The organism is Bradyrhizobium sp. USDA 3315 (assembly GCF_054056795.1).
This window is the reverse complement of the sequence record NZ_JBSRYP010000001.1, coordinates 5563289-5786865: the sequence shown is the minus strand read 5'-3', so window position 1 is coordinate 5786865 and position 223577 is coordinate 5563289. Positions and strand designations below refer to the sequence as shown.

Annotated in this window: 212 protein-coding genes, 1 pseudogene and 1 riboswitch (1 of these 214 cut by a window edge); of the genes and pseudogenes, 93 read left to right on the top strand and 120 right to left on the bottom strand. The window is 64.6% G+C overall.

The features are described from left to right. From ACVIYL_RS26875 to ACVIYL_RS26860, 4 genes are all read left to right on the top strand, one after another. A protein-coding gene (locus tag ACVIYL_RS26875; protein ID WP_253607926.1) for an ABC transporter substrate-binding protein crosses the window boundary here: on the top strand, positions 1 to 365 show its end. The gene continues 874 nt to the left of window position 1, outside the view; 365 of the gene's 1239 nt are visible here — the last part of the coding sequence; its start codon lies off the left edge, out of view; its stop codon occupies positions 363 to 365. Between the two features lie 215 nt (positions 366 to 580). Beyond that, a complete protein-coding gene (locus ACVIYL_RS26870; RefSeq protein ID WP_253607925.1) occupies positions 581 to 1273 on the top strand; it encodes a glutathione S-transferase C-terminal domain-containing protein in 693 nt (230 codons plus the stop codon). A 178-nt stretch (positions 1274 to 1451) separates the two neighbouring features. Further along, positions 1452 to 1688, top strand: coding sequence for a hypothetical protein (locus tag ACVIYL_RS26865; protein WP_253607924.1), 237 nt, complete (start codon positions 1452 to 1454; stop codon positions 1686 to 1688). Positions 1689 to 1875: 187 nt separating this feature from the next. After that, a complete protein-coding gene (locus tag ACVIYL_RS26860; protein ID WP_253607923.1) occupies positions 1876 to 2721 on the top strand; it encodes a class I SAM-dependent methyltransferase in 846 nt (281 codons plus the stop codon). Between the two features lie 246 nt (positions 2722 to 2967). Here the strand turns inward: ACVIYL_RS26860 and ACVIYL_RS26855 are convergent, their stop codons facing one another. Next, on the bottom strand, positions 2968 to 4167 hold the full coding sequence (locus ACVIYL_RS26855) for a TrmJ/YjtD family RNA methyltransferase (RefSeq protein WP_456780257.1): 1200 nt from the start codon (positions 4165 to 4167) through the stop codon (positions 2968 to 2970). A 315-nt stretch (positions 4168 to 4482) separates the two neighbouring features. Between ACVIYL_RS26855 and ACVIYL_RS26850 the strand changes: the two genes are divergently transcribed. The 3 genes from ACVIYL_RS26850 (at position 4483) to ACVIYL_RS26840 (ending at position 8189) form a co-directional block, all read left to right on the top strand. Beyond that, a complete protein-coding gene (locus tag ACVIYL_RS26850) occupies positions 4483 to 6210 on the top strand; it encodes an alpha/beta hydrolase family protein (protein WP_456780256.1) in 1728 nt (575 codons plus the stop codon). A 227-nt stretch (positions 6211 to 6437) separates the two neighbouring features. Then, positions 6438 to 7652: an NADP-dependent isocitrate dehydrogenase gene (locus ACVIYL_RS26845; RefSeq protein ID WP_253607920.1), complete on the top strand. Its 1215-nt coding sequence runs from the start codon at positions 6438 to 6440 to the stop codon at positions 7650 to 7652. A gap of 30 nt (positions 7653 to 7682) precedes the next feature. Continuing rightward, the gene (locus ACVIYL_RS26840) at positions 7683 to 8189 is read left to right on the top strand and encodes a DUF3455 domain-containing protein (protein ID WP_410469768.1); all 507 of its coding nucleotides are present in this window, start codon (positions 7683 to 7685) and stop codon (positions 8187 to 8189) included. A gap of 92 nt (positions 8190 to 8281) precedes the next feature. Here ACVIYL_RS26840 and ACVIYL_RS26835 read toward each other — a convergent pair whose 3' ends face one another. Then, positions 8282 to 9523 carry a cyclic nucleotide-gated ion channel gene (locus ACVIYL_RS26835; RefSeq protein WP_456781894.1) on the bottom strand — a complete coding sequence of 414 codons (1242 nt, stop codon included), beginning with the start codon at positions 9521 to 9523 and terminating at the stop codon, positions 8282 to 8284. A gap of 11 nt (positions 9524 to 9534) precedes the next feature. Further along, positions 9535 to 12222, bottom strand: coding sequence for an alanine--tRNA ligase (alaS, locus tag ACVIYL_RS26830; protein WP_438072633.1), 2688 nt, complete (start codon positions 12220 to 12222; stop codon positions 9535 to 9537). A 202-nt stretch (positions 12223 to 12424) separates the two neighbouring features. Then, positions 12425 to 12513, top strand: a riboswitch (glycine riboswitch). 141 nt (positions 12514 to 12654) lie between these two features. Between alaS and gcvT the strand changes: the two genes are divergently transcribed. From gcvT to ACVIYL_RS26810, 4 genes are all read left to right on the top strand, one after another. Further along, entirely contained in the window at positions 12655 to 13800 is a 1146-nt protein-coding gene (gene gcvT, locus ACVIYL_RS26825; RefSeq protein ID WP_456780255.1) for a glycine cleavage system aminomethyltransferase GcvT, read from the top strand. 19 nt (positions 13801 to 13819) lie between these two features. Further along, entirely contained in the window at positions 13820 to 14185 is a 366-nt protein-coding gene (gene gcvH, locus ACVIYL_RS26820) for a glycine cleavage system protein GcvH (RefSeq protein WP_253607916.1), read from the top strand. 23 nt (positions 14186 to 14208) lie between these two features. After that, a complete protein-coding gene (gcvP, locus tag ACVIYL_RS26815; RefSeq protein ID WP_456780254.1) occupies positions 14209 to 17082 on the top strand; it encodes an aminomethyl-transferring glycine dehydrogenase in 2874 nt (957 codons plus the stop codon). Positions 17083 to 17299: 217 nt separating this feature from the next. Continuing rightward, positions 17300 to 17731 carry an acyl-CoA thioesterase gene (locus tag ACVIYL_RS26810; RefSeq protein WP_310883390.1) on the top strand — a complete coding sequence of 144 codons (432 nt, stop codon included), beginning with the start codon at positions 17300 to 17302 and terminating at the stop codon, positions 17729 to 17731. Between the two features lie 39 nt (positions 17732 to 17770). On the opposite strand, the gene ACVIYL_RS26805 is transcribed toward ACVIYL_RS26810, so the two are convergent. The 7 genes from ACVIYL_RS26805 to ACVIYL_RS26775 form a co-directional block, all read right to left on the bottom strand. After that, positions 17771 to 18061: a hypothetical protein gene (locus ACVIYL_RS26805; RefSeq protein ID WP_456780253.1), complete on the bottom strand. Its 291-nt coding sequence runs from the start codon at positions 18059 to 18061 to the stop codon at positions 17771 to 17773. A 6-nt stretch (positions 18062 to 18067) separates the two neighbouring features. Then, entirely contained in the window at positions 18068 to 18757 is a 690-nt protein-coding gene (locus ACVIYL_RS26800; RefSeq protein WP_456780252.1) for a hypothetical protein, read from the bottom strand. A 227-nt stretch (positions 18758 to 18984) separates the two neighbouring features. Then, positions 18985 to 20073 (bottom strand): recombinase RecA, encoded by a 1089-nt coding sequence (gene recA, locus ACVIYL_RS26795; RefSeq protein ID WP_092090369.1) that lies wholly within the window; start codon positions 20071 to 20073, stop codon positions 18985 to 18987. A gap of 598 nt (positions 20074 to 20671) precedes the next feature. Further along, positions 20672 to 20893 carry a hypothetical protein gene (locus tag ACVIYL_RS26790; protein WP_253623718.1) on the bottom strand — a complete coding sequence of 74 codons (222 nt, stop codon included), beginning with the start codon at positions 20891 to 20893 and terminating at the stop codon, positions 20672 to 20674. A gap of 20 nt (positions 20894 to 20913) precedes the next feature. Beyond that, positions 20914 to 21165 carry a hypothetical protein gene (locus ACVIYL_RS26785; protein ID WP_456780251.1) on the bottom strand — a complete coding sequence of 84 codons (252 nt, stop codon included), beginning with the start codon at positions 21163 to 21165 and terminating at the stop codon, positions 20914 to 20916. Positions 21166 to 21274: 109 nt separating this feature from the next. Further along, positions 21275 to 21460 (bottom strand): hypothetical protein, encoded by a 186-nt coding sequence (locus ACVIYL_RS26780; RefSeq protein ID WP_456780250.1) that lies wholly within the window; start codon positions 21458 to 21460, stop codon positions 21275 to 21277. Positions 21461 to 21926: 466 nt separating this feature from the next. Then, the gene (locus ACVIYL_RS26775; protein ID WP_456780249.1) at positions 21927 to 22052 is read right to left on the bottom strand and encodes a hypothetical protein; all 126 of its coding nucleotides are present in this window, start codon (positions 22050 to 22052) and stop codon (positions 21927 to 21929) included. Positions 22053 to 23099: 1047 nt separating this feature from the next. Between ACVIYL_RS26775 and ACVIYL_RS26770 the strand changes: the two genes are divergently transcribed. The 3 genes from ACVIYL_RS26770 to ACVIYL_RS26760 all read left to right on the top strand — a co-directional run bounded on the left by ACVIYL_RS26770 (position 23100) and on the right by ACVIYL_RS26760 (position 25511). Continuing rightward, positions 23100 to 23336 (top strand): hypothetical protein, encoded by a 237-nt coding sequence (locus tag ACVIYL_RS26770; RefSeq protein ID WP_253607909.1) that lies wholly within the window; start codon positions 23100 to 23102, stop codon positions 23334 to 23336. 708 nt (positions 23337 to 24044) lie between these two features. Then, positions 24045 to 24284 carry a hypothetical protein gene (locus tag ACVIYL_RS26765; protein WP_253607908.1) on the top strand — a complete coding sequence of 80 codons (240 nt, stop codon included), beginning with the start codon at positions 24045 to 24047 and terminating at the stop codon, positions 24282 to 24284. A 1023-nt stretch (positions 24285 to 25307) separates the two neighbouring features. Then, entirely contained in the window at positions 25308 to 25511 is a 204-nt protein-coding gene (locus ACVIYL_RS26760) for a hypothetical protein (RefSeq protein ID WP_253609962.1), read from the top strand. A 110-nt stretch (positions 25512 to 25621) separates the two neighbouring features. Here the strand turns inward: ACVIYL_RS26760 and ACVIYL_RS26755 are convergent, their stop codons facing one another. The 3 genes from ACVIYL_RS26755 to ACVIYL_RS26745 all read right to left on the bottom strand — a co-directional run bounded on the left by ACVIYL_RS26755 (position 25622) and on the right by ACVIYL_RS26745 (position 26561). Further along, positions 25622 to 25852 carry a hypothetical protein gene (locus ACVIYL_RS26755; protein ID WP_016848527.1) on the bottom strand — a complete coding sequence of 77 codons (231 nt, stop codon included), beginning with the start codon at positions 25850 to 25852 and terminating at the stop codon, positions 25622 to 25624. Between the two features lie 97 nt (positions 25853 to 25949). Further along, positions 25950 to 26252, bottom strand: coding sequence for a hypothetical protein (locus ACVIYL_RS26750; protein WP_076828393.1), 303 nt, complete (start codon positions 26250 to 26252; stop codon positions 25950 to 25952). Positions 26253 to 26429: 177 nt separating this feature from the next. Further along, a complete protein-coding gene (locus tag ACVIYL_RS26745) occupies positions 26430 to 26561 on the bottom strand; it encodes a peptidylprolyl isomerase (RefSeq protein WP_253607907.1) in 132 nt (43 codons plus the stop codon). A 196-nt stretch (positions 26562 to 26757) separates the two neighbouring features. Here ACVIYL_RS26745 and ACVIYL_RS26740 point away from each other — a divergent pair, with 196 nt between their 5' ends. Together ACVIYL_RS26740 and ACVIYL_RS26735 are read left to right on the top strand one after the other, a co-directional pair. Continuing rightward, the gene (locus ACVIYL_RS26740; RefSeq protein ID WP_253607906.1) at positions 26758 to 28233 is read left to right on the top strand and encodes an amidase; all 1476 of its coding nucleotides are present in this window, start codon (positions 26758 to 26760) and stop codon (positions 28231 to 28233) included. 38 nt (positions 28234 to 28271) lie between these two features. Continuing rightward, positions 28272 to 28733 (top strand): PaaI family thioesterase, encoded by a 462-nt coding sequence (locus ACVIYL_RS26735; RefSeq protein ID WP_076828387.1) that lies wholly within the window; start codon positions 28272 to 28274, stop codon positions 28731 to 28733. A 273-nt stretch (positions 28734 to 29006) separates the two neighbouring features. On the opposite strand, the gene ACVIYL_RS26730 is transcribed toward ACVIYL_RS26735, so the two are convergent. After that, positions 29007 to 29300, bottom strand: coding sequence for an HdeA/HdeB family chaperone (locus tag ACVIYL_RS26730; RefSeq protein WP_253607904.1), 294 nt, complete (start codon positions 29298 to 29300; stop codon positions 29007 to 29009). Between the two features lie 377 nt (positions 29301 to 29677). Here ACVIYL_RS26730 and ACVIYL_RS26725 point away from each other — a divergent pair, with 377 nt between their 5' ends. Continuing rightward, positions 29678 to 31477: an adenylate/guanylate cyclase domain-containing protein gene (locus tag ACVIYL_RS26725; RefSeq protein ID WP_253609960.1), complete on the top strand. Its 1800-nt coding sequence runs from the start codon at positions 29678 to 29680 to the stop codon at positions 31475 to 31477. Between the two features lie 267 nt (positions 31478 to 31744). On the opposite strand, the gene ACVIYL_RS26720 is transcribed toward ACVIYL_RS26725, so the two are convergent. The 3 genes from ACVIYL_RS26720 to ACVIYL_RS26710 form a co-directional block, all read right to left on the bottom strand. Continuing rightward, entirely contained in the window at positions 31745 to 33769 is a 2025-nt protein-coding gene (locus tag ACVIYL_RS26720) for a pyrroloquinoline quinone-dependent dehydrogenase (RefSeq protein ID WP_253607903.1), read from the bottom strand. A gap of 71 nt (positions 33770 to 33840) precedes the next feature. Next, a complete protein-coding gene (locus tag ACVIYL_RS26715) occupies positions 33841 to 35289 on the bottom strand; it encodes a caspase family protein (protein WP_456780248.1) in 1449 nt (482 codons plus the stop codon). Positions 35290 to 35418: 129 nt separating this feature from the next. Continuing rightward, a complete protein-coding gene (locus tag ACVIYL_RS26710) occupies positions 35419 to 35646 on the bottom strand; it encodes a hypothetical protein (RefSeq protein ID WP_016848541.1) in 228 nt (75 codons plus the stop codon). 158 nt (positions 35647 to 35804) lie between these two features. Between ACVIYL_RS26710 and ACVIYL_RS26705 the strand changes: the two genes are divergently transcribed. Then, the gene (locus tag ACVIYL_RS26705) at positions 35805 to 36257 is read left to right on the top strand and encodes a hypothetical protein (protein WP_253607901.1); all 453 of its coding nucleotides are present in this window, start codon (positions 35805 to 35807) and stop codon (positions 36255 to 36257) included. A gap of 171 nt (positions 36258 to 36428) precedes the next feature. Further along, entirely contained in the window at positions 36429 to 37613 is a 1185-nt protein-coding gene (locus ACVIYL_RS26700) for a GNAT family N-acetyltransferase (protein WP_456780247.1), read from the top strand. Between the two features lie 278 nt (positions 37614 to 37891). Here the strand turns inward: ACVIYL_RS26700 and ACVIYL_RS26695 are convergent, their stop codons facing one another. From ACVIYL_RS26695 to ACVIYL_RS26685, 3 genes are all read right to left on the bottom strand, one after another. Next, complete coding sequence (locus tag ACVIYL_RS26695) at positions 37892 to 38530, bottom strand: NIPSNAP family protein (protein ID WP_168854961.1); 639 nt, start codon at positions 38528 to 38530, stop codon at positions 37892 to 37894. Positions 38531 to 38616: 86 nt separating this feature from the next. Then, entirely contained in the window at positions 38617 to 39282 is a 666-nt protein-coding gene (locus ACVIYL_RS26690; RefSeq protein ID WP_253607899.1) for a DsbA family oxidoreductase, read from the bottom strand. A gap of 63 nt (positions 39283 to 39345) precedes the next feature. Then, positions 39346 to 40170, bottom strand: coding sequence for a helix-turn-helix domain-containing protein (locus tag ACVIYL_RS26685; protein ID WP_038385984.1), 825 nt, complete (start codon positions 40168 to 40170; stop codon positions 39346 to 39348). 94 nt (positions 40171 to 40264) lie between these two features. On the opposite strand from ACVIYL_RS26685, the gene ACVIYL_RS26680 reads away from it, so the two are divergent. Together ACVIYL_RS26680 and ACVIYL_RS26675 are read left to right on the top strand one after the other, a co-directional pair. Next, positions 40265 to 40489: a hypothetical protein gene (locus tag ACVIYL_RS26680; RefSeq protein WP_253607898.1), complete on the top strand. Its 225-nt coding sequence runs from the start codon at positions 40265 to 40267 to the stop codon at positions 40487 to 40489. Between the two features lie 32 nt (positions 40490 to 40521). Further along, the gene (locus ACVIYL_RS26675; RefSeq protein WP_157343192.1) at positions 40522 to 40920 is read left to right on the top strand and encodes a hypothetical protein; all 399 of its coding nucleotides are present in this window, start codon (positions 40522 to 40524) and stop codon (positions 40918 to 40920) included. Between the two features lie 55 nt (positions 40921 to 40975). Here ACVIYL_RS26675 and ACVIYL_RS26670 read toward each other — a convergent pair whose 3' ends face one another. Continuing rightward, a complete protein-coding gene (locus tag ACVIYL_RS26670; RefSeq protein WP_016844794.1) occupies positions 40976 to 41134 on the bottom strand; it encodes a hypothetical protein in 159 nt (52 codons plus the stop codon). Beyond that, on the bottom strand, positions 41131 to 41592 hold the full coding sequence (locus ACVIYL_RS26665) for a group III truncated hemoglobin (RefSeq protein WP_253607897.1): 462 nt from the start codon (positions 41590 to 41592) through the stop codon (positions 41131 to 41133). Before ACVIYL_RS26665 ends, ACVIYL_RS26670 begins: the two co-directional genes overlap by 4 nt. An 83-nt stretch (positions 41593 to 41675) precedes the next feature. Here ACVIYL_RS26665 and ACVIYL_RS26660 point away from each other — a divergent pair, with 83 nt between their 5' ends. Beyond that, positions 41676 to 42110, top strand: coding sequence for an RrF2 family transcriptional regulator (locus ACVIYL_RS26660; protein WP_057018350.1), 435 nt, complete (start codon positions 41676 to 41678; stop codon positions 42108 to 42110). Further along, positions 42107 to 42397, top strand: coding sequence for a DUF6522 family protein (locus tag ACVIYL_RS26655; protein WP_057018349.1), 291 nt, complete (start codon positions 42107 to 42109; stop codon positions 42395 to 42397). The genes ACVIYL_RS26660 and ACVIYL_RS26655 overlap by 4 nt, the downstream gene beginning before the upstream one ends. A 22-nt stretch (positions 42398 to 42419) precedes the next feature. On the opposite strand, the gene ACVIYL_RS26650 is transcribed toward ACVIYL_RS26655, so the two are convergent. Next, complete coding sequence (locus ACVIYL_RS26650; RefSeq protein ID WP_456780246.1) at positions 42420 to 43091, bottom strand: SET domain-containing protein; 672 nt, start codon at positions 43089 to 43091, stop codon at positions 42420 to 42422. Positions 43092 to 43285: 194 nt separating this feature from the next. Between ACVIYL_RS26650 and ACVIYL_RS26645 the strand changes: the two genes are divergently transcribed. Continuing rightward, the gene (locus tag ACVIYL_RS26645; RefSeq protein ID WP_375167141.1) at positions 43286 to 43858 is read left to right on the top strand and encodes a hypothetical protein; all 573 of its coding nucleotides are present in this window, start codon (positions 43286 to 43288) and stop codon (positions 43856 to 43858) included. Positions 43859 to 44036: 178 nt separating this feature from the next. On the opposite strand, the gene ACVIYL_RS26640 is transcribed toward ACVIYL_RS26645, so the two are convergent. After that, entirely contained in the window at positions 44037 to 44765 is a 729-nt protein-coding gene (locus ACVIYL_RS26640) for a TetR/AcrR family transcriptional regulator (RefSeq protein WP_456780245.1), read from the bottom strand. Positions 44766 to 44878: 113 nt separating this feature from the next. Between ACVIYL_RS26640 and ACVIYL_RS26635 the strand changes: the two genes are divergently transcribed. The 5 genes from ACVIYL_RS26635 to ACVIYL_RS26615 all read left to right on the top strand — a co-directional run bounded on the left by ACVIYL_RS26635 (position 44879) and on the right by ACVIYL_RS26615 (position 49090). Further along, positions 44879 to 46282 (top strand): carotenoid oxygenase family protein, encoded by a 1404-nt coding sequence (locus ACVIYL_RS26635; RefSeq protein ID WP_456780244.1) that lies wholly within the window; start codon positions 44879 to 44881, stop codon positions 46280 to 46282. 242 nt (positions 46283 to 46524) lie between these two features. Next, complete coding sequence (locus tag ACVIYL_RS26630) at positions 46525 to 47100, top strand: hypothetical protein (protein WP_253609959.1); 576 nt, start codon at positions 46525 to 46527, stop codon at positions 47098 to 47100. A gap of 54 nt (positions 47101 to 47154) precedes the next feature. Further along, positions 47155 to 47709, top strand: coding sequence for an inner membrane-spanning protein YciB (locus tag ACVIYL_RS26625; RefSeq protein ID WP_456780243.1), 555 nt, complete (start codon positions 47155 to 47157; stop codon positions 47707 to 47709). Positions 47710 to 47829: 120 nt separating this feature from the next. Next, on the top strand, positions 47830 to 48126 hold the full coding sequence (locus ACVIYL_RS26620) for a hypothetical protein (RefSeq protein ID WP_028337138.1): 297 nt from the start codon (positions 47830 to 47832) through the stop codon (positions 48124 to 48126). Between the two features lie 19 nt (positions 48127 to 48145). Continuing rightward, complete coding sequence (locus ACVIYL_RS26615; RefSeq protein ID WP_456780242.1) at positions 48146 to 49090, top strand: SH3 domain-containing protein; 945 nt, start codon at positions 48146 to 48148, stop codon at positions 49088 to 49090. Here the strand turns inward: ACVIYL_RS26615 and ACVIYL_RS26610 are convergent. Both ACVIYL_RS26610 and ACVIYL_RS26605 read right to left on the bottom strand, forming a co-directional pair. Next, a complete protein-coding gene (locus ACVIYL_RS26610) occupies positions 49087 to 49758 on the bottom strand; it encodes a DUF429 domain-containing protein (protein WP_253607891.1) in 672 nt (223 codons plus the stop codon). The genes ACVIYL_RS26615 and ACVIYL_RS26610 overlap by 4 nt on opposite strands. A 9-nt stretch (positions 49759 to 49767) precedes the next feature. Continuing rightward, on the bottom strand, positions 49768 to 51423 hold the full coding sequence (locus ACVIYL_RS26605) for a fumarate hydratase (protein WP_456780241.1): 1656 nt from the start codon (positions 51421 to 51423) through the stop codon (positions 49768 to 49770). Between the two features lie 231 nt (positions 51424 to 51654). Between ACVIYL_RS26605 and ACVIYL_RS26600 the strand changes: the two genes are divergently transcribed. Together ACVIYL_RS26600 and ACVIYL_RS26595 are read left to right on the top strand one after the other, a co-directional pair. Then, positions 51655 to 51972 (top strand): Kazal-type serine protease inhibitor family protein, encoded by a 318-nt coding sequence (locus tag ACVIYL_RS26600; RefSeq protein WP_253607890.1) that lies wholly within the window; start codon positions 51655 to 51657, stop codon positions 51970 to 51972. A 103-nt stretch (positions 51973 to 52075) separates the two neighbouring features. Next, entirely contained in the window at positions 52076 to 52537 is a 462-nt protein-coding gene (locus ACVIYL_RS26595; RefSeq protein WP_225164254.1) for a hypothetical protein, read from the top strand. On the opposite strand, the gene ACVIYL_RS26590 is transcribed toward ACVIYL_RS26595, so the two are convergent. Beyond that, on the bottom strand, positions 52538 to 52978 hold the full coding sequence (locus ACVIYL_RS26590; protein ID WP_225647937.1) for an SRPBCC family protein: 441 nt from the start codon (positions 52976 to 52978) through the stop codon (positions 52538 to 52540). It abuts the gene before it with no gap. After that, positions 52978 to 53304, bottom strand: a complete 327-nt coding sequence (locus ACVIYL_RS26585; protein ID WP_253607889.1) for an ArsR/SmtB family transcription factor — start codon at positions 53302 to 53304, stop codon at positions 52978 to 52980. Before ACVIYL_RS26585 ends, ACVIYL_RS26590 begins: the two co-directional genes overlap by 1 nt. 146 nt (positions 53305 to 53450) lie before the next feature. On the opposite strand from ACVIYL_RS26585, the gene ACVIYL_RS26580 reads away from it, so the two are divergent. Continuing rightward, positions 53451 to 54125, top strand: coding sequence for a methyltransferase family protein (locus tag ACVIYL_RS26580; RefSeq protein ID WP_253607888.1), 675 nt, complete (start codon positions 53451 to 53453; stop codon positions 54123 to 54125). 9 nt (positions 54126 to 54134) lie between these two features. After that, complete coding sequence (locus tag ACVIYL_RS26575; protein ID WP_253607887.1) at positions 54135 to 54494, top strand: GFA family protein; 360 nt, start codon at positions 54135 to 54137, stop codon at positions 54492 to 54494. Between the two features lie 101 nt (positions 54495 to 54595). On the opposite strand, the gene ACVIYL_RS26570 is transcribed toward ACVIYL_RS26575, so the two are convergent. Next, on the bottom strand, positions 54596 to 55303 hold the full coding sequence (locus ACVIYL_RS26570; RefSeq protein WP_253607886.1) for a glutathione S-transferase: 708 nt from the start codon (positions 55301 to 55303) through the stop codon (positions 54596 to 54598). A 153-nt stretch (positions 55304 to 55456) separates the two neighbouring features. Here ACVIYL_RS26570 and ACVIYL_RS26565 point away from each other — a divergent pair, with 153 nt between their 5' ends. After that, positions 55457 to 55864 (top strand): DUF3606 domain-containing protein, encoded by a 408-nt coding sequence (locus ACVIYL_RS26565; protein ID WP_253607885.1) that lies wholly within the window; start codon positions 55457 to 55459, stop codon positions 55862 to 55864. 119 nt (positions 55865 to 55983) lie between these two features. On the opposite strand, the gene ACVIYL_RS26560 is transcribed toward ACVIYL_RS26565, so the two are convergent. The 9 genes from ACVIYL_RS26560 to flgB form a co-directional block, all read right to left on the bottom strand. Further along, positions 55984 to 56661 (bottom strand): lectin, encoded by a 678-nt coding sequence (locus ACVIYL_RS26560; protein WP_076825625.1) that lies wholly within the window; start codon positions 56659 to 56661, stop codon positions 55984 to 55986. A 151-nt stretch (positions 56662 to 56812) separates the two neighbouring features. Continuing rightward, positions 56813 to 57775 carry a Tim44 domain-containing protein gene (locus ACVIYL_RS26555; protein ID WP_456780240.1) on the bottom strand — a complete coding sequence of 321 codons (963 nt, stop codon included), beginning with the start codon at positions 57773 to 57775 and terminating at the stop codon, positions 56813 to 56815. A gap of 242 nt (positions 57776 to 58017) precedes the next feature. Continuing rightward, the gene (cckA, locus tag ACVIYL_RS26550) at positions 58018 to 60588 is read right to left on the bottom strand and encodes a cell cycle histidine kinase CckA (RefSeq protein ID WP_456781893.1); all 2571 of its coding nucleotides are present in this window, start codon (positions 60586 to 60588) and stop codon (positions 58018 to 58020) included. Between the two features lie 142 nt (positions 60589 to 60730). Then, positions 60731 to 61804, bottom strand: coding sequence for a flagellar biosynthesis protein FlhB (gene flhB / locus ACVIYL_RS26545; protein WP_456780239.1), 1074 nt, complete (start codon positions 61802 to 61804; stop codon positions 60731 to 60733). Between the two features lie 11 nt (positions 61805 to 61815). Continuing rightward, on the bottom strand, positions 61816 to 62586 hold the full coding sequence (gene fliR / locus ACVIYL_RS26540; protein ID WP_016844767.1) for a flagellar biosynthetic protein FliR: 771 nt from the start codon (positions 62584 to 62586) through the stop codon (positions 61816 to 61818). 18 nt (positions 62587 to 62604) lie between these two features. After that, the gene (gene fliQ / locus ACVIYL_RS26535) at positions 62605 to 62868 is read right to left on the bottom strand and encodes a flagellar biosynthesis protein FliQ (RefSeq protein WP_016844766.1); all 264 of its coding nucleotides are present in this window, start codon (positions 62866 to 62868) and stop codon (positions 62605 to 62607) included. Positions 62869 to 63014: 146 nt separating this feature from the next. Further along, positions 63015 to 63326: a flagellar hook-basal body complex protein FliE gene (gene fliE, locus ACVIYL_RS26530; RefSeq protein WP_057018333.1), complete on the bottom strand. Its 312-nt coding sequence runs from the start codon at positions 63324 to 63326 to the stop codon at positions 63015 to 63017. Between the two features lie 26 nt (positions 63327 to 63352). Further along, positions 63353 to 63778 carry a flagellar basal body rod protein FlgC gene (flgC, locus tag ACVIYL_RS26525; RefSeq protein ID WP_018272466.1) on the bottom strand — a complete coding sequence of 142 codons (426 nt, stop codon included), beginning with the start codon at positions 63776 to 63778 and terminating at the stop codon, positions 63353 to 63355. Between the two features lie 39 nt (positions 63779 to 63817). After that, positions 63818 to 64228 (bottom strand): flagellar basal body rod protein FlgB, encoded by a 411-nt coding sequence (flgB, locus tag ACVIYL_RS26520; RefSeq protein WP_028337153.1) that lies wholly within the window; start codon positions 64226 to 64228, stop codon positions 63818 to 63820. 359 nt (positions 64229 to 64587) lie between these two features. Between flgB and ACVIYL_RS26515 the strand changes: the two genes are divergently transcribed. The 4 genes from ACVIYL_RS26515 (at position 64588) to ACVIYL_RS26500 (ending at position 68463) form a co-directional block, all read left to right on the top strand. Beyond that, a complete protein-coding gene (locus tag ACVIYL_RS26515) occupies positions 64588 to 65532 on the top strand; it encodes a flagellar biosynthetic protein FliO (RefSeq protein ID WP_456780238.1) in 945 nt (314 codons plus the stop codon). Beyond that, complete coding sequence (gene fliP, locus ACVIYL_RS26510) at positions 65529 to 66281, top strand: flagellar type III secretion system pore protein FliP (protein WP_456780237.1); 753 nt, start codon at positions 65529 to 65531, stop codon at positions 66279 to 66281. The genes ACVIYL_RS26515 and fliP overlap by 4 nt, the downstream gene beginning before the upstream one ends. A gap of 87 nt (positions 66282 to 66368) precedes the next feature. Then, a complete protein-coding gene (locus ACVIYL_RS26505) occupies positions 66369 to 67256 on the top strand; it encodes a hypothetical protein (protein ID WP_456780236.1) in 888 nt (295 codons plus the stop codon). Positions 67257 to 67311: 55 nt separating this feature from the next. Beyond that, positions 67312 to 68463: an aminotransferase class V-fold PLP-dependent enzyme gene (locus ACVIYL_RS26500; protein WP_456780235.1), complete on the top strand. Its 1152-nt coding sequence runs from the start codon at positions 67312 to 67314 to the stop codon at positions 68461 to 68463. On the opposite strand, the gene ACVIYL_RS26495 is transcribed toward ACVIYL_RS26500, so the two are convergent. The 6 genes from ACVIYL_RS26495 to ACVIYL_RS26470 all read right to left on the bottom strand — a co-directional run bounded on the left by ACVIYL_RS26495 (position 68460) and on the right by ACVIYL_RS26470 (position 72908). Next, positions 68460 to 69704, bottom strand: coding sequence for a YbfB/YjiJ family MFS transporter (locus ACVIYL_RS26495; protein WP_456780234.1), 1245 nt, complete (start codon positions 69702 to 69704; stop codon positions 68460 to 68462). The two genes, ACVIYL_RS26500 and ACVIYL_RS26495, sit on opposite strands and share 4 nt — an antisense overlap. 121 nt (positions 69705 to 69825) lie before the next feature. Further along, positions 69826 to 70077, bottom strand: a complete 252-nt coding sequence (locus ACVIYL_RS26490; RefSeq protein ID WP_038385470.1) for a tautomerase family protein — start codon at positions 70075 to 70077, stop codon at positions 69826 to 69828. A gap of 22 nt (positions 70078 to 70099) precedes the next feature. Beyond that, complete coding sequence (locus tag ACVIYL_RS26485; RefSeq protein WP_456780233.1) at positions 70100 to 70810, bottom strand: SDR family NAD(P)-dependent oxidoreductase; 711 nt, start codon at positions 70808 to 70810, stop codon at positions 70100 to 70102. A gap of 87 nt (positions 70811 to 70897) precedes the next feature. Further along, entirely contained in the window at positions 70898 to 71863 is a 966-nt protein-coding gene (locus tag ACVIYL_RS26480) for a LysR family transcriptional regulator (RefSeq protein ID WP_253607878.1), read from the bottom strand. A 48-nt stretch (positions 71864 to 71911) separates the two neighbouring features. Next, positions 71912 to 72475, bottom strand: coding sequence for a histidine phosphatase family protein (locus tag ACVIYL_RS26475; protein WP_456780232.1), 564 nt, complete (start codon positions 72473 to 72475; stop codon positions 71912 to 71914). A gap of 193 nt (positions 72476 to 72668) precedes the next feature. Beyond that, positions 72669 to 72908, bottom strand: a complete 240-nt coding sequence (locus ACVIYL_RS26470; protein ID WP_253607876.1) for a hypothetical protein — start codon at positions 72906 to 72908, stop codon at positions 72669 to 72671. Between the two features lie 274 nt (positions 72909 to 73182). Here ACVIYL_RS26470 and ACVIYL_RS26465 point away from each other — a divergent pair, with 274 nt between their 5' ends. Beyond that, positions 73183 to 74019: a glyoxalase superfamily protein gene (locus ACVIYL_RS26465; protein ID WP_253607875.1), complete on the top strand. Its 837-nt coding sequence runs from the start codon at positions 73183 to 73185 to the stop codon at positions 74017 to 74019. 12 nt (positions 74020 to 74031) lie between these two features. Here ACVIYL_RS26465 and ACVIYL_RS26460 read toward each other — a convergent pair whose 3' ends face one another. After that, a complete protein-coding gene (locus tag ACVIYL_RS26460) occupies positions 74032 to 77844 on the bottom strand; it encodes a tetratricopeptide repeat protein (RefSeq protein WP_456780231.1) in 3813 nt (1270 codons plus the stop codon). A gap of 174 nt (positions 77845 to 78018) precedes the next feature. Between ACVIYL_RS26460 and ACVIYL_RS26455 the strand changes: the two genes are divergently transcribed. Further along, positions 78019 to 78321, top strand: a complete 303-nt coding sequence (locus ACVIYL_RS26455) for a type II toxin-antitoxin system RelE/ParE family toxin (protein WP_456780230.1) — start codon at positions 78019 to 78021, stop codon at positions 78319 to 78321. Position 78322: 1 nt separating this feature from the next. Then, the gene (locus ACVIYL_RS26450) at positions 78323 to 78613 is read left to right on the top strand and encodes an addiction module antidote protein (RefSeq protein WP_028339801.1); all 291 of its coding nucleotides are present in this window, start codon (positions 78323 to 78325) and stop codon (positions 78611 to 78613) included. Between the two features lie 99 nt (positions 78614 to 78712). Here ACVIYL_RS26450 and ACVIYL_RS26445 read toward each other — a convergent pair whose 3' ends face one another. Together ACVIYL_RS26445 and ACVIYL_RS26440 are read right to left on the bottom strand one after the other, a co-directional pair. Further along, complete coding sequence (locus ACVIYL_RS26445) at positions 78713 to 79555, bottom strand: c-type cytochrome (protein WP_456780229.1); 843 nt, start codon at positions 79553 to 79555, stop codon at positions 78713 to 78715. 306 nt (positions 79556 to 79861) lie between these two features. Beyond that, entirely contained in the window at positions 79862 to 81079 is a 1218-nt protein-coding gene (locus ACVIYL_RS26440) for a glycosyltransferase family 87 protein (protein ID WP_316397389.1), read from the bottom strand. Positions 81080 to 81487: 408 nt separating this feature from the next. On the opposite strand from ACVIYL_RS26440, the gene ACVIYL_RS26435 reads away from it, so the two are divergent. Further along, on the top strand, positions 81488 to 82693 hold the full coding sequence (locus tag ACVIYL_RS26435) for a glycosyltransferase family 87 protein (RefSeq protein ID WP_456780228.1): 1206 nt from the start codon (positions 81488 to 81490) through the stop codon (positions 82691 to 82693). A 40-nt stretch (positions 82694 to 82733) separates the two neighbouring features. Here the strand turns inward: ACVIYL_RS26435 and ACVIYL_RS26430 are convergent, their stop codons facing one another. The 4 genes from ACVIYL_RS26430 to fliL are packed head-to-tail and all read right to left on the bottom strand — an operon-like array spanning position 82734 to position 85713. Next, entirely contained in the window at positions 82734 to 83546 is an 813-nt protein-coding gene (locus ACVIYL_RS26430) for a MotE family protein (protein ID WP_057018623.1), read from the bottom strand. Next, a complete protein-coding gene (locus ACVIYL_RS26425) occupies positions 83543 to 84007 on the bottom strand; it encodes a DUF6468 domain-containing protein (RefSeq protein ID WP_456780227.1) in 465 nt (154 codons plus the stop codon). Before ACVIYL_RS26425 ends, ACVIYL_RS26430 begins: the two co-directional genes overlap by 4 nt. Then, a complete protein-coding gene (gene fliM, locus ACVIYL_RS26420; RefSeq protein ID WP_057018625.1) occupies positions 84004 to 85206 on the bottom strand; it encodes a flagellar motor switch protein FliM in 1203 nt (400 codons plus the stop codon). The genes ACVIYL_RS26425 and fliM overlap by 4 nt, the downstream gene beginning before the upstream one ends. Before the next feature lie 18 nt (positions 85207 to 85224). Then, on the bottom strand, positions 85225 to 85713 hold the full coding sequence (gene fliL / locus ACVIYL_RS26415; RefSeq protein WP_057018626.1) for a flagellar basal body-associated protein FliL: 489 nt from the start codon (positions 85711 to 85713) through the stop codon (positions 85225 to 85227). 381 nt (positions 85714 to 86094) lie between these two features. Here fliL and flgF point away from each other — a divergent pair, with 381 nt between their 5' ends. From flgF to ACVIYL_RS26380, 7 genes are all read left to right on the top strand, one after another. Then, positions 86095 to 86859 carry a flagellar basal-body rod protein FlgF gene (gene flgF, locus ACVIYL_RS26410; protein WP_016846737.1) on the top strand — a complete coding sequence of 255 codons (765 nt, stop codon included), beginning with the start codon at positions 86095 to 86097 and terminating at the stop codon, positions 86857 to 86859. A 16-nt stretch (positions 86860 to 86875) separates the two neighbouring features. Further along, positions 86876 to 87664 (top strand): flagellar basal-body rod protein FlgG, encoded by a 789-nt coding sequence (gene flgG, locus ACVIYL_RS26405; protein ID WP_076825657.1) that lies wholly within the window; start codon positions 86876 to 86878, stop codon positions 87662 to 87664. 2 nt (positions 87665 to 87666) lie between these two features. Further along, positions 87667 to 88722, top strand: a complete 1056-nt coding sequence (gene flgA / locus ACVIYL_RS26400) for a flagellar basal body P-ring formation chaperone FlgA (RefSeq protein WP_456780226.1) — start codon at positions 87667 to 87669, stop codon at positions 88720 to 88722. Between the two features lie 5 nt (positions 88723 to 88727). Beyond that, positions 88728 to 89480 (top strand): flagellar basal body L-ring protein FlgH, encoded by a 753-nt coding sequence (flgH, locus tag ACVIYL_RS26395; protein WP_028337175.1) that lies wholly within the window; start codon positions 88728 to 88730, stop codon positions 89478 to 89480. Positions 89481 to 89908: 428 nt separating this feature from the next. Further along, positions 89909 to 90241 carry a hypothetical protein gene (locus ACVIYL_RS26390; RefSeq protein WP_371852101.1) on the top strand — a complete coding sequence of 111 codons (333 nt, stop codon included), beginning with the start codon at positions 89909 to 89911 and terminating at the stop codon, positions 90239 to 90241. A gap of 96 nt (positions 90242 to 90337) precedes the next feature. Then, positions 90338 to 90631 carry a hypothetical protein gene (locus ACVIYL_RS26385; protein WP_028337177.1) on the top strand — a complete coding sequence of 98 codons (294 nt, stop codon included), beginning with the start codon at positions 90338 to 90340 and terminating at the stop codon, positions 90629 to 90631. 291 nt (positions 90632 to 90922) lie between these two features. After that, positions 90923 to 91204, top strand: a complete 282-nt coding sequence (locus ACVIYL_RS26380) for a hypothetical protein (RefSeq protein WP_456780225.1) — start codon at positions 90923 to 90925, stop codon at positions 91202 to 91204. A 30-nt stretch (positions 91205 to 91234) separates the two neighbouring features. Here ACVIYL_RS26380 and ACVIYL_RS26375 read toward each other — a convergent pair whose 3' ends face one another. From ACVIYL_RS26375 to ACVIYL_RS26355, 5 genes are all read right to left on the bottom strand, one after another. Then, positions 91235 to 91732, bottom strand: coding sequence for a GNAT family N-acetyltransferase (locus ACVIYL_RS26375; protein WP_076825662.1), 498 nt, complete (start codon positions 91730 to 91732; stop codon positions 91235 to 91237). A 34-nt stretch (positions 91733 to 91766) separates the two neighbouring features. After that, a complete protein-coding gene (locus tag ACVIYL_RS26370) occupies positions 91767 to 92198 on the bottom strand; it encodes a DUF1801 domain-containing protein (protein WP_253607867.1) in 432 nt (143 codons plus the stop codon). A 59-nt stretch (positions 92199 to 92257) separates the two neighbouring features. Further along, on the bottom strand, positions 92258 to 92491 hold the full coding sequence (locus ACVIYL_RS26365; RefSeq protein WP_076825666.1) for a hypothetical protein: 234 nt from the start codon (positions 92489 to 92491) through the stop codon (positions 92258 to 92260). Between the two features lie 199 nt (positions 92492 to 92690). Next, entirely contained in the window at positions 92691 to 93122 is a 432-nt protein-coding gene (locus ACVIYL_RS26360) for an SRPBCC family protein (protein WP_057018633.1), read from the bottom strand. Further along, the gene (locus ACVIYL_RS26355) at positions 93119 to 93442 is read right to left on the bottom strand and encodes an ArsR/SmtB family transcription factor (protein WP_016846748.1); all 324 of its coding nucleotides are present in this window, start codon (positions 93440 to 93442) and stop codon (positions 93119 to 93121) included. Before ACVIYL_RS26355 ends, ACVIYL_RS26360 begins: the two co-directional genes overlap by 4 nt. A gap of 460 nt (positions 93443 to 93902) precedes the next feature. Between ACVIYL_RS26355 and ACVIYL_RS26350 the strand changes: the two genes are divergently transcribed. Both ACVIYL_RS26350 and ACVIYL_RS26345 read left to right on the top strand, forming a co-directional pair. Next, positions 93903 to 94988 (top strand): IS4 family transposase, encoded by a 1086-nt coding sequence (locus tag ACVIYL_RS26350; protein WP_253604643.1) that lies wholly within the window; start codon positions 93903 to 93905, stop codon positions 94986 to 94988. A gap of 578 nt (positions 94989 to 95566) precedes the next feature. After that, positions 95567 to 96319: a carbonic anhydrase gene (locus ACVIYL_RS26345; RefSeq protein ID WP_253607866.1), complete on the top strand. Its 753-nt coding sequence runs from the start codon at positions 95567 to 95569 to the stop codon at positions 96317 to 96319. Between the two features lie 216 nt (positions 96320 to 96535). Here the strand turns inward: ACVIYL_RS26345 and ACVIYL_RS26340 are convergent, their stop codons facing one another. Both ACVIYL_RS26340 and ACVIYL_RS26335 read right to left on the bottom strand, forming a co-directional pair. After that, on the bottom strand, positions 96536 to 97321 hold the full coding sequence (locus ACVIYL_RS26340; protein WP_253607865.1) for a 2-keto-4-pentenoate hydratase: 786 nt from the start codon (positions 97319 to 97321) through the stop codon (positions 96536 to 96538). Positions 97322 to 97429: 108 nt separating this feature from the next. Next, a complete protein-coding gene (locus ACVIYL_RS26335; protein WP_456780224.1) occupies positions 97430 to 98458 on the bottom strand; it encodes an SDR family oxidoreductase in 1029 nt (342 codons plus the stop codon). 98 nt (positions 98459 to 98556) lie between these two features. Here ACVIYL_RS26335 and ACVIYL_RS26330 point away from each other — a divergent pair, with 98 nt between their 5' ends. Then, positions 98557 to 98985 (top strand): winged helix-turn-helix transcriptional regulator, encoded by a 429-nt coding sequence (locus tag ACVIYL_RS26330; RefSeq protein WP_152977807.1) that lies wholly within the window; start codon positions 98557 to 98559, stop codon positions 98983 to 98985. A 30-nt stretch (positions 98986 to 99015) separates the two neighbouring features. On the opposite strand, the pseudogene ACVIYL_RS26325 reads toward ACVIYL_RS26330, so the two are convergent. The 3 genes and pseudogenes from ACVIYL_RS26325 to ACVIYL_RS26315 all read right to left on the bottom strand — a co-directional run bounded on the left by ACVIYL_RS26325 (position 99016) and on the right by ACVIYL_RS26315 (position 101248). After that, a pseudogene (locus ACVIYL_RS26325) lies at positions 99016 to 99823 on the bottom strand (phytanoyl-CoA dioxygenase). Positions 99824 to 100061: 238 nt separating this feature from the next. Further along, on the bottom strand, positions 100062 to 100427 hold the full coding sequence (gene dksA / locus ACVIYL_RS26320; RefSeq protein ID WP_170991616.1) for an RNA polymerase-binding protein DksA: 366 nt from the start codon (positions 100425 to 100427) through the stop codon (positions 100062 to 100064). A 209-nt stretch (positions 100428 to 100636) separates the two neighbouring features. After that, positions 100637 to 101248 carry an NAD(P)-dependent oxidoreductase gene (locus ACVIYL_RS26315; protein ID WP_253607862.1) on the bottom strand — a complete coding sequence of 204 codons (612 nt, stop codon included), beginning with the start codon at positions 101246 to 101248 and terminating at the stop codon, positions 100637 to 100639. Between the two features lie 104 nt (positions 101249 to 101352). Between ACVIYL_RS26315 and ACVIYL_RS26310 the strand changes: the two genes are divergently transcribed. Beyond that, positions 101353 to 101739, top strand: coding sequence for a winged helix-turn-helix transcriptional regulator (locus ACVIYL_RS26310; RefSeq protein WP_028337693.1), 387 nt, complete (start codon positions 101353 to 101355; stop codon positions 101737 to 101739). 51 nt (positions 101740 to 101790) lie between these two features. On the opposite strand, the gene ACVIYL_RS26305 is transcribed toward ACVIYL_RS26310, so the two are convergent. Then, positions 101791 to 102204, bottom strand: coding sequence for a flagellar assembly protein FliX (locus ACVIYL_RS26305; RefSeq protein ID WP_057016669.1), 414 nt, complete (start codon positions 102202 to 102204; stop codon positions 101791 to 101793). 268 nt (positions 102205 to 102472) lie between these two features. Here ACVIYL_RS26305 and ACVIYL_RS26300 point away from each other — a divergent pair, with 268 nt between their 5' ends. The 4 genes from ACVIYL_RS26300 to ACVIYL_RS26285 all read left to right on the top strand — a co-directional run bounded on the left by ACVIYL_RS26300 (position 102473) and on the right by ACVIYL_RS26285 (position 105023). Then, positions 102473 to 103597 carry a flagellar basal body P-ring protein FlgI gene (locus ACVIYL_RS26300; RefSeq protein ID WP_038385504.1) on the top strand — a complete coding sequence of 375 codons (1125 nt, stop codon included), beginning with the start codon at positions 102473 to 102475 and terminating at the stop codon, positions 103595 to 103597. Continuing rightward, the gene (flgJ, locus tag ACVIYL_RS26295) at positions 103597 to 103953 is read left to right on the top strand and encodes a flagellar assembly peptidoglycan hydrolase FlgJ (protein ID WP_375166678.1); all 357 of its coding nucleotides are present in this window, start codon (positions 103597 to 103599) and stop codon (positions 103951 to 103953) included. The genes ACVIYL_RS26300 and flgJ overlap by 1 nt, the downstream gene beginning before the upstream one ends. Before the next feature lie 19 nt (positions 103954 to 103972). Beyond that, on the top strand, positions 103973 to 104476 hold the full coding sequence (locus ACVIYL_RS26290) for a hypothetical protein (protein WP_456780223.1): 504 nt from the start codon (positions 103973 to 103975) through the stop codon (positions 104474 to 104476). A 160-nt stretch (positions 104477 to 104636) separates the two neighbouring features. Beyond that, positions 104637 to 105023 (top strand): hypothetical protein, encoded by a 387-nt coding sequence (locus tag ACVIYL_RS26285; protein WP_028337698.1) that lies wholly within the window; start codon positions 104637 to 104639, stop codon positions 105021 to 105023. 18 nt (positions 105024 to 105041) lie between these two features. Here ACVIYL_RS26285 and ACVIYL_RS26280 read toward each other — a convergent pair whose 3' ends face one another. The 3 genes from ACVIYL_RS26280 to ACVIYL_RS26270 form a co-directional block, all read right to left on the bottom strand. Continuing rightward, the gene (locus ACVIYL_RS26280; protein WP_016846761.1) at positions 105042 to 105407 is read right to left on the bottom strand and encodes a hypothetical protein; all 366 of its coding nucleotides are present in this window, start codon (positions 105405 to 105407) and stop codon (positions 105042 to 105044) included. 28 nt (positions 105408 to 105435) lie between these two features. Continuing rightward, a complete protein-coding gene (gene flaF, locus ACVIYL_RS26275; RefSeq protein ID WP_016846762.1) occupies positions 105436 to 105801 on the bottom strand; it encodes a flagellar biosynthesis regulator FlaF in 366 nt (121 codons plus the stop codon). A gap of 207 nt (positions 105802 to 106008) precedes the next feature. Then, the gene (locus ACVIYL_RS26270) at positions 106009 to 107178 is read right to left on the bottom strand and encodes a flagellin N-terminal helical domain-containing protein (RefSeq protein WP_456780222.1); all 1170 of its coding nucleotides are present in this window, start codon (positions 107176 to 107178) and stop codon (positions 106009 to 106011) included. On the opposite strand from ACVIYL_RS26270, the gene ACVIYL_RS26265 reads away from it, so the two are divergent. Together ACVIYL_RS26265 and flbT are read left to right on the top strand one after the other, a co-directional pair. Then, positions 107165 to 107317: a hypothetical protein gene (locus ACVIYL_RS26265; RefSeq protein WP_159109478.1), complete on the top strand. Its 153-nt coding sequence runs from the start codon at positions 107165 to 107167 to the stop codon at positions 107315 to 107317. The genes ACVIYL_RS26270 and ACVIYL_RS26265 overlap by 14 nt on opposite strands. 227 nt (positions 107318 to 107544) lie before the next feature. After that, positions 107545 to 107976 (top strand): flagellar biosynthesis repressor FlbT, encoded by a 432-nt coding sequence (flbT, locus tag ACVIYL_RS26260; protein WP_028337700.1) that lies wholly within the window; start codon positions 107545 to 107547, stop codon positions 107974 to 107976. A gap of 779 nt (positions 107977 to 108755) precedes the next feature. Here the strand turns inward: flbT and ACVIYL_RS26255 are convergent. The 5 genes from ACVIYL_RS26255 to ACVIYL_RS26235 all read right to left on the bottom strand — a co-directional run bounded on the left by ACVIYL_RS26255 (position 108756) and on the right by ACVIYL_RS26235 (position 116659). After that, positions 108756 to 110639, bottom strand: a complete 1884-nt coding sequence (locus tag ACVIYL_RS26255) for a flagellar protein (RefSeq protein WP_456780221.1) — start codon at positions 110637 to 110639, stop codon at positions 108756 to 108758. Positions 110640 to 110646: 7 nt separating this feature from the next. After that, on the bottom strand, positions 110647 to 112524 hold the full coding sequence (gene flgK / locus ACVIYL_RS26250) for a flagellar hook-associated protein FlgK (RefSeq protein ID WP_456780220.1): 1878 nt from the start codon (positions 112522 to 112524) through the stop codon (positions 110647 to 110649). 46 nt (positions 112525 to 112570) lie between these two features. Then, entirely contained in the window at positions 112571 to 114403 is a 1833-nt protein-coding gene (locus tag ACVIYL_RS26245; RefSeq protein WP_456780219.1) for a flagellar hook-basal body complex protein, read from the bottom strand. A 183-nt stretch (positions 114404 to 114586) separates the two neighbouring features. After that, positions 114587 to 115087 (bottom strand): peptide-methionine (R)-S-oxide reductase MsrB, encoded by a 501-nt coding sequence (gene msrB, locus ACVIYL_RS26240; RefSeq protein ID WP_456780218.1) that lies wholly within the window; start codon positions 115085 to 115087, stop codon positions 114587 to 114589. A 75-nt stretch (positions 115088 to 115162) separates the two neighbouring features. After that, positions 115163 to 116659 (bottom strand): NAD(P)/FAD-dependent oxidoreductase, encoded by a 1497-nt coding sequence (locus ACVIYL_RS26235; protein ID WP_456780217.1) that lies wholly within the window; start codon positions 116657 to 116659, stop codon positions 115163 to 115165. A gap of 97 nt (positions 116660 to 116756) precedes the next feature. Here ACVIYL_RS26235 and ACVIYL_RS26230 point away from each other — a divergent pair, with 97 nt between their 5' ends. Then, positions 116757 to 117299, top strand: coding sequence for a SixA phosphatase family protein (locus ACVIYL_RS26230; RefSeq protein ID WP_456780216.1), 543 nt, complete (start codon positions 116757 to 116759; stop codon positions 117297 to 117299). A 157-nt stretch (positions 117300 to 117456) separates the two neighbouring features. Beyond that, positions 117457 to 117882, top strand: coding sequence for a universal stress protein (locus ACVIYL_RS26225; protein WP_016840840.1), 426 nt, complete (start codon positions 117457 to 117459; stop codon positions 117880 to 117882). 367 nt (positions 117883 to 118249) lie between these two features. Here the strand turns inward: ACVIYL_RS26225 and ACVIYL_RS26220 are convergent, their stop codons facing one another. Continuing rightward, the gene (locus ACVIYL_RS26220) at positions 118250 to 119341 is read right to left on the bottom strand and encodes a SphA family protein (RefSeq protein ID WP_456780215.1); all 1092 of its coding nucleotides are present in this window, start codon (positions 119339 to 119341) and stop codon (positions 118250 to 118252) included. 482 nt (positions 119342 to 119823) lie between these two features. Between ACVIYL_RS26220 and ACVIYL_RS26215 the strand changes: the two genes are divergently transcribed. From ACVIYL_RS26215 to ACVIYL_RS26200, 4 genes are all read left to right on the top strand, one after another. After that, positions 119824 to 120189 (top strand): hypothetical protein, encoded by a 366-nt coding sequence (locus ACVIYL_RS26215; RefSeq protein ID WP_456780214.1) that lies wholly within the window; start codon positions 119824 to 119826, stop codon positions 120187 to 120189. A gap of 354 nt (positions 120190 to 120543) precedes the next feature. Then, a complete protein-coding gene (locus ACVIYL_RS26210; RefSeq protein WP_456780213.1) occupies positions 120544 to 121542 on the top strand; it encodes a formylglycine-generating enzyme family protein in 999 nt (332 codons plus the stop codon). Between the two features lie 13 nt (positions 121543 to 121555). After that, positions 121556 to 123196 carry an arylsulfatase gene (locus ACVIYL_RS26205; RefSeq protein ID WP_456781892.1) on the top strand — a complete coding sequence of 547 codons (1641 nt, stop codon included), beginning with the start codon at positions 121556 to 121558 and terminating at the stop codon, positions 123194 to 123196. A gap of 503 nt (positions 123197 to 123699) precedes the next feature. Further along, positions 123700 to 126126, top strand: coding sequence for an arylsulfatase (locus tag ACVIYL_RS26200; protein ID WP_456780212.1), 2427 nt, complete (start codon positions 123700 to 123702; stop codon positions 126124 to 126126). Between the two features lie 237 nt (positions 126127 to 126363). Here the strand turns inward: ACVIYL_RS26200 and ACVIYL_RS26195 are convergent, their stop codons facing one another. Together ACVIYL_RS26195 and ACVIYL_RS26190 are read right to left on the bottom strand one after the other, a co-directional pair. Next, positions 126364 to 128904 carry a sensor domain-containing protein gene (locus tag ACVIYL_RS26195; RefSeq protein WP_456780211.1) on the bottom strand — a complete coding sequence of 847 codons (2541 nt, stop codon included), beginning with the start codon at positions 128902 to 128904 and terminating at the stop codon, positions 126364 to 126366. Positions 128905 to 129171: 267 nt separating this feature from the next. Beyond that, positions 129172 to 129333, bottom strand: coding sequence for a DUF1127 domain-containing protein (locus tag ACVIYL_RS26190; protein WP_080583391.1), 162 nt, complete (start codon positions 129331 to 129333; stop codon positions 129172 to 129174). Between the two features lie 257 nt (positions 129334 to 129590). Here ACVIYL_RS26190 and ACVIYL_RS26185 point away from each other — a divergent pair, with 257 nt between their 5' ends. Continuing rightward, the gene (locus tag ACVIYL_RS26185) at positions 129591 to 130934 is read left to right on the top strand and encodes an aminotransferase-like domain-containing protein (RefSeq protein WP_229159674.1); all 1344 of its coding nucleotides are present in this window, start codon (positions 129591 to 129593) and stop codon (positions 130932 to 130934) included. A gap of 90 nt (positions 130935 to 131024) precedes the next feature. Here the strand turns inward: ACVIYL_RS26185 and ACVIYL_RS26180 are convergent, their stop codons facing one another. Together ACVIYL_RS26180 and ACVIYL_RS26175 are read right to left on the bottom strand one after the other, a co-directional pair. Then, positions 131025 to 131381 carry a hypothetical protein gene (locus ACVIYL_RS26180; protein ID WP_156436156.1) on the bottom strand — a complete coding sequence of 119 codons (357 nt, stop codon included), beginning with the start codon at positions 131379 to 131381 and terminating at the stop codon, positions 131025 to 131027. An 89-nt stretch (positions 131382 to 131470) separates the two neighbouring features. After that, entirely contained in the window at positions 131471 to 132118 is a 648-nt protein-coding gene (locus tag ACVIYL_RS26175; RefSeq protein ID WP_456780210.1) for a hypothetical protein, read from the bottom strand. Between the two features lie 44 nt (positions 132119 to 132162). Between ACVIYL_RS26175 and ACVIYL_RS26170 the strand changes: the two genes are divergently transcribed. Continuing rightward, positions 132163 to 132597, top strand: coding sequence for a hypothetical protein (locus ACVIYL_RS26170; RefSeq protein WP_456780209.1), 435 nt, complete (start codon positions 132163 to 132165; stop codon positions 132595 to 132597). Positions 132598 to 132676: 79 nt separating this feature from the next. On the opposite strand, the gene ACVIYL_RS26165 is transcribed toward ACVIYL_RS26170, so the two are convergent. Further along, positions 132677 to 135079: an EAL domain-containing protein gene (locus ACVIYL_RS26165; protein ID WP_076825716.1), complete on the bottom strand. Its 2403-nt coding sequence runs from the start codon at positions 135077 to 135079 to the stop codon at positions 132677 to 132679. A 147-nt stretch (positions 135080 to 135226) separates the two neighbouring features. Next, entirely contained in the window at positions 135227 to 136615 is a 1389-nt protein-coding gene (locus tag ACVIYL_RS26160) for an MFS transporter (protein WP_456781891.1), read from the bottom strand. A 617-nt stretch (positions 136616 to 137232) separates the two neighbouring features. Here ACVIYL_RS26160 and ACVIYL_RS26155 point away from each other — a divergent pair. Together ACVIYL_RS26155 and ACVIYL_RS26150 are read left to right on the top strand one after the other, a co-directional pair. Further along, positions 137233 to 138309 carry a lysylphosphatidylglycerol synthase transmembrane domain-containing protein gene (locus tag ACVIYL_RS26155; protein WP_028337716.1) on the top strand — a complete coding sequence of 359 codons (1077 nt, stop codon included), beginning with the start codon at positions 137233 to 137235 and terminating at the stop codon, positions 138307 to 138309. Positions 138310 to 138413: 104 nt separating this feature from the next. Then, positions 138414 to 140381 (top strand): hypothetical protein, encoded by a 1968-nt coding sequence (locus tag ACVIYL_RS26150; protein WP_375167072.1) that lies wholly within the window; start codon positions 138414 to 138416, stop codon positions 140379 to 140381. 166 nt (positions 140382 to 140547) lie between these two features. On the opposite strand, the gene ACVIYL_RS26145 is transcribed toward ACVIYL_RS26150, so the two are convergent. Next, complete coding sequence (locus tag ACVIYL_RS26145; RefSeq protein WP_375167071.1) at positions 140548 to 141114, bottom strand: DUF2147 domain-containing protein; 567 nt, start codon at positions 141112 to 141114, stop codon at positions 140548 to 140550. Positions 141115 to 141241: 127 nt separating this feature from the next. Further along, positions 141242 to 142270: an NAD(P)/FAD-dependent oxidoreductase gene (locus ACVIYL_RS26140; RefSeq protein ID WP_168855018.1), complete on the bottom strand. Its 1029-nt coding sequence runs from the start codon at positions 142268 to 142270 to the stop codon at positions 141242 to 141244. 164 nt (positions 142271 to 142434) lie between these two features. Here ACVIYL_RS26140 and ACVIYL_RS26135 point away from each other — a divergent pair, with 164 nt between their 5' ends. Then, positions 142435 to 142896, top strand: coding sequence for an acyl-CoA thioesterase (locus ACVIYL_RS26135; RefSeq protein WP_092085034.1), 462 nt, complete (start codon positions 142435 to 142437; stop codon positions 142894 to 142896). Between the two features lie 6 nt (positions 142897 to 142902). On the opposite strand, the gene ACVIYL_RS26130 is transcribed toward ACVIYL_RS26135, so the two are convergent. Then, on the bottom strand, positions 142903 to 143223 hold the full coding sequence (locus ACVIYL_RS26130; RefSeq protein WP_016841525.1) for a 2Fe-2S iron-sulfur cluster-binding protein: 321 nt from the start codon (positions 143221 to 143223) through the stop codon (positions 142903 to 142905). 161 nt (positions 143224 to 143384) lie between these two features. Next, complete coding sequence (locus ACVIYL_RS26125) at positions 143385 to 143762, bottom strand: Hpt domain-containing protein (RefSeq protein ID WP_076825720.1); 378 nt, start codon at positions 143760 to 143762, stop codon at positions 143385 to 143387. 382 nt (positions 143763 to 144144) lie between these two features. Here ACVIYL_RS26125 and ACVIYL_RS26120 point away from each other — a divergent pair, with 382 nt between their 5' ends. Beyond that, positions 144145 to 150162, top strand: a complete 6018-nt coding sequence (locus tag ACVIYL_RS26120) for an apolipoprotein A-IV repeat region-like domain-containing protein (RefSeq protein WP_456780208.1) — start codon at positions 144145 to 144147, stop codon at positions 150160 to 150162. Between the two features lie 294 nt (positions 150163 to 150456). Here the strand turns inward: ACVIYL_RS26120 and ACVIYL_RS26115 are convergent, their stop codons facing one another. The 3 genes from ACVIYL_RS26115 to ACVIYL_RS26105 all read right to left on the bottom strand — a co-directional run bounded on the left by ACVIYL_RS26115 (position 150457) and on the right by ACVIYL_RS26105 (position 153349). Next, positions 150457 to 151323, bottom strand: a complete 867-nt coding sequence (locus ACVIYL_RS26115) for an MlaD family protein (RefSeq protein WP_018272595.1) — start codon at positions 151321 to 151323, stop codon at positions 150457 to 150459. Positions 151324 to 151442: 119 nt separating this feature from the next. Then, on the bottom strand, positions 151443 to 152213 hold the full coding sequence (locus ACVIYL_RS26110; RefSeq protein WP_253607844.1) for an ABC transporter ATP-binding protein: 771 nt from the start codon (positions 152211 to 152213) through the stop codon (positions 151443 to 151445). 2 nt (positions 152214 to 152215) lie between these two features. Further along, positions 152216 to 153349, bottom strand: a complete 1134-nt coding sequence (locus ACVIYL_RS26105; protein ID WP_253607843.1) for an MlaE family ABC transporter permease — start codon at positions 153347 to 153349, stop codon at positions 152216 to 152218. 141 nt (positions 153350 to 153490) lie between these two features. Here ACVIYL_RS26105 and dgcA point away from each other — a divergent pair, with 141 nt between their 5' ends. Continuing rightward, complete coding sequence (dgcA, locus tag ACVIYL_RS26100) at positions 153491 to 154492, top strand: N-acetyl-D-Glu racemase DgcA (protein ID WP_456780207.1); 1002 nt, start codon at positions 153491 to 153493, stop codon at positions 154490 to 154492. Here dgcA and ACVIYL_RS26095 read toward each other — a convergent pair. Next, positions 154489 to 155661: an MFS transporter gene (locus tag ACVIYL_RS26095; protein ID WP_456780206.1), complete on the bottom strand. Its 1173-nt coding sequence runs from the start codon at positions 155659 to 155661 to the stop codon at positions 154489 to 154491. The two genes, dgcA and ACVIYL_RS26095, sit on opposite strands and share 4 nt — an antisense overlap. A gap of 75 nt (positions 155662 to 155736) precedes the next feature. Between ACVIYL_RS26095 and ACVIYL_RS26090 the strand changes: the two genes are divergently transcribed. Then, a complete protein-coding gene (locus ACVIYL_RS26090) occupies positions 155737 to 157047 on the top strand; it encodes a hypothetical protein (RefSeq protein WP_456780205.1) in 1311 nt (436 codons plus the stop codon). 137 nt (positions 157048 to 157184) lie between these two features. On the opposite strand, the gene ACVIYL_RS26085 is transcribed toward ACVIYL_RS26090, so the two are convergent. From ACVIYL_RS26085 to thiD, 4 genes are all read right to left on the bottom strand, one after another. Beyond that, positions 157185 to 158174 carry a threonine/serine dehydratase gene (locus ACVIYL_RS26085; protein ID WP_076825738.1) on the bottom strand — a complete coding sequence of 330 codons (990 nt, stop codon included), beginning with the start codon at positions 158172 to 158174 and terminating at the stop codon, positions 157185 to 157187. A 56-nt stretch (positions 158175 to 158230) separates the two neighbouring features. After that, positions 158231 to 159322: a glycosyltransferase family 4 protein gene (locus ACVIYL_RS26080; protein ID WP_456780204.1), complete on the bottom strand. Its 1092-nt coding sequence runs from the start codon at positions 159320 to 159322 to the stop codon at positions 158231 to 158233. Next, the gene (locus ACVIYL_RS26075; protein WP_456780203.1) at positions 159319 to 160131 is read right to left on the bottom strand and encodes a UDP-2,3-diacylglucosamine diphosphatase; all 813 of its coding nucleotides are present in this window, start codon (positions 160129 to 160131) and stop codon (positions 159319 to 159321) included. Before ACVIYL_RS26075 ends, ACVIYL_RS26080 begins: the two co-directional genes overlap by 4 nt. 303 nt (positions 160132 to 160434) lie before the next feature. After that, positions 160435 to 161232, bottom strand: coding sequence for a bifunctional hydroxymethylpyrimidine kinase/phosphomethylpyrimidine kinase (gene thiD / locus ACVIYL_RS26070; RefSeq protein ID WP_456780202.1), 798 nt, complete (start codon positions 161230 to 161232; stop codon positions 160435 to 160437). Positions 161233 to 161423: 191 nt separating this feature from the next. Here thiD and ACVIYL_RS26065 point away from each other — a divergent pair, with 191 nt between their 5' ends. Then, on the top strand, positions 161424 to 161669 hold the full coding sequence (locus tag ACVIYL_RS26065) for an Lrp/AsnC ligand binding domain-containing protein (RefSeq protein ID WP_016845986.1): 246 nt from the start codon (positions 161424 to 161426) through the stop codon (positions 161667 to 161669). 121 nt (positions 161670 to 161790) lie between these two features. On the opposite strand, the gene ACVIYL_RS26060 is transcribed toward ACVIYL_RS26065, so the two are convergent. Continuing rightward, positions 161791 to 162726 (bottom strand): c-type cytochrome, encoded by a 936-nt coding sequence (locus ACVIYL_RS26060; protein ID WP_456780201.1) that lies wholly within the window; start codon positions 162724 to 162726, stop codon positions 161791 to 161793. A gap of 165 nt (positions 162727 to 162891) precedes the next feature. Between ACVIYL_RS26060 and ACVIYL_RS26055 the strand changes: the two genes are divergently transcribed. Next, complete coding sequence (locus ACVIYL_RS26055) at positions 162892 to 163314, top strand: CHRD domain-containing protein (RefSeq protein WP_057016700.1); 423 nt, start codon at positions 162892 to 162894, stop codon at positions 163312 to 163314. Positions 163315 to 163420: 106 nt separating this feature from the next. On the opposite strand, the gene ACVIYL_RS26050 is transcribed toward ACVIYL_RS26055, so the two are convergent. From ACVIYL_RS26050 to ACVIYL_RS26025, 6 genes are all read right to left on the bottom strand, one after another. Further along, entirely contained in the window at positions 163421 to 163867 is a 447-nt protein-coding gene (locus tag ACVIYL_RS26050) for a c-type cytochrome (protein WP_141340701.1), read from the bottom strand. Between the two features lie 103 nt (positions 163868 to 163970). Beyond that, positions 163971 to 166280, bottom strand: a complete 2310-nt coding sequence (locus tag ACVIYL_RS26045) for a xanthine dehydrogenase family protein molybdopterin-binding subunit (protein ID WP_253607835.1) — start codon at positions 166278 to 166280, stop codon at positions 163971 to 163973. A 128-nt stretch (positions 166281 to 166408) separates the two neighbouring features. After that, positions 166409 to 167938: a murein biosynthesis integral membrane protein MurJ gene (murJ, locus tag ACVIYL_RS26040; RefSeq protein WP_253607834.1), complete on the bottom strand. Its 1530-nt coding sequence runs from the start codon at positions 167936 to 167938 to the stop codon at positions 166409 to 166411. A 43-nt stretch (positions 167939 to 167981) separates the two neighbouring features. Continuing rightward, entirely contained in the window at positions 167982 to 169133 is a 1152-nt protein-coding gene (locus tag ACVIYL_RS26035) for a DegT/DnrJ/EryC1/StrS family aminotransferase (RefSeq protein WP_229159036.1), read from the bottom strand. 30 nt (positions 169134 to 169163) lie between these two features. Next, positions 169164 to 170180 (bottom strand): Gfo/Idh/MocA family protein, encoded by a 1017-nt coding sequence (locus ACVIYL_RS26030; RefSeq protein WP_229159034.1) that lies wholly within the window; start codon positions 170178 to 170180, stop codon positions 169164 to 169166. Between the two features lie 251 nt (positions 170181 to 170431). Further along, entirely contained in the window at positions 170432 to 171844 is a 1413-nt protein-coding gene (locus ACVIYL_RS26025) for a mannose-1-phosphate guanylyltransferase/mannose-6-phosphate isomerase (protein ID WP_057016706.1), read from the bottom strand. A gap of 352 nt (positions 171845 to 172196) precedes the next feature. Between ACVIYL_RS26025 and ACVIYL_RS26020 the strand changes: the two genes are divergently transcribed. Both ACVIYL_RS26020 and ACVIYL_RS26015 read left to right on the top strand, forming a co-directional pair. Next, positions 172197 to 173183, top strand: a complete 987-nt coding sequence (locus ACVIYL_RS26020; protein WP_456780200.1) for a lysylphosphatidylglycerol synthase transmembrane domain-containing protein — start codon at positions 172197 to 172199, stop codon at positions 173181 to 173183. Positions 173184 to 173193: 10 nt separating this feature from the next. Then, a complete protein-coding gene (locus ACVIYL_RS26015; RefSeq protein ID WP_456780199.1) occupies positions 173194 to 174204 on the top strand; it encodes an MraY family glycosyltransferase in 1011 nt (336 codons plus the stop codon). A gap of 5 nt (positions 174205 to 174209) precedes the next feature. Here ACVIYL_RS26015 and ACVIYL_RS26010 read toward each other — a convergent pair whose 3' ends face one another. The 6 genes from ACVIYL_RS26010 to rfaD all read right to left on the bottom strand — a co-directional run bounded on the left by ACVIYL_RS26010 (position 174210) and on the right by rfaD (position 182170). Further along, entirely contained in the window at positions 174210 to 175151 is a 942-nt protein-coding gene (locus tag ACVIYL_RS26010; RefSeq protein ID WP_456780198.1) for an NAD-dependent epimerase/dehydratase family protein, read from the bottom strand. After that, entirely contained in the window at positions 175148 to 176362 is a 1215-nt protein-coding gene (locus tag ACVIYL_RS26005; protein ID WP_253607830.1) for a glycosyltransferase family 4 protein, read from the bottom strand. The genes ACVIYL_RS26010 and ACVIYL_RS26005 overlap by 4 nt, the downstream gene beginning before the upstream one ends. Before the next feature lie 48 nt (positions 176363 to 176410). Further along, positions 176411 to 178324: an SDR family NAD(P)-dependent oxidoreductase gene (locus ACVIYL_RS26000; RefSeq protein ID WP_456780197.1), complete on the bottom strand. Its 1914-nt coding sequence runs from the start codon at positions 178322 to 178324 to the stop codon at positions 176411 to 176413. An 85-nt stretch (positions 178325 to 178409) separates the two neighbouring features. Then, positions 178410 to 179690 (bottom strand): O-antigen ligase family protein, encoded by a 1281-nt coding sequence (locus ACVIYL_RS25995; protein ID WP_456780196.1) that lies wholly within the window; start codon positions 179688 to 179690, stop codon positions 178410 to 178412. An 8-nt stretch (positions 179691 to 179698) separates the two neighbouring features. Next, positions 179699 to 181171 carry a D-glycero-beta-D-manno-heptose-7-phosphate kinase gene (rfaE1, locus tag ACVIYL_RS25990; protein ID WP_456780195.1) on the bottom strand — a complete coding sequence of 491 codons (1473 nt, stop codon included), beginning with the start codon at positions 181169 to 181171 and terminating at the stop codon, positions 179699 to 179701. A gap of 18 nt (positions 181172 to 181189) precedes the next feature. Continuing rightward, complete coding sequence (gene rfaD, locus ACVIYL_RS25985) at positions 181190 to 182170, bottom strand: ADP-glyceromanno-heptose 6-epimerase (protein WP_456780194.1); 981 nt, start codon at positions 182168 to 182170, stop codon at positions 181190 to 181192. Positions 182171 to 182305: 135 nt separating this feature from the next. On the opposite strand from rfaD, the gene waaF reads away from it, so the two are divergent. Beyond that, positions 182306 to 183370, top strand: coding sequence for a lipopolysaccharide heptosyltransferase II (waaF, locus tag ACVIYL_RS25980; RefSeq protein ID WP_253607826.1), 1065 nt, complete (start codon positions 182306 to 182308; stop codon positions 183368 to 183370). Here waaF and ACVIYL_RS25975 read toward each other — a convergent pair. Beyond that, positions 183352 to 184392 carry a glycosyltransferase family 4 protein gene (locus ACVIYL_RS25975; RefSeq protein ID WP_253609951.1) on the bottom strand — a complete coding sequence of 347 codons (1041 nt, stop codon included), beginning with the start codon at positions 184390 to 184392 and terminating at the stop codon, positions 183352 to 183354. The two genes, waaF and ACVIYL_RS25975, sit on opposite strands and share 19 nt — an antisense overlap. Positions 184393 to 184530: 138 nt before the next feature. Here ACVIYL_RS25975 and galE point away from each other — a divergent pair, with 138 nt between their 5' ends. Further along, positions 184531 to 185544, top strand: a complete 1014-nt coding sequence (galE, locus tag ACVIYL_RS25970) for a UDP-glucose 4-epimerase GalE (protein ID WP_253607825.1) — start codon at positions 184531 to 184533, stop codon at positions 185542 to 185544. Positions 185545 to 185653: 109 nt separating this feature from the next. Further along, positions 185654 to 187465 (top strand): ABC transporter ATP-binding protein, encoded by a 1812-nt coding sequence (locus ACVIYL_RS25965; RefSeq protein WP_456780193.1) that lies wholly within the window; start codon positions 185654 to 185656, stop codon positions 187463 to 187465. A gap of 6 nt (positions 187466 to 187471) precedes the next feature. On the opposite strand, the gene ACVIYL_RS25960 is transcribed toward ACVIYL_RS25965, so the two are convergent. Further along, on the bottom strand, positions 187472 to 188650 hold the full coding sequence (locus ACVIYL_RS25960; protein ID WP_456780192.1) for a dipeptidase: 1179 nt from the start codon (positions 188648 to 188650) through the stop codon (positions 187472 to 187474). 153 nt (positions 188651 to 188803) lie between these two features. On the opposite strand from ACVIYL_RS25960, the gene ACVIYL_RS25955 reads away from it, so the two are divergent. Further along, complete coding sequence (locus ACVIYL_RS25955) at positions 188804 to 189505, top strand: fumarylacetoacetate hydrolase family protein (RefSeq protein WP_028341609.1); 702 nt, start codon at positions 188804 to 188806, stop codon at positions 189503 to 189505. Between the two features lie 68 nt (positions 189506 to 189573). Here the strand turns inward: ACVIYL_RS25955 and ACVIYL_RS25950 are convergent, their stop codons facing one another. Further along, the gene (locus ACVIYL_RS25950) at positions 189574 to 189798 is read right to left on the bottom strand and encodes a hypothetical protein (RefSeq protein WP_456780191.1); all 225 of its coding nucleotides are present in this window, start codon (positions 189796 to 189798) and stop codon (positions 189574 to 189576) included. A 208-nt stretch (positions 189799 to 190006) separates the two neighbouring features. On the opposite strand from ACVIYL_RS25950, the gene ACVIYL_RS25945 reads away from it, so the two are divergent. Beyond that, positions 190007 to 190279, top strand: a complete 273-nt coding sequence (locus tag ACVIYL_RS25945) for a hypothetical protein (RefSeq protein WP_321176984.1) — start codon at positions 190007 to 190009, stop codon at positions 190277 to 190279. Positions 190280 to 190368: 89 nt separating this feature from the next. Here ACVIYL_RS25945 and ACVIYL_RS25940 read toward each other — a convergent pair whose 3' ends face one another. From ACVIYL_RS25940 to ACVIYL_RS25925, 4 genes are all read right to left on the bottom strand, one after another. Continuing rightward, a complete protein-coding gene (locus ACVIYL_RS25940) occupies positions 190369 to 190746 on the bottom strand; it encodes an SPW repeat protein (protein ID WP_456780190.1) in 378 nt (125 codons plus the stop codon). A gap of 19 nt (positions 190747 to 190765) precedes the next feature. Further along, positions 190766 to 192130, bottom strand: a complete 1365-nt coding sequence (locus ACVIYL_RS25935; RefSeq protein WP_456780189.1) for an MFS transporter — start codon at positions 192128 to 192130, stop codon at positions 190766 to 190768. Between the two features lie 271 nt (positions 192131 to 192401). Beyond that, the gene (gene ggt / locus ACVIYL_RS25930; protein WP_456780188.1) at positions 192402 to 194084 is read right to left on the bottom strand and encodes a gamma-glutamyltransferase; all 1683 of its coding nucleotides are present in this window, start codon (positions 194082 to 194084) and stop codon (positions 192402 to 192404) included. Positions 194085 to 194338: 254 nt separating this feature from the next. Continuing rightward, positions 194339 to 196036 (bottom strand): NAD-dependent malic enzyme, encoded by a 1698-nt coding sequence (locus tag ACVIYL_RS25925; protein WP_411782439.1) that lies wholly within the window; start codon positions 196034 to 196036, stop codon positions 194339 to 194341. 325 nt (positions 196037 to 196361) lie between these two features. On the opposite strand from ACVIYL_RS25925, the gene ACVIYL_RS25920 reads away from it, so the two are divergent. Further along, the gene (locus tag ACVIYL_RS25920; protein WP_016843659.1) at positions 196362 to 196517 is read left to right on the top strand and encodes a hypothetical protein; all 156 of its coding nucleotides are present in this window, start codon (positions 196362 to 196364) and stop codon (positions 196515 to 196517) included. Between the two features lie 90 nt (positions 196518 to 196607). Here the strand turns inward: ACVIYL_RS25920 and ACVIYL_RS25915 are convergent, their stop codons facing one another. After that, positions 196608 to 197537 carry an aspartyl/asparaginyl beta-hydroxylase domain-containing protein gene (locus tag ACVIYL_RS25915; RefSeq protein WP_141342913.1) on the bottom strand — a complete coding sequence of 310 codons (930 nt, stop codon included), beginning with the start codon at positions 197535 to 197537 and terminating at the stop codon, positions 196608 to 196610. A 350-nt stretch (positions 197538 to 197887) separates the two neighbouring features. Between ACVIYL_RS25915 and ACVIYL_RS25910 the strand changes: the two genes are divergently transcribed. The 4 genes from ACVIYL_RS25910 to ACVIYL_RS25895 are packed head-to-tail and all read left to right on the top strand — an operon-like array spanning position 197888 to position 202417. Further along, complete coding sequence (locus ACVIYL_RS25910) at positions 197888 to 199090, top strand: ABC transporter substrate-binding protein (RefSeq protein ID WP_456780187.1); 1203 nt, start codon at positions 197888 to 197890, stop codon at positions 199088 to 199090. A 10-nt stretch (positions 199091 to 199100) separates the two neighbouring features. Beyond that, a complete protein-coding gene (locus ACVIYL_RS25905; RefSeq protein ID WP_456780186.1) occupies positions 199101 to 200828 on the top strand; it encodes an FAD-dependent oxidoreductase in 1728 nt (575 codons plus the stop codon). Then, positions 200825 to 201589, top strand: coding sequence for an SDR family NAD(P)-dependent oxidoreductase (locus ACVIYL_RS25900; protein WP_456780185.1), 765 nt, complete (start codon positions 200825 to 200827; stop codon positions 201587 to 201589). Before ACVIYL_RS25905 ends, ACVIYL_RS25900 begins: the two co-directional genes overlap by 4 nt. 27 nt (positions 201590 to 201616) lie before the next feature. Then, positions 201617 to 202417, top strand: a complete 801-nt coding sequence (locus ACVIYL_RS25895; protein WP_225644480.1) for an IclR family transcriptional regulator — start codon at positions 201617 to 201619, stop codon at positions 202415 to 202417. Positions 202418 to 203008: 591 nt separating this feature from the next. Here the strand turns inward: ACVIYL_RS25895 and ACVIYL_RS25890 are convergent. The 4 genes from ACVIYL_RS25890 to ACVIYL_RS25875 form a co-directional block, all read right to left on the bottom strand. Then, a complete protein-coding gene (locus ACVIYL_RS25890; RefSeq protein ID WP_051376449.1) occupies positions 203009 to 204070 on the bottom strand; it encodes a methyltransferase domain-containing protein in 1062 nt (353 codons plus the stop codon). Positions 204071 to 204393: 323 nt separating this feature from the next. Continuing rightward, a complete protein-coding gene (gene ahcY / locus ACVIYL_RS25885; RefSeq protein ID WP_172647648.1) occupies positions 204394 to 205821 on the bottom strand; it encodes an adenosylhomocysteinase in 1428 nt (475 codons plus the stop codon). Positions 205822 to 205947: 126 nt separating this feature from the next. Beyond that, the gene (metK, locus tag ACVIYL_RS25880) at positions 205948 to 207144 is read right to left on the bottom strand and encodes a methionine adenosyltransferase (RefSeq protein ID WP_225644478.1); all 1197 of its coding nucleotides are present in this window, start codon (positions 207142 to 207144) and stop codon (positions 205948 to 205950) included. A gap of 60 nt (positions 207145 to 207204) precedes the next feature. Then, on the bottom strand, positions 207205 to 208560 hold the full coding sequence (locus ACVIYL_RS25875; RefSeq protein WP_456780184.1) for a hypothetical protein: 1356 nt from the start codon (positions 208558 to 208560) through the stop codon (positions 207205 to 207207). A gap of 349 nt (positions 208561 to 208909) precedes the next feature. Between ACVIYL_RS25875 and ACVIYL_RS25870 the strand changes: the two genes are divergently transcribed. From ACVIYL_RS25870 to ACVIYL_RS25850, 5 genes are all read left to right on the top strand, one after another. After that, positions 208910 to 209752, top strand: a complete 843-nt coding sequence (locus ACVIYL_RS25870; RefSeq protein WP_456780183.1) for an FkbM family methyltransferase — start codon at positions 208910 to 208912, stop codon at positions 209750 to 209752. Between the two features lie 59 nt (positions 209753 to 209811). After that, the gene (locus ACVIYL_RS25865) at positions 209812 to 211260 is read left to right on the top strand and encodes a glycosyltransferase (protein ID WP_212060134.1); all 1449 of its coding nucleotides are present in this window, start codon (positions 209812 to 209814) and stop codon (positions 211258 to 211260) included. Between the two features lie 10 nt (positions 211261 to 211270). Further along, positions 211271 to 212020, top strand: coding sequence for a class I SAM-dependent methyltransferase (locus tag ACVIYL_RS25860; protein WP_456780182.1), 750 nt, complete (start codon positions 211271 to 211273; stop codon positions 212018 to 212020). A gap of 1 nt (position 212021) precedes the next feature. Further along, positions 212022 to 214616 (top strand): hypothetical protein, encoded by a 2595-nt coding sequence (locus tag ACVIYL_RS25855; RefSeq protein WP_456780181.1) that lies wholly within the window; start codon positions 212022 to 212024, stop codon positions 214614 to 214616. A gap of 236 nt (positions 214617 to 214852) precedes the next feature. After that, on the top strand, positions 214853 to 216580 hold the full coding sequence (locus tag ACVIYL_RS25850; RefSeq protein ID WP_456780180.1) for a caspase family protein: 1728 nt from the start codon (positions 214853 to 214855) through the stop codon (positions 216578 to 216580). Positions 216581 to 216691: 111 nt separating this feature from the next. Here ACVIYL_RS25850 and ACVIYL_RS25845 read toward each other — a convergent pair whose 3' ends face one another. The 6 genes from ACVIYL_RS25845 to ACVIYL_RS25820 all read right to left on the bottom strand — a co-directional run bounded on the left by ACVIYL_RS25845 (position 216692) and on the right by ACVIYL_RS25820 (position 222534). Next, entirely contained in the window at positions 216692 to 217810 is a 1119-nt protein-coding gene (locus ACVIYL_RS25845; RefSeq protein WP_456780179.1) for a cobalamin-independent methionine synthase II family protein, read from the bottom strand. 19 nt (positions 217811 to 217829) lie between these two features. After that, on the bottom strand, positions 217830 to 218546 hold the full coding sequence (locus ACVIYL_RS25840) for an ABC transporter ATP-binding protein (protein WP_229161355.1): 717 nt from the start codon (positions 218544 to 218546) through the stop codon (positions 217830 to 217832). Continuing rightward, positions 218539 to 219291 (bottom strand): ABC transporter ATP-binding protein, encoded by a 753-nt coding sequence (locus ACVIYL_RS25835; RefSeq protein ID WP_229161357.1) that lies wholly within the window; start codon positions 219289 to 219291, stop codon positions 218539 to 218541. Before ACVIYL_RS25835 ends, ACVIYL_RS25840 begins: the two co-directional genes overlap by 8 nt. Then, positions 219288 to 220319: a branched-chain amino acid ABC transporter permease gene (locus ACVIYL_RS25830; RefSeq protein ID WP_456780178.1), complete on the bottom strand. Its 1032-nt coding sequence runs from the start codon at positions 220317 to 220319 to the stop codon at positions 219288 to 219290. The genes ACVIYL_RS25835 and ACVIYL_RS25830 overlap by 4 nt, the downstream gene beginning before the upstream one ends. A 7-nt stretch (positions 220320 to 220326) precedes the next feature. Next, positions 220327 to 221196 carry a branched-chain amino acid ABC transporter permease gene (locus ACVIYL_RS25825; protein WP_456780177.1) on the bottom strand — a complete coding sequence of 290 codons (870 nt, stop codon included), beginning with the start codon at positions 221194 to 221196 and terminating at the stop codon, positions 220327 to 220329. A 156-nt stretch (positions 221197 to 221352) separates the two neighbouring features. Then, on the bottom strand, positions 221353 to 222534 hold the full coding sequence (locus ACVIYL_RS25820; RefSeq protein ID WP_456780176.1) for an ABC transporter substrate-binding protein: 1182 nt from the start codon (positions 222532 to 222534) through the stop codon (positions 221353 to 221355). Positions 222535 to 222900: 366 nt separating this feature from the next. Between ACVIYL_RS25820 and ACVIYL_RS25815 the strand changes: the two genes are divergently transcribed. Then, the gene (locus tag ACVIYL_RS25815; protein WP_456781890.1) at positions 222901 to 223179 is read left to right on the top strand and encodes a hypothetical protein; all 279 of its coding nucleotides are present in this window, start codon (positions 222901 to 222903) and stop codon (positions 223177 to 223179) included. The last annotated feature ends 398 nt before the right edge of the window (positions 223180 to 223577 follow it).

Sequence of the window (223577 nt, the reverse complement as noted above, 5' to 3'; positions counted from 1 at the left end):
ACCTGAAGGATCCCGTCGACGCCGCCTGGGACAGCGATCCCGCCATCCAGAAATGGCGCGCGTTCCTCGACAAATATGATCCGGCCGCCGCCAAGAACGACATCTACGCGGTCACCGGCTATCTCACCAGCCAGATCCTGGTCCAGGTGCTCAAGCAGTGCGGCGACGACGTCTCGTCCGAAAGCATCATCAAGCAGGCGGCCAACCTGAAGGATTTCGAATCCGACATGCTGCTGCCCGGCATCCGGATCAACACCTCGCCATCAGACCATTATCCGCTCGAGCAGTTGCAACTGGTGCGCTTCAGCGGCGAGCGCTACGAGCCGATGGGACCGGTGATCGACGGCGGCATCTCGAAGGCTTGATCGTCCGGGGCGTGCACCGCCGACGCAAAATGCGCCCGTAGGCTTTGTCGAAACCGCGCGCCCGACCCGGGACAAGGACGACAATAAGACATCAACTACGGATTGTAGGCAATCGTTTCAGGCGCTGCGACGCAACAGGCGGGCTTGCCTGCCTGACGTATCCAACCGACGGATTCTGAGGTAGCGTGTAGCGACCTCGAACGTGGCGAGCCATCATGCTCACGCTCTATTCCTATCCGCCGCTGTTCGGCGTCGCCGACAACAATGGCTATGGTCTGAAGGTGTTCGCTTTTCTGAAGCTCGCCGGCGTACCGTTCCGGCACGAACATATTTTCGATGCATCGAAGGCACCGCGCAAGCAATTGCCCTATGTCGTCGACGGCGACGACACTGTCGGCGACAGCGAGACCATCCTCGCCTATGTCACCGGAAAATATGACGTGACGCTGGATGCCGCGCTGACGCCGGCGCAGCGCACGACCAACCTCCTCGTCACGCGGACGCTCGACGATCTCTACTGGGTGATGTCCTATTCGCGCTGGCAGGACGCGCGCTATTGGCCCCAATTCCGCGACGCGCTCAAGCGCGAGCATCCAGCCCTCACCGACGACGGCTTGATGAAGGCCAAGGAGTTCAACGCGCAGCGCTATTATTACCAGGGCATCGGCCGCTTCGAGCCCGACGCCGCGATGGCCCGCGGCCTCGCCGATCTCGCCGCACTGGCGAGCCTGATCCCGAGCCAAGGCTATGTGCATGGCGACAGGCCGACGACTATCGACGCCGGCATCTATGGCTTCGTGGCCAATATCTACTTCTACGACATCGAGACGCCGTTGAAGCAATTCGTGGTCTCGCACGACGCCCTGGTACAACATTGCTGCGCCATCCACGCGGCAGTGAGTACGTGAGCCCGGGCGAACTCAACCTCTAACTCGATAGTTACCTTCGCGGCGGTGAGCGAACAGGCCGTTGCTCCGTCCACGGCGCAGGTGGAAATATCTGCGCTGGCGTGTCGCAGCCGGCCTCTCGCCAATAGATCGATTTCGGGGGTAGTATCCCGTCCTTGCGCTAACTGCGGAGCCGGTCATGGCTTCAAAACTGTCTTCGGGCATTATCGCGTTAGTCCTCGTTGGAGCAGCAGTGCTTTTGGTTGCAGGTCCGCCACCTGCATGGGGCCTGCTGTTGCTCGGCGCCTTCGCACTGGCGGCGCTCTATATTTTTGCGAGAATGAGGTCGCGCTACGATCCGCTCGATCCACGCTTCGGTAGCTGCATCCCTCCGATTTCCAAGCCGAAGGGCGGCGGCAATGAATCCACCACCTGAGCGCCGTCCAGCATCGATCAGATGCGGATCGCGCGAAGACGTCCTGATGGCCTAGAGCCGAGATGCAAAGCACGTCGGCTGCAATTCGCTAATGCCCGGTACGGAGATTCAGCTTCGCGTTCGATCTGGAATTTTGTGCAGTTTGTTTCAGACGACACTCCATTTTCAGCACCAGGAGATTGATCAAATGCAGACGCCTACGCCAAACCCCCGAGGAGCAGAGTTCTGGAACAGCACCATGGGGCACTCATGGGTTTCGCAGCAAGCCGTGATCAGCGAAGTCTTCACGTCGGTCACCAACGTCAGCCTGGGTGCCGCGGCGGCAAAGCCGGGTGAGCGTGTCATCGATATCGGATGCGGCACCGGTGACACAGTGTTGGCGTTCGCCAAGGCTGTTGGTCCGTCGGGTGCTGTGGTGGGTGTCGATATCTCGGTCCCGATGCTGGATCTGGCCAAGCATCGTGTCGCCGAGGCGGGATTTGGCAACGTGACCTGTGCGCTGGCCGACGCAACGATCTACGGCTTCGAACCGCGCTGGGCGGATCTGATGTATTCGCGTTTTGGCCTGATGTTCTTCGATGACCCGGTCAAGGCCTTCACCAACATCCGCGGCGGCATGAAAGCGGGCGGGCGGCTGGTGTTCGTCTGTTTTCGCACCATGCCGGAGTCGCCGTGGTTTCGCGTACCCATCGAGGCGGCCCGACCGCACGTGCCGCCACAGCCGCCGCTCGATCCATTGGCGCCCGGGATGTTTTCGTTCGCGCGCGAGGATCGCGTTCGCGGTATCCTGACCGAGGCCGGGTTTCACGAGATTGCGCTCAAGGCCACCGACGTACCGATCCATGGCGGCGACATCGCGCAAAGCATGGCCTTCATCACGCAGGCCGGCCCGCTGCCTGCGCTGCTCGAGAATGCCACGGACGATCAACGTCATCGCGCCATGGAAGCGGTACGCAACGCGCTCGCCGCAAGCCTCGGAGCTGATGGCCGCGACCTGCATGTGGGTCTGTGGCTCGTGTCGGCACTAGCCTAGCGAGATGCTGCCTTCGGGATTGTGACGGCAGAAATCGTGCCATCTGCGGCGCACCAACACGGTGTCGTCCTGGCGAAAGCCAGGACCCATTACCCCAAATCTCAATTGTTGCGCGACGCTGCGGCCTCGATCCCTTTCACAATCCAATGCGGTGGTTATGGGTCCTGGCTTTCGCCAGGACGACGTGTGGAAAGAGTCGCTTACTCGAATCCCGTTCTTGCTCCGCGGACAGAGCAATTGCGTAAGCTACCGCTCCTGCTGCAGCCCCGCCTCCAGCCGCGCGAGCTCGGCGTCGAGGTCGCGCTCGACATCGGCCACCCGCATGTCGACCACCCGATAGTCGCGCGCCTCGAGCCAGGCTCTGCGCTTGGCACGGTCGGCACCGATGGCCTCGCTCTCGTTCGGGTTGACCAGCTCGATTGCAAGCCGGTGCACGAAGGAGACGAAGTCGGGGATGTGGCGGCCGACCGGGGTCTGGCGCTTGAACTGGCCGGCGAAGCGGCGGTCCCGCGTCAGCGCCTGCCACAGGATCCGTTCGGCGTCGGTCGGGTTGCGGCGGAGCAGCCGGGCGAGCCCGCGCACGGTGCTGCTGCTGTCGGCGGTCGCGCCGCCCTGCCCCTGCTCGGCAAGCAGCGCCCGCAAGCGCGTCGCCTGGGCGCCGTCGAGCACCCCGCCCTTGGCCGGGCCTTTGCGGCCCTCGGCGATCGCCATCACCACCCCATGAAGCGTGTGCATGTCCTGCTTGGTCGGATCCATCCTCGTGAAGATGTTGCGCAGGTTCACCAGCATGGTGTCGCGCTTCTCCGCCGGTCGCAGGAACTCGACCTTGTCGAGCTCGGCGACGAGGTTGTCGAAGAAGGCCTGCATCTGGTGCTGGGAGGCCGGCTCGGACCGCTCGGGCATCGCGAACGGCAGCGCACCCGCGGTCGAGAGCTTGAACCACTCGTAGCCCATCAACAGCACCGCCTGCGCCAGATTGAGCGAGGCGAAGCCCGGATTGACCGGGAAGGTGATGATGCGGTTGGCGAGCGCGACCTCCTCATTGGTCAGGCCGGCGCGCTCGCGCCCGAACAGGATGCCGGCGCCGCCGCCGGATGCGACATGACCGACGATCTCACCCGCCGCGCCTTCCGGCCCGACCACTGGCTTGGCTTGGTCGTGGGCCCGGGCGGTGGTCGCAAATACCAGCGTGAGATCGGCGATCGCCTGCTCGACCGTGTCGAACAGCTCGACGGAACCGATGATGTGGTCGGCGCCGGCGGCGGCACGCTGGGCCGCAATGTTCGGCCAGCCGTCGCGCGGGTTGACGATGCGCATCCTCGACAGCGCGAAATTGCCCATCGCGCGCGCGGCCATGCCGATGTTCTCGCCAAGCTGCGGTTCGACCAGGATGACGACGGGACCGGCAAGGTCGTGCCCTGCCTTGGTCTTGTCGGTGCCGGACATCTCACTTCACTTTCTGATTCAACGTCTGAAGATTTTGAATCAGCTTCCTAGGAGGCTGATTCAAAATCTCATGCAGGGGTCCAAGACCGCACCGACCAGCTTTGCACCGGTTCTGCGCGGGACCATTTTCTCCAAGGAGATAACAGGGTTAGCGGCGTTTGCGAATCCTCAATCGGAGTCCCAATCGCACGAAGCGAAGGCTGCCGCTTGCGCGCACTTGGCCTTCGGATAGGCTATCAACCACAACCAAAGCGAAGCTGTAAAGGCACGCTTGAGACGCCGGTTTCAACGGCGAGGCACATTGGGGGGACGACGATGCGGGGCAGATGGACGCTGGCGATTTTGGGCCTGATCTTGATCGTGGCGGGGGGCCTGCTCGCCCACTTCACGCAGACCGCCGGCAGCATCCGGATCGAGGATGTCCGCTTCAACGGCGCCAAGGGCAATACCATGAGCGCCCTGCTCTATATCCCACCGAATGCCACGCCGCAGATCCCGGCGCCCGGCATCCTCGCCGTCCACGGCTATATCAATTCGCGCGAGACCCAGGACGGCTTCGCGATCGAGTTCGCCCGCCGCGGCTATGTCGTGCTGGCGCTCGACCAGACCGGCCACGGCTACAGCGACCCGCCCTCCTTCGCCAACGGTTTTGGCGGACCTGACGGCCTTGCCTATCTCCGCAGCCTCCAATTCGTCGACAAGGAGAATATCGGGCTCGAGGGCCATTCGATGGGCGGCTGGACCGTGCTGGGGGCCGCCGCCGCGATGCCCAACGACTACAAGTCGATGGTGCTGGAGGGCTCGTCCACCGGCAAGCCGTTCGCTGCCGAGGGCACTGCGAGCTGGCCGCGCAATACCGCGCTCGTGTTCGCGCAGTACGAGGAATTCCCCGACCTGATGTGGGGTGTCCAGCTGGCGCGTGACGTCACCACGAGCCCGAAGCTCTGGGCGCTGTTCGGCACACAAGGCGCGGTCGAGCCGGGCAAGGTCTATGGCGATCCGGCCAACGGCACGGCCCGGGTGCTGTACACCCCGGCGATGACCCATCCGGCCGAGCACATCTCACATGAGGCGATCGGCTACAGCCTCGACTGGTTCGCCAAGACATTGAAGGGCGGCACGGCGCGGCCGGTCGACGACCAGATCTGGTTCCGCAAGGAGATCGGCACGCTGGTCGCGCTGATCGGTTTCATTGCCCTGGTCATCGGGACGTTCGACGGGCTGCTGGAGGCGCCGATGTTCTCCCGCCTTCGGCTGCCGGCGGTTGCCGACGGCACCATGCCGCCGCATCAGGCCGCGAGCGGCCGGCGCTGGACCACGGCGTTCATCCTGTCCGCCTTCATCCCGGCGCTGACCTATTACCCGGCCTTTGCACTGGGCGGCACTTTCGTCACCCCGAGCGCGTTCCTGCCGCAGGGCATCACCAACCAGATCCTGGTCTGGGCCATCATCAACGGCCTGATCACGCTCGCCCTGATGCGGTTCGCCCCGAACCGCGCCAGCCGGACCGGCCTCGTCGGTCAATCCGTCGTGATCGCGCTGGCTTCGGTCGCGGTCGGCTATGCCGCGCTATGGCTCGCCGACCTCGCCTTCAAGATCGACTTCCGCTTCTGGATCGTCGCACTCAAGTTGATGAGCGCGAAGCAATTCCTCATCTTCCTGATCTATCTGATTCCGTTCACGGCGTTTTTCGTCGTGGCGCTGCACGTGCTGCACCGGAATTTCTCGACCATGGATGCGCCGCGCGGGGCGCTGTACCTGACCAACATCCTGGCGCTGACGTTCGGTTTCATCGTGTTGCTGGTGCTGCAATACGGCACGCTGTGGCTGACGGGGAAGCTGTTCAACCCGGTCCCGGACCCCGGTTTCGTGCCGCTCTCGACCATCGTCGCGATCCAGTTCGTGCCCCTGCTCGCGATCGTCGCCGTGATCGCGACCTTCACCTGGCGGCGGACCGGATCGAGCCTGCCGGGGGCCCTGATCGCGGGCCTGTTCGTGACCTGGTACATCGTGGCCGGGACGGCGACGCAGGCGGCGTTCTAGAGGGTTTTCAAGCGAAGTGGGCACCGGTTCGCGTGAAGAAAACCCGTCAAGAACAAGGGCCGAGAGGCGCTATTCTGGTCCGTCCAGAATGGCGGTTCTCGGTGAAAAGATGGGCTGAAAGTGCATAACCCCTCCGCTTCCGCCCGCCCCCGGGCGGTGCTATAGCGCAGGCGTATTTTCCACCCCCGCCGTCAAAAGCGCGCCGTTCCCAAGAGGGCCTCCCCGTCATGGCAAAAATCAAGGTATCCAACCCCGTCGTCGAACTCGATGGCGACGAGATGACCCGGATCATCTGGCAGTACATCAAGGACAAGCTGATCAACCCGTTCCTGGATGTCGAACTGCTCTATTTCGATCTGGGCATGGAATACCGCGATGAGACCAACGACCAGGTGACCATCGACGCCGCCGAAGCCATCAAGAAGGTCGGCGTCGGCGTCAAATGCGCCACCATCACCCCCGACGAGGCCCGGGTGAAGGAGTTCGGCCTGAAGCAGATGTGGAAGTCGCCGAACGGCACCATCCGCAACATCCTCGGCGGCTGCATCTTCCGCGAGCCGATCATCTGCAAGAACGTGCCGCGCCTGGTTCCCGGCTGGACCAAGCCGATCATCATCGGCCGCCATGCCTATGGCGACCAGTACCGCGCCACCGACATCAAGTTCCCCGGCAAGGGCACGCTGTCGCTGAAGTTCGTCGGCGAGGACGGCACCGTGATCGAGAAGGAAGTGTTCAAGGCGCCCGGCGCCGGCGTCGCGATGGAGATGTACAATCTCGACGACTCCATCACCGATTTCGCCCGCGCCTCGTTCAATTACGGCCTGATGCGCAACTACCCGGTCTATCTGTCGACCAAGAACACGATTCTGAAGGTCTATGACGGCCGCTTCAAGGACATCTTCCAGGACGTCTTCGACCGCGAGTTCAAGAAGGAATTCGAGGCCAAGGGCCTGACCTACGAGCACCGCCTGATCGACGACATGGTGGCCTCGGCGCTGAAATGGTCCGGCGGTTATGTCTGGGCCTGCAAGAACTATGACGGCGACGTGCAGTCCGACACCGTGGCCCAGGGTTACGGCTCGCTCGGCCTGATGACCTCGGTGCTGCTCACCCCGGACGGCAAGACCGTGGAAGCCGAGGCCGCCCACGGCACCGTGACCCGCCACTACCGCGAGCACCAGAAGGGCAAGGAGACCTCGACCAACTCGATCGCGTCGATCTTCGCCTGGACCCGTGGCCTCGCCCATCGCGCCAAGCTCGACAACAACGAGGCGCTGGCCAAGTTCGCCACCACCCTGGAGAAGGTCTGCGTCGCCACCGTCGAAGAGGGCTACATGACCAAGGACCTCGCGCTCCTGGTCGGCGCCGACCAGCGCTGGCTCTCGACCACCGGATTCCTCGACAAGGTGTCCGACAACCTCGTGAAGGCGATCGCGGCCTGAGGCCGTCATCCTGGGAAGACAGGTGCGAGCATGACCATGGCCCTTGTCAGAGCCGTCGTGCTCGCATCGTTCTCGCTAACCGCGTCGGCGGCATTCGCTGCCGATCCCCTGCCCGACGCCGTCGCGGCGCCTGGCGAGTCCAAGATCCTCACCGTCCATGCCGAGGGCGTGCAGGTCTATGAGTGCAAGCCGGTCAGCGACGGCAAGCTCGCCTGGTCGTTCCGCGAACCGATCGCGACCCTGATCGCCGACGGTCGCACGGTCGGCCGGCATTATGCGGGTCCGAACTGGGAGCATGTCGACGGCAGTGTCGTGACCGCCCGCACCGCCGGCAGCGCACCCGGCACCACCGCCGCCGATATTCCCTGGCTGAAGCTCGAGGTGATCGCCCACCGCGGCAACGGCCTGCTCTCCGGCGTCGCAACCGTGCAGCGGATCAACACCTCGGGCGGCGAGCTCAGCGGCGCCTGCGACAAATCAGGCGCGCTGAAAGGCGCGGCCTACTCGGCGGATTACGTGTTCCTGCGGCGGGACTAAGCGTTTTCGAGCGAAGTGGATACCGGTTCGCGTGAAGAAACGCGCCAAACGAAGAATCGAGAGCCTCGTTCCGATTCAATCGGAATGAGATTCTAGTCGCGGATGCCGCCGTCGGTCTCGCGCGGCGCCTGGGCGGCGGCCAGGTCGCCGCCGGCCGCAAGCGGATCGGCAAGCCGCGCCTCCGCGGTCTCCCGGACATGCGCGGCGAGCGCCGGCATGCGCTCGATCAGGGCATGGAAGTCCTGCGCATCGAGCACCAGGAGCTTGGTCTTGCGCGTCGCCGTCACCGTGCCGGAGCGGCTGGTCCGCCGCAGCAGCGCGATCTCGCCGAAGAACGCGCCGTCGGAAAGCCGCACAAGCTGGCTCGGCAGGTCGATCTCGACCTCGCCCGCGGTGATGAAATACATCGATGACGCCGCATCGCCGCGTCGCACCAAGACCTCGCCGGCCTCGATGGTCTGCGACCGCAGCAAGCGCATGATGTCGGAAATATCGGCAGCGCCAAGATGTGAGAACAGCGGCACCCGCGCCAGCATGCCCCAGGTCACGACGAAGTCGCGGCGCCGGACCTCGTCGGCGAACGCGGTCGAGATGATCGCGACCGGCAGCGCGATCATCGCGAAGCCGACCACGATCGCGACCACCGTGACGGTCCGGCCGAGCGGCGTAATCGGGACGACGTCGCCGTAACCGACGGTGCCGAGCGTCACGATCGCCCACCACATCGCCTGCGGCATGGTGCCGAACTTGTCCGGCTGCACCCTGTGCTCGATGGCATAGAGCAGCGAGGCAAACAGCAGCACGGCGCCGGTCAGGATCACCACGCAGCCGAACAGCGTGCGCCGCTCGGCATGTAGCGCCGCCAGCAGCGAGCGCATCGCGGTCGAATAGCGCACCAGCTTGAGGAACGGCAGCATGCCGAACAGCACCAGCGCGGTCTTGTCGCCGGTCGCAAGCGCGACGGCCGACGGCAGGAAGGCCAGCAGGTCGATCACGCCGAGCGCCGAGAAGGCGTATTCCAGCCGCGCCCGCGCCGGCGTCATGTCGCGCAGCGAGTGGCCGACCACGCTCCAGAGCCGCGCGGCATATTCCAGCGCGAAGGCGATGACCGCCGCGATCTCGATGGTCGTCAGCAGCCAGCCGAACTGCGCGTCGATCTCGGGCACGGAGGCCAGGATCGCCGCCAGCACATCGACGGCGATGATGGCGACGATGACCCGGGCAAAGCGCAAGCCGCCCGAATGCGGCAGATCATCGCGTTCGAGCAGCTCGTAGAGACGGTCGCGCAGCCCGGGATCGCTGATCGTGGGCTTGAGCGGAGCCGTCGCCACGATCAACCTCTCCGTCAGGCGCCGGCCGATGCCTGTTGAGTCATGGCCTGTTCGATCGCCGACAGCGCGGCGTCGGCCTTGGCGCCGTCGGGCCCGCCGGCCTGCGCCATGTCGGGCCGGCCGCCGCCGCCCTTGCCGCCGAGCACCTCGGAGCCCTTGCGCACGAGCTCGACCGCGTTGAACCGCGCGGTCAGATCGGCGGTGACGCCGACCACGATGCCGGCCTTGCCGTCCTCGGTGACGCCAACGATCGCGACCACGCCCGAGCCGATCTGCTTCTTGCCGTCGTCGACGAGACTCTTGAGATCCTTGGTCTCGACGCCCTCGACCGCGCGCGCCAGCAGCTTGACATTGCCGACCTCGCGAACGGCTGAGGCGGCGCCGTTCGACGCACCGCCGCCGCCCATCGCGAGCTTCTTGCGGGCGTCGGACAAATCGCGCTCGAGCTTCTTGCGCTCTTCCATCAGAGCTGTGATGCGCGCCGGCACGTCGTCGATCGTGGTGCGCAGCTCCAGCGCCGCGGTCTTGGCCAGCGCGATGGTGTCGTTGGCGTGCTTGCGCGCATGATGCCCGGTCAGCGCCTCGATACGGCGCACGCCGGACGCGACCGCGCCCTCGCTGGTCACGGAAATCATGCCGATGTCACCGGTGCGGCGGACATGGGTGCCGCCGCAGAGCTCGACCGACCAGCCAAGCGCGTTCTGGCCATGATCGCGGGCGCCCTTGCCCATCGACACGACGCGAACCTCGTCGCCGTATTTCTCGCCGAACAGCGCGCGGGCGCCGGCCTCGCGGGCATCGTCGACGCCCATGACCCGGGTCGTGACCTCGTCATTCTCCAGCACGACATCGTTGGCGATGTCCTCGATCCGGGCGAGCTCTTCCGGCGTGATCTGCTTCGGATGCACGAAGTCGAAGCGCAGCCGGTCCGGCGTGACCAGCGAGCCGCGCTGCGCGATGTGATCGCCGAGCACCTGGCGCAGCGCCTCGTGCAGCAGATGCGTCGCCGAATGGTTGGCGCGGATCGACGAGCGCCTGGTGTGATCGACCTCGAGCTGCAATGTGGTGCCGACGCCGAGCGTGCCCTGCTCCACCGTGCCGAGATGCACGAACAGATCGCCGGCCTTCTTCTGCGTGTCGGTGACGCGGAACTTGACGCCCTCCCCGGTCAGCACGCCGGTGTCGCCGACCTGGCCGCCGGACTCGCCGTAGAACGGGGTCTGGTTCAGCACGATCGCGCCGCTCTCGCCGGCCTTCAGGCTCTCGACCTCGGCGCCGTCCTTGATCAGCGCCGTCACCGCGCCTTCCGCGCTCTCGGTCTCGTAGCCGAGGAATTCGGTCGCACCGAGCTTCTCGCGCAGCGGGAACCAGATCGCCTCGCTCGCCGCCTCGCCCGAGCCCGCCCACGAGGCACGCGCCTTGACGCGCTGCCGCTCCATCGCGTCGGTGAACGACGCCTGGTCGACGCTGATGCCGCGCGACTTCAGCGCGTCCTGCGTCAGATCGAGCGGGAAGCCGTAGGTGTCGTACAGCGTGAACGCGGTGTCGCCGTCGAACATGTCGCCCTTCTTGAGGCCGGCGCTCTTCTCGTCGAGGATCGACAGGCCGCGCGCCAGCGTCTTGCGGAAGCGCGTCTCCTCCAGCCGCAGCGTCTCCTCGATCAGCTTCTCCGCACGGACCAGATCCGGATAGGCCTGGCCCATCTCGCGGACCAGCGCCCAGACCAGGCGATGCATCAGCGGCTCGCTCGCGCCCAAGAGCTGTGCATGGCGCATCGCGCGGCGCATGATCCGGCGCAGCACGTAGCCGCGGCCCTCGTTCGACGGCAGCACGCCGTCGGTGATCAGGAACGCGGACGAGCGCAGATGGTCCGCGATCACCCGATACGACCCAACGTTCTGCTCGTTCGGACCGTGCCCGAGGGTAGACGCGGCGGCATCGATCAGATTGCGGAACAGATCGGTCTCGAACACGCTCTCGACGCCCTGCAGGATGCAGGCCATGCGCTCGAGCCCCATGCCGGTGTCGATCGAGGGACGCGGCAGCGCTACGCGCTCCTCCTTCGTCACCTGCTCGTACTGCATGAACACCAGATTCCAGAATTCGAGGAAGCGATCGCCATCCTCATCCGGGCTGCCCGGAGGGCCGCCCCAGATGTGCTCGCCGCGGTCGATGAAGATTTCGGAGCACGGTCCGCACGGGCCGGTGTCGCCCATCGCCCAGAAATTGTCCGAGGTCGGGATGCGGATGATGCGGTCGTCCGAGAAGCCCGCGATCTTCTTCCAGTAGCCGGCCGCCTCGTCGTCGGTGTGGTAGACGGTGACCAGCAGCTTGTCCTTCTTCAGCCCGAAATCCTTGGTGATCAGATTCCAGGCGAGCTCGATCGCGCGCTCCTTGAAGTAATCGCCGAACGAGAAGTTGCCGAGCATCTCGAAGAAGGTGAGATGGCGCGCGGTGTAGCCGACATTGTCGAGGTCGTTATGCTTGCCGCCGGCGCGCACGCACTTCTGCGACGTCGTGGCGCGCTGGTAGCCGCGCTTCTCGACGCCGGTGAAGACGTTCTTGAACTGCACCATGCCGGCATTGGTGAACATCAAGGTCGGGTCGTTGCGCGGAACCAGCGGCGACGAGGCCACGATCTCGTGCCCGTTCTCCTTGAAGAAGTTCAGAAATGTCGACCTGATGTCGTTGACGCTGCTCATGTTCATCCAATCGGAAAAAGGGGCCGGCCAGCCGCAAAAAGGCGTCATTTTCCGGCCGAACGCTTTTAGACATTGCCAGCTGCGGTGTCCAGAAACTGTGCAGGCGGATCATGGGCTTGCCGCGGCAGCACAAAGCCCATTGGATAGTTGCTGCAGCTGCGTTGACAGTCTTGGTGGCGCCGTGTTTTCTACCTACCTATACCTAGTCACGTCGGGAGAGACCGGCCTTACCGCCGGCGCCGAAGGAGCAACCGCCCCGGAAACTCTCAGGCAAAAGGACCGCGTGACGTCTGACATCTGGAAAGAGACGCTGGGGTTCGCCCCGATGCGTCCGCCGACGGGATAATACTCTCAGGCACAGCGACAGATGGGGCTTTCTGCAGGTTTCTCAAGGGGAAATAGGTCCCCGGCGGGAACCGCGAGGGCCCTGTGATGCTTGCGCGCGAAACCTCCCCGCTGAAACAGACCCCGCTGCACGCGCTGCACCTTGCGCGCGGCGCCAAGATGGTGCCGTTCGCCGGCTATGACATGCCGGTGCAATACGCGGCCGGCGTGCTGAAGGAGCACCTGCACACCCGCAAGGAAGCCGGCCTGTTCGATGTGTCGCACATGGGCCAGCTCGTGCTGAGGGCCAAATCTGGCAAGGTCGCGGATGCCGCGCTCGCGCTGGAAAAACTGGTGCCGCAGGACATCGTCGGTATCGCGCCGGGACGGCAGCGCTACGCGCAATTCACTAACAATGACGGTGGCCTGCTCGACGACCTGATGGTGGCGAATTTCGGCGATCACCTGTTCCTGGTGGTCAACGCCGCCTGCAAGGCCGAGGACGAGGCGCATCTCCGCGCGCATCTCTCCGACGCCTGCGAGATCATCTCGCTGGCCGACCGCGCGCTGATCGCGCTGCAGGGCCCGAAAGCCGAATCGGCGCTGGCGAATCTTTGTGCGGATGTCAGTTCGATGAAATTCATGGATGCCGGTCCGCGCGGCGTCGGCGACGTCGACTGCTTCGTCTCGCGCTCCGGCTATACCGGCGAGGACGGCTTTGAGATCTCGGTGCCCGCAGACAAGGTGGAAGCCCTGGTCACCGCGCTGCTCGACAATCCCGACGTGTTGCCGATCGGGCTCGGCGCGCGCGACAGCCTGCGGCTCGAAGCCGGGCTGTGCCTCTATGGCCATGACATCGACACCACGACGACGCCGGTCGAAGGCGCGCTGGAATGGTCGGTGCAGAAGGTTCGCCGCAGCGGCGGCGCCCGCGCCGGCGGCTTCCCCGGCGCCGACAAAATTCTCGCGCAATTCGCAGATGGCGCTGCGCGCCGACGGGTCGGCCTGAAGCCTGACGGCCGCGCACCGGTGCGCGAAGGCGCCGCGCTGTTCGCCGATGCCGGCTCGACCGAGCAGATCGGCAAGGTGACCTCGGGCGGCTTCGGCCCGAGCCTCAATGCGCCGGTTGCGATGGGCTACCTGCCCACGGCCCTTTCCGCCGTCGGCACCACCGTTTTCGCCGAAGTGCGCGGCCAGCGGCTGCCGCTGAAAGTCGCCGCTACGCCCTTCGTCCCCAATACCTACAAACGCTGAACGCCAAAGGATCGACCCCATGACGACGCTGTACACGTCCGACCACGAATGGCTCCGCATCGAGGGCGACGTCGCCACGATCGGGATCACCGACTATGCGCAGTCGCAGCTCGGCGACGTCGTGTTCGTCGAACTGCCCAAGGTCGGCCGCAGCCTGAAGAAGGCCGAGGCCGCCGCTGTCGTCGAATCCGTCAAGGCCGCTTCCGACGTCTACGCGCCGATCGCCGGCGAGGTGGTCGAGGTCAACGACGCGCTCGCCGCCGAGCCCGCGCTGGTCAATTCCGACGCCGGCGGCAAGGCCTGGTTCTTCAAGCTGAAGATTGCCGACAAGGGCGAGCTCGGCGGCCTGATGGACGAGGCCGCCTACGCCGCGCACACCGCCTAAAGGATCACCCCGAGGATCACGTCATGAACGCGCCCTTCAAGCCGATCAACGAAGCCGCCACCGATTTCGTGCGCCGCCACATCGGACCGTCGCCCCGCGACGTCAACGCGATGCTGGAGACGGTCGGCGCCGCGAGCCTGCAGGCGCTGATGAACGAGACGCTGCCGGCGTCGATCCGGCAGAAGGCGCCGCTCGATCTCGGCCGGGCGCTGAGCGAGACCGAGGCGCTCGCGCATATGAGCGAGCTCGCCGCGCAGAACCAGGTGTTCACCTCGCTGATCGGCCAGGGCTATTCCGGCACCATCCTGCCCGCGGTGATCCAGCGCAACATTCTGGAGAACCCGGCCTGGTACACCGCCTATACGCCGTACCAGCCGGAGATCAGCCAGGGCCGGCTCGAGGCGCTGTTCAACTTCCAGACCATGATCTGCGATCTCACCGGGCTCGACGTCGCCAACGCCTCGCTGCTCGACGAGGCGACCGCCGCGGCGGAAGCGATGGCGCTCGCCGAGCGCCACTCGCAGGTCAAAGCGAAGGTGTTCTTCGTCGACAAGGAGGTGCATCCGCAGACGCTGGCGGTGATGCGCACGCGCGCCGCGCCGCTGGGCTGGGCGCTGGTGGTCGGCGATCCCCTGACCGAGCTCGACAACGCCGATGTGCTCGGCGCGCTGTTGCAATATCCGGGCACATCGGGCGCGGTACGCGACCTTAAGCCTGCGATCGCGTCGCTGCGCGCCAAGGGCGCGCTTGCGATCGTCGCGGCGGACCTGCTGTCGCTGACGCTGCTCGCCTCGCCCGGCGAGCTCGGCGCCGACATCGCGATCGGTTCGGCGCAGCGGTTCGGCGTGCCGACGGGGTATGGCGGACCGCACGCCGCCTACATGGCGGTGCGCGACACGCTGAAGCGCTCGCTGCCCGGCCGCATCGTCGGCCTCTCGGTCGATTCGCGCGGTGCGCCGGCCTACCGCCTCGCGCTGCAAACCCGCGAGCAGCATATCCGCCGCGAGAAGGCGACCTCGAACATCTGCACCGCGCAGGTGCTGCTCGCCGTGATCGCCTCGATGTATGCGGTCTATCACGGTCCCGAGGGCCTGACCCATATCGCACGCAGCGTGCATCGTCGCGCCACCGTGCTCGCCGCCGGCCTGCGCAAGCTCGGCTTTGCGCCGACCAGCGAAGCGTTCTTCGATACCGTGACCGTCGAGGCAGGTAGCAAGCAGATCGAGCTCGTCACCCGCGCGCAGGCCGAACGGATCAATCTGCGGATCGGCGCGACCACGCTCGGCATCGCGCTCGACGAGACCTCGACGCCGGAGACGGTCGAGGCGGTGTGGCGCGTGTTCGGCGGCAAGCTCAGCTATGCCGAGATCGAGGCCGGCGCGCACGAGGCGCTGCCGAAGGAGCTGCGGCGCACCAGCGCCTTCCTCAGCCATCCGGTGTTCAATACGCATCGTTCCGAGACCGAGCTGCTGCGCTACATGCGCAAGCTCAGCGATCGTGACCTCGCGCTCGACCGCGCGATGATCCCGCTCGGCTCTTGCACGATGAAGCTCAACGCCACCACCGAGATGATCCCGCTGACCTGGCCGGCGTTCGGCAATCTGCATCCGTTCGCGCCGGCGGATCAGGCCAAGGGCTATCACGCGCTGTTCAAGCGGCTGGAGCAATGGCTGTGCGACATCACCGGCTATGACGCGGTCTCGCTGCAGCCGAATTCCGGCGCGCAGGGCGAATATGCCGGGCTGCTGGCGATCCGCGGCTATCACCTCGCGCGCGGCGAGCCGCACCGCAAGGTGTGCCTGATCCCCTCCTCCGCGCACGGCACCAATCCGGCCTCGGCTGCGATGGTCGGCATGGAGGTCGTGGTCGTCGCGTGCGATGCGCGCGGCGACGTCGACGTCAATGATCTTCGCGCCAAGGCGGAGAAGCACTCCGCCAACCTTGCCGCGGTCATGATCACCTATCCGTCGACCCACGGCGTGTTCGAGGAGCATATCCGCGAGATCTGCGACATCGTGCATGCCCATGGCGGCCAGGTCTATCTCGACGGCGCCAACATGAACGCGCAGGTCGGACTGTCGCGGCCCGGCGATTACGGCGCCGATGTCAGCCATCTCAACCTGCACAAGACCTTCTGCATTCCGCATGGCGGCGGCGGCCCCGGCATGGGCCCGATCGGCGTGAAGGCGCATCTTGCGCCCTATCTGCCGGGCCATCCCGCAACCGACGGGGCAACTGCGCACGCCATCGGCCCGGTGTCGGCCGCGCCGTTTGGCTCGGCGTCGATCCTGACCATCTCCTACATCTACATCCTGATGATGGGCGGCGAAGGTCTGACTCGCGCCACCGAGATCGCGATCCTCAACGCCAACTACATCGCCGCACGGCTGCAGCCGCACTTTCCGGTGCTGTACCGCAACGAGCGCGGCCGCGTTGCGCATGAGTGCATCGTCGATCCGCGGCCGCTGAAGACGACCAGCGGCGTCACCGTCGACGACATCGCAAAACGCCTGATCGACTACGGCTTCCACGCGCCGACCATGAGCTTCCCGGTGGCGGGCACGCTGATGATCGAACCGACGGAATCGGAATCGAAGTTCGAGATCGACCGCTTCTGCGACGCCATGATCGCGATCCGCGACGAAATCGCGGAGATCGAGAAGGGCCGCTGGAAGGTCGAGGCCTCGCCCCTGCGCCACGCGCCGCATACCGTGCACGACATCGCCGACGATGTCTGGAACCGGGCCTACACCCGCGCCGAGGGCTGCTTCCCGGCCGGCGTGTCACGGTCCGACAAATACTGGAGCCCGGTCGGCCGCGTCGACAACGTCTATGGCGACCGCAATCTGGTGTGCTCGTGCCCGCCGGTCGAGGATTACGCGCAGGCGGCGGAGTAAGGAGCTACTGCAGCTATGTGGCGTTGCGTCTCTGACGCCTGATTCACTGGGTGTCATTCCGGGGCTCGCGAAGCGAGAACCTCAGGTGCGCAACTGCGCACCGGGGAATCTCGATCCACGACCTCTGGATTCCCCGATGCGCCCATTGCGCATCTGCGGTTCGCGACTTCGTCGCGCCCCGGAATGACGGACTGGCCCGCCCGCGGCAGGAGGAAACATGCGCGAGGAATTCTGGTTCCATTTCCCGTTTCGCGTCCGCTATTCGGAGGTCGACGCACAGGCGGTGGTGTTCAACGCCCACTACCTCACCTATTTCGACACCGCCATCACCGAATATTTCCGCGCGCTCGGCTACGACTATCTCGGCGAGGTGGCGCGGACTGGCATCGACTTCCACACTGTGAAATCGGTCGTCGAATACAAGGCGCCGATCCGGTTCGACGAGGACATCGAGGTCTGCGTCCGCGTCGCGCGGATCGGCCGCTCCTCGATCAATCTTGCGCTCGCGATCTTCGCCAAGGGCTCCGATGAACTGCGCGCCACCGGCGAGATCATCTGGGTCGCGACCGATCAGAAGACCCATCAGTCGGTCGCGGTGGCCGAGGATTTGCGGGCACTGATCGCAAGCCGGGAGAAGACGCTGGCATAGGCATAGGCTGATTGCGCACACACGTTGTGCGGATCAGGCTTACGGGGCAACCAAGGCTCGGCTCTCGGCGTCCCAGCGCCACAGCCGCTCATTGGTCAGTTCGGTGCCGCCCCACCAGCGATGGATCGTGTTGTATTGGCTGAAGTCGAGCTCGCGATCCGACACTTCCTGGCCGAAATCGGTGAGCGACAGCCGACTGTGCAGGAGTCGGTTGTTTCGGGCCTTCAGATCGTCGGGCGCTTCGATCTCCGCGGGGAATCCGGTCAGGACCGGTGATGGACAATAGGCGAGCCGGTCCAGGATCAGCTCCGCTTCCTGAAAATCGAACACGCCGCGTTACCTGTTCAGCTCGCTTGAAAGGACCTGTGGGCTTGTCTCGCCGTCGGCGACGAGATCCAGCATCCGCAGTTCGGACGCGCCGAGGCCGGTGTCTTGCCCGGGTAGCTCCTCGAGCAACGCAATCAGTGCCGCGCGGAGCTGCGGGATGGCCGACAGATCCTGCATGAGAAGGTCGAAACAGGGCTCGGGCGTCGGAGCGCGATAGGCAGTCCAGGCGCGACCGGCCAATTCCAGCCGATCATCGGTCACCGCAAGTGCAGGCAATCGCCATTTCGCCAAGCTCTCGCCTCGGTACCTGCCGATCTCGACATCGGTCTGGACCAGCTTGAGCTTTGCTACGATGTGGCGGTGCGGGCGGAGCACGTCGAGCAACCAGGCCAGCACCAACTGGTCATTCGGCTGGGGATCAGCCCATAGCTCGACGCTATCGCAACGCTCGCACAACTCGACAAGCCCAATGTCCCGACCGATCGAGCCGGTCCATCTTGAACTGGCGAAGTCGAGCCAGTGCGTGTCGAAATCGACGTGCTTTGCGGAACGCGGTTCCAGCAGGGTCGTGAGGTCATCCGACGAGGGCATTTTCCCCCAAACGAAGCGCGGCCTCAACCCGACGACGATGTCCGCCCTTCCCGCCTGCCTCAGGCGATAGCTCGCGAGTTCACTTGTCGCCAGGATCAGACTTGTCACGATGCTCTCCGGCTACGCGGGATGGCATCAGCACCGCAAGCTGAGGATCAACTGCTTTACAAAAGACACACAAAACCAAACGGGCGCCGAGGACGTCGGCAACTCAACGTCCTCAGCGCCCGCTTGCAGCGAAGTCATGTGATCGCTTGAGCATGATCTCCGCGCAAACGCTTCGCGTTTGTCGCGAGGGAAAACCGCTTCGCACTTTTCCGGATCATGCTGGAGGCTTACTCTTCCGTCGGCTCCTCGCCCTCGGCGTCGCGCTCGGGCGTGCCGGCGAGGATCTGCTCGGAGATCAGGCCGGAGTTCTGCCGGATCGCGGCTTCGATCTTGGCGGTGATGTCGGGATTCGACTTCAGGAACGCCTTGGAATTCTCGCGACCCTGGCCGAGCCGCTGGCTGTCATAGGAGAACCAGGCGCCGGACTTCTCGACGATGCCGGCCTTGACGCCGAGGTCGAGGATCTCGCCCATCTTGGAAACGCCCTCGCCATACATGATGTCGAACTCGACCTGCTTGAAGGGCGGCGCCAGCTTGTTCTTCACCACCTTGACGCGGGTGGTGTTGCCGACGACTTCGTCGCGCTCCTTGATCGCGCCGATGCGGCGGATGTCGAGACGAACCGAGGCATAAAACTTCAGCGCGTTGCCGCCGGTGGTGGTCTCCGGCGAGCCGTACATCACGCCGATCTTCATGCGGATCTGATTGATGAAGATCACCATGGTATGGGACTTGTTGATCGAGGCGGTCAGCTTGCGCAGCGCCTGGCTCATCAGGCGGGCCTGCAGGCCCGGCAGCGCATCGCCCATCTCGCCCTCGAGCTCGGCCTTCGGCACCAGCGCCGCAACCGAATCGACCACCAGCACGTCGACTGCGCCGGAACGCACCAACGTGTCGCAGATTTCCAGCGCCTGTTCGCCGGTGTCCGGCTGCGAGATCAAGAGCTCATCGATGTTGACGCCGAGCTTGCGTGCATAGACCGGGTCGAGCGCGTGTTCGGCGTCGATGAAGGCGCAGATGCCGCCCTTCTTCTGCCCTTCCGCCACGGTGTGCAGCGCCAGCGTGGTCTTGCCCGAGGATTCCGGCCCGTAGATCTCAACGACGCGTCCCTTCGGCAGACCGCCGACGCCGAGCGCGATATCGAGCCCGAGTGATCCCGACGACACCGTCTCGACATCCATCGAACGGTCGTTCTTGCCGAGCTTCATCACCGAGCCCTTGCCGAACTGGCGCTCGATCTGGGAGAGCGCGGCTGAGAGGGCCTTGGACTTGTCCATGGAGGATCCTTCGACGATACGCAGTGCAGTGGCGGACATTTGGGATGTGCTCCTTATTGCGGGGATTCGCTAGCGGGACAAACGGGCGATGAGATCAGGCGGAATGCATTGTTGATGGGAACCTACGTACCACGTTTGTTCTATGTTCGCAATATGTTCTTTCGAGCAGACCGGTGCTGGCCTGTTTCCATCCCTAGTGGCCTGCTTTGATTTTTGGAGTGGCCTAGTTTGCCATTAACCCCGTTGCAACCAAGGGTTAGTCGATGTTCTCGGTAAGACTACTGAACCGCGCGGTGGATGTTCTCACCATAGCAATGGTTATGGTCCGCCAAGTGTTCGCTATCCCCAGCGGAGGAGTTACCGGGTGTTCTCCGTGGGGGAACGAAGTTCCGAGCGGAGGCAGAAAAAGAGGGCCAAATGGCGGGATTAGAGGTGCCCTTGATCTAACTCAATCGGCCGCACCTGGCCCGGCTCAACCCTCCGGGCATGAAGGAACCCGTCAAGCCTGAGGAGGAGCCAAAGCGCCCCACGCGCTTAGAGGAGGCTCGGCGCATCATCGAGGAGTATGCCAAAGACCTTCGCGAAATCATAAAGAAGCTTCGCGAGCGCTTGCACTGAGCCTCGCCTCAGTTTGAAATCAGTGAGGCTTTGGAGCGTCTTTCGGCGCTGGCACGCTAGCGTTCGGGTCAATACCGCAGCGCTTGGTTTGATAGCCATGCCAATCGATACCTATCCCCTTTTTCTTTGCGGGGTGGTTGTATTCCGCTTTGTACTGCGCCCGGCACTCCTCCATGGTCATGGCGTTGGCGGACGAAGTGAACAAGCCGATCACAGCAACGATAACCAGACAGCGACCCATGGAATATCCCCATCTTTTGGTTAGCCGCCGTAGCTCGGGCACACAATCGGCAACGGCTTTGCACCGGGCTTTCGGCGCTCATAGCCACGGCAGTAATTAGCGATGCACGCCTCGTTTCTGTGGCCCATGCATGCATCGCACCTCGCGACGCAATCTTCATAGGTCACGCCGGGGCGATGCTCATCAATAAGCCGCTTCGGCTTCTCTTGCTGCTGAGCCATAGCCGAGAGCGCAGCCAGAACCAGAGCAAGCAACGCGATGCCGGATTTCATGGCCGATCCTCCTAGCTCGTGGAGGACTGTTAATCTGTCATGCCGCCCCGGAACTTGACGCAGATCAAGAGGCGCTGAGGCCGCCTCAGTTGGCGGCCTCTTTCATTTATCAGTCAAACACGTTCTTCTCGGGATAGAACGTCTTGATCCCGGTAAGCCGATCAATGAGTTTCTGGATATTTTCCTGATCGAACAAAACCGCGATGATTTCGACTCGGTCGTCCTGCATCGACACGGCCATTTTCGTCTTGAAGTTATCAATCCCTCGATTGTCGATCTGAGGGGGCACAAGCATACCCGCAACTCGGGCCGTGCCCTCAAGGGGAGCAGATGGGGTCCATCAATTTCCGTGGGACGCTATCTGTTCTTGATTTAGCTCAACGAGCGGAACAGCCGGCGTCTGTTAGCGCGGTTTGTAAATCGCAATGACTTGGCGGAATTCGTCGTCGTCATCGACGGTCAGTAAACCGACGACCATCCAGCCTGCGCATAAGCCGAGAACCATCAGCGCCGTTTTTAGCCACTGTCTCATAAAGGCTAGTATGCTCCGAGAACCAGGCATTTTACCACCCCATGGCGCGTTGCCGTGGCACAAATTGCACTAGCGGCTATCCGGCATTCAGGAATAGGATTTCAACCCCAACCGCAGGGGTTGTGTCATGGGCAGTGACCTACCTTTCAATGCGCTCATCGTGGCGCTCGGGCTGAGCCCCATCGCAATAGTGGCTATCGTCCTATTGATGTGAAAAACGGAGGCCGCCTCAGTTGGCGGCCTCTTTCGGTGCATCAGGCGGCAACGGGATTGGCAACTCAAGCTGATGTTCGAAACCAAATCGTTTGGCGATTTTGTTTTCGTATTCCTGTTTATCCTCGGAGGACTCTGCCATTTCCAGCACTCGCCCTAAGGTGCCTGCCCAGCGCGCGCGCTCCGATGATATTCAAAAACTGAAATAGCTTCTTCGCTCGATCTCCTCCGCGCGTCTTATGCGCCTTGAGAAGTTCGAAGATTTTCCCGCTGCTCTGAGCAAGTGGATAATAGACATGGTTCACCATGCCGCAACGGTGACAGGACCAACATGTCGCGGGCCGCCATCTCTCTATTTGCGAAGGGCGAGCGCGGTCAGGACTTCCCTGCCCCTGTTTCGCGCATCACAAGTGAGAGCCCGCTATGGGACTGGTTCCATGTGGCTCGATGGATGTACAAGCGCGGATCGCTGACGTTAGAAAGCGTAATCCGCGCGAAGATGGTAAGGCAGGTCAACCGCGCCGTCTCAGAAACAGGTGGCCGGCTAGAGCAGTCCCGATACGGTCGTAAGCTATTGCAAGAGATTCATGCAGTAGCCGCATGATCCGAGAGCCCGGCGCGAGCCGGGCTTTTTGGGGCCCCAAAGAAACGGCCCCAGCGAGCGGAGGGTTAATCACGCGAACAGAAGCCACACTATGCTGGCAAGAAGCGAGATGAACGAGACCGCCACGAGACCGACGAGAGCAATCTCCACACCGTCTATCCGATCAGAATACAGCCGCATTGAAATCATCCCTCCCAGCGATAAGGGATCGACTTCTGTAACGGATCGGAAGGTGTCCTAGTTCCCGGCAGCGGGTGTCCTAATTAGGACAGCACCAGCAGACCAAGTGCTGTCCGTCTTTAAGCCCCCGTACCCTAATTTGATTTTTGGAGTGTCCTAGTTCGGATTAAGCGAACGGAAACCGTAGCTTGGCCGGTGTTCTCAGTAGGACTACCGAGGCACCCCATCGGATGCTCTATCCCCGTCCCGCCTTTGACCGAGATCAGGGAATTTAATCTTGAGAGAACGAACCGGGGGCAACGGAACGTGATACGATATCACCATCACCGGCCAAGGCTTTGCCCGTAGGCGTCGGTGGCTGAGAGACCAACAGCGCTCCCGCCTGCATAGGAAGGGAGCGCGGCCATGCCGAACCATTCCACAATAGCGCACCGCGAGATGCAGCTTCGCCATTTGGAGCAAGCCGAGCAGCATATTGCCCAAGGCGAGCGACACATCGCCGAGCAAGAGGAACTGATCGAGCACCTTGCCAATCACGGGCATGATCTAGCGGAAGCGAAGAAGCTTCTGGATAACTTCTACTCATGCCAGGTTTTGCACGTTCAGCACCGCGACCGAATCCGCAGAGAGCTGGGAGAGTAAAGGGCCACCTCAGTTGACGGCCTATTCTCATCTAGCGCACGATTAATTTCCTAGCGTGGCACAAACTGCACTTTGTTTTGGTGGTCATCCCGAGTTAGATTCCAACCTCACGCAGAGGTTGTGTCATGACCAGTGACCTACTTTTTAGAGCGAGCATTGTGGTGCTGGGGCTGTGCCCCATTGCTATCGCTGCGATTGCAATACTCATGTGAGAAAAGAGGCCGCCCCACCTTGGCGGCCTCTTTCATTACAGGCCCTTCCCGTCGAATCGCTGCGACAACATATGACGTGAATCCCGGTCGCGTGAATGAGGTGCTGAAAGGCTTTCGACATCGCGGCAGTCGAGAAGCGGCGCTATCTCGCAGGTCAGCTTAAACTATGAAGCCCGGCGCGAGCCGGGCTTTTTTCTTAGTCCAAAGAATGGCCCCAGCGAGGGGGTACACGCTGAGGCCAAGGCGGTTGGATCATCCATGAGATGACAGGCTCACCCGATCAACAGGGCGCCTATGCCTACGATGAGCGCTACGAACGATATCGCCGCCAACGCCCTGAAGCTGTACTCGACGCCGTCGTGGTGACTGAGCCTGAACATACAGGGAGCTTGCGCCACGGCCTTCGTGTCCGCATTAAAGTAGGCATGTCAGCGTCAGCGCCCTAATTGCGGTTCCAGCCTTAACTTAAGCGAAGATTTTTGAAACGATTCCCACGATGCCGCTTTTATTGCTCATGCAACAGGCGACCGAGGTTCATCTAGTCCGCGTGACGACCGATGACGGCGAGGTCCAAATCTGGCTCGCCGCGACCTCGCGCGAAGAAGCCGTTGACCGAGTGCTGGATGCAATCCCGGAGGGATGGGCTGTTAGCCTCATTCAGCGACAGGTGGCCGCCGATCACATCCCAATTCTCAACATGGCGGTCGGAGAAGTTCGCCGGCATCAGGCGTCCTGAAGAAACGGCCCCAGCGCGTTGGAACGAACGCTGAGGCCGCCTCACCGCGCCGCTACTGGGCAGGGACCGCTCCGAGTGTTGCGGCCCCAGCTGAACTGGATTCTACATAAACAAACAGCCCCAGCACCCCGACAGGGAGGCTGAGGCCGAGGAGCGCCCGTGGGGTAGGGAAAGATTCTGGACACCCCCACCTCAAGCTAGAACCTCCATGGCGCGGAAGGGCATTTGCATAAGTGAATGAGTGTCCTGATTTCCCCAAGCGAGCGTCCTAACTAGGCCAGCACCAACGGACCGGTGCCGGCCTGTTTCCATTCACAGTTTGATTTTTCGAGTGGCCCGGTTTGGGTTTAACCCCGTCGTAACCAAGGGTTAGCCGATGTTCTCGGTAGGACTACTGAGAAGGCCCTCAGATGTTCTGGCCCTATAATTTCCTGCGGGTCGCGATCTGTTCTCGCGGAATGTTTACTGGAACAATCGACCCGGCAGTGCCCTTATTTCAGGGCCCCCAGCCAGACAGGTAGCCCCCCGACTGCTGGAGGAAAACCCGCCTCCGGGACGGGTTGGCGGCCCCCTGTCGGGGCCGTTTAAAATTCCGTAGTTCTCCGGCCAAGAACAAAGTTCCGGGCCATGCGACATGCTTCGCGCCCGAAGTTTCCCTGATAATCAACAAGTTAACCTGACAGGCTCGACGGCGTCCGATAACGGCTGGCACAATCTGCATACTACCTTCGTACCCCTCCTGAGCCCTGGAAAAACTCCGTAGCGTTCGACGGAAGACTCAGGTTCCGCCAGTGTTCGTAACATTGGCCTGCCCAACCAACGCGAATTGCGCGGCGCTGGGCAGCCAACATTGCTGGCGACCGTTCCGTGGCGACGCTGCCGGCGGACGAATCCTTTCCGGAATCCACAACAACGGCTCGAACGGGCGCGGCCTTTCACACGATCTTTTCACGGGTGCTGATCATTACTACAACTAATGGTTTAAATATCGACGACCGCCCTTCATTCGCGGAACCGTTACAGATGATCCACAGGGGCATCGAGTTCAGCGTCACTCAGCTGATGGCCGGCGTCTGGAAATGGCGCTTCCAGATCGGCGATCGCGTCTTCACGGGCAAGACCGAAGCAAAGCTCGATCTTCTGGCAATCCGCCGCGTGCAACTGCGGATTGATCGCGAGCTGAACAATCTGGGGCGGAAACGGACCCGCGGCAGCAATGGGGACTGAGGCACAGTCTATCGTGCACGCCCCGGTGCCCTGACGCGCTGGCCTGCAGAGCTTCGGTTCTAATTAAAATTAGAACACACGAACCGGCGCCCGCTTCGCTCGAAAACGCTTCAATCCGCGCTGGCCAGCCGCCGCATCGTGAACTCGATGTCGCCGCCGGGAAGCTCGCGCCAGCTCTCGACGGCGCTCATATAGGCCGCCTTCGGGTAGCGCTTGAGAAAGTCACGCGCCCTCACGCGGGCCTGATCGCGTGGCAGGCTGAAGGTCTCGCGCAGATAGCCGTCGTCCGGCTTTCGCCGCTCGGCCATCCGGCTGGCGAGATCGCGCGGACGAGACACCATTCCGCAACTCCGGACCAACTGACGACACCCCAATATAGGGGCGGCGGCGGGAGAATCCGAGTCTGCGGGAGACGGACGACGTCGCCCCGAATGGGCGTTACTGGCTGCGCGGCGCGGCGCTTCCCGGCTGCGCCGAGCTTCCGGTCTTGGTCTTCGGCTTGGCGGGATGGGCGGCCGCTTTCGGCGGATCGCTGCGCACGACGCCCCAGGGATCGGACGATCCCTTGGCATCGGGAATCTTGCTGAGCGAGTCCTTGTAGGCCTTGTCCCTGACCGCGTCCTGCTCCTTCTCCTCCTGGGTCCTGGTCTTGACCTCAGGCATCAGGTTGACGTTCGGCATCTGCGCATAGGCCGGCGCCGACAGCAGCACCGCAACCGCAACTGCGCTCAAAACTCTCATAAGAACACTCCCTGCGTTTTCGTCGGCGGTATATCACCGCAAGAAAGCCGCCGCCAAGCGCGCCCGCCCCGGCCCTGGATCATGATGCGTTTCCACGGAATCGCATCATGATCTCATCTCTTTGTTTGAGCATGATCTTTTTCGGAAAACCGGTTTCCACTTTTCCGGATCATGCCCCTAGAGATGGTCTGACTTGCAGGATTTCGGCGACTGCATCCAGTCGTCCCAAATCGGACCGCAGCGCGTGCAACCGCTGAGCGCAAGTCCGATCGCAACCACGCCGCCGAGCACCACCAACCTGCGGAACATGTACGCCCCCACCACTCGCGAGCAGGCGACTGGGCGCCGAAACTGGGGCATTTTCAAGCCGGGCACGGCGCTTGCAGCGCAGCGCAGTGCGCGTCGGAGCGCAAGCGCGCGTCGGACGGGCTGCCGGCGCGCACTGGTTTGACCGGGCGGCCGCGCAAATTACACTGCGCAACAAAGCAGAAAAGGAATCGATCAAATGACTTTGGCGATGAGCTGGGACGAGTGGACGCAGCACGACGGGACGGCGCTCGCGGAGCGCGTCCGGAACGGCGAGCTGACGCCCCGTGAGCTGGCGTCGCAGGCAGCCAGCGCCGTCGCCAAGGTCGATCCCGCGCTCTGCGGCGTCGTCGAGCTGTTCGACGATGTGATCGCCGATCCGGCGCGCGACGGCGCCGACCTCGACGGCCCGTTCGCCGGCCTGCCCTTCCTGATGAAGGACCTCGGCCCGACCTTGAAGGGACGGCTGCAGGAGATGGGCTCGCTGATGATGCGCGGCAATCGCGCCGCGGCGGATACCTTCCTGACGGCGAAGATGCGCAAGGCCGGCCTCAATCTGATCGGCCGCACCACGACGCCGGAGTTCGGGGTCTGCAGCTCGGCGGAAAATCCCGCGGTCTATGTCACGCGCAATCCCTGGAACACCGACTACACCACCTGCGGCTCGTCGGCAGGCAGCGCGGCGATGGTCGCCGCCGGTGCGGTGCCGATCGCGCATGCGACCGACGGCGGCGGCTCGATCCGCATTCCCGCCGGGGTCAACGGCAATATCGGCCTGAAAGTCTCGCGCGGCGTGTTCTCGCTCGCGCCGCATCTGTCCGATCTCACCGGGCTGGTCTCGATCCAGGGCTGCCAGTCGCGCACGGTGCGCGACACCGCTGGCTTCGTCGATGCCTGCCGGGGACCTGCGCCCGGCGAGTTCATGCCGTTCTGGACCTCGCCCGAGCCATATGCCGCGATGATCGCGCGTGATCCCGGCCGGCTCAGAATCGCGCTGTCGCACACATGGGGCGACTATCGCGCGACGCCGCACATCACAGCCGAGCTCGAGCGGGTCGGACGTTTCCTCGAAGGCCTCGGCCATCAGGTCGATTACGCACTGCCGGCGATCGACTATCGGGAAGCCTTCGCGGCGCAGACCACCTGCTACATCAGCAATTTCGCCGTCGTGATCGGCAACATGCTCGCCGCGCGCGGCCTCGAGCGGCCGCCGGCGGAGCTGATCGAGCCGATCAACATCCGCATCTGGGAGCATGGCCGCGACTTCAGCTTCGCCGATCGCGCACGCATGCAGGCCGTCTTCAACACCACCTCGCGCGGCTTCGGCGCCTTCTTCGAGGACTGGGACATCATCCTGACGCCGATCACGGCACTGCCGACGCCGAAGGTCGGCACCACGGAATATCTCACCATCAGCGACAATCCGTCGGTGCTGGACTGGTTCGGCAATCTCTGGCGCAACTTCGCCTTCACGCCGCTCGCCAATCTCTGCGGCATCCCCGCGATCTCGCTGCCGCTCGCGACCAACGAGCACGGCCTGCCGCTCGGCATTCAGGCGATCGGAAAGCAAGCGAGTGACGGGCTGTTGCTGCAGCTCGCCGCCCAGATCGAACGGGCGATCGACGGCAAGTGGAATGCGGGCAACACGCCGGCCGTGCATGTCACGCGCAACTAGAACAAGATAGATAGCATCAACAGAGGGAACGGGACGTCATGCAGCAGCAAGCCGGGGAATTCGGGATCGACGACGCGAAACGCGTGCTCGGCGACGTCTTTGCGCCATGGGTGCAGGACCTCAATCTGTCGATCGAGCAGTTCGACATCACGCCGCCTGCCGGCGATGCCGACTGGCAGCCCGGCGCCATCCTGCGCATGCCGTTTTCCGAGCGGTTGTGCCGCAATGGCGGCATCGTCTGCGGCCAGGCGCTGATGGCGTTCGCCGACACCGCGATGGTGCTCGCCAACCTCGCGGCCAACAAGGGCTACCGGCCGATGACGACGGTCGACCAGACCACGCATTTCATGCGCGCGGTGACGGCGTCCGACGTGCTGGCCGACGCTCGCGTGGTCCGGCTCGGCCGCACCATGAGCTTCGGTCGCGTCACGCTATCTTCCGCCACCGACAACAAGCCGGTGGCGATGGTGTCGAGCGCGTTCGCGATGCTGCCGGGATAGGACGCTGAGGCGACGCGCGTGGAATGAACTACGCTGCCTCACCGTCATCCTAAGAGATGTGAGGCTTTGTCCGCATCTACTGTTGTCGTCGCCCGGCTCGACCGGGCGACCCAGTACGCCGCGGCCTATCGGCTCAAGCACGACCGTCTCTGGAATACTGGATCACCCGCATGCGCGGGTGATGACACTGAGCAAGCTGAGTAAACCAATTCCGTCGAGACGCGCGTTCCGCGCTCCTCACCATGAGGGTTCAGGCTAATCACGCTGCAAGATTTACTTGCCGAGCACGGCCTCCGCCGCATTAACGATGCTGATCGTCGGGTTCTTTCCGCAATAGGTGCCGAACTTCTTGGCGTTCTCGGTGAACACGTCGGTGTCGATGATCGCTTCGTCGGAATCGCCCTTGTACCAGCCGTCCATCCACACCAGCACCATCTTGATGGTGTCGTCGCCGCCGTCGACGAACTGCTTGCAGGTCATGGTCGAGAGATCGAGCACGGCCGCGCTGGCCGGTGCCGACGACAGCGCGAGCGCGGCGGCAAGCATGATCGAGGCAGTGATCTTCATCGCAATCTCCATGGGCAATGATCTGGAATGAACCGGTCGCTGGGAAAGCCAGCGTGTCCGCCCGCGACCCGTAAGCGATGCGTTACATCGAACGCAAGCACGGCATCGCGCAAGTTTGCCTGCACGTCGCTTCAGTGCACGGATTGAGAATTCGTGTTTCTGATTTGTGACGGCGCCGCGCTAAAGCGTGATGAGAACAGGGCGTGTAGTCGAGAATCCAGTGTATGCGAGCGGGGATAGCGAGGTCGGTGTCGCTCTCAAAAGCCGACATCGGCGATGCTGCGGTGAATGTCCGCTCGAGGCCATCAGGCGATATTAGCAGTGTAGCCCGATCTCCCGATCCGTCGTACAATATCTCGTCGGTTGGGTTGAGAGCCATGGTGCAGGAGCGGCCATTCCCTGTCGAGCGGAGGTTGTCGGCGATATTAGCCGCCGATGTGGCTGGCTATTCGCGGCTCATGCACGATGACGAGGAGACGACACACGCCAAATTGACAGCGCTCCTGGCGGACGCTGTTGTGCCAGCAATCGCTGAACACGGCGGACGTATCGTGAAGAACACTGGCGATGGGTTCTTGGCGGAGTTTACAAGCTCAGTTGAGGCTGTCCGAGCCGCCATACAGTTTCAGACCCACATCAAGGAACTAACAATCCAAGAGAAGAAAGAAAGGCGCGTTGCCTTCCGCGTGGGAGTCAACATCGGCGACGTAATCGTCGAGGCCCATGACATATTCGGGGACGGCGTTAACATCGCGGCGCGGCTTGAAGGTTTCGCAGAGCCGGGCGGCATCTGCATCTCGTCTTCTGCCTACGATCAAGTGCGAGGCAAGGTCGGCGTTGAGTTCGTCGATTTGGGCGATCAAAACTTCAAAAACATCACCCGCCCGGTCCGGACCTATGCCGTGACGTGGGATGAATCCGGCCCAACGACACGATCTCACCGCACGGAATCGAGCGCGCTTTCACCGCCTCGTCTTTCCATCGTTGTGCTGCCATTCGCCAACCTCAGCGGCGATCCTGAACAGGACTATTTCGTCGACGGTGTAACCGAGAACTTAACGACAGACTTGTCGCGCATCAGTGGCTTGTTCGTAATCGCCCGGAACAGCGCGTTCTCGTACAAGGGCAAAGCAATCGACGTACGGCAAGTCGGCCGCGAGTTGAACGTCCGGTACGTGCTTGGAGGTTCCATGCAGCTCAGCGGCAAGCGGCTTCGAGTGAACGTGCAGCTCACCGATGCAGAAAGCCGCAAACATCTTTGGGCCGAGCGCTTCGAAAAACCTGTCGCCGATCTTTTCGATATGCAGGACGAAATCGTATCAAGGCTCGCCAACTCGTTAGGTGTCCAGCTCTTTGTAGTCGAGGCACGAAAGGCGGAGCGGTTGCTGCACCCCGACGCAATAGACCTGTTCTTTCAGGGTACTGCCTGCTTCTACAACGGGCCGACCCTTGAACACGCGACCCGGGCGCGCGGCTTTTTTGAGCGTGCTTTGGTGATCGATCCCCGAGGGGCCGGAGCGATTTGGGCGTTGATCGGCATGGCAAACGTCGATCTGACAGTGGGAGCCGACCTGCTAACGGACGAGCGAGCCGCGCTTCTTTCGGCAGCCGAAGCGAACGCGATCAAAGCACTTTCACTAGCTCCCAACATTGCCGCGGCCCGTCTGATACTCGCACTCGTCTACATTAACACAAACCGCGCCGCGCAAGGGATTACCGAATGCGAGCAGGCATTAGCACTTGATCGCAATTTGGCTTATGCTCATGGCGTTATCGGTTTAGCCAAACTCTATATGGGTTGTCCTACCGAGACTGAAGGCCATGTACTCGAGGCTCTCCGTCTGTCCCCTCGCGATCTCGTTGCCAACCGGTTGATGCGTTTTGTGGGCACTGCAAAGCTACAGCTCGGTGCGGATGCCGAAGCGGTCAGTTGGCTGCGACGAAGCATTGAGGCCAACCGCACTCATCCTCTTGCCCATTTTTCGCTCGCCGCTGCCTTGGGCTTGCTCGGCGCGCTGGATGAGGCGCGAACTGCTGCGAAAGCGGGATTTGCGCTCAACCCAGGCTTTACGATCCGCCGCTTGCGCGCCGCCAAGATAAGCGACAATCCTATTTATCTCGCGGGACAAGAGCGCCTTTGCGAGGGCATGCGCGTAGCCGGGGTGCCGGAGGGATGATGTCGGAGATGGGTCAAATGCGGCGGTCGAGGATCGTTGATGAGAAGTCCGGACTGCACCCAATACCGGACCAGTCAGAGGCGGCGAAGAACCTGAATTCATCGCGCTTTAGCGGAGCGAGGCGATGCTTGCACAATTTCGGAATAGTGGAAATATAGCCTTGATTTGCCCGACGTGTCAAGTTGCGTTTCGAACGCCGGCAGCCGCTGGCTCCTTTGCATGGGGTTGTTTTCGATATTTTGGCGGCGCGCCTGCGGCAGGCCGCACCTAAGCGGATCGCGAGCGACGGCTCCGCCGCCAGCGCCACAACAGCGCGACGATGGCGACGAGCACAAGACCGCCGGCCACAGCCTTGGCGGTGAACCGCCCGCCGGGACGATCGATCAGGCGGGTCCACAGCGAAGCATCCTCGCCCTGGCGCGGCAGGCGAAACGCCACCACGCTATCGCCGATTGAGGTGCCGGCTTCGGAATGGCCGCCGGCGCCGATCACGACGTACTGCTCGCCCTTCCAGAGATAGGTCATCGGATTGGCGACGCCCGGCACCGGAAGCCGGCCGAGCCACAGCTGCTTTCCCGACCTGGCATCGAACGCGCGCAGATAGGCATCCATCGCGCCGGTGAACACCAGGCCGCCCGCGGTGATCGCGACGCCGTTGACCAGCGGCGTGCCGGTATTGAGCGCGATGCCGAGCGGCGCGAGATCCTCGCTGGTGCCGACCGACGAATGCCAGAGGATCTTGCCGGCCTTGAGATCGACCGCCACCGTCTCGCCCCATGGCGGCTTGTTGCAGGGCGACCCGACCGCCGACTTCGCCAGCGCCCGCGACATCGCGAACGGCGCCCCTTCCTGCTGGCCGAATTCATGACCCGGCGGCGGATTGAAGCCCTTGGCCTGGTCGCGCGGAATCAGTGTGACGATGTGCGCCGCATGACTGACATTGGCGTAGAGGAGCTGATTGACCGGATCGAACGCCGCGCCGCCCCAGTTCACCCCGCCGCCTGTCATCGGATAGATCACGGTGCCTTGCGTCGACGGCGGCGTGTAAAGGCCCTCATTACGGGATTGCGCGAGCAGCGTCTCGCAAGCCGAGCTCCCGGTGCCCGGCAGCAGGCCGTCGACATCGTCGGCCGTCATCCGCTGCGTCAGCAGCGGCGGCACATGGGTCGGGAACGGCTGCGTCGGCGACAGCCTCTCGCCCTCGGCACCGTTCTGCGGCACCGCGCGCTCCTCGACCGGCCACACCGGCTTGCCGGTGTCGCGATCGAGCACGAACACAAAGCCCTGCTTGGTCGGCTGGATCACGACGTCGCGCTGACCATCGCCGGTGTCGATCCGCGCCAGCGTCGGCTGCGCCGGCAGGTCGTAGTCCCAGACGTCGTGATGCACGGTCTGGAATGCCCATGCGAGTTCGCCGGTCTCGATCCGCAGCGCGACCACGGAATTGGCGTGCTCGTCATTGCCGGCGCGCTTGCCGCCCCAGAAGTCCGGACTGGGCGATGTCGTCGGCAGGAACACCAGGCCGCGCTCCTCGTCGACCGACATCGGCGCCCAGACATTGCTGTGGCCGGCCTCGACGCCATTATGCACGAGCGGATCGAAGCTCCAGCGCGGCTGGCCGGTTCGCGCATCGAAGGCGCGCACCGCGCCGAGCGGCGCGTCGACCCGCCGGTTGTCGCCGATCGCGGACCCCACCACGACCACGCCGCGTCCCGTCACCGGCGCCGACGTGATCTGAAACTCGCCCGGCCATTCCAGCTTCATGCCAACGTCGATCTTGATCTCGCCACCGTTGCCGAAATCGGCGCAAGGCTTGCCGGTTCTGGCGTCGAGCGCGATCAGGCGCCTGTCGTTGGTGCCGGTGAAGATGCGTGACTTGCAGGCGGCGCCTTCCGCCGCGCGATCATCCGTCCAGTACGCGACGCCGCGGCAGACAAAGCGATTGGCCGGCCGTTGCGCCATGCTGATCTTCGGATCGAAACGCCATTTCTGCGCACCGGTGCCGGGATCGAGCGCGATCACTTCGTTGAACGGCGTGCAGAGGATCAGGCTGTCCTCGACGAACAGCGGCGTCACCTCGAACTTGGTGCGCTTCATGACCTCGGGCGGGCGAGTATCGAGATCGCCGGTGCGGAATTCCCAGCCGCGCAGCAGCTTGCCGACATTGTCTGATGTGATCTGCGTCAGCGGCGAGAAGCGTTGTCCGCCGCGGTCGCCGCCCCAATACTCCCAGGCGCGCGCCGGCTGACCACACAGCAGCAGCGCGGCAAGCAGGCAAAACAGCGACCGCATCGCGTCCTCCCCCAGGATGCGATCACCGGGCGCCGCATCTCATGCGGGAAAGCATTTACGCGATCGTCGCGTCAGTATCCACCCCGGCGATAGCCGCCGCCGTAGTTACCGCGATAACCACCACCGCCGCCGCCGATGCCGATCCCGATTCCGATTCCGATCGGCGGTCCGGCAGGCTCGTAGACCACGGTTGGAGGCGGACGGCGCACCACCACGACGTCGTCCTCAACGACGACGCGCTGCGGGCTCTTGCCCGCGCGCCGCGGCGGATCGGGATCGGCACGCTTTTTCACCGGCACGTTGGCCCTCTGCTGCAGCGGCTGTTGCGGCGGCGCCGCGTTGCAGGGACAGGTCGGTGCCGCCAGCGCGACGCTGGTCGCGGGCACGCTGAGCGCGACGGCGGGCGCCGGATCGGGACGGTAGCGCAGCCGTTCGATCATCTTGCGCGCGGTCGCTGTCAGGTCGGTGTCAGGATATTGCGCGAGGAAGCCGCGATAGGCCGCCGCCGTGTTGATGAGGATCGCGTTATTCCACGCTAGCATGCGGCGATGCCGGTCGAGCCAGTCGCGCGCCTGCAGGCCGCGCGGCGTGCCGGCGAAGATCGCGGCGAAGGCCTCATAGGATTCGTCGGAGCCATCGATCACCATCAGTTCATTCGCGGCCTCGATCGGCTTGCCCTGCAATTCGCGCTTCCATTCGTCGACGGTGCGTTTGGCCGCGGCCGGCGGCGGCGTCACTGCGGGCGACGCCGCAGCACCCGCCATGAAACGGAAGTCGTCGGTGAGCGAGGACGAGTCCCACGGCGTCTGGCGGCCGTCAGTTGCCTTGTTCACCGCCAGGCGAACGCGCTTGAAGGTGTCCTCGATCGGGATACCCGGCTCCTTGGCCGAGGCCAGCAACGCGGTGGTGTAGGGGCTGTTGGCGCCGCTGCCGTCCTCGGCTTCCGCTCCCGGCGAGGTCGAGAACGAGACAAACGTGCCGGGCGCGCCGACCCTGGCATCGACGATGGCGAGCCCATGCCCCGCGGTCTTGCTGAGTTCCGGGAATGGATTGTTGCGGCAGGCATCGAGCAGCACGATGCGCATCCGACTCGGAACTGAGGTGAGCGTATTCAGGACGTCGTTGAGCCGAACCGCCTGGATCGGGATATCAGCCTCGCGCTTCGGATCGACATCGACCGGCACCAGATAGTTCTCGCCGTCGATCTGCAGGCCATGCCCGGCATAGAACACCAGCGCCACGGTATCGGCGCCTTTCGCCGCCACCTGGCCAGCGAAATCGCTGAGCCGTGCGCGCATCTCGTCCTGCGACAGGTCCGATGCGGCCGTCACCGCAAATCCGGCATCGGTCAGCATTTGCGACACAGCCTTGGCGTCGTTGGCCGGATTCGGCAGCGCGGGCACCGACTTGTAGGCCGACTGCCCGATCACCAGCGCCAGCCGGTTTTCCGCCGACGCCGGCACGGCGCCGAGCAGGATCGCTGCCGGAACGATCAGGCTGAGGAGCGAACGGCGAAGCATGGCGACCTCCGACAATGACATCGAAGATGGGTCGGAGGCCGTCAGGCCAAGGTTCATGCCTTGCGGCAAATGTGCTGCCGACCGACGCCGGTCGAATGTCGAATGGCCGCCGAGACCTGGTGAGGCCGGCTATTTCGGCTTCTTGGCCGGATCCGCTGCCGGCTTGGTGACACCCCAGGGATCGTATTTCTCCTTGGGCTCGGGGATCCGATCGAGCGCGGCCTTGTAGGCCTTCTCGTCGACCTTGGGCTTCTGCTCCGTCTTCGTATCGCCTCCACCGCCCCCGCGCCGGCCCTGGGCCAGGGTGGGTGTCGCGAGCAGCGCCAGAATGACGGCAGCAACCGTGAAGCGTTTCATGTCAGTCTGTCTCCCCGCCGCCGCAGCAACATCCGGTAATACCTCTACCCCAACGATAACTTGTCGCTCGACATTTGTTGATCGACAAAGCGCCGCCTGATGCGAATTCAGCGCCACCAGGGGGCGCAATCCTGACGGCGGCACATTAAATGCGCTGAATGGGACAGGGACAAGTACATCTGGCGGCGCTGCTGGCCGGCGTCGCCTTAATATTGAGTGGCTGCGGGCTGGCGGACAGCCACGCGGTGTGGCCGGAGGCCTTGAAGGTCAAGGCCGCCGAGCCGGCGCCGCTCGAGATGCCTCCGGACGTCAAACGGCTGGTCGCGGGCAAGCTGGATTCGGTGTTCACGGCCGGTTCACAGCCGACCCATGTGCGGGTCTCCGCCCCGCTGCACGACCCGCGCGGCACCGGCTGGACCGCCTGCGTGCGCGCCGAACTGACATCGGTGATCGGCAAGCCGCTGGGGACGCAGACCTATCGCGTCTTCATCAATGAAGGCTCGATCTTCGATCGCCGGCAGGTCGGGGCCGACGACAATTGCGTGACGGAGACTTACGAACCGGTCGAGAGCACCGTTGCGGCGGAAGCGCAACGGAGCGCCAAACCCTAGCGCTTGAGCCAGCGACCCGGCCGGGCCGCCGCGCACCGGTATGCTGAACGGCCCGTTAACACGACCGTTCAAATTGCGCGGTGGCCTCAACGGCATTTTCCATTTCTTTCCACTAGCGTTGCCCTGACGAACGCAAGGCCAATCAGCCTCGCGGACTGGGGAAACAGGGACGTGGCCGATATTGCTGACCAGGCAATGATCCACCGTGCATCGCGCAAGGATGCCACGGACGATCGCACCTTGCCGCCGTTGTCGGCCACGCCGCTCAATGCATGGCGCGCGCTTGCCGCGCGCGCGATCGAGGCCAATGGCTACTATCAGGCGGACTGGGAATTGGCGGTCGATGCCTCCGCGCGCGGCCGCACCGGCGCGGCGCTGCTCAGCGCCGCCGGCGATGCCGGGCAACTGATCGGGCTGTTGCCGGTCGTTCCGATGCGGCGGATCTACCGGATTCCCCTGCCCGCTTTGGTCGGCGCCGAACCTTATGGCACGCTGTGCACGCCGCTGCTCGACCGCGACGCCGCCGAGGAAGCGGTGGGCAAGATGCTGCGGCAGGCGCGCAATGCGGGCGCGCATGCGCTGATCCTGCGCACCATGTCGCTCGAGGGCCCGGCCATGGCGGCGATCCGCGCGGTGCTGGCCCGAGACGGGTTGCAGCCGCGCATAGTGAGCGCCTATCAGCGCGCCCAGTTGGATGCGACGCGCGATGCCGACGAATTGTTGCGCGACGCGCTCGGGCCCAAGAAGCTGAAGGAGCTGCGCCGCCAGCATCATCGCCTGTCCGACCACGGCGCGGTGCGCTTCGATGTCGCCTGCACGCCGCGCGAGGTTGCGACGGCGCTCGAGACTTTCCTTGTCCTCGAAGCCGGTGGCTGGAAGGGAAAGCGCGGCACGGCGCTGAGCCAGCATGCCGGCGATGCGGCCTTCATCCGCCGCGCGACGTCGGCAATGGCCGAAGCCGGCCGCTGCGAGATCATCACGCTGCATGCGGGCGACACGCCGGTCGCGGGCGGCATCGTGGTGCGCCACCAGGACCGCGCCTTCTTCTTCAAGATCGGCGTCGACGAGCGCTTTGCGAAACATTCGCCCGGCACGCAGTTGACGCTGGAGCTGACGCGCCATCTCTGCGCCGATCCCGCGATCAATTCGGCCGATTCCACCGCGGCGCCCGGCCACCCCATGATCGACCCGATCTGGCGCGGCCGCTTCGCGATCGGCGACGTCTTGCTGCCGCTGCGGCGCCGCGATCCGCTGGTGCCGGCCATTCACGCCGCGCTGACCCTGAACAACTTCGCCTACGAAGGGGCGCGCGGCGCCGTCCGCTTCATCCGCAGCCGGCGCGGCAAGCCCGGATAATGCGGTTTACCCTTTCGTAGGCATGCAGACACATCGGGAAACAAGTGACTGCTGCCGTCAGGTTGGTGTCAGCTGGCCCGACTAGCGTTGCGGCGCGCTGGTTCTCAGACGGCGCGCGCCCTTGCTTCGAAAGCCTCATCTGATGGAAACATCGGATGGGGCTTTTTGCCGGCGCTCGCGACGTCCTGACGGCAAACGAAAAGGCCGCCTCAACCGGCGGCCTCTCTGTCTCGCGCTCGGCGCATCATTGGGAAACGCGGCGCGACCAGCGCCTGCCCTTACTGCAACGGCGAGTGCGGTGCCGGCAGCATGATGGTCGAGTGCATCTCCTCGAGCACCTGCGTGCCCTTGCTCAAAAATTCCAGCCAGGCCGGATCCTTCATCGCATTGCCGCGTGCGGCGGCGCGGGCGTTGAGATCGGGATAGGCCCAGATGTGGCAGACCTCGTTGGGCTGCCCGGCTTCGGTGGTCCAGAGACCGACGATCTTGGAGTATTTCTCGCGCTCCGGCATCACGCCGGTGATCAGATCGAGCCATTGCTTGGCGCCGCCGACCGGCTTGGCGCGGTAGTTGCGGAATTCGTAGATGTTGCCTGATGTCGCCGGCGCCACCGGCGGGATGATTGCATTGAGCAGCCGCACCTCCTGCCGCACCAGCAGCGGACGGATCACCGGAATATACTCGCCGGTCCAGCGCGGGTTCTTGGCGAGCTCGGCGCGCAGCCGCGTCCGCTCGTTGAGATCGGCGTAGCTCCACATGTGCATGACCTGATTGAGCGGACCGATCTCGGTGATCCAGTAGCCTTCCAGCTTGCCGAAATTGTCGGCGCGGATATCGCGCGAGATCGTGCTCGCCGCCTTCACCATCTCGCCGACGGCGCCTGGACGGACCGTATAGGTGCGCAGCTCATAGATCATGGTGGTCTCCCCTGATTGTTTCCGATGGATGATGTGGGCAAACGAAAAAGCCCGGCATGAGCCGGGCTTTCGATAGGGATTGCGGACTACTCCGCAGCCTCTGTGTTGATCTCGGCCGAGACCTGGCGGATGGCGCGGGCGAGCTGCTCGGCCGGCTGGGCGCCGGACACCGCGTATTTCTGCGCGAACACGAAGGTCGGCACGCCGGAAATACCCTTCTCGGCGGCCTCCTGGGCCTGCGCCGAGACCAGGGCGACATCCTCGTCGGTGGCAAGACGCTTGCGCACGTCGTCGGCATCGAGCCCGACATCGCTTGCCGCCTGCACCAGCACGTTGCTGTCGGTGAGATCGCCGCCGTCGCGGAAATACAGCTCCATCAGCCGCTGCTTCATCTCGGCCGCCTTGCCCTTGGCCTCGGCCCAATGGATCAGGCGATGGCAGTCGATCGTGTTGGGCTGCCGCTTGACGAGCTCGGGATGGTAGGTGAGCCCCTCCTCATTGGCGGCCGCGACCACGCGGCCGGCGATGCCCTTATAGGCATCGACCGAGCCGAACTTGGCGGTGAGATATTCCTCGCGGCTGATGCCCTCGCGCGGCACCCAATTGTTGAGGAAGAACGGCCGCCAATGCACCTCGACCGGCACATCGGGCACCAGCTTGAGCGCATCCTCGATCCGATGCTTGCCGATATAGCACCAGGGGCAAACGACGTCGGAGACGATGTCGAGGCGAAGCGGCTTCAGATCGCTCATGGCGGGGTTCCCGGCGGAAAATGGAACCCCAAGGTTAGGCCGAACGCGCCCCAAGACAAGCCGCTATTTCATACTGGCTGCCATCTGCCGCATCCGCTCGGCGGTCAGCTCATCGGCCGGGAAGAAGGTCTCCAGCGCCAGTTCCTGCAGCGTGATGTCGACCGGCGTGCCGAACACCATGGTGGTCGAGATGAAGCTCAGGATCTCGCCATTGAGGCGGAGCTTGAAGGGAAGCGCGACGTTGTTGTCGGTGGTGATCGGGGCCGACCGCGCCGGGATCGGATAGGACTTCAGGTCCTGGTAGAGCTTGAGCAGCTCCGGATCGGCCGTTGCCTCGCATTGCCGATGCAGCCGCTCCAGAAGATGCGCGGCCCATTCCGCGAGGTTCACGGTGCGCGGGGCGAGGCCCTCGGGGTGGAAGGCAAGCCGCAGGATGTTGAAGGGCTGGCCGAGCAGCCGCTGCGGCACGCCCTCGAGCAGCGGCGCCACCATGCGGTTGGCGGAGACCAGATTCCAGTGCCGGTCATAGGCCAGCGCCGGATTCGGCTCGTGCGCCTTCAGCACCAGGTTGATGGCCTCGCGCGCCGATTTCAGCGCCGGATCATCCAGCGAGCGTTGCGGGAATGCGGGCGCGAAACCCGCGGCGACCAGCAGTACGTTGCGTTCGCGTAGGGGCACGTCGAGGCGCTCCGCCAGTTTGAGGACCATGTCGCGCGACGGCGCCGAGCGGCCGGTCTCGACGAAGCTCAAATGCCGCGCCGAGATCTCGGCATCGACGGCAAGGTCGAGCTGGCTGAGATGACGGCGCTGCCGCCACTCGCGCAGGTGCTCGCCGATCGGGACGGGTTTGGCGGGCTCGGCCCGCGCCATGGATGCATGTGCGTTCATGGTGCAAAACCTACCATGCGGAATTCGCCCGTTCCATTACGCCTGAGGTAATCGAATTGGCGCGCCGGCCGGATCATCTTCGACGACACAGGAGATGACCATGCTGATGCTGTCCCTTGTCCGCGTCCTCGCCGTCCTGCTCCCGTGGCTGGTGCATCTGGCCACCTGGCTGCTGGCGCGCTCGCTCAACATGCCGCAGCCGCTCGTGCACGCGACCGGCGTGTTCGTCTTCGCGCAGGTCTATGCGGTCGAGATGAGGGTCGGCAAGGCGCTGTGTCCGCTCCGGCTGTGGCGTCAGCTGCAGTCGCAGTTCCGCTGACCACCCCCATCCCAACCAGAGGAGACACTGCCATGATCCATTCGTCCCAGCTGCTGCGCCGCGCCTTGCTTGCCGACGCCGTCTTCAGCGGCGTATCCGCCATAGCCATGGTGCTCGACGCCGGCGCGCTGGCATCGCTGCTCGGCCTGCCGGAAGCGCTGCTGCGCGAGACCGGCCTGTTCCTGATCGCTTATACCGCGCTGGTCGGCTGGCTCGGCACGCGCATGTCGGTGCCGAAGCCGCTGGTGATGCTGGTGGTCGTCGGCAACGCGGCCTGGACGCTCGCCAGCATCGCGCTGCTGCTGTCGGGCGCGGTGTCGCCGAACCTCTTCGGGACCATCGTGATCCTGGCCCAGGCGATCGCCACCGGCGTTTTCGCCGAGCTGCAATATGTCGGGCTGCGCCGCAGCGGTGAGGCGGTCGCGGCGTAAATCGAATGCCGGACGTGACGAGCGGCCGTCGCGGCAAACGCGGCGGCCGTTTCCGTCAGCTCAGCACGACCGCGACGATCATGCCGGCAAAGGTCAGCGCCAGGCCGATGATCAGCATCGGCACCAGACTGCTGCCGGAAAACGGATCGGCCTGATCCTGATGAAACCACGCGCCGTCGATGGCGCGCGCAATTGCCTTCGCCCTGTTCCTCATTGCACTGCTCCTGCTTCGCTTCGCCTGTAACGCTCGCCGACCGCCAGCATCACGCCCTGTCCGCTGGCGACGCCCATCTCGAGGCTCGAGGCGATGCGCCGCGCGCGATCGATGAAATGCGCCGCCGCGTCAGGCGGGCACAGCTCGGCCGCGGTCGCTTCGAACAGTTCGAGCCAGCGGTCGAAATGCGCGGCGTCGATCGGCAGTGGCATATGCTTGATCATCGGCGTGCCGTGATAGCGCCCGGTCATCAGCGCGACCGAGGACCAGAACGCGCACATCTGCGCCAGATGCGGCTCCCAATTGCTGATCCTGGTCTCGAACACCGGCCCGATCATCGGGTCCTTGCGGACCTTGGCGTAGAAGGCGTGCACCAGCTGCTCGATCATGGCCTCGGTGATCCCGGTCCGCGCGACAATCCCGGCGGTGATCTGCTCGCGGCGCTCTGCTCCTGTCATGGCTTACATCCTAAATAGGTATTTCAAATGCCTATTTAGCCTGCTATAGCTGATCCGCCAAGTGCTGATTTCGAAGGGCTTCCATGCGCCTGACATCGTTCACGGATTTTGCGCTCCGCGCCCTGATGCGGCTGGCCGGCGAGCCGGACCGGTCGTTTGCGACCAGCGAGATCGCGGCCGAGTTCGACATTTCCCGCAATCACCTCGCCAAGGTGGTGCGCGACCTTGCCGACGCCGGCTTCATTGCCACCCAGCGCGGCGCCGGTGGCGGGTTTTCGCTGGCACGGCCGGCGGAGACCATCACCCTCGGCCAGGTTGTCCGTGCGCTGGAAGGCGACAGCGCGCTGGTCGAATGTTTCAGGGATGATGGCGGAGATTGTCTGCTGCTGCCGCGCTGCCGGCTGAAGGCGAAGCTTGCGGCGGCACGCGAGGCCTTCATGCGCGAGCTCGACGGAACGACGCTCGCCGAATGCGCCTACCTGCCGCGTCCCGTCCGCCATCCCGCGAGGGCATCATGACGACGATCACATTCTCGGACGGCGCGTTCGAGGTCGACGCCAACATCGTCGCCGAAGGCCTCGGCATCGCGGTTCCGCTGCTGCAGGCCGGGATGCGCTCGGGCGCAATCACGACGCGCTCGGAGCGCGGGCTCGACGCCGATCAGGGGCGCCATCGCCTCACATTCTTCTCGGGGAGCAAGCGTTTCCGTCTCGTTATCGACGAGCACGGCACGATCATCCAGCGCTCGACGCTGGATTTCGGCAATTCCCCGTTGCCACGCGCGGCGCACCGGCCGAGCGGCTAGAGCGTTTTCGGGCGACGTGGTATCAGGCGTTCAGCGCCCGAGCGGTGCCGCGCTTCGACGAGGCAGCCTTCTTGCCCGCCGTGTTGATCAGGCTGTGACCATTGAGGTGACTGCCGTTCAGCGCCGTGCCGTTGGCGAGCTTGCCGTTTGCTTTGGCAGCCTTCTTCGCCTTGCGCTGCCTGGCCCGCTCCTCGGCGAGCTTCTCGGCCTTGCGCTGTGCCTTCCGCTCGGCTCTTTCCTTCAGCCGCACCCGCTCCGCCCTCGCCTCCGCGCGCTTCTTCTTGCGCTTCTTCTCGCAGGCATCGCACTTGCAGCCGATCGGCTTCAGATAGGCTTTGAAATAGTCGGTTCCGTAGTCGTAATTGATTTCGTCGCCCGGCTCGATGTCCTTGATGGCGCGGATGAACACCTTGCGCTTGCGTGGGCGAACGTCGGATTCCGCGTTCGGCCTGCAGGCATGGTTGATGTAGCGGGCGACGTTTTCGCGGATCGAGCCGTCGATGGTCCAGCGGTTGGTGAGCTCGAACAGATATTTGTTCTCGATCTCGTCCTCATCCTTCTTCTTCGAGTCGAGCAACGGCCCGAAATAACGGATGATCTTGGTGCCTTTCTTGATCGGCTTGGTGGCGAAAAGGCCAAGACCGGTACGGGAACGGCCGACGCGATAGGGCTTGTTGGATGATATCGTGGGCATGACGATCGAGGTTACGGCACGCAGGTGCACGCGACAGAAGTTGCGAAGCCGCCCTTCTAGGACGATTCCGCGCGCCTGTCAGGTGTTTCCCGCGTGTCTATTGAACCTTCCCCAGATTGCATATGTCAGACACAAAGTAACGTCCGGATCGCAGGTTTCCCCCGATGAAATACCTTGCTTTTGCAACAGTCTTTATGGCGGCTGCCAGCGCAAATCCCGGTCATGCCGGCTCCGAGACGATCAGCAGCAGCTACACATCGACCGCGCCGAAGGCCTGCCGCATGATCGGCAAGCCCAGCGAAGAGGACGGCAGCACCACCAGGGTCTGTCCGGGAAAATCCGGGCTTGTGGTGCTGATCAACGAGGGCGACCTGCGTGAAGTGGTCTCGGTGGGCCGAAACGGCGAGGCAGCCGCCAGGGAACCGGCCGCGCAGGCCTGGTTCGGCCCGTTCAGTTCGACCGGCGACAGGGTCGAATGGCGTGCAGCCGGCGGCAGGCCGTTTGCGATTATCCAGCGCTGGCAGATCGCCGACAACAGCGAACAGGACAAGCGCGGCGGTCCTGTCTCGCGGGCAATGCTCGCCGTGACCCGGCTGCCGCCGGGCGATGTCTGCCATGTCGCCTTTGTCGACGTCGCGGCCAATCCCAACGCCAACGCGCTGGCGCGGCAGGCCGCCGACGATTTCGCCCGCGATTTCAAATGCGGCACGGATACGGTGAAGACGATCGGACAGAGCGGCCGGACCACGTCGCTTGTGAGGCGCTAGTGTGCTGAATGCGAAGTTCGTGCGATTTCGCGGCAGCCACTTTCACGAACTTCGCATTCATAAAGCACACTAGAATCATAAGTTTGCTAGTGTCCTTATCGAATCCGAAGTTCGCTCCGAAGGTGGGGCAAATGATGCGAACTTCGGATTCGGGACACTAGTCCACGGGCAGCACCGGTTATTGCCGCGCCGAGCGGCCCGCGGACAATCGCAGCATTGCGGTCAACAGCGTTTCCGCGGATGTGCCCTCGGGCGACCGATCCAGGATCGTCTTGAGGCGTCCGTCGAGCAGCAGCATGGTGAAACCATGCACCAGCGACCAGGCCGACGCGATCGCGGCGGCCTGATCCAGCGTAAGCTGCTCCTTGGAAATCTGCTCGTGCCGGCTGGCGCCGACGCCGCGGGTCAGCCCTGCGAACGAAGCCTCGGATGCCTCGTGCAGCGACGGGCGCGAATGATCGAGCCGCTCGCTGCGGAACATCAGCCCGTACATGCCGGGATGTGCCTGCGCATAGGCAACATAAGCCTTGGCGCTCGCCACGCCCTTCTCGGGCGTCGTGGCCGCCGAAGCGTCCGCAGCCGCCATCGCGAGGCCAAATTGCCGGAAACCGATCGCCGCGAGTTCGCTGAGCAAACCGGTGAGATCGCCGAAATGATGCGTCGGGGCGGCGTGCGATACGCCGGCCTCGCGCGCCACCGCACGCAATGTCAGCCCCGCCAATCCATCACGCTCGAGCACGCGCTCGGCGGCCTTCAACAGTGCCTCATGCAGATCGCCGTGATGATACGGCGTGTCGTTGGCGCGGCGCCGCCGTTGGACCGGACGAGCTGCCACAGTCCGTCCAACCCGGCGGGTCGGAGCCCGTGCCGGGCGAGTCGCCTTGTTTTCTTTGGAGATTCTTGCCATCGGGCCCTTATAGGTCGCAATTTTTACACTGTAAAGATTTTGCTTGACGATCGGCGGCGTCATCCCTACTGATATCTTTACGATGTAAAGATAATAATGCAGGGAGATGCGGAATGCTCGACCAGGTCACATCCAACGCTGCGCGCACCAATCTGGCGCCGATCCCATTCGAAGCCGACGCGCCGTTCCTGAAGATCTCGGGCGAATTGCCGCGCGAGCTGAACGGCACGCTCTATCGCAACGGCCCCAATCCGCAGTTCGAGGCGCCGGGTGCGCACTGGTTCGTCGGCGACGGCATGCTGCACGCCTTCCATCTCGAGAACGGCCGCGCCAGCTACCGCAACCGCTGGGTCCGTACGCCGAAATGGCAGGCCGAGCACGATGCCGGCCGCGCGCTGTTCGGCGGCTTCGGCCGCAAGATGCCGGATGCGCCGGCCACCACGACGACGGACGGCGGCGTCGCCAACACCAACATCATCTTCCATGGCAGCCGGCTGCTCGCGCTGGAGGAAGGCCATCTGCCGACCGAGATCGAGCCCGGCACGCTCAATCGCCTCGGCTATTGCGACTACAAGGGCGCGATCACAGGCCCGTTCACCGCGCATCCGAAGATCGATCCGGCGACCGGCGAGATGGTGTTCTTCGGCTACAACGCCGCAGGCCCGCTGACGCCGGCGCTGTCGTTCGGCGCGGTGAGTTCGTCCGGCGTGGTGACGCGGTTCGAACGCTTCGAGGCGCCCTATGCCAGCATGGTGCACGACTTCATCGTCACCGAGAATCATGTGCTGTTTCCGATCCTGCCGATCACCGGCAGCATGCAGCGCGCGATGCGCGGACAGGCGCCCTACGCCTGGGAGCCGGAGAAAGGCGCCTATGTCGGCGTGATGAAGCGCAGCGGCGCGTCAAAGGACATCGTCTGGTTCCGCGCCGAGACCTGCTACGTTTTCCACGTGATGAACGCGTGGGAAGATGGCAACCGCATCATCGCCGACGTGATGCAGTTCGAGGAAGCGCCGCTGTTCAATCATCCCGACGGCTCGCCGACCGATCCGCAGAAGAACCGCGCGCGCTATTGCCGCTGGACCTTCGACCTCTCCGGCAACACCGACCGCTTCACGCAAACCTATCTCGACGACCTCACCGGCGAATTCCCCCGCGTCGACGATCGCCGCGCCGGATTTGCCAGCAATCACGGCTGGTACGCCTGCGCCAACCCCGATCTGCCGATGTTCGGCGCGCTGTCGGGCATCGTGCATGTCGACGGCCGTGGCAAGCGGCTCGGCCACTATCTGCTGCCCGCCGGCGATACGATCTCCGAGCCTGTGTTCGTCGAGCGCAGCGCTGACGCCGCAGAAGGCGACGGCTGGCTGCTCGCGGTGGTCTGGCGCGCCCGCGAAAACCGCAGCGACCTCGCCGTGTTCAACGCTCAAGATGTCGAAGCGGGCCCGACCGCGCTGGTCCATCTCGGCCACCGCGTGCCGGATGGATTCCACGGCAATTGGGTGGGGGCGGAGTAGCCAACGACCACTCCGGACGTCAGTGCGCCAACCTTTCCACGCGTCATGCCCGGGCTTGTCCCGGGCATCCACGTCTTTGTCGCCGCTGACCGAAAACGAGCGGCCGCCACTTTATGCCATTGGCAAATCTTGGATTTTTCCGTCACCTCACGATTTTGACACTGTAAAGATTTCGCTTGACGCCTCCGTTGCTCACCGTTAGGGTATCTTTACATTGTAAAGATAAGCCGATGAGGCTCACCATGACGATCTTCCTGATCCTCGCTCCCTACGGCGCCTTCGCCATGCTGATGCTGGTGACCTCGGCCACGGTGAGCCTGCTCAGTGCTGCACTGATCTGCCTTGCCGTGATCGCGTTCGATGTCGCGCGCGGCCGCAGCATCAAGATCCTCGGCGTCGGTTCGGTCGTCATCTTCGCCGCGATCGGCTTCTACCTCACCTTCGTCGATGCGACGCCGAGCAACACCGCGGTGAAGATCGCGGTCGATGCCGGCATCCTGCTGGTGTCGCTCGGCTCGATCATGATCGGCCGTCCCTTCACGCGGCAATATGCGCTGGAGCAGGTCGATGCCGAGACCGCGAAGCTGCCCGGCTTCCTCCATGCCAACTACCTGATCACCGGCGCCTGGACCGCCGCGATGCTGCTCATGCTGATTGGCAACGTTGCGGTGCTATACGTGCCGGCGCTGCCGCTGTGGACCGGCCTCTTGATCGCCTTCGCCGCACGCAATGCCGCGGTCGGCTTTACCCACTGGTATCCGCACTATCGCGCGGTCAAGGACGCGACGCCGCCGGCCGGCGCGCTGCCCTCACGCTAGACGCTGCCATAACGACATCACCACGATCATCCCGAGGAAACGGAAACCACGACGATGAAGAGCGTATTTGCCAGGCTTGCGAGCGACTTCCTCTCCACCATCGTCTTCCTGGTGGTCTATTTCGCCACCGACAATGTCCTGATCGCCACCGGCGTTGCGATCGCGGGCGCAATCGCGCAAGTGGTCTATGCGCGGGTCAAGGGACAGTCGCTCGGCTACATGACCTGGGCGAGCCTTGGGCTGGTGATCGTGCTCGGCGGCGCGACGCTTTTCACCAACGATCCGCGCTTCGTGCTGGCGAAGCCGGCCATCGGCCACATCGCGATCGGCGCGATCATGCTCAAGCGCGGCTGGATGCTGCGCTATCTGCCGCCGATCGTGACCGAGACAATTCCGGAATACGCCACCCTCGTCGGCTACGCCTGGGCCGGGCTGATGTTCATTCTCGCCGCCGGCACCATTGCGATCGCGGCGACCGGCGACATGAAGCTGTGGGCGTTCTACGTGTCGGTGGTGCTGGTCGGCGCCAAGATCGCCGCCTTCGCGATCCAGTATGTCGCCTTCCGCGTCCTGGTCGGAAGCCGGCTGCGCGCCGCCGCCCGCGCCTGATCGCAGCAAGCCGCGAACTAGGCGCGCGCGGCAAGATGGGCTATACCCGCGCAAGCGTTTTCTTCACGCGAACCGGTAGCCATTTCGCTTGAAGGCGCTTCACCTGGAGGGGAGACATCAATGGCGGTGGACGGAAACTGGAATCTCACGATGACGACGCCGATGGGCGAGCGCAAGGCGACGCTGTCGCTGGCAAGCTCGGGCGGCACGCTCACCGGCACGCAGGGCGCCGAGGGCAACTCCACCGAAATCTTCGACGGCACCGTGAACGGCGACGACGTCGCCTGGAAGGTTTCCATCACCAACCCGATGCCGCTGACGCTCGAATTCACCGGCAAGGTCTCCGGCGACGGCATCTCCGGCGAGATGGGCATCGGCCCGATGGGCAGCTTCCCCTTCACCGGCACGCGGGCATAACCGCGGCACACGCACACGCATGCGCATCCTGGCATCCGTTACCGTCCTGGCGTTGTCAGCCACGACGGCTTCCGCACAGCAAGCAAGCGAAGCCGAACCGGCGTGGCGCGCGAGCGCGGTCGCGCTGGTGCCGGCCGGATATGTTGCGGGCAGCTCTTCCAGCACGGATACCGCCGGCACCACCGGCTACCTCGCGGTCTATGCCGCGAGCGCAGACGACCCGAAGACGCCGGCAAGCGTCTTCGCGCCGCGTCAGATGATGGTTGTGACCCTAAGCAAGGATGGCACGACGGCGCTGTCGGCCGAATTGAAGCCGCGCGGTCCCGGCGACATCGCGACCGGACATGCCGACGGGTCGGACAATGACTTTGCCGCACGCCAGGCCGAGCTTGACGCGAACCGAAACGCACTGCCCGCTGGCACCGAGCCATGCGACCTCGGCGCCTGGTCGGAGGACAAGGACCTCGCGGGCCTCAACGTGCGCGCGGAGCCGTCGGTGAAGGCACGCGTGCTCGGCAAGCTGCCGCCACCCTACCATCTCAAGATGGGCGGGGCCGAGAACACGCCGGAGGGCGGCTGGCTCACCGAGTTTCGTATCATCGGCTTCAAGGACGGCTGGTTCCTGATCGAGGGCGCGATGCCGCCGGGCAAGGCCTATGAAGATGACAAGCGCTATCCGCGCAACGCGCCAAAGCCTTATGCCGGACGCGGATGGGTTGCCGCCAACAAGGTCGGCGCGAGCTACGCCAACGGCTACACCCGGATGGGCGGGCTGTTCCAGGCGCCCTTCGTCGATGCCAAATGGACGCCGGCGCTGCGCAAGCTCGGCGGTGAGTTCGATACCGACGATGGTCCGAAACGCATCCTCGCCTGCAGCGGGCACTGGGCGCTGGTGGAGAGCCATGACGGCGTGCGCGGCTGGTGGCGCAGCCTGTGCTCCAACCAGGTGACGAACTGCAGCTAGAACCAGATCTGCATCGGCAGATCGTGCGCGTCTCGCGGCGGCGCTTCGGGAACGCTTCCGCATGGTTCGCGCGCAGCCAGCGCCACTGCACACGCATCCAGCACATCGTCGCGCTTCGCGCCGGTGCCGATGCGCACCTCGATGAGCCAGCGATCGATCTCGCGGAAGCCTGATCGCTTCAGCAGCCTGCAGCGCAGCGCATCGCCCTCCTCCGATTTTTTGCGCGGCAACGGCTCGCCGCCGTTCAATTGCAGGAACACCAGCTCGGGATGCACCTCGCGGATATCGCGCGTGGCGTTCGCGCGCACGAACCCGTCGACCTCCATGATCTTCTTGCCGAGATGCCAGAGCTGGCGCGACACACGGGTCTGGCCGCGGCGCAGTGCTTCCGCATTCGCGAGATCGGGATCGTCAAACTGCTGCCACAGCCAGCGCCGCGCGCCGGTGAAGACGCGCGAGGTGTGCGGGCGCAATCTTACGCGCGCGAGAAGGTCGCAATCGCGCTCGCCGTTATCGGTCAGACCGATCGGGATATCGATCCCGGCCCGATCGAACGGACGCGAAAGCGCGTCCGCAATATCGCTGTGAAAGGAAATCGTACGCTGGTCGCCGTCGATGGTGACGGCGACCCAGCCCTTGGAGAACCCGTCGAGGCCGACCGCAATCAACCCCGATCCTCAACCGAGATTCAATTCCTTGAAGAAGTCGTTGCCCTTGTCGTCGATGATGATGAAGGCCGGGAAATCGACCACCTCGATGCGCCAGATCGCTTCCATGCCGAGCTCGGGATACTCGACCACCTCGACCTTCTTGATGCAGTGCTCGGCGAGGTTCGCCGCGGCGCCGCCGATCGAGCCGAGGTAGAAGCCGCCATGCTTCTTGCAGGCCTCGCGCACCGCGACCGCGCGGTTGCCCTTGGCGACCATCACCATCGAGCCGCCGGCCGCCTGGAACTGGTCGACGAAGGAATCCATGCGTCCCGCCGTGGTCGGGCCGAATGCACCGGAGGCGTAGCCATCGGGCGTCTTGGCGGGACCGGCGTAATAGACCGGATGGTTCTTGAAATAATCCGGCAACGGCTCGCCCTTCTCCAGCCGCTCGCGCAGCTTGGCGTGCGCCGAGTCGCGCGCCACGATCATGGTGCCGGTCATCGAGACGCGGGTCTTGATCGGATATTGCGACAGCGTCGCCAGGATCTCCTTCATCGGCTTGTTGAGGTCGATCTTGACGACCTCACCGCCGAGCGACTGCTCCACCGCAGGCAGATACTGCGCCGGGTTGTGCTCGAGCTCCTCGAGATAGACGCCGTCCCTGGTGATCTTGCCGAGCACCTGGCGGTCCGCCGAACAGGAGACGCCGAGCCCAATCGGCAGCGAGGCGCCGTGGCGCGGCATGCGGATCACGCGCACGTCATGGCAGAAATACTTGCCGCCGAACTGCGCGCCCACCCCCAAGCTTTGCGTCATCTTGAGGATTTCCTGCTCCATCTCGAGGTCGCGGAATGCATTGCCGTCGGCCGAGCCGTGGGTCGGCAGCGCGTCGAGATAGCGGGCCGAGGCAAGCTTCACGGTCTTCATGCAGAGCTCGGCCGAGGTGCCGCCGATCACGATCGCAAGGTGGTACGGGGGACACGCCGCGGTGCCGAGCGTCAGCACCTTCTCCTTCAGGAAGGCGAGCAGCCGGTCCTTGGTCAGCACCGAGGGCGTCGCCTGGAACAGGAAGCTCTTGTTGGCGCTTCCGCCGCCCTTGGCCATGAACATGAACTTGTAGGCATCATCGCCCTCGGCGTAGATCTCGCACTGCGCCGGCATGTTGTTGGCGGTGTTCTTCTCCTCGTACATCGACAAGGGAGCGACCTGCGAGTAGCGCAGATTGCGGCGCAGATAGGCATCGCGCGCGCCTTCGGACAGCGCAGCCTCGTCGTCACCGTCGGTGATGACGTTGCATCCCTTCTTGCCCATGATGATTGCGGTACCGGTGTCCTGGCACATCGGCAGCACGCCGCCGGCCGCGATGTTGGCATTCTTCAGGAAGTCGAAGGCGACGAACTTGTCGTTGTCGCTGGCTTCCTTGTCCTCGAGGATCGAGCGGAGCTGCTTCAGATGACCCGGCCGCAGATAGTGGTTGATGTCGCCGAAGGCGGCCTCGGAGAGCGCGCGCAGCGCCTCCCGCGACACCACAAGCATGTCCTTGCCCAACACCTTCTCGACCCGGACGCCCTCGCTCGTGACCTTCTTGTAGGGCGTGGTGTCGGCACCAAGCGGGAACAGAGGCGTGTGCTTGTAGGGCAGAACAGGCTTTTGCTGGTCGGGAAAGGCTGAGGGGGCGTTCATGAGCTGCTCGTCGGTTTCGAAAGGCCGGTGCCGGCCGCGGGGCCGCCGGCAATGTAGAGCCGTTCTAAGCCTTTTTCCGACAAAGGAAAGGGAAGCGGGCCGCCTTCCAGCCATGCGCGGGACTGGCAATCCACGTGCTATGTTTCATGCCATCGTAATCCCAAGTTGCCACAACGCCGGCAAGCCGCGGAACGGCCAAGGAAACCATCAGGAAGCCATCAGGAGACCTTCATGAAGACAGCGCTTTTCGTCCGGTTCGCGGCGCTGGCCTTGTTGATCGCGATCCCGACCGGCGCCGATGCCGCCCGCCTCGGCAGGCCCTGCGGCGGCCTTGCCGGACTGCAATGCGGCAGTCGCGGCCAGTTCTGCCAGTTCAAGCCCGGGACCTGCGGCCGCTTCGACCAGACCGGCACCTGCGCGTTCCGCCCGACGATCTGCAACAAGATCTTCAAGCCCGTATGCGGCTGCGACGGCAAGACCTACGGCAATGATTGCGAGCGCCGGGCCGCCGGGGCTTCCAAAGCGCAGGACGGCAGGTGCGCGTCCTGACGTGGCCGTATTGACGCGCTCCGCGGGAGCCTGCATGTAGCTTCGCGTACTTTCATACCGCGGGGGGTATTTCGTGACAGCATCGTTGCGCCGACGCTTGCCTTTGGGCATCCGCTCCACTCTGCCGGCCGCGCTGATCGCGCTGGCGACGGTTTTCGTCGCAGCGCCTGCGCATGCCGATCCCTGCGTGGACATCGCCAAGCAGCTCGCCGGCCAGATCGACGGACTGAAGGTCAATTTCAGCGCCGCCAACATCACCTACCTCACGCATCCGGCGGCAAAGGAATTGTCGCTCGGCTGCCGCGGCAAGGATTATTCGATCGAGCTCTACGCCAAGACCGATCGCAAGATGAAGCCGGAGTTCTTCAACCTGGTCGGCTCCGCCACCGCGCTGATCTTCACCGTGCCGAAGGACGACGCCGTCACCGGCACCTCGCGCTGCCTGAAGCGCATGGGCATCTTGCGCGGCAACACCATCACGATGCGCTATCGCCGCCTCAACCTCGAATGCACCCGCAACAAGACCGACGCCTCGATCACGGTTCGCCGCGGCAACAACGAGTGATCAGCCTTCGCTGGTGATGCGCGCGATGGCGTCGAGCACCCGGCCCCATCCCGGGCTCATCATGTCGAAGGCGAAGCGGTTGCCCGGCAGCACGAAGCCGTCATGCACCATCCGCAGATGGGTGCCGCCCTCGACCGGCGTCAGCGTCCAGGTGACGATCGTGTCGAGCTTCGAGCCGTATTCCGGATTGGTATCAGCGCCGCCCTTCCAGGAGTAGCGCAACAGGCGCGGCGGATCGCAATCCAGCACCTCACAATGCACGACACCGTCCCAGTCGCCCATCGGCTTGGTGTGGAAATTGAAGCGATGGCCAACGGCCGGCACGAAATCGTTCGGCATCAGCCATTTCGTGATCCGATCGCTCGTCGTCAGCGTCCGCCAGATCTTCTCGGCCGCGTAGGGCAGCACCTTCTCGACCGTGATCGCGTGCGTCTCACCCATCACTCACTCTCCTTCAACAGCCGTTCCAGATTTGCGAAGCGCTCGGTCCAGAACGTCTCGTAGTGGCCGAGCCAGTCGATCAGCGGACCGAGCCCCTTCGGCGCGATGCGATAATGGATATGGCGGCCCTCGCGCCGCTCGGCGACCAGCCCGGCATCGCGCAGCGCGCGCAGATGTTGCGACACCGCCGGCTGCGACACCTTTGAACCCTGCACCAGGCCGGTCGCGGCGATCTCGCCTTCCCGCGCGATCCGCTCGAACACCGCTCGCCGCGTCGGGTCCGCGAGGGTCTTCAACACATCGGTCAGCTGCGTGGCGACAGGCATGAAAGTATATAAGCAATTGCTTATATGATTGTCAAGACAGTCGCGACGCTGGAACGTCTCGCCTGCTCCGAAAGTTGATCGCTGCGGTCGCATGTTTGCCGGGAAAACGGTGCGATAATATCAACTGGAATCGCGCGGAGCCGCTCATGATCGCAAAGCTCCTTCTGCAGAATACCTTCTTCGTCATCGCCATGGCCGTGCTGCTGTTTGCCTTCGCAGGTACGCTGCACTGGCCCGGCGCATGGGCCTATCTGATCGCCTCGGCCGTGATCGGCCCGGCCTGCGGGCTGTGGCTCGCCAAGGTCGATCCCGGGCTGCTGGCCGAGCGCATGCGCCTCACCGCGCGTGAAGGCCAGCCCACCGAGGACAAGCGGTTCATGCTGGTGTTCCTGGTCGTTGCCGTGCTGTGGTTCGTCGCGATGGGGCTCGAGCGGCGCTTTGGCGACGTCAATGACGGCGTGCCGCTGATCGTGCTCGGCCTTGTGCTGTATCTGGTCTCGACCGTGGCGATCCTGTGGGTGTTCCGCACCAACTCGTTCGCCGCGCCGGTCGTGAAGGTGCAGACCGAGCGCGACCATCACGTCATCTCGACCGGTCCCTACGCGCTGGTCCGCCATCCGATGTATACGAGCGTGATGCTGTTCTTCATCGGCGTGCCGCTGACGCTCGGCTCCTGGTGGGGCCTCGCCTTCGTGCCGGTGTTCTTCGTGATGTTTGCGATCCGCACAGGGATCGAGGAGCGCGCGCTGGTGACGGGGTTGTCAGGCTACGCCGATTATGCGGCACGGGTGCGCTACCGCCTCGTACCCGGGCTGTGGTGAGGGATCATCATGGCAGAGAGCAAGACCTACACCGGCGGTTGCCATTGCGGACAGGTCCGCTTCGAATGCACCACCGATATGGCCATGGTGACGGCCTGCAACTGCTCGATCTGCACCAAGAAGGGCCTGCACTTCGTGTTCATGCCGCCGTCGAGCTTCCAGCTTCGCGCCGGCGCCGAGAACCTCAAGGAATATCTCTTCAACCGCCATGCGATCCGCCATCAGCTTTGCGTCGATTGCGGCGTCGACGTGTTCGCGCGCGGCAAGAAGCCCGACGGCACCGACATCGTGGCGCTGAATGTCAGCTGCATCGATGGCATCGATCTGTCGAGGATCGCGATGACGCCGGTGGATGGGCGGAGCCGGTAGCCTTCCACGCCGTCATTCCGGGGCACGCGGAGCGTGAACCCGGAATCCAGAGATTGTGGCGCGAGATTCCGGGTTCGCTTCGCGCCCCGGAATGACGGCGATCACAAATCCAGTGCCTTGTAGCGCCGGAAAATGCCCTCTTCGTTGAATGGAATCCGCCGCTCGCTCGCCAGATACGCCTTGATGTTCGGCCGCTCGGCGACGCGATCGCGCAGCGCGATCAGGCGCGGGATCTTCTTCTCGAACGCCGCCATCCGCTTCGGAAACGCGTAGCGCAGGCCCTCCACGATCTGGAACAGCGAGAGGTCGGCGTAGGTCAGCCGGCGTCCGGTGACGAACGCACCGCGGTTGGCTTGCACGAGATCCTCGAAATAGCCGAGATATTTCGGCACCCGCGAATCCCAGAACTCCGCGGTGCGCTTCTTCGCCGGAGCCTTCTGGTCTTCGTAATACAGCGATGGCCCGAGCGGATGATGGGTGTCGTGGATCTCCACCACGAAGTCCGCGATCGTCAGCTGCAGCTGGTGCACCCAGAGCTTTCCGCCCTCCGCCTTCGGCGCGAGGCCGTGGCGCGCGCCGAGATAGAGCAGGATGTTGGCGGTCTGCCCGATCACGAGACTGCCGGCCTTGAGGAACGGCGGCGCGAAGGGCGGCGTGCCCTTGTGTGCCTCCATCATCTTCGTCATGGCACCCATGCCGCTCTTGGCGCGCGCGACATCGGTGTAGCCGGCGCCCGCATCCTCGAGCGCGAGGCGGACATATTCGCCGCGGCCCTGGATCATCGGCCAGTAGTAAAGCTGATAGTGCATGCACTTACCTCCGAAAACTTCGCCGCATCGCTTCGCTTCACCTCGATCGTAGCCACGCCGCGGTCAGATCGTCCATCGCGCACCGCTGCCTGTGCGAACCGCACAGAGGCTGCTAAGGTTCCAACGTCGAATCTTTCGATGAGGGATCATCTTATGGCGGACAGCAAGAAGAAGCGGGGCGCGGCAGATCGCGCTCTGATCGCGTTGAGCGAGTCCTACGAAGTTGCGTACTGGTCCAAGAAGTTCAAGGTCACGCCGGCGAAGCTGAAGGCCGCGGTCAAGAAGGTCGGGCATTCCGCCAAGAAGGTGGAAGCCCATTTCGAGGAGCAGCGCCACAAGGCCGCCGACCGCGCGCGGATCGCGATCAGCGAGCCCTACGAGGTCCGCTACTGGTCGAAGAAGTTCAAGGTGACCCCTGCCCGGCTCAAGACCGCGGTCGCCGCGGTCGGACATTCCTCGAAGAAGGTCGAAGCCTATTTCGCGGCGAAGAAAAAAACCGCGAAGAAAAAGAAGGCCGCGAAGAAGACCGCAAAGAAGACCGTCAAGCGCAGGAAGAGCTGAGCGCGATCGTGCTATCCCGTCATTGCGAGGCGCGAGGCGACGAAGCAATCCATCGCTCCGGGCCTATGGTAGGATGGATTCCGTCGCTGCACTCGCAATGACGAAGCAGATGCGCTCTCTCAGTTAGCCGCGAAGCAGTACAGCAGGCCGTCGCCGCCGGTGCTCTTCAGGTCAGCCTGCGAGCAGCCGCCGTCGGGACCGCGCGAGGGATGCGACGTGTTCCAGGATTTTGACGGCTCGTCGTCGCGCAGGCCCTTGCGGTCGAAGTGCCCGAGCATGGCGGCGCCTTGTGTGCTGCTTGTCCAGTTCTTGCAGGTGCGGTCCTCGCCGGCCGCAAACGCTGTACCGTCTGCTTGCGACCCCGTCAGCACGTCGTGGCGGTTCGGCGTGTCGCCGGCACCGTTGACGACCTCGCCCTTCTCGGACAGCGCGGTCTGCTTGGTGAGATTGTTGCCGGCGCTGTGCAGGTCGGCGACGTCCTTGGCGACCACGACGCCCTTTACATTCTTCCACGGTCCCTTGCCGATACGATCGCGCGCATTCTCCGCTGCCTTGCCGTCGGCCGCCTGGGTCGAGAGATAGGCGCGCCAGGTCTTCGGCGCACCGAAGCCGGCGGCCTGCGCCAGCGTCTGGCAATGATTGTCGGCGCCGGCGAGCCCGCCGAGATTGCCGCCGTTGCCGATGCCGTTGCTGGTCAGGAAGAAGCTGGTGTCGGCGGTCTGCGCCGCCGCCGGCGGCGCCGCCACGACGACGAACGCAAGACAGGCCGGAACCGCAATATGCGCAACGATCTTCATCTCAATCCTCCCGATGGTTGTTATGGTCCGCTGAGATCAACCCGCAGGCCCTCCGGATATTCCGGCGCCGCGACATGTGAATGAAGGCACAAAACAAAGGCGCCACGGACGAAGCCGCGGCGCCTTGTATCTGCCATTCTCCGGCAACCGATCAGTTGGTCTGCTGGATCGCCGAAAGCTCCCAATTGCCGCCGCGCTGGCGTACGAAGGTCCAGACCTCAGTGACCTCCTCCGGCTGCGTGCCGCCGCCGACCTGACGGCCGGTGCCGCGCTCGAGCACGGTGTCGACCAGCGAGTAGCGCATCGCGACCGTCGCATACTCGCTGTCGCCTTCGCGCCAGGCTTCCGCCAGATCGCCCTGCAGCAGCTTCACATTGGTCACCTTGTTGGTGACGTTGCGCGCCTTGTTCTCCTCGAGATCCTTCGAGAAGTACGACACCATCTCCGGCGTCGCGAGCGTGTGCAGCTTCGCGATGTCCTCGTTCGACCACGCGGTCTGGATGTCGCCGAGCAGCCGTTCGAACGTCTCATAGTCGCCAGGCGTGATCTCGACCGGCGCATTCGATCCGCCGCCAAGGCCGAAGCCGAAGCCCGAGCGGGCGTTCGCCTGCGGACCGGGGCCGACGTCGGGGCCACCGGCATAGGCGGCCGCCGGCGTGTTGCGGCGCTGCCACCACGACATCGCAAGGCGAACCACGAGCACGATCAGACCGATCTGCAGCAAGAGGCCGAGCATCGACGACAAGCCGCCGAGACCCGAGAACAACCCGCCGCCGAACAGCATGCCGAACAGGCCGGCGCCAAGGAAGCCCGCGGCCAGGCCGCCGAGCAGGCCGCGGCCCATTCCGCCGCGACCAAACAGGCCGCCGGAATTTGCCGCCGCCGGCGAGCCCATGTTCGGGCTACCAGGCTGGCTGAAGGTGCGGTTCATCGGCGCAACCGAGCCCGGCGCCGTGTTGGTCGAGGGCGGCGCGGAGAATGTCCGCGAGCCGCGCGAGCCGCCGCCGCCAACGCGGGCGTCGGCCGCCGAAACGGTCATCATCACGGGCAGCGCCAGTGCCATCGCGACGGCGATCGCCCGAACAATTCCACGCGTGCGTTGCGAGAAATTCATGTTGGTTTCCTCAAAGGATTCCCCGGCATGGGGAAACGCCCCTAAGATGGGCAGGGACGGTTAAAAGTGAAGCGGGAAACGGGAACCGCGGCTGCGGCCCTCGGTCGCGGAGATGTGACACTATGGTCCTTGTGGATGCGACGGCGCGTCCTACCGCGGGATGAGGCCCGGTTTCAACCACAGTTACCGCGGAATTTCGCCTCGCACTTGCGAGAAGTAAAGCCGGTTGCCGCGGCAACCGGCTAGTTCGCCGTCATGGTTTCCTTCACCGCGGCGACCAGCTGCGTCAACGTGAAGGGTTTCGGCAGGAACGCGAACTGCTGGTTCTCCGGCAGGCTCTTCTCGAAGGCGTCCTCGGCATAGCCTGAGACGAAGATGATCTTCAGCTCCGCGTTGCGGCTGCGCATTTCCTTCAGCAGCGTCGGGCCGTCCATCTCCGGCATCACGACGTCGGAGACGACGAGATCGACGGCGCCGTTCTTCTCCTCGAACGCCTCCAGCGCCTCGACGCCGTTCGCCGCCTCGATCACGCTGTAGCCGCGCGAACGCAGGCCGCGCGCATTGAGCGAGCGCAAACCGTCCTCGTCCTCGACCAGCAGGATGGTGCCCTGCCCGGTCAGGTCCGGCTTCGGCTTGGCGGCTTCCGTGACGGCGGCGGTTTCCTTGGCCGCACCGTTGCCGGCATGGGCCTCCGGTGCGACCTCCTGCTGCTGGCGATGCCGCGGCAGATAGATCCGGAACGTGGTGCCGCCGCCCGGCACGGAATCGACATAGACGAAGCCGCCGGTCTGCTTGACGATGCCGTAGACCGTGGACAGGCCGAGACCGGTCCCCTTGCCGACTTCCTTGGTCGAGAAGAACGGCTCGAAGATCTTGTCGATGATCTCGGCCGGAATGCCGGTGCCGGTGTCGGCGATCTCGATCTTCACATAGTCCGCCGCCGGCATGCCCTTGTTGGCGAGTTGGGCGGCTTCCTCGGTCGGCACATTGGCGGTGCGGATGATCAGCTTGCCACCGTCGGGCATCGCATCGCGCGCGTTGACCGCGAGATTGACCACCACCTGCTCGAACTGCGAGACGTCAACCTTCACCGGCCACAGGTCGCGGCCATGCACGAGGTCGAGCTTGACCTTCTCGCCGATCAGCCGGCGCAGCAGCATGGTGAGGTCGCTCAATGCATCGCCGAGATCGAGCACCTGCGGCCGCAGCGTCTGGCGGCGCGAGAATGCAAGCAGCTGCCGCACCAGCGTCGCGGCGCGGGTGGCGTTCTGCTTGATCTGCATGATGTCCTGGAACGACGGGTCGGTCGGCTTGTGCGCGTTCAGCAGGAAGTCGTTGGCCATCATGATGGCCGACAGCACGTTGTTGAAGTCGTGCGCGATGCCGCCGGCGAGCTGGCCGACCATCTCCATCTTCTGCGACTGGTTGATCTGGTTTTCCAGCGCGCGCCGCTCGGTGGTTTCGAGCATGTAGACGATCGCGGTCTCGGCGTCGCGCTCGTCCTTCTCGACGGTGGTGACGAAGAACTGGGCAAAGCGCTCCTTGGGCCCGTCGAGCATCACCTCGACCGGCGCGATGTCGCCCTGGCCCTCGGCCGCCTGGTTGATCGCGGCGATCAGCAGGCCGCGGTCGCGCGGATTGACGGCGCGGAAGATCGACTTGGCGGCGCCGCCGTCGCCGTTCAGGCCCTGCGCCAGCTTGGCATAGCGCGCATTGGCGCCGACCACATTGCCGCCGCGATCGACGGTCGCGATCGCCATCGGCGTATGGTCGAAGAAGCGCATGAAGCGCACCTCGGCGGCGCGCTCCGGATCGGAATGCTCGTCGCGGGCGCGGCTGATCACCAGCGTGCGCGAGGCGCCCGCCGCGCCGTCGGAGCCGAAAGCGAGCTTGTGATAGAGCCGCACCGGCACGGTCTTGCCGCCGCGCATCCGCAGGTCGATGTCGAACACCTCGGTCTTGACCTCGCCCGGCACCGCCGCAATCGAGGTCAACAGCGCCGCGCCGTCGCCCGAGACGATGTCGGTCAGTTTCAGGCCGCCCGAGCCGATCTCGGCCAGATCGTAGTCCAGCCAGTTGGCCAGCGTGGCGTTGACATAGGCGATCTCGCCGGCCGGATTGACCGAGAAGAAGCCGCATGGCGCGTGATCGAGATATTCGATCGCGTGCCGCAGCTCCTGGAACACGTCTTCCTGGCGCTCGCGGTCGCGGGTGACGTCGGCGATCGACCAAACCGCATATTTCGCATCGCGCTTACCCTCGCCGAGTGGGCGTACCCGCAGGCGCAGCCAGCGGCCCTGGCCGGCCTCCTGGCCGGCGACGCGGACCTCCTCCTGCTGCCGCTTGCCCTCGCGGGCAGCCTTCAAAAGGCGGAACACGGCCTCGGAGACGTCGGGGTTGCCGATGAAGACGCGCTCGACCGGACGGACGTCCTGCGGCCCGGCCGCGCCGGTCAGCGTGAGATAGGCGGCGTTGGAATAGACCACGTGGCCGCGGGAGTCGGTGACGACGAGCCCTTCCTGGGCCTGGTCGGCGATCCGCGCCATCACCGGATCATCGGTGGCACGGTCGGAGAAGCGGATGATGCCGGCGGCAAGGGCGAACAGGTTGAACAGCCCGACTGTGGCGAGCAGCGCCAGCACGCCGAGGATATAGGGCTGCGCCTCGGTGCGGCCGATGGTCATCAGCCAGACCGCCACCGCGACGATGCCGGCGGCGATCAGGACCACCAGCAGGATGCTGCCGTTCCGCCGCGCTGGCCCGTGGGCCACGAACGGCTCGGTCACGGAAGGATCGTTGCTATCGGCGGTCATCTGGAGAGACATGGCTCGTCTGCATCACGAAGGCGACCGGCCGGCCACCTCGCCCCTGAGTGCCTGAATCGGACCCGAAAACGCAAGTCCAACAGGCGGCAATTTCGCAAGTTACGCGCATTTCAAGCGGGTTTTCCGCCCCTTACTGCCGCAGGCCGGACAGGCCGCGCCTCAGCCGCATCACGTAGCCGATGATTTCGGCAACCGCGTGATAGTGCTCGACCGGGATCTCCCGGTCGAGCTCGACCGTCGCATAGAGCGCCCGGGCCAGCGCCACGTTCTCCACGATCGGAATGTCGTGCTCCTTGGCGATCTCCCGGATCTTGAAGGCAAGATTGTCGACGCCCTTGGCGACGCAGATCGGCGCCGACATGCTGCGGTCGTAGGCCAGCGCCACCGAATAGTGGGTCGGGTTAGTGATGATCACCGAGGCCTTCGGAACCTGGGCCATCATGCGCTTCTTGGCGCGCTGGACCCGCAATTGCTTGATCCTGCCCTTGACGTGCGGGTCGCCTTCCGACTGCTTGAACTCCTCCTTCATCTCCTGCAGCGACATCTTGTGACGCTCGTACCAGGTCCGGTACTGGAAGAAGTAATCGGCGATCGCGACCGCAGCGAGGATGGCGACCACCGCCGCCAACAGGTGCACCGTCATGCCGGTGATGGCGGGCAGCAGCTCGGCCGGATCGACCCGCAGGAAGGATTCCATCCGCATCCGGTCGGGCCACAGCACCGCGACCATCACGGCGCCGAGCGCAATCAGCTTGAACAGGCCCTTCAGGAAATTCGCCACCGCCTGCTTGCCGAACAGCCGCTTGAAGCCGGCCGCCGGCGAGATCTTGGAGAATTTCGGCTTCAGCTGCTCACCCGACCACACCAGCTGATGCTGCACCATGTTGCCCGCGATCGCGGCCAGCGCCAGCAACAGGAACGGCACGCCGATCGCGGCGACCACCGCGTAGCCGAGCGACTGTGTCAGCGCCAGCAGGCCGGCGCCGTCGATGCGGATCATCCATGAATTGGCGATCAGGTTGCGCAGCGGCATCAAGATGCCGCTGCCGATCGAGCCCGAGAAGGTCGACAGCACCAAGGTGCCGCCGGCGATCACGAACCAGGTATTGACCTCCTGGCTCTTGGCAACGTCACCTTTCTCGAGGGCTTCATCGAGACGTTTTTGCGTAGGGTCTTCTGTTTTGTCTTCGGTATCGTCCGCCACTGCTTCTCCCCCTAATTCATCGGAGCGAGCTGGCGCATGACGCCGAGGAAATAGTCGAGATAGGTGTTCATCATCGCGGCGAGCACGACGCCGAAGATCAGGAACCCGACCATGATCGAGAGCGGCACGCCGACGAAATAGACCTGCATCTGCGGCATCAGCCGCGCCAGCACGCCAAGCCCGATGTTGAAGACCAGGCCGAACACCAGGAACGGCGCGGACAGCTGCAGGCCGATCTTGAAGGCGGCGGAGAAGGCCGAGGTCGCAAGCGCTGCGACATCGCCGGTCGGCATGATCTCGCCCGGCGAGAAAATGCGGTAGCTCTCGCTCAGCGCCGCAATGACGAGATAGTGGCTGTCGGTCGCAAACAGCAGCGTGAGGCCGAGGATGGTGAGGAAGTTGCCGATAATCTGGCCCTGCTGCCCCTGGGTCGGATCGACCGCGGTGACGAAGCCGAGGCCGAGCTGCTGCGCGATCACGGAGCCCGCGACGTTGAGCGCCGACAGCGTCACCCGCGCGGTCGCGCCGAGCACGATGCCGATGATGAGCTCATGCACCATCAGGACGCCGAGCGAGGAGATCGACGTCAGGTCGACATGATAGGCGTTGCGATGCAGGGGAAGGATGATCAGCGTCAGCAACAGCGCGATCGACAGCTTGACCCGCGCCGGGATGTTGCTCTCGCCGAAACCGGGCAGCAGCATCACCATCGCGCCCACGCGCGCGAAGACCAGCACGAAGATCGCGGCCAGCGCCGGCAGCAGGGAGACATCGATGCGCATGACCGCGGCATTAGTGCATCAACCGCCGATGATTCGCGATGAAATCCGCATCATGTGGCTACTGAGCGAGTCCGCCATGAACGGCAGCGCCAGCAGCAACGTGACGAAGATCGCGAGGATCTTCGGCACGAAAATCAGGGTCTGCTCCTGGATCTGCGTCAGCGCCTGGAACAGCGACACCACGACGCCGACCACGAGGCCGACCACCATCAGGGGCGACGACACCACCACGATGGTCCAGATCGCATCGCGCGCCACGTCGAGGGTTTCGGGGCCGGTCATTGTTGAGTTCTCGCTCTTAGTTGTTTGCACCGTCGTTCCGGGGTCGATGCAAAGCATCGAACCCGGAACCTCGAGATCTTTGATGTGCAATTGCACATCTGAGGCTCGATGCTGCGCATCGCCCCGGGATGACGTCGCAAGCGACGTCAGATCGGCATCTTCATGATGTCTTCATAGGCCTGGATCACGCGGTCGCGCACCGAGACCAGCGTCGACACCGCAACGTCGGTGTCGGCGACCGCCGTCACCACATCCATCACGTTCGCCTTGCCCGAGGTCATCGCCATGGTCTGCGCGTCGGACTTCTTGCCCGCCTCCAGGACGCTGCCGACGGAGTCCTTCAGCAGCGCGCTGAAGGATGGGCCGGCGACGGCCTGCCCGGCCTTCTCGGCGCCGCCGCGCTCCATCATCTTGGCGAGGTTGGCGTAGGCGTTGGCGGCGACTGTCGGTGAAGCCATGATTTACGTTCCCTGTTCTTGTTGCGTCAGGACTTGAGGATGTCGAGCGTGCGCTGGATCATCCGCCGCGTCGCGCTGATGATGTTGAGGTTGGCCTCGTAGGAGCGCTGGGCGTCGCGCATGTCGGTCATTTCGACCATCGCATTGACGTTCGGATATTTGACGTTGCCCGAGGCGTCCGCCGCCGGATTGCCCGGCTCGTGCTTGACCCGGAACGAAGACTGGTCGGGGCGGATCCGGCCCAGCGCCACGACCTGGGCGTCGAGCGTGCGATCGAGCGTGGAGGAGAAGGTCGGCACCTTGCGGCGGTAAGGGTCGCCGCCCGCGGTCTGCGCCGTCGAATCGGCATTGGCGATATTTTCCGAGATCACCCGCATGCGCCCCGCCTGCGCCCGCAGGCCTGAGGTCGCGATGCTCATCGAGCGGGCGAAATCGCTTGTTCCATCTGCCATGGGATCCTCCTGCCGCCGTCAGGCGGGCTAACCCTTGCTCTAGCCCTTGCCGATCGCAGTCTTCAGCAGATGCAGGCTGCGGCTGTAGAGCGAGGTGACGGCCGCATAGTCCATCTGGTTGGCCGACACTTTCAGCATCTGCTCCTCGAGATTGACCGCGTTGCCGGCCGGACGGGTCTGGAACCCGCTCTTGCCGCGATCGTTGTCGAAGCTGTCGGGCGCGCCGGACGCCGCCATGTGGGTAGCGCTGGTCTGCATCATCGGCAGCGTCCCCACGCCGCCGCCAACCGTGGCGCCGGCCCGGTCGAACTTCGGCTCGACCAGGTCCCGCGGCCGGAAGTTCGGCGTGTCGGAATTGGAAATGTTCTCGGCGAGCACCCGCTGGCGCTCCTGGTGCCACTGCATCTTGGTGCGCAACGCCGACAGGATCGGGAGATCGTTCATGGCCATCGCCGCGGCTCCGTTAACCTCAGGGCTCTTCCGAGGTAGGCAGAATTTGCCCGGTGTATGGTTAACGGGTGGTTAAAATGCCGGACGGATCCGTGGAGAACGCCGCAACTGCGGCCTGCGAGCGCATTTTCGCCACGAATGCTGCGTTAACCAGCACAAACCAAGACAGCGTGGGGCGCTGAGAAGTCGTTTTGGGACAAGCGATTCTTGGTTTATTAATAGAACAGTGGGCTGCAAGCCGCTGGGAATTAAGAAATAAGGCGAATCTCGGGCGCGATTCGCTGCGCAAACCGCACCTATCAATCCGCGCCCGTTGATGGCGAAAGCTGAGGAAGGCCAAGATGGCCGGGGACTCCAATATGCAGGTCATTACATTCGTCTTGGCATTCGTTGTCGTGCTGGCGCTGATCGGCGTGACCGCATGGCTCGTCCGCCGCTTCGCCGGAAACCGCCTCGGGGCCAACGCCAACCGCGGGCGCATGCCGCGCCTGGCGGTGATCGACGCTGCCGCCGTTGACGGGCGGCGCCGCCTGGTGCTGGTCCGCCGCGACAACATCGAGCATCTCCTGATGATCGGCGGCCCCACCGATATCGTCGTCGAGCCGAATATCGTCCGCGCGATGCCCGCGCGCGATCAAATGTCGACCCGCCCCGCGGTCGCAGCCGATGCCGCGCCGCCGCGCGTGGCGCCGCTTCCGGATGCAGCCTGGAACGAGAGCGAAGCCGCCCGCTCCGACAATTTCGACCTTCCCGAGCCGGAGCTGCCGCCGCGTCAGACGCGGCCCTCCTTCGCCGACGAGCTGCGCCGGCCCCCGCCGCCGATCGCCGAGCGTCGCAGCGATCCGCTCGCGGGCTTCACGCCCGAACGCGGCGAGCCGCGGCCCGATCCGATGCCGCCACGCCTGCCGCCGCGCTCCGAGCCGGTCGTCCCGCGTCCGCCGCGCGGCGCCGCCGAGCCGCCGAAGGCGCCGCCACCGCTGCGCACAACCGAGCGCGCCGTGACGCCGCCGCCACCGCCTTCCCAGGCACCGCCGCCGGCTGCAACGCAGGCGCCTCCGGCTCCGCCGCCTCCATCGAACGCCGACGCCAATCTCGCCGAGATGGCGCAACGGCTCGAAGCGGCGCTGCGCCGCCCGACCGGCGCCGGCGAGACCGTCGCGCCGCCGGTTGCGCCCGAGGCGCCGCCGGCGCGCCCGCAGCGCAGCGAGCCGCCCGCCCCGCCCGCCGGCGGACAGAAGAGCGGGTTCGAAAATCTCGAGGACGAGATGGCCTCGCTGCTCGGCCGACCGAAGAATCCTTCGTGAGCCCAGGGGCAGTCCCGCGTAGAGTTTTTTTCATCGCTGTCCTGATCGCCGCCGGATCCCTCGCTGATCCGGCGGTGGCGCAGGATATCAGCATCAATCTCGGCGGCGGCAATGGCGGCGTGACCGAGCGCGCGATCCAGCTGATTGCGCTGCTGACGGTGCTGTCGATCGCGCCGTCGATCCTGATCATGATGACGTCGTTCACGCGCATCGTGGTCGTGCTCTCGCTGCTGCGCACCGCGCTCGGCACCGCCACCGCGCCGCCGAACTCGGTGATGATCGCGCTTGCGATGTTCCTCACCGCCTTCGTGATGGGGCCGGTGCTGCAGAAATCCTATGACGACGGCATCAAGCCGCTGGTCGCCAACCAGATCGGCGTTGAGGACGCGTTGCAGCGCGCCTCGGTCCCCTTGCGCGGCTTCATGCAGAAGAACGTCCGCGAGAAGGATTTGAAGCTGTTCATGGACCTCTCGGGCGAGCCGCCGCCGGCGACGCCGGAGGAGATGTCGCTGCGCATCCTGGTGCCGGCCTTCATGATCTCCGAGCTGAAACGCGCCTTCGAGATCGGCTTCCTCTTGTTCCTGCCGTTTTTGATCATCGACCTCGTGGTCGCCTCGGTCCTGATGTCGATGGGCATGATGATGCTGCCGCCGGTGGTGGTCTCGCTGCCCTTCAAGCTGATCTTCTTCGTGCTGGTCGACGGCTGGGCCCTGGTCGCCGGCAGCCTGGTGCAGAGTTACGGCGGGTAGCGCCCTGCGAAACATTCATGGCCCGTCAGCTGGATCGGCCACACCGTTGCACTATCATGCGCGGCACCGCATCCAGGGAGCCGCGCCGTGCAGCAACCATTCGACCGCGCCGCAGAAGATCTCGGCAACGCCATCCATCTCGAACATGTCAACGTGCAGGTGCCGGACCAGCGCCTCGCCACGCTGTTCTACGTCGCCGGCATCGGGCTGACGCGCGATCCCTATCTGATGGTCTCCGACAGCAACATGTGGGTGAATGTCGGCCGCAGCCAGTTTCACCTGCCGAGCGGCCGCCAGCAGGTGCTGCGCGGCCACACCGGCATCGTGATCGCCGGGCGGCAGGCCCTGCTGCAGCGGCTCGCCGCGGTCGCGCCCAAGCTCGAGGGCACCGCGTTCAGCTATCGCGAGCGCAACGATCACGTCGAGGCCACCTGCCCCTGGGGCAACCGCCTGCGCTGCTTTGAACCGGACGCCGAACGGTTCGGGCGCATCGCGCTCGGCATGCCCTATGTCGAGTTCGAGGTGCCGCGCGGCACGGCTGAGGCGATCAGCCGGTTCTATCCTGAGATCATGGGCATCCCCGCCAGCGTTGTGAACGGCGACGACGTCGTCGCGCGCGCAAAAGTCGGCAAGGATCAGTATCTGCAATTCCGCGAGAGCGACGCGGCGCAGGGCGAATTCGACGGCCATCACATCCAGATCTACATCACGGACTTCTCGGGCCCCTACCAGCGACTGCGCGAACGCAATCTGGTCTCCCGCGAAGACAATCAATACCAGTACCGCTTCTGCGATATCGTCGATCCAGCCGACGGCCGACATCTGTTCACCGTCGAGCACGAGGTGCGCAGCGCTACCCACCCGATGTATCTGCGGCCGCTGGTCAATCGCAATCCGGCGCAGACCAACCGCACCTTCGCCAACGGCTATGACCAGGCGCCTTGGGCGATGGGGCCGGACCAGTATGACGGATGAGCGCGCGCTCTTCGGCGTCACGTCATGATCCGCAAATTCCAGCAAACGAGACGACATGCTTCCCTCCCAGCGCCATCTGTTCGAGATTCCACGCGAGGTCTGCTACCTGAATTCGGCGTCCTACAGCCCGCTGCCGCTGAAGACGCTCGATGCCGGCCGCGCGGCGGTGGGACGCAAAGGCCAGCCATGGACCATCGATCCCGGCTTCGCCGGCCGGCAGCATGAGCGCGCCCGTAGCGCGGCGGCCCGCCTGATCAAGGCCGCGCCCGACGATGTCGCGCTGATCCCCGCGATCAGCTACGGCGTCGCGACGGTGGCGAAGGCGCTGAGCATTCCGCGCGGCACCCGCGTCATCGTGCTGGAGAACGACCATTCCTCGCCGGTCCTCGAATGGCACGCCCGCGCCGAGGCGCAAGGGTTCGTCGTCGACACCGTGCGCCAGCCCGCCGACGGCGACTGGACATCGGCAGTGCTTGCAACGATCGAGCGGCCGGGCGCGCCGCCGGTCGGCCTCGCCTCGATCTCCTCGGTGCACTGGTCGGACGGCGGCATGATCGACGTCGACAAGGTGCAGGCCGCGCTTCGGCAGCACGGCGCAATGTTCGTGATCGACGCGACGCAGAGCGCGGGTGTCGTGGCGATGGACGTGACGAGGCTCGACCCCGACGCCGTGATGTTTCCGACCTACAAATGGCTGATCGGCCCCTACGGGCGCGCCTTCCTCTACATTGCAAAACGCCACCAGAACGGCGTGCCGCTGGAGCAGACCTCCAGCGGCCGCCGCAACGTGAACTCCGAGAATCCGGTCTATTTCGGCGATCTCGCCTATGTCGACAACGCCACGCGTTACGACATGGGCGAGCGCGATCATTTCATCACCCTGGAGATGGCCTCGATCGGCATCGAGATGATGGCGGAATGGGGCGCCGCGGCCGTCAGCGCGCGGCTCGCGATGCTGAACGAGCGGATCGCGGGCGGCGTGCGTGATCTCAAGCTCGATATGCTGGCGCGCGACCTACGTGCGCCGCACATCCTGAGCCTCGGCATGGCCGGCGGCATCCCGAAGGAGCTGATCGCGCGGCTCGCCGCCGAGAACATCCATGTCGCGCTGCGGCTCGGCCGGATGCGGATCTCGCCGCACGTTTTCAACGACGAGGCCGATGTCGATCGCCTCGTCGCGGTCTTGACCAAAGCGCTGCGCGGTTAGCCGGACTTGTGCCGCAGTCCGACGACGCCGAACAGTTCGATCGCCAGCGCGACGACCACTCCGGCCGCGCCGATCGCGAACAGCAGCGCATAGTCGCCGCCGCTGCGTGCGAACAGCCAGGACAGGCCGTAAGCGCCCGCCGCCTGGAACAGCGCGAAGGTCGTGGTGGCCTGCGCCCAGGCTGAACGCTGGCTCGCCGCGGAATGCGGGATCAGCTCGTGGATGCGGCCGATCACCAGCGGCACGATGCCGGGCGTGAAGCCGCCGACGATCAGGCTCGACGCGATCAGCGCAGCAGGCGAATTCGTCACGGCGGGCAGCGCAACCGCAACGGCCTCGATCAGGAACGCCGCGCGCAGCGCCGCGGCAAAGCCGGCGCGATCGGCGAGGTGTCCCGTGAGCAACGGTCCGATCACGGCGCCGATACCGTACAGCACCCAGTAATGCGATCCCGCCGCGATGCCCTGCCCGAGGCCGCGCGCGACGAAGTCGACCAGGAACACCATGTGCGGCACCAGCGCCAGCGCGTTGAGGCCATATTCCAGGCACAGCGCGATCACCAGCGGCGAGCGCAGGCCATGCGACGCGACGGGCTGCTCGACCACGCCACGCGCGGCAGGAGCTTCGGCGGGCCACGCCCTCCAGCTGATCAGTGTCAGCACCGCCGACAGCACGCCAAGGCCGTACCAGGCCTGCTTGACGCCCTGCTGCAGCAACAGCGGCACCAGTGTGCCGGATGCGGCGACGCCGAGGCCAACGCCGGCGAAGATCACGCCGCCGATCAGGCCGCGCTTGCTCGGCGCGGTATGCGGCAGGATCGCGGTTGCCGCCAGCACCATGATCACGCCGCCACTGACGCCGGCGAGAAAGCGGAAGCCGAAGAACCACACGAAGGAGATCGGCACCGCGCAGGCAAAGCAGGTGATCGCGGCGAGCACCATCATGCCGCGCAGCGCCCACACCGAGCCGATGCGCGCTCCGAGATCGCCGGCGATCAGCGCGCCGGCGAGATAGCCGGCAAGGTTGGCCGCACCGAGATAGACCGCTTCCGCCGGCGTGAACCACTTTGCGGCGATCAAAGCCGGGATCAGCGGCGTGTAGGCGAAGCGCGCCAGTCCGAGCCCGACCAGCGAGGCGCACAGCCCCGCGGCCGCGGACAGCCAAAACGGCCCGCCTGCATCGCGATACGGCGCGGCGTGATGATGGCGCGGCTGATGATTGACGTTGGCTGACATGGACATCGCAGTAGGCCCTCCGGCCGTTCGTGAAAAATGATTAGTTGCGATCGCAGCAATCGCTCGCAGCGATCACGGCTCACCTCTCCCGATCGGGAGAGGTGCACATTCGGTTTGGGGGAAGCCTTCAGCGGGAAGATTTGGACGCCGCAGCTGCAGCGAGCTTCTTGCGATAGTCCAGCGCGGGCAGCCCGCCCCAGCCCCAATTATCGGTATCGACTTCTTCGATGATGACGAAGGTCGACTCCATCGGCTTGCCAAGCACGTCACGCAGCAACTCGCTGGCGCCCTTGATCAATGCAGCCTTCTGCTCCGGCGTGGTGGACGACGCCCCCGGCGCCGTCCCCTCACGCGTGACCTGGATGGTGACGATAGGCATGGCGCTCTCCGGATCGTGCTCGTTAATGACCGGCGCTCTGGCCACCGTCGACATGCAGGATCTCGCCGGTGACGAAGCCCGCGCCTTCCAGGAACAGCACGGCGTCGACGATGTCCTTGGCTTCACCCATGCGTCCGACCGGATGCTGCTTGGCGAGGAAGTCGTGCGTTGCCGGCGCGTGCATCGGTGTCCTGATCACACCGGGCGAGACCGCGTTCACGCGGATGCCCTTGGCGGCATATTCGATGGCGAGCGACTTGGTGGCGGCGTTCAGGCCGCCCTTGGTCAGCGAGGCCAGCACCGAGGGAACGTTGCTGTTGGCGTGATCGACGAGGCTGGTCGTGATCTGCACGATGTGTCCGGAGCCCTGCTTCTCCATCTCCCCGGCGGCGCGCCGGGTGATGTAGAAGAAGCCGTTGAGATTGGTCGCCAGCACCTGCGCGTAGTCCTGGTCGGTGTAGTCGGTGAACGGCTTGGCCAGGAAGATGCCGGCATTGTTGACCAGCGTGTCGATGCGGCCGAAGCGCCCGAGCGCCTGCTTGACGATGCGGTCGGCAACTTCGGGATCGCCGATGTCGCCGGCGACGGTCAGAACGTCGCTGTCGGTCGACGGCTTGATGCTGCGGGAATTGGCGACGACGCGCCAATTGCGGTCGCGATAGCCCTTGACGATGGCCTCGCCGAGGCCCTGCGACGCACCGGTGATGATGGCAACCTTCTGCTCTGCACCCATGATCTCTCTCCATCTGTTGCTGAAGCGACCCAGCGCCGCTTCGATGGAGAAGAAGCTAGATACATCCGCTTTCCGCGCGAATGTCCGCTATTCGGCAGACACTCTTCCGCGGCGCGAACGAATGGCGCCAGCCTTGCTGGCCTCGCGCGACAGCCGCTCGAAATAGCGTTTCAGCCGCGGCGTCGCGAAATCGACGAAGGCGCGCACCTTGGGCACGTCGAAGCGGCCCTGCGGCGCCAAAAGATGCACCGGCAGCGGCGGATGCTCGTCGCCGGGGAGCAGGATCTGCAACCGCCCGTCACGGATTTCGTCGGCGATGTGATACGAGAACAGCCGGGTGACGCCGTGTCCTTCGCTGGCGGAGGCCACCGCCGCGCGCACCGTGTTGACGACCAGCCGCGGCGTGAACTGGACCGCGCGCGCGATCTTCGACTTCGCGGCCGGCGGGAAGCTCCAGGAGTCGAGCCCGAAATGCGTCATGGCGATGATCTGGTGCTTCGTCAGATCACCCGGCTCGCTGATCAGCGGATGCTGCGCGAGATAGCCGGGCGATGCCGCCACCACGCGGCGCACCTCGCCGAGCTTGATCGCGATGAAACTGGAATCGGCGAGATGGGCGATGCGCAGCGCGACGTCGATCCCCTCGTCGATCAGATTGACGGTGCGATCGAGCATCACGAGCCGCACCGACACCGCCGGATAGTCCGTCATGAAGGCATCGAGCACCGGCCGCAGCAAATCCTCGCCGACCACGACGGGCGCGGTGACGGTCAGCGTGCCGCGCGGCACCGACCGCTCGCCACCCGCCGAGATGTCGGCTTCCTCGAGCTCGCTGAGGATACGACGGCATGCGGCTGCATAGCGCTGGCCGGCATCGCTCAGCTTCAGCGAGCGCGTCGTGCGATGTAGCAGCTCGGCGCCGACATAGTGCTCAAGGAAAGCGATCGCCCGGCTGACCGCCGCCGGCGAGCGCCGCAGTTTCCGGCCGGCACCGGCGAGGCTGCCCTCGTCGACCGCCGCAACGAAAACTTTCATGGCGTCGATGCGGTCCATGACGGCTCCTTCGCTGGAGACACCTTGGACGACATTGACGTCGATCTCTCACTTGTCGCCGAACTGTATCTTGCCGATGACATCGAAATTCGTCCCATTGGGCCGAAGTACAAAGAAATCTCCCATGGCGATCGATGGTTCAAGAACGATGTTTGAGATGTTGAGATCGTGGGTAATCATCACCAGGTTTGCGGAAGACCGATACTCAAGGATGTCTTGCAAGACCCGCTCCTGATTCGAATTCGCCTGGCTTTCGGACAACACACCTGGAGGCATCAGATATTGGACAGGCGTCGCGCGACCGAATGCAAGCTTCCCAGTGTCGATGCAACGGCAATACGGGCTGGTCAGGACCTCTCCGACCGCAATCCCGTGGGCACGGAACGCTTCGCCGATCCGCTTGGCTTGCTCAATGCCGCGGGCGGAAAGGTTTACTTCCTCGGAGCAGTTTCCGGGCGCGAGGTGCCCGATCCCTTCTCGCATATCGACGTGGGTATGGCGCAGCAGGACAACCATGCCGCCTCGCTTCAATGCCACCCAGGCCTGTTCGTCATCGCCAAAGGCGTGACCGGCCGAGATCGCCAGCGAACATGCCAAAGCGAGGAGGACCATTGCTATTCTGCTGCTCAAGACTGAAAGCATTGGTCGGGAATGCTTGGGTTCAACGAGCCCTTAGCGATACCATGGATTCGGTTGAATGATCGAGATCGGGAATCTCGCCGGTTGGCCCATGGCGTCAACATAGGCGTGGCTGCCTGGCGCCGCTCTCGGGGCAAGCGGCCACAGGCATTCGTCGATGCAGGCCTTAGTCGGCCTCCACGTCATACTGCTTGCTGAGATGGTCGCCGATCTGCACCAGCATCGCGACGCATTCGGGATAGCCGGGCCTCGCCACCGTGGCGTCATCGGCGCTGGCGCGAAACTCCCAGCTGTCGCCGTCGCGCAGCACGGAGATGTCGATGCCGTCGGGGCAGTCGGCATGGGCCTTCAACTCGGCCCGCGCCATCGCGATCAGTTCGGCTTCGGTCTTGATCGGCTTGCTCATGTAACGACGTCCTCCCGGCGCTGTGCAACGGACGCCATGGTTGCCGATTTGACGGCACGATGTCGAGAGCATCGCGTGCGATCACAACCAGTTGCAATTGACAAAATACTCGTCCCCGGCGAACATTTGGCAGGGTCGATACCACCCGCCGCTTGCACCCCGCCCGGGGACGGTGAAGGTATCAAGCCATGCTTCAGGCTTCCTTTGCCCGCACGAACGGGTCAGCAACGCAAGCCCCTGACGCTTTCCGTTCGTCGATGCAAAGGTTGATCCCATGCGCGACTTTCGTGATGCCAAGGCCATGGCTCAGACGCTGCGCGAAGCGCTCGGCGCCAAATCGATCCCCCTCACCCACAGCGACAGCCTGGAACTGATCGCCAAACTATTCGGCCAGCGCGACTGGAACACGCTGGCGGCACGGATACGGGCCGCCGGCGGATCCGCCGATGTGCTGCCTTCCGCTCAGCAATCGCCGCCGGACGTCATGCGGCAAGAGATCGCAGTCGCTGTGGCGGTGCTCGACCGCTATGCCGGCTTCTACCAGCTCAGCGAGCAGGCCGTCCTCAGTGTGATGCGCGAGGATCACCACTTGGCTGTACAGCTCACCGGGCAGCGTGCCGTACCGTTCTTTGCGGAGAGCCAGACCGAGTTTTTCGCCAGGGAGGTCGACGCGCAGATCAGCTTTGTCATCGCGGCTGACGGTCAGGCGACGTCACTGATCCTGCATCAAAATGGCGACAAGCCGATGCCGCGCATTGACGCTGCAAGTGCGAAACAGATTGCGGATCGCACCGCAGAGCGTGTGAAGAAACAGTCGCCGGCTCCAGGAACCGAGGCTGCGGTCCGCCGCCTGATCGAGGGGGTCGCATCGGGACAGCCCGACTATGCGGACATGACCCCTGCGCTCGCCGCGGCGACCCGCGAGCAATTGCCACACCTGCAGCCTTTCCTCGCCGACCTCGGCGCGATCGAAGCCACCCGCTTCCTCGGCGTCGGCGCGCAGGGCGAGGATGTCTACAGTGTGCGGCACGCCAACGGCGCCTCGCATTGGCGGATCGCGCTCGACGCCACCGGGATTATTTCGACCGCGTGGGTGTCTGCCGGGCCGTGAGACCCAGCGCGGCTACGGCGCCGCGCTGGCGCGGCGCTCGCCCTTGATCGCCGGCAGCGCGCTCACCGGCGCGACCTTTGGCTTGTCAGTCACCGATCCGGTCGCGACCGGATCGGGCAATGGCGCGCGGGCGGTGGCGTCGGGGAAGCGGGTCTTCATCTCGCGGATGAAGCCGTCGAGCGTGTCGACGCTGGCGGCCATTCGCGCGATCTGGGCGAATTCGGCGCTGGACGTCGCCACCGGCTTGCTGGCCGAGTCGAAGGCGAGCTTGTCGGCATCGCCGGACATCAGCGGCGCGTATTTCTCGCGGAACCGGGACAGCCCGATGGCGTCCTCGGCAAGCGCGTAGCCGACCACGGCGCGGATGATATCGGCCTTCTCGCCCGGATTGAGCGGGGTGAAGTCGCGCCAGCGGTCGCCATAATAGAGCTCGATCTGCTCGGACGCCTCGCGCCAGCGCCGCGACGCCCAATAGATGTCGGAGCGCAGCCGGATTGCCTCGCGGCCGGTGATGTTCGAGATGATGTCGAGCGCGAGATCGTGCCGGCCAACGTCGCTCTGCGCGCGCGCCTCGAGCAGCAGCCGCTGCTGGCGCAGCTCGCCGGAGAGATCCGCGATCCGCGTCGAGCGCAGCGCGGCAATGGCGCGGTCGGGCTTGCGGTTCATCAGATAGACCATCGCAAGGCGCGCCGCGACCTGGGCGCGGGCCGCGCCTTCAAGCCGCTTGTCGACCTGGTATTGCAGGAGGTCGGCGGCCTGGTCGAGCAGATCGACGCCGACCAGGCGGTCGGCGAGACGGCGGATCATCTCGTCGCCGCGGCGGCCGATCGGCGTCAGTTCGCGATATTCGTAGAAGGTGCCGAGCGCATCGATCGGCGACATCTCGTCGCCCCTGGGGCCGAGGTAGAGCTGCACGAACAAGGCCGAGGCGCCATCCTGCGCCTGGCGCGATTCCGGCGCATTCGGCTGCAGCCGGGTCGCCGCACGCGTCACCGCGAAGGCGTCGGCATAGCGCGCCGTCTCGGCGTAGATCTTCGACAGCACATACAGCGTCTTCAGCTCGATATTGTCGCCGCGCCACAGCATCGACAGCAGCTCGAGCTCCTTCAGCACATCGTCGCGGCCGATCTCGCCGCGCTTCTGCTTGAGCAGCGTCTCCAGCAACCTGCCTTCGGCGGCAGCCTGGCGATCGGCCGAATTGGCGGCGAAGCGATAGGCGTCGAGCGCATCCTTCTCCTGGCCGAGCGCCTCGGCCAGCCGGCCGCGCAGCACCGCAACCGCGGGCTTCAGTTCGCCGGGAACGCCGACTACGTCGAGATCGCTCTTGCGCCGCGCGGCGCCGGCATAGTCCTTGACCTCGAGCGAGGCCTTCATCGAGTCCATGGTGACGATGCGCTGCAAATCGGGCGGCAGCGTCGCCACCGCGAATTCGGCGTTTTTGAACTTCTCGCGCGCCTCGGCCCATTTGCCCTCGCGGGCGAAGGCGAGCCCCTTCCACAATTGGGAATCGTAGCCGTTGCCGATCACGGGATTGGCGAGATCCTTGAGGCCCTGCGCCGGGTGGCCGATCAGGATGCTGGCGACCGCGTGCACCATCACCACCGACGCCGTCTCGCTGCCGCGCTTGCTCTCGGACAGGATCAGATTGGCGACACCATGGGCTTCCTGGTACATGCCGCGCGCCATGTAGAAGTCGGCGAGATCGAGCCGCGCCTGCGGCAGCTGCTCGGCATTGGCCGACGCGGTCGCCGCAATCAGGCCGTCGAGCTGCTTGAGGAACGTGTCTGACTGGTTCTTGCGCCACTCGTCCGGATCGAACAACGGCTTCACCGCCGCGGTCGCGCGCTCGGCGGCGACGTCGGCCGATGACAGCGTCAGGCCGCCCGGCCGGCCCAGCATCACCTTGTCGGCGCCGACCTCGGCCTTGACGTCGTCCGCGTTCGGATGAACCACGACGCCGTGGATCGATTCCAGCAGCGAGAGCTCGACGAAATCCTGCCGCTTGATGATGCCGCGGGTCGGCGGCGGCGCGGTCACCACCCAGAGCGTATCGCCGGCGTCGGGATCGACCAGTCTGTGCAGCTGGCCGGGATTGGCGAGCGGTACGCTGACATTGGCGAGCGAGGGCTCCGAGATGTTGCGCACCACGGTGAGCGGCAATGGCGGCTTCTGCACGCGGTCGGCAAAGGTCAGCGTCCAGCTCACGCCGCGCGAGCGGTCGTCGCTTTCGAGCGACGGCATCTGCGGCCGGTTGAGGCGGAAGCGCACCGCCTGGCCTTTCTCCAGCGCGATCCGGCTGACATCTGATATCAGCGAGCCGGCCTTGGCGCGGACCGGATCGACGTCGATTGCCTCAGCCGTGTCGAACACCATCCAAACCGTGTCGGCGCGGCGGAACAGCGCCGCCGGCGTCGCGCCGGGGAATGAGAACGTCACGCGCAGGCCGCCGCTGTCGCGCTGGGCCTCGACCGCGGGCTTGCCGCCGGCACGGGCCTCCGCAGCGGGCGGCGATGGCGCCGCAGCCGCCTCCGGCGCTTCCATCGCCGGCGCGGCGGCGACAGCAGGCACCGGCCGTGGTGCGTCGGTCACGGGCGCCGTGTTCTGTTCCGCCGCAGAGCCGGCACCACCGTCGTGCGGCGGGGTCGGCGCAGCAGCGTTCTCGGCGTTGGCCGCAGGTGCCGCCGCGATTTTCGGCAGCTCGGGATCGGACGGTTCCGATCGGGGCTGCTCCGTTTTGGCGGGCGCGGCCGCCGGTTGCTCGCTCGTGGCTTGCTCCGGCTTGAGCGGCTCGGAGCGCAGCGGTTCGGACTTGGCAGGCTCGGACTTCGGCGGTTCGGTTTTGGACTGTTCAGGCTTGATCTCGATCTTGGCCTGCTGGGCGATGCTTTCCGACGTCACCGGCGCGATCGCCGCGGCGCCTTTCGGTTTGGCGCGCGGCGTCGGCAACATTGAGCTCAGCGAGGGCTTTGCCGCCTGCTGCTCGTTCTGCTGGAAGGCGACGTCGACGATGTAGTTCTTCTCGTCGCGGAACGAATGCACGTCGACATCGCCCATCAGCGACACGTCGACTGCCGACGTGTCCGTGTCGGCGCGCGCGCTGATCGACGCGACATTCGGTGGGGCGGCGACCTTGGCATCGGCAAGGTCGAAGGTCAGGACCGAGTTGAAGGACAGTGTCAACTTCTGCTCGTTCAGCACCGAGGAGACACTGACCCCGTCGGGCACCTCGAACACGAAACGGACGAAGGTGGGTTGCACCAGCGCGCGAACCCGCACCGGCGGCTTCTTCTTGGCGGCGTCGGCGGCACGCTGCATGCGCAGCAGGCGCTCGGCGGCGCGGGCGCGCTCGGCAAGCTCGCGGATCACCTCCTGCGGCAGCGACGGCGGCGGGCCGGTCCAGCTGTCGGGCAGGAAGTCGATGAAGATGCGCTCGCCGGCGGTCATGGTGTTGATGGAGACGCGGCGCGCCAGCGACAGACGGATCGCCGAGCCGTCGGGATCGCGGCGCGCGGCGCCGACATAATCGGGCACCGCATCCTGCAGTTTCTCGACGGGGATATCGACCGGACGTTTGAAGCGGATCACGATGATCGAGCCGGCGGTCGTGACCTCCGACTCGACATCCTCCTTCAGCTTCAGCACCAGCCGGGCATAGCCGTTCGCGGCAGAGAATGTCGCCTCACCTGGCACCGCGTCTTCGGCCCGCGCCGCAGTCGGATAGGTAAGGGTTGTAAGCGCAAGGGCGGTGGCAAGCAGGCACAGACGCGCGGTCCGCGCCCAGGCGCGGCCTAGCGACCATGTTCCAGCGGCAGCCGTTCGCGCCATCTCGAAACGTTTTCTCGGGACCCCAGCCATACCAAGCGCGAAGCGCCCTCGCCCACGCTTCCCGATCTTGGATCGGGCGGCGTTAAGGAGCTGTTAACGTCAACGGATTGTTTCGGACCGGCCCCTGCCACGGAATGACTGTGTACTATAGTTGACAAATCGACCGCGTTGTGTATGATAATACACCTGATCCAGGTCGTTCAGACCGACGCTTTTGCGCACTGGCTCAACTCGCTAGCCGACATAAAAGCGGTCGCCCGGATCGGCGCACGCATCCGGCGTCTCGAACTCGGAAATCCAGGCGATGTGAAATCGGTGGGCGAAGGCGTGAGCGAGATGCGGATCGATTACGGCCCCGGCTACCGGGTATATTTCACGCGTCGAGGCAAAACCATCGTGCTCCTGCTCTGCGGTGGCGACAAGCGAACCCAAAGCAAGGACGTCAAGGCGGCCCAGACGATGGTGAAGGAGATTTGAGATGCCGCTCAAGACGACCAAGTTCGACATCAAGGATCATCTGAAGACGCTAGAGCAGCAGATCGCCTATCTCGAAGCGGCGCTGGAAGAGGACGATCCCTCGTTCATCGCGACAGCTATCGGCGACATCGCCAGAGCTCGCGGCGTATCGCAGTTTTCGCGCGAAACTGGCTTGAGCCGCGAAGTGATCTACAAGTCATTCCGGCCCGGCGGCAATCCGACTATTGAAACCCTGAACAAGGCGACAAAAGCGCTCGGTTTGAAGCTGAAGCTTGTTCCGAGCGCCGCCTAGCTGCGCAGATAGCGGTGCGCGCTATCCTCGCAGAATTGGAGTCAGCCAGGGGCCCGCTGCGCGGCTGTGACCGGACAGGATTTGGCCTTGCAACGAGCCTTACTCCGCGCTGCCGGGTACCGTGCGCAAATACGCCACGATGGCATCGAGGTCATCGGAACTGATCCGGGCGTAGTAGTGGTATCCCATCGGTCGACCGAGACGGCTGCCATCGCGGCTGACACCGTCGGTGATCGCACGCTTGATCTCGTCGTCGCTCCATGTGCCGATCCCATTGGTCTTGTTCTGCGTGATGTTGCGTGAGACCGAGATACCCCACGGCCCGGAGAATTTGACGCCACCCGCGCCAAGACTGCTCTTGTATTCTCGTCCCCTCGGTCCAATCGGCGTATGGCACGCCATGCAATGCGCGATCGTGACAAGATAGAATCCCTTCTGCACCTTGTCGCTCATCATCGGTTCGGCGAATGGGTTCTCGCCGCCCGGCGGAACGTTCTCGACTTGAGGCACCTTGTAGATCGGATCGGGCACCTTGTTGTGGACCGGCGTGACCGTACGCAAATACGCGACGACCGCGTCGAGATCATTTTCCGTCAGGATGTGATAGAAGCTGGTCGGCATGACCATCGCGGTATGCACACCCTTTGGGGTCTGCCCGGTCCGCAGCAGTTTCTTGATATCGGCATCGCTCCAGTTTCCGATGCCTGTTTCCTTGTCTGGCGTGATGTTGGCGGCATGCACTGTGAACGGCGGCTCGTCCCAGTATCCTCCGCCCGAGAACGCCTTCTCCAAAACATCGCCGTTCGGTCCCTTGGGCGTGTGGCAATTGCCGCAAGCCAGAATGCCGTTGACAAGGTAATCGCCCCGCTTGACGAGTTCGAATTGGGCCCATGCCAGATTGGTGGTGGCGATGACGACAAGCATCATGAACAGGCTACGCATATCGGTTTCCTCGAAATTTCTTGGTGATGAAAAATTCAATTTCTGATCGGGCGCAGCTTCGCGCCCGGCACAAGAGCATTCAATCAATCAACTCAAGCGGCGGTCCATGCGATCGCAATCGCGGAAGGCTCCAAAACAGCGAAGTCACGCCGGTCTTCCTCACGCCAATGCTAGACCCGCATCAAGCACTTTGGCAATGTCCGCGATGGCTCGGTTGCAATGGCCTTGGCGCCGCCAGCGTTGTTCTGCGCCCTTGCTCCCGCGCCAATGGCGATGTTACGGAGGTCCGCGTGAGGTGCTCCGAACTCAGACCGTCGCGACCTCTCGCTCGCCATGCGCCGCTTGCCGCGTCTGCATGCTCTCCCGGACCAGCAACCAGCAGAACAGGATGATGACCGGAGAACCAAAAGGCAGCGGCTTCACGACCGACAGCTGATAGAGGACAGGTAGGTAGAAGACCATCGGCGCGAGAAACGTCACGCCAAGGACCATTTTCGACCAGGCCGGAAAGCCGACCCTCAACCATTCGCTGAGCATCCAGGCCAGCGGCAGCGCCATGATGAGCATGTCGTAGAACAGGCAGAACGGCGTAATCAGGAGGCAGGTGAGCACGATGATCGAGCGTTCAGTCGCAGCACTGATCTTCTGACGCAACATCCAGACCAGCACACACGTCATGCCCAGCGCCACGAGGCCGTGAATGATAAAGGCCGTGTTGACGCCGGCGCCGAGCAGGCGCGCTGTCGCGTACACGCTCTGCAGCAATGAAAACTCGACGTCGCCGTTCTCCAGAGCCTGACGGGCCGAGTGAGAGACGTCGAGGAAGTTGAGCCATGTATCGAGGCCGAACAGCAGCGCGGACAGCACGACGAGCGAAATCGACGACAGGCCTGCCCAGATCAGCGTGCGCCAGCGACCTGTGACGATCAGGGCGATCGGCACGGCCAGCGCCAAATGCGGCTTGATCACCATCAGCCCGAGGATCGCGCCCGCGAGCTTCGGCCTCCGGTCCATGATGTTGAGACCGCACCCAAGGATCGATGCCGTCAGAAAGGCGTTCTGCCCCGCCACGGCATTAAGATAGACCGGCGCATAGGCAAGGATCGCGACCAGGCACCAAGGCGTTCGCAAGATACGCCAGATCACCGCGGCGAACGACGCCGCCGTCATACCAATGAACACGAACAGCGAGGCGAAATACGGCGCGAGCGCGAGCGGCACGCACAAAAGCAGCATCGTCGGCGGATAGAAGAACGCCTCGTAGCCCTCTCGCAGGTATGGAGCTTCCGCGAGCAGATGCAATTCGGGCACATAAACCTCGGCGGGATGCCCGGCCAACACCTGGAGCGACGCGGCCCAGAAGGTCAAAAAGTCCGAGCCGAGCAGAAAGTTATTCGCGCCATAGCCGCCATCGCGGTAAAACAGCAAAAGCGACCTCGCAAGGGTCAGCACCAGCACAATTGCGATGCCACTCACGTATAATCGGGCGCGCGGCGCGGTGAGCCATGGCATGTCTTTCAGCATTGGCAATTCCCAAAACACCACCTTGAGACATAGCGACTTCAATTCCAGAATGACAAATCGGTTGCAACTTAACGCTACCGTTTAAGGCTACCATAACCGGCGTACACTTCTCGGCGTCGATAGGCGTTTGGCTTCGCGGAGACCTCGTCGAGCCCACACCATCGGAGGAGGCGAACATCCGCGTCTGCCAGCCGGCACATGGCGCTGCAGCGCCTCCGGACGGCGCCGGCTTCGGCCTTTGCACGAGAGGATTAACCTCGATCCACCGGGCATCCGCGGAACTTCCAGCGATTAACCCAACGCCGCAGGGAGATCGGCCACTCGCTTGCGCCACCGCCAGTTGCGGTATACAACCGCTTGCATTTCAAGCAATTCTTAGTTTCTGGCAGTTTCATGAACGGATTTGGAATGGTGCGCGCCCGTGCGGAGCGCAGCGGATACGACCGTGCATTGGCCATTGCCTGCCTCATCGTGTTGGGCTTTACCCTGTACTGCGTGTTACCGAAAGCCGTTGACGGTACCGGCGCGACCGGGCTCGACTTTTCGTGCTTTTGGAGCGCGGGGAAAATGGCTCTCGATGGCCATGCCGCCACCGCCTACGATTGGCCGCGGTTGCGGCAAGCGATCATTCAAATACATCCCAGCTTGAACGACGCTCCGTTCCCCGTTTACGAGGTGCCGATACCGTTTTTCTACCCGCCGTTTTTTCTCTTTGCGGCGACACTGCTGGCACTGCTGCCGTTTCCGACCGCGTTCTGGATCTGGAGCACCGCAAAGCTGCTGTGCTGGGCGCTCGTTGTTTCCGCCATCCGGCCGCGCTTCGCCGTACTGCTGCTGGCATTCGCCGTGCCAGCCGTCCTGTACGATTTCATCGTCGGACAAAGCTCCCTGCTGGCGGCATCGCTGCTCGGCGCGATTCTGCTGACGCTGGACCGGCGTCCGATCGTCAGCGGCTTCCTGATCGCGCTGCTGATCTTCAAGCCGCAATATGGCGTCCTGCTTCCCCTCGTTTTGATAGCTACTGGACGCTGGACCGTCTTCATCACAGCCAGTTTGGTGACACCGGTGCTCTTGCTGCTTACCGGGCTTACCTTCGGCTGGGACACTTTTGAGGGGTTCCGTGAGGCCACCGTCTTCGCAACGACGCAGTTCCATCTCACCGGCACGCTGGCCTGGTACAAACTGCAGAGCGTCTACGGCGTGCTTCGGTTTGCCGGTTTTGGCTATGGATCGGCCATGGCACTGCACGTCGCGGTCGCTGCGGCAGCCGCGACGTGGACGCTGATCATATGGCGCCGCAACGTCAGCTTCGCCGTCAAGGCCGCGAGCCTGCTCGTCGCGACCCTGCTCGTCTCTCCCTACTTCGCGATCTACGATACGGCGGTACTGGCTCTCGCGCTCATCTTTCTCATGAACGCGCCCATGGCCGAACATGGCGCGCTTCTCTCGAATCGCTCCGAACTACGGATCGGGTTCGGCGTGCTTGTCCTGGCGGGGTTTACCTACCCGGTCGCGCTCGTGCCCGTCGGTCCGTTCATGTGCGCGACCCTCATCGCGATGATCTGGATGCGATGCAGGCAACCCGGCGTCAAGTCGGATCTGGCTTACGGCTGACCAGGCCACCGCCAATTGGCGGACTTTCCGATAGCTCCCATCAATTCGTCTTCGGCGTGAGCATCTTGCCTTCGATCTTGGGAAGATCGTCGGTCGAGGCCGACTTGTCGCCGCCGGCACGGCGGGCGAGTTCGACCGTGAGCCGTTCGGCGGCTTCCGGCTGCATCAGGCCGAGGATGTCGGACATCTTGCGCGGCTGGATCTGCGAGGCGATCTGGTAGAGCACATTCATTTCCAGGCGATCGAACACCTTCGCGGCGTCCTTCGGCTTCATGTTCTCGTACATGGTGACGATGCCCTTGAAGCGCGCGGCATCGGCTTCCGCCTTTGCCGCGGCATCGGCATTCGTCTTGGCATCATTGGCCTTGGCCTCCTCGACCTTGGCCTCGATGCGCTTCTCGGCGGCCTTCAGCAGGCTTTCGCGGATCTCGACCTCGCGCGCACGCGTCTCGAGCTCCTGGCGGCGCGCCTGCAGCCGCTCCAGGATCGCGCGCTCGGATGCCGACACTTGCGGCGGCGCATCCAGGTTGACGACGACGCCATCGGGCTTGGACGGCTCCGCGGCCGGTGCGGCCGGCTTCGGCGCCTCGTCCTTCTTGGCGTCCTTGTGCTCGACCGATCCCGTGATGTCGCCGGGATCGGCCTTGATCTTGCTGTCCACCACCGCCTTGCCGGCGCCGGGGAAGTTGAAATTCTGTTGCGCCCAAGATGGGCCAGCCGGGCCGGCCGGCGGCGTATCGTCGGCGAACACGTAACCGCCATCGAGCACGAGGCCGGCGACCTTCAGCACCATCAGGCCGAAGATCGCGACCAGCACCACGGGCATCACTCTGATGTCACGAAGCAACTTCATGCAGCGAGACCGCCGGCCCTCCTGCGCTCGGTGAAGGCTTCAGCCGCCGCGGCAACCGCGTGCGCGGCCGAGCCCCTGGGCGCCGGCGCCACTGGCGCGGCTGCTTGCGCCGGTGCCTGCGCGGGCTCGGACGGCCGCGCGGCCATCGCGATCTTGGACAGGCGGCGCACCACGTGGTCACCCTCCGCCAGCTGGTTCTTCAGCAGCGCCGACATCTGCGTCGCCGCATCGAGCTGATTGCCGAGGTTCTCGTTGACGTCGCGCACCGCGTGCTTCAACCCGCCGATCGCCCGCTCGGCGATCTCGGTCGCGGTGATCAGTTCGGCGATCGTCGCCTTCAGCGAATGTTCGTCGGCCTTCAGCCGCTGCAGCCGCTTGTTGAGCAGCCAGCAATAGCCGATCGTCAGCATCAGCAGCACGGCTACCAGACTCTCGATTGCTAGTCCAAGCACATGACTCATGGTGCCTCCATCATCTTGGTCCGCTCGTCCGCCTTCTCGAACATCGCGAAGGTGGTTTGGGGTTTACGCAAATTCTTGGTGACGCGGATCGCGACACGGTCGCCGACCCGGCCCATGCGCCCTTCCGTCAGGGTGACATTGCCGCAGCGCACCGAGACCAGCGCGTCGGAGCGGATATCCAGCGGCAGGGTGTCGCCGACCTTGAGCTTCATCAGCTCCTTCAGCGGGATATCGGCCTCATAGAGCACCGCGTCGACCGAGATCTCGGCCTGCGCCACTTCGGTGGCGAAATGGCCTTCCCAGATCGGGTCGCGACCGAATTTTTCGCCCATGAACATCTGCAACAGCACGTTGCGGATCGGTTCGATGGTGGCGTAGGGCAGCAGCAATTCGACATTGCCGCCGCGGTCTTCCATGTCGATGCGCAGACGCACCAGGATCGCGGCATTGGCCGGGCGGCTGATCGCGGCAAAGCGCGGGTTGGTCTCGAGCCGGTCGATCGTGAAGGTCACCGGCGACAGCGGCCGGAACGCCTGCTCGGCATCCGACAGCACCACCTCGACCAGGCGCTTGACGAGGTTAGTCTCGATCGTGGTGTAGGGCCGGCCCTCGATGCGCAGCTGGGTCTGGCCGCGGCGGCCGCCGAGCAGCACGTCGATCATCGAATAGATCAGGCTGGAATCGACGGTAGCGAGCCCGAAGTTCTCCCACTCCTCCGCCTTGAACACCGAGAGCACCGCCGGCAGCGGGATCGAGTTCATGTAGTCGCCGAAGCGCACCGAGGTGATGCGGTCGAGCGAGACCTCGACGTTGTCGGAGGTGAAATTGCGCAAGCTGGTCGTCATCAACCGCACCAGGCGGTCGAACACGATTTCGAGCATCGGCAGACGCTCGTAGGACACCATCGCGGAATCGATGATGGCGCGAATGCCGGAATGGTCGTCGAGGCTGACATCGCCGACCGTAAAGCCGAGGAGATTGTCGATCTCCTCCTGCGACAGCACGCGCTCGCCATTGGTGCTCTTGCTGCCGAAGTCGCGGCTGCCGTCCTCGACCATGGCGGCCCATTGCAGCGCCATGTTTTCGGTGAGCTCGTTCTTGGCCGCTTCCGCCGCGGCCGCCGCGGGATCCTCGGAATCGAGCGAGGCTTCCCACTGCGCCGCAATGGCGTCCTGGTCCATCTGGTCGTTGCCGGCCATGGCTTTACATCCACCCCGTCACTGGATCACGACTTCCTTGAACAGCACCGCGTTGACCTGGTTGGGTGCCAGCGCGAGATTGACGCGCTTGGTCAGCTCTTCCTTGAGGCGGAACAGGCCGGCCGAGCCGTTGAGGTCGCTCGGGCGCAGCTCGCGCATGTAGGTCTGGAACAGGTCGGTGACGCGCGGCAGCGCCGGCTTGATCGCCTCGACCTGTTTCTCTTCCTTGACCTCGAGCACGAGCTTCAGCTTGAGATATTGCACGCGCTCGCCGGGCGCGCCGACCAGATTGACCAGCATGTCCGGCACGTCGACGAAGCTCGGCGGCTTCGGCGGCGGCGCTTCGGCGTGCTGCTCCTCGCCGTGGCCGCGCATGAAGAAGAACCAGCCGCCGGCGCCCGCGCCGAGCACGACCAGGAAGCCGACGACGGCAATGATCAGCTTGAGCTTGCCCTTCTTCGGAGCGGCCGCGCCCTCGCCGCTGTCCGTCTTTTCCTCGTCCGCCATCGTCCGCCCGCTTCACTCTGAAGGATGCGAACGCGATTTGCCCCAGCCTTGGCCTGAAGACGCGATACAAATGCCGCCGGCGCACACGCGCCCCAATGCCGGCAACACTGGGGTCATAATGGTTAACGGAAGCTTAGGATTTACCTTCCACTAGGAAAAAACTGCCGGGCAAACATGGTCAACAAGACCTTTCTGCCGCCCTACCGGGCCTCCAGACAAACACCTAAGTCATTCAAATATTTGAATATTCTAAGTTGGCACGGCTTTCGCTGAGAGGACGGCGTAACCCGCGGGTTTGGGAGAACCCAATGGTTACCGACGGTCCGGCGTGAAGGTTTGGGAGAACCTGCATTCGGATCACCTCACAGGGGAGAACCACCGATGCAGAATACGCTTCTGGTCGGCCTATCGAAGCAGATGGTGCTGGAACGGCAGATGGATGTCGTCTCCAACAACATCGCGAACATGAACACCAACGGCTACAAGGCCGACCGGTCGCTGTTCCAGGAATATCTGTCCTCGAACGCACATGAGGACAATTTCGCCTCCTCCGACCGCCGCGTCTCCTTCGTGCAGGACCGCGCGACCTTCCACGATTTCTCGCAGGGTCCGACCGAAGAGACCAAGAACCCGCTCGACGTCGCGATCGACGGCAATGCCTTCCTGGTGGTGCAGACGCCGGGTGGCGAGCGCTATACCCGCGAAGGCAGCCTGCAGATCAACAATCGCGGCCAGCTGGTCACCGCCTCGGGCTATCAGGTGCTCGGCACCGCCGGCCCGATCACCTTCCAGCAGACCGACCACGACGTCTCGATCGCCGCCGACGGCAACATCACCGTGCTCGAGGGCACCTCCCGCCTCGACTCGATCCGCGGCAAGCTGCGCCTCGTCTCGTTCGCGCAGGCCCAGCGCCTGCTGAAGGAAGGCTCCAACCTCTACGCGCCGGGCGAAGGCACGCAGGCGCTGCCGGACACCAAGGCCCAGATCCGCCAGGGCTTCATCGAGAAGTCGAACGTCAATTCCGTCGTCGAGATGAGCCGCATGATCGAGATCACGCGGACCTACACCCAAATCGCCTCGCTGCTGCAGCAGCAGAGCGACCTGCACAAATCGGCGATCGAGAAACTCGCCGACGTGCCGAACTGATCGGGGGGATTGACCGATGCGCGCACTTTATACAGCTGCGACCGGAATGGCGGCACAGGAACTCAGCGTTCAGGTGATCTCCAACAACATCGCGAACCTGCGCACCACCGGCTACAAGAAGCAGCGCGCCGCGTTCCAGGACCTGATCTACGATCATGTGCGCCGGGTCGGCGCGCAGGCCTCCGATCAGAACACCATCATACCGATGGGCATCGACCTCGGCGGCGGCGTCAAGACCGTCGGCACGCCGCGCATGATGACCCAGGGCACGCTGTCGCCGACCGGCAACGATCTCGACATCGCGATCCGCGGTGAAGGCTTCTTCAAGATCCTGATGCCGGACGGCACCTTCACCTACACCCGCGACGGCTCGTTCCAGATGGACAATCAGGGCCGCATCGTCAACGCGCAGGGCAATTTGCTGCAGCCGACGATCACGATCCCGCAGAACGCATCCGGCCTCACCATCAATGCGCAAGGCCAGGTCTCGGTGACGCTGCCGGGCCAGACCGCATCGACCAACATCGGCCAGATCGGCCTGACCCGATTCATCAACAAGGCCGGCCTGATGCCGATCGGCGACAATCTGTTCCAGGAAACGCCGGCCTCCGGCCAGCCGCAGGACGGCACCGCCAACACCGACGGCTATGGCGACATGCAGCAGAGCAACCTCGAACAGGCCAATGTCGAGGTGGTCTCGGAAATCTCCGACCTGATCGCCGCACAGCGCGCCTATGAGATGAACTCGAAGGTGGTCTCCGCCGCCGACCAGATGATGCAGTCGACCTCCAACCTGTTCCGCTGAGGATGATGTCGATGATCGCCCGCTCACTCCTGATCGCAGCCGCGCTCCTCGCCGTCACCGTGGCACCGTCCGCCGCGCAAAGCCGCCGCGAGACCATCGCGGTGCCGACGCTGCGCGCCAGCATCACGGTCGCCGACGACATCGTGCGGGTCGGCGACCTCATCGACAACGCCGGCAGCGCCGGCAGCGTCGCGGTCTACCGCGCTCCGGACCTCGGCACGACAGGCACGCTGCCGGTCGCGCAGGTGCTGAACGTGTTGCGCTCGCACCAGGTGATCGGCGTCGATACCCGCGAGCTGAAGGAGATCACCGTCACCCGGCTGGCACGCACCATCGACAGCAAGGAGATCGAGCAGCAGGTGTCGCGCGCGCTGGAGGGCCGCCACGGGCTCGGCAGGGCCGGCAACATCGCGCTGACCTTCGACCGCGATCCCGGCGACATCCGCCTCGAGGCCACCAATACCGGCGCGATGCAGCCGATCGCCGTGCGCTACGACCCGCGCTCGACGCGTTTCGACCTGACCTTCGAGATCGGCAACGACGCCGGCGCCGCGCCGTCGAAGCTGCGCTTCACCGGAACCGCGATCGAAACTATCGAGGCCGCCGTGCTGACGCGCAATGTCGAGCGCGGCGACGTGTTGAAGGCCTCCGACGTGATCGTCGAACGCCGTCCGAAAGCCGAAATCGGCAACGACGCGGCGGTGCGCGACAGCGCCGTCGGCATGCAGGTCCGCCGCCAGCTCCGCCCCGGCCAGGCGCTGCGCGTCGCCGACCTCGCGAAGCCCGATCTCGTCACCCGCGACCAGAATGTCACGCTGATCTATCGCACTGCCGGCCTCTACCTGACGATCCGCGGCAAGGCGATGGATGGCGGCGCCGAGGGCGACACCGTCAGCGTGATGAATCTGCAGTCCAAGCGCGCCGTTTCCGGCGTCGTCACCGGCCGCGGCGAGGTCTCGATCTCGGTCGCGCCCCCGCGCCCGGCGCCGACCGCCGACGCCACCGAATCCAATTCCGCTTCCGTCAAGCTGAGTTCAGTCGCACCAAACGCCGAGTAAAGTTCATGTCCCAGTACCGCATCAACCGCCTCGTCCTGACCGGTGCGCTGCTCGCGCTCGGAACGATCGCCAGCGGTTGCTCGTCGATCGACCGTCTCTCCCAGATCGGCGAGCAGCCGAAGCTGTCGTCGATCGACAATCCGACCACCCAGCCCGGCTACAAGCCGGTGCAGATGCCGATGCCGAAGCCCGAGGTCGCCTCCTACAGTCCGAACTCGCTGTGGCGCAGCGGCTCCCGCGCCTTCTTCAAGGACCAGCGCGCCGCGCGCGTCGGCGACATCCTGACCATCACGGTGAACTTCACTGACAAGGCCGCGATCGCCAACGAGACCCAGCGCAGCCGTACCAACTCCGAGGATTCGGGCGTCACCAACTTCCTGGGCTCGCAGACCATCACGCAGCCGAACAAGATCCTGCCCGGCCGCATCCTGACCGCCGACTCCACGGCCTCCAGCGACGGCAAGGGCTCGGTGAACCGCCAGGAAGCGTTGCAGACCAACGTCGCCGCGGTCGTCACCCAGGTGCTGCCGAACGGCAACCTCGTGGTCGAAGGCAAGCAGGAGATTCGCGTCAACTTCGAAATCCGCGAGCTGATCGTGGCCGGCATCGTGCGCCCGGAGGACATCCAGAGCGACAACACCATCGATTCCTCGAAGATCGCGCAGGCCCGCATCGCCTATGGCGGCCGCGGCCAGATCACCGACGTGCAACAGCCGCGCTACGGCCAGCAGGTTCTCGACGTGCTGCTGCCCTTCTGACGGCATGATCCCGAAGAGTGGAAACCGGTTTTCGGAAACGGATCATGCCTGAGTAGGACTTTTACGAGCTCCCACATCTCGTCGCGAACCTAGGCGCGGCGCGGTGTACCAACACGGCCCTCGCTAGCTCCCCTGGCGAGGGCCGTGGCTTTTTGTGACCGGTGGCGTGCGCCGGCGCGGTCGCCGCGCGCAGTCCGATACCGCTTCACGAAAGTCGCGCCATCGCCTTGTCGGTTCGTTAACCCTCGCAGCAGCGCACAGTAGAAGTCCCGGCGCTTGCAACGTAGGGAGACGACAACGCAGGGTTTTCTGTTTGTATGACGGTCATGCAAAGAGACGGACGATATGCGGCGTGGTTCCGGACGCCGCGGGGCGAAGGCACCGGAATAGTCCAGCTTGCAAATGGCAGGATCTCGGGCGGTGACGCCATGTTCATTTATGGCGGCACCTACCAGCTCGATCAGGACCGCTTCACGGCGACGCTGACGACGCATCGCTATGCCGACGGCCCGTTCACCACCGTGTTCGGATGTGACGAGGTCGAGGCGCAGCTGACCGGCTCGTTCAACGGCAACCGGGCGGTGTGCTCGGGCACGGCCAAGCAGGCCCCCGGCGTGCTGTTCGAAGCCACGCTGTTTCTGCAGCAACAGGAGCCGGAGCCCGCCCCCGGCCCAAGGACCACGACTACGCGCGCGGATGTGGCGAGGCTGCCGAAGCTCCCGGGCCGGCGCACGACGGTCGTGAGCAGGCGTTTCAGCTAATCCGTCCGCAATCCCGATGGCGTCGCCACCCGGTCCGGCGTACGATCGCGCATGCGCGAAGCGCAGCCCGATCGATGCAGCCGGAAGGAGGAACGCATGTATGCCGCCATCCGTCACGCCAAGGCGAAGACCGGTAGCGCCGAGGAACTCGCGCGCCGGATCAAGGAAGGCGCAATCCCGATCATCAGCGACGTTGAAGGCTTCATGGCCTATTACGTGGTCTATGCCGGCGACGATACCGTCACCGCGATCAGCGTCTTCAACAACCATGCCGGCGCCGAAGAGGCCAACCGCCGCGCGCTGGCCTGGATCGATGACAATCTCGGCCCATTGCTGGTCGGCCAGGCCACCGCGGTTGCGGGTCCAGTGATCGTGCATACCAAGGCATAACGGCCGCAACCGGGTTGCGGGTCCGGTGATCGTGCATACCAAGGCATAACGGCCGCAACCGGGTTGCGGGTCCAGTGATCGTGCATACCATAGCCTGAAGGCCGCAACCGGCAAACTTCGCCCGGCAGAAGCTGCCGGCTGCGCGTCGTGCGCGCGTGGCAGCGTCGCGATCCCGTTGAAATCACGGCTGCAACGGATGGCACGCCATTTGCTCCACGATTGCAGCATTGCAATGGGGACTGCGCGCGCAGATGACGTCGATCTCGGCCCTTGGATCGGGTCACCGCCAGCATGACGACTGGCACATTGAAGAAACCGCTGACCGCCGACGCCACCGGCGGCAGCTCGCTCGGCGACACCGTCGAGCAGGAGTTTCTCAAATATGCGCAGATGAGCCCGATGGACCGGATGCGCGCGAACATCCTCAAAAGCATGGGCATGTCGGAAGAAGATCTCAAGAACATGACGCCGGATCAGCGCGCCGCGGTCGAGCAGAAGATCAAGGAGCTGATCGAGCAGGCGTTCCAGAAGAACGCCGGCAAGGCCGGCCAGGCGGTCGACATCTCGGCCTAGCTTGCCTGCGCGGGAGCGCGACGGCCGCATTCACGCGTCGGGCCTGTCGCTCAGGACAATGAAGACCTTGCCGCCGAAGTCGTATCGCGCGACCTCGCGCATGCCGAGCCGCAGATGCGCCTTGAGCGAACGCGGGTTGTCTTCCCTGATGAACAGGATCGCCTCGCGGCCGGGGAACGTCGCCTGAAGCTTCGCGTACAACGCATCCAGCACGCCAAGGCCGCGCGCGTCCCGCGAGACGCAAACCGGACCATAAACATACGCATCTGCCCGCCCCGGCCAGGCCTTCAGCATGGCCTGCACCGGCGGCGCCTCGCCATATCCCTTCTCCGACGTCAGGAGCGCGCCGAGCAGTCTGCCCTCATCGTCGGTCGCGACGACGATCGATTGCCCGCTTGCAATGCGCGTCTCGATCACGTCGCGCGGCCATTGCCCGAGCAGCATGCCACCGTGCTCCCCGTTGTTGGCCGTCAACAGCGCGGAGATGGCGTCCGCATCGGACAATGTGGCGAGCCTGGTCTTGATCATCGCGGATGGATCGCGAGCACCATGGCGGCGCAGCTCACGCCTTCTTCTTTGCGGTCGCGCGGGTACCCGCGGCCTTCTTTGCCGGCTTCTTCGCAGATTTCCTGGATTTGGCCTGGTTGAGTTCGATCGCAGCACGAATGAGCGTCTTCAGCGCAGGGGCGTTGATCTTGTCGCCCTCGAACAGATCGATCGCGCGCCGCGCATTGCCCTCGAAGCCGGTGTTGAACAGCTTGTCGGGGTCGGGCAGCTGCGCGCCATACATGAAGGTCAGCTTGACCTTGCCCTTGTGGGCGTTGCCGACCGCAATGATGCCGTCGCGCGACCACACCGGGCTGCCCATCCACTTCCACTCCTCGATGATCTCAGGATCGGCGGCGAGGATGCTCTTGCGCAGGCTGGCGAGCGTCTTGCCGCGCCAGTCGGTGAGGTCCTCGATCATCTGGTCGATACGTTCCGATGCCGTCATTGCTGTCTCTCGCGCCTCATCCGCCCCAAGTCGTCACGTCAAGTCGTCACGTCATACAATCACACTTGGGACGCGGACGTCGATCCCCCATGCTGACGCCGCGGCGACAGATATGGCAACGCGAACAGATAAAGGCCGCTGAGCAGCATGAAGATCAGCGGGAACAGCGCTAGCAAGCCGATCCAGACCGCCTGCTGCTGCAGGACCATGGCGACGATGTTGATGATGACGGCGACCGTGAAGGCGATCGAGAGCCAGCGGTGCGATTGCCGGATCCAGTTGTTCCAGTTCAATGTGACCTCCTGTTGGTGAGTGAATGATCCAGCGTCATTGCGAGGAGCTCCCGACAAAATTGCAGAGCAATTTTGCGCTGAAGCGACGAAGCAATCCATCTATCCGTGTATGCGGCACGATGGATTGCTTCGCGGAGCCTGTCATCGGGCGGCGCTATGCGCCGACCCGTTGGCTCGCAATGACGAGAGAGAGAGGCCGTCAACCTTGCCGCGCCATCAGCTGATCGAGATTCTCGAGGAACTGCTTCCATCCGGCATGAGCGCCGCCATAGGCCTGCTTCTGATGCGGCTGGAAGCCGGACTGCTCGACGCGCAGATGGGTGCCGGTCGCCGTCGGCGTCAGCGTGAAGACCACAACGCTCTCGAGATTGTAGGCGGCATCCGCATGCACGAAATTCCAGGTGTAGGACAGCGTCCTGTGCGGCTCCACAGCGAGCACCTTGCAGTCCAGCACGCCGCCCCACTCGCCGCGCAGGTTGAAGCTGTGCCCGACCTCGGGCTTGAAGTCGTTCTTCATCAGCCACTCCTCCATCAGATGCGGTTGGGTCAGCGCGCGCCAGAGCTTTTCCGGCGGATGAGGAAATTCACGCTCGACGATCGCGGAACGCGTTTCAGCGGTGGTCTTGTTCATTGGTCCATCCTTTTGAGGAGATCTTCGAGGTGGTCGAACCGGTTCTGCCAGAAGCCCGCCATCTGGCTGGTCCAGTCGATCAGCGGCGCCAGCGCGCCGAGTTGCGCGCTGTAATGGGTCTGCCTGCCTTCATGGCGGTCGCGCACCAGCCCGGCCTGCTTCAGCACGCCGAGATGCTTCGACACCGCCGGCTGCGAGATCCTGGCGCGGGCCGTCAGCGCGCCGACGGTCTGCTCGCCCTCGCGGCACAGGCGCTCGAAGATGGCCCGGCGGGTCGGGTCTGCGAGGGTTCGAAACAGGATGTCGTGAGCGTCTGGCATTTGCGATCAATAACCCATTGGTTATGGATTAACGTATAACCATCCAGCTATGGATAAGTCAACCGCAAACTTCGGCGGCTCGACAGCGGCCGCTCCACCTGAGGCTTTCCGGCTCGATGGCACAACAAGACCGCCCGCGCCTTTCATAACCCGCAGGTTATCCGGTGGCGGCGATCGGCCCGTCGGGCAAATCCGGGCGGAACGAAGAGCAAAGCTCGGGCAAATCATGTCGCGAGAACGCGGAAGTTTGACTCACAACGCGCGCAACACATTCAATGTCGTCCTGGCGAAAGCCAGGACCCATTACCCCAAATGAGAGTTGTTGCGCGATGCTGGGGCCACGATCCCGTTCATCATCAGGTGCGGTGGTGGGTCCTGGCATTCGCCCATAGGCGCTAAAATAGGATTTGCGCCTTGGATTCGCTTGTGATTCCAAGATGGAATGGCACACGAATCGCTTGTGAACAAAGATTGGGCGCGCGTTGTCGCCCGACTTGGCGGAGCCGAGGCTCTGAACATTAGCGCGCGCAAGACGAAGGCGTTTGTCCGTCCGCGGGAGATCAGCAATGCGGTCGACTTGCTGCGCCTGATCTTGGCTTATTGCCTTGGTGAGAAAGGGCTGCGGTTGACGGCGGCATGGGCCACGTCGGTTGGGCTTGTCGATATCTCCAACGTGGCTCTGTTGTATCGCTTACGTCAGTGCGGAGATTGGCTGGCAATCTTGGTCGAGCAGGCGCTTGCCGCCGCGGCGCCGAAGGCGAGCCGCGGTCGTCTGATCCGTATTGTTGACGCCACGACGGTCCCCAAGGCTGGGACGAGCGGCAGGAACAAGAACGCAGTGTGGCGTATCCATAGCGCGTTCGATCTTCCGCAGGAGCGCTTTGGTCACTTCGAACTGACCGATCAGCGAGCGGGCGAGACGCTGGATCGGATACCGGCGGTTGCCGGTGAGATCCGTCTTGCCGATCGCGCCTATCTGCAACCGGAGCGCATGGCGCATCTCGTCGATGCCGATGCGGACTTCGTGATCCGGGCCGGCTGGAAGAGCGCGCGCTGGCTCGATGCCGAAGGTAATCTTGTTGACCTCACTGCCGAACTGCGCAACGCCTCGGCGCGTGGCCTGATCGATCGGCCGATTTGGATAAAGCGCAAGTCAGGTGCGCCGCCGCTCGCAGTGCGTCTGGTTGCCGCGAAGAAGCCGGCGCAAGCTGCTGCGGCTGCGCGACGCAAGGCGCGCCGGACTGCACAAAAGGGAGGTCATCAGCTCTCCAGGCAAACACTTGACGCCGCAGATTGGGTGATCCTGGTGACCTCACTCAGGCCAGAGGACTTCACGACTGCAGATATCCTCGCCCTCTATCGGCTGCGATGGCGCATTGAGCTCGGCTTCAAGCGGCTGAAAAGCCTGATTGGCCTGAAGGGACCTCCCGGAACCGACGAGCGGTCCGCCAGACCCCATATCCTCGCTCATCTGCTGATCATTCTATTGCTCGAGCCGCTCGTCGACGAACTCGAAGACTCTCCCCGCTTGGCCGACGCCGCCTGACCCACCCAGTGACGTGGCGTCTGCTGCGCCAGCTCGTAGCTTCGCTACGGCAAGCGATCATTCCACAGCCCGCAATCGCTCTACTCTGCAGAGCCAGTCACGCTCTCCGGCGACATCTACGCGAGCCACCCAGACATAAGCGCCACTATCAGACTATGATCAAACTATCTTAGCGCCTATGGGCATTCGCCAGGACGACGATCGTGTGTGTGGAATCCGCTCTGTTATCACCCGGCTCGCCGCCTCCGCTGAAGCTTCGGCGCGCCAAGGATGCGTGGCCTCGTCGAAGCCTTGGCGAAGACGGGACCGGGCGATCCAGTACGCCGCGGCCTCTCGGATCAAGCACAGCCGTCTCTGCAATACTGGATCACCCGCTTTCGCTTTAGCGGGTCATCACACCGCGCTGTTTGACATCTTGAATTGCGACTCGTCCTCACCGTCATCCCTGCCTAGTGCGCAATTGCACATGGGAGCAGGGACCGAGCATGAAACCGTGTCGTTGCGGTGGCACTGCGCATGATCTACAACCTTTGCACGGACGCGATTGCTATTCCCGGATAATTTTACGGAGATTTTTGATGTGCCAGCTTTGCGAAATCACAGCTCCCACCCAGACCTCCCGGCGCCGCTTCCTCGCTGCCGCGGCCTGCACCGCAGCCAGTCTCGCCCTTGCACCGCCGGTTTCCGCCAAGGAAACCAAATCGCCGCCGAAGCCGCAGAATGTGCTGGCGCCGGACGCGGCGCTGGAGCGGCTGGTGAAGGGCAATCTCCGCTATGTCGAAGGCGTCTCGCGGCGGCATGATTTCAAGCACGAGCGCGAGGCGCTGGCCGGCGGACAGAATCCGTTCGCCGGCATCCTGAGTTGCGCGGACTCCCGCATCGCACCGGAATACGCCTTCGACACCGGCCGCGGCGATCTGTTCGTCTGCCGCATCGCCGGCAATTTCGCCAGCGACGAGACCATCGCGAGCCTTGAATATGCATCGGCCGTGCTGAACGTGCCGCTATTCATGGTGCTCGGCCACGACAGTTGTGGGGCGGTCGACGCCGCCATCAAGTCGCTGAAGGACAACACCACCCTGCCCGGCCATCTGCCCTCGCTGGTCAATGCGATCGCACCGGCGGTGAAGGCGACCGAGGGCAAGGGAGGCGACCGGCTCGCCAACGCCATCAGGCAGAACGTCATCGACAACGTCGCGAAGCTGAAATCGGCGACGCCGATCCTTAGCGCCGCGGTCGATCAGGGCAAGCTCAGGGTGGTCGGCGCGGTCTATCGGCTGACCGACGGCAAGGTCGAGCTCGTCACAGACGCCAAGCGGCCGACGACTTGAAAGTCAGGTGAATTCAGTAAAGTCAGGTCAAGGTCGCAAGGTCGCGCTGCACACTCGGTGTCGTCCCTGCGAAAGCAGGGACCCATACCCCGCAGCGGCTGTCGCGAACCGCGCTCGTCGCTCCCGCGCCGCGCAACAATCAGCATTTGTGGTTATGGGGCCCTGCTTTCGCAGGGACGACGTCCTTATGTGGAGGCAGGCTCGCACAACGTCACCTCACGTAAACGCCGCTTCCACGTTGCCGAGACCGTCGAGCTCCATCACGACCGTGTCGCCCGCGTTCAGCCACACCGTCTTGACCAGGCTGCCGGTCAGCACGATCTGGCCGGCATGCAGGCCACGGCCCTCAGTGGCGAGATGATTGGCGAGCCAGGCGAGCGCGTTGTGGGGATGCCCGAGCACGTCGGCGCCGGTGCCGCGGCCTTCTTCCTTGCCGTTGACGATCGCGCGTCCCGCGACCGCGCGCAGATCGGGCACGGTGATGCGCGGCACCTCCTCCCCGAGCACACAACCGGCGGCGAAGAAGTCGTCGGCAATCAGCGTCGGCGCGCCCAATGTCTCCCATTTGACGTAGCGGTCGTCGACGATCTCGATCGCGGGATAGTAGGCATCGATCGCTTCCGCGACCCATTCGGCGGTAAACGGCGCCTCGCTGGGAGCGAGATTGCGGGCGAGCCGCACCGCGATCTCGCACTCGACGCCGACATGGACGAACTCGGCCGCCGGCAGCCGCACGCCACTGTCATGCACGACCTTCTCGAACACGCCACCGACGCAGGGGTGCGGGATGTTGATATATTCCTGCATCACCGCGCTGGTGCAGCCGATCTTGTAGCCGACGAGGCTGCCGACGTGTGGCTGCATCAGAGCGTGCAGCGCGTACTGCACCTGATAGCCTTCGGCCTCGTCGCGCGGCACCACGTCCTTCGGAAGCGCCTTGAGCGGCGCCCGGCTGCGGCGCGCGCTGGCAATCGCCTTTGCGGCCGCGAGGACCCGATCCATCTGCGCAGCCTCCCTGGTGTTCTCGGCGGCGCGGTGGCGCCTCCGTCTGCTCGCTGCAATTCAGCACTCGCCGACGCGTCTGGCAAGCACGCTGCACGGGAGCCGCCGTCAGGCCTTGACGAGGCCGAGCCGGATCAGGCTCTCGGCGGTCGCGACGATCATCTCCTCATTGCCGCGCGGGCGCCAGCCGAGCAGGTGCTGCGCCTTGGCGCTGGTCGCGCGGCGCACCTTGCCGAGCAGCGGCAGCGCGGCACGGGCCATCGGGTTGCGCCGTGCGGCGAGCCGCATCATCCAGTCCGGCGCCTGGAACCGCGGCACGCGCCGCGCCTTGCTGCCGAGCTTTGCGCGCAGCACCCGGGCGACCCCGAGGATCGACATGGTCTCGCCGGCGACCGCCAGGAAGCGCTCACCGCGGGCCTCGGGCGACATCATGGCGCGCAGATGCAGGTCGGCGACATCGCGCACGTCGACGAGCCCGAAATGGATCCGCGGCACCACCGGCATCGCGCCGTCGAGCAGCGCCTTGATGATGCCGATCGACTCGGAGAAATCGGCACCGAGCGCCGGGCCGAACACCGCGGTGGGGTTGACCACGGCAAGCTCGAGGCCATTGCCTTCGCGCCCCACGAAATCCCAGGCGGCGCGCTCGGCCAGCGTCTTGGATTTCGGATAGGCCTGCACGCCCTCGCCATCGAGATTGGACCACACGGTCTCGTTGAACGGCGCCGCCTGAGGCGGATGGCCGTAGCCGATTGCCGCGAACGACGACGTCACGACCACGCGCTTGACGCCTGCGTCACGCGCGGCGCGCAACACCCGCAGCGTGCCTTCCCGCGCCGGGACGATCAGCTCATTCTCGTCCTCGGGCACATAGGCGCCGAGCGGTGATGCGACATGCAGCACGTAGTCGCACCCGGTGGCCGCCTCGCGCCAGCCATCGTCGCGCAGCAGGTCGGCGGTGACGAAGCCGACCTGGTCGGGCGCCAGCGCGCCACCCTCGCGCAGCATCGCGATCACGTCGTTGCTGCGACCCGGATTGCGCACCGTCGTTCGCACCGCGTGCCCGTCGGCGAGCAGCTGCAGAATCGTATGCACGCCGATGAATCCCGATCCGCCTGTGACCAAAACCGTGCTCATGTCCCTGCCCTCTTCATGGTTCGGCGGATGGGCCCAACATTGCACTGCCCGCCCTGCACAGGCCGCATCTGGTCACTATCTGACCTTGGACAAGTAGGATGAAATTCGAGACCGGTATGGAAAACAATACCAGCGATATGTGTGACGGCGGTGAATGCGAGAGCTGTCCCACCGACCCCAATGTGCTGATCGAATTCAAGCACGCGATCCACGCGCTCGGGGGAAAATGGAAGCTCGAGATCCTGTTCACGCTGATGAATGGCGGCGTGCGGTTCGGCGCGCTGCGCCGCGCGCTCGCGCCGATCACCCAGCACATGCTGACCGCGCAGCTGCGCGAGCTCGAGCGCGACGGCCTGGTGGCGCGCAAGGTGCTCGCCGAGAAGCCGCTGCAGGTCGAATACGAGCTGACGGATTCGGCCTGGAGCCTGACGCCGGCTTTCCGCGAATTGCTGGCATGGTCGAAGACGTTCGGCCCGCGCCGTCAGGCGGAGGCAAGCGAGGCGATACTCGGAGCCGGGTTGGCCTGAATATCGCCTCGCCTTCAGATCGGCGTCCGATCACTCCATGCCAAGCGCCTTTCGGATCGCGATCTCGACCGGCGAATACGCGCCGTCCGCACGTTCCAGCCGGTACGGTTCGCCGGCAGCGAGCGACGGCTGGGCCATGAAGCGCGGTGTCGTGCCCCGATGCTTCTGCGCGGCATGCACCAGCAACGGATGGCACAGATAGACCGTGCCGGCCTCCCCGGTCGCGAGCGCGACCTCGCAGTCGGCGCCGACATCGTCGAGCACCATGCGTGCGCGCCCGGCCTCGCCCGCCGGCGCGAGGTAGCGGGCCATCGGCCAATGCGAGCCGACCCTGATCCGGGTCGGCGCGTCGTCCTCGCCGACGTCGGAGAACAGGAACAGCAGCAACAGCGCCCGGCCGCGCGAGACGACATTGGCGCCGCCAGGCGGAGAAGTCGCTGCGCTCGTTGGGGTCGCAATCCTCGCCGGGGAAGCTGACGTCGATGTGCCAGCCGGCATCGCCGGGATCGTCCGGATGCGGGAAGCGCACCGGAAAGGTTCCGATGTCGTCGCGCGGGCGCCAGCGGCCGGGACCGGCGATCTGATCGAACGCCCGGTGCAGCAGCGGCGTGTTGATCGCCTGCCGGAACGGCGCGCCGCCGTAGCCGGGCAGCCGGATCACCGGGCGCGTCCAGGTCGCAGGGTCGTGCTCGCTGCACGGCAGGTCACGCCACATGATGGCGCGTCCCTGGTCGGCGAGTTCCCGGGGAAAGGCGCTGTCGATCCGGACAAAGCCCTGTTGGATGAATTGCTCGATCTGCGCGCCGTCAAGCGCACGCGCGTCGTTTCGATGGGTCATGATTGTCTCTCAAACTGTCGCCAGCCATCGATGCTCCGCGATGCGCGGAACCTGACCGGCTCATTCGGTTTCACTGGAATCCCAGGAGCGAAAGCTCGTGGGGCCGCTCAGCGCTTCCAGGAGGAAGCGGGATCAGCCCAGCAAAAACACCGAAGCGATGCTGAGAGTGCGTGTCATCATGGCGGCGCGAACGTACAACCGGTACGCGCCGGCAGCAATCCGTGGCGATCCGTCGCCACTATTCGTCGCGATAGACCTTCTCGCGCTTCTCGTGGCGTTCCTGCGCCTCCACCGACAGCGTTGCGATCGGGCGGGCTTCGAGCCGCTTCAGCGAGATCGGTTCACCGGTCTCTTCGCAATAGCCGTAGGTGTTGTCTTCGATGCGCTGGAGCGCCGCGTCGATCTTGGAGATCAGCTTGCGCTGACGGTCGCGGGCACGAAGTTCGATCGCGCGGTCGGTTTCCGAGGACGCTCGGTCCGCGAGGTCGGGATGATTGACGTTCTCTTCCTGCAACGTCTGCAACGTGACCTTCGATTCGCGGAGGATTTCATCCTTCCAGGCCAGCAGCTTGGCGCGGAAATAATCGCGCTGCCGCTCATTCATGAAAGGCTCTTTTTCAGTCGGCCGGTAGTTCTTCAGCTTTTCCAAAGGCAGCCCTGTCCCTGTCAGGCGGAGGGAACACAACTCCTCCGCGCGGCGCCTTATATAGCCACGTCATGTGACAGACAATATCTGCCACCGCGAAAGGCGGGCCGCCCCCAAGGCCTTGCACAGGCAAACTTATCCGCCCTGCCCGGGGACGGCCCTGCCCCTCAATAGCCGACCGTGAAACGCCGGCGGATATGGGCCGGGCGCTCGATTTCGTCGGCGAGTGCAACTGCGAAATCCTCGAACGAGATCGAGCTTTTGCCGTCGGCTGCGGTCAGAAGCTGGTCGGTTCCGAGGCGGAACTTGCCGGTCCGCTCGCCGGCCACGAACAGCGCCGAGGGCGACAAAAAGGTCCAGTTCAGGTCCTTCTCCTGGCGCAGCAGGTCGAGGAATTCAGCCCCCTTGGAGGCCTCGGCCTTGTATTGGGGCGGAAAGTTGGGGGTGGTCACCAGGCGGACGCCCGTCGCCACCTCGAGGCTGCCGGCTCCGCCGACCACGAGATAGCGGCCGACCCCGGATGCCTTGGCAGCCCCGATCAGCTTGGCGGGGTCGCTGACCAGGAAATGGATCGAACTGATCGCGGCATCGTGGCCGGCCCACAGCGCGGCCAGGGCGGCCTGGTCGTTCGCGTCACCCTTGCGGGCGGTGACATTGGGCAGGCTGGCGATCTTCTCCGGGCTGCGGGCGATGGCGGTGACGGCGTGGCCGCGGCGGGCGAGTTCCGCGGTGATACGCGAGCCGGCCTGGCCGGACGCGCCGGCGATGGCGATCTTCATCTCAAGTCTCCGATTGATAGTTTCCAATGGTGACTAGATAGCGAAAAGGATGTAGGTGTGAAGAAGGCACTCTCGCCTCACCTGATCACGCCGGAGTAACCGCGATGAAAGCCACGAGCCTCAAGCCGGACGCCTATGCCGCCAATTGCCCGACGCGCCAGATCCTCGACCGGGTCGGCGACAAATGGGCGGTGCTGATCCTGCTGCTGCTGCGCAGCGAGCCGATGCGCTTCAACCAGCTCCGACGCGCCATCGAAGGCATCTCGCAGAAGATGCTGTCGCAGGTGCTGAAAAGCCTGGAGCGCGACGGGCTGCTGCGCCGCCGGGCGATCGCAACGGTGCCGGTGACGGTGGAGTATTCAATCACGCCGCTCGGATCGACGCTCGCCGAAGCCGTCGACCCGCTGCGCGACTGGGCCGAACGGAATCTGAAGGACGTGCTGGCCGCGCAGCGTCGCTACGACGCGCAGCGCAAGGCGCTGGCGGCCTGAGGCACCTGCAGGCACTGGCGGCGTGGGACAGGTGAGTTGATCGGGAGGAGCCTAGTATTGCCCGGCCTTGGCGAGCTCGACCTCGACGCGCAGTTCGATCTCACCGAGCACGGCATCGAGACCGGGATCGCCGGAAGATTCCTTCAGGCTCGCCGCGGCGTCACGCAGCCGGTTCACCGTGGAGGAATCGAAATTGCCGGACAGCAGACCGAGCTTGAGCGCATCGAGCACGTCGAGCGCGCCCTTGCCGCGGGCCACCGAGCGCTTGCGGCGCTCGGTCGGGTCCTCGACGCCCTGCAGCGCGAGCAGCGCATCGAGGCTGGCGGCGGCCTTCGGCGCCGCGGTGGAGCGGACCTCCTCCTGCGCGGTCGTCGCATCCGGCAGCGAGAAGCCGCTCGACGAGGTGCGCCGCGTGGCGCTGGTGGACGTGCCAAGCGTGGTGCCGTTCGGTCCGTAGATGCGCATCGTCGTGATGATCCCGCAGGCCTGAATGGGCCGAGCATCGCTGTTTTATGGTTAACGGCGCGTAAACGACCCGGCAATTTCTGCCGCCGCGCGGCAGTTTCGCGCTCCCTGGCGAACCGGAGCAAAATGACGGCCAGACAATTTCGATAAATATATCAACGCATTGCCCAAGCGAAGCGGAGTGGCACGCAGCTCGCATGGTTAATGGCGGATCGCCGTCATGGGAGTGTCGTGGGATCCGCGAGTTCAGTTCGAGGGGAGCATCGGGATGCCCGGCATCCGCATCGCAAATCTGTTCGGAGTGGCCTGCGCCGCGCTGCTGGCGCTGGCGGCCTCCGTCATGCCGGCGGCCGCGACGTCGCGGATCAAGGATCTCGCCAATATCGAGGGCGTGCGTCAGAACCAGCTGATCGGCTACGGCCTCGTGGTCGGCCTCAACGGCACCGGCGATACGCTCAACAACATCCCCTTCACCAAGCAATCGCTGCAGGCGATGCTCGAGCGCATGGGCGTCAACATCCGCGGCGCCACCATCCGCACCGGCAACGTCGCCGCCGTGATGGTGACCGGCAATCTGCCGGCGTTCGGCACCCAGGGCACGCGCATGGACGTCACCGTCTCGGCGCTCGGCGATGCCAAGAACCTGCAGGGCGGCACCCTGCTCGTCACCCCGCTGCTCGGCGCCGACGGCAATGTCTATGCGGTGGCGCAGGGATCGGTGGCGGTCGCCGGCTTCGCGGCCGAAGGTGCCGCCGCCAGCGTCGTGCGCGGCGTGCCGACCGTCGGCCGGATCGCCAACGGCGCCATCATCGAGCGCGAAATCGAATTCGCGCTCAACCGCCTGCCCAATGTGCGCCTCGCGCTGCGCAACGCCGACTTCACCACCGCCAAGCGGATCGCCGCTGCGGTCAACGACTATCTCGGCGTCAAGACCGCCGAGCCGATCGATCCCTCCACGGTGCAGCTTGCGATCCCGACGGAATTCAAGGGCAACGTCGTCGCCTTCCTGACCGAGATCGAGCAGCTGCAGGTCGATCCCGATCTCGTGGCGAAGATCGTGATCGACGAGCGCTCCGGCATCATCGTGATGGGCCGCGACGTTCGCGTCGCCACCGTCGCGGTCGCGCAGGGCAATCTCACCGTCTCGATCTCCGAGAGTCCGCAGGTCAGCCAGCCCAATCCGCTGTCGCGCGGCCGGACAGTCGTGACGCCGCGCACCAGCGTCGGCGTCAGCGAGGACGGCAAGAAGTTCGCCGTGGTCAAGGACGGCGTCTCGCTGCAGCAGCTGGTCGACGGCCTCAATGGCCTCGGCATCGGACCGCGCGACCTCATCAGCATCCTGCAGGCGATCAAGGCCGCCGGCGCGATCGAAGCCGACATCGAGGTGATGTGATGGCGAGCCTGATCAACAGCACCACCGGCAGCATGCCGAACAACGCGTTGATGCCGATGTTCAACGGCCGCCCCGATCCCGTGCTGCAGGACGCGCTGAAGAAGGTGACGCCGCAGCAGGCCGCCAAGGCGAAGGCGACCGCGACCGATTTCGAATCGATGTTCCTCAATTCGATGTTCTCGCAGATGACGACCGGCCTGAAGGGCGATGGCCCGTACGGCGACACCGTCGGCACCGGCGCGTGGCGGTCGATGCTGACCGACGAATACTCGAAGAATTTCGCCAAGGCCGGCGGCGTCGGCATTTCCAACGAAGTGTTCCGCTCGCTGATCCTGCAGCAGGCGAACAAGAGCTAGGGTTTCAAGGAGCAGCGCGATGAACCAGCGTCCACAGCAGCCGCGGCCAGTAGCATCCGCCTCCGCCGCGCGGTCCGCGACGTCGACGCCGCCGGACGTCGCGCGTCTCGCCAACGAGCTGACCGACGTGATGAGCGGCCTGCTTGCCGTGATCGAGCAGGAGACCGAGTTCGTCCGCGCCGGCAAGATCCGCGAGAGCATGCGGCTCGAGCCGCAGAAGTCCGAGCTGTCGCGGCGCTACATGCTCGCGGTGGAGCATCTGAAATCGATGCAGAAGGTGCTGTCGCAGACCGATCCCGAGCTGCTCGCGACACTGCGCCGTCATCACGAGACGTTCCGCGCCATGCTGCAGGTCAATTTGACCGTGCTTGCAACGGCGCACGCCGTCTCCGAAGGCATCGTGCGCGGCGTCAATGCCGAGGTGCAGCGCCGCAACATTCCGAACACCTATACCGCAAGCGGACAGCGCGCCACGCCGGGCCCGCGCAACATGACGCCGATCGCGATCAGCCGCACACTCTGACGCCTACGCTTACAATTTAGCTCAATTCGACGCCGCCCCGGCAGCGCGGCATTCAGCGTGTTTTCTAACAGCCTATTGAGAGGTTCCCCGTAGAGTTGCGGACCGTGAGGGGTTGGGATTTGACTCAAGCAAACTAGTGCCTGTGCACTACGAGGCTGCCATGAGTACAGATTTCAACATCAAGCCGGTGGGGGCACCGGTCGCGGCGCCGATGGTCTCTCCCACGAGCGATACGGCGCAGAAGGCGGTCAAGACTGAACTGCCGGCGAGCCAGAGCGTCACCGCTCCGGAGCCGAGCGTGCGCGTCACCATCGATCCCAACGCCGTCAACGCATCGATTTCAAATCAGGCTCCGTCGGTCAGCGACCAGGTCATCATCGACCGCGACGCGCGCGCCGTGGTCTATCAGGTGGTCGATAATCGCACGAATTTGGTGGTGAGGCAGTTTCCGGAAGAAGCCGTATTGCGCCGCCGCGCCTATTTCCACGCGCTCGATCTCAGCAAGGACGCGCCGACGCGGGTGCGCGCCACCGATCGTCGCGCCTAGGCGCGGAGCAACGACCGCTCAGGTCTTCTGCGTGGCGTAGGCCTTGTCGAGATAGGTCGCTCCGGTGGCCGGATCGGTGACGACATTGGCGATCAACGCCGTCCCCTGCTGCACCAGCGCGAACTTGGTGTCGCCGATCCGGAACCCGCCATCCTTGATCAGCACGTCCTGATACTTGCTGGTGCCGTCGCTCTGGTAGTGGACCTTGGCGCGGAAGCCATCGACGTTCGACACCGAGATGTTGAACGACTTGTTGTTGGCGTACTTGCCGCTCCAGCTGCCCTCATAGAGGTTCGGATCGACGGCCACATAGGGCGTCTTCGACGGGACCGTCAGGCCGGCGGCCTTGTAGTTGGCCGACAGGATGCTCAACACGTCGGCCATGCCGAGGGCTCCGTCAGGAATCGATCGATCAGCCGCGACCCGAGAGGCCGGCGGCGATATTGCAGTTGATATCGATCAGCGACTTCAGTTTCGCCGGATCCGGATTCATCTGGATGTCGACGGTCTGCTTCATCACGAACACGCCGATATTGGCGATGTTCTGGCGAATCTCGAGCGGCTGCGGATTGTCGTCGCCCTGCGCGGCGCTGAGAAAGATCGACCACAGCCGGCGGTTGAACAGCAACGCGTGATCGAGCGCCTTGTCGGGACCGTTCCAGTTCGTCTGGACTTCCTGCAGCTGCCGCGCGGCCTTCAACAGCGCCTGCGCTTCGATTTCACGTGGGGACGCCGTCGTCGTGGAGGTACGAGCGTAGGCCTGGGCTGCATTCGACATTCAATGACCTCGATGGGATGCGGATTTCTCGAGCCGCGAAGACGCAATTCTAGCGCCCGATATTTATGCATCCGGCGCCTTTAAATATGGTTAGCAGGCGTTACGAAATGCGTCGTTCTGACGGCATGGACAGACACCGTAATATCCCGGAGACAAAAGAAAACGGCGGGGTTTCCCCCGCCGTCCTCGAAGCAATTGCCGGCGCGTTTAGCGGAGCAGCTGCAGCACGCTCTGCTGGCTCTGGTTGGCGAGCGCCAGCGCGGAGACCGCGATCGACTGGCGGGTCGACAGCGCCTGGCTGTTGGCCGCTTCCTCGTTGGTGTCGGCCAGCGTCAGGTTGGACGAACCGGTCTGCAGCACGTTGATCAGGTTCTTCGAGAAGTCCTGACGGATCTGCACGATCGACAGGTTCGAACCCAACGTCGAGGCTTCGCTGCGCAACGCGGAGCTCGCCGAGCTCAGCGACGAGATGACGCTGTTCGCCGAGTTGTTGTCGAGGAAGTCGGTGCCGGCGGTCAGCGCCTTCAGTCCGAGGCCGCTGGCATTGAAGGTGACGCCGGTGATGCTGAGCGTCGACTTGCCGGTCTCGTTGAAGGTCAGCTTCAGGCTGTCGCCGTTCAACAGGTTGATGCCGTTGAACGAGGCGTCCTGCACCGTGGTCGTGATCTGCGCGATGGTGTTGTTGTACTGCGTCACCAGAGCGGAGCGCGCCGACTGCGAGGCCTGGTCGGCGACCGGGGCCGTGCCGGCCGCGCTGAACGTCGCGGTGCCGCCGCCGGTGTTGGTGAAGGTCACCGCACCGATCGTCGAGGACGCCGCGTCATTGGTCGTGGTGATGACAAGCTTGTTGGAGCTGTCGAGGCTCGCCGTCAGGTTGCTGGCTGCCAGCGACGTGTTCAGCTGCGCCAGCGACGTGCTGGCCCCGAAGGTGAAGCTGAAGGCGGGTTGGCCGGCCGAAGCCGCGATCGCCAGCACGTCACCGCTCTTGATCGTGGTGCCGTCGACGAGGTTGGCAGACGTGCCGCCGAGCGCCGCGGTCGAGGTGACCTGCGACCTGGTGGTGTAGCCGGTCGGGCTCTGCAGCACCTGGTTGGCGATCGACTTCGCGGTATCGACCAGCTTCTGCAGCGAGGTGATGCCGGTGTTGGCGGCCTGCAGCACCTGCACGCCGTTGCCGATGCCGTCGAGCAGGTTGTTGATGTCGCTGGCGCGGTTGTCGAGCGATTGCGCGGTGAAGAAGTTGGTCGGGTTGTCGAGCGCCGTGTTGACCTTCTTGCCGGTGGCAAGGCGGTTCTGCGTCGTGGAGAGCAGATCGGCGGTGGACTGGAGGGAGAGGAGGTTCTGGCGAACGGAGGAGGAGAGAATGATATCGGACATTTTCATACCTTTCTGGTGTGAAACTGAGGAAAAAGCCGCTCCAATCCTTTCTGATCGGGCGGATGGCCGATCCTGCGGTCTGGCCGCGAAGGAAAAAGAAATCTCCGGCACGGTATTTGAGACAAAGGCCGAAGAATAAAATTGTCGCCATTGGGCGAGGTTCGCCCCGAAAACTACTGAGACGACTGACAATTCCGGCTAGATAACGACGCTAGCGCCCGCCCCTCGTTCACCAAGCATTAACCATCATGGGAAAGGATCGCTGTCGCATCGGCCCCTGCCCGCAACGGCGGCTGCTAAGCAGTGCCGAACCACTTCGCTCCGCCAGCGAAGACATCGCGCGACTGCAGGCAAAGGAGAACGGTCATGGCCCTGAAGGTCGAACTCAAACCGAACGAACGCATCATCGTCGGCAATTGCGTGATCACCAACACCGACCAGCGCGCCCGCCTGCTGATCGACGGCGACCGCATCCCGATCCTGCGCGAGAAGGATATCCTGACGCCCGAGACCGCGGATACGCCCGCGAAGCTGATCTATCTGGCCGTGCAGCTGATGTATCTGTCGCCGGACCCGATGGCGCACCACCCGACCTATTTCAGTCTGGTGCGCGACATCATCACCGCGATGCCGAGCGCGTGGCCCTTCATCGAAAGCGTCAACAACTTCATCCTCAACGGCGACCTCTATCACGCGCTGAAGGAATCCAAGAAGCTGATCGCACACGAAGAGAAGCTGCTGGAAACCGCGCGCGACCAGCAGAACGCCGAACGGGACGACACACGCAAGAGCGCGTAGAGCTTCTTGTTTTGACGCGTTTCTTCGCGCGAACCGGCGTCCACGTCGCTTGAAAACGCTCTAGCCCCACTCGCCTGAATCGGGATAGGGGGGAGCCTCGCAGCCCCTCCCCTCCCACACCACCGTACATACGGGTCCGTATACGGCGGTTCGCTGGATTAAGCGGCAAGAGTTGTTCTGTTGCCGCCGTAGTTTGGGTGTCAGCAATCGTCGCGCCAGCTTCGACTCCTCTGATCAGCGTCAGTCAGGGTTTCACCCCTTCCCGCCGTTCCGAGGCCAGTTGCCCGGAATTCAGTCGCATGGCCGATGCGATATCGCTGCATCTACTCGTCACTTCCAGCGTTCAGGCCTTCGGCGAAACTCGTTCCGCCTACTATGCCCTCTGCTGACTTCTGCACTGCGGTCAGATCGCCTTACGACGACCTCAGTCTCGTTGCCGAGACGCAGCGCAGATCTCCCGAGGTAAGATCGACCGCCTTCGCCGCACGCCCGCCGGATTTACCACCCCGGCCCTTGATGACCGTGGACTTCGCGATCACGTGCTCGCTCGTCCGGCCGGGTAGGCCTCGTTATCCGGTTTTTGTCCATCGGGCCGCGGCTTTGCTCCACGCTTCCTTCAGACCCCACCTCGCGATGACGCCCTTGCGCTTCGCTAATCCTTCACCGTCATCAGGCTGGATAGAGGACTTCCACCTCCAAGCTGCCGGTCATGCTCGGCACACACGAAAAAGGCCTCCGCGCGGAGGCCTTTTTGCTGGCTGGAGTTCAGGGGCGCGTGATCAGCTGATCGGCAGATATTTCAGCAGCGTCGTCTGATACAGCATCGACGTGGTCTGGTACGACGCCTGCAAGCTGGTTTGCAGCGCCAGGATCTTGGTCGCGACCTCGTCCTGATTGACGCCCTCGACCGAGTCGAGCATCGTTTCCGCCATCCCCTTCAGCTGGGTCTGCCGATCGGTGGCCGCCTTGGTCGCGGTCTGGGCACCGGCGAATTCGGCCTGCACGTCCTGGATCTGCTGCTGACCGTTTTGCGGGGCAAGGTTGGCGCTCACGCGCTGCGCGAGCGCCGTCACCTGCGCGCTCGCATTCGGGTTGCTGGCATTGGTGGTGACGGCTGCGTACACCGCGACGTTCTGCAGCAAATAGCGGAAGGCCTGCTCGTTGGCGCGCGCGCCATACTGCACGGTGATCGACTGATCGACCTGCGCGACCGCGGTGCCGCGCGCCGACCCCGGGCCGTTCTCGCCGGTGTACCAGTAGACGGTGTTGCCTGGCGTGCCCGCGACCAGGTTGGTGGCGGTGTCGAACGGCGGTCCCCCTACCCTGAGCGGCGCCGGCGCTGCGGTGGTGTTGTTGGCGATGCCGAGTGCGCCGAGTGCGGTCGTGTTGGAGCTCGAGATCGACAGGCTCTCGCCATCGGCGCCGTGCAGGGTGATCGCGCCGTTGCTGATGGTCGACGGGTTCTTGGTGCCGCTGATCTGGTCGATCTTGGCCATCAGCGTCTGCACGCTGTCGGTGACATTGACCTGGTTGCCGGTGGCGCCCGAGGCCACGAAGGTGATCGGCGTGCCGTTCACCGTGATGGTGTCACCGGCGGCAAAGCTCGTCGACAGCGAGTCGGTGCCCGCCGCCCCCGACAGCGCCGTGGCGCCGCTGATCGGCGCCGGCGGCGTGTTATGGTTGTTGACCGCCGCGCCCGAGACGGTTGCGACCGGATTGAAGAAATTGTTCGACGCCGCGACCGCGGACGCCGCGACCAGCGACGTGTCGCTCAACGTCTTGATCGACGAGGTCAGCGTCGACTGCAGGTTGGCCGTCGTCGCCGCGGTGTCGGTGCCGATCAGGAACGAGCCGGCGGGCGGCGGGTTCGTCGTCGTCGCCGTGAGTTCGATCGCCTCGGTGGTGCCGTCGGGCAGCGTGAAGTTGAACTTGATCTTGTCGCCGTCCTTCGGATTGACGGCGCCGAGATCGACCGAAGCCGATTTCGGCGTGCCGGTCGGCTGCGTCACCGTGGCGCCACCCGTCAACGACGATTGCACCGACAAGAGCTTCAGGCCGAACGGCGAGCCGTCCTCGGCGATACTCGTGACCGTCGTGGTCGCCGGCGGCGACGAGACGCTCAGGCGCCCCATCATGCCGGCGCCCTGATCGGCCTGCTTGCGCTCATTGATGAGCTGCGTCAGGCCGGCCTGGGTTGCCGTGCCCTTGAGCATGGTATCGGCGGACACCGTGGCCGGCGTATCCATCGCGCGGCCGGAAAACAGATAGCGGTCGCCGGACTGGCTGTTCAGCATCGCGACCGCGTTGGCGAAGGCCGCCTGCGCCGTGATCTGGCCCGAGGTCTGGCCGCTGTCGTTGAGCGTCAGCGTTGCCGTCGTCGCGGCGTTCTTCACCTGGGTCCCGACGTCGGACAGGCCCTGCAAGGTGAGGTTCGCGACACTCAGGCGCGTGTTGAGGTTGGTGGCGGTATCGGAGAATGCGTTGATGCCGCTGATCTGCGCGCGCAGGCTGAGCGCGAAACCGCGATCGAGCCCCTGCCCCGCATAGGTCGTCGATACCTTGCCGGTTGCAAGCTGCGTGGTCAGGTCATTGAGCTGATTCCGCAGGTTGAGGATCGTGGTGCCGATATAGGAAGTTCTGCCGCTTACGCCGTCGATCGACATGTTACCCTCACGTGAGCTGCAGCAGCGCGTCGTACATCTGCTTGATCGACGACATCACGCGCGCATTGGCGGAATAGGCGTTCTGCAGCGAAAGCAGATGCGCCATCTCCTCGTCCATGTTGACGCCGGAGGTCGAGTCCATCTTGGTCTGCAGCGTGTTCAGCACGACGTCCTGGCCGTCAGCCAGTTGCTTGGCGGCGGTCGCCGACTCGCCCTGCTGGCTGATGAACTGCTTGGCAAAGTTGAGCAGCGTGCCGGTGAACGGCGCGCCTGACGTGCCAAGGCCGGTCTGCGGCGAATAGCTGTACGAGGCGTTCGACAGCTGGTTCAGAACGAGGTTGGCGCGCGTGGTGTCGCCGGCCGGCGTCTGCGGATTGGTCGAGTACACCACCATGCGCGAGGGATCGCCGATCAGGCCGGTGTTGACGCTGATGCGCGCGGCAAGGCCGGTGGTCTGCGAGCCGTTCGCGGTGATCGCGCCGGTGTAGAGTCCGCCATTGTCGGTGAACAGCGGAAGGTGCGGATCGCCCGAGGTCAGCGACGAAACCGTCGACGTGACCGACGCCGCGGTCACATCGGCCTTGTTGACGGCGCCGTCGTCGAGCACGCGCAGCGTCGACCCGGACGGATTGGAGAATTGCAGGCCGGTTCCGCCGAGTGCGCCGTTGAGCTGCGACAGCACCGAGCTCATGCCGCCTGAGAAATCGATGCCCAGCACCTCGTCGTTCGGATCGACGGTCGCGGTATTGCTCAGCGGCAGCACGCTCGGATCGTCGACGCGAATGATCGACAGATTATGCGTGAGGCCGGTGGTGTTGTCCTTGTAGGAGACGTGGATGGTGTTGCCGTTCTGCAGCCCCGAGAGGTCGAGGTCGAAGCCGGACTGCGCCCCCGCCGTCGCCGCGGTGCCTGCGGTCGTCTTGTCCGACAACGCGCTCGACATCGCGGCCGCGAACTGATCGATCTGTGTCTGGGCCTGCGCCAGCGTGTTGTCGCGCAACTCGAGATAGGCGGCGATCTTGCCGGAGCGAATCGAGTTGGTCGACACCATGTCATAGGTGCCGCCATGCGGGAACGTGATGGTGATGGTGCCGACCGTGCTCTTGGTCGGGTCGGTATTGTACAACGTGTTGGGCGTCATCGTGCCCTGGGCGTTGAAGCTGAGCGTCGCGGCCTCGGTGCCGACCAGCTGCACGCCGGAATTGGTGAACACGCTCACCTGGTTCTGGCTGTTGGTGACGGTGCGGATGTCCATCAGCTGCGAGAGCTGCGTGACGTAGCGGTCGCGCTGATCGAGCAATGCCGCGGTCGAGGCATCGGTCGTGCCGCCATTGGCCGCCAGCTGGACATTGAGGCGGGCAATCTGCTGCAACGCATTGTTGGCGCTGTTGATGGAGTCGCTGATGCCGGCCTCGGCGTTGGCGCGCAGCGTCTGGATTCCCTGCGAGGTCGCGTTGAGCTGCTGCGCCATCGATTGCGCGGCATTGATCACGCCGATGCGGGCCGACTGCGATTCCGGGCTGGTCGACAGCCCCTGCAGCGCGGTCAGGAACTTGTTGTAGGCGTCCTCGATCGTGCCGGTGGAGTCGGGATTGCCGTACACGCCCTGCAAATTGGCCAGAAAATCCGAGCGGACGTCGGCGTAGGCCGCGCCCGACGTCTCGGTGCGAAGCTGGGTCTGCAGGAATTCGTCGAGCTGGCGGTTGACGCCGGTGATGAGGACGCTCGATCCGTACTCGCCGGTGGTGCCGGTGACCTGGTTGAGCGTCTTCCTGACGTAGCCGGGCGTCTCCGCGTTGGCGACGTTCGACGACACGAGCGAGAGCGAGGCCTGCGTGGCGCGCAGGCCCGACATCGCGGTGGAAAGGGCTTGGCTCAAACCCATGATATGTACTCGCCTTTACTTCTTCACACGTGCAGCAACGACGCGATCAGCGCACCACGTTCAGGAGGTCCTGCACCATCGAATTGGTCGTCGTGATTACCTTGGTGTTTGCCGAATAGGCCTGCTGGGTTACGATCAGCTTGGTGAATTCGTCGGCAATATCGGTGTTCGAGCTCTCGAGCGAGGAGCCGACGATGGTGCCGGCCTTGCCGAACAGCGCCGCGCCGGACTCGTCGGTTGCCTCGAACGCACCGCCGTCTATGCGCTTGAGGAAGTTGGTGCCGTTGAAGGTCGCCACCGAGATTTCGGCGAGGTCGATGTTGCGGCCGTTGGTGTAGTTGCCGACGATGCGGCCGTTGGTGGAGACGCTGACCGACTGCAGCTGGCCGGCGGGGAAACCGTCCTGCTGGATCTGGTTGACCTGAACGTTGCCGTTGGCGTCGGCGAACTGCGTCACGCCACCGGAGCCGAAATTGATCACGGGGCTGCCGAGCGACACGCCGTTGACGACGGCATTGGTGAGCGCCACCGAGGAGATCGCCGGCGACATCTGGCCGTTCGAGGCGAAGGTGAAGTTGACGTTGACGTTTTGCCAGGAGACCTGCGTGCCGGTCGCATTGGGGTTGACCTGATAGAACAGGTTCCAGGTATCGGTATGTGTGCCGCCCAACGAAGAGCTGTCGGTCTTGGCCCAGCGGAATTGCAGGTTCACCGGCGCGCCCGAGACGTCGTAGGCCGTGACGGCGCCGCCCGAGACGGATTCGTTCAGGAAGGTCGAGTTGTCGTTGCCGATAACCTGGCCGGTGCCGACCGTGCCGCCGCCGCCGCGAACCGCGACCGCCGAGCCGGTGAAGCCGAGCGCCGCGAAGGCGGTCGCGTTCGAGCTCGTCACGTTGAGGTCGGCCAACTTGCCGGAGTGCAGGGTGATCTTGCCGCCGCTGATCGTCGATGGCGTCGTGGTACCGGTAATCGCGTCGATCTTCGCGAGCAGCGTTCCGATGCTGTCGGTGACGTTGAGCTGGTTGCCGGTCGCCCCCGACGCCACGAAGGTGATGACGGTGCCGTTGACCGTGATCGTGTCGGCGGGCACGACGGGCGGGCCCGCAGAGCCGGCGCTGAAGTTGGTATTGATCGAATCGGTGCCGGCTGCGCCTGAAAGCAGGGTCGCGGCGGTAATGGCCACCGACGGCGTCGCCTTGTTGTTTTGCGCGGTGCCGGTGATGGCGGAATCGGTATACGGCGCAGCCGGCGTGCCCAGCACCAACGGATTGTTTCCACTGCTGAACGCGCCCGGCCGGATCAGCTCGGAACCGGGAACCGAAGTGTCGTGCGCGGTGGTCAAGGGATAGGACGCGAGGTTGGCGCGATAGTCGATCTTGGTCGTCTGCTGCGCCGGCAGGAAGTCGTTCTTGAATTGCAGCACCTGCGGCGATGAGCCTGCCGGGTTGCCGGTGGTCGGGTCGATCGGCACGCCCTCGAGATAGTAGCCGGCGCCGTTGACGAGATAGCCGTCCTTGTTGAGCTGGAAATCGCCGCGGCGGGTGTAGCGGTCGACGCCGTCGAACACCGGGGCACCGTCGGTGAAGCTGCCCGGCTTCTGCACCGCGAAGAAACCGTTGCCGTTGATCGCCATGAAGGTCGCGACCGATGCCGACTGGACGTCGCCCTGCACCGAGTTGGTCGAACGGGACTGCGCGGTGACGCCGCCGGCAAGTTGCGCGGTCAGCGCGGTCTGCGGGACGAGGTCGAGGAACGAGGTGTCGATGCGCTTGAAGGCGGTGGTCTGCGAGTTGGCGATGTTGCCGGAGATGTTTTCGAGCGCGTACGACCCCGCGCGCAAGCCACCGACAGCCGTCGTGAGAGCGCCGAAGATACCCATGACATGTTCTCCAATTCGATTCCCGGCGGCTGGCAATCACAGGAATGGCCGCATCGGCGGAGCATGTCGCAAAGGTCGTGCCACGAAACAAAACGTAACAAAATCATCCGCTTGAAAAAAATGCCCCGGTCGTTCGACCGGGGCACATTTGCCGGGAGCGGCAACAATTGCCGGGAAGGAATGTCAGGTCGCTGACGGCGCCGCCGGGTGAAACACCAGCGCGAAACCGTCCATGCAGTAGCGCAGTCCGGTCGGTTTCGGGCCGTCGTCGAAGACGTGGCCGAGATGGCCGCCGCAGCGGCGGCAATGCACCTCGGTGCGCACCATGCCGAAGGTGCGGTCCGACGTCGTGCCGACCGCATTCTCCAACGGCTTCCAGAAGCTCGGCCAGCCGGTGCCGCTCTCATACTTGGTCTCGGACGAGAACAGCGGCAGGTCGCAACCGGCGCAGGCGAAGGTGCCCTTGCGGTGCTCCTTGAGCAGCGGGCTCGATCCCGGCCGCTCGGTGCCCTGGTTGCGCAGGATCTCGTACTGCTGCGGCGTCAGCTGCGCGCGCCATTCGGCGTCGGTCTTCTCGATCTCGAATTTCTCGGCGGCCTGCGCCGGCGAGGCGCGCAGCCAGCGGAAGGCGGCGAAGCCGAACAGGCCGGCGGCGGAAGCAAGCAGGATGCGGCGATCGATCATCAATCATCTCCGGTGCGGACGGCTCAGGGGGCGCGCCCGAGGTTCGTCAACAGATACGAACCCCGCCGCCGGACGTTACATCCGCCCGTCGGAGATCCGCTCACTTTCTTGCGAGGCATCCGGATACGGCGCCTCGCCGTCCTCGATCGGCCTGGGCGCGGACGGACGCGCCGGCCGCACAGCCGACGGGGGTGGACGGCGGGGTGCGGGTCCCCTGGTTCCCGCCCTGAGATTGGCCTCGGCGAGCCGCGCCTCGCGCAGGCGTTCCTTCGCACGTGCACCCTCGCGGTAGCGCGCCAGAACACCCGCCACGGACGAGGCCCCCCTCGCCCACAGGCTGACGAAATGACCGGCGACGCGGCCGGTGGCGCCGCCGGCCCAGACCAGCTCGAACGGCGAAAACAGCCGCCAGCGATCGTCGCCCCACAGGATGCTGCGCGCGATCAGCTGCCCGGCGAGCGCCGAGGTGTTGAGTCCCTGCCGGCCGAAGCCGCTCGCCACCCACAGGCCCCGGCGCAACTGGCCGATCTGCGGCATGCCATGCACGGTGACGCCGACCGCGCCGCCGAACATCTCCGCGATCGGAACCTTGCCGAGCTGCGGAAACACCGTGGCGACGCGGCGCTGCACCGCCGAGCCGAGGCGCTCCGGCCGTGCGTCCCAGGTGGTTTCGGGGCTCGCCCACAACAGCCGATCGCCATCGACGACACGGAAATGGTCGATGCCGTCGCTGTCGACGACCGAGCCGGGAAAGGCGATGGACTCCGCCAGCCGCTCCCCGAGCGGCTCGGTCAATGCCGCGTAGCGCCACACCGGCAGCAGCGTATCGGACAGCCGCTTCAACGGCGCACCGAGATGGATGTTGCCGGCGAGGACGATATGGTTGGCCCGCAGCCGCGCCGTCGGCGTCACGATGCGCTTACGGATGCCCGAAAAATCGATACTGACGACCGGCGTCTCCTCGAAGATCCGCACGCCCGCCCGCATCGCCAGCGCGGCGAGGCCATCCACATATTTGCGGCCATCGATCTGGAACGCCTTCGGATAATAGATGCCGTGGAAATAGCGGCCGGTCCTCAGCACGCTGCGCACGCGATCGACCTGCCAGCCCTCGACCTCGGTCGCGAAATCCTCGCCCAGCGTCTGCAGGCGGCCGATCAGCGCCTCGCCGACATCGACATTGGAGACTTCCAGCGCGCCGTCGCTCGGCTTGATGCCCGGGATCAAATCCTCGGTAGCGGTGGCGCGGACATAATCGGCGCCCTCCTTCGACAGTGCCCACAATTCGCGGGCATCGTCGCGGCCGACACGCTCGATCACGTCTGATATCGGCAGGCCGAATCCCGGCATCACGGTGCCGAGATGGTGACCGGAGGCGTTCCAGCCGATCTGGCGGCCTTCGAGCACCGCAACGCTCGCACCGAGTCGCGCCGCCTCACGCGCCACAGTCAGGCCGGCCAGCCCGGCCCCGACTACGCAAATGTCGACGTCGAGGTCGAACGCCAGACGGTCGCGGAACGGCGAGGCCGCCTGATCGGGGCCGTCTGCCGCACTTGTGGAACTCTCGCTCATAGCGTTTCTTACGAACCGCTGCAGCGCTTGTCACCTTGTCCAGGGCATGAGCCTGTAGAATTTTAATTCGACCTGACCGAATCGAGAATGGAAGTCCATGCGCCGTTTGCTGCTGCTGCGTCACGCCAAGACCGAACACGACGCGCCTTCGGGGCACGACCAGGACCGCCGTCTCGACGAGCGCGGCCACCGCGACGCGGCGGAGATCGGCGGCTGGATCGCCCGTCATCCGCCCCCGCCCAATCTGGCGCTGGTCTCGCCGGCGGTCCGCACCAGGCAGACCTGGGAGATCGTGCGCGAGGTGCTGAAGGGCGCCGGGCCTGCGCCGAAAGTCGAATTCGTGCCGGACCTCTACGGCGCCGATCCGGTGCAATTGCTGACCGCGATCCGGATGGCTTCGGTCACCGATCCGAAGCGGCTGATGCTGATCGGCCATAATCCCGGCATGCACGAGCTCGCGCTGACGCTGACCGGCAGCGGCGACGAGGCCGCGAAGCGCGCGCTCGGCGACAATCTGCCGACCTCGGGGCTCGCCGTCTTCGACTTCGCGACCGACGACTGGAACGACGTCTCGTTCCGGCGCGGCAAGCTCGTCCTGTTCATCAGCCCTAAGCTGTTGAAGCAGGCCTCGCGCAGCTGACGCAAGCGGACAGCGCCGCGCGGCCATGCTATATTGGCCTCTGCGCGACAGGGGGACCGGTTCGCGTCGATACCAGAACGACTTCAAGAAAAAGAAGGCGCGCGTCCCGGGCACCGGGACCAAACGGCTCCAGACCAATCGCGGACAGGAGGCGCAGATGTACAAGTCCATTCTCGTTCCGATCGACCTCGCCGATACCGATCTGGCGAAGCCGGCGATCGCAACCGCTGCAACATTGTCGCAAACATGGAACGGGACGGTTCGTCTGCTCAACGTGCTGCCGATGACGCCGGTGATGCTCGCCGAATATGTGCCGGCGGATTTCGACAGCCAGCAGCGCGAAACGTCGGAAGAAGCGCTTGCGATCGTGGCGCGCGAATCCGGCATCGCGCCCTCCCGCATCTCGGGCGTAGTCCGTCAGGGCGGCATCTATCACGAGATCCTCGAGGAGGCCGCGACCATGAAGGCCGACCTCATCGTGATGACCTCGCACCGGCCGGCGATGCGCACCTACTTCCTCGGCTCCAATGCCGGACACGTAGTGCGCTACGCCAAATGCTCGGTGCTGGTGGTGCGGCACTAAAGCGGGTTGAGTTATGGGGCCGTCGCAGGCGGCGCTGCCAAAATATCGAAAACAACCCCATGCAAAGTAGCCGGCGGCGGCCGGCGTTCGACCAAGCGACTGTCGACCAAGCGACTTGACACGTCGGGCAACTCAGGGATATTCTTCTAATATTCCGAAATTGCTCCCGCGTCCCCTCGCCCCCAGGCGGGAGAAGGGACGCGCCCAATTTGCGGGCGCAGCCTAATCTCAGCCTGCTTTAATCCAACCAGGGCCCCAACCCGGACATGTCCGCACGCTCGCGGAGTATCCATTGGCTGATTGCGTCGCTACCGCCGCGCCAGATTGAGCCTTCAGAACGGCACCGGTGGCAGCGTCACCGCTATTGCTATTTCGTGAATCTGGGCCTTGTGGATGTCGGCGGCGTTGGCGCCGTGGGCTGAAGATTGAACGTCAGCCAGACGTTCCAGCCTGCTGGCCGATTTTCATTGGCGAATTCGCCATAGCCCTTCAGGTTCAGATATCCCTGCATGTCTCCGACCGGGAAAATGTAGCCGACCTGCGGGCCGACACCGGCCACGCGCGACCGGAAGCAGCCGACGCGATCGCCGGAGCCGCTGTCGCAGCCGAGCTGCTGATAGAGGTAACCGACGAGGCCGACCTGCCACTGCTTGGTCAGGAATTGCGATGCGCCCCAGTCGAGGTGCATGTCGACGCCGCTTTGATATTGGGTGGAGGGGTTGACGAAGTTGTAGGTGAATCCCAGCACCGTCGAAAATTCATGCCCGGTCTTTGGATCGAAATAGGTGTAGCCGCCGCCTGCGTCGACTGTCCAGTGCCCAAGCCCCAGATTCGCCAGGCGGCCCGACTGGTAGGCGCCGACCGGAAGGTCGGCGGTAACGTACGTCATGTAATTGTTGACACCGGCATTCCAGCGCAGCGCGAACTGCGGGATCAGGTCGCCGAATGCAATGAGCGAGCTGTCGATGCTGTCAAACCGGGAGAAGGGGAACGTGCCGCCGCCTGGTCCCGTCAATGTCCCAACGAGCGATCCCGCCAGCGACGTGGAGTTGGAGCCGTAGGTCGCCAACAGGCTGGCAGAAGCCTGACCGCCCAGCACGGGTGTTGCAAAGGTGTAGGTCCCGGCCACAAGGCCAAGGTTCACATTCGCATTGACGTTCGCGTTGACGTTGGCCGTTAGATTCGCGGGAAAGCGACCAAGCGTGATTTCGCGCGACCGTGCCACGTCGCCGCCGGCGGAAACAGAGGTGTGATAATAAACCGTGGTTACCGACCAGCCCGGCGCCTGCTGAGGAACGGCCGCGAGGCTGCCAAAAAATCCGGGTATCCAAAAGCTGATGCCATTTTCATCGGCGCGAGCCGCTTGGGTGGAAAGCACCAGCAGAGCGGCAAGCACCCCAACACTCAAATGCCACTGCGAAAAAAATCTGCGTCCCAAATTCGGTTTAAAGTACCGCATCGCCGATTCCCCGACTCTCGCGATCCCACCATTGCTCCGGCGGGGTAGAAACTCGGAAAGAATAAGCTGACGCCGCCGTTCGTCCACGCGAATTCGGCATAGTTGAGTTCAGCCGGAGGTTTATTGAAAGGTTGTGTCCTTGACGCCACAACCCTGGCACTTTCTGCATAGTCGTCAGGGGCTCTCGGCAAAGACGAGGCGGCCTGGCTCGATTGATCTAGATCAATAAATGAAGGATGCGTTACTGGAAGCATCTCATCTTGCTAGGTTCGTAGGCGCGGCGTTGTGACTTGGACCTGCGCCTTCCATTTCTATCGACCATCTTCTCGGACGTTGCCCAAGATTCGCTTTCTCTTGAACGACGGGCCAGTCGTTATGGCCACGGCTGAAAATCTTCTGCTGGATCCGCCGCATCACGGCGCGGATCGGCTTGGATGACGGGCGGCTCGCATTGGGCAGCCCGGTATTGGAGAGGATATCCCATGCACCCAGCAATCATGGCCATGGCGGCGGCTACCCAATTGCTGACGCCCATTTCCGATGCTGTCCCAAAATTCAACGTCGAGGCTACTTGCAGAGCGTCGGTAGAAGCCGACAAGGCGATGAATTTGAGCTTGCCTCAAAGTTTAGGCAAGTGTTTGAGCGATGAGAACTCAGCGCGTGAACAGCTGAGCCCGATTTGGTCTTCGTACTCCCCGGCAGTCAGGACCCAGTGTGAGGCCGAGGCGACGATAGGCGAAGCGAGCTATGTCGATCTCTTGACCTGTCTTCAAATGACTGATGGATCAGCCACGACCTCGGCAGCAGCTTTGCGGGGCGCGAGCAAAAAGAAAAAGGCTCCAAACTAACCCGCACTGTCGCCGCGGCGTCTGCTGCCGGGGGATAGATCGGACGTCCTCATGACTTGATCCAGGATGTTCTGGGTTGTAGTCGCGCCTTCACACTTAGTTGTTACAAGCATGATTGCCTTTGCTGCCCGGATTGCAAACCTTTGCTGCCCGGCTACAACGTGATACTCTAGGTTGTGCCGCTGCGAACGGCGTAGTCGGCCTCGCGCTCCAGATACTCGATCGTCTTTTCTGACTGACCAAGGCGTTAAACGCTCCCCCGACGAATCGGCGAGCTAGAAAGCTGCCGAGAGATTCTCGAAATTGCTCGGGGCGGCGATCGTAACTTTGAAACTCGTTCACTGCGAGTAGCCCATGCACGACGTTGGCGTTGCGGCAGGCGTACCTTTGTCGGATGGGCCCAGTGAGAGGGGCATGGTCTGGATTCCGGGCGGCACGTTCCGCATGGGCTCAGACAGGCACTATGCCGAAGAGGCGCCGGTCCATCGCGTCTCGGTGAGCGGCTTCTGGATGGACCGGACGCCGGTCACCAATCGCGATTTTCGCAAGTTCGTCAACGCAACCGGCTACGTGACGTCAGCGGAGACGCGGCCTGACGCAAAGGACTATCCGGGCGCACTGCCGCACATGCTCAAGGCAGGCTCGCTGGTTTTCACGCCACCGAAGCGTCCGGTCGATTTGCGCGACTGGTCGCAATGGTGGAATTTCAAATTTGGCGCCAACTGGCGCCGGCCATATGGCCCCCGCAGTTCGATCAGCGGCCTCGACGATCATCCCGTGGTCCACATTGCCTATCGCGATGCCGAGGCCTACGCGACATGGGCTGGCAAGGACTTGCCGACCGAAGCCGAATGGGAGTTTGCCGCGCGCGGCGGCCTCGACGGAGCCGAGTTCGCCTGGGGCGACGAGCTGATGCCCGGCGGCAGGCCAATGGCGAATACCTGGCAAGGTGTTTTTCCATACCAGAATCTTGGCGACGATGGTCACGCGCGCACCTCGCCGGTGATGGCGTTCCCACCGAATGGCTACGGCCTTCATGACATGATCGGCAACGTCTGGGAGTGGACCACCGATTGGTGGTCCACCAGGCATGCGCCCGACGCGGCCAAGGCGTGCTGCGTTCCTCAGGATCCACGCGGCGGGCGAGAGCAAGACAGCCACGATCCGTCTCTGCCCAAGATCAAGATTCCCCGCAAGGTTCTCAAAGGCGGCTCGCATCTCTGCGCGCCGAACTACTGCCGTCGCTATCGCCCGGCTGCGCGCCATGCGGAAGCGGTGGATACGTCCACGAGCCATGTTGGCCTTCGATGCATCATAAGGAAGGGAGCAAGTGATGAGCGACGACAAGGATAACGCCTCACGCGATATGAGCCGTCGAAATGTTTTGCTCGCGACGACAAGCCTGGCGGCGGCATCCGCATTAGGCGCCGCCGCATCGGTCGAAAAGGCACTGGCCCAGGCGCAGCAGGCACCGAGCGGCCAGCGGCCCAATATCGTCGTCATCATGGGGGACGATATCGGCATCTGGAATATCGGTGCTTACCATCGTGGCATGATGGCCGGCCGGACGCCGAACCTCGACAAGATCGCCGCAGAAGGCATGCTGTTTACCGATTATTACGCCGAGGCGAGCTGCACCGCAGGCCGCGCCAACTTCATCACCGGCGAGCTGCCGATCCGCACCGGCATGACAACGGTCGGCCAGGCCGGCGCCCCCACAGGCTTGCCGGCGGAGGCTGTGACCATTGCCACCGCGCTCAAGGGCATGGGCTATGCCACCGGCCAATTCGGCAAGAACCACCTTGGCGACAAGAACGACTTTCTGCCGACCGTGCACGGCTTCGACGAGTTCTTCGGCTATTTGTATCACCTCGACGCGATGGAAGATCCGGCTCACCCTGCCTATCCGCAGGAGCTGTTGAACAAGGTCGGCCCGCGCAACATGATCCATTCGTGGGCAACCAATGTGGACGACGCCACCGTGGATCCCCGCTGGGGCAAGGTCGGCAAGCAGAGGATTGAAGACGCCGGAACGCTCTATCCCAAGCGGATGGAAACGGTGGACGATGAAATCCGAGACTTCGCCTTGTCGTTCATTGAAAGGGCCAAGGCCGATAACAAGCCGTTCTTCTTGTGGCTCAATCCGACCCGCATGCACATCGTCACGCATTTGTCGCCGAAGTACGAGGCGATGCGCAACTCCAAGAACGGCTGGTCGATTCATGAAGCCGGCATGGCGCAGCTCGACGACGATGTCGGCCTCGTCATGAAAAAGCTCAAGGACATGGGCGTGGATGACAACACCATTGTCATCTTCACCACGGACAACGGCACCGAGGTCTTCACTTGGCCGGATGGCGGACAGACGCCTTTCGCGCAGAGCAAAGGTACGGTGATGGAAGGCGGCTTCCGCGCGCCGGCGATGATCCGCTGGCCGGGCAAGGTGCCGGCGGGCAAGGTCGAGAACGGCATCATCTCCGGGCTGGACTGGTTCCCGACCTTGCTGGCGGCTGCCGGCAACCCGAACATTGCCGAGGAACTGAAGAAGGGCAAGCAAATCGGGGATCGCAACTACAAGTGCCATCTGGATGGCTATAATCAGATGGACATGATCACCGGCAAGGGGCCGTCGAATCGACACGAAATCTGGTACTTCGGCGAGAGCGAACTGGGGGCCGTGCGCATCGACGACTACAAGTATCGTTTCATCGACCAGCCCGGTGGCTGGCTGGGCGAAAAAGCCAAGGTTGACGTCCCCTACCTGATCAACCTCCGCCTAGATCCGTTCGAGCGAACGGGCTGGCCCGACAGCGGGACCAAATACGGCGCCCAACAGTACTTCGACTGGTTCAAATATGAGTTCTGGCGCTTCGTGTTCGTTCAACAGGAGGTCGAGAAGCTGGCCATGACCGCAATCGAGTTTCCGCCGATGCAGAAGGGCGCGAGCTTCAACCTCGATTCCGTGAAGGCTAAAATCGAGGCCGCCAGGACGGCAATGGCAAAATGAGATTCATGATCGTGTTGGGCGGCGTCCATGCCGCCCAACACCGTCTCCTCCGGCCTTTCGGCCGGCGTTCGACCAGGCGACTTGACACGTCGGGCAACCCAGGGACATTCTTCTAATATTCCGAAATTGCGCACGAAGATGCCATTGAGGACGCGGCGGTCATTCGCTCGTCGCACGCCGCGCGGCTTGTTGGGCAGCATCGGCTCGGCAGTCCGGCTCAATCAGGCGCTGACCGACGGCGATTGGTCGCTATACCCCCGAAAGCGGATGCATTGTGTTCACATCGAGTTCTTCAGCTTCTGACCAAAGCGGTCGCGAGACCCGGTTTTGGCCCGAAGTACCAAGGGGCCCTCCGTTGATCTAGATCAAGGGAACAAAGCGGCGCTTCCATTTCGATCCCCCAATGGTTGTACAGCGTCGGGTGAGCGGGGTGACACCTCTCCGTACCACACGTTAGCGGAGGCGTCCGAAAGCCCAAGCGGGTAACAGAAGGAGAGGCATCGATGAATCGCCGTCAGCTTTTTCTTTCCACCGCAAAGGGCGCGCTTGCGTCGGCACTCGGTTGGTCCTGGCTTCGCGAGTCGGCACAGGCTCAAGAAGTGCTGCCGCTTCCGCAGCCGCCATTCAAGGGAAAAATCGGCACCACCTATAAGGACTCGTTTCCGGACAAGATACCGATCATTAGTGCACCAAGCGGCGCGCCGAACGTCCTGCTCGTTCTGATCGACGATTGCGGCTTCGGACAATGGGGGACTTTCGGCGGCCAAATCCCTACCCCGAACCTGGACCGGCTCGCAAAGGCCGGATTGCGCTACACGCGCTTCCATACCACGGCGCTATGTTCTCCAACGCGGGCCGCGCTGCTCACGGGCCGCAATCATCATTCCGCCGCAACAGGCAACATTACCGAATTGGGCGACGGCTATCCCGGCTACAGCGGACAGATTCCGAACAGCGCCGCCATGGTGGCAGAGCCGTTGCGCCAGCATGGCTACAGCACAGCCTGGTTCGGCAAGAACCACAATATTGCGGATTGGGAGACCAGTGTGTCGGGTCCCTATGACCGCTGGCCAACCCGGCAGGGATTTGATCACTTCTACGGTTTCTTGGGGGGCGAAGCGAACCAGTGGGTGCCGGCGCTCTATCGCGACAATACGCCAATCGAGATGGAGGTCCCGAGCGGCCGGAAAGCCGATTACACCCTGAATGAAGCCCTCGCCGACGAGGTGATCAGTCACATCAACAAGCAAAAGTCGGTGACACCGGACCGGCCATTCTTCATCTATTACGCGCCCGGTGCCACGCACGCGCCTCATCACGTGCCGAAGGAATGGATCGACAAGTTCAAGGGGCAGTTCGATCAGGGGTGGGATAGATATCGGGAAGAAACATACCAGCGACAAATGCGCCTGGGCGTGATCCCTGCCGACACCAAGCTGACCCCGCGGCCGGCGGAGATTCCTGCCTGGGATTCCCTTTCCGCTGATCAGAAGCGCATCGCCTCGCGGCTGATGGAGACCTTCGCCGCCTACACGGCCCAAACCGACTTTCATGTTGGGCGCGTCCTCGATGCTCTGGAAGCAGTCGGCCAAACGGACAACACGCTGATCTTTTGGGAGATTGGCGACAACGGCTCCTCGATGGAAGGTACCCTCAATGGCACCTTTAACGAGATGGTCGGCGTTAACGGTCAGCAGGAGGACCCGAGCTATATCCTGGCGCATCTCGACGAGATCGGCGGTCCCAAGTCCTACAATCATTTTCCCGTGGGATGGGCGTGGGCCATGGACACACCGTTCCAATGGGGCAAGCAGGTCGCCTCGCATTTCGGCGGTACGCGCAATCCGCTCGTCATCTCATGGCCCAACAGGATCAAGGACAAAGGCGGCATTCGCACTCAATTCCATCACGCGATCGACATCGTTCCGACGATCCTGGAGGCTGCTCAAATCGAGCAGCCCTCGTCGGTCAACGGGGTTGCCCAAAAGCCGATCGAAGGCGTCAGCATGGTTTACACCTTCGACAACCCGAAGGCTGAAGAGCAGCGTCGCGTTCAATATTTCGAGATGTTCGGCAACCGTGCGATCTACAGCGACGGATGGGTTGCGTGCGTCCGCCATGGACGGCTGCCTTGGCAAAACATCGGCTCGTATGATTTCGCCAACGACAAGTGGGAGCTTTACCGGATTGAGAGCGACTTCAGCGAGGCCAACGACTTGGCGGCTCAAGAGCCCAAGCGTCTGCGCGACATGCAGGACCTGTTCTGGGTCGAGGCAGCAAAATACGACGTGCTCCCGCTGGACGACCGGTTCATCGAGCGCGCCGACCCAAGCTTGCGTCCGAGCCTGATCGCGGGACGCACCGATTTTACTTATTACCCCGGCGCCACGCGGATCCCCGAAAGCTCATCGCCCAACGTGAAAAACCGCTCGCACAGCATCGCGGCGTATATCGATGTTCCGCAAGCAGGCGGTGATGGTGTGTTGATCGCGGCTGGCGGCACCGTTGCCGGCTACGCTCTCTACATCAAGGACGGTAAGCCGACTTACGAATACAACTGGTTTTCCTTGCAACGATACAAGGTCGCCAGTTCGGAGAAGCTCGCACCGGGTCCGGCAATCATTCGCGTGGACTTCAAGTACGACGGCGGTGGGCTCGGAAAGGGTGGCGTAGTCACGCTTTTCGTCAATGACACGAAGGTTGGAGAGGGGCGGGTCGAAAAGAGCGTCTTGGGCCGGTTCTCGGCCGATGAAACTTTCGACATCGGGATGGATACGGGATCGCCGGTCAGCGATGATTACGCGTCGCCCAATCCCCATACAGGCAAGCTCTTAAAAGTGGAGATTCACCTCGCCCCGGTGAACCACACCGAAAACGACATCAAGACGCTACGCAAGGCCGAACTGGCTGCACAATCGGCCATCGAATAGGGATCGATGAGATCGAGGTGCAAGTCAGGAGGCCCGTTGGCTCGCGGCCAAGTATCGGTTCGTGGCCCTTCTCGAACCTCCGGCGACGTCCGCTTTCTCGCGGCTGTCAGGGTGAGAGCGGACATCAAGCGTCCCTCATCCAGCTCCGCTTTATGAGTACACGGCCCAGCTGATTGGTCAGCTGCCACCATCGAGGCAAAGCCACGGGCAAAAGAACGCTGCCAAAGCGGTGTTCGGCTAGAGGCGATTCCGTTGCGGCTGCATCCGGCGTGCCTCGCGCTCGATGCTGGCGGCGACCAGCGGCGCCTTGTCGGCGGCGATCGGCGGGGAAAACACGAAGCCCTGCACCAAATCGCAATCGAGCCCGCCGAGCACGTCCAGCTCGGCGGACAATTCGGCGCCCTCCGCCACGACCGTCATGCCGAGCCCGTGCGACAGGGCGATGATGCCGCCGAGCAGCTTGCGCTTCTCCGGCGCGGTGGAAATGCCATCCACGAAGGCCCGGTCCACTTTCAGGCAGTCGAAAGGCAGGCGCGTCAGGTAGCCGAGCGAGGAATAGCCCGAGCCGAAATCGTCCAGCGCCAGCCGGGCGCCCAAGCCGGACAGCGCCGTCAGCGTGCGACTGATCCGTTGCTCGGTATGATCCACGAACAGGCTTTCGGTCAGCTCCAGGCAGAGCAGCTCCGCCGGAAAGCCGGTCTCTGCCAGGATGGCCGAGACCGCGGTCTCGAAATCCACGCTCCAGATCTGCGCCGGCGAGACATTGACCGAGATGGAGCGCGGCGGCAGCCCGGCATCCAGCCAGGCGCGGCCCTGCCGGCAGGCCTCGCGCAGCACCCACAGGCCGAGGTCGACGATGAGGCCGGAGCTTTCGGCGATCGGGATGAACTCCGCCGGCGAGATCGGCCCGCGCTCGGGATGGGTCCAGCGCAGCAGCGCCTCGAAGCCGGTGACGCGGCCGGTCTTCAGGTCCACCTGCGGCTGGTAATGGGCCTCGAGGGCGCCGGCCTCCACGGCGTGGCGCAGATGGCGGCCGAGATCGAGCCTTTCATCGACGGCCTGCGCGTAGACCGGCTCGAACAGTTGCGCCCGGCCGCGCCCGGCCTCCTTGGCCATGTAGAGCGCGAGGTCCGCGTTGCGCACGGCGGTCTCCGCCGTCGCACCGTGCTCCGGCAGGCGGGCGATGCCGATGGTGGCGCCGACCGAGGCCTCGCCCTCGGCAAGATCGACGGGGCCGGACAGTTTGCCGACGAGCCGATCGGCAAGCCCGGTCAGCGCGGCGTCGGACGTGTCGCATCCATCCGCCAGCACGGCGAATTCGTCGCCGCCGAGCCGGGCGATGAAGGCGCGCGGCCCCAAGTCCTGCCGCAACGCAGCCGCCACCTTGATCAGCAATTCGTCACCGGCGGCATGGCCGAGGGAATCATTGACCTCCTTGAAGCGATCGAGGTCGATGAGCAGCAGCGCACCAGTCCGGCCTCCCCGGGCGCAGCCTTCGGTCAGGGCGGCGAGCTGGCGCGTGAACAGCGCGCGATTGGCAAGGCCGGTCAACGGATCGCTGTAGGCGAGCTGCTCGAGCTGGCGCTCGGCTTCCTTGCGCTCGGTGACGTCCTGCACGGTGCCGATGATGCCGATGACCTTGTCGTGGGCAACCTCCGCCTTGCAGATCACAGCCAGATCGCGGGGCATACCGTGCGCGTGCAGGATGCGCAGGTCGGTGGCCTCGGTCCGGCGGGTGCGCAGCACCCGTTTCTGCACATCCCGGAAGCGGTCGGCGTCGCCGTCCAGGAAATAGGGCCTCATGTTCTCATCGGTCGGCTCGAACGTGTCGGGCAAGCCGAGGAGCTGGTAGAGTTCGGGCGCCCAGATCGTGCGGCCGCTGTCCAGCCGGTGGCTCCAGGTGCCGATCTTGCCGAGACGGTGGGCTTCCTCCAGCGCCCGCGTGCGCTGGTCGAGCAGCGCCTTGGCCGCCCTGAGCTGGGTGATGTCGCTGGAGGTGCCGCGATAGCCGAGAAAGCTGCCGTCATCGCCGAAGATGGGCTTGCCGCTGGTGCAGATACTGACGCGCGAGCCGTCCTTGCCGATCAGCGTATAGGTGAAGTCGCGAAAAGGGCGATGGGCCTCCATATCGGCCCGGTGCCGCGCCATCGCCTCGCCGTCCTCGGGTGCATAAGTCAGCTCCCAGCGCGCCTTCCTGCCAGCGGCCACCGTCTGGAACGCCGCATTGCCGGCAAGCGATTTGGGATAGGGCAGCAGCCGATGCTCGGCGTCGCTCTCCCAGCACCAGTCCGAGGCGGTCGAGACAAAATCGGCCAGCCGTTGCTCGCTCTCCGCCAGGCGCCGCAGCGCGGAGGTCTCCTCCGTGACGTCGCGGACGATGCCGGACACGCGTCGAACCTGGCCGTCCGCGTCGAATTCCGGCTCGCCATGCACCACGCAGTCGAGCAGGCTGCCATCGAAACTGCGGAGTCTCGCGCGCACCGCATAGGGCCGCCCCTCCGCCCAGCAGGCCGCGTAATGCGCCTCCAGGAGCTTCCGGCTTTCAGGCAAATAGCGCTCGCGCACCGTGGCGATGGGGATGTAGCCGTCGGCGGTGTCGAATTCGTAGAAGGCGGCGAGCTCGGGCGATATCCAGAGATCGGTCGCGGCGGCACTCTGCGACTCCCAGTAGCCCATGCGGGCCAACCGGATCGCACAGCGCAGCGATCGCTCCTCATGCCAGCGGCGACGCGCTTCCCGGGTCGGGGCCCGCCCTTGCGACAATTTGCGAGCGGCCATCGGTCCCCAACTCAACGCTAGCGTACGCAGCTAACAGGCTAGCATAGAGCGTCACAACCTTGGAGCGACGGCGGTGACGAGATGGGGCTCTTCCGCTTCTTTGGTGTAGTTTCGGTGAATTCTGCAACCGGCAGTCGGCGCCCGGCCCTAAGGCGCGACGTGATCGGGTTGAATCGTCATCGCGCTTTAGCTCTTTGTTTGAGCATGACCTTTTTGGAAAACCGCTTCGCACTTTTCCGGATCATGCATTAGCGCAGCACCGGCATCTTAACGGATCCGCACCAGCTCCAGGTCGAAGTCGCCGGTGACGGCGGTCTCGATCTGGCAGCGCGAGAGTCCGATATCGCGCAACGCCCGGTCATCGAGCTGGCGCAGCGTCTTGATCGCCTCGCGGCGCACCCAATAGGTCGCGAGCGCATCGCCCCACACTCGGAGCAATCGGAGCAATCCGCCCAATGTACTAGGCCGCGCGGGCGCTGCGGCGGCTGAGGATATCGCTGACATTGTCATCTCTCCTTCGCTGCCCATAGACAAAGCTACGCCGTTGACGCAAATGCTGTTTCAGCGCCTTCGCCGCCGGGACCTCGGACTGCTTGCGCACTCCTCGGTGCAATCATGGGCTTGTTCCCTCTTAAATGATCCGGTACATTGCTCGGAGCAAGTAAAACATTGCTCTCGGTGCAATAATGTCGAGGTTCGAATATCTGAAGCTGGCGGATGCGGTGGCCGCCGAGATCGCCAGCGGCGCGCTGAAGGCGGGCGACCGGCTGCCGCCGCAGCGTCATTTCGCCTATGACCGCAACATCGCCGTCTCGACGGCGAGCCGGGTCTACACCGAACTGTTGCGGCGCGGGTTGGTAGTCGGTGAAGTCGGCCGCGGCACTTTCGTGTCCGGCGAGGCACGCCGCGGCATCACGGCCCCGACCGAGCCGCGCGGCGCCCGCATCGACCTCGAGTTCAACTATCCGCTGCTGCCGCACCAGGCGACGATGATCGCCAAGAGCCTCGAAGGACTGGAGCGGCCCGAGGTGCTCGAGGGCGCGCTGCGGCCGGCGACCAGCTTTGGCACGCGGGCGGCACGCACCATCTCCTCGGAATTTCTGGCGCGCAAAAGCTGGACGCCAAATCCCGACCAGATCGTGTTCACCGCCAATGGCCGGCAATGCATCGCCGCCGCGCTCGCCGCCGTGGTGCCGCCCGGCGGACGCTGCGGCGTCGAGGCGCTGACCTACCCGTTCGTCAAGGGCATCGCGGCGCGGCTCGGCATCTCGCTGGTGCCGCTCGCGATGGACGAACACGGCGTGCGACCGGATGCGGTGCAGAAGGCGCATCGCGAGGCGCACCTGTCCGCGATCTACGTCCAGCCCACGATCCAGAACCCGCTCAGCATCACCATGCCGGCCGAGCGCCGCGCCGAGCTGTTGCGCGTGGTGGAGAAGCTCGGCCTCATCGTCATCGAGGACGGCGTCTACGGATTCCTCGACGATGAGGCGCCGCTCGCCGCGCTCGCGCCCGACAGCTGCATCGTGCTCGACAGCCTGTCGAAGAAGGTCGCGCCGGGCCTCGCGCTCGGCTTCATCGTGTCGCCGCCGCGGCTGCGCGAGAGCATCATGGCCGCGGTGCGCTCGGGCGGCTGGACCGCGTCGGGCTACGCCTTCGCCGCGGGGCAGCGGCTGATGGCCGACGGCACCGCCGCCGAATTGTCACGGCTGAAACGGATCGATGCCGGCCGCCGCCAGCTTCTGGCGGCCAAGCATCTGGCCGATTTCGAAATCCAGACCAATCCGAAGTCGTATCATCTCTGGCTGACCTTGCCGCCGCATTGGCGCTCGCAGACACTGGTCGCGGCCGCGGCGCGCCGCGACATCGCGCTGACGCCGTCGACGACCTTTGCCGCCACGCCGGGGCACGCGCCCAATGCGGTGCGGCTCGCACTGGCCGCACCGCCGATGGAGCAACTCGACCTCGGCCTGCGGACACTGGCGGGAATGCTGAGCGCGACCGAAGAGGATTTTGACTCGACGGAGTGACATCGCACGTTCACTCCGAAGCAGCGCCGCAGTCCAGAATTGGATAGGAGTGGCACTCGCAGCGGCCCATTTCCAGTGAGCGCCAGGGCATCAAAAGCCACAGGCCGCATACGTCTTTCTCACGAGACGAAAATGCGCGCCCTCGGCTACGAAGTCCACATCCATGCACTGGTTGCCTTTGCGATACTCCCCGATCACGCCGCACTGCAGATATTCGAGGTTTATCCGCCAGCGCTTTTCTTGCGGCGAGTAGGTCGCAAAGTCGTGCTGCGCGACCGGCGTTCCCTTGCAAATTCCGGCAACGTATCGCCGCACGTCGGGCGGCAGATTGTCGACGTGATTGTGATCAAGCGGATCATGTTTGTTGCCCACGCTGCCCTTGGAAAGAGCCGGCGGGATGCTCAGGAGCACAAGGCACAGAGCCAAAAATGGGGTCCGGATTGTCATCTGACGCTCCAGCCAAAAGCAAATCCGTCGCCGAGTTTACAGCGCGTTGCTTACAACCCGCTTACAGTCCGGCCGCGCGAACCGCTGCCTCACCGATTGCGAACCGCCTTCGGCAGCAGCGCATCGGGCAATTGATCGAAGCTGTAGCGCCGCGGCCGGTTGCGCGTGACGAAACCGCCGACCTGCCAGGTGAACAGCGCCGCAAAGCCGACCAGGAACAGCGCCCCCATCCAGTTCGAGGTCAGCAGCGCCGTCAGCAGCAATCCGATCATTGCCACCGCAAGGCAGGCCAGCAGCGCCAGCGCGGCGGTGTACGTCTTCGGTCCGAGGCCTCCGACCAGCCTGGCGTTGCTGCCCGCCGCCTGCATCCGGCGATGCAGCTCGACGATGAAGTCGCGGTAGAGATGGCCCTGCGGCGCCACCAGCGTCGCGGTCTGCCAGGTGGTCGAGAGGATCGCGATCCGCCCGCCCTTGGCGTTGTCGATGTCGGCGCGAAACCGCTGCTGCTGCATCGAGACCGGGCGATAGGACAATTTCACCGCGGAGATGTCGGCATAGTCCCACACGCCCGACCGGCCGGCGATCCGCCACGACAGCCCGTCCTCGGTCAGCTCGAACTGGTGCGCCGAGCCGATCAATGAGGCCTTGTAGGCATAGCGCAGCGGCGAGCCCTCGCCTGCCTCCGATCGATCCTGCAACGTTGTTGGCAAGCCGCCGTTCCACCCGTCCAAATCCATCCAAGCGCTTGCGCGGGACGTCACGGCTATCCTACAAGCGAGCCATGCCCGAGACGACCTATTTTCCGCGCTACCTCATCCTCGGCGGCGCGATGATATCCGGCGTGCTGCTGGCGCTTGCCGTGCACATGCTCGGCGCGCGCTACGGGCTCGATCTCGGCGGCCTGTGGCGCTCCGATAGCCACGAGTTCATGCCGGCGGGCGCCGCGATTGCGTGGTGGCTGATCGCGACCGTCGCATTTTCGGGCGGCTACTTCACCGCCAATCTGATGCACAGCGCGGTGGCCGGCCAGATCCCGCAGCGGATGCGTAACTTCCTGATCGTCGTCGGCGTGCTGATGCTGGCCGGCGCCGGCCAGGCCGCGTCGGCGCCGAGCACGGTCTCGACCATATCCGCCGTGCTTGCAGGCCTTGCCGCCCTGTGCCTCGGCGCAGTGATGGCGTTCTGCGGCGCCTATTTTGCCCTGCGCAAGAGCTAGAGCGTTTTCGAGCGAAGTGGACGCGGTTCGCGTGAAGAGAACGCGTCCAAACCAGAATCCGGCTCTCCGGCCTTCCAACTCACGCGACCGACCGTTCCGGCACCCTGCGCAACATCTTGGCGACGTCGGCTGCCGGTCGCGGCGGGCTGAACAGATAGCCCTGCGCCTGCGTGCAGCCCTCCCGACGCAGCAGATCGAACTGGGTATCGGTCTCGACCCCTTCGGCTGTCGTGACGATGCCGAGGCTCTTGCCGAGGCCGGTGACCGCGCGCACGATCGCCATCGAGTCCTCGCGTGTCGCAAGGTCGGTGACGAAGGACCGGTCGATCTTGATCTTGTCGAACGGGAAGCTGCGCAGATAGCTCAGCGAGGAATAGCCGGTGCCGAAATCGTCCAGCGAGATGCGGACGCCGAAGCCGCGCAGCTCATGCAGCACCGCGAGCGTCGCCTCGCTGTTCTGCAGCAGCACCGATTCGGTGATCTCGAGCTCAAGCCGATCCGCCGACAGGCCCGATGCTTGCAGCGCCGCCTTCACCGACGACACCAAATTCGGGTTCTTGAACTGCACCGGCGAGAGATTGACGGCAACCGCGACGGCCTCGGGCCAGCCCGCGGCATCCGCGCAGGCCTTGCGCAACACGATCTCGCCAAGCGGAACGATCAGCCCGGTTTCCTCGGCGACAGGAATAAAATTGTTCGGCGCGATCAGGCCACGCAGCGAATGGTTCCAGCGCGCCAGCGCCTCGAAGGCGACGATCCGATCGCCCGCGACATCGCGGATCGGCTGGTAGTAGACCTCGAACTCGTCATGCTCGAGCGCGAGCCGCAGGTCGCGCTCCAGCAGGCGGCGCGCCTGCGCACGCGCATCCATCCCGGTCTCGAAGAAGCGATAGGTGCCGCGGCCGTCGGCCTTGGCGCGGTACAGCGCGAGATCGGCCTTTTGCAGCAATTCGTCGGGATCCTTGCCGTCTTCGGGCGCGAGCGAGATGCCGATGCTGACGCCGATCACGAGCTGATGGCCGCCGATCTCGTAGGGCGCGGCGATCCGCTCGACCACGAGACTTGCCAGCGACGACACGACGGACGGCTCGCAATTGCTGCAGAACTGCACGATGGCGAATTCGTCGCCGCCAAGCCGCGCCACGGTGTCGTGCTCGGTGACGCATTCGCCCAGCCGGCGCGCCACTTCGCGGAGCAGCGCGTCGCCGATCGGATGTCCGAGCGTGTCGTTGATTTCCTTGAAATGATCGAGATCGAGACAGAGCACGGCCAGTTGGTCGGAGCGCTTGGCCAGTCTCGAGGCCTTCTCGAGCTGCTCGCGGAACAGCGTCCGGTTCGGCAAATTGGTCAGCGCGTCATGCCGCGCCATGTGTGAAATCTGTTCCTGGGCCTGCTGCCATTCGGTGATGTCCTCGAAGGTCGCAACCCAGCCGCCGCCCTTCATCGGCTGGTCGACGACACGGATCGCGCGCTCGTTGCGGCTGACGATCCGCGTCGCGCTGTGGCCGGCCTTTGCCTCGGCGACGAGAGCATTGCAGAACTCCTCGGGATCGCCGTCCCACTCGCCGATGGAATGGAGGTCCTGCAGGACATCGATCAGCAGGCGTCCCTGCAGCGGTATGCGACTGCGCCCCATCATCTCGCTGTAGCGCTCGTTGAACAGCATGATGCGGCCGTCGGCATCGAACATGCACAGCCCCTGCGACATGTTCTCGAGCGCGGTATCGAGCACCACCTTCTGCTTGTGAAGTTCGGTCTTGGCGCGACGGTCGAGGATCGAGGCGATCAGCGAGAGGCCGAGGATCGCGAAGGCCGCAACGGCGGTCATGAACGAGAGCACGCGCGGCGAGACCGTAAGTCCGCCGGAAACGATGGTCGGATCCGGGACGAGCGTCACCGCGCCCATCGCGGTGAAATGATGCGAGACGATCGCGACGGTCAGAAGACCGGTCGCGGCGGCGGTGGTGCCGAAACGTTCGCCACGGGTGGCAACGACGAGCGCGAGCGCGCCGAACAGGCTTCCGAACGCGATCGACGAGGCGACGATGCCGGGCGACCAGACGATGCGCGCGGGCAGCTCCAGCCCGAGCATGCCGGTGTAATGCATCGCCGCGACACCGGCGCCGACGATCGCGCCACCGGCCGCAACCGTCTGCCAGCGTCCATCGAGCGTGGCGACGGCCAATCCGACCGCCAGGATCGCAACCGCGAGCACCAGCGACAGCAGCGTGATGGGAATGTTGTACCCGGCCTCGATGCCGGGATCGTACGCCAGCATGGCAACGAAATGGGTGGCCCAGATACCGCAACCGCCGACCGCCGCATCGAGGCCGATCCAGATCTCGCGGGCCCGCCCCTGCGCAGCGCGGGCACGGTGAAACAGGCTGATCGCGACGGCGCTGGCGAGCAGGCAGATCACCCCGCCGAGGACGACCAACCGCCAGTCATGTTCCAAAGTGAGACAGGTCAGAACGCGATACATATAGGCCCCCTTTATGGACCTATAAGAACAGACGCATTCGTGTAGGAACGGTAACCGCACCGCAGCAAGGTTCCACGCATGGTGAAGAAGCCTTGAATGCAGGCGATCGGGTCAGGGCAACGCGGAGATGCCTCGCTGCGGTTCGTCTCAGCGCCGAGCCTGTGACCATGCGCCGATCCAGATCAGCGCAGCCGCCGCCAGCAACACGCCGGCGGAGATGACGAGGGCCGCATGCAGGCCGGTGATGAAGGCCGCGGACCGGCTGACCATCGAGCCGAACAGCGCGACACCGAGCACGCTGCCCGTCTGCCGGGTCGCGTTCAACACCCCGGCCGCGATGCCGGCATGCTGCGGCCCGGCACTGCCGAGCAGCGCCGATGTCAGGGGCGGCACCAGCAGGCCGAGGCCGCCGCTCATGGCCAGCAATTGCAGGCAGATCGCGAGGTAGCTGGTGCCGGGGCCGATGAACAGCATCGCAAGACATCCGGTGGCGGAGAGAGCGGCGCCGAGCGCGATTGTCGCCGGCGCGCCGATCCGCTCCGCGACATGCGGTGCGATCAGGTTGGCGGGCAGCACGGCGCCGAGCATCGGCACGAACGCGAGGCCAGTGGCGAACGCCGGCAGCCCGTTGACCTGCTGGAAGTAGAGGCTGAGCACGAAGATCAGGCCGTAGAACGCGACATTGACCAGGAGGCCGACCAGCGAGGTCAGGGCAAACATCCGGTGGCGGAACAGCGAGAGCGGCAGCATCGGCTGCGGCGCGCGCGCCTCACGCCAGACGAACAGCACGGAGAAGACGGCGGCGAGAGCGAAGCCTGCGATCACGAACGGGTTGCCCCAGCCGAGCGCGCCGCCTTCGATCAGCGCGCCGGCCAACGTGCCGAGCGCGGCGATCGCCGCGACCTGCCCCGGCAGATCGAGCCGGTGTTGCTGATGACGCGTGGTTTCGCTGGCAAAGCGCCAGGCGAGCCACAAGCCGGCGAGGCCGATCGGCAGGTTGACCAGAAAGATCGCGCGCCAGCCGACCAGCGCGATCAGTCCGCCGCCGACGAACGGGCCGGCGGTCAGCGCAAGGCTCGCGCCCGCGGCCCAGACACCGACCGCCCGTCCCCGCGCCTTCTCGTCTTCATAGGCATGGCGGAGCAGCGCCAGCGAGTTCGGCACCAGGATGGCGGCGGCCAGCCCCTGAACGCAGCGGGCGGCGATCAGCGTCGTCGCATCAGGCGCGACCGCGCAGGCAACCGATGCCGCGGTGAAGATCGCAAACCCGGCCATGAAGATGCGCTTGGCGCCGATCCGGTCGCCGAGCGCGCCCGCGGTCAGGATGAAGGCCGCAAAGGCGATCGTGTAGGCGCTGACCACCCATTGCAGTTCGGCGACGCCGCCGCCGAGCGAGGCGCCGATCGCGTTGAGCGCCGTGTTGACGATGGTGACGTCGAGCTGCACGACGCCATAGCCGAGACTCATCGCGGCGAGCGTCAACGTCGCCGCGAGCCCGCTCGTTTGCCGATGCGACGTTGCGCGGCGGTCCGGCATGTGCCGGACGTTCAGGGAGGTCTGTTGCATGGTCTCGTCCTTGCTCTCGGCAACCAATGCGAGACATAGGCCTTCGTTTCGCCGCAACACTTCGCCACGGATCGAAGTGTGAAATCTCGTACCCGGCCGATCTGTCCGACGGCGGCCCGCTTGCGCGGCGTTTTGCCTCAATAGACCTACGGACCGCCCTCGCGCGGCTCACTGGCCCGAGCGCAGGGCGCATCATGCGCATGCGCGCGTCGACTTCACACTTTGGTAAACGTCACAGCCGGCTCAGCCGTCCCCATGCTGACGCATATCGTCCATTCGCCTCGCGCCAGCTAACCCGCATCGACGCCGGGACGGCCGCAAAATCGGCAAAAAAGCCGGCGAAACCGCCTGAAACGGCGGAACATGCAGTGGCCCCATCGCGGTCCTGCGACTCACATTCCGCAGAGCGAGAACATATGTAGCCAATATGACAATGACGCTGGACGAGGGCCGAAGGTTGGCTTGTCAAGGGCTGCACAACGCATCGGTTTTGCCTTATGGGTCATCGCGTACGGTGCGTTTGCCCGTCACCCGTCGCCGTCCGTGATCGGGTCCCACTGAAATTTGCCGCCCCGCCGGGAGGATGAATGCTTCGGCTGCTGACCACGCTCGGGCGTGGTTTCAAGGAAAAGATCGGCTGGAAACGGCTCGGGATCGCCGCGAGTGTGTTGATCATCGCGTTCGCGATCACGTCGCTCGTTCACACCCTGAAGGGCGTCGATACCGGCATCATTCTCACCGCGCTCACCAACATCGCGCCGCACCGGATCGCGCTGGCGGCGCTCTGCGTGGTCGGGGCGTTCTGCACGCTGACCTTCTACGACTTCTTCGCGCTGCGCACGATCGGCAAGATCCATGTCCCCTACCGCATCGCAGCGCTGTCGAGCTTCACGAGCTACACGATCGGCCACAATATCGGCGCCACGGTTTTCACCGGCGGCGCGATCCGCTTCCGGATCTATTCCGATTATGGCCTCTCCGCGATCGACGTCGCCAAGATCTGCTTTCTGTCGGGCCTGACCTTCTGGCTCGGCAATTTGTTCGTGCTCGGCTTCGGCATGGCCTGGCACCCGGCGGCGGCGTCGGCGATGGACCTGCTGCCGCCGGCGATGAACCGGCTGATCGCGCTCGGCTGTCTTGCCGGCATCGGCGCCTATTTCGTCTGGCTCCTGACCGGCGAGAAGCGCCGCGAGCTCGGCCAGAACGGCTGGAAGGTGGTGCTGCCCTCGGCCAAGCTGACGCTGTTGCAGATCCTGATCGGCGTGGTCGATCTCGGTTTCTGCGCGCTCGCAATGTACCTGCTGATGCCGACCGAGCCGCATATCGACTTCGTCTCGCTGGCGGTCGTGTTCATCCTGGCGACGCTGCTCGGCTTCGCCAGCCACGCCCCCGGCTCGATCGGCGTGTTCGACGCCGCGATGCTGGTGGCGCTGCCGGAGTTCAGCAAGGAACAATTGCTGGCGACGCTGGTCGTGTTCCGCATCCTCTACTTCCTGATCCCGTTCGGGATTTCGATCTCGATCATGGGCATGCGCGAGCTCTGGCTCAACGTGGTGCAGCCCTGGCAAGAGCGGAAACGACTAAGCCAAGCCTGCACGGCTTCGGCGACCGTGCGGCAACCGATCGAAAGCCGGCAGCAGCGGGTCAGGCAGCTGAAACGGTAACGGACAACGTTATCGGCCCCCTGTGCGGGCCCCTCGACCCCGGATTTTCGATCCTCGCGGCCGCTTCTCTTATTTTCGCCGTACCGCTCGCGTCAAACCGCGCCATGATTGGCTTTTTGGTTCGATTTTCGTTACGGGTGACGGTCTGCAGCGTGCTGCTCGGCAGCGCGCTGGCCGCGGTCTTCGCATCGGCCGCGGAGGCGCAGGACAACCAGCTGCAGATTTCCTGGGAGGTCCGCAACCGCTTCCGCCTGTTCCGAGAGGAACGCGACTTCCGCCTGCATGTCGAAAGCGGGCTTGGCCGCAGCGTGCTGGCCTCGGAACAGACGCTGGAACTGCAAAGCGACGGCCGCGGCTGGGCGCGCAACACCGTGAACCGGCTCTGCATCGACCTGCAGGGCCGCGTCAGCGAGCCCTGCACGCGCGACAACGTCAAGGAAAGCTATCTGACGCCGATCGATCATCCGATCGTCGTACGGCTCACCGGGCCGGTTCCGGTCGGCGCGACCTGCGCCTGGTCGTTCGACGACGGCGATGGGCCGCAATCCTCGACATTCGATTGCGCCGAGCCGATCAACCTGCGCGTCCGCTACGGCCGCACCACGGTCGCGACCGTCGACGTCGCAAGCGGCTCGGACGCCAACCAGCGCGTAACGACGCCGATCGAGGTGCGCGACTTGCTGATCGCGGGCCTCGGCGACAGCATCGCATCCGGCGAGGGCAATCCCGACCGCGCGATTGCGCTCTCCGACGAGGGGTTCTGCTTCCGCTCCTATCTCGGCGGAGCGCAATATTACCGGCCGAGCCGCGCCGGCTACAAAGGCGGCCGCGCCTGCGAAGCACCGGATACCCTGACCAACTGGCAGCGCCAGAGCGCGCTGTGGCTCAACTCGGCGTGTCACCGGTCGCTGTACAGCTACCAGACCCGCACGGCGCTCGCGCTCGCCGTGCAATATCCGCACATCGCGGTGACCTATCTGCCGCTGGCCTGCACCGGGGCCACCATCGCCGACGGCCTGCTCGGCTCGCAGCAGGCGCGGGAATGCCTGCCGACGAAGACAGCCAACACCTGCTCGGGCACCGTCAACGGCCAGATCGCGGAGCTGCGCACGGCACTCGCCGCCGCCAAGCGCCGTCAGCCCGACCGCACCCTCGACCTCGTGCTGCTGTCGATCGGCGCCAACGACATCTACTTCTCCGGCCTCGTCGCCAACGTGATCGTCGACACGCCGACCGAGCGCACGCTGTTCAGCCGCGGCGGCTCGATGGCCAGCGTCGACGATGCCCGTTCGGCGCTGGCGCGCGACCTGCCGGCCGATTTTGCCAAGCTGCGCGACGCGCTGAAGCCGCTGGTCGGAGGCGATCTCTCGCACGTGATCTACACGGCCTATGCCAATCCGGCGCTGGCCAATGGCGGCGCGCCCTGCCCCGGCGGCCGCGCCGGCTTCGAGATCCATCCCTCGTTCAACGCAGATCCCAACCGCCTCGCGTCGGTCTCGAGCTTCGTGCAGAACGAGTTCCTGCCGCAGCTCAAGGCGATCGCGCAGTGCCAGTCCGGCATCATCTGCCGCAATCCGCAGGCCGATCGCATGACCTTCGTCGATGCGCATCAGGACGCGTTTGCGAGCCATGGCTTCTGCGCACGCGCCTCGACCGATCCGGAATTCGACCGCGACTGCTTCGCCGCCAACGGCGACAGCTTCGTCTCGGACATCGTCGCCGCGGCCAACCAGCCGCTGAAATGCGGCCGCAGCGCCGGCGAATACCGCGCCTATCTGCCGCGCGCGCGCTGGATCCGCGACGCCAATGACAGCTACTTCACGGCGATGACCTACCCGCAGGGCCTGCCGTCCTCGATGCAGCCAAGCGACATCCACGACGCGACATGGGGCATCCTGTCGGCGGTGTATGGCGGCGCGGTGCATCCGAGCGCCGAAGGCCATGCCGCGATGGCCGATGCCGCGGTCCCCGCGGCCGCCACCGTGCTGCAGCTGAACACCGCGGTGCCCGAGGTGATTACCGAGCCGGTCGCGCCACTGCCGATGCCGATTGCACCGACGGGACAGCGCTGAACGCTCACGTTGCCACGCAAGAGCGGAGCGTGAGCGTGCGCAGATCGGAGCGTTAGAGAGAAGTGCTAAAGCATGATCCGGAAAAGTGCGAAGCGGTTTTCCGAAAAGATCATGCTCAAACAAAGAACTAAAGCGCGATGACGATTCAACCTAATCTCATCGCGCCTTAGTGCCGCTTCGTCGCGGGCACCGGCGCCGCCGGCTTCGCCACCGCGGCTTGCGCCGGCAGATATTTGGCAACGATCGCGGGATCGAGCTGGGCCACCGCGGTGTCAGGCAGCCGGGTCCAGACCTCATCCTTGCCGAACAGCGAGATGCCGAGAAAGCCGCGCATCGTCAGCGTCTGACCATCGGCGCTCAACGTCATCTTGGCCTTGTAGACCTTGCCGTTGCGCGGATCGAGCACGTTGCCGCCTTCATAGGCGAGCCCGTTGCGCTTCATGTCGCGGATGAGGGGAATGCCGAGCCACGGCATGTCCTTGCGATCGTCGGTGCATTTCGAGCAGACCGGATTGGGCGGATCGCCGGGCGATGAGAACATCTTTGCGATCATGCCTTCGAACAGGCCATTGCGCTCGATCACCAGGAACCAGCCCTCGGGCTTGCCGTCTTCGATCTTTTGCCACAGGCCGGCAGCCGACGGATCGGCCGCCGAGGCCGCAAGCGGAGCAGCTAGCGCAAAGGCCGTGGCGATCGCGAAGATCAGCCGAAGTCTGGATAGCGTGTTCCGCATCATCATCACCTGATCAATCGACCAACTCGACTACAAGCAGACTACGGCCATTTCACGGAGCGTTCCAGTGCCCGCGCCGCGCAGGAAATGGCCCATGCCCCTGGCGTTGGTCTCCGCTCGAGTGAAATCAGTTCACCCCGAGCTTCTTCTGCAAACTCGATGACGAGGTTGTGTACTGGAACACCAGCCGCTTGTCCGGATACACATAGCGGTGCGCCTTCTGCGCCATCAGCGCACCCTCGTGGAAGCCGGAGAGAATGAGCTTGAGCTTGCCCGGATAGGTGTTGATGTCGCCGATCGCGAAGATGCCTGACACGTTGGTCTCGAACGCCGCGGTGTCGACCGGCACCAGATTGTTCTCCAGCGCCACGCCCCAGTTCGCGACCGGGCCGAGCTTCATGGTGAGTCCGAAGAACGGCAGCATCGTATCGCAGGCGATCGTCGAGACCGCATTGTCGTTGCCCTTGAGCGCCGCGCCCGAGAGCTGGCCGTTGGCGCCTTCGAGCCCCGTGACCTGGCCGATCTTCAGATCCATCCTGCCGTCGGCAACGAGCGCACGCATCTGCTCGACGCTGTGCGGCGCCGCGCGGAAATCGTCGCGCCGGTGCAGCAGCGTGATGCGCTTGGCGATCGGATGCAGATTGAGCGTCCAGTCGAGCGCGGAGTCGCCGCCGCCGACGATCAGGATGTTCTTGTCTCGGAATTGCTCCATCTTGCGCACGGCATAAAACACCGACGTGCCTTCATAGGCCTCGATGCCCGGCACCGGCGGGCGCTTCGGCTGGAACGAGCCGCCGCCGGCCGAGATCACGACGACCTTGCACTCGAACTCCTTGCCGGCATCGGTCTTCACCCGGAACAGGGGATCGCCGATCTTCTCGATGCTCTCCACCATCTCGTTGAGATGGAAGGTCGGGCCGAACGGCTTGATCTGCTCCAGCAGCTGTTCGGTGAGGCCCTGACCGGTGACGAAGGGAATTCCGGGAATGTCGTAGATCGGCTTCTCCGGATAGAGCTCGGCGCATTGCCCGCCGATCTTGTCGAGGATGTCGACCAGATGCACCTTCATGTCGAGCAGGCCCAGTTCGAACACGGCGAACAGTCCGCAGGGGCCCGCGCCAATAATCAGCACATCGGTCTTGATCGCTTCGCTCATGTCCGCTTCTTTTCAGTTGAAATCGACTGGACGGCTTTTTCGCCTGTCCAGCCAAGTGGGCCGGATCGCGACATGCATAATAGGGACAGCGGCTGGCGCGGCAACCCCTTGCCGAGCCTGCGCAACTCGGCTGTATGGGCGGGAAACCGACGGAGATCCCCCTCGTGAATGCCCCTGTCCGTGCTGACGATGCGCCGCGCCTGGAAGACTTTCCCTATCGCCTGTCCGACAATGTGCGCTTTGCCGATCTTGACCCCAACGGGCACGTCAACAACGCCGTCTATGCGAGCTATTTTGAAACCGGCCGCGTCACGCTGGTGAAGGATCGCAGCATGGGGCTGATGCCGGCGGGGCTCGGCTGGATCATGGTGCGCCTCGACATCCATTTCCGTGCCGAGTTGCACTGGCCGGGTCAGATCGAGCTCGGGCTCGGTCTCGTCAAGTTTGGACGCACGTCGACCACCTTCGACCAGGTGGTGTTTTCGGAAGGCAGATGCGTGGCGTCGGCGAAGGCGGTCACGGTGATGATCGATGAGGCCACGCGCAGGCCGGCGCCGCTGCCGGCGGAGGTCAAGCAGAACTTCCGCCGCTGGGTCCGTCGCGGAGTGAATCCGGACGGCGAATAAGGGATCCTAGGCCTGCCGCTCCGGCGTCGACACGACCAGTCCGTCGAGATCGTCGGTCACCTTGATCTGGCAGGACAGCCGCGAATTCGGACGCACGTCGAAGCCGAAATCCAGCATGTCCTCTTCCATCGGTGACGGCGCGCCGACCTTCTCGCGCCAGGCTTCATCGACATAGACATGGCAGGTCGCACAGGCGCAGGCGCCGCCGCATTCGGCTTCAATGCCGGGAATGGCGTTGCGGATCGCGCCTTCCATCACCGTCGCGCCGTTCTCGATGTCAACTGTGCGTTTCTCGCCGGAATGGTCGATAAAGTGGATTTTGGCCATGATTGCTCGTGCTGCCGGAATGCGCCGGACGATGGATGGAAAGGTCCCGGGCAGTCGTATAACGGGTCGGTCCGCACAGCGCTAGCGCGGAGACCGAAAACCTGCCCGCCGGTTGGGATGCCGCCCAAGCTGTGGCGGCGGACCGCCGAGACGCCGGACGCCTAGGAGCGGCCCAGGATCAGCTCGATCGCCGTGCGCGCCTCGGCAATCGCGGCGCCGAGCGCGGCAAGCGGCTGGGCCGCATCGGAACCGCCGCTCAGCGCGGTCTCCAGCTGGGCAGCAGCCTCGGCGACGCCGAAGGCGCCGATCGCCCGCGCCGATCCTTTCAGGGTATGGGCATGGGTCGCCGCCTCGGGCGGCAAGGCGGCCAGTTCACCGAGGATCCGGGCCGACTGGGTCGAGAACATGGCCAGCACTTCCCGCTCGAGGCCCGGATCACCCAGCGTCATGCGCTGAAGATGATCGACGTCGATCGGCCCGGCGCCGGGCGCCAGCGGCGGCGATTGCGTCCATTCGACCCGTTCGAGGTGAAGCGGCATGGCCTGTCCCTGTCGTCTCCGCCGGGCCCTCGCCGGCGGATCGTTGGCCCAGCCAATCACGAAACTGGTTAACGGATTGTTGTTGGGATGATCGGCAAAACCGCCCGATTCTGGACAATTTCCGGACACAATCGGTGCTCTAGAGCGGGAATTTCGAGTGCCCATAAGGCCTTATGGCGCAAAGCTGTTAACGATGATTAAGAAAGTATTAATCGCAAGCATTTCATTCGCATCGCTCTCCCAATAGGATGTTTGCGGATGTAGCGGACAAGCCGCCGAGGGGGCCGGCTTGCGCTCCGCTTGTGGGCACCGGCTTCGAGCTTGCGTGGGGACGATCGCAGGCTCGCCGACGCGTAAAATAGTGAGAGGGCTCAGACTGAACATGGCGAACACTCCCAAGAAGGTCAAAGATCCCACCGAAGTCGCGCTTTCTGCCATCCAGGAAGCCCTCAACATCAGCGAACAGGGCGCGGAGAATCGCAGCCCCCTCAACGAAGGCGCCGCGCCGCCGAACCTGCCGCCCGCTGCCGATTTTTCAGCCACATCGTTCGAGTCGCGTCCGAGTAATTCCGATCGTTCGGCGTTCGAGCCGATCGAAGAACCGCGCGCGCCGCGCCGCGCCGCCAATGATGATCGCGAAACCATCGGCCAGATGCTGCAGACGCTGCAGGGAGGACGCGCGCGCAACGCCTTCACGCTGTTCTTTGTCTGCTCCGGCGCCTGGCTGCTGGGCGGCGTCATCCTCACCATCGCGTTCTGGCCGGCCCTGCAGGCCTCGATGGCCCAGGGCACCGGCGTCCTGGTGCTCGCCGGCCTTGCCGCGCTGTTCGCCGTGCCGATCCTGCTGTTCTACTATCTCGCAAGCCTCGCCGCGCACGGTCAGCGCATGCAGATGATCGCGCAATCGATGGCGCAGGTCGCGATGCGATTCTCCGAGCCGGAAAACGCCGCCGCCGATTCCATGGTGACGGTCGGCCAGGCGATCCGCCGCGAAGTCGCAGCGATGGGCGACGGCGTCGAGCGCGCGATCGCGCGCGCCGGCGAACTCGAGACCCTCGTCGCCAACGAGGTCGCGGCGCTGGAACGCGCCTATTCCGACAACGAGGTGCGCATCCGCGCGCTGCTGCAGGACATCGCCCACCAGCGCGACAACCTGGTCGGCCAGGCCGAGCAGGTGCGCAGCGCGATCTCCGGCGTGCAGATCGACCTGCGCCACGACATCGCGCTGATCTCGGACGCGATCGCCTCGCGCGTCGACGAGGTCGCCAAGAGCATCACCGGCGCGCTGGAAGAGCGCGGCCAGCACATCACCACCGCGCTGAGCCATGCCGGCGACAACATGATCCTCGCGCTCGGCGAGCGCGGCGGCGACCTGCTCGACCGCCTCGAGGAGGCCAGCGCCGAGACCACGCGCGCGGTGATGGACGCCTCCGAGCGGCTGACCACCAGCCTCAACTTCAAGACCGGCCATGTCCATGACGAGTTCGTCGATCTGGCCGATCGCGTCCACGAGTTGCTGAACGAGCGCATCGACCGCATCACCGGCGAGTTCGAGCAGCGTTCGTCTGTCATCGTCGACGGCATCTCCGACCGCACCGAAGAGGTCCACGACTCCCTGAAGAACTCCGCGGACTCGCTGCTGCTCGAGCTCGAGCTGCGCAGCAACGACCTTGTCAGCAAGATCGACGATGCCGGCAACCGCCTCGCCGGCCAGATCATGACGTCCGGCGACAAGGCAAGCGAGGCGCTCGACGTCACTGTCAATTCGCTGGTCGCCAAGGTGGTGGGCCAGACCGAGACCGCGCACGACTCGCTGTCGCTGCAGATGAGCGCGTTCGACGACCTGGTGAAGAACCACGGCAGCGAGCTCGCCGAGAAATTCGCCCGCGACTCCGGCACGCTCGGCGCGCTGATCACCCGCCACATCTCGGAATTCGACCGCACGGTGAAGACCTTCGGCGGCGACATCGTCGAACGCATGGGCCAGCGGACCCAGGACATTGCCGACAGCCTGAAGACCTATGTCGACACTTTCGACCATCGTGTCACCACCAACAGCGGCGAGATCACCGCCTCGCTCGACCAGCGCCTGCTGCAGTTCGAGACCACGCTCGGCAGCCGCGTCACCAATCTCGATGCCTCGCTGACCGACAAGCTGTCGTCGTTCGACAGTTCGCTCGCCAGCAAGATCGGCTCGTTCGACGGCCGTCTGCAATCGCTCGATGACGCGATCGACGGCCGCATGAAGTCCCTCGAAGTCACCTTCGAGAGCCGCGCCAAGTCGGTCACCGAGACCATCGACGGCCATCTCGGCACGCTCGCGACCCAGCTGACCGACGGCGCCTCCCAGGCGATCCAGTCGATCGACTCGCGGCTTGGCCTGCTCACCACCACCCTGACCGAAGGCACCGTGCAGGCGATCGCCGCGGTCGACTATCGCATCAACGGCGTCACCGAGACCATCGACGGCCACAGCATCCGCCTGGTCGACACCCTCAACGGCCACAGCACCCGCCTCGCCGACACCATCAATGGTCACAGCGCGAACCTGACCGACACCATTTCGGCGCGGTTCGCCGACATCCAGCAGGGCATCGAGAGCCGCGTCGGCGTCATCGCCGGCGACATCGATACCCGCGTCGCGCAGTTCGAGGACCTGCTGGGCTCGCGCGTCGAGGCCGTCGCCGGCCGCATCGAGAGCAGCGGCCGCCAGGCGAGCGAGGACCTGATGTCCCGCGCCGAGCTGTTGTCGTCGAGCATCAAGTCCCATGTCGAGGACGCCGAGCGTTCGCTGACCAACCTCGTGGTCAACACCAGCGAAACCATCCAGACCGGCGCGCGCACCGCGCAGCAGGCGCTGCTCACCGTATCCGCGGACGTCGGCAACCAGCTCAAGCTGAGCTCGGCCGAGGTCGAGAGCGTGCTGACCGCCGTCGGCACCAGCGCCGCCAACTCGATCCTCACCAGTGCCCGCGATGCCCAGGTGTCGCTGGTCTCGGCCTCCGGCGACGTCGCCTCGCAGATCAAGGCGCTGTCCGAGGATGTCGAGCGCACGCTGCAGGCGGCCGGCAGCGCCACCGCAGCCTCCGTGCTGTCCGGCGCCCGCGACGCGCAGACCACGCTGGTCAGCGCCTCGGTCGAGGCTGCAAGCCAGGTCAAGTCGCTGGCCACCGATGTCGAGCAGTCGCTGTCGATGGCCGGCTCTGCCGCCGCCGAGGCGATCATGACCGGCGCGCGCGAGGCCCAGACCACGCTGATCTCGACGTCGACCGACGTCACCGGCCAGGTCAAGTCGCTCGCCAGCGACGTCGAGCGCTCGCTCTCGATGGCCGGCACCGCGACCGCGGAAGCCGTCGTCGCCTCCGCTCGCGAGGCCCAGAGCACGCTTGCCGGTGCATCCACCGAAGCCGCCAACCTGGTCCGCACGCTCGCGGCCGACGTGCAGCACTCGCTCTCGACCGCCGGCACCGCCACCGCCGAGGCAATCATGACCGGCGCCCGCGAGGCCCAGACCACGCTGATCTCGACGTCGACCGACGTCACCGGCCAGGTCAAGTCGCTCGCCAGCGACGTCGAGCGCTCGCTCTCGATGGCCGGCACCGCGACCGCGGAAGCCGTCGTCGCTTCCGCCCGCGAGGCCCAGAGCACGCTCGCCGGCGCATCCACCGACGCGACCAACCTGGTCCGAACACTGTCGGCCGACATCGAGCGCTCGCTGTCGATGGCAGGCTCCGCCACCGCGGAAGCCGTCGTCGCCTCCGCCCGCGAGGCCCAGAGCACGCTGGCCGGCGCATCCACCGAGGCCACCGATCTGGTCCGCTCGCTGGCGGCCGATATGGAGCGTTCGCTGTCGATGGCCGGCTCCGCCACCGCGGAATCGATCACGTCAGGCGCGCGTGAGGCCCAGAGCACCCTGGTCAACGCGTCGACCGAGGCTGCGACCAAGGTGTCGGCGCTTGCCGCCGACATCCAGCGTGCACTGTCGATGGCCGGCTCCGGCACCGTCGAGATGCTGACGGCCGGCGCCCGCGAGGCGCAGAACACCCTCGTCACCGCGTCGACGGAAGCAGCCAACCACGTCAAGTCGCTGGCCGTCGATGTCGAGCGCACCCTGACCTCGGTCGGCACCAACACCGCGCAGGCGATCCTCGGCAGCGCCCGCGATGCCCAGAGCTCGTTCGTGGCGACCTCCAGCGAGGCCGCAAGCCAGATCCGCGAGATCTCCGCCGAGATCGAGCGGTCGCTGACCACGGCCAGCGCGGAGACCGCGCAGACCATCCTCGGCAGCGCCCGCGAGGCCCAGAGCTCGTTTGCGGCGACCTCCGCCGATGCCGCCGCCCAGATCCGCACGCTCTCGACCGATATCGAGCGCGCGCTGGGTGCGGTCACGGTCAAGACCACCGACAACATCCAGACCTCGGCGCAGAACGCGCAGGCCGCGCTGATCACCATGTCCAACGAGGTCTCGACCAAGGTCAAGACGACCTCCGCCGACATCGAACGTTCGGTGCTGTCGGCCTCCAGCGCCTTCGGCTCGGCGATGACCGGCAAGACCGACGAGATCGTCACCTATGTGCAGCAGCAGACCGAGCGTCTGTCGCAGATGGTCGACGGCCGCCGCGGCTCGCTGGTCGAGGCGCTGACCGCCAAGACCACGCAGCTGTCGAGCGACATGGATCGCGCCACCGCGGATGCGCTGAAGGCGATCGAAACCCGCGGGCTCGCCTTCTCGCAGTCGATGTCGGCCCACGGCAGCGATGTCGCGCGCAACATCACCTCGGCCGGCGATCAGGCGACCGGCGCGGTGGCGAAGTCGCTCAAGGAGCTCGAGCAGGCTTCGCGCGCGGCGATCGACCAGTCGCGCCAGGTCTCGATCTCGGCCGTCACGGAGATGCAGGAGACCAGCAAGATCCTGCGCACCGATACGGTCGCGCTGTTCGAGCGGCTGCGCGAAGGCAACATCCTCTTGCAGGAAGTGTTGACCGGCGCCCACGACAACCTCAACTCGCTGGAGCGCGCGCTGGTGACCCGCGTGGCCGACTTTGTGTCCGCCATGAACGATGTCACCTCGCGCAACGGCGTGGCAACCCAGACGCTGGAAGACCAGCTCACGGTGTTCAACAGCAAGACCGGCAAGGCGCTGGAAGATCTCGGCGAGCTGTCGAGCCAGTTCGAGACCCATGGCAAGGCGCTGATCGATGCGGCTGCCGTGGTCGAGCAGGCCAACCGCTCGACGACGGCCTCCGTCAGCGAGCGCAAGTCGGCGCTGGAAGCGCTGGTCACGACCATCGACCTGCGCACCACCGATCTCGACCAGCGGCTGTCGCGCTTCACCGGGCTGCTCGATGAATCGCTCGGAGCGGCCGAGGAACGCGCCCGCGACATCGCCCGTGTGGTGGCGGAGACCGCAGGCGCCGGTTCGGCTGCGATCAGCAGGCAGTTCGAGGCGGTGCGCCAGGCGGCCGAGAACGAGCGTCAGCAGACCGTCGACGCCATGAACGACCTCTACCAGCAGAGCAACGCCGAGACCGATGCGATGTTCAAGGAATCGACGGAGAAGTTCTCCGCGATGGTCACGGCGATGAAGCAGATGGCGAGCGAGATGCAGAGCGAGCTCGAGGCCACCCGCAACGAGCTGCGCCGCGGCGTGCTCGAGATGCCGCAGGAGGCCGCCGAGAACACCGCGCAGATGCGCAAGGTGATCGTCGACCAGATCGAGGCGCTGGCCGAGCTGAACCGCATCGTCGCTCATCACGGCCGCGGACTCGACGTGGTCTCGACCAACCGCGCCAGCGTTCGCCACGAGGAGCCGGTGGTGGCTGCCGCCGGCGGCCGCGGCGACGTGCGCATGCGGGACAACGGCAACAGCGCCTCGACGCTGCCGCCGCCGGATCTCGGCATGACGAGCTCGCGCCGCACCGAGGCCCCGCCGGTCAGCCCGGCAGGCTCCAACAACAACGGCGACGGCTGGCTGTCCGACCTGCTCAACCGCAGCGACGCACCGCCGCCCGCCCCGCAGAGCCGCGACGCCCAGCAGCGCCCGCGTCCGCAGCAACAGCCGGTCAATCCGCTGGAGTCGCTGTCGCTCGACATCGGCCGGCTGATGGACCGCACGCTTGCGGCCGAGATGTGGGATCGCTACCAGCGCGGCGAGAACAAGGCGTTCTCCAAGCGCCTCTACACGCCGGCCGGCCAGAAGGCCTTCGATGAGGTGGCCCGCAAGTATCGCGCCGACCGCGGCTTCAAGCAGACGGTCGACCGCTATATCGCGGAGTTCGAGCGCCTGCTCGACGAAGTCGCCCGCGACGGCCGCGGCCAGCAGGAGCTGAGCAGCCACCTCACCTCGGAGACCGGGCTGGTCTACACCCTGCTCGCGCATGCCGCGGGACGGCTGGGGTAAGCTGGCGAAGTAAGCGAGTAGCGAATAGCAAATGGAAACGGAGGCCGAAGGGCCTCCGTTTTTGTTTGGGGCGACGCCGCAGAGTCTCGCTGTGGCACCGGCGTGCCAGTAACTAACCGCTGTCATTGCGAGGAGCGCAAGCGACGAAGCAATCCATCGCGCCGAGCATGCGGAACGATGGATTGCTTCGCGGAGCCTGTCATCGGGCGCGCGTTCGCGCGACCCGTTGGCTCGCAATGACGGATGCGGCCGACGGCGAACCCTACTCGCTATTCGCCACTCACCATTCTCACGTCATTGCCGCCGCCGCGGCCCCGGTGCGGCCGGAGCCGGCGCGGGCTCGGGTGCGGCATTGTTGCTGCCGCCGAAGATCACCCGGCTCGGGTTGCGGTCGAAATTGTTCACCGCGCGGCTGATGTCGGACAGCGTCCGGCGACCGTCGTTGATCAGGAGATTGGAGCGCTTGTCGAGGTCCTCGGCGAGTTCGCGGATCGACTTCACCATCAGGTTCAGCTCGCTGCCATTGTTGCCGCCCGCGATCGCATTGAGGCCCAGCATCAGGCTGTCGGCCTTGCCCATCACGCCGTCGACCTTGAGCATGACGTTGTCGATCTTCTCGGAATTGCGCGCTAAGGCCTGGGTGAAGACCTCGAGATTCTTCAGCGAATTCTTCACCGACTGCTGATTGTCGGCGACGATGCGGTTGACGTTTTGCAGGGTGGCGCGGATCGCCTCGGTGACGTCCTGCAGCGCATTCGGGTCGGCGGTCAGAACCGGGATGCCGTCCTCGTCCAGCGGCACCGGCGGGGCTGCCTCCTCGCCGCCCTTGAGCGAAATCGCGGCGACGCCGGTGAGGCCCTGGAACTCGAGACCGACCAGGGTGTCCTTGCGGAGCGGTGCGTTGTTCTCGATCATCGCCAGCGCAACCACGCGTCGCGGGTTGTCGAGCTTCACCGAAACCACTTCCCCTATCCGAATACCATTGAAATTGACGTTGCCGCCGTTGCGCAGGCCTGACGCTGGCCCTTCGAAGATCACCCGCAGGGGGCTGCGCTGCTTGGTCGTGTGCAGGCTCTGGAACCACAGCACGAAGCCGAATGCGGCGGCGATCACCGCCAGCGTGAAAGCCCCGATCAAGACGTAGTTCGCCCGCGTTTCCATCAATTGCTCGCGTTAATCACTCTCGGGCCCTCGCGCAGCCGGCTGCGCTCGAGCCCATCGAATTCCCTGTTGGCGCATGATCTCGTCCGAAAGTCGGCATCAGGTTTCGGGATCATGGGCTAGGCCACAACGGAACGGGCGCGCTTGCCGTTGAAATATTGCTGCAGCCATGGATGCTGCGACGCCTTCATGTCGGCGATCGATCCTGCAGCAATGATCTTACCGTTCCCTAAAACGGCGATACGGTCGCACGCGGTGTAAAGACTGTCGAGATCGTGGGTTACCATGAAAACGGTCAGCCCCAAAGTGCGTTGCAGGGTGCGCACCAGCTCGTCAAACTCGCCGGCGCCGATCGGATCGAGACCCGAGGTCGGCTCGTCGAGAAACACGAGCTCGGGATCGAGCGCGAGTGCCCGCGCCAGCGCGACGCGCTTGATCATGCCGCCCGACAATTCCGACGGATAACGATCGGCGACTTCCGGCTTCAGCCCGACCATCACGAGTTTCGCCACCATGATCTCGTCGAGCAGCCGCTGCGAGACGCGCAGATACTCGCGCGCCGGAAACTGGATGTTCTGGCGCACCGTGAGCGAGGAGAACAGCGCGCCCTGCTGGAACAGGATGCCCCAGCGCCGTTCGACGGCGCGGCGCTGCGAGGTGCTCGCGGCGTCGAGATCGACACCGAACACCTCGATGCGGCCGGCGACCTTCGGCACGAGCCCGATGATGGTGCGCGTCAGCACCGACTTGCCGGCGCCCGAGGGCCCGACGAAGCCGAGGATCTCGCCGCGCCTGACGTCGAGGTTGAGGCCGTCGAGCACCCGCGTGTTGCCGAATTGGACGGTAATGTCGCGGACCCGGATGATGGCGTCGTTGTCCTCTTCCGCCATGATCACATCCCGATCGAGGCGAAGAAGATCGCGAACACGCCGTCCATCACGATCACGAAGAAGATCCCTTTCACCACCGATGCGGTGGTGTGCTGTCCGAGCGACTCCGCCGAACCCTGTACCGCCAGGCCTTCGACGCAGGCGACGATACCGATCACCGCCGCCATGACCGGCGCCTTGACCATGCCGACGATGAAATGGTCGATCGATATGGCATCACGAAGGCGGAGCAGGAAGGCTTCCGGATCGACGCCGCCATAGAGCCAGGCCACCAGGCCGCCGCCATAGAGCGCGGCCATCGCGCCAAGAAAGGCCAGGATCGGCAGCGCCAGCACCAGCGCCAGCATGCGCGGCAGGATCAGAACCTCGATCGGATCGAAGCCCATGGTGCGCAGCGCGTCGATCTCCTCGCGCATCTTCATCGAGCCGAGCTCGGCGGTATAGGCCGAGCCTGAACGGCCCGCGACCATGATCGCGACCAGCAGCACGCCGATCTCGCGCAGCACCAAGACGCCCAGCATGTCGACGACGAAGATGTCGGCGCCGAACCTGCGGAAATGGAAGATGCCCTGCTGCGAGATGATGCAGCCGATCAGGAAGGTGATCAGCACCACGATCGGCACCGCGCGCCAGCATACCTGCTCGAGGTGATGCACCGTCGAGGTCAGGCGGAAGCTGCGCGGATGGATCAGCACCTTCCCGGCGGCCGCCAGCACCGCGCCGAGCATGTCGACGAGGCCGATGATGGTGCTGCCGATCCCGGCCACGGTGCGCCCGATCTGCTCGAGCATGCCTGAGATCGACAGCCGGTCGCTGACGACCCCGGGCGCGGGGCCGACGCGGCGGACCTCGTCGACCAGGCTGGAATAATTGGCCGACAGGCCCGCGATCTCGGCTTCGGCGGTGGCGTCGCTCAGGCTGCGGCGCAGCCGCTCGATCAGCCAGGCGCCGAAGGTGTCGAGGCTCGCGACCTGCGACACGTCGATGAAGATGTGCGGCCGGCTGCCGCGCAGCTTCTCCGCGTCGGAGACGATCCGTTCAAGCGCAGGAGCAAAGCGGGCCGTCCAGTTGCCTGCCGCGCACAACGCCAGTCCTTCGCCTTGGGCTATCCGCTCCAGTGTCGGGTCGCCGCTCACCTCTAACCCACCCCTCAAGCCGGCTGGCTGCCGCTAACGCTGATCTCCGGCGCTGCCGGATCGGCTTGTCGAATCTGTCGCTAAACAGCCATAGTTGGTTGCGCGTCGCAAGCTACGGTTCAGGAAATAGTAGACTTTAAAATGACTTCCACCCCTCCCGGAGCGATTTCCCTGAGCAGTCGGATCGAGCGCTGGCCGATCGCGGGGACCTTCACGATCAGCCGCGGCACCAAGACCGAGGCTGTCGTCGTGGTGGCCGAGGTGAGCCAGGGCGGCCTCACCGGCCGCGGCGAATGCGTACCCTACCCGCGCTATGGCGAAACGCCCGAGGCGACACTGCAGGCGATCCAGGCCCTACAGGCGCCACTCGCCAATGGCATGGACCGGATCGCCTTGCAGGCCGGGATGGCTGCCGGCGCCGCCCGCAATGCGCTGGATTGCGCGCTGGCGGACCTTGAGGCCAAACGCGCCGGCAAACGGATCTGGAACCTGCTCGGCCGGCCCGCGCCGGAGCCGCGGACCACCGCCTATACGATCTCGCTCGGGACATCAGAGGCGATGGCGGAGGCCACCGCGAAGGCCGCGCATCGTCAGTTGCTCAAGATCAAGCTCGGCGGCGATGGCGACGGCGCACGAATCGCCGCCGTGCGCAAGGCGGCGCCTGGATCCGAGCTGATCGTCGACGCCAACGAAGCCTGGACCGAGGACAACCTCGCCGCCAATCTCGCGGCCTGCGCCGATGCCGGCGTCACCCTGATCGAGCAGCCGCTGCCGGCGGGCAAGGACGAGGCGCTGGCGCGGATCAGGCGGCCGGTTGCGGTCTGCGCCGACGAGAGCGTGCATGACCGCGCCTCGCTCGCCGGCCTGCGCGGCCGCTATGACGCCGTCAACATCAAGCTCGACAAGACCGGCGGATTGACCGAAGCGCTGGCGATGGCGGATGCCGCCCGCGCGCTCGGCTTCGAGATCATGATCGGCTGCATGGTCGCGACCTCGCTCGCGATGGCGCCGGCGATGCTGATCGCGCAAGCCGCGCGCTTCGTCGATCTCGACGGCCCGCTGCTGCTGGCGAAGGACCGCGACCGCGGCCTGCGCTACGAGGGCAGCCTGGTCTATCCGCCCGACGCCGCGCTCTGGGGCTAATCGGTAAGACGCTTACGCGCCAGCCACATCACGAGCCCGCCCGTGGCCGCCATCGCGGCCATCATGTCGTAGACGCCGAGCCCGAAGCGCGCATAGACCATGCCGCTGACGATCGCCGTGGTGCTCGCGACAATGCCGCCGCAGGCGGTGAGATAGCCTTGCGCGCGCGCCATCACGTGAACCGGCACGTGATGCACCATCAGTCCCATGATGCCGACCTGCGTCAGACCGAAGCTCAACCCGTGTCCGAGCTGCACAACTGCAAGCACCGCAAGCGGCGGGTCCTGCGCGGTGATCGCCCAGCGCGCCGCGGCACTGGAGGCCGCGATCATCACCAGCACAGCCGACGGCAGCGTGAAGCGCGGCGAGGCCGCAAACAGTACGATCTCGGCGATCACGCCGAGCACCCAGAGACAAGCGATCGTCAGGCCGCTGAAGCCGGCCTGCTGCCAGGCAATCGATGCGAAGATGTAATAGGCGCCGTGGCTGCCCTGGATCAGCGCCGAGGATACGATGATGGCGAGGAAGGTGGGATTGCGCAGCAGTTTTGGCGCGCCGGCCGCAGGTGTGGCGGCTGCCGCTGGGCGGCCCAGCGGCCGCAGCGTCAGCCCGACCAGCGCGCCGAGCGCCGTCACGGCCGTGATGATCCAGATCAGGTCGACCTCGGCGACATAGCGGAGCAAGAAGCCGCTCAGCAGCGCGCAGACCGCGAAGGCGGCCGAGCCCCAGAGCCGCAGCGGTCCGTAGCTGAGGCCGAATTGCCTGACGCCGCGCAGCGCATAGGCGTCGGTGAGCGGCACCATCGGAGTCCAGACGCAGCAGGTCAGCGCATAGATCGCCAGCAGCACGAACGGCTGGTGCTGGGTGCCGATCACGGCAAAGCCGAACGCCGTGGCGAATCCGGTGGCGATGATCGCCCCGCGCAGCATCTGACGCCGCTCCGCCGCCGCGGTGACCAGCGGCAGCACGGTGAAGCGTGTCACCGGCGGCACCGCGGTGATGATGCCGATCCAGGTGGCGTCGATGCCGATCGCCTTCAGCCACACCGTGAAAAACGGCAGATGAACCCCGGTCATGCCGAACAGCGTGGCATAGAATGCCGCTAGGCTGCGCGCGAATCGCCGCGATGCAATCCTTGCTGCAATGGGGATTTGTGATTCGGAAGACATCAATTCAATTGCGATTCGCGCGATATCGTGGTGATCGTTAGCGTAACGCGCAGTGATTTGCGCGGAGAGATTGTGATGGCCGAAGAAGCATTCGCCCTGTCGCCGATATCCGCCCGCGCGGCCCTGCCGAGCGAGGAGGACTATGCCGCGATCAGCGCGGCCTTCATGGAGACCTCGCGGGGCCGCTGGTTCCTCGGCGAATACGCCAAGCGCAACCGCAATGCCGATACCCGCATGGTGCTCGATGCCGTGGCGCGGATCGAGGAAAGCCTCAGCGCGCAGCGGCAAGCCGCCGCCGCGGCGATCAGGGACGAGCAACTGGCGCAGGCGCTGGCCGCCCTGCGCGGCGCAATCGAAGCTACCCAGGCCTCCGCCATCGCCGCGCTCGACGGCATCAGCTTCGAGCAAAGCCTCGCACCGGTGCGCAAGGGCGTGCGGGTGATCAGGGAGATCTCCTGGCGGCTGCGCGAGATCGGCAATGACGGCCGGATCTGCGACATCATCGATTCGCAGGTCAGCGCGATCGAGGCCGGCGCCGCCGAGGTCTCGATGAACGACGCCAAGGCTGTGCTGGATGCCGCCTTCGCGGCGCTGGCGCGCCGGCTCAGCGAGTTCGATCCGGACAAGGCGGCGACGCCTGCGGCCGAGCCTGACGTGGCCGAGGCGCCGGTTGCGGAGCCGCCGGCAGCGGCCTCCGCGCCGCCACCGGTGGCCGAAAGTGCAGCTCCCGATATGGCCGCTACGCGGCCAGCGCCGCCTCGGGAGGCCGCTGCGGCGCCGATCGTCGAAGCCGCGATTCCCGCCGCCGTGCCCGGCACTGAGGCCGCTACGGCCGTGATGCCGCAGCCGAGCGAAGCCTGGATCAAAGCTGAAGCCGCGCTGGCCGAAGCCGAAGCCGCGGAACTCGCCCGCGTCACCGACGAAGCGACGGCCGACGCCCATGACGAGGCGGTGCTCGACCTGATCGCGATGGAGATGGGTGCGCCCGATCCGATCGACGAGGAGGTTATCGCCGAGGAAATGCGTGCCGCCGAGGAGATGCGCGTCGCCGAAGCGATGGACGTCGCTGAGGCGATGGCGGCCGAGCCCGAAATGGTTGCGCCGGCCATTCAGCCCGAGCCTGCACCGGCGCCGAAGGTCGAGGTCAGGGCAGAAGTCAAGATCAAGCCGCCGCCGGTGGCTGTGGCGCCGATTGCCGAAACTCTGGTGATGCCGCCGCCTCTCCGGCCCGCCGTTGAGCCTGCCCCTGCTCCCGCAGCAGAGATCTCACTCGGTTCGACCATCATCGCCAGCGGCCTGCTGAAAAGGCCGACTGTTGCGGCCAACGACCCGCTCGCGCCAATCCGTCGCATGAGCCAGGCCGAGAAGATGGCGTTCTTCTCGTAACCTCGACTGTTCATATCCTGTCATTGCCGGGCTTGACCCGCGCACGACGACTGGCGCGAAGCATTCATGTCCCATGGACCGCACGCGCAACGTGAGCCAGCTCATGTACCGCGGCAGCATCTGTGCCTAACCCGGTGTCAGGCAACCAGTTTCGCGAACAGGTCGGCGTCGACATTGCCGCCCGACAGCACGATGACGACGTTCTTGCCCTTGGCATCGATCCGCCCGGCGAGCAGCGCCGCGAGTCCGACCGCGCCGCCGGGCTCGACCACGAGCTTGAGCTCGCGGTAGGCAAAGGCGACGGCGGCGCCGACCTCGTCGTCGGAGGCGCTGACGCCATTCGCGAGCAGCTTGCTGTTGATGGCGAAGGTCAGTTCGCCCGGCATCATCGCCATCAGCGCATCGCAGATGGTGCGCGGCGCAACCGCATGCGCCTCGCGATGCCCGACCTTGAGCGAAAGGGCATGATCGTCATAGCCCGCGGGCTCGGCGACGATCACCTGGGCCTGCGGATATTTCGCCTTCACCGCGGTCGCAACGCCCGCGATCAATCCGCCACCCGAAGCCGGCGCGACCACGATGTCGGGCGTCAGTCCGAGCGCAGCCATGTCCTCGGCGATCTCGCGGCCGGCGGTGCCCTGGCCCGCGATCACGAAGGGATCGTCGTAGGGGCGCACCAAGGTCGCGCCGCGCTTGCCGGCAATGCCGTTGGCGATCGCCTCGCGGTCGTCGCGATCGCGGTCGTAGAGCACGACTTCGGCGCCATAGGATTTGGTGCGCTCGCGCTTGGTGATCGGCGAGTCCGCAGGCATCACGATGGTCGCCTGCATGTTGAGGATCTTGGCCGCCGCGGCGACGCCCTGGGCGTGGTTGCCCGAGGAGAACGCGACGACGCCGCCGCTCCGCTTGTCCTGCGGGATCGAGGCGAGCTTGTTGAAAGCGCCGCGAAACTTGAACGATCCGGTCCGCTGCAGCATTTCGGGCTTGAGAAAGACCTGGCTGCCGACGCGTTCGTTGAGAACGGGGAAGGTCAGGAGCGGCGTGCGCACCGCGAACGGCGCGACCACCCTCGCGGCGGCATCGATGTCCGCGGCAGCGACGGGTGGATTGAGAACGGTGTCCGTCATTCGCGATTTGTATCGCGGCGCCGGGCTGGCGGGCAAGACGCTTTAGCGTGACCCAACTAGCGCGAGTTTGGCTGAGGTGTCGGCAGGACGGCGAAATGGTGCTCTTCGGCACCAAATTCGAACGCCTCCCCCTCGCCGTCCGGCGGCGCGGGGCGGACGTTCATGCAGCGATCGATGAACACCCGGGCCGACGCCTGCCAGGTGTGGAGCGCGGCAAAGTCGACGCAGGCCTGCCGCGGGATGCTGAGCGCCTCCAGGCAGGCATGGCGCAGATCCTCGTCGAGCACGCCGACCGGCGCCGCGCCGATCACGTCGCGGGGACCGGTGACCGGAAAAGCGGCAACCGGCAGGCCGCTCGCCAATGCTTCAAGCAGCACCAGACCAAACGTATCGGTACGGCTCGGGAAAACGAACACATCGGCCGCGGCGTAGATCTCAGCCAATTCTTCCCCATGACGGGCGCCGAGGAACACAGCGTCCGGATATTTCCGCTCCAGCGCCGCCCGCGCCGGGCCGTCACCGACCACGACCTTGGTTCCCGGCAAATCGAGATCGAGGAACGCCTCGAGGTTCTTCTCCACCGCCACCCGGCCGACGCTGAGATAGACCGGCTGCGGCAGGCAGAGATCGACGTCGCGCGGATGGAACAGTGCGGTATCGACACCGCGCGACCACAGCACCACATTGCGGAAGCCGCGCTGACGCAACTCGGCCGCCAGCGCCGGGGTCGCCGCCATCACCGCCCGGCTCGGCCTGTGGAACCAGCACAGCGCCCGCCACACCCAGGCTTCCGGGACAGGCGTCCGCGCCGAGACGTATTCGGGGAAGCGGGTATGGAAGCTCGTCGTGAACGGCAGGCCGCGCTTGCGGCAATAGCGGCGCACCGCAAGCCCGATCGGGCCCTCGGTCGCGATATGGATGCTGTCGGGCCTCGCCGCCTCGATCAGACTTGCGACCTTGGCCCGGTAGGGCAGCGCCAGCCGGAGATCGCGATAGCTCGGCATCGCGAAGGTGCGGAACTCGTCCGGCGTCAGGAAGCTCACCTCGACGCCGAGCGATTTCGCCGCCTGTGCCATCATGGTCAGCGTGCGGACAACCCCGTTGACCTGGGGATGCCACGCATCGGTCGCGACCAGGATATGCGTCATGCAGCGCGTGCCGTCACTCGCGGAACCGGCGCGATCCGGCGCACCGGGTCGGTCCAGGTGATGATCTCGAAATGGCCGTCCTCGTGCTCGGCGAGCGCGGTGCAGCTCTCCACCCAGTCGCCGCAATTCATGTAGCGGATGCCGTGCTCGTCATGAATCGTCGCGTAGTGGATGTGGCCGCAGATCACGCCGTCGCAGCCGTGGCGCCGCGCCTCGCCGGCAAGCGTCGCCTCGAACGCGCCAATATAGTTCACCGCCTTCTTGACCTTCAGCTTGGCCCATTGCGACAGCGACCAGTACCGCACGCCGAACATCTTGCGGAAGAAGTTGACGAAGCGATTCATCTGGATCGCGAAGTCGTACGCCTTGTCGCCGAGATGGGCGAGCCAGCGCGCGTTCTGCACCACGAGATCGAAAATGTCGCCGTGGATCACGAGGTAGCGCTTGCCGTCGGCGCCGGTGTGAACGGTGTTCTCCACCACGTCGATGCCGCCGAAATGCGTGCCGTAATATTTGCGCAGGAACTCGTCGTGGTTGCCCGGGACGTAGATCACCTTGGCGCCCTTGCGCGCCTTGCGCAGCATCTTCTGCACGAAATCATTATGGGTCTGCGGCCAGTACCAGTTCGACTTCAGCGCCCAGCCGTCGACGATATCACCAACGAGGTAGATCGTGTCGGCATCGTGAGAACGGAGGAAGTCGAGCAGGCGGTCGGCTTGCGAACCGCGGGCTCCGAGATGGACATCGGAGATAAACAAAGTGCGAAAGTGCCGCTCGGGACTTTCTTCACTCAAGGAGTCACTTCCCATGCCTGTGCACCTAACAGATTCCTGTGACAAGGCGATGACGATCCCCGCGACCCAAGGCCCCACAAACAGTTAACGAGAATCAGCAGTACGCCGCTTCTCTGCGGATAACAGCAGCGTGCGACAATCTGGCGACATCGGCGGTCGCGGCTGTGGGGAAGAGGCGTTGTGTTGCCTGCACAGCGCGATGGAACAGCGAAGCGATCGAATGCGTAGCCCGGATGGAGCGAAGCGCAATCCGGGGTCCTGCATCCGCGGATAAACTGGTCCCGGATTTCGCTGCGCTCCATCCGGGCTACAAGAGCGTCAGTAATATCCGTGGAAGTGATGCACCGGCCCATGGCCGTGGCCGACGGCGAAGCGATCGGCTTCGGCGATCGCCTGCGTGATCCAGGCCTTGGCGTTGCGCACGGAGGTCTCCATGCTCTCGCCCTTCGCGAGCCCTGCTGCGATTGCCGAGGACAGCGAGCAGCCGGTGCCATGCGTATTCGCGGTCGCAATCCGCGGCGCAGCCAGCGCGATGCTGCGCTCGGCGTCGATCAGATAGTCGATGCTCTCGGCGCCGTGGCCGTGGCCGCCCTTGACCAGCACCGCGCGACATCCCATCGCCAGCAATCGCTTGCCTTGTCGCTCGACGTCGGCCTCGCCTGAGGCAACCGGCTCGTTCAAGAGCGCCGCCACTTCCGGCAGGTTCGGCGTGATCAGCGAGGCCAGCGGAAACAGCAGGACCTTCAGCGCATCGACCGCCTCGGCGGCAAGCAGCCGATCACCGGAGGTTGCGACCATCACCGGATCGAGCACGACATGGCGCGGCGCCCAGCGCCTCAGCCCATCGGCGATCGCAGCGATCGTGTCGGCCTGCGCCACCATGCCGATCTTGACCGCGCCGACCTCGAGGTCGGAGAACACTGCATCGATCTGGGCGGTGACGAATGACGCGGGCACCGGATGGATGCCGCTGACCCCCATGGTGTTCTGCGCGGTCAGCGCCGTGATCGCGGAGGCGCCATAGACCCCGAGCGCGGCAAAGCTCTTGAGGTCGGCCTGGACGCCCGCCCCGCCCGAGGAGTCCGAGCCGGCAATGGTGAGCGCGACCGGCGTCATCTTGCAGCACCGGTGGTTGATACGAGTGAGACCATCACGAACAAGACCATGGCCTGTCCTAGCCCGGCCGCCGATCGGCAGCAAGTTAGCCTGACTTTACCGCAAGTTGGCCTCACCCCCCCCTGCCTCGCCCCTTGCCTTGGCCGCCCGTTTTGGGCCTATAGTCGCGGAAATCCCCGGAGACGACATTGATGGTTCCTTTCTTCGTCCAGATCAAATGCAAGCTCGGCCAGTCCTACACCGTCGCCAACGCGCTGGCGGAGGCCGAGATTGCGTCCGAGATCTATTCCACCGCGGGCAATTACGACCTCCTGGTCAAGTTCTACGTCGACCACGACACCGACATCGGCCATTTCATCAACGAGAAGGTTCAGGTGATCCCGGGCATCCAGGACACCCTCACGATCATCACCTTCAAGGCGTTCGGCGCGAAGTAGGACGCGCCCGCGAGAGCATGATGAGATTAGGTCGAGCTTGAACGGCGTCGAAAGTTCACCTCTCCTTTGGGAGAGGTGAACCGAAACCGCGGCGAGCCGATTCAACCAAACCCATCCCGCTTTACAACTCCTTCTCCTTCTCCTTCTTCACCGGCTTCGGCGGTCCCTCGACCGGCGGCAGCGACTTGATGTACTCGGCGATCGCGTCGCGGTCGGACGACGACAGTTGCGAGGTGTTGCGGATCACGCGCACCATCGACCCACCGGCGCTATCGCCGTCCGGCATCTGGCCGCTCTCGAGAAAATAGGCGATATCCTTCACACTCCAGTCCGAGATCCCCCTCGGCGTGATGTTGGGCACCCAGCCTTCGCCCTCCGGATTCGGACCACCGGCGAAGCGCTGCGCGGTGACGATGCCGCCGAGGACGTTGCGCGGGCTGTGGCACTCGGCGCAATGGCCGAAGCTGTTGACGAGATAGGCGCCGCGGTACCAATGCGCCGAGCGGCTTGCATCCGCGATGAACGGCTTGCCGTTCATGAACAGGAATTTCCAGACCCCGACGTTGCGCCTGATGTTGAACGGAAACGGCAAATCGTGGTCGCGCACCTTGCCGGCGACCGGCGGCAAGGTCTTCAGATAGGCGAACAGGTCGCGCACATCGCTGACCCTGGCGTGCTGATAGGACGGATACGGAAACGCCGGGAAATAGTGCGCGCCCGATGGCGAGGTGCCCTTCATGACCGCGGTGACGAAATCGGCCTCGCTCCAGCGGCCGATGCCGTCGTTCGGGTCGGGCGAGATGTTCGGCGCATAGAAGGTACCGAACGGCGAGGTGATCGCGAGCCCGCCGCCGAGCCTCGTGCGGTCGTCCTGCTTCGGCACGGCATGGCAGGAGGAACATCCCCCGGCATTGAACGTTGTGAGGCCGTTGGCCAGGTCAGGCTGATAGGCAGGCAGCGCGTCGGCGGCAACGGTCGCGGGGATCGTCAGCCACCAGAACACGCCAAAGCCGATTACGCCGGCCAGAATCGCCAGGAGGAAAATTCGTCGCAGCATTCACCGATCCGTCATTGGTCGCGTCAGTTCATGGACCAGTATGATGGCAACCAGTCGGACAAGCTCGCATCAAATTTGCCGCACCCACGATCATTTGGGGAATAAATCCGAAAAGCTGCTGTTTGAAGATTGCAACCATCCTGTGCCGTCAAAGGGGAGAGAACCATGTCGAACAAGACCTTGCTTGCCACGCTGACGCTCGGCGCCGCCATCGCCTTCGCCGGTCCGGCCTTTGCCGAGAAGTTCACGGCGAAGCTGGATAGCAAGAGCGAAGTGCCGCCGAATACCAGCACCGCCACCGGCACCGCCGACATCGACTACGATGCCGCCAGCAAGAAGCTGAGCTGGAAGCTGACCTATTCCGGCCTCTCGGGTCCGGCCACTGCCGCGCATTTCCACGGCCCCGCCGAAGCCGGCAAGAATTCCGGTGTCGCAGTCGCGATCCCGAACGCGACGTCGAGCCCGGTCGAAGGCAGCGCCACGCTGACCGACGCGCAGGCCGCCGATCTGCTCGCCGGCAAGTACTATGTCAACGTTCACACTGCGGCCAATCCGGGCGGTGAGATCCGCGGCCAGGTGACCAAATAACAAGTGACGAAGTAATCGTTCGCGACGCAACGCCAACAAGAAACGGCCGACACAAAAAAGGGCGGACGCCCTAAAGCGTCCGCCCTTTTCGTTGATGGAATGGCGATCAGCCCTTCTTGACGCGATAGGTCTCGTGGCAGCCGCCGCACTGCTTGCCGATCACGCCCAGCTCGGCCTTCAGCGTATCGACGTCCTTGATCTTGCCCTTGGCATCGGTGACGACCTTCGCGAAGCTCGCGGACTGCTGCGCGAAGCCCGCCTTGTCTTCCCAGATTTTCGGCGAAGGGGCGTAATCGCCTTCCAGCTTGACGCCTTTCATGCTCTCGGGGAACAGCGTCGGAAGCTGCTTGGCAGTATCCTCGAACTGGGCCAGCGCGGCATTGACGGTCGCCTGGTCGTAGGGCTTTTCGCCCTTGATGATCGCCGACAGCGCACCCGCATTCTTGCCATTGTCCTTCATCATGGCCTGGGTCTTCTTGACTTGATCCTGCTGTGCAACGACTGCACCGGCACCGAACGCCAGCACCGCAGCAACGACGACAATCCGCTTCATCGGCAAAACCCCTCAATTCCGCTCTGTCCCGGTCCGCGATCTGCGGCCGGCCTGGTTTGCAAAACACCGCAGGCGGAATCTTCATTCCGCCTGCGACAATTTATCAGAGATTATGGCGGCGCTGCGCCTCGCGGATCGCGATCCAGACCCGTTCCGGCGTGGCGGGCATGTCGATGTGGTCGATCTTGTACTCGCGATGCAGCCCCTCGACGATCGCGTTGACGACCGCCGGGCACGAGCCGATCGCGCCGGCCTCGCCCGCGCCCTTCACGCCCATTGGGTTGGTCGTGCAAGGCACGTTATGGGTCTCGAACACGAAGGACGGCCCGTCGGAGGCGCGCGGCAGCGCATAGTCCATGAAGGTGCCGGTGACGAGCTGACCATCGGTCGGGCTGTACACCGCCTGCTCCATCAGCGCCTGCCCGATGCCCTGCATCGCGCCGCCGTGAACCTGGCCGGCGAGCATCAGCGGATTGAGCGTGACGCCGAAATCGTCGACGATGACGTAGCTGACGATCTTGATGATGCCGGTTGAGGGATCGATCTCGACCTCGGCGAGATGGGTGCCGTTCGGATAGGTGCCGTCGGCGCTGGCGAAGGTCGCGCTGGCATTCATCTTCGACGTATCGCCGCCCGGACGTTTGGCGAGATCGGCAAAGCTGATCGAGCGGTCTGTGCCGGCGATGCGGATGCGGCCGTCGGCGAATTCGAGGTCGCCGGCGCCGGCTTCCAGCGCCTGCGCCGCGAGCTCCTTCAGCTTGTTGCCGAGATCATGCGTCGCCCGCTGCACGCTGACGCCGCCGGACGGAATCGATGCCGAGCCGCCGGTGCCGAGGCCGGTCGCGATCTTGTCGGTATCGCCCTGCAGCACATGGACGCGCTCGGGCGGCACGCCGAACTGCTCGGCGACGATCTGCGCATAGGCGGTCTGGTGGCCCTGCCCGCTCGACTGCGTGCCGATCAGGATCGAGATGTCGCCGTTGGGGTCGAGCGCCACATTGGCGGTCTCCTCGCCCATCGTGCCGCAGACCTCGACATAGCTTGCCATGCCGATGCCCCGCACCAGGCCCTCCTTCCTGGCGGCCTTGGCTCGCTTCGGAAATTCCTTCCAGTTGGCAATCTCCATCGCGCGCTTCATATGCGCGACGAAGTCGCCGGAGTCGTAGACCTTGCCGGTCGCGGTCGTGTAGGGCAGCGACTTCGGCGGAATGAAGTTCTTCCGCCGGATGGCGTCCGGCGTCATGCCGAGCTTGCGCGCAGCGGCATCGACGAGGCGCTCGATGACATAGGCGGCCTCCGGGCGGCCGGCGCCGCGATAGGCATCGACCGGCACCGTGTTGGTGAACACGGTGCGGACCCGGCAGTGGAAGGCCTGGATGTCATAGAGGCCCGGCAGCATGCCGGCGCCGCCATGCGGGATGTAGGGCGCGAAGGTCGAGAGGTAGGCGCCCATGTCGCCCATCAGGTCGACATCCATGCCGAGGAATTTGCCGTCCTCGGCGAGCGCCATCTTCGCGGTGGTGAGATTGTCGCGGCCCTGCGCGTCGCCCATGAAATGGTCGGAGCGCTCGGCCGTCCATTTGATGCTCTTCTTGAGCTTGCGCGCGGCCACCGAGATCAGCGCATATTCGCGATAGGGAAACAGCTTGGTGCCGAAGCCGCCGCCGACATCCGGGCAGATCACCCGCATGTTGTCCTTCGGCATCTTCAGGACCATGTCGCAGAGGATCTCGCGCAGGCGGTGGCTGCCCTGGCTGCCGATCGTCAGCGTCAGATGATCCTTCTTGGCGTCGTATTCCGCGACCGCGGCGCGCGTCTCCATAAAATTTGTGATGACGCGCGGATTGACGATGGTGATCTCGGCCACCGCATGCGCCTTGGCGAACGCGTCCTCGGCGGCCTTCTTATCGCCGATCGAGACGTCGAACAGCACATTGCCGGGCTTGTCCGGCCACACCTGCGGCGCGTCCTTCTTCACCGCATTGACGAGGCCGACCGCCGCCGGCAGCGGCGTCCATTTGACGTCGATCGCCTCGATCGCGTCACGGGCATGATCGACGGTGTCGGCGACCACAAAGGCCACCGCGTCGCCGACATGGCGCACCTCGTCCTTGGCGAGGATCGGATAAGGCGGTGCGGTGAACGGATCGGTTTCGAGATTGAACAGGCACGGCAGGCCGCCGAGTTCGGCGACGTCGGCGGCGGTCAGGATCAGCGCCACGCCGGGCATGCCGCGGGCCTTGCCGGCATCGATCGTGTAGGTCGCGTGCGCGTGCGGCGAGCGCAGCATCAGCGCGTGCAATGCGGGAGACGGTGCAACGTCGTCGGTGTAGCGGCCCTTGCCGCGAATCAGAGCGTCGTCCTCCTTGCGCCGCACACTTTGTCCGACGCCGAATTTGATGGGAGCTGCCATCGTCTCTCCAATTGCCTTGGTGTGTTTTGTGCATATTGGCGTGGTTGTCGCCGAAGCGCAAACCGCTTTCCGCCGCGCGCGGCGCTATCACACAGCGGCCTCCTATGCATTTGATTTGACAGGTAAAACTATACGCGGCGGAGCGCGAACAGCCAGCCGCGGCCGAACAGCATGAGGATCAGGAGGGCGTAGACGAAGACGCCGACCGCAATCAGCAGCAGCAGGATCAGTTCGTCGCGAAAGATCTGCATCGGCGCGAACCACACATAAGCGAAATGCGAGGTCAGCCACAGTGCGACCGCGAGCAGCACGCCGCACAGCGCGAAGGTGCCGAACGAGCGGATCAGCGCGCGATCGAGCGCGAGGTAGCCGCGGCGCACGGCAAACGTCAGCACCAGCAGCAGATTGACCCAGGCCCCGACCGCGGTCGCGAGCGCGAGGCCGACCTGCGCCAGCGTGCCGACCAGCGCGATCTTCAGCGCGACGTTGACCGCGACCCCGGTCAGCGCCGCTTTCACCGGCGTTGCGGTGTCCTTGCGAGCGTAGAAGGTCGCGACCGCGCTGCGGATCATCACGAAGGGAATGAGCCCCACCGCATAGGCCGCGAGCGTGGCCCCGGCGCTTGCCGCATCGGCCTTGGAGAACGCGCCGCGGGCGAACATCGCGCGCATGATCGGATCGGCGACCGTCAGGAACGCCGCCACGAACGGCACCGAGAACAGCAGCGTGAAATCGAAGGCGCGGCGCTGCGCGGCCATCGCGCCGGCGTGATCGTCGGCGCTCAGGCGCCGCGACATCTCCGGCAGCAGCACGGTGCCGATCGCGATCCCGATCACGCCGATCGGCAATTGATTGAGGCGGTCGGCATAATACAGCGCCGACAGCGCGCCGGCGGGCAGGAAGGTCGCGATGATGGTGTCGGCGAACAGCGCCACCTGGGTGCCCATCGAGCCCAGCGTCGCCGGTCCCAGCGCGCGGAAGAAGCCGCGGACGTCCTCGTCGAGCCTCAAGGGCGCGAACCGCGGCAGGCCGCCATGGCGCGCGAGGTCGCCGGCGAGCAGGAAGAATTGCAGGAAGCCCGAGATCAGGACGCCCCAGGCCGCGGCGTGGCCCGCGCTCGGGAAGAACGCCGCGAGCGCCAGCGTCATCATCATGGCGAGGTTGAGGAAGATCGGCGCCGCGGCGGCGCTGGCGAAGCGATGCATCACGTTGAGCATGCCGCCATAAAGCGTCACCAGCGTGATCAGCAGCAGATAGGGAAAGGTGATCCGCGTCAGCTCGATCGCGAGCTTGCGCTGCGCCGCGTCCTCGGTGAAGCCCGGCGCGAGGATGCTCATCGCCTGCGGCATGAACGCCATCGCCACCGCCAGCAGGATCACCTGCGAGGCGAACAGCAGCGTGAAGATGCGGTCGGCGAACAGCCGCGCCGACGCTTCGCCCTTCTCGCCATGGACATGGGCATAGGCCGGCACGAAGGCGGCGTTGAAGGCGCCTTCGGCGAAGATCGCGCGGAAATGGTTGGGCAGCCGCAGCGCCACGAAGAAGGCGTCGGCAACCGGCCCGGCACCGAGGATCGCCGCGAGCATGATGTCGCGCGCGAACCCGGTGACCCGCGATAGCAGGGTATAGCCGCCGACGGTGAAGATGCGTCCAAGCATGCGCTGCTTCTAGCGCATGATTGCGGTCTGAAAAAGTTTCCTATCAGGCTGAAAGCGCGCTGCGCACAGCCGCGATGACGCGGTCCTGGGCCGCCTCGTCGAGATAGGCGTGCATCGGCAGGCTGATGACGTCGTCGGAGAGGCTTTCGCTGATCGCTAGGCCGCCGTCGGCGACCGGGAAATCACGGTAAGCGGTCTGCTGGTGCATCGACTTCGTGTAGTAGATCGCCGTCGGAATGCCTTGGGTCTTCAGCGTCGAGGCAAAGGCATCGCGGTCGGCCCCTTTCGGCAGGCGGATTGTGTATTGCGCCCACACCGAGGTGCAACCTGGCGCAAGGCGAGGCACGGTCACGATATTGCCGAGTCCGCGCGCGTAGCGCTCCGCCACTTGGTTGCGTGCCACGATCTCGTCGTCAAAAATCTTCAGCTTCTCGAGCAGGATCGCGGCCTGCATGGTATCGAGCCGCCCGGTGAGGCCGAGGCGGACATTGTCATATTTGTCCGAGCCTTGCCCGTGCACACGGATGCTGCGTAGCGCGTTCGCAAGTTCGTCGTCATTGGTAAAGATCGCGCCGCCATCGCCGAAACAGCCGAGCGGCTTTGCCGGGAAGAAACTGGTCGCGGTCGCAAGCCCGAAGGTGCCGAGCTTGCGGCCCTTGTAACTCGCGCCAAAGCCCTGGGCGGCGTCGTCGAGCACGAACAGGCCTTCGGCTTCGGCAACCGCAGCCACCGCGTCATGATCGGCGCTCTGGCCGAACAAATCCACTGGAATGACACCAACCGGCTTTAGGCCACGCGACATCGCGGTGGCGATCCCGCGCTTGAGCGAATTGATATCGATATTGAATGTCGTCTCGTCCACATCGACGAAGAGGGGTGTCGCGCCGGTGAGCGCCACCGCTTCGCCGGTCGCGCAGAACGTGAAAGACGGGCACAGCACGGCGTCACCCGGCCCGACATTCTTCGCCATCAGGACCATCAAGAGCGCGTCAGTGCCGCTGGAACAGCTCACCACATGCTTTGCGCCGCTATAGTCCGCCAGCGCCTTCTCCAGCGCGGTCACTTCCGGGCCATTGACGAATTGGCAATGGTTGAGCACGCGGGCGACTGCATCATCGACCGATTTGCCGAGCCGCTGGCGCTGCGCGGCAATATCTATGAAGGGAACAGGCTCTGGACGCATGTGTTGGTTCATGAAGCTTTCGCGCGTGTTTTCAGGTTGCAATTAGCTGGCGATGCGGCGCGGCCCCTTGCGCATCGTCGAGGCGGCGGGCCGCGCGGGCGATTCCAGGCAGCGGATCGCGATCTCGAGGCTCGCCACGCCCTCGTCGCCGGACACCGCCGGCAGCTTGCCGCCGCGTACGGCGTCGAGGAAGGCGATCAGTTCGGCGCGCAGCGGCTCGTCATGCCCGACCGGCAGGTGACGCATCGAATAGCTGCCGTCCGGCTTGAAGCCGAAACATTCGGTGACCTGACGCGTGAGCAGATCGCCCATCACATACTTGCCGCGGGTTGCGACCGTCACGTTGCGCGCCTTGAACGGCGTCAGCCAGTTGGTGTTGATGTGGGCGAGCACGCCGGAAGCGGTGCGGAACTGCAGCAGCGCGATGTCCTCGCGCTCGGCGACGGCGCTCGAGAGCTGCGGCTGCACCTCGACGATATCGGACTCGGTGAACCAGCGGATCAGGTCGATGTCGTGCACGGCAAGATCGATCACGACGCCGACATTGGACATTCGCGGCGGGAACGGGCCGACCCGGGTGATGCCAATCGACAGGATGTCCTCGCCCGAGATCGCCTTCTTGATCGCGGCGACCGCCGGATTGAAACGCTCGACATGGCCGACCATCAGCGTGACGCCGGCCCGCTCGGCGGCCGCAACGATCTCGCGGCCCTCTTCGACCGTGGACGCGACCGGCTTCTCGACCAGGATGTGAATGTTGCGCGCGATGCAGGCGAGCGCGATCTCGTGATGCAGATGGGTGGGAGCTGCGATCGTCACCGCATCGATGCCCTCGGCGAACAGCTGATCGAGGCTTTCGAAGGCGCGGCAGCCGACCAGGTCGATGGCGCGGGTGCGATGTTCCGGCAGCGGATCGACGATGCCGATCAACAGCACCCCGGGCAGTCCGGCCAGCACGCGGGCATGGTTGCTGCCCATCACGCCGGCGCCGATCACGCCGACGCGCAATGCGCGGCCAATATCGGCCTTCGCGCCGGCTGCGGACACTTTTGCATTCATATCGTAGACCCCAAGTAACGTTCTGGCGGTTGTCCCGGCTTCTCAGGGAGCCATCCCGGCTCCGAGGGAATCAGCACCAAGGCCCCTCTGCCCGATCCGCGCCTTTGGCGCAAATCACGACCCGCTTCGTTGGCAGCCGCTATAGCACGGCGTCACAAATGTGGCGAATGCCAACGGCGAAATCCGGACACGTTTTGATTCAAAGAGTTACATCGCCCGCGACTCGATCTTGAGCGCGGGGCCCGTTCGCCTCAGGTGCGCCGATAGTCATCCTCGATGCGGATGATGTCGTCCTCGCCGAGATAGCTGCCGGTCTGCACCTCGATCAGCTCGAGCTGGATCTTGCCCGGGTTCTCCAGCCGGTGCACCGCGCCGATCGGGATGTAGATCGATTCGTTCTCGTGCACCGTCTTGATCAGCTCGTTGACGGTGACCTGCGCGGTGCCGCGCACCACGATCCAGTGCTCGGAGCGGTGATGGTGCTTCTGCAGGGACAGCCGTCCGCCCGGCTTGACGACGATACGCTTGACCTGGTGGCGATCGCCATTGTCGACCGACTGATAGGAGCCCCAGGGGCGATGCACCTTGATGTGATTCTCGGTCACCTCCGGCGCCGCCACTTTCAATTTCGCGACCAGCCGCTTCAGCCCGTTGGCGTCCTTCTGGCGTGACACCAGCACGGCGTCCTGGGTCGCGACCACGACGAGATCGTCGACGCCTTCGAGCGCAACCAGCGCCCGGTCGGTCGAGACGTTACAATTGCGGGAGTCCTCGAACACCGCAGTGCCGCGCGCAGCGTTGCCGAGGCTGTCCTTGTCCGACAGCTCCCAGACTTGGCGCCACGAGCCGATGTCGGACCAGCCGCACGCCACCGGCACCACCGCGGCACGCGATGTCTTCTCCATGACCGCGTAATCGATCGAGATCGCCTTTGCCGCGCCGAAGGCCTGCGCATCGAGCTTGACGAAGCCGAGATCGCGCGCCGCCGACGCAACCGACTGCTCCACCGAGGCCACGCTGTCCGCATCGACATTGCGGTACTCGTCGAGCAGCACGCCGGCGCGGAACATGAAGTTGCCGCTGTTCCAGAGATAACCCGCATCGATATAGCCCGCCGCCGTCGCGGCATCCGGCTTCTCGACGAATTTCGCCACCGCGCGCACCTCGCCGGCGACCACCTCACCCGGGTTGATGTAGCCGTATTCGGTGGCCGGCCGCTCCGGCTTGACGCCGAACGTCACGATGCGGCCGGCGTCCGCAGCCACCAACCCGCCGCGGCACGCGGCGACGAAGGCCGCGGTGTCCCGCACAAGATGGTCGGCGGCCAGCGCCAGCACGATCGCTTCGCTGTCGCGGCTCTGCGCGAACGCCGCACCGGCCGCAATCGCCGGCCCCGAGTCGCGGCGCATCGGCTCCAGCAGCACGTCGGCCTCGCGGCCGATCTCGGCCAGCTGCTCCAGCACCATGAAGCGATAGGCCTCGTTGGTGATCACGATCGGACGCTCGAACAGGCCGGCGTCGGAGACTCGCAGCAGCGTCTCCTGGAAGGTCGAGCGGGCCCCGAACAGCGACAGGAACTGTTTCGGATGCACCTCGCGTGACGCCGGCCACAATCGCGTGCCTGCGCCGCCGCACATGATCAGGGGAATAATTCGTCGATCCATCGATGCCTCAAATCCTGTCGTGCAAGTCCTGTCGTATCCGCCTGCGGACGACACACCAAATCGGCCCGGGCTGTCGCGGCCGGCGGCCCTGTCGCCTCGGAAGCACTATCCAAGCAGTAGCACGCGCCCCCCGCGCGTCTGGTCGGATTTTACCGGTAACGTAAACCCCCGGTGAGTGGCCGGCCGTCCCCCGTTCCGGCCTCTTTAGCCACCCCTTCGCGCCTGCCGCAATAGGGACCAGTACGGGTATTGCCAGATCGGCGCGGAAACCATACCAAGGCGGCGAATTTGGGCGCGCGAAAGCGTTTTGCGCTGTTTTTGACACATTCTGAAACCTGGCAGCCGAACGGAAATGCGCCGAATCCTGCTTTCGACCGTCAAGATCCTGATCTCGGCAGCGCTGCTCTATTTCTCGCTGCGCAAGGTCAATCTGTACGACCTTGCCTCCCGTATCCAGGTCGAGAGCCTCGGCTGGCTCGGCCTCGCGATCGCGGTCACGTTCCTGCAGATCTTCCTCGGGGTGTTGCGCTGGCGGGAGATCAGCGTGGAGTGCGGAGCCCCGCTGGAGGCAGGCCAGGCCATGCGCTTCAACGTGATCGGCACCTTCTTCAACCAGACACTGCCGTCCTCGATCGGCGGCGACGCGGTCCGGCTTTGGCTCGTCGCGCACGCCGGTGCGGGCTGGCGCGCAGCCACCTATTCGATTTTCGTCGACCGCGCGATCGGGCTGATCGCCCTCGCCGTCGTCATCGCCGCCACCCTGCCCTGGAGCTATCGGCTGATTTCCGATTCCCACGGCTGGATGGCGTTGCTGCTTCTCGACCTCGCCGCACTCGCGGCCGGATTTGGCTTCCTGCTGATCGGCGTGTTGCCTTGGGTCTGGCTGAAGCAATGGTGGGCGACGCATCACATCCACGCCTGCGCGGTCATCGCGAACCGGGTGTTGTTCAGCCGCAAGCGCGGATTGAGGGTCGCAATTCTCTCGATCGCCATTCACGTCGTGACCGTCGTGATCGCCTGGTGCGTGGTGAAATCGATCACCGCGCCCGTCACCTTCGGCCAGATATTCCAATTGTTGCCGCCGGTGATGCTGATCACGATGATGCCGATCTCGATCGCAGGCTGGGGCGTACGCGAGGCCACGATGGCGCTGGCCTTCGGCTACGCCGGATTGATCGCCAATGAAGGCGTCAACATCTCGCTGTTATTCGGCGCGGTATCGTTCGTGGTTGGCGTGTTTGGCGGCCTGGTCTGGATCCTGAGCCCGGAAAAGGCCGCCAAGGGCACAGAACCGATCGAAGTCCCGGGATCGCAATCGCGAGTCCCGGGATCGCAATAGCCGGACCAGAATGAGCGCTTTCGAAATCCTCCTGTCATTGATCGCGGCGGTTCTGGCTGCGTCGATCTCGGCTGTCCTGATCCAGGCGACGCGGCCGCTGCTGCTGCGTGTGGCGCTGGCGAAGCCGAATGCGCGCTCGTCGCACCGTGTTCCAACGCCGCAGGGTGCCGGCATCGCGGTCACGGCGGCGACGCTGCTGGCGGGCGGAATCGTCATCGTCCTGGCCGGATCGCAGAACCTGACGATTCCCTTCATCGTCTTCGCGGCCTGCCTGTTCATCGCGGTGGTGGGTTTTGCCGACGACATCCGCTCGCTGCCCGTCGTCCCGCGGCTGCTGCTGCAGGCCGCCGCCGTTGCGGCCGTGGTGTTTTCCGCGCCTGATGGTCTCAGGCTGGTTCCGGCCGGCCCGGTCTGGCTCGAACGCGGCCTGCTGCTGATCGCCGGCCTTTGGTTCGTGAACCTCGTCAACTTCATGGACGGGCTCGACCTGATGACCGCGGCCGAGGCCGTGCCGATCACCGTGGCGATCGCCCTGCTCGGCAGCTTCGGCTATCTCCCCGCAGCTCCCGCGCTGGTCGCGGCGGCGCTGTGCGGCGCGCTGCTCGGCTTCGCGCCGTTCAACCGACCGGTCGCAAGGATATTCCTCGGCGATGTCGGCAGCCTGCCGATCGGCCTGCTGCTCGGCTGGTGCCTGCTCGAGCTCGCCCTGCACAGGCAGTTCGCCGCCGCGCTGCTGCTGCCACTGTACTATTTGACGGATGCGACGGTCACGCTGTTTCGCCGCATGGCGCGGCGCGAGCCATTCTGGGCCGCGCATCGCTCGCACTTCTACCAGCGCGCGACCGACAACGGATTCTCGGTGTGGCACGTCGTCGGCGAGGTATTTGCGCTTAACGCGGTGCTGGCGCTGCTCGCATTCGCATCGGTCGCCCTCAATTCGCGCACCGCAGACATCGCGCTGCTGCTGACCGGCGCGCTCGCCGTCGCGTGGCAGCTGCGGCGGTTCTCGCGACCGCTCTGATCGCCTCAGCTGTTCGTTTGACGCAGCGCGCGCCGCAGCCCCTCGTCGAGGCTGATCGGCTGCTGCCATCCGGTGCCCGCGATCTTGGAAAGATCAAGCTCGAGCGAGGCGAACAGGCTGTCATAGGCTTCCTTGCGGCCGCTGATCCCGAGCGCCATCTTCAACAACGGCGCCGGCAGCCAGAACAGGCGCGGCGAGGTGTCCGCCGCCCGGGCCAGGCGCTCGACGAATTCCCGCGTCGAAACCTGCTCGCGGTCAGCCACCAGGAACACGTCGAAATCATCTCCCGGGTGCGACAACCGGTGCAAGATGAACGACGCGAGGTTTTCCGCCGACAGGAACGCGCGGCGATTCTTCACATAAGCGAGCGGTAGCGGCAAGCCATTGAGCACCGCGCGCTTGAGCAGGGCGAAATTTCCCTTCGCACCGGCCCCGTAGATTAGCGGCGGCCTGATGACGGTCACCCTCATGCCGCTGCCCGGCACAATTTCCTTCAAGCCGACCTCGGCGGCCGCCTTCGAGTTTCCGTAGAGGCCGCGCGGCGTCAGGACATCGTCCTCGCGAAACGGAGGACGCCCGTAATTGCTGCGCCCATGCACCAGGATCGTGCTGACGAAAATGAAATCGCGAATGCCCGCAGCGACCGCGGACCGCGCCAAATGCAGCGTGCCCTCGATATTGACGTTGCGATAGAGCTCTATCGCGCGTTCGTCGGACTGCTGATGAACGCGGGCCGCAAGATGCACAATCGCCTCCACCCCGTCGAGCGCGGCGCGCCAATCGGTGGCGGGACTGAGCGAGCCGATCATCACGTCGTTTGCATCGCGCGGTGGAGTTCGCACCGCGCGTCGCACCACCCAGCCGCCGCGCGCCAGCGCGGGCACCACATGGCGGCCGACAAAGCCGCTGGCGCCCGTGACCAGAACCGTCCGGTGACCATTATTCATACCGTCCGCTCCACATCGCGATTGGATAGCAGCTCCCGGACCAGCGCAGCGTAGCTCGCGAGCGCCCGCTCGGGACTGAAGTTCCGCGCGGTCGCGACGGCGCGCTCGGCCATCGCGGCGTCCCGCGATCGCGACGCCAGGCGGATGGCTTCGGCGAGTTGATCGGGCCTTCCCGGCGTGACGACCCAGCCGAGCCGGTTTTCGCTGACGGTGAGCGCAGCCTCGGCCTCTGGCTCGGAGACGAGAATGACGGGCCGGCCGGCAGCGAGCAGATTGTAGAACCGGCTCGGCACCGACACGCCGGCGACATCCTTGCGATAGGGAATGAGCCAGACGTCTGCGCTGGAGAGCAGCGCATCCAGCTCGCTGTCCGCGACGCGGTCGACCAGCGTGACGTTGGCAAGCCGCGCGGTGGCCCGCAGCTCCTTGAGCCGCGCGAAGCCGATGCCCCACCCCGAGAGCAGAAAATGGATCTCGCCTTCGTCACGCAACAGCCGCGCGGCCTCGAACACGATGTCCGGATCGTGGGTGAAGCCGAGATTGCCGGACAGCCCGACGACGAAGCGCGCGGCGATGGCCTTGCGAAACGGATTGTCGGGGCTCACGGGACGGTTGCCGGGCGCGAGCGTGGCCCAGTTCGGGATGAACCTGATCTTGTCCTGTGTCATTCCGCCATAGCGCAGCAGCAGCTTCTCGGCGTCGCGGCCGATCACGATGACAGCGTTCAGGGCCCGGAACATCAGCGCGTTGATCGCGCGCATCGCCCGCGCGACCAGCGAGGACGGCCGCAGCAGCCCGGCCATCACGAGCACATCGGGAAACAGGTCGTGCAGGATCAGCGCCGACTTGGCCCCCTTCAACCTTGCCGCGGCGGCAACCGCATAGGGCAGCGCGAAGGGAGCGGTCACCGTCAGCGCCACGTCGCCCCGCTTCAGGCGCGACAACAGCGCAAAAAAGATCCGGCCGGTGAACAGCGCCTCGGCCAGCGCGCGCTTGATCAGCGCCGCCTTTCCCGGCAGCCAGTTCCTGATCTCGACGACGGCGGGACGCCCGGGCGCCGGCGCCCGCGCCGAGCCCGGCATCCCGGAGACCACCATCACCTCCGACTCCTGCGCGATCCGTTCGGCGATCGCAGACATGATCGCGGCGGTCGTGCTGTGGTCCGGCGGATAGTGCTGGCTGACGACCACGACTTTTCGAGAACTACGCATCAATGGCTTTCGAAACGGTCCTGTCTCGGCGTCCGCAGAACGGCGCGGTCAGGCGGCATTCGATCCGAACTCGGGCACGGCGTCCTGAAGGACGGCGCGGATGGTCACACGGTCATCTCTCTCGATCGCATCCTCCAGCGCCGCGAGCCACTTGCGCAGCGTCGACATCGGAGGCTGGTTCGGCTTGGCCGCCATGACGCCGGCGACCCCGATCTCGAGCGTCGGCTCCTGGCTTGCGAACAGGATCTCGTTCAGCCGCTCGCCGGGGCGGATGCCGCTAAATACGATCTCGACGTCGACGCCGGGTTGCAGGCCCGACAGACGGATCATCCGCTCGGCGAGATCGACGATCTTCACCGGTTGCCCCATGTTCAGCACATAGACCGAGACGTCAGGCCGCGCCGGCGTCACGGCGTGCGTCGCCGCGGTGATCACGAGATCGCAGGCCTCGCGGATCGTCATGAAGTAGCGAACCATGTCCGGATGGGTTACCGTGATCGGTCCGCCGGCCTCGATCTGCGCCTTGAATTTCGGCACCACCGATCCGTTGGACGCCAGCACATTGCCGAACCGCACCGAGATCAGCCGCATGTGCGGCTTGCCCTTTGCCTCGGTCATCAGGTCATGGTCCAGCGCCTGGCAATACATCTCGGCGAACCGCTTAGTCAGGCCCAGCATCGACACCGGCTCGATCGCCTTGTCGGTCGAGATCATCACCATCGCGCTCGCGCCCGCGGCATGCGCGGCGTCGGCCACGTTCACCGACCCGAAGATGTTGGTCTTGACCCCTTCGCTCCAGTCGCGCTCCAGGATCGGCACATGCTTGAGCGCCGCGGCATGGAACACGATGTCGGGCTTGAACTCGCTCATCAACCGCGTGATGCGCTCGCGATCCCGGATATCGGCGATCCGGCCCTCGATCTCGGGGCCGGAGTCGCGCGCGGACAGCGCCTCGGTGACCGCATAGAGCGCCGGCTCGGAATTCTCCACGACCAGGAGGCGCGCGGCGCCGAAGGTCGCGACCCGTTCGCAGATTTCGGCACCGATCGAGCCGCCGCCGCCGGTGACGATGACGGACTTGCCTTTCACCAGCGTCTCGAGCCGCGCGTAGTCGATCTTCTGGCTCGGGCGCAGCAGCAGGTCCTCGACGGCGACATTGGTCAGTCGCGGCGCGTCGCCGCCCTCCAGCGACGGCAGGCGACTGACCATCACGCCGAGCCGCCTTGCGCGCATCAGCACGCTTTCCGGATGCGCTTCGGGTTCGAAGGCCGACGGTGTCATGACCACGCGCTTGATCGGCCGCTGGCGGGTCTCGAAATCCCGAATCACGGCCTCGATGTCGTCGACGCCGCCGACCACGGGAATGTTGCGGATCATCTGGCCGCGGTCCGCGTCCGACGGCGAGAGCACACCGACCGGCCAGAGCCGCTTGATGGCACCATTCTCGATGCCGCGCAGCACGACTTCGGCATCGGCCGTACGTCCGACCAGCAGCGCCGGCGCGGCGTTGTCGGATCGGGCATGCAGCCGCGTGCGCGAATAACGGAAATAACGGTAGCCGAGGCGCAACGCGCTCAGCGCGAACACCTCGAGGAAGAAGAACAGGATGATCGTGACCCGGCCGAGGAACACCGGGCTTTGCGAATTCGTTCCGGTGAAGAAGTAGACGTAGTCCAGCACGACCAGTGCCAGCGTCAGCACGGATGCGACCCGCAGGATATTCACCGCGTCCGGCAGCGAGGTGAAGCGCCATTTCGCCGTGGTCAGATTGGAGAAATAGCTGACGAAAATGCTGAACAGCACGAACCAGGGCAGAATCAGCAGCAGATGCGGCAGTCGATCGGTAAGGAGGCTGCCCTCAAAACGCAGATAGAAGCTCGCCAGCAACGCAAACGTCGTCGCGAGCGCGTCATGCAGCAAAATCAGGAAGTTGCGCAGGGTAAATTGTGAAAGACGCGTCATCTAACGGACGGGTTGCCGGCAACTGGGAGTTTGCGGTGAGACATTTGGCAGGCTGATAGCGTATCTGCAGCGCCCTTGCCAGCGATCATGGATGAGCAGAAGGTTCGGGTTCCATATCGGCCCGCAATTGCCCCTTCAACGCCATGCCGCCCGCGACCCCGACGCCCAGTACATACATCCAGCCTTCGTGAAAGTCGAAGATGTGTGAATTAAACAACGAACTAGAAATATTCTGTACCACGACGAGAAGCCCGATCCAGTTGACGAGGCCGTCGCCGCGGAACAGCAAGAGGTGCAGCAGCCACATCGCATACAGGATCGCCACACCCACAATGCCCCACTGCACGGCGACGTTCAACGTTTGATTGTGGGGGTTTCCGATCACTTCGCCGGAAGCCTGGGTCGCACCGCCCTTCGCGACGCGCTCGAACAGGCCCCGCGTCGCGCCGGTGCCATGGCCGATGATCGGAGCCTCGGCAAAGAAGCCGAGCGACTTGCGCCAGAATTCGAGCCGCAAGCCGAGCGAGGTCGGCTCGTTGCGCTGCATGTAGAGCTTGTAGTCGCGCTCGAACGACTCCGCCGTCGAGCGCAATTGCGGCGAGCCATACCACGCCACCACGGCTAACGCAGCGGCCGCGCAAAGGATCAGGACGATGCTGCGCCAGCGCAGATGGAGCAGCGCAAACACCGCGAACATAATCGGAACCGTCACCAATGCAGTCCGCGACACCACCACCATCGCCATGTTGGCGAACAGGCTGAGCGCAATCGCAATCAGCAACATGGCCGGCAGGATGCGTTTGGCCCGCAGCAGCATCACGACCGGATAGGCCAGCGCGACCGCGCACAAGGTGAATTCCTGGCTCTGGTCGATGTAGTTCTTGACGAAAACTCCCTGCTCACCCGGCGCAGGCGCCCTCAGCGCGAGGTGCGGATAGGCAAGCACCAGCCAGGACATCAGCATCAACAGCGTGCAGGAGACCAGGAAAGCGACGAACACCCAGGTCCCGCGGGCCGAGCGCTGAAAATGATAGAGCAGGACCGGCAGCACCAGGAGCTTTGCGGTCGGCCCGACCGCGTAGAATCGCGCGCCCCAGGCCGCGTCCGACCAGAGCGTGCCGACAAGCGCGAGGCAAAACAACGCGACTGGCGCCAGGCAGATCGGCCGCTTCAGCAGCGCCCAGAACGCCTTCAGATCGACCGTCGGCGCAATCGCGATCAGCAGCACCACGCCGAAGATGCCGACCAGCGAGGTCGACCACGGCAGCGACAGCGCGATCAGGACCGCGATCACATCGGTCGCGGTCTGCCAGCGCGCCGGATCGCGCCAGGCCGGACACGCCGTGGCGCCTGCCGGGGATGCCATGCTTGCGCTCACGCCTTGCCCTCACGGGCCCGCGCAACCAGCGACGTCGTGCTGTGGCCGAGCAGGATCTCGACCAGCACCACCTCGCCGCCGGCGGCTTCGACGATCTCATGGCCGACCACCTGCTCGCGGGTATAGTCGCCGCCCTTGACCAGCACGCTCGGCCGCACCTGCGTGATCAGATTGATCGGCGTGTCCTCCTCGAAGATCGCGACGAGGTCGACGGCTTCCAGCGCCGCCAGCACCTCGGCGCGGGCGCGCTCGTCCTGCACCGGACGCCCCTCGCCCTTCAGCCGCTTCACCGAGGCGTCGCTGTTCAGCCCGACGACGAGGCGATCACAGGCGCCGCGCGCGGCGGTCAGCACCTTGACGTGGCCGGGGTGCAGGATGTCGAAGCAGCCATTGGTGAAGCCGATGCGCAGATCCTGCCTGCGCCACTCCTCGAGGCATGCATCGATGTCGCCGCCGGCCGGGACGATCTTCTCCTCGGCCGCCAGCGAAGCGTGCGGCAGGATCCTTCGGCGCAATTCGGCGGACTTGACGATCGCGGTACCGGTCTTGCCGACCGCAACCGCCGCCGCTGCGCTCGCGATCCGCAGCGCGCCCTCCCAGTCGGCGCCGCCCGCCAGCGCCAGCGCCAGCGCCGCGGCAACGGTATCGCCGGCGCCGGAGACGTCGCGCACCTTGACCGGCAGCGCCGGCACATGGATCGAACCGCCGCCCCGCGTCACCAGCGTCATGCCGCGCTCGCCCTGCGTCACCAGCATCGCCTCGCAATCCGCGAGATACATCGCATCGGGCGCGGCCTGCGCGATGCTGTCCTGACTGTCGGCGCGGCTGCGGGTCGCCTCGGCGAATTCCTTGCGGTTCGGCGTCAGCACGGTCGCGCCGCGATAGATCGCGAGATTGGCGCTCTTGGGGTCGACGATGACGCGCTTTTGCGCCTGGCGCGCCGCGTCGATCACATTGCGGATCACCCGCGCGGTGAGCACGCCCTTGGCGTAATCCGACAGCAGCACGATGTCGGCTTGCGCAAGCCGCGGCAGGATCGCGTCGATCAGCTGCTGCTCGATGGCCGGCGCGGCCGGCGCGGCGAACTCCCAGTCGGAGCGCAGCATGTGGGTCGAGAATTGCTCGGAGACGAAGCGCACCTTGCGCGTGGTCGGACGCGTGGCGTCGCGCACCAGCACGGTCTCGATAGCTGGCTCCTTCGCCAGCGCCTCGGCCAGCACCGCGCCGGCGGCGTCCTCGCCGATCAGGCCGACGAAGATGCAGCGCCCGCCAAGCGCGGCGATGTTGCGCGCGACGTTGCCGGCGCCGCCGATATTGGTCTCGCTGCGCCTGACCGCGATCACCGGCGCCGGCGCCTCCGGCGAGATTCGCGACACCTCGCCATAAACGAACTCGTCGAGCATGAGATCGCCGACGCAGAGCACGGTCTGGCCGGACATGGCACGCGAGATCGCTTCAAAATCGAACATCAGTCACCGTCATCCGCTCTAGCGATAGCGATCCGCGCGATCGAGAAAGCCTTTCACGTAGGCCCCGACTGCGTCTTCCAGGCGGGTGAAACCGCCATTGTATCCCGCGCCCCCGAGACGATCGACGACGCTCTGGGTGAAGTACTGGTAACTGCCGCGAATCTGCTCGGGCATGTCGACATACTGGATGTTCGGCTGCAGCCCGAGCGCGCCATAGGCCGAGACGATCAGGTCCTTGAAGCTGCGCGCCTTGCCGGTACCGACATTGAACAGCCCGGAGACCCGCGGCGTCGCGATCAGCCACATCATCACCCGCACGACATCGTCGACATAGATGAAGTCGCGGCGCTGATCCCCGTCGGCGATGCCCTCGCGATGCGACTTGAACAGCTGCACGACGCGGCCCGCCTTGATGTCGTCGAAGCGGCGCGCCAGCACGCTCATCATCGGGCCCTTGTGATATTCATTGGGGCCGAACACGTTGAAGAATTTCAGCCCGGCCCATTGCGGCGGCAGAGGCGCGCCCTTCGCCGCGCGCTCGGCGACCGCAAGGTCGAACAGGTTCTTGCTCCAGCCGTACAGGTTCATCGGCCGCAACCGCTTCAGCGCCTCGACCGACGCGTCGTCGTCAAACCCCTGTTCGCCGTCGCCATAGGTCGCGGCCGAGGAGGCATAGATGAACGGCGTGGCATTCGCCGTGCACCAGTCGAGCAGCCGCATCGAGAGACGGAAATTGGTCTCGATCACCAGGTCGCCGTCGATTGCCGTAGTCTCGGAAATGGCGCCGAGATGGATCACGGCGGTGAGCCGCCGCCCTTTCAGCCAGTCGCCGAGCTCGGCCGGCGGAACGACATCGGCAAGCTGGCGCTTGGCCAGGTTCCGCCACTTGCCGTCCTGCCCAAGCAGATCGCAGACCGCGACGTCGCTGCGCCCGGCGTCGTTCAACGCGGCCACGACGTTCGATCCGATAAAACCGGCGCCCCCGGTTACCAGAAACATGATGAAATCCCGCCAGATTCCTTTGCAGCCGTCAGCTTTGCCCCACTCCCGCGTCGCAGGCAACGACGGCTTTACCTCTCATCGCGAACCGGTTACCGACTTGGCCGCGCCCGATCGGCCTTGGCCTATTTAGAAATGAATATTGATTCAATATCTGATATCGAAACACAGGATGCCGGGGATACCAGACCGATCCTCGTGGTGCCCTATGTTTGGATCGGCGATTTCGTGCGCGGCCACACCGTGGTCAGGGTGCTCCGCAAGCGTTGGCCGAACCGGCCGATCGACCTTCTGACGTCCAGGCTTTGCGCCCCTTTGGTCGATTATATGCCCGATGTTCGCGCCGGAATCGTGTCTGACCTGCCGCGCAGCCGGCTGGCGCTGGCCCAGCAGCAGGCCCTCGCGGCCGAGCTTCGCCGACGGAACTACGCCACCGCACTGGTGCTGCCGCGGACCTGGAAGGCCGCTCTCGCGCCGGCGCTGGCGGGCATCCCGGAACGGGTCGGCTTCTTTGGCGAGGTGCGGTTCGGCCTCATCAACGCGATGCGATGGGGGGAAAAGCAGCAGCCGCGCTTCATCGACAAGAACGCGATCCTGGCGCTGCCCGACGGCGCCGCCCGCCCGCCGGAATGGCCGGTGCCGCAGCTTCGGGTTCCCGCGGACGAAATCGAACGCTGGCGGCAGGCTAACGGCCTCGGCCGCGGTCCCGCCATCGCGCTCGGCCCCGGCTCGGTCGGCGCCTCGAAACGCTGGACCTATTATCCGGAGGCCGCGCGCCTGTTCGCCGAACGCGGCTTCGACGTCTGGGTGGTCGGCGGCCCCGGCGAGAAGGCGCTGGCACAGGAGATCGCGGCCGTCGGCGGCGCGCGGGTCCGCGACCTCACCGGCAGCGATCTGCGCAACGGCATCGTTGCGATGGCCGCGGCCAGCGTCGCTGTGACCAACGACTCCGGCCTGATGCACATCGCCGCCGCAATCGGCACGCCGACCATGGGCATCTTCGGCCCGACCGATCCCTATCTCTGGGCGCCCCTCAACGGCCTCGCCGCGACGGTGCTGCAGACCAGGAGCAAGCTGTCGTGCCAGCCGTGCCAGCGCACCGTCTGCACCATGAACGACCATCGCTGCATGCGCGACATCGCACCCGAAGAGGTCGTGGAGATTGCGCAGCGCGTGCTGGCTCAGGTCAGCGCGCGGTAGACCTTGGCGATCGCGTTCGCCTCGGCATCGAGGCTGAACTTATCCACAACTCGTTGCCGCGCCCGCGCCCCCATCGCCGCGGCCGATGCCGGATCGCGCATCAAGGGCTCCAGCGCGGCCACCAGCGCGTCGGCGTCGCCGGGCGGCGTCAGCACCCCGGTGACGCCGTCCTCGACGACGAACTCGGCCGCGCCCGCGCGCGCGGCCACCAGCGCCGCGCCTGCCGACATCGCCTCGATCAGGGTCAGGCCGAAACCTTCATTGCGCGAGGTGAAGGCGTAGATCGTCAGCCGCTGATACCAGCGCATGACGTCCTCGATCGGCAGTTCGCCCGTGATGATGATGCGCGATTGCAGCCCGGCGGCCTCGATCTTCCGCTTCAGCTCGTTGGCAAAGGCGAGTTGCTCCGGCACCACGGCGCCGACAATGACGGCGGTGAAATCGGGATAGCGCGGCAGCAGCCTGCACATCGCCTCGACGAAGACGTCGCTGCCCTTCTGCGCGCGCACCCGCCCGAAGCAGCCGATCGCATAGCGCCCCGGCAATCCGCTCTCGGCGAAGGCTGCCGCGCGATCGACGGGCGGCGCATAGCGATCGGTGTCGACGCCGTGCATCACCACCGTCGCGTCGCGCTTCAGATAGAAGGCCGACAGCGGACTGGTGGCGATGATCGCATCCATGTTGCGGATCAGCCAGCGCGTCAGCCAGGTGTGATGGCGCTGCGCAGCCGAGGTGAAGATCAGCTTCAGCGGCCAGCCGAGCGCCCGCAGCGCGAGCCCGACGATCATCTCGTCGTTGCGCCGCGCGTGCCAGATCAGCGGCGATGCGCGCCGCCACAGCCGCAGGAGATCGGCGAATCCGATCGCGTCGATGCCGTCGGGCCGATGCGAGCCGAGCCAGGCTGCGCGAAGCATTTTGGCGAGCTTCGGCGCGACCATGCGGTTGGTCGCGGTGACACCCGAATAGCGTCGGTGCAGATTGGGCACGATGAGCTCGAGCTCGCCGGCAGGTGTGTTCTCGATCGGCACTCAAGTCTCCGTTTCGTGCCAGTTCCTATACGCAACATTAAGCATAGTGGCCAGTTCGGCCGCGGCGAAACCCCCTCTTCACCGCACTCCCGCTAGCATCACCGGTTAAAGAATATCGGGAGAGCTCTATCCATGACCGTGCTCGTGACCGGCGGCGCCGGCTATATCGGAAGTCACATGGTTCATGCGCTGGTCGATGCCGGCGAGAGCGTCGTCGTGGTCGACAACCTTTCCACCGGCTTCTCCGCGTTCCTACCCGAAGGCGTGCCGCTGTTCATCGGCGATGCCGGCGACGAGAATCTCGTCGAGGGCGTGATCGCCCAGCACGGCATCGACAGCATCATCCATTTCGCGGGCTCCGTCGTGGTGCCGGACTCGATGCGCGATCCACTCGGCTACTACCGCAACAACACCATGACGACCCGCAGCCTGCTCAACGCGGCGGTGAAGGGCGGAGTCAGCCGCTTCATCTTCTCCTCGACCGCGGCCGTCTACGGCAACCCGGACCAGGTGCCGGTGCCGGAGATCGCACCGACGCGTCCGCTGTCGCCCTACGGCTCATCGAAGCTGATGACCGAGATCATGCTGCACGACGTCGCGTCCGCTCATGGCATGAGCTACGTCGTGCTGCGCTACTTCAACGTCGCCGGCGCCGACCCGAAGGGCCGCGTCGGCCTTGCCACCATCGGCGCCACCCATCTGCTCAAGATCGCGGTCGAGGCCGCGACCGGCCAGCGCGCCAAGATCGATGTGTTCGGCACCGACTATCCGACCCAGGACGGCAGCTGTATCCGAGACTTCATCCATGTCAGCGACCTCGTCGAGGCGCATCGCTCGGCGCTGTCCTATCTCCGCGCCGGCGGGCAATCGGTGACGATGAATTGCGGTTATGGCCGCGGCTATTCCGTGCTCGAGACGATCGAGGCGGTGCGCCGGGTCTCGATGCGCAATTTCGCGGTCGCCCACGCCGCGCGCCGGCCTGGCGACATCATGACCATGGTGGCCGACACGACCCGGATCCGCTCGCTGCTCGACTGGACGCCGCGCTACGATGATCTCGAGACCATCGCGAGCCACGCACTGGCCTGGGAGGAGAAGCTGTTCCGGGAGCGCGCCGGCTCCGCGCGACACGCGGAATCGGCCTAAAAAACAAACCGTTATCAAGCAGTTATTGTACTTGAAAAAGCCCCGCCAAGCGGGCAAGGAGGTCCCGCAACCCTGACGGCCGGCGCTGCCCGCCGTCAATGGAACGCGGATGGCCCAGTTTCCAAAGAAAATTACCGACGATCCCTATGGCGCGGCGATCCTGATTCGCCGCCTGGTCATGGAACAAGGGATTACCTATTGGCGGCGCTATCTGACAGCGTTCGCCCTGATGGCCATTGCGGCCGGCTCGACGGCCGGCGCCACCTACGTGCTCGGCCAGGTGATCAACCAGGCCTATGTCGACAAGAACATCCCCGGCATCGCCATGTTCGCCGGGATCACGGTGGTGCTGCTGTTCATCAAGGGCGTGGCGACCTACGGCCACATGGTGATCCTGAACAAGATCTCCAACGCCATCCTCGCCAGCAACCAGCGGCAACTGTTCGCCAAGCTGATGAGCGAGAGCATCGGCTTCTTCTCGCAGCGGCACTCGTCGGAATTCCTGGCGCGGCTGACCGCCGGCGCCAAGTCGATCACCGACGTACTCAACATGCTGGTCAATGCGATCGGCCGCGACTTCCTGATGCTGATCAGCATGGTCGCCGTCATGGTCTGGCAGGACCCGCTGATGTCGTTCATCGGGCTCGTGGCGGTGCCGCCGGCGATGCTGATGCTGCGCAGGCTGGTGAAGCGGATCAAGGGGCTCGCCTACAACCAGTTCACCGGCACCGCCGACATCATGGAGACGATGCAGGAATCGCTGCAGGGCATCCGCACCGTGAAAGCGTTCACGCTGGAAGGCACCATGCAGCAGCGGATCGACGAGCACATCGCAACCGTCGAGAGCAATGCCAACAAGATGGCGCGCGTCGCCAACCGCTCCAATCCGCTGATGGAGATGCTCGGCGGCTTCGCGGTCGCCGGCTGCCTGATGTATGGCGGCTACAGCGTGGTGGCGCTCGGTTCCACCCCGGGCCAGTTCTTCACGTTCCTGACCGCCTTCCTGATGGCGACCGAGCCGGCCAAGCGGCTGGCGCGGCTCAACATCGATCTCAACAGCCAGCTGGTCGGCGCGCGGATGCTGCTCGAGGTGGTCGATAGCCCCGCGAGCGAACAGTCCGATGACGGCAAGCCGGCCCTGAAACTCTCCGACGCGCGGATCGAGCTGCGCGACGTCAGCTTCGCCTATCGGCCGGGCGAGCCGGTGCTGAACCGCATGAGCTTCGTGGCCGAGCCCGGCAAGGTGACCGCGCTGGTCGGCCCCTCCGGCGGCGGCAAATCAACCGTGCTGGCCTTGCTGCTTCGTTTCTACGAGACGCGCGAGGGCGACATCCTGATCGACGGACAGCCGATCTCGTCAGTGTCGCGCAAGTCGCTGCGGCAGCAGACCGCCTATGTCGGACAGGACGTCTATCTGTTCCGCGATACCATCCGTGCCAACATCGCCTTCGGCAAGCAGGGCGCCACCGAGCAAGAGATCGTCGACGCCGCCAAGGCCGCCTGCGCGCACGACTTCATCATGAGCTTCCCGCTCGGCTACGACACGCCGGTCGGCGAGCACGGCACCCAGCTGTCCGGCGGGCAGCGCCAGCGCATCGCGGTCGCCCGCGCGCTGATCAAGAACGCGCCGATCATCCTGCTCGACGAGGCCACCGCCGCGCTCGACTCGGAGTCCGAGAAGCAGGTGCAGGAAGCGATCGAGCATCTCTGCCAGGGCCGCACCACGATCGTGATCGCGCACCGCCTGCACACCATCATGCATGCCGATGCGATCCTGGTGGTCGAGGGCGGCGAGATCGTCGAGCGCGGACGGCACGAAGAGCTGCTGCGCCGCGGCGGCCGCTACGCCTCGTTCTTCCGCTTGCAGCACCACCACGACCCGTCGCCGCTGGCGCTGGCGCCGATCAGCGCCACCGGCTAGGGCGTCTCACCCCCTCGGGGCCATGCCTGCGCGCAGCACGCGCAGGACATTGCCGCCCATGACCTTGCGGATGTCGTCCTCCGAGAACCCGCGCGACATCAGCGCCTGGGTCACGGCGACGATCCCGCCGGCATCGAAGCCCGTGGTGGTCGAGCCGTCGAAATCCGAGCCGAGGCCGACATGGTCGATTCCGACCAGGTCGCGGACATGGGCGATCGCCCGCGCGACATTGTTCGAATCGAGCGAGCAGACCGCCCCTTGCCAGAAACCGATGCCGACCACGCCGCCGGTCCGCGCGACACCCCGGACTTCGTCGTCGGTGAGGTTGCGGTTGACCTTGCACGTCGCCTGAACGCCGCCGTGGCTCGAGACCACCGGGCGCGTCGCCATCGCCAGCACCTCGGCGACCGCCGCGTGGCTGGCATGCGCGAGGTCGACGATCATGCCCATCGCCTCCATCCGCTGCACCACCTGCCGGCCGAGCGGCGTCAGTCCGCCCTTTGCGACGCCATGCATCGAGCCCGCGACGTCATTGTCGAAGAAATGCGCGAGACCGGCCATTCTGAATCCGGCGGCATAGAGCATGTCGAGATTGGCGATGTTGCCCTCGATGTCCTGCAAACCCTCGATCGAAAGCATGCCGCCAACCACCGTCGCGCCGCTCTTGCGGTCGGCGAGCAGGCGGTCGAGGTCGGCCGGCGTTGCGATCAGGCGCAGCCGCCCGGCGGACTGTTCGGCGAAGCTCCGCAGTTTCTCGGCATGCCATAGCGAGCGCTGCAGCAACGAGAACCACGTCCGCGGCGGCTGCAGATCGATGATGGCGAGGTTCGTGATAGTGTCGGTATCGGCGCCGTTGGCATCATAGTTCTGGCCCTTGGGCGACTTGGTGACAGATGAGAACACCTGCAGCGCGTAGTGTCCCTCGATCAGTCGCGGCAGATCGATATGGCCGCGATCGGATCGCGCGATCAGGTCACGCTTCCACAGCAGGCTGTCCGCATGCATGTCCACCACGTCGAGCGTCGCCTGCAAGTCCCTTGCGGCGGGCGTGATATCCTGCGCCACGCGCTGGACCCTGTTCTGCGCCCGGTCGATCCGCTCCGGGACGACCGTGAAAAACCGAGCGGCGGCGGCGATCAGGGCCACGACGATCAGCACCAGGCCGATCGAAAGCCATTTCCTCATGGGCCCCACCGCCATTGTCGACCAAAGGCGGCCGCGCTCGGCGGAAAGCTGGCCTCACCTCTGCGCCGGATGCAGCCGCGGCCACTAGCCCTGAGCGGCGTAAGCGCGTAAATACCGCCCGCGCTCCCTCCTTCAACCCTCCGGGACCCGTTCATGAACGCCGCATCCACCGTCATTCCGCTTCCCCCGCAGCCCTCGCTTCCCGTCGTCGGCGAATCCGGCACCTATCCGGTCCGCCGCATCTGGTGCGTTGGCCGCAACTATCTCGAGCATATCAGGGAGATGGGCAATGACGAGCGCGCGCCGCCGTTCTTCTTCGGCAAGCATGCCGACATGCTGGTGCCCGACGGCGCGACCATCCCCTATCCGCCGCTGACCAAGGACCTGCATCACGAGGTCGAGCTGGTGGTCGCGATGAAGAGCGGCGGGCTGAACATCCCCGCCGACAAGGCGCTCGAGCATGTCTACGGCTATGCCGTCGGCATCGACCTGACCCGCCGCGACCTGCAGATCGCCTCGCGCAAGAAGGAGCGGCCCTGGGAGATCGGCAAGTCGTTCGACTATTCCGCGCCCTGCTCGGCGATCCAGCCGGCCGCGAAGATCGGCCACCCGACCGCGGGCAAGATCTGGCTCACCGTCAACGGCAAGGAAGCCCAGAAGGGCGACCTCACCGAGCTGATCTGGAACGTGCCTGAGATCATCTGGCAGCTCTCGCAGCAGGTGAAGCTCGCCGCCGGCGACATCATCATGACCGGCACGCCCGCCGGCGTCTCGCAGCTGCAGGTGGGCGACAAGCTCGAATGCGGCGTCGACGGCGTCGGCAAGCTCGCGGTGACGATCGGCAAGCCGGAATAATCGCCTCGGCGGACGAGGCCAGGCCCAAAGCCCCGGACTTCAGGTCCGGGGCTTTTTGCTGTGCGCCATCAGCGCATCGTGCCGGGCATGCAGGGCGGCTCGGTGAAGGGGGCGGTCGCGAACGATCCGATCTTCGGCGCGCGCACGCAATCGGTGGTCTTGCTGCTGACCGTCGTTGTCGTCATCGCAGCATTGGCGCGCCGCACCGCAGCGTTGTTGCCGGCAGCGGACGCCTGAGCCGAACAGGCGGCTGCCGCAACCAGCGCAAGCGCCGCGAGGGTCAATTTGGTCATGGGATTTCTCCGTACGGTGGTGAAGCCGACCTAGCTCGGCTCCTGTGATCAAGGACCGCGAGCGCGCGGAGATTATTTCATCACGCGCGATCACCGCGCCGCGAGCGCCCGATCACATCAGATGGAGCGGGGAATACCGGAGCGACCGGGGCACTCCATGTCATCAAGGCCGCGCGCAAAACGCGGCGATGACGGCATGGAGACTTTCATGATCGATCTTCGACGACCCGGCGTACGACTTGGCTTGGCTGCGATTATGTCCGCGGCAATGGCGACCGCTTGCTTCGCACAGGCGGCGGTCCAGCAGCCCCGCGCCTACGCGTCAAACGAAACCGCGAGCAGGCCGTGGTCGGCGCCGGTCGGCCATCGCCAGCCGCGCGCCGCCGATATTCCGGCGACGACATCGACATCGCAGCAGGTCATCGATCAGGAGGACGCGATCGTCGACCGCAAGATCAAGGGCATTTGCCGCGGCTGCTAGAGCATGATCCGGAAAAGTGCGAAGCGGTTTTCCGAGCAGGTCATGCTTAAAGACAAGGAGCCACACCTCGGTCTCGCCAGCGGCGGATCCTACTGCCTTTCGGCGGCCTGCGGCGCCGCCGAGCCGAAATGCGTCTTCTCGTACTCGAGCCACAGTTCGAGCAGCGCCATGAATGCCACCACCGCGCCGGCGGCGATGGCAAAATGCATCGCGCGGGTATGCGTGAAGCCGAGCAGCCAGGGCGAGACGATCAGCCAGCAGCCGACGGCCAGGTTGATCCATTCTTCCCAGATCGAGAACGCGACGATCGCCGCCAGCGACATGATCGCGATCGCCGCGCCGCTGATCCTGAGATCGATCGCCGCGGTCGGATTGGCCTGCACGAACAGCCACGGCGCAGCGAGCAGGAAGATCGCTGCGACAAGGTTATAGAGATCGAGCGCCGATTCTTTTCGCCATTTCATCATCTGCTGCTCCATTGCTGTCTCAAGCCCGGCGTTCATGCGCGCCGGCCGCATTGATGTCCCTGCCGGTGTAGTCGGTCATCAGCGCGGTCGCGACCAGCGTGATGACGGCGCAGAGCGCGATGTAGATCGCAATCGCGACCCACGAATGATAGGTACCGAACAGCCACGCCGCGATCAGCGGCGCGGGACCGCCGGCGATCACGGATGCGAGCTGATAGCCGAGCGAGGCGCCGCTGTAGCGCAGCCGTCCGGTAAAGCTTTCGGCGATCAGCGCGGCCTGCGGCCCGTACTGCATGTCGTGTGGAATGAGCGAGAGAACGATCGCGAGGAAGATGATCGACGCCGATCCGGTATTGAGCATCGCGAAGTAGATGAAGCCGAAGATGCCGGTCACCAACGCGCCGATCATGTACATGTTCTTGCGACCGATCTGGTCGGACAGATGCCCGAACACCGGGATCGAGACAAACGACAGCACGGAGGCCGCGAGCACCGCAGTGAGCAGGAAATCGCGCGAGACGTGCAGCGTGCCGGTGCCGTAGGAGAACACGAAGGCGGTGAAGATGTAGAACGGCGCCTGCTCGGACATCCGCGCGAAGGCGGACAGCAGGATCTCCTTCGGATGGTCCCGGATCACCGTCAGCATCGGCGTGCGGTCGAGCTGACGCTCGGCCAGCAGCTTGCTGAACACAGGCGTTTCCAGTATGCCGAGCCGGATGTAGAGGCCGACGCCGACCAGGACGATGCTGAGCGCGAACGGAACGCGCCAGCCCCACGCCAGGAACTGGTCGCCCGACATCTGGCTGAAGGCCAGCACCGCGAGATTGGCGAGGAACAGCCCGCAGGGCACGCCGAATTGCGGCCATGACGCGATCAGGCCGCGGGAGCGATCGTTGCGCGCCCATTCCATCGACATCAGCACCGAGCCGCCCCATTCGCCGCCGACGCCGACGCCCTGGATGAAGCGCAGCACGGTCAGGATCACAGCGCCCCAGATGCCGATGCTGGAATAGGTCGGCACCAATGCGACCGCAGCGGTCGCCAGGCCCATCAACAGCAGCGTCGCAATCAGCGTCGACTTGCGGCCGATGCGGTCGCCATAGTGCCCGAAGATCGCAGCCCCGATCGGCCGCGCGACGAAGCCGACCGCATAGATGGCGAAGGCCTCGAGCGTGCCGACCCAGGGATCGGAATGCGGAAAGAACAGTTTCGCGAAAACCAGGCCGGTGACGGTGCTGTAGAGAAAGAAGTCATACCACTCGATCGCGGTCCCGACGGTGGAGGCGATCACCGCACGGCGCATCTGCAGCTGATGCTCGGATGGTGTGAGCCGGTTGGCGTCGAGGCCGGGGGTCAGACCAAGCGTTGGGCCAAATCTTGCCATGGGGGTGTCTCCCTCGCACAGGCCCCCCGACGGATATTGACTGTGGTTCGTTTGAGTACGAACGATAATGCGCGCCGGAAAGTTCCACCGGGATGGACCGTCGAGGCTTGAACTTTAGTCGGCCTTCAGTCGGCCACGGCGAGCGACGGATCGCAACGCGTCGAGGGCGTCGTCCGCCACCGCTCACCCACCGGGGGACCATGCTTCGCAGATGGCTGCCGGATGCGCCCGGCAGCCGCCGGGCGGCTCCGTCGATCTGACGCGCTCCGTCTCATGACAGCCCGAGGGCCCGCCCGTCGCTGCGCGGATCATGCGCCCCGGTGATGCTTCCGTCGGCGTCGATCCGGATCGCACCCGGATGTCCCGCGAGCGGGCTCTGGGCCGGTATCGGACTGATTTCGTGGCCTCGCCCGGCGAGCGCCTTGAAGACCGCTTCACCGGCATCCTTCTCCAGCTTCAGGCTGTCGCGCGCATCGGAGAACGTCTTGCCGAGCAGGAAACGCGGTCGCGACAGCGCGGTGAGCGGATCCATGTTGTAGTCGATCAGCCTGGTCAGCACCGCCGCGAGCGTCTGCGGCTGGCCGTCGGCTCCCTGCGTGCCGTACAGCAGATGCGGCCGTCCGCCCTTGAGATAGATTCCCGGATTGAGCGTGTGGAACGGCCGCTTGCCTGGCTTGAGGCAGTTGGGGCTGGCCGGGTCGAGGTTGAACGACGCACCGCGGTTGTGCCAGATGATGCCGGTGTCGCCGGCCACCATGCCGCTTCCCCAATCGTAGTAGACGGTTTGCAGCATGCTGACGCAATTGCCGTCCCGGTCGGTCGCGGCGAGATAAACCGTGTCGCCCTTCTGGAACACGTGCGGCCATGGCATCGCCTTCGCCACGTTAATCGCCTTCGCGCGCGCGTCGAGGTAGCTCGCCGAGAGCAGCTGATTGACCGGAACGTCGACGAATTCCGGATCGCCGATGTAGCGGCCGCGGTCGATGAAGGCCTGCTTCACCGCTTCGACCAGCAGGTGATAGTAGTCCGCGCTCCCTTCCGGATATTTCGCGAGCTCGAAGCGGTCGAGGATGCCCATAATCTCGAGCGTCGTGAGACCCTGCGTCGGCGGGCGCAGCCCGAGCAGCTCGCCGCCGCGATAGCCGACGCGCAACGGCGTCTCGTCGCGCGCGCGGCAGCGCGCCAGATCGTCGGCGGTCAGCGGCGAGCCGATCTGCTTCAGTCCGGCCGCAATGCGCGCGGCGAGCTTTCCTTCATAGAAATCACGCCCGCCATTTGCCGCCAGCATCTCCAGTGATTTCGCGAGCTCGGCCTGAACCAGCGGCTCGCCGATTTCAGGCATCCTGCCGGCGGGCATGAAGATGCGCTGGATGTCGGGCCAGTCCTTCAGGTTCTTCGCTTCCATGTCCTGCCAGAAGCGCTGCGACGGCGTGACCGGGAAGCCCTTGCTGGCGTATTCGATCGGGCGCGCGAACAGCGACGCCCAGCTTTGCTTTCCGGCCCAGGACTTGCGGCTGAAATCGAACGCCTGGTCCCAGACGTCGACGGTCGTGGCCGCGGTCAGCGCCGCCCCCGGCCCCCGGATCGGGACCGAGCCGCTGTAGTTCGGCAGGTTGAGCGCAGCCTGACCTGCGCCGGACAGCGTCCGGACATTTCCCTTGCGGTCACTGATCACCATGAAGCTGTCGCCGCCGAGGCCACTGAAATGCGGATAGGTCACGCACAGCGTGGCACCGATGGCGATGACCGCCTCGATCGCATTGCCGCCCTTGCGCAGCACATCGAGCCCTGCCTGCGTGGCGAGCTCGTGCGGGCTCGTCACCATGCCGGTCTTCGATCGCGCCAGCGCACCCGTATTGTCGAGGGCCCAGAGCGGTCGCGGCGCCGCCGCGGCGACCGCCGTAAGCATGGACCCGACCAGCAACTCCCTGCGCGACATGCCAAGATTGGCCATTCGACTTCCCTCCCCGTTTCCTCGTTGTGTCGATGTTGTGCGATCGCGGGCTGCGGACACCGCGACGTCCAAATCCCCGAAGGACCGCCACTGGCATTTGGCATACCAAGATTGAAGAAAATTCTTACTTCGGTCAAGCCCGTTGAGAAGGCGTAAGCGAGGTCGAGCCCATCCTGACCCGATCATGATGGTCATAAAATCGATGCGGGGCCGCGCGCGGCCCGGAGGATCGCGCCGCGCCGACGCGCCGAGCTCTAAGCCCGATCGCTGCGGCGGTACGGCACGTACCGCGGCGTCCAGACCTTGGCGTGAATCCGCGCCTCGACCTGGTCGATCGGAACGTTGCTCGCCAATCCCTCCTTGTGCGCCTGCAGCGCGACCGCAAGCGCCACGGTCTGCGAGACGTCGCGCAACGCGCTGACCGGCGGCAGCAGATTGTGCTTCGGGTTGTCGCGCGCCGGCGAGACGCTGGCCAGCGCCTTGGCGGCGGCCATGAACATGCCGTCGCTGACCCGGCTGGCACCGACCGCGAGCGCGCCGACGCCGACCCCCGGGAAGATGTAGGAGTTGTTGGTCTGGTCGACCTTGAAGCGCGCGCCGTCGCGCATGATCGGCGGGAACGGGCTGCCGACACCGATCAACGCCCGCCCCTCGGTCCACGCCTCGATATCGACCGGCGTCGCCTCCTCGCGCGAGGTCGGGTTGGACAGCGGGAAGATCACCGGCCGCTTGTTGCACTCGGCCATCGCGCGGACGATCGGTTCGGAGAACGCGCCGGCCTGCCCGGAGACGCCGATCAGCACCGTCGGCCTCGCGTTGCGCACGACGTCGAGCAGCGCGATCTTGTCGGGATGGCTGAGCTGCCAGCCCGCGATCGCCTGCCTGTCCTGCACGAACGGAAGCTGGAACGGGGCGAGCCCGCTCATACCCTCGAGCAGCAGCCCGTCGCGGTCGACCATGAAGAAGCGCTTCGCCGCCTCGCTCTCCGACAGGCCGGCATCGACCATCGCGGCGCGGATCAGGCTGGCGATGCCGCAGCCGGCCGAGCCTGCGCCCAGCACGGCGACGCGCTGCTCGGTGAGCGGCACGCCGGTGACGTTGATCGCGGAGAGCAAGGCGCCGGTCGCCACCGCCGCGGTGCCCTGAATGTCGTCGTTGAAGGTCAGGAGCCGGTCGCGATAGCGCTCGAGCATGCGCGTCGCGTTGTTCTTGGCGAAATCCTCCCACTGCAGCAGGACGCGCGGCCAGCGCTTCACCACCGCCGCGACGAAAGCCTCGATGAAGTCGTCATAGGCCTGGCCGCGGACGCGCTCGTTGCGCCAGCCGACATAGAGCGGATCGGCGAGGCAATCGGGATTGTCGGTGCCGACGTCGAGCATGATCGGCAGCGTCGTCGCCGGATGCAGGCCGCCGCAGCCGGTATAGAGCGCGAGCTTGCCGATCGGGATGCCCATGCCGCCGGCGCCCTGGTCGCCGAGGCCGAGGATGCGCTCGCCGTCAGTCACCACGATCGCCTCGACGTGATCGAAGCGCGGATGGGCGAAAATGCGATCGATCCGGTGCTGATGTGGGATGCTGAGGAACAGCCCGCGCGGCTTGCGGAACAGCCGACTGAATTTTTGGCAGCCCTCGCCGACGGTCGGCGTGTAGACGATCGGCAGCAGCTCTTCCAGGTTGCCGACCAGGAGCGCGTAGAACAGCGTCTCGTTGGTGTCCTGCAGCTCGCGCAGAAAGGCATAGCGCTCGATGTCGGTCTCAAAGCCGCGCAGCGCCTCGAGGCGGCGCGAGACCTGCTCGTCCAGCGTCAGGATATTGGGCGGCAACAGGCCATGCAGGTCGAACGCCTCGCGCTCAGCCTCGGAGAACGCCGTGCCCTTGTTCAGCTGCGGATCGGCCAGCAGCTCGTAGCCGCTCAGCGCAGTGGTCGCAAAAGCTCCTGATGACTCCGACATGGCAAGGTCCCCTCAATGCGAAACGCCAGATGGGACGTTATCACGCCCATGTAACGGATCGGAGCGCGAAGGCGCGCCGCCGCGCAAAGTTGAACGGCCCCGACGCTGCGGCTGCACCTCCTGACCGACACCAACATACCTTGGTATAGCCCGCCTGATTCCTTGTGATGGCCCGTGCTTACGCCCGTACAGTTGAGCGATGGCGAGAGATTTTTACACTCGCGGCTACTCCAACGTGATCAGGATCACTGCTCCGAGCCGTCAATCGCAAGACTGTCACGCGTGGCAGGTGTCGACTGGAACGCGGGTTTCGAGGACCACTCAGATGATCGTCAACATTCAGAAGCTGAACGGCCTGTGGCACCTGATCGTCGGGTCGTGCAAGATCCGAACTCCGTTCCTGGAGACCCAGGACAGGGAGTGGGTCGTCGCCTATGCCAGGCGAATCTACCCTGGCGCCAAGGTTTTCGAGCGCGACTGACGCTGTTCCGCCTCACAGCTCTCGTCCCAGACAAAAAGCCCCGGAGCATGCTTCGGGGCTTTTGCTTCCAACGCGGCAACGCCGCCGCGGTCAGTGCAGCGCCGACATCACGATCAGGCCGAGGATCAGCGCGGTCGCGGAATATTTGAGCGTGTAGTACACGTTCCGATTCCACTCCTTCACCTTGCGGCTGGCGAGATGGATCTCGTAGAGCTTGCCGAACACCTTGTTCAGCGCGCCGACGTGCTCGCCGTCAACGTTCTGGGTCGCCGACGCCTTGACGATGTTGTGGCTGACCCAGCGGTTCATCGCCGTCATGAAGCCGAACTTCATCGGGCGCTCGACGTCGCAGAACAGGATGATGCGGTTGACGTCGGTCTTGTTCTCGGCACTGTGGATGAAGGTTTCGTCGAACATGAAGGCCTCGCCGTCGCGCCAGACGCATTCGACGCCGTCGACGAGGATGCGGCACTGGTTCGAGTTCGGCGTCACGAGGCCGAGGTGATAGCGCAGCGAGCCGGCGAAGGGATCGCGGTGCGCCCCGAGCTTACCGCCCGGCGGCAGCATCGCGAACATCGCGCCATGCACGTTCGGAATCGAGTTGAGCAGCTCCACCGTCTTCGGGCACAGCGTCCGCGCCGACGGCAGGAAGTCGTCGTACCATTTCAGATAGAAGCGCTTCCAACCGCTCTTGAAGAAGGAGTAGAAGCCCCAGTCGTTGTTCTTGGCCGCGGCACGGATGAAGCCTTCGTCGAACAGGCGCGTGGCCTCGTCGCGGATCGTCTCCCAATTGTCGGAGAGCTTCTTGAGCTCGGGAAACTGCTCGACCGGAATCACCGGCGTGTTGGGCACGGCGGAGCCGGCATACATCAGCACATTGTAGGGCGCGAGGTAGGTCGAGTGATCGCCGAGCTGGCGAGCGAAGCGCAATCGATGCTTGCCGCGGAAGTGGACGTAGAGCGTGGAGGCCACCAGCACGTAAAGAATGACGAGCTGCGGCGCGAAGAGCTGTCTCAACATGATCCGTCTATGATCGCTGCCCGCCGACGCTCTTCGTGCCCCGCCCCGCAGGAGCCTTGCCCTTCACGGGTGGCCCAGTCCGGGCGGCGAAACGCGTCGCCGTCCGCGAAAATTCCCCTGTTTCATAGTGACTTGGCACTGCGCGGTCTGGCAAATGAGCCGGACTCGTTGCCGCGGTGCCGTCCCGGACGAGCCATGTAAGCGTTCGCTCACCAAATGTGAAGCGTCGCGCCGTACGGGTGCCAACTTTGTGACAAAATTCACACATCGAATTCACCATTGACAAACTGATTAGACAATTCCTAATCCTGAGATGACCCGCCGAAGAACGCGGAGATCCAAAGGGAGGAATGATGAGACAGTTTCTGGCGGCAGCCATTGTCGCGGTGATCACCACGGCCGCTCACGCCCAGGTTTCCGACGACGTCGTGCGCATCGGTGTGCTGACCGACCTGTCGAGCTGGGGACGCGACAATTCGGGCCCGGGCTCGGTCGAGGCGGCCAAGATGGCGGTCGAGGAATTCGGCCCCACCGTGCTCGGTAAGCCGATCGAGATCATCTCCGCCGACCACCAGATGAAGACCGATGTCGGCGTGCAGGTCGTGCGCGGCTGGTTCGACAACGGCAAGGTCGACGCGGTCGTCGACATCCCGAATTCCGGCATCGCGATCGCCGTGCACAACATGGTGCGCGAGCGCAACAAGATCGCGCTCTTGTCCGGTCCCGGCGCGAGCTCGCTGACAGACGAACTGTGCAGCCCCAACACGGTGCATTTCGCCTACGACACCTACGCGCTGTCCAAGGTGACGGCCTCGGCCGTGATCAAGGAAGGCGGTAAGTCCTGGTTCTTCGTCACCGCGGATTACGCCTTCGGCCAGCAGCTCGAGAAGGACGCGACGCGCTTCATCAACGAGATGGGCGGCAAGGTGCTCGGCAGCGTCAAGCATCCGACCAACACCGCCGACTTCTCCTCCTTTGCGCTGCAGGCGCAGAGCTCGAAGGCCGACGTGGTGGCGTTCGCCAATGCCGGCCAGGACACCGACAATTCGATCAAGCAGTCCGGCGAGTTCGGCCTCGTGCAGGGCGGCCAGAAGCTGGTCGGGCTCTTGATGTTCGACACCGACGTGCATGCGATCGGCCTCAACGCCGCGCAAGGCACCTACATGACGACGGCGTCGTACTGGAACATGGACGAGAAGACGCGCGCCTGGTCGAAGAAGTTCTACGCCCGCGCCAATGTGATGCCGACCATGATCCAGACCGGCGTCTACGGCTCGGTGCTGCATTATCTCAAGGCGATCCAGGCCGCCGGCACCGACGATCCGAAGGCGGTGATGGCCAAGATGCGCGAGCTGCCGATCGAGGACACCTTCGTGCATGGCGGCAAGGTGCGCGAGGACGGCCGCGTGATCCGCGACATGTATCTGGCGAAGGTGAAGAAGCCTTCGGAATCCAAGGAACCGTGGGACTATCTCGACATCGTCAAGACGGTGAAGGGCGAGGACGCCTATCGTCCGGTCTCCGAGTCGAAGTGCCCGCTGCTCAAGAAATAGGATCGATCGCGTGGCCAACGAACAAACCCAGGAAACGTATCATTGCGACGCGCTGGTCGTCGGCTCCGGCTGCGCCGGGCTGTCGGCGGCGGTCACCGCCGGCCATCACGGCCTCAAGGTCCTGGTGGTCGAGAAGGAGCCGCGGTTCGGCGGCACCACCGCGCGCTCCGGCGGCTGGCTGTGGATCCCCGGCACCTCGCTGGCCAAGGCCTGGGGCATCGAGGAGAGCCCCGATCAGGCCAAAACCTATCTGCGCCACGAGGCCGGCAACAGCTTTGATGCCGCGCGCGTCGATGCGTTCCTGACCGAAGGGCCGAAGGCGGTCGACTTCTTCACCACCAGCACCGCGGTGCGCTTCGACATGCCGCTGACCTTCCCGGACTATCATGCGGAAGCGCCGGGCGGCGCGCAGGGCGGCCGCTCGATGGTGACGCGGCCGTTCGACGCCCACGAGCTCGGCGACGCCCTTAAGAATCTCGGCAGCCCCCTGCCCGAGCTCACCGTGTTCGGCATGATGCTCGGCTCCGGCAAGGAGATTGTGCATTTCATGCGCGCGACGAGATCGCTGACCTCGGCGGCCTATGTCGCCAAACGGCTGTCGAAGCACGCCATCGACGTGATGCGCAACGGCCGCGGCATGACGCTGACCAACGGCAACGCGCTCGCCGGACGGCTGGCGAAATCCGCCTTCGACCTCAAGATCCCGCTTTGGCTCAACTCGCCGGTGCGCGAATTGATCGTCGAGAACGGCGCGGTGCGCGGCGCGGTCGTCGTGCGTGAAGGGCGCACGATCCTCGTCAACGCCAAGCGTGGCGTGGTGCTCGCCTGCGGCGGCTTCCCGCATGACGTCGCGCGACGGCAGAAGATGTTTCCGCACGCCCCCACTGGAAAAGAGCATTATTCGCCGGGCCCGACCGGCAACACCGGCGACGGCTTGCGCCTTGCGGAATCCGCCGGCGGCCGCGTCGACGACTCGCTGCCGAATGCCGCGGCCTGGGTGCCGGTCTCAGTCACGACGCGCAAGGACGGCTCGAAAGGCGTGATGCCGCATTTCATCGATCGCGCCAAGCCGGGCGTGATCGCGGTGATGGCCGACGGCAGGCGCTTTGCCAATGAAGGCAATTCCTACCACGACTTCGTGCAGGCGATGATCAAGGCGGCGAAGCCCGGCGAGGAGATCGCGGCGCATCTGATCTGCGATCACGAGACGCTGCGCAAGTACGGCCTCGGCTGCGTGCCGCCGCGCCCGATGCCGCTCGGCCATCATCTGAAGACCGGCTATCTCAAGCGCGGCGCGACGCTGGCGGAGCTCGCTGCGCAGGCCGGCATCGACGCCAAGGCGCTCGAGGCGACCGTCGCGGAGTTCAACACCACCGCGGCGGAGGGACGCGATCCCGCCTTCGGCAAGGGCTCGCGCGCCTATAACCGCTACCAGGGCGATGCGCTGCACGGGCCCAATCCCTGCATCGCGCCGATCCGGCACGGGCCGTTCTACGCCATCAAGATGGTGATCGGCGATCTCGGCACCTATGCCGGCATAAGGACCGATGCCAATGCCCGCGCGCTCGACGCCGACGGCCGGCCGATCGCCGGCCTCTATGCCGCCGGCAACGACATGGCGAGCATCATGGGCGGCAACTATCCCGGCGCCGGCATCACACTCGGGCCTGCGCTGACCTTCGGCTACATCGCGGGCAGGCACATCGTCGGCGTGGCGGCGGAAGGAAGCGCGCCATGAGCGCAATGGCGACCCTGCTCGCAGGCAAGCGCGCGCTGGTGACCGGCGCTGCGCACGGCAACGGTCGCGCCATCGCGCTTGGCCTCGCGGCGCATGGCGCGGACGTTGTAGTGACCGACATCGATCGCGCCGGCGCCGAGCAAACCGCGGCCGACATTCGCCAGCACGGCCGCGCGGCATGGCCGTTCGAGCTCGACGTCACCGATGCGGAGGCGTGCTCCGCGCTGGCGCAGCGTGCGGCGCGCGAGGTCGGGCCGATCGCGATCCTGGTCAACAATGCCGGCATCATCATCCGTGAGGGCATCGGCTCGCCCCGTGCACGCGAGAATTGGCGGCGGGTGCTCGACGTCAACCTGACCGGCACATTCAACGTCACCCACGCCTTCCTGTCGGCATTGCGCGAGACGCGCGGCACGATCATCAATCTCGGCTCGATCGCGTCCTTCCTCGGCGTTGCCGATACGCTGGGCTATGCGCCGTCCAAGGGGGGCGTCAAGCTCCTCACCCAGGCGCTCGCCCGCGAGCTTGCCGCCGACGGCATTCGTGTCAATGCGATCGCGCCCGGCGTGATCGAAACGGCGATGACCGAAGCGAGCCGCAACGACCCGGGCCGGCTCGCCGGATTTCTGGGCCGCACACCGCTCGGCCGCGTCGGGCAGCCGGAGGAGCTGGTCGGCCCGGTGGTGTTCCTCGCATCGGAGCTGGCATCTTATGTGAACGGCGTGACCATGCCGGTCGACGGAGGGTTTCTCGCCGTATAAGCACATTGTCGGAGCTGACAGGGCCACATGACGAGAGAGAGCCGCGGCATACAGTCGATCGAGGTCGGCGGAGAATTGCTCCGCGCGCTGGCCCGCAGCGGCGAACCGATGATGCTGCGCGATCTCGCCCGCGAAGCCGGTATGCCGCCGGCCAAGGCGCATCCCTATCTCGTCAGCTTTTCCCGCATCGGCCTGATCGAGCAGGACGAGACCACTGGCCGTTACGAGATCGGGGCGCTGGCGCTCGAGCTCGGCCTGATCAGCCTGCGCCGGCAGTCGGCGGTACGGATCGCAACGCCGCGGATCGCAGCGCTCGCCGACAGCATCAATCACGCGGTGTCGCTGTCGGTCTGGGGCACCCACGGTGCGACCGTGGTGCGGCTCGAGGAGCCGAGCCATCCGGTGCATATCGCGATGCGCGTCGGATCGGTGGTGGCGCTGCTCGAGACCGCGACCGGCCGCGCCTTCGCCGCCTTCATGCCGCCGAACGCGATCAGGACCGCGCTCGACAGTGGCCTCGATCGCCTCGGCGTCGGCTACAATCCGAAGCGTCCGCCGGCGGACGCGAAGACGGCCGATATCCTCGCCGAGGTCCGCAGCCGCGGGCTGGCGCGGGCGATCGGCGATCCCTTGCCCGGCGTCAACGCCTTCGCCGCGCCGGTGTTCGATCACGCCCGCCACGTCGCGCTGGTCATCACAGCGATGGGCCCGGAGGGCACCTTCGACGCCAGCTGGGACAGCGCAATTGCAACTGCGCTGCGCGATTGTGCGGGCGAGATCTCACGGCAACTGGGGCACGGCACAGCGCCGGCGACCGAAAGACCGTGACCTAAGCACGCTCGTCCGGCTCCCTCCTCGCGCGCAAGTGCCACTGAGTTGCCCTACATGGCAAGTCCTCCGGTGCTTATCCGGAGCACAACTCAGTGTATGATGTGTCCGTCTCACCCGATCGAGGGGGGCTGCGCATCGTCACGGATGTTACGGTGAGATGCGGTTGACGCCCGAGCGCACGTAGTGGCTGGTGTCTTCAAAGCGCGCAGCGCCTTTGCGAAAGAAAGTACGTCCGATCGGCGCATCAAGCTAACATCGAATCAGATTTAAGACTTGTCGGCAACACTCTCCGAATCGGCGCGCGGCACTCCAGCCTCCACGACCTCCCGGGATACTGCGCGGCTGCATCCAACAGCGAAACACGACACCGACCGGTGACGAAATGACACGATTGATGAAATCAGCGACCATCACCAGGTTCATGAGCGAGCTGTGGTGCCGTTCACTCATGCTCTGTTCAAGCTATTTAGATTAGGACTGCGAACGGATCGGGAAGCAATATCGATACGTCCGCAGCCAGCTCGAGACGGTGCTTCATCAGGTTCTTCCAGTAAACTCGTCCGCGTGACCAATATATAGCCGACTCGCTCACAGCTTGCAGAGGTATTGACGTCCATTCGTATTTGGATCGGATCCGTCGCTAGACGACAAGAAGAGCGCTCCACCCCAATGCGAATATGCGCCTCGCCCAATTTTCTGGATCGTGTCATGAGCTGAGTGGGGTGGTCCAAGGAGCTTACCATCCTCGAACAATGCGAGGCTAGAACTTATGGGGCTCGTACTGTCGTCACCCCGCGGAAGATAATCCGGCAGTGTCGCACCCCACATTAAGCCGCCGTTGCTCGCAAACGACTCGATACGAAACTCGGTCGGTTTACCGGACTCGATCCGGCGACCGTTCTCAATCTCGAAGGGACTGAACCACTCGATCGCGTCGGATAGATGGCGTTGACCTGTAAATTTCCGGCCGTACAGGCTTTGGATTGGGATTGCCCAATCGAGGGAATCGGGACGCTTGCGGGCGACGAGCATGTGGAAGGCGATTCTTTGGTCGAAGGTGCCGATAAGGCCTTCGCCGTACGAGCCGAGCAGGGCTGGTTTAACGAGCCAGCGCGGCGACTGCGGAGAGAAGTGAAGCGAAATCGAGTTGAGCAGGTCGAATTTCGCCGCCGCATAATAGTCAAGCATGAGCGTAGGGCTGAATTGATAGAAGCCATGATCAACGCAATTGCTCATCGGCAAGATATGGACGGCAAGGCCGCCGGGACGCAGCATGCGCGAGATGTTGGTGAGCGCGTTCGGAACGTGAAAGACGTGCTCCAGCGTCCCGCCGTTAAGCACCACGCCGAAGCGGCCGATCAATTCAGGTGGAAGACTTTCATTGTTTAGATCAAACTCGAAATCGGCGCCCTCGTATTTGCTGATGTCGATGCTTGACAGATCATTTAGCCCTCCGCACATTTGAAAATAACGAGCCGCGCTCATAGGGCGATCGGCGGATGCCCATAGCGAAACCTTCTCTATGGCTTTAGTAAAGGCTTTCTCTGAGAAGCCGCAGTCCATCACACCAAGCGTTGCGACCGGCCCGTTGGCATGGTGTGCCAAAAGCCACCCGCGCAATAGGACTGCAACGTTGAGCGCCAAACCCATGATGATGCCTCACTTTGGAGGGGCAGCGCATTTGCCTCCCCTACTGACTAGCCGATTGCGGGGTAAGAGCCGCAGGGCAAGTAGCTCTGTAACCCGAGAGAGCCGACCCTAGCAACCCGAGCCTTGGCAGGCCATCTCTGATTTCCCGAATCCGAAAAGGACCTTATTGCACGGCCCATTTTGGTATGACCGGTCCTCGACCGGTGCACGGGGGCGACCAGTCAAATTGCGTGCGGCATCCCAGCTTGATGCACGAGCCTGCCTAGCAAAAAGCCCCGGGCGAGGCCGGGGCTCTTCACGTGATCGATTGCTGCGGGCGCGGATCAGTAGCGGTAGTGATCCGATTTGTACGGACCTTCCTGCTTCACGCCGATATAGTCGGCCTGATCCTTGCGCAGCTCGGTCAGCTTGACGCCGATCTTGGCGAGGTGCAAGCGGGCGACCTTCTCGTCGAGCGTCTTCGGCAGCACGTAGACCTTCTTGGCGTACTTGCCGTCCTTGTTGTTGGCGAACAGCTCGATCTGCGCCAGCGTCTGGTTGGTGAAGGACGCCGACATCACGAAGGACGGATGGCCCATCGCATTGCCGAGGTTCACGAGGCGGCCTTCCGACAGCATGATGATGCGGTGCTTGTCGGGGAATTCGATCTCGTCGACCTGCGGCTTGATGTTGGTCCACTTCAGATTGCGAAGGCTCGCGATCTGAATCTCGTTGTCGAAGTGACCGATGTTGCAGACGATGGCGCGATCCTTCATCGCGCGCATGTGCTCGATGGTGATGATGTCCTTGTTGCCGGTGGCGGTGACGAAGATGTCGGCGCGCGGCGCCGCGTCTTCCATGGTCACGACCTCATAGCCTTCCATCGCCGCCTGCAGCGCGCAGATCGGATCGACCTCGGAGACCATGACGCGGCAGCCGGCCTGGCGCAGCGAGGCGGCCGAGCCCTTGCCGACGTCGCCGAAGCCGGCAACCATCGCGACCTTGCCCGACAGCATCACGTCGGTGCCGCGGCGGATGCCGTCGACCAGCGACTCGCGGCAGCCATAGAGGTTGTCGAACTTCGATTTGGTGACGCTGTCGTTGACGTTGATCGCCGGGAACAGGAGCGTGCCCTTGTTCGCCATCTCGTAGAGGCGATGCACGCCCGTGGTGGTCTCCTCCGAGACGCCCTTGATGTTCTTGGCGATCTCGGCGAACCAGCCCTTCGGCTTCTCCTTCAAGAGGCGCTTGACCAGCGCGTAGAAGATTTCCTCTTCCTCGGAGCCCGGCTTGTCGAGGAAGGCGGTGTCGCCCTGCTCGGCGCGGTAGCCGGCATGCACCAGCATGGTGGCGTCGCCGCCATCATCGAGGATCATGTTGGGCGTGCCGCCGCCGTGCCAGTCGAACAGCTTGGCTGTGTAGTCCCAGTACTCGGTCAGCGTCTCGCCCTTGACGGCGAACACCGGAATGCCGGCCGCGGCGATCGCGGCGGCGGCGTGATCCTGGGTCGAATAGATGTTGCAGGAGACCCAGCGGATGTCGGCGCCGAGCGCAGCGAGCGTTTCAATCAGCACTGCGGTCTGGATCGTCATGTGCAGCGAGCCCGCGATGCGCGCGCCCTTCAGCGGTTGCTTGGGGCCGAACTCCTCGCGGGTGGCCATCAGGCCGGGCATCTCGGTCTCGGCCAGCGAGATCTCCTTGCGGCCGAAATCGGCGAGCGCAATGTCCTTGACGATGTAGTCGGTGAAGCCGGGCTTCGTGGGGGCGTTCATTTGAGCGTCCTGTTGTTGAACTGGTCGTTCCGGGGCGCCTCGAAGAGGCGAACCCGGAATCTCGAGGTGATGATTAGGGATTCCGGGTTCGCTCGCTCCCGCGGGCGCCCCGGAATGACGCAAGTATCAGAGCGCGCGCTTCAGCTGCTCGACGAGATCGGTCTTCTCCCAGGAGAAGCCGCCCTCATTGTCGGGCGTGCGGCCGAAATGGCCGTAGGCCGAGGTGCGCGCGTAGATCGGGCGGTTGAGGTCGAGATGGCTGCGGATGCCGCGCGGCGTCAGATCCATCGCCTTGGCCACCGCCTTCTCGAGCTGATCCTCCGACACCTTACCGGTGCCGTGGGTGTCGATGTAGATCGACAGCGGACGCGCCACGCCGATCGCATAGGCGAGTTGTAGCGTGCAGCGGTCGGCGAGACCGGCCGCGACGATGTTCTTGGCGACATAGCGCGCGGCATAGGCGGCCGAGCGGTCGACCTTGGTCGGATCCTTGCCGGAGAACGCGCCGCCGCCATGCGGAGCCGCGCCGCCATAGGTGTCGACGATGATCTTGCGGCCGGTCAGGCCGGAGTCGCCGTCGGGACCGCCGATGAAGAACTTGCCGGTCGGATTGATGTGCCAGATCGTCTTGTCGCTGATCCACTCCTTCGGCAGCGCCTCGCGGACATAGGGCTCGACGATGTCGCGGATCTGCTTGGACGACAGGTCCTCGACCAGATGCTGGTGCGAGACCACGATCTCGCGGACGCCGACCGGCTTGCCGTTCTCGTACTGCACCGTGACCTGGCTCTTGGAGTCCGGACCCAGCACCTTCTCGCGGCCGGAGTGGCGCGCTTCGGAGATCAGCCGCAGGATCTTGTGGGCGTAGAAGATCGGCGCCGGCATCAGGTCCGGCGTCTCGTTGGTGGCGTAACCGAACATGATGCCCTGGTCGCCGGCACCCTCTTCCTTGACCTCGCCCGGCTGCAGCGCGTCGACGCCCTGCGCGATGTCGGCCGACTGCGGATGCAGCAGGATCTCGATGTCGCAGTTCTTCCAGTGGAAGCCGTCCTGCTCGTAACCGATGTCCTTGATTGCAGAGCGAACCACGCTCTCGATGTGGTCGTTGGTGACCGAGCTCGGGCCGCGCGTTTCGCCGGCGATCACCACCTTGTTGGTGGTCGCGAGCGTCTCGCATGCCGCGCGGATCTGCCACGGGTCGATGCCCGCTTTCGGTCCCTCGCGATAGAACAGATCGACGATCTCATCCGAGATACGATCACAGACCTTGTCCGGATGGCCTTCCGAGACCGACTCGCTGGTGAACAGGTAAGACGCGCGCATCAAGCAAACCCCTTGTTAAGTCGAAGTCCGACGTTGGTTGGTGAATATGTCCCCGGCATGTCAGTCTCGTCGCCGCGAGATGACGTAGGATTCGTCGTAGAACCACAGCCCATTGTGTTTGCGGAGAACTTCGCGCGTGGCCTCGAGAGCTCGTCCGTTTTCGGTCGTTTCGGTCAACCGCTCATCTTCGATCTGCGCGACATACACCGCCGCATTCCACGCAGCAAAGGCCGTCGAGGTTCCGATCAAGCCGGTTACCTCATTGGGCAGCGCTTCCATATCATATCGGAAGATCGAACGGTTATCGGCGTAGGCGTTGAAGTTCAGCTCGCGGCCGGCGGAGCCCAGTTCGTATTTCACCGCGCGCAGTATCTCATGGCGGCTGACGGCGAAAGGATTTTCTCCGGGCCAGACGGCTTGAATCATTTCAAGCCCGGGATCGCCGCCGTGGGAGTGGATTCCTATCAGCCGTCCGCCACCGCGCAGCGCGCGGGCCAGCGGCGCGATGATCCGCTTGGCGCGGAAGTTCACCGAGGATTTGGCACGGTAAGGCTGCGAGGCGATCACAAGATCGAAATTGGCTTCGGTGCGGCCGGCCCGCGGAATGATGGAATCGAGCAGGAACCGGTGATCGTCCCGGTACAGGACCAGCGCCACCGGCCGTTCATAGATCGGCATCGCATTGCCGGGGCTGAGGTTGGCGCGCCAGTTCTGCTCCAGGAACGGACCGAGTTCGGCGATCTGGGCCTCGAACTCACCCGAGGAAGCGCCTCGCAGGGCCACCTCGTGCCAGATCATGCTGGCGGCCGCCGCGGAGTTCTTGGGCGTCAGCCACGGCGCCTCGGCGTAATACATGTTGGTGAACACGAAGACGCTGGCCGGATGCTCGAACAGGCGGTCGGGGACCTTGTCGAGGGTCAGGCGGACGTCCTCCAGGCTCAGTTCCTTGCCGGCGACATAGAACGGCATATGTGGGAAGCGGCCATGCATGGCGCGCAAGACCCGCGCCAGCACCGTGCCGTCGCCCATCCCGGCATCGAACACCCGCAGTGCCGGCGGCCGCGGATGGATGGCTGCCAGCTCCAGTGCAACCCGGTCGGCGATCACCCGCTTCTCACTGCAGGTGTGGACGAACAGCAAATAGCGCTGGCGGTTCTCGAAGAACCGGAAATTGCCCCGCGGATCGCGCTTTTCCGGCGGCACCACGAGGCCGCGCGGCGGCGCCACGCCGCCCGGCGTCGAGGTCGCGATGAAGGCGTTGATGCGGTCGAGCGTATCGATCGTGATGCGCTTGCCCTCCCGCAGCCGGTACACCAGCTTGCCGTCATTGACGGCGCGGCGGCCGAACGTCGTCTCCGCCATGTCGGAGCGACGGCAGAAATCCGTGATCTGACTGAGGATTTCGTCGTTCTTCATGGCGTCTTGAGTGGGCAGTGGCGAGTGGGACAAGAGTGGGCAGAAGCTTCACGTGGTGATTTCATATCACCATCTTCCCACCAATGGAAGGCCTACGCGCTATCGAAGGACCATACCGCGAGGCACGACCGCCCCCTGTTTGACCGCTATCGCCTGGTCCACACGATCGGATGCGCTCTCTCGCCGCGCTTTTGCGGCGCGAATTGTCACAACCACCGATTTTCAAACAAAAGTTCCACAGCCCCCTTCGCATCGGGGAGCCGAGCTCGACGAGCGACCCAATCCGCACGTTTTACAACCGCGCCGACGTTCGTTAAGAGTGCCGGCTTTAGGGACACCAAATTCGCCAATGAAAACCACTCACAAGATCGGTGCCGCTCGCTTGATGTACCGCGCCGTTCGCGCTGGACGGTCGCTGCTGGGAAGATCCGATCGTCAGATCGCCGTCAGAAACGGCATCAACTACGATCTGGACCTGGCGCAAGGCATCGATTTCGCGATCTATCTCGGCAATATCTACGAGCGCCAAACGAGGGCCACGCTGCGCGAGCTTGTGAAGCCCGGATCACTGGTCCTCGATATTGGGGCCAATGTAGGAGCCCACACGCTCCATCTGGCTCACCTCGTTGGTCCGGAAGGACGCGTTCTCGCCTTCGAACCGACCGACTTCGCCTTTCGCAAGCTCAATCGCAATCTCGAACTGAATCCCGAGCTGCAGAAGCGCGTGATCCCTCTGCACTGCTTCCTGACCGGCAAGGACGCCGAACCCGTTCCGTCAGCCATCTATTCGAGCTGGCCGCTCACCAATGAAAGCGGCTTGCACGCGAAGCACCTTGGGCGTGAGATGCGCACGGAAGCCGCGCAAGCTCGCAGACTCGACGATGTTCTGGCCCAGTTCCCGGATCTGCGGGTGCAGCTCGTCAAGCTGGATGTGGATGGCTACGAGTGCGACGTTCTCCGCGGAGCCTCAAAGCTCATGAAGGACGTGAAGCCGATTTTCGTCATGGAACTGGCGCCCTATGTGCTCGAGGAACGAGGGACCTCCCTAGAAGAACTCTTTTCGTATTTCATTCCAAACGGGTACCGTTTTTTCGATGAAAAGCACGGCAACGCGCTGCCTTCCTCGGCCGCCGAACTAGGCCGAATGGTTTCGGACGGCGCCTGCATCAATGCAATTGCCCGTGTGCAATAGCGTGACTGTCGGAGATTGCATTGGCTTCTTATTCATCCCAGGCGAACACAGCGGCGACTTTGTCCAGCGAGCCGCGGCCGCTCAGCAACCGTAAGCGCGAATTCCTGGAGCGCATCGAGGCCACGCTTGAGGAACAGGAGCGCTGGCGGAAGATCAATTCGGCCTACTATGCCGAAGACCTTCAGTACATGCGCTTTCTAATTCCTCCTGGGAAGCGTGTGCTTGAACTGGGTTGCGGCCGCGGCGAGCTGCTCGCCGCGCTTGAGCCTTCTTATGGAGTGGGCGTCGACTTCAGCCAGGCGGCGATCACGCGGGCGCGCGAACGATTCCCCAATCTGCAATTTCATGAAGGCGACGTGGAAGATCCGCAAACGTTCGACGCGATCGAAGGTCCATTCGACTACATCGTTATCGCGGACACGATCGGGATGTTCGACGACATCGATGGGACGCTTGGGCTGATCCAGAGGATCTGCTCACCATCGACGCGACTGGTGATTTCCTATTATTCCCCCCTCTGGGAACCGATCCTCAAGATCGGAGAAATGCTCAGACTGAAGAGCCGGCAGCCGAAGATCAATTATATCGCCACCTCGGACTTCCTTAATCTGATGGATCTTGCCGACCTTGAGGTCATCAGGCACGAGCAAAGGCAATTGCTGCCGCGGCGGTGGCTCGGGCTGGGGCCCTTCATCAACCGGTTCATCGCGCCGCTGCCGGGCATCCGCAATCTTTGCTTGCGGACATATTTTGTTGGGCGCCCCATACGGCAGTTTGCCGACCGGAAGCTCTCGGCGAGCATCCTCATTCCTTGCCGCAACGAACGTGGCAACATCGAGAGCGCCATCAAGCGCATGCCCAGGTTCGGCAGCGCGCAAGAGATCATCTTCGTCGAGGGCAACTCAAGTGACGGCACCTTCGAGGAGTGCGAGCGGGTTCGCGACGCCTATCGGGGCGTTTGGGACATCACGGTGCTGAAGCAGGACGGCAAGGGCAAAGGTGACGCCGTACGAAAAGGCTTTGCGGCAGCCAAGCAGGACGTCCTGATGATTCTCGATGCGGACCTGACCATGCCGCCCGAGGCGTTACCAAAGTACCATGCTGTGATCGAAAGCGGCAAAGCTGAATTCGTCAATGGCAGCCGCCTCATCTATCCGATGGAAAACGAAGCGATGCGGCCGCTCAACCTGATTGCCAATCGATGCTTCGCCTACATCTTCAGCTATCTGACCAACACGCGATTGACCGACACCCTGTGCGGTACCAAGGTCCTGCTGCGAAAGGACTACGAGGTGCTGGCGCGCGAGCGATCCTATTTCGGCAATTTCGATCCGTTCGGTGACTTCGACCTGATCTTCGGTGCGGTGAAGCAAAATCTGAAGCTGATCGAGACGCCCATTCACTACAAGGCCCGCACGTTCGGCCAGACTCAGATTTCGCGCTTTCGCGACGGCTGGCTGCTGCTGAAGATGGTCGTATTCGCCTATCGCAAGCTCAAAGCTGTATGATCGGTGAGCCGTGACAGACAATCCAGCCGGCTTGAACCAGCGCCAGATCGTCCACCGCGAAGTGTGGGAAACAAAGGAGGCGATACGCCTTCTGTACCAGGACTACCATCGGCAGCTCTTTGAGAACTGTCCGGAGGGTGCAATTCTCGATATCGGCGGAGGCACCGCTCATATCAAGCAAACTCGCCCGGACGTCGTCTCCGTCGACATCCTGCGCTTTCCCGGCATCGATGTCGTGGCCGACGCTCACCGACTGCCATTCCAGAACGGCGTATTTGGCGGCGTGGTGATGCTCGACGTCTTGCATCATCTGGAGCGCCCGATCGAATTCCTCAACGAAGCGTCACGCGTGCTGAAACCAGGCGGACGGCTGGTGATGATCGAGCCCGCGATGACGACGCTGGCGCGCCGGTTCTACGACCACTTTCACGAAGAGCCGGTGGATATGAAGGCCGATCCATTCGCTCCGGTGCCAATCGATCCCAATCGCGATCCGTTCGACGCAAATCAGGCCATTCCCACGCTGCTGTTTGCCACGGAGCCGGCGCGCCGGCGCGTGGAACAGACCGTGCCCTCGCTGCGTGTGCGCAGCGTGGACTGGCACAGCCTGTTTGCCTATCCGATGAGCGGCGGGTTGCAGAGATGGTCTTTGATTCCGGCGGCTCTGGTCAGCCCGACGCTGCAGTTTGAAAAGATGGTACCGGTGTTCCTTCGCAAGCACCTCGCGTTCCGAATGATCGTCGTGGTCGAGCGAGTGTAGGATGCAGTACCTGCTGAGGAGGAGCGGAGCTGCTGTCGGGTCAGCCTCTATTCGCCAAGTCAGCGATTGGAAGTCTATCGGCGCAAGATTGATATTCTGGCCGCTCGTCGTCTTGACCCTGGTGGCGCTTGCGCTCCAGCTCGGCATCCAGCAGCAGGAATTTGAATTCGCCGGTCCATTCACGGCGGAAACGAATCCGCCGCAGGCCTCCTTCATATTAGCCGTTCCGCAGGAGCCGCCCGCTCCATGGTGGCGGCAACCTTTGCTCGGCGACAACGGCGAGAAACCCCTTCAGTCCACCCTCGGGCTGCGCATCAACGGCCGCAAGATGGGCCCCGCGCACACCCTGCACGACATCATTCGGTCAGGTACAACGACGGGATTTAGCCACTGGGGAAGCGGCGTGATCTTTGCGCTTCCTCCTGGCGTGAAGAATGATGCATCAGCAGTAGCAACCGTCCACTACAGCTTGCGACCGAGGGCTTGGGTCATTTCCGCGCTCGCGATTTTGACGGCACTGCTCGGCTGTTTCGCGTATTCCGGTCCGCTCGGATCGTTCGCAAAGCGATATGGTGAGCGATCGAAGATCGCCGTGTTGGGAGCGGCTTATTGGATCCTGGCTGGGCTATGCGGGGCCGCGCTGGTTGCCTCGGCGGTGTTCGCCATCGTCAGTCTCTATGCTTTGGCAACCGGCTATCCGCTGCCAACCGCTGCGCTGATCCGTTGGTCGCCGATAGCCAAATGGGCCGCCATCAACGGGCCGTATCTCGGATATCCGCTCTTGACGCTGGCTGGGCTCGGAGCGGTAGCGACGTGGTCGATCGGCTCGAACACACCTTATCGGTCCCTGATGGCATCGCACGAACGGTTCCTGCGACGGCTTCTCGCCTGGTCTGGATTTCCGATCGTGGCATGTGCGTTCGTTTTTTGCATCAGCACCATGTGGGCGGGAATTGTCAGACCGAGCGACCCTAACGTCTCGAACATGGGCGGCCTGCTGCCATTTTCAGACGCGAACGGCTATGTGACGGCTGCTTTCGATCAGGTGAACGATGGCACTTTGAACGCGTTCGCACTTCGCCGGCCCTTGGCTGCGGCTTTCAGATCGGTTCTGCTGATTTTTGGTAATCTTTCACTGCAGAGCATGCTGATCTTGCAGGCTTGCCTTCTGGCAGGCGCGATGTGCTTTGCGACGCATGCGATCGTCAAGTGGCGAGGCATCTGGGCCGGAATAGCCTTCTTTGCACTGAATTATATCTACGATTGCTACTTTGTGGCGACACCTCTCACCGAGCCATTCGGATTGTTCTGGGCGCTGCTGTCTATCCCGTTCTTCATCAGGGCTTTTCTCGACCGCTCCGTCAGCGCAGCGCTGGTCGCATTTGCGATGACAGCCGTGGCACTGATGACGCGCATGGGGAGCATGTTTACGATTCCTGCTCTCCTGATCTGGCTGGTCTGGCAATTCGGACGAGGCACTAAGGCAAAGATCAGGATTGGCGTCGCGGCTTTCTTTATTTTGCTTGGCGTTCTTGGGTTGAATTCCCTCCTACAACGCGTCTACGCAACAGGCCCTAGTTCAACGACAGGCAATTTTGCCTATGTCCTCTGTGGCCTTTCGATGGGGACAACATGGGACGGTTGCCTCAAGAAGCTCGCCGCGGAGGGTACGCCCGTTGTTGGTTCCGACGATGCTATGGTGCGGCAACTTTATTCTGCCGCCTGGGAAAAATTCCGTGAGAATCCTGGCGTCCTGTTCCGGCGATTGGCCGAGAGCGCAGAGGAGTTCATTACAACATTTCCTGGTGTGCTTTGGAGAGGCTACGGATGGGTGCTCCAACCGGACTGGCTACCCCAGAAACTGCTAACAGCGGTATCCCTTGTCGGTCTTTTGTACGGCGCCGTAAGGCGAGCGAAAGCCGTCGAACTGACTTTCTGGGCCTTTCTCTGGGCGAGCATCGTGGCGTCGTCCGCACTTATCTACTTCGATGATGGCGCACGCGCGCTCGCCGCAAGTCATCCGATGATGGCGCTGTTCTTTGCGCTGGGACTGAGCAGCCGCGTCTGGACAGCGACCGAGTTCCCTTCGCACTCCCGATTGTCACGAAATGGCTTGGTCGGATTGGTTGTGGCGGCAGCGCTCTTCGTTTGCGTGCCTTGGGCAGCTCACCGCTTGTTTGCAGAGAAGCTGGATAGCCCGGGTGACCCGCAAAGCTACAAGGAGTCCTTTGTCTTCAGCGGTCGTCGGATGTCTGGTTTCCTTGTAGTCGAGGATAGCCAGCCGCTTCGCGAGGATGTTCCAACCATTCATCTTTCAGACTTCGCGGCCATGGTCGCGCAGAGCGGCTTGGAACAGTATCAAGGTCTAGTCCACCCCACAGTGCCACCATTGCCGTTCGGTTTCGTGTATGCTCCACGGATAAAGAAGGGCTTCGGTAGCGAGCCTTTGTATATCGTCCCAGCGGAAATTGTAGAACGTCGCGAAGTTCAAGCCTGGCATTTCAATTTGAAGCCATGGGGCCAAAAACATAATGGTGCTGGTGTGTATTGGCTCTATGTCACGAAGGCGGAGCCGTGGCCGGCGACCGAGCGATGACATCCTGAGCTACGCTCGCGTGAGCCACCTCCCGGCCCTGACTTGCCGCCAAGCATGGTCCATCCTTCGGGCCAGGGCGGGAGCAGCCGCCTTCCGGGTCGCGAGAACATGGGATGATAGCTGCATTGATTTTTCCCGCCAATTGAACCCGCTTTGCTGCCCGATCACCAAACAGGCATGACCGCCTCTTCGACCGCCGTCGCCGATCACCATGACGGCCAGCACCCGGATGAGCGATGCGCCGTCTGTTCCTGATCCCCGCACTGCTTGCGGCCGTCCTGTGGTCGGCGGCCTGCTTCGCCCAGGCGCGCGCGCAGCTCGGCCCGCTCTGTACGACCGAGACCACCCCGGCCGACCAGATGATCGACGCCTGCACCAAGATCATCGCGCTGAAGGTATTTTCCGGCGAGAAGCTCGCCACGATCTATTTCTGGCGCGCGGTCGGCTGGAACAAGAAAGGCAACTACGCGCAGGTGATTGCCGACGCTACCGAGGCGCTGCGCCTCAAGCCCAGCACCGCCGTCTACAATTTGCGGGGCTCGGCCTATTTCGACAAGGGCGAGTACGACATCGCGATCGCCGACTTCAACGACGCGCTGCGCATGGGCCCGCCGAGCGGCATCATCTTCCACAACCGCGGCAACGCCTATCGCAGCAAGGGCGACTACACCCGGGCGATCGCCGACTACGACGCCGCGATCAAGGCCGGTCCGAAATCGGCCTTCTCCTACCAGAACCGCGGCTCCTCGAAGCAGGCGCTCGGCGATCTCGACGGCGCGCTCGCCGACATCAATGAGGCGGTCAGGATCGACCCGTCGCTGCCGCAGCCGCTGATCAGCCGCGCCGTGATCTGGCGGGCCAAGGGCGACATCGCCCCCGCCATTGCGGACACGACGGAAGCGATCCGGCTTGCCAAGGCGAAGGCGTCGGTCAACATCATGACGCCACCGGGTAGCGTGCTGATCTCGGCCTATACCCAGCGCGGCCTCGCCTATGAGGCCAAGGGCGATGCCGCGCACGCCAAGGAAGACTACGCGTCGGTGCTCGAGGGCGCGGCCTCCGACGCCGGCAGCAAGGCCAACCAGGCCACCGCCAAGGTGCGGCTGACGCTGCTGAAGGAAGCCGACGCCGCCCCGCGCAAGACCGCGGCGGCGCCCGCCGCCGAGAGCAGCCCTGCCCCCGCACCACCGGCGTCCGCCGCACCACCGACCGCACCCGCAGCCCGCGTGCAGGCCGCAGCCACTGGCCGCCGCGTCGCGCTGGTGATCGGCAACGGTGCCTATGCCCAGGCGAAGGCGTTGCCCAACCCGCCCAACGACGCGCGCGCCATCGCCAGGAGCCTGCGCGAGATCGGCTTCACCGTCTCCGAAGGCCTCGATCTCGGGCGCGACGCCATGCAGCAGACGATCCACGATTTCCTGCGCGAGGCCGCGCGGTCGCAGATCGCGGTGGTCTACTACGCCGGTCACGGCGTGCAGGTCGACGGCCGCAACTACCTCGTGCCGGTCGATATCGAATTCAAGGCGGGCCGGCGCATGACCGACGCGATGGTCGACATGGACACCATCATGGCCGGTCTCGACGATCAGATCCGCACCAACATCCTGATCCTGGATGCCTGCCGCAACAATCCGATGGCGCCGCAGCTGGCCTCCGCGGGCCCAAGCCGCGGCATCGAGGCCAGCTCCGGCCTTGCTGCGCCCGCCTCGCTCGGATCAGGCTCGACGCTCGGCGCCGGCACGCTGATCGCGTTCGCGACCGCGCCGGGCCAGGTCGCGCTCGACGGCGAAGGCGCCAACAGCCCGTTCTCGGCGGCACTGTCGCGCCATGTCGGCACGCCCGGCCTCGAGGTGCAGCAGATGCTGACGCGGGTCCGCGCCGAGGTCGTCGCCGCGACCAAGGGCAAGCAGGTGCCGTGGTCGAACTCCTCGCTGCTCGGCGAGGTCTATCTGGTGGAGAGGTGAAGCACAGCTCTCAACCGTCATTGCGAGCGAAGCGAAGCAATCCATGCCTCCACGTAGGGAAAGATGGATTGCTTCGTCGCTTCGCTCCTCGCAATGACGGAGGAAGCGGTATTACTTGCCCCACACCTCGTTCGCGGCCTCGACCGTGAGCCGCAGCTTGGCCCACTGCTCTTCCTCGGAGAGGATGTTGCCCTCCTCGGTCGAGGCAAAGCCGCATTGCGGCGACACTGCGAGCTGCTCGATCGGGGCGAATTTGGCTGCTTCCTCCAGCCGCCGCTTGATGGCGTCCTTCTTCTCGAGCTCGCCGAACTTCGAGGTGATGACGCCGACCACCACGACCTTGTTGCCCTTGGGCAGGAAGCGCAGCGGCTCGAAGCCGCCGGCGCGGTCGGAATCATATTCGAGGAAATAGCCGTCGTAATTGGTGCCGGCGAGCATGGTCTCGGCGACCGGCTCGTAGCCGCCGGAGGAGATCCAGGTCGAGCGGAAATTGCCGCGGCAGACATGCGTGGTGATCACCATGTCGGACGGACGATCGGCGATCGCGTAGTTGATGACGCGCGCGTAGATCTGCTGCAAGCCATCGGGATTGTCGCCGCGGTCGCGCGACTTCTGCAATTCCTCCGGCGAGCACAGATAGGCCCACACCGTGTCGTCGAATTGCAGGTAGCGGCAGCCGGCGTCGTAGAACGCCTTCACCGCCTTACGATAGGTCTTGCCGAGATCGTGGTAAAACTCCTCGAGATCGGGATAGACCTCCTTCGCGATCAGCTTGCGGCCGCCGCGGAAGTGCAGCACCGCCGGCGACGGGATCGTCATCTTCGGCGTGACATGCGCCTGGTCGGCGTACTTCTTCAGAAACCTGAAGTGATCGAGCATCGGGTGTTGGTCGGAGAAATCGAGCTTTCCGATCACCCTGATGGCGTCGTGCCGGGTTTGCACGCCGGCAAACTGAATGCCCATGTCGGGGTGGAACAGCTCGCAGCCGGTCAGGTGGCTGAGGAAATCGAAGTGCCACCAGGAGCGGCGGAATTCGCCGTCGGTCGCGAGCTTCAGGCCGACCGAGGCCTGCTTGTGCACGACCTTCTCGATCTCCATGTCCTCGATCTTGCGCAGCTCGTCGGCCGAGATCTCGCCCTTCTCCAGTTTGGCGCGGGCCTCCTTGATCTTCGGCGGGCGCAACAGGCTGCCGACCTCGTCGGCGCGGAACGGAGGCTTGGTTCGCTGCATGGTCAACTCCCGGTCGTTTCTAATGTGCCTTGGCCCCGGAGACGCCGAGATGGCGCTCTAGGACGGAGGGATCGGCTTTCAGCGCGCTGCTTGCGGCATCGTGCACGATGGTGCCGCGTTCCAATATCACAACACGGTCCGCGAGCCCCAGAATCTTTTGCGCGTTCTGCTCGACGATGATCGAGCAGATGCCGCCAGACCGCGTGATGGTTCCGATCGCCTTTAACAATTCCTCAACGATGATCGGCGCGAGGCCTTCGGTCGGCTCGTCGAGCAGCAGCACTTTCGGGTTCAGCGTCAGCGCCCGGCCGATCGCCAGCATCTGCTGCTCGCCGCCGGACAGCTGGTTGCCGAAATTGCCGCGCCGCTCCTTCAGCCGCGGAAACATCTCGTACACCCGCTCGACCGTCCATGCGCCGGGTTGCGCGACCGCGGTCATGTTCTCCTCCACCGTCAGTGAGCGGAAGATGTTGCGCTCCTGCGGCACCCAGCCGATGCCGGCGCGGGCACGCTGGTCCGGCCGCATCGCCGTGATGTCATGGTCTGCGAGCGCGACGCTGCCGTCGAAGCGTCTGACGATCCCGACGATCGAATTGATCAGCGTGGTCTTGCCGGTGCCGTTGCGGCCGAGCAGCGCGAGCACCTGGCCCTCGGCAAGCGCCAGCGACATGTCGGGCAACACCACCGCCTCGCCATAGCCGGCACGCAGGCCCTGGATGGAGAGGAGATCAGGCATCGGCCGCCTCGCCGAGATAGACCGCCCGCACCCGCGGATCGCGCGCGACCTCGTCGGGCGCGCCCTCGGTGAGCAGGCCGCCATTGACCAGCACCGAGATGCGGTCGGCGAAGGAGAACACCAGATCCATGTCGTGCTCGATCAGCAGCACAGTGACGTCGCGCGGCAATGCCGCGACCGCCGCCAGGATATCGTGGCGTTCGCTTTCGGGCACGCCGGCGGCGGGCTCGTCGAGCAGCAGCACCCGTGGCCTGGCGGCGATTGCGACCGCGATCTCGAGCAGCCGCTGCTTGCCATAGGGCAATGTCGAGGTGAGTTCGGTCATCACGTCGAGCAGATGAAAGCGCGTCAAAATCTCGGCGATCTCGGCGTTGACGTCGCTGCGCGTCCCCATCCGCCGCCACCAGTCGCTGCCGCGGCCCATCCGTTCGGAGACCGCAAGCCCGATGGTTTCGAGCGGGGTCAGATCGGGATACAGCTGGTTGATCTGGAAGGTGCGCGACAACCCGCGCAACACCCGCTTGTGCACGGAGAGCTCGGTGATGTCGCTGCCTTCGAGCAGGATGCGCCCGCTGTTCGGCGTCAGCACGCCGGTCAGCTGATTGATGACGGTGGTCTTGCCGGCGCCGTTCGGCCCGATCAGCGCGTGGCGGGCGCCCTGCATCACCTTCAGCGACAGATCGCGGGTGACGCGAAGGCCGCCGAAGGATTTTTCGAGGCCGCTTGTTTCCAGCGCGATCGTCATGACACATCGCCCTCGGGCACGGCGACAGTGGCCTTGCGGCCGGCGAACTGGCGGATGATCAGGTTCGGCACGAACAGCACCCAGCGATGGATCCGGGCGCGGCCGACCATCACGATCACGATCAGCACGAGACCGATCCAGAACAGCCAGTATTGCGGGGTGATGCTCTGGAACAGCTCCTGCAACATCTTGAACACGACCGCACCGATCAAGCCGCCATAGAGATAGCCGGTGCCGCCGATCACGAGCACCAGCATCAGGTCGGCGGAGCGCTCGAAAGAAAATACGTCGAGCGAGGCAAGCGCCGTGGTCTGGGTGAACAGCGCGCCGGCGATCCCGGCATAGAACGCAGCCAGCGTATAGACCGCGATCAGGCGGCGGTTGACCGGCACGCCGATTGCGGCCGCACGCAACGGATTGCTCCTGATCGCGCGCAGCGACAGACCGAACGGCGAATGCACGACGCGCCGGGCGAGCAGGAACAGAATGAACAGCACGATCAGCGAGTAGAAGAACCCGGTCTTGCCGAACATGTCGAAGGCGAACAGACCGAGGATCGGCTGCATCTCGATGCCCTGCAGGCCGTCGGTGCCGCCGGTGATGTTGGAAAAGCGCTCGGCGAGCGCCTCCAACAGCAACGCGATGCCGAGCGTGACCATCAGCCGCGTCAGGTCGACGCCGCGGATGATCAGGAAGCTGGTGAGGAAGCCGAGCACCGCCGCGACAAGGCCGGCGACGACCAGCGCAATGACCGGCTCGTTGACGATGCCATGCAGCGCCAGCAGCCCGGCCGAATAGGCGCCGACGCCAAAGAATGCCGCGTGGCCGAGCGAGACGATGCCGGCGTAGCCGAGGATCAAGTCGAGCGACAGCGCAAACAATCCGAGCCGCACGATGTCGGTCATGATCAGGTAGCGCGACGGGAACAGGAAGGCGCAGGCGAGCGCCAGGACCCAGAAGGCGACCTCGCCGATCCGCCAGCGCGCGCTGGCCATGGCATGAGTGGAAACGTCGGACAGCGCGGTCATGTTGGGCTCACCGCGCCGCGGTGCGGCCGAACAGGCCGTTGGGACGCCACAGCAGGATCACGATCATGACCGTGTAGATCACGAAGGGGCCGACCTTGGGCACGTAATATTTGCCGGCGACGTCAGCGATGCCGAGCAGCAGCGAGGCGAGGAACGGCCCGGTGATCGACGAGGAACCGCCGACGGTCACGACGATCAGGAAGTAGATCATGAACTTCAGCGGGAAGTACGGATCGAGCCCGAGGATCTCCGCGCTCAACGCGCCGCCGAGGCCGGCAAGGCCGCAGCCGAAGGCGAAGGTGAAGGCGAACACCCGCGGCACATTGATGCCGAGCCCGATCGCGGCGCGCGGATCGTCGACCGCGGCGCGCAGCCGGCTGCCGAACCGGGTCTTCGCTAGGACCAGTTGCAGCGCCAGCGTGAGCAGGCCGCAGATCACGACGATCATCAGCCGGTAACGCCCGATGCCGACGCCGAACAGGTCGATCTGGCCCTCCAGCGCCGCCGGCAATTTGATGAAGACCCGCGACGATCCCATGATGTAGTCGACCGCCGCCACCGACATGAAGACGAGGCCGATCGAGAACAGCACCTGATCGAGATGGCTGCGGGCATAAAGATGGCGGTACAGCGTGCGCTCCAGCGCGATGCCGATCGCGGCGCTCCCGACAAAGGCGAGCGGCAGCGCCGCGAAGAACGGCCAGCCGGAATTGTTGACCAGCACGGCGCAGATATAGCCGCCGGCCATGGCGAAGGCGCCGTGCGCGAGGTTGACGAAGTTCATCAGCCCGAGCGTCACCGCAAGCCCACAGGCCAGCACGAACAGCAGCATGCCGTAAGCGACGCCGTCGAACAGGTTGGTGAGGATTGATGCCATGGAAAGACGATGAAATCCCGATATTAGCGCGTCATTCCGGGACAGCGCGCACGCGCTGAACCCGGAACCTTTTTCATAACTTCGAGATCCCGGGTTCGCGCTCATGCGCGCCCCTCGATGTGCAATTGCACATCGGGGATGACGCGCTTTCGCGCGTCACTTCTTGGTCTTGCCGGAATCCTTGACGGCCTCGAAGGTCGCGAACTCGACATTGTAGAGCTCGCCGTCGACCTTCTCGACCTTGCGGATATAGATGTTCTGCACGATGTCGCGGGTTTCCGGGTCGATCGAGATCGGGCCGCGCGGGCTCTCCCACTTCATGCCTTTCATCGCTTCGATCAGCTTGTCGCCGTCGGTCGCACCATTGGTCTTCTTCAGCGCTTCATAGATCAGGTGGATGCCGTCATAACCGCTGACCGCCATGAAGCCCGGACGGTTGCCGAATGCCTTCTTGTAGGCGGCGACGAAATCCTTGTTCATCGCGGACGGATGCGCCGCCGAGTAGAGATGCGCCGTCACCGCGCCAAGCGCGGCATCGCCCATGTTGTTGAGCAGATCGTCGTCCATGACGTCGCCGGGTCCGATCACCTTGATGCCGCTCTTGTCGAGCCCGCGCTCGGCGTATTGCTTCATGAAGTTGCCGCCCTGCCCCGCCGGCACGAACACGAACATCGCGTCGGGCTTGGCATCCTTCATGCGCTGCAGGAACGGCGCGAAGTCCGGATTGGCGAGCGGGACCTTGACTTCTTCCACGATCTCGCCGCCGCCGGCGGTGAAGTGCTGCTTGAAGAAGGTCAGCGCGTCGTTGCCGGGCGCGTAGTCGGAGGTCAGCGTCGCGACCTTCTTGATGCCGTTCTTGACCGCCCAGTCGCCGATGATGGTGGAGGACTGCGCCAGCGTGAAGCTGGTACGCACGATATAGGGCGAACGCTCGGTGATGATCGAGGTGCCGGCCGCCATCACGACTTCCGGGATCTTGGCCTGCGTCGCCAAGGGCGCCGCGGCAAGCGCCGCGGGCGTCACGCCGAAGCCGGCGATGAAGTTGACCTTGTCGTTGACGATCAGTTCCTGCGCGAGCCGCTTGGTGTTGTCGGGCACCGCGGCATCGTCCTTCAGGATGATCTCGATCTTCTTGCCGGCGACGGTGTCGCCCTTCTGCTGCATGTAGAGTTTGATGGCGTTATCGATCTGCTTGCCGGTCGACGCCTGGCCGCCGGTCATCGGCAGGATCAGGCCAATCTTGACGGCGTCTTCCGCCCGCGCCGGCACGCTGGCGCACAATCCCGGAAGCACGGCCGAAGCGGCGCCCCACAGCAACATCTTGCGACGATTGAACATCGACATCCCCCTCCCCCTTCTGATCTTCGGCGCTGAGCTTTAGTTCCGGTTGTCTTAACCCAACCATGTCACCGCCAAGCCGCAACGCGACAAGGCGTCTCCCCGTGCCCTCTGTCAATCGGACGATGGATGTGTGTCGCGCGGGACGCGATCGGACCCAACTCAGAAAATGGTATTAAAATACCAAGAACGCCACGAAACTCAATGCCCAAGAACCGATCACGCGTCACCAGAGCACCTTGGCGGTCCCGATCATTTGTACGATCGTACAAACAGCGCCGCGATGTCAACAAACAAGCACAATTGCAGCCGAACGGTCGCGCCAAGATCATCATCCATAAAGACCAGGGCTGTATCCTGCCTCACATGTCGATCTTCTCGCGCCCTATCTCTGTCCTGACTGCCCTCGCGTTCGCGGCCTGTACGCTCGGAGGATGCGGCACCGTGAACCGGAAGCTCTCGGCCGGCATGGCCGACTACATTCCGGCCTGGGCCGGCGGCCTGCCCGCCGACGCGCCGCCGCGGGCAGGTACCCCCGAATACGACAAGTTCATGCAGGAGCGGGAGCGCAAGCGCCTGATGCCTGCGGCCGAGCGCGGCGATGACGCCAAGCCGGCAACGCCACCGCGGGACGCTGCCCACTGAGCGTACGGCCGGACCAGGACAGGCACCGGGTTGTGCCGTGCACGGGATAAACGACAGCCCGACAGACTAGCTGGAGTGATCCTCGCGGATGATTTCGCCGCGGTAGCCGAACTCCACCATATGGACAGTGACGTAGTCGTCGCCGACGAACGCACCCCGTAGGAATCCGGCAGATCGGCGACGGTCAGTACCTCAGCGAATACTGAATAGCTGTCGTGGTTCGGCGCAGCGAGGGTCATGGGAACGCCCGCACCGAACCGCCCGGCACGATGTGGCAGTGACCGAAGAAGGTGTGCCTGATCTTGCTCCGGTGCTTCGTGACGATCGATCGGAACCTGCATCATCGAGCAGGCCGATCCGGTCCAGCGGCGCGATGCGGGTCGGGATTAGATTGTGAT

What these genes read in the sequence shown, in the direction of transcription:
- ACVIYL_RS26155 (WP_028337716.1), top strand. Translation starts at nt 137,233, where the DNA reads ATGCTTCGGCTGCTGACCACGCTCGGGCGTGGTTTCAAGGAAAAGATC.
- ACVIYL_RS26455 (WP_456780230.1), top strand. Translation starts at nt 78,019, where the DNA reads ATGATAATACACCTGATCCAGGTCGTTCAGACCGACGCTTTTGCGCAC.
- ACVIYL_RS26210 (WP_456780213.1), top strand. Translation starts at nt 120,544, where the DNA reads ATGCACGACGTTGGCGTTGCGGCAGGCGTACCTTTGTCGGATGGGCCC.
- ACVIYL_RS26030 (WP_229159034.1), bottom strand. Translation starts at nt 170,180, where the DNA reads ATGAATGCAAAAGTGTCCGCAGCCGGCGCGAAGGCCGATATTGGCCGC.
- ACVIYL_RS26515 (WP_456780238.1), top strand. Translation starts at nt 64,588, where the DNA reads ATGCAGGTCATTACATTCGTCTTGGCATTCGTTGTCGTGCTGGCGCTG.
- thiD (WP_456780202.1), bottom strand. Translation starts at nt 161,232, where the DNA reads ATGACGCCGGTCGCGCTCACCATTGCCGGCTCGGACTCCTCGGGCGGG.
- ACVIYL_RS26665 (WP_253607897.1), bottom strand. Translation starts at nt 41,592, where the DNA reads ATGACAGGAGCAGAGCGCCGCGAGCAGATCACCGCCGGGATTGTCGCG.
- flgA (WP_456780226.1), top strand. Translation starts at nt 87,667, where the DNA reads ATGATGTCGATGATCGCCCGCTCACTCCTGATCGCAGCCGCGCTCCTC.
- ACVIYL_RS26055 (WP_057016700.1), top strand. Translation starts at nt 162,892, where the DNA reads ATGTCGAACAAGACCTTGCTTGCCACGCTGACGCTCGGCGCCGCCATC.
- ACVIYL_RS26810 (WP_310883390.1), top strand. Translation starts at nt 17,300, where the DNA reads ATGCGCGAGGAATTCTGGTTCCATTTCCCGTTTCGCGTCCGCTATTCG.
- ACVIYL_RS26235 (WP_456780217.1), bottom strand. Translation starts at nt 116,659, where the DNA reads ATGAGCGAGAGTTCCACAAGTGCGGCAGACGGCCCCGATCAGGCGGCC.
- ACVIYL_RS26355 (WP_016846748.1), bottom strand. Translation starts at nt 93,442, where the DNA reads ATGCCAGACGCTCACGACATCCTGTTTCGAACCCTCGCAGACCCGACC.
- ACVIYL_RS26620 (WP_028337138.1), top strand. Translation starts at nt 47,830, where the DNA reads ATGGCGGTGGACGGAAACTGGAATCTCACGATGACGACGCCGATGGGC.
- ACVIYL_RS26095 (WP_456780206.1), bottom strand. Translation starts at nt 155,661, where the DNA reads ATGTCTTCCGAATCACAAATCCCCATTGCAGCAAGGATTGCATCGCGG.
- ACVIYL_RS26425 (WP_456780227.1), bottom strand. Translation starts at nt 84,007, where the DNA reads ATGAGTCATGTGCTTGGACTAGCAATCGAGAGTCTGGTAGCCGTGCTG.
- ACVIYL_RS25835 (WP_229161357.1), bottom strand. Translation starts at nt 219,291, where the DNA reads ATGACGATCGCGCTGGAAACAAGCGGCCTCGAAAAATCCTTCGGCGGC.
- ahcY (WP_172647648.1), bottom strand. Translation starts at nt 205,821, where the DNA reads ATGAACGCCCCCACGAAGCCCGGCTTCACCGACTACATCGTCAAGGAC.
- ACVIYL_RS26180 (WP_156436156.1), bottom strand. Translation starts at nt 131,381, where the DNA reads ATGACAATCCGGACCCCATTTTTGGCTCTGTGCCTTGTGCTCCTGAGC.
- ACVIYL_RS26575 (WP_253607887.1), top strand. Translation starts at nt 54,135, where the DNA reads ATGGCAGAGAGCAAGACCTACACCGGCGGTTGCCATTGCGGACAGGTC.
- ACVIYL_RS26380 (WP_456780225.1), top strand. Translation starts at nt 90,923, where the DNA reads ATGACGACTGGCACATTGAAGAAACCGCTGACCGCCGACGCCACCGGC.
- ACVIYL_RS25840 (WP_229161355.1), bottom strand. Translation starts at nt 218,546, where the DNA reads ATGCCTGATCTCCTCTCCATCCAGGGCCTGCGTGCCGGCTATGGCGAG.
- ACVIYL_RS26215 (WP_456780214.1), top strand. Translation starts at nt 119,824, where the DNA reads ATGCACCCAGCAATCATGGCCATGGCGGCGGCTACCCAATTGCTGACG.
- ACVIYL_RS26670 (WP_016844794.1), bottom strand. Translation starts at nt 41,134, where the DNA reads ATGAGGAACAGGGCGAAGGCAATTGCGCGCGCCATCGACGGCGCGTGG.
- ACVIYL_RS26585 (WP_253607889.1), bottom strand. Translation starts at nt 53,304, where the DNA reads ATGCCTGTCGCCACGCAGCTGACCGATGTGTTGAAGACCCTCGCGGAC.
- ACVIYL_RS26645 (WP_375167141.1), top strand. Translation starts at nt 43,286, where the DNA reads ATGGCGGCTGCCAGCGCAAATCCCGGTCATGCCGGCTCCGAGACGATC.
- ACVIYL_RS25940 (WP_456780190.1), bottom strand. Translation starts at nt 190,746, where the DNA reads ATGATGAAATGGCGAAAAGAATCGGCGCTCGATCTCTATAACCTTGTC.
- ACVIYL_RS26695 (WP_168854961.1), bottom strand. Translation starts at nt 38,530, where the DNA reads ATGATCTATGAGCTGCGCACCTATACGGTCCGTCCAGGCGCCGTCGGC.
- flgF (WP_016846737.1), top strand. Translation starts at nt 86,095, where the DNA reads ATGCAGAATACGCTTCTGGTCGGCCTATCGAAGCAGATGGTGCTGGAA.
- ACVIYL_RS26430 (WP_057018623.1), bottom strand. Translation starts at nt 83,546, where the DNA reads ATGAAGTTGCTTCGTGACATCAGAGTGATGCCCGTGGTGCTGGTCGCG.
- ACVIYL_RS26335 (WP_456780224.1), bottom strand. Translation starts at nt 98,458, where the DNA reads ATGAGCACGGTTTTGGTCACAGGCGGATCGGGATTCATCGGCGTGCAT.
- ACVIYL_RS26845 (WP_253607920.1), top strand. Translation starts at nt 6,438, where the DNA reads ATGGCAAAAATCAAGGTATCCAACCCCGTCGTCGAACTCGATGGCGAC.
- ACVIYL_RS26080 (WP_456780204.1), bottom strand. Translation starts at nt 159,322, where the DNA reads ATGACGCATATCCTGGTCGCGACCGATGCGTGGCATCCCCAGGTCAAC.
- ACVIYL_RS25825 (WP_456780177.1), bottom strand. Translation starts at nt 221,196, where the DNA reads ATGGCATCAATCCTCACCAACCTGTTCGACGGCGTCGCTTACGGCATG.
- ACVIYL_RS26110 (WP_253607844.1), bottom strand. Translation starts at nt 152,213, where the DNA reads ATGGCGGAAGAGGACAACGACGCCATCATCCGGGTCCGCGACATTACC.
- ACVIYL_RS26290 (WP_456780223.1), top strand. Translation starts at nt 103,973, where the DNA reads ATGAACCAGCGTCCACAGCAGCCGCGGCCAGTAGCATCCGCCTCCGCC.
- ACVIYL_RS26445 (WP_456780229.1), bottom strand. Translation starts at nt 79,555, where the DNA reads ATGCGTAGCCTGTTCATGATGCTTGTCGTCATCGCCACCACCAATCTG.
- ACVIYL_RS26640 (WP_456780245.1), bottom strand. Translation starts at nt 44,765, where the DNA reads ATGGCAAGAATCTCCAAAGAAAACAAGGCGACTCGCCCGGCACGGGCT.
- ACVIYL_RS26565 (WP_253607885.1), top strand. Translation starts at nt 55,457, where the DNA reads ATGGCGGACAGCAAGAAGAAGCGGGGCGCGGCAGATCGCGCTCTGATC.
- ACVIYL_RS26125 (WP_076825720.1), bottom strand. Translation starts at nt 143,762, where the DNA reads ATGCCGCTTCACCTCGAACGGGTCGAATGGACGCAATCGCCGCCGCTG.
- msrB (WP_456780218.1), bottom strand. Translation starts at nt 115,087, where the DNA reads ATGATCGATCGCCGCATCCTGCTTGCTTCCGCCGCCGGCCTGTTCGGC.
- ACVIYL_RS26145 (WP_375167071.1), bottom strand. Translation starts at nt 141,114, where the DNA reads ATGCGGAACACGCTATCCAGACTTCGGCTGATCTTCGCGATCGCCACG.
- ACVIYL_RS26245 (WP_456780219.1), bottom strand. Translation starts at nt 114,403, where the DNA reads ATGGGTATCTTCGGCGCTCTCACGACGGCTGTCGGTGGCTTGCGCGCG.
- flgK (WP_456780220.1), bottom strand. Translation starts at nt 112,524, where the DNA reads ATGGGTTTGAGCCAAGCCCTTTCCACCGCGATGTCGGGCCTGCGCGCC.
- gcvP (WP_456780254.1), top strand. Translation starts at nt 14,209, where the DNA reads ATGAACGCGCCCTTCAAGCCGATCAACGAAGCCGCCACCGATTTCGTG.
- ACVIYL_RS26175 (WP_456780210.1), bottom strand. Translation starts at nt 132,118, where the DNA reads ATGGATTTGGACGGGTGGAACGGCGGCTTGCCAACAACGTTGCAGGAT.
- ACVIYL_RS26745 (WP_253607907.1), bottom strand. Translation starts at nt 26,561, where the DNA reads ATGTTCCGCAGGTTGGTGGTGCTCGGCGGCGTGGTTGCGATCGGACTT.
- ACVIYL_RS26090 (WP_456780205.1), top strand. Translation starts at nt 155,737, where the DNA reads ATGGCCGAAGAAGCATTCGCCCTGTCGCCGATATCCGCCCGCGCGGCC.
- ACVIYL_RS26120 (WP_456780208.1), top strand. Translation starts at nt 144,145, where the DNA reads ATGGCGAACACTCCCAAGAAGGTCAAAGATCCCACCGAAGTCGCGCTT.
- cckA (WP_456781893.1), bottom strand. Translation starts at nt 60,588, where the DNA reads ATGACCGCCGATAGCAACGATCCTTCCGTGACCGAGCCGTTCGTGGCC.
- gcvT (WP_456780255.1), top strand. Translation starts at nt 12,655, where the DNA reads ATGCTTGCGCGCGAAACCTCCCCGCTGAAACAGACCCCGCTGCACGCG.
- murJ (WP_253607834.1), bottom strand. Translation starts at nt 167,938, where the DNA reads ATGCTTGGACGCATCTTCACCGTCGGCGGCTATACCCTGCTATCGCGG.
- ACVIYL_RS26300 (WP_038385504.1), top strand. Translation starts at nt 102,473, where the DNA reads ATGCCCGGCATCCGCATCGCAAATCTGTTCGGAGTGGCCTGCGCCGCG.
- fliQ (WP_016844766.1), bottom strand. Translation starts at nt 62,868, where the DNA reads ATGACCGGCCCCGAAACCCTCGACGTGGCGCGCGATGCGATCTGGACC.
- ACVIYL_RS26690 (WP_253607899.1), bottom strand. Translation starts at nt 39,282, where the DNA reads ATGAGCGATCTGAAGCCGCTTCGCCTCGACATCGTCTCCGACGTCGTT.
- fliR (WP_016844767.1), bottom strand. Translation starts at nt 62,586, where the DNA reads ATGCGCATCGATGTCTCCCTGCTGCCGGCGCTGGCCGCGATCTTCGTG.
- ACVIYL_RS26750 (WP_076828393.1), bottom strand. Translation starts at nt 26,252, where the DNA reads ATGAGAGTTTTGAGCGCAGTTGCGGTTGCGGTGCTGCTGTCGGCGCCG.
- ACVIYL_RS26850 (WP_456780256.1), top strand. Translation starts at nt 4,483, where the DNA reads ATGCGGGGCAGATGGACGCTGGCGATTTTGGGCCTGATCTTGATCGTG.
- recA (WP_092090369.1), bottom strand. Translation starts at nt 20,073, where the DNA reads ATGTCCGCCACTGCACTGCGTATCGTCGAAGGATCCTCCATGGACAAG.
- ACVIYL_RS25950 (WP_456780191.1), bottom strand. Translation starts at nt 189,798, where the DNA reads ATGACCAAATTGACCCTCGCGGCGCTTGCGCTGGTTGCGGCAGCCGCC.
- ACVIYL_RS26855 (WP_456780257.1), bottom strand. Translation starts at nt 4,167, where the DNA reads ATGTCCGGCACCGACAAGACCAAGGCAGGGCACGACCTTGCCGGTCCC.
- ACVIYL_RS26840 (WP_410469768.1), top strand. Translation starts at nt 7,683, where the DNA reads ATGACCATGGCCCTTGTCAGAGCCGTCGTGCTCGCATCGTTCTCGCTA.
- dksA (WP_170991616.1), bottom strand. Translation starts at nt 100,427, where the DNA reads ATGAATGAGCGGCAGCGCGATTATTTCCGCGCCAAGCTGCTGGCCTGG.
- ACVIYL_RS26050 (WP_141340701.1), bottom strand. Translation starts at nt 163,867, where the DNA reads ATGAAGCGGATTGTCGTCGTTGCTGCGGTGCTGGCGTTCGGTGCCGGT.
- flgG (WP_076825657.1), top strand. Translation starts at nt 86,876, where the DNA reads ATGCGCGCACTTTATACAGCTGCGACCGGAATGGCGGCACAGGAACTC.
- ACVIYL_RS26625 (WP_456780243.1), top strand. Translation starts at nt 47,155, where the DNA reads ATGAAGAGCGTATTTGCCAGGCTTGCGAGCGACTTCCTCTCCACCATC.
- ACVIYL_RS26630 (WP_253609959.1), top strand. Translation starts at nt 46,525, where the DNA reads ATGACGATCTTCCTGATCCTCGCTCCCTACGGCGCCTTCGCCATGCTG.
- ACVIYL_RS26230 (WP_456780216.1), top strand. Translation starts at nt 116,757, where the DNA reads ATGCGCCGTTTGCTGCTGCTGCGTCACGCCAAGACCGAACACGACGCG.
- ACVIYL_RS26000 (WP_456780197.1), bottom strand. Translation starts at nt 178,324, where the DNA reads ATGACGCGTCTTTCACAATTTACCCTGCGCAACTTCCTGATTTTGCTG.
- ACVIYL_RS26480 (WP_253607878.1), bottom strand. Translation starts at nt 71,863, where the DNA reads ATGGACCGCATCGACGCCATGAAAGTTTTCGTTGCGGCGGTCGACGAG.
- ACVIYL_RS26495 (WP_456780234.1), bottom strand. Translation starts at nt 69,704, where the DNA reads ATGTCCATGTCAGCCAACGTCAATCATCAGCCGCGCCATCATCACGCC.
- ACVIYL_RS26760 (WP_253609962.1), top strand. Translation starts at nt 25,308, where the DNA reads ATGATCCACAGGGGCATCGAGTTCAGCGTCACTCAGCTGATGGCCGGC.
- ACVIYL_RS26435 (WP_456780228.1), top strand. Translation starts at nt 81,488, where the DNA reads ATGGTGCGCGCCCGTGCGGAGCGCAGCGGATACGACCGTGCATTGGCC.
- ACVIYL_RS26130 (WP_016841525.1), bottom strand. Translation starts at nt 143,223, where the DNA reads ATGGCCAAAATCCACTTTATCGACCATTCCGGCGAGAAACGCACAGTT.
- fliM (WP_057018625.1), bottom strand. Translation starts at nt 85,206, where the DNA reads ATGGCCGGCAACGACCAGATGGACCAGGACGCCATTGCGGCGCAGTGG.
- ACVIYL_RS26085 (WP_076825738.1), bottom strand. Translation starts at nt 158,174, where the DNA reads ATGACGGACACCGTTCTCAATCCACCCGTCGCTGCCGCGGACATCGAT.
- ACVIYL_RS26780 (WP_456780250.1), bottom strand. Translation starts at nt 21,460, where the DNA reads ATGCTTGTGCCCCCTCAGATCGACAATCGAGGGATTGATAACTTCAAG.
- ACVIYL_RS25850 (WP_456780180.1), top strand. Translation starts at nt 214,853, where the DNA reads ATGCGCCGTCTGTTCCTGATCCCCGCACTGCTTGCGGCCGTCCTGTGG.
- ACVIYL_RS26255 (WP_456780221.1), bottom strand. Translation starts at nt 110,639, where the DNA reads ATGTCGATCGACGGCGTAAGCGGCAGAACTTCCTATATCGGCACCACG.
- ACVIYL_RS26685 (WP_038385984.1), bottom strand. Translation starts at nt 40,170, where the DNA reads ATGAACGCACATGCATCCATGGCGCGGGCCGAGCCCGCCAAACCCGTC.
- ACVIYL_RS26470 (WP_253607876.1), bottom strand. Translation starts at nt 72,908, where the DNA reads ATGAGCAAGCCGATCAAGACCGAAGCCGAACTGATCGCGATGGCGCGG.
- ACVIYL_RS26715 (WP_456780248.1), bottom strand. Translation starts at nt 35,289, where the DNA reads ATGCTTCGCCGTTCGCTCCTCAGCCTGATCGTTCCGGCAGCGATCCTG.
- galE (WP_253607825.1), top strand. Translation starts at nt 184,531, where the DNA reads ATGACCGTGCTCGTGACCGGCGGCGCCGGCTATATCGGAAGTCACATG.
- flgH (WP_028337175.1), top strand. Translation starts at nt 88,728, where the DNA reads ATGTCCCAGTACCGCATCAACCGCCTCGTCCTGACCGGTGCGCTGCTC.
- ACVIYL_RS26590 (WP_225647937.1), bottom strand. Translation starts at nt 52,978, where the DNA reads ATGGGTGAGACGCACGCGATCACGGTCGAGAAGGTGCTGCCCTACGCG.
- ACVIYL_RS26680 (WP_253607898.1), top strand. Translation starts at nt 40,265, where the DNA reads ATGACCATGCTGATGCTGTCCCTTGTCCGCGTCCTCGCCGTCCTGCTC.
- ACVIYL_RS26490 (WP_038385470.1), bottom strand. Translation starts at nt 70,077, where the DNA reads ATGCCTATCGTCACCATCCAGGTCACGCGTGAGGGGACGGCGCCGGGG.
- ACVIYL_RS26710 (WP_016848541.1), bottom strand. Translation starts at nt 35,646, where the DNA reads ATGAAACGCTTCACGGTTGCTGCCGTCATTCTGGCGCTGCTCGCGACA.
- ACVIYL_RS26785 (WP_456780251.1), bottom strand. Translation starts at nt 21,165, where the DNA reads ATGAAATCCGGCATCGCGTTGCTTGCTCTGGTTCTGGCTGCGCTCTCG.
- ACVIYL_RS26650 (WP_456780246.1), bottom strand. Translation starts at nt 43,091, where the DNA reads ATGCCCACGATATCATCCAACAAGCCCTATCGCGTCGGCCGTTCCCGT.
- ACVIYL_RS26570 (WP_253607886.1), bottom strand. Translation starts at nt 55,303, where the DNA reads ATGCACTATCAGCTTTACTACTGGCCGATGATCCAGGGCCGCGGCGAA.
- ACVIYL_RS26220 (WP_456780215.1), bottom strand. Translation starts at nt 119,341, where the DNA reads ATGCGGTACTTTAAACCGAATTTGGGACGCAGATTTTTTTCGCAGTGG.
- ACVIYL_RS26615 (WP_456780242.1), top strand. Translation starts at nt 48,146, where the DNA reads ATGCGCATCCTGGCATCCGTTACCGTCCTGGCGTTGTCAGCCACGACG.
- ACVIYL_RS26360 (WP_057018633.1), bottom strand. Translation starts at nt 93,122, where the DNA reads ATGAACAAGACCACCGCTGAAACGCGTTCCGCGATCGTCGAGCGTGAA.
- rfaE1 (WP_456780195.1), bottom strand. Translation starts at nt 181,171, where the DNA reads ATGTTCGATTTTGAAGCGATCTCGCGTGCCATGTCCGGCCAGACCGTG.
- ACVIYL_RS25890 (WP_051376449.1), bottom strand. Translation starts at nt 204,070, where the DNA reads ATGGGTTTGGCGCTCAACGTTGCAGTCCTATTGCGCGGGTGGCTTTTG.
- ACVIYL_RS26065 (WP_016845986.1), top strand. Translation starts at nt 161,424, where the DNA reads ATGGTTCCTTTCTTCGTCCAGATCAAATGCAAGCTCGGCCAGTCCTAC.
- ACVIYL_RS26870 (WP_253607925.1), top strand. Translation starts at nt 581, where the DNA reads ATGCTCACGCTCTATTCCTATCCGCCGCTGTTCGGCGTCGCCGACAAC.
- ACVIYL_RS26020 (WP_456780200.1), top strand. Translation starts at nt 172,197, where the DNA reads ATGCGCCGAATCCTGCTTTCGACCGTCAAGATCCTGATCTCGGCAGCG.
- ACVIYL_RS26605 (WP_456780241.1), bottom strand. Translation starts at nt 51,423, where the DNA reads ATGAACGCCCCCTCAGCCTTTCCCGACCAGCAAAAGCCTGTTCTGCCC.
- ACVIYL_RS26330 (WP_152977807.1), top strand. Translation starts at nt 98,557, where the DNA reads ATGAAATTCGAGACCGGTATGGAAAACAATACCAGCGATATGTGTGAC.
- ACVIYL_RS26730 (WP_253607904.1), bottom strand. Translation starts at nt 29,300, where the DNA reads ATGAAGATCACTGCCTCGATCATGCTTGCCGCCGCGCTCGCGCTGTCG.
- ACVIYL_RS26865 (WP_253607924.1), top strand. Translation starts at nt 1,452, where the DNA reads ATGGCTTCAAAACTGTCTTCGGGCATTATCGCGTTAGTCCTCGTTGGA.
- ACVIYL_RS25900 (WP_456780185.1), top strand. Translation starts at nt 200,825, where the DNA reads ATGAGCGCAATGGCGACCCTGCTCGCAGGCAAGCGCGCGCTGGTGACC.
- ACVIYL_RS26010 (WP_456780198.1), bottom strand. Translation starts at nt 175,151, where the DNA reads ATGAATAATGGTCACCGGACGGTTCTGGTCACGGGCGCCAGCGGCTTT.
- ACVIYL_RS26280 (WP_016846761.1), bottom strand. Translation starts at nt 105,407, where the DNA reads ATGGCCGACGTGTTGAGCATCCTGTCGGCCAACTACAAGGCCGCCGGC.
- ACVIYL_RS26025 (WP_057016706.1), bottom strand. Translation starts at nt 171,844, where the DNA reads ATGGATCGACGAATTATTCCCCTGATCATGTGCGGCGGCGCAGGCACG.
- ACVIYL_RS26770 (WP_253607909.1), top strand. Translation starts at nt 23,100, where the DNA reads ATGCCGAACCATTCCACAATAGCGCACCGCGAGATGCAGCTTCGCCAT.
- ACVIYL_RS26465 (WP_253607875.1), top strand. Translation starts at nt 73,183, where the DNA reads ATGCGCGACTTTCGTGATGCCAAGGCCATGGCTCAGACGCTGCGCGAA.
- gcvH (WP_253607916.1), top strand. Translation starts at nt 13,820, where the DNA reads ATGACGACGCTGTACACGTCCGACCACGAATGGCTCCGCATCGAGGGC.
- ACVIYL_RS26385 (WP_028337177.1), top strand. Translation starts at nt 90,338, where the DNA reads ATGTATGCCGCCATCCGTCACGCCAAGGCGAAGACCGGTAGCGCCGAG.
- ACVIYL_RS26560 (WP_076825625.1), bottom strand. Translation starts at nt 56,661, where the DNA reads ATGAAGATCGTTGCGCATATTGCGGTTCCGGCCTGTCTTGCGTTCGTC.
- ACVIYL_RS25815 (WP_456781890.1), top strand. Translation starts at nt 222,901, where the DNA reads ATGTCGATCTTCTCGCGCCCTATCTCTGTCCTGACTGCCCTCGCGTTC.
- ACVIYL_RS26600 (WP_253607890.1), top strand. Translation starts at nt 51,655, where the DNA reads ATGAAGACAGCGCTTTTCGTCCGGTTCGCGGCGCTGGCCTTGTTGATC.
- ACVIYL_RS26150 (WP_375167072.1), top strand. Translation starts at nt 138,414, where the DNA reads ATGATTGGCTTTTTGGTTCGATTTTCGTTACGGGTGACGGTCTGCAGC.
- ACVIYL_RS26555 (WP_456780240.1), bottom strand. Translation starts at nt 57,775, where the DNA reads ATGAATTTCTCGCAACGCACGCGTGGAATTGTTCGGGCGATCGCCGTC.
- ACVIYL_RS26735 (WP_076828387.1), top strand. Translation starts at nt 28,272, where the DNA reads ATGCAGCAGCAAGCCGGGGAATTCGGGATCGACGACGCGAAACGCGTG.
- ACVIYL_RS26060 (WP_456780201.1), bottom strand. Translation starts at nt 162,726, where the DNA reads ATGCTGCGACGAATTTTCCTCCTGGCGATTCTGGCCGGCGTAATCGGC.
- ACVIYL_RS26160 (WP_456781891.1), bottom strand. Translation starts at nt 136,615, where the DNA reads ATGCCGGACCGCCGCGCAACGTCGCATCGGCAAACGAGCGGGCTCGCG.
- ACVIYL_RS26035 (WP_229159036.1), bottom strand. Translation starts at nt 169,133, where the DNA reads ATGAACCAACACATGCGTCCAGAGCCTGTTCCCTTCATAGATATTGCC.
- ACVIYL_RS26345 (WP_253607866.1), top strand. Translation starts at nt 95,567, where the DNA reads ATGTGCCAGCTTTGCGAAATCACAGCTCCCACCCAGACCTCCCGGCGC.
- ACVIYL_RS26005 (WP_253607830.1), bottom strand. Translation starts at nt 176,362, where the DNA reads ATGCGTAGTTCTCGAAAAGTCGTGGTCGTCAGCCAGCACTATCCGCCG.
- ACVIYL_RS26635 (WP_456780244.1), top strand. Translation starts at nt 44,879, where the DNA reads ATGCTCGACCAGGTCACATCCAACGCTGCGCGCACCAATCTGGCGCCG.
- ACVIYL_RS25855 (WP_456780181.1), top strand. Translation starts at nt 212,022, where the DNA reads ATGCAGTACCTGCTGAGGAGGAGCGGAGCTGCTGTCGGGTCAGCCTCT.
- ACVIYL_RS25935 (WP_456780189.1), bottom strand. Translation starts at nt 192,130, where the DNA reads ATGGCAAGATTTGGCCCAACGCTTGGTCTGACCCCCGGCCTCGACGCC.
- ACVIYL_RS25925 (WP_411782439.1), bottom strand. Translation starts at nt 196,036, where the DNA reads ATGTCGGAGTCATCAGGAGCTTTTGCGACCACTGCGCTGAGCGGCTAC.
- fliL (WP_057018626.1), bottom strand. Translation starts at nt 85,713, where the DNA reads ATGGCGGACGAGGAAAAGACGGACAGCGGCGAGGGCGCGGCCGCTCCG.
- ACVIYL_RS25945 (WP_321176984.1), top strand. Translation starts at nt 190,007, where the DNA reads ATGATCGATCTTCGACGACCCGGCGTACGACTTGGCTTGGCTGCGATT.
- ACVIYL_RS26740 (WP_253607906.1), top strand. Translation starts at nt 26,758, where the DNA reads ATGACTTTGGCGATGAGCTGGGACGAGTGGACGCAGCACGACGGGACG.
- ACVIYL_RS26450 (WP_028339801.1), top strand. Translation starts at nt 78,323, where the DNA reads ATGCCGCTCAAGACGACCAAGTTCGACATCAAGGATCATCTGAAGACG.
- ACVIYL_RS26195 (WP_456780211.1), bottom strand. Translation starts at nt 128,904, where the DNA reads ATGGCCGCTCGCAAATTGTCGCAAGGGCGGGCCCCGACCCGGGAAGCG.
- fliE (WP_057018333.1), bottom strand. Translation starts at nt 63,326, where the DNA reads ATGGCTTCACCGACAGTCGCCGCCAACGCCTACGCCAACCTCGCCAAG.
- ACVIYL_RS26170 (WP_456780209.1), top strand. Translation starts at nt 132,163, where the DNA reads ATGCCCGAGACGACCTATTTTCCGCGCTACCTCATCCTCGGCGGCGCG.
- ACVIYL_RS26315 (WP_253607862.1), bottom strand. Translation starts at nt 101,248, where the DNA reads ATGAAGATCGCCATCGCCGGCGCGTCCGGCCAGGCCGGCTCGCGTATC.
- ACVIYL_RS26115 (WP_018272595.1), bottom strand. Translation starts at nt 151,323, where the DNA reads ATGGAAACGCGGGCGAACTACGTCTTGATCGGGGCTTTCACGCTGGCG.
- ACVIYL_RS25870 (WP_456780183.1), top strand. Translation starts at nt 208,910, where the DNA reads ATGAAAACCACTCACAAGATCGGTGCCGCTCGCTTGATGTACCGCGCC.
- ACVIYL_RS26720 (WP_253607903.1), bottom strand. Translation starts at nt 33,769, where the DNA reads ATGCGGTCGCTGTTTTGCCTGCTTGCCGCGCTGCTGCTGTGTGGTCAG.
- ACVIYL_RS25910 (WP_456780187.1), top strand. Translation starts at nt 197,888, where the DNA reads ATGATGAGACAGTTTCTGGCGGCAGCCATTGTCGCGGTGATCACCACG.
- ACVIYL_RS26755 (WP_016848527.1), bottom strand. Translation starts at nt 25,852, where the DNA reads ATGGTGTCTCGTCCGCGCGATCTCGCCAGCCGGATGGCCGAGCGGCGA.
- ACVIYL_RS25995 (WP_456780196.1), bottom strand. Translation starts at nt 179,690, where the DNA reads ATGGCATCCCCGGCAGGCGCCACGGCGTGTCCGGCCTGGCGCGATCCG.
- ACVIYL_RS26225 (WP_016840840.1), top strand. Translation starts at nt 117,457, where the DNA reads ATGTACAAGTCCATTCTCGTTCCGATCGACCTCGCCGATACCGATCTG.
- ACVIYL_RS26860 (WP_253607923.1), top strand. Translation starts at nt 1,876, where the DNA reads ATGCAGACGCCTACGCCAAACCCCCGAGGAGCAGAGTTCTGGAACAGC.
- ACVIYL_RS25895 (WP_225644480.1), top strand. Translation starts at nt 201,617, where the DNA reads ATGACGAGAGAGAGCCGCGGCATACAGTCGATCGAGGTCGGCGGAGAA.
- ACVIYL_RS26165 (WP_076825716.1), bottom strand. Translation starts at nt 135,079, where the DNA reads ATGTATCGCGTTCTGACCTGTCTCACTTTGGAACATGACTGGCGGTTG.
- ACVIYL_RS26765 (WP_253607908.1), top strand. Translation starts at nt 24,045, where the DNA reads ATGCCGCTTTTATTGCTCATGCAACAGGCGACCGAGGTTCATCTAGTC.
- ACVIYL_RS25915 (WP_141342913.1), bottom strand. Translation starts at nt 197,537, where the DNA reads ATGTTGAGACAGCTCTTCGCGCCGCAGCTCGTCATTCTTTACGTGCTG.
- flgB (WP_028337153.1), bottom strand. Translation starts at nt 64,228, where the DNA reads ATGGCCATGAACGATCTCCCGATCCTGTCGGCGTTGCGCACCAAGATG.
- ACVIYL_RS26725 (WP_253609960.1), top strand. Translation starts at nt 29,678, where the DNA reads ATGGTGCAGGAGCGGCCATTCCCTGTCGAGCGGAGGTTGTCGGCGATA.
- dgcA (WP_456780207.1), top strand. Translation starts at nt 153,491, where the DNA reads ATGACTTCCACCCCTCCCGGAGCGATTTCCCTGAGCAGTCGGATCGAG.
- ACVIYL_RS25960 (WP_456780192.1), bottom strand. Translation starts at nt 188,650, where the DNA reads ATGAGGAAATGGCTTTCGATCGGCCTGGTGCTGATCGTCGTGGCCCTG.
- ACVIYL_RS26485 (WP_456780233.1), bottom strand. Translation starts at nt 70,810, where the DNA reads ATGGGTGCAGAGCAGAAGGTTGCCATCATCACCGGTGCGTCGCAGGGC.
- ACVIYL_RS26305 (WP_057016669.1), bottom strand. Translation starts at nt 102,204, where the DNA reads ATGCGCATCTACGGACCGAACGGCACCACGCTTGGCACGTCCACCAGC.
- ACVIYL_RS26045 (WP_253607835.1), bottom strand. Translation starts at nt 166,280, where the DNA reads ATGGCAGCTCCCATCAAATTCGGCGTCGGACAAAGTGTGCGGCGCAAG.
- ACVIYL_RS26475 (WP_456780232.1), bottom strand. Translation starts at nt 72,475, where the DNA reads ATGGTCCTCCTCGCTTTGGCATGTTCGCTGGCGATCTCGGCCGGTCAC.
- ACVIYL_RS26580 (WP_253607888.1), top strand. Translation starts at nt 53,451, where the DNA reads ATGATCGCAAAGCTCCTTCTGCAGAATACCTTCTTCGTCATCGCCATG.
- ACVIYL_RS26790 (WP_253623718.1), bottom strand. Translation starts at nt 20,893, where the DNA reads ATGGGTCGCTGTCTGGTTATCGTTGCTGTGATCGGCTTGTTCACTTCG.
- ACVIYL_RS26015 (WP_456780199.1), top strand. Translation starts at nt 173,194, where the DNA reads ATGAGCGCTTTCGAAATCCTCCTGTCATTGATCGCGGCGGTTCTGGCT.
- flgC (WP_018272466.1), bottom strand. Translation starts at nt 63,778, where the DNA reads ATGGCAGATGGAACAAGCGATTTCGCCCGCTCGATGAGCATCGCGACC.
- ACVIYL_RS26655 (WP_057018349.1), top strand. Translation starts at nt 42,107, where the DNA reads ATGACGACGATCACATTCTCGGACGGCGCGTTCGAGGTCGACGCCAAC.
- ACVIYL_RS26660 (WP_057018350.1), top strand. Translation starts at nt 41,676, where the DNA reads ATGCGCCTGACATCGTTCACGGATTTTGCGCTCCGCGCCCTGATGCGG.
- ACVIYL_RS25830 (WP_456780178.1), bottom strand. Translation starts at nt 220,319, where the DNA reads ATGACCGCGCTGTCCGACGTTTCCACTCATGCCATGGCCAGCGCGCGC.
- ACVIYL_RS26205 (WP_456781892.1), top strand. Translation starts at nt 121,556, where the DNA reads ATGAGCCGTCGAAATGTTTTGCTCGCGACGACAAGCCTGGCGGCGGCA.
- ACVIYL_RS25845 (WP_456780179.1), bottom strand. Translation starts at nt 217,810, where the DNA reads ATGCAGCGAACCAAGCCTCCGTTCCGCGCCGACGAGGTCGGCAGCCTG.
- flaF (WP_016846762.1), bottom strand. Translation starts at nt 105,801, where the DNA reads ATGTCGAATGCAGCCCAGGCCTACGCTCGTACCTCCACGACGACGGCG.
- ACVIYL_RS26310 (WP_028337693.1), top strand. Translation starts at nt 101,353, where the DNA reads ATGAAAGCCACGAGCCTCAAGCCGGACGCCTATGCCGCCAATTGCCCG.
- ACVIYL_RS26340 (WP_253607865.1), bottom strand. Translation starts at nt 97,321, where the DNA reads ATGGATCGGGTCCTCGCGGCCGCAAAGGCGATTGCCAGCGCGCGCCGC.
- flgJ (WP_375166678.1), top strand. Translation starts at nt 103,597, where the DNA reads ATGGCGAGCCTGATCAACAGCACCACCGGCAGCATGCCGAACAACGCG.
- ggt (WP_456780188.1), bottom strand. Translation starts at nt 194,084, where the DNA reads ATGGCCAATCTTGGCATGTCGCGCAGGGAGTTGCTGGTCGGGTCCATG.
- ACVIYL_RS26440 (WP_316397389.1), bottom strand. Translation starts at nt 81,079, where the DNA reads ATGCTGAAAGACATGCCATGGCTCACCGCGCCGCGCGCCCGATTATAC.
- ACVIYL_RS26705 (WP_253607901.1), top strand. Translation starts at nt 35,805, where the DNA reads ATGGGACAGGGACAAGTACATCTGGCGGCGCTGCTGGCCGGCGTCGCC.
- ACVIYL_RS26140 (WP_168855018.1), bottom strand. Translation starts at nt 142,270, where the DNA reads ATGAGCGAAGCGATCAAGACCGATGTGCTGATTATTGGCGCGGGCCCC.
- waaF (WP_253607826.1), top strand. Translation starts at nt 182,306, where the DNA reads ATGAATATTGATTCAATATCTGATATCGAAACACAGGATGCCGGGGAT.
- ACVIYL_RS25820 (WP_456780176.1), bottom strand. Translation starts at nt 222,534, where the DNA reads ATGTTCAATCGTCGCAAGATGTTGCTGTGGGGCGCCGCTTCGGCCGTG.
- ACVIYL_RS26370 (WP_253607867.1), bottom strand. Translation starts at nt 92,198, where the DNA reads ATGACGGCATCGGAACGTATCGACCAGATGATCGAGGACCTCACCGAC.
- alaS (WP_438072633.1), bottom strand. Translation starts at nt 12,222, where the DNA reads ATGAGCAGCGTCAACGACATCAGGTCGACATTTCTGAACTTCTTCAAG.
- ACVIYL_RS26775 (WP_456780249.1), bottom strand. Translation starts at nt 22,052, where the DNA reads ATGGCAGAGTCCTCCGAGGATAAACAGGAATACGAAAACAAAATCGCC.
- ACVIYL_RS25920 (WP_016843659.1), top strand. Translation starts at nt 196,362, where the DNA reads ATGATCGTCAACATTCAGAAGCTGAACGGCCTGTGGCACCTGATCGTC.
- ACVIYL_RS26285 (WP_028337698.1), top strand. Translation starts at nt 104,637, where the DNA reads ATGAGTACAGATTTCAACATCAAGCCGGTGGGGGCACCGGTCGCGGCG.
- ACVIYL_RS26265 (WP_159109478.1), top strand. Translation starts at nt 107,165, where the DNA reads ATGATATCGGACATTTTCATACCTTTCTGGTGTGAAACTGAGGAAAAA.
- ACVIYL_RS26460 (WP_456780231.1), bottom strand. Translation starts at nt 77,844, where the DNA reads ATGGCGCGAACGGCTGCCGCTGGAACATGGTCGCTAGGCCGCGCCTGG.
- ACVIYL_RS26500 (WP_456780235.1), top strand. Translation starts at nt 67,312, where the DNA reads ATGCTTCCCTCCCAGCGCCATCTGTTCGAGATTCCACGCGAGGTCTGC.
- ACVIYL_RS26375 (WP_076825662.1), bottom strand. Translation starts at nt 91,732, where the DNA reads ATGATCAAGACCAGGCTCGCCACATTGTCCGATGCGGACGCCATCTCC.
- ACVIYL_RS26270 (WP_456780222.1), bottom strand. Translation starts at nt 107,178, where the DNA reads ATGTCCGATATCATTCTCTCCTCCTCCGTTCGCCAGAACCTCCTCTCC.
- ACVIYL_RS25955 (WP_028341609.1), top strand. Translation starts at nt 188,804, where the DNA reads ATGAACGCCGCATCCACCGTCATTCCGCTTCCCCCGCAGCCCTCGCTT.
- ACVIYL_RS26185 (WP_229159674.1), top strand. Translation starts at nt 129,591, where the DNA reads ATGTCGAGGTTCGAATATCTGAAGCTGGCGGATGCGGTGGCCGCCGAG.
- flbT (WP_028337700.1), top strand. Translation starts at nt 107,545, where the DNA reads ATGGCCCTGAAGGTCGAACTCAAACCGAACGAACGCATCATCGTCGGC.
- metK (WP_225644478.1), bottom strand. Translation starts at nt 207,144, where the DNA reads ATGCGCGCGTCTTACCTGTTCACCAGCGAGTCGGTCTCGGAAGGCCAT.
- ACVIYL_RS26390 (WP_371852101.1), top strand. Translation starts at nt 89,909, where the DNA reads ATGTTCATTTATGGCGGCACCTACCAGCTCGATCAGGACCGCTTCACG.
- ACVIYL_RS25875 (WP_456780184.1), bottom strand. Translation starts at nt 208,560, where the DNA reads ATGAAGAACGACGAAATCCTCAGTCAGATCACGGATTTCTGCCGTCGC.
- ACVIYL_RS26675 (WP_157343192.1), top strand. Translation starts at nt 40,522, where the DNA reads ATGATCCATTCGTCCCAGCTGCTGCGCCGCGCCTTGCTTGCCGACGCC.
- ACVIYL_RS26200 (WP_456780212.1), top strand. Translation starts at nt 123,700, where the DNA reads ATGAATCGCCGTCAGCTTTTTCTTTCCACCGCAAAGGGCGCGCTTGCG.
- rfaD (WP_456780194.1), bottom strand. Translation starts at nt 182,170, where the DNA reads ATGTTTCTGGTAACCGGGGGCGCCGGTTTTATCGGATCGAACGTCGTG.
- ACVIYL_RS26075 (WP_456780203.1), bottom strand. Translation starts at nt 160,131, where the DNA reads ATGGGAAGTGACTCCTTGAGTGAAGAAAGTCCCGAGCGGCACTTTCGC.
- ACVIYL_RS25965 (WP_456780193.1), top strand. Translation starts at nt 185,654, where the DNA reads ATGGCCCAGTTTCCAAAGAAAATTACCGACGATCCCTATGGCGCGGCG.